Consider the following 194064-nt stretch of genomic DNA (forward strand, 5'->3'; position numbering starts at 1 on the left):
AGCAACGACGAGCGGACCGCGGCCCTGGCAGACTTTCTGCACACCTACAACCACCACCGCTGCCACACCGCACTCGGCGGCCACCCACCGATCAGCCGTGTGAACAACGCTTCGGGTCAATACGGCTAGGGCCTGTCCGGCGAGGGGATGCCTTCACGTCTCGGCGCGGCGGAACTTACGGTTTGTGGGTTACCCAGAGCAGTTCCGCCGGCCAGCGGTGTGCCCAGTCGGGTGGGTCGGTTTCGTTGTAGCCGTTGGGTGTTCCGGGTTCGGGCCGCGGCTCGATGAGGTCGTCGATGATGAGACCCGCGCCGCGCAGGACCTTGACCCAGTCGCCGTAGGTGAGCTGATAGCTGGTCGCGCCGTCGTCTTCGGCAATGGTGTTCAGCCCGAAGTAGTCCTGCTGCAGCGTCGTGGTCACGCGGCTGGCGGCTTCGTCGTAGCAAGCTTCGAACCATGGGCTGGCGACGTTGAACACCAGGCGCCCACCTCGGCACAAGACGCGTGCGGCCTGCGAGATGGCCAGGTGCGGGGGCGCCCAGCTGAGCCCACCGAAGTCGCAGAACACCAGGTCGAAGCTGTCTGCGGCGAAGGGGAGTTGTTCCGCGGCGCCTTGCACCAACGGGTAACAGGCCGCTCCCATCGCACGGGCCGCCGCGGCGAGTTGGGCTTCGGACAGGTCGAGCCCGACCACGGTGGCGCCCTCGGCGGCGAGCGCCCTGGACCACTGGCCGGCGCCGCAGCCGAGTTCGAGGACGCGCTTGCCGGTGACGTCGCCCAGGGCGTGCAGGTGCGCGTCGGGGATGGAGTACATGCCCCACAACCGGGGTGTGGCGCCGATCTGCGGGTCGTGCTCGTGCTGGTAGGCGCTGCTGATCCGGTTCCAGAACCGCCGGTTGGCGGGGATGCTGTCCACGTGCCGACTCCAGCACTGCCTGCCGGGGGCGGTCAACACGATTAGGGCACTGGTCGGCCCTCGCCTCGGTCCGGCCCTGGCTCGGCCCGTGATCCGCCGGACGAGCCCTAGCCTGTCTGGGGTTCTCCGTATGGCCGACGATGCTCCGCCCTGCCCCGAGTGCGACCAGCCCCTGTGGTCGGGCGGCCTGGTGCTCGCCGGGCGGGACGACGACGGCCGACGGACCTGCCGGGCGCTGTGGCGGTGCTCGGACCGGCACACGTGGTGGCAGTGAGCGGACCGGCCGGACGATCCGTTGGAGGTCTGCCCAGATCCGGAGCTGTTTCACTGACATCCAACTCTGACATCAACGAGGCCGGACGGCGGAATACAGCAGCACCCCCGGTCGACCGTCGGAACAGCCGTCCACGGCCACAGGGGCGGGTGTAGACCGAACTCCTAAAGCGGGTGTCGCAGGTTCGAATCCTGCCGGGGACCCCTCTGCGCCTTCGGCGCCGGGATCGTGCCCTGAGGCCGCAGCGAACTACAGCCCATGAGTTGAGCACTGCCGGAGAGCGCCGGCCGGGGCCGGTTGGCCATCCGCTGGCCGTACCGCTCTCGTGCTACAGAGGACGGGGACTTACAACGTAACCTGCGCTACGGGCCGTGCAGACAAGAGGGGGTTGCCGTGGCGGAGCAACGTGGACTTCGCAAGCGACACTGGTTCCAACTAGCACTGTTGACCATTCTCCTGGCCTTGATGGCGTGGAAGGCAATCCACGGTGGCAAGGGGGCATTGGTTACGCTGGTCGCTCTGCTGGTGTTCGGCGCCTACGTCCTTGGGTACGTGATCGGCTTCCGCTCCGCCAAACGACCGCAGTCGGAACCCAGCGAAGATCCGCGCAGCGACACTGAAGATCCAGTTAGCTGAAACGGCCGTACAGCAGCGAAGTACAGCGACCGCCAGCGACCGACACGGCACTCACGATCCTCCCTGCAGCCTGTGTAGCCCCCAATGACCGATCTCTACAGAGCTACGGATCAGAAGGTGTGCAGGGTGGGACGCCCCTGGCCTCTTGAGGGTCGTCCCACCCTGGTCTCAGCTCCATCCGCTCAGTCGGCGCAAGGTTTTCTGCGCTGCGGGCGTTACAAGCCGGATTCCGCGTCCTCGTCCGAACCGGTCGTATGGCGGTTTCCGCGGCTGGTGGCCACGCGCAGCACGTCTCGCAATGCCCCGGCCAACTGAGCGGCGAGAAGGCTCAACTCCTCCCCATTCGCTGTCTCGTCATCGAGTACCGGAGTCGCTTGCTTCAGAAGTTCGGATGCCATGCCGAGCTGTATCGCCTCGATATGGTCCGCAAGGCGGGACATGAAGCCCTCCACGTCATCGGTGCTCAGGTAGCACGGCTTACCACCAGGCCCCGCCCAGGGAAGAAGCCTCAGCTCGTTGTGTGCCGTCATGTCTGCGCGCCGGCCTCTCGATAGTCGGTGTCGGATGTCGACGAACCACCGAGCCTCCAGTTGCTCTCCGCTTCAACTCCCTGAGAGCCGAGGTCAGGCACCGTGTGGCACGAGCAGTCGCACGCCTCGTAGATCAGCGGAACGTCGATCGGCGCCAAAGCCGGAGAAGACTCCGCGCACTCGTGGTGCGTGCCGACACGGCAGGCAGCTGACCGATAGGGGATGGCCGATTCGGCAGCGCCGTGCAGCTGCTGTCGAGGAGGCATCAGCCAACTCCCAGAAAGACCGACCCGCTGTCAGCTGGTGCGCTGGGCACCGCAGCGTCCATCGGGTGGCGCCGCACTCGCTTCTCCCCGACCAACACGTACGGGCGTACGAGCGCCACGTCCTCGCCTCTGAGCAGGTAGTGGTGACTCGTCCAGCGGCGGACCAGTCCGAGAGCGATCGTCGGCCTGTCAACGGGCGAAGAGGAGGCAGGGGCACTCAATGGCCGGGACGACGCTAAGCGGCGGCGGTGCCTGCCTTGAGGGACGTACCGCGCCCTGGTGCGGGCGACGGCGCGGCGGATACGGTTGACCACGCTGAATCAGCTCCTATCGCTGATGGCTCGGTCCCCCGGCATCGCCCGCCGTGGGGACCGCTTTGCGTACGACCGCCCAGAGGGTGCGGCCGCTCAGGCTGGTGGCGTGGAGCCCGAACCGATCGGCTTCGGCCACCACCTCCAGGACCTCCCTCCACGACTCGGTGGAGAGCGATTCCGGTAACTCCGCTTCGACCGACGTGAAGCCGGCGCGTTCCTCCACGCGCGTGGGGAGCCCGACGGCGGACAGCCGGGCGGCGATGGCCGCCGCGCTGACTCCCGAAGCGGGCACAGGGCAGCCTCCGTCACCAGCGATCACTTTCAGTGAAGCTAGTTAACTAGATGAGAGCTAGTGGACTAGATTTTCCACATGTCTGAGCAACCGCCTTACCTCCGCATCGCCGACGAGCTCCGGCGGCGGATCGCGGAGCATGTGTGGGAGCCGGGGGACCGCCTCCCCTCCCGCGCGCAGATCGGCCAGGAGTGCGGCGTGGGCGAGAACGTCGTCCGCCGGGCGCAGGAACTGCTGATCTCACAGGGCGTGCTGGAGGGGCGAGCCGGATCGGGCACCTACGTCGCCGAGCCCCGGCAGCGCGTGCGGGTCGTCCGGTCCTCGGCGCGCGAGCAGCCCCAGGGGTCGCCGTTCCGTGTGGACATGAAGGCTCTCGGCAAGCAGGGCGACTGGGAGAGCCGGACCGACGCCAAGGTGCCCGCTCCCGCCGACATCGGCGCGCGGCTGGGCATCGCAGAAGGGGACTTGTGCGTGCGGACCGCGTATGAGTTCCTGGCCGACGGCAGGCCCGTGCAGTTCTCCACGAGCTGGGAGCCCTACGACCTCACCGCCGGCACCCTCGTCGTCCTCCCCGAAGGCGGCCCGCAGGCCGGGACGGGCGTCGTCAACCGCATGGCTGCCATCGGGGTCACCGTCAGCCACGCCGTGGAGCAGCCCGAGCCTCGGCAGGCCACCGCCGAAGAAGCCTCGCTTCTCGGCATCCAGAAGGCCGCTCTCGTCACCCACATCCGGCGGACCTATTACAGCGACCAGGGACTCCCCGTGGAGACCTCGGACATCATCGTGCCCGCCGCCCACTGCGAGATCGTCTACGAGATCCCCATCATTCGATAGTCCAAGGCTCATAGCCCTGCCGCAGCCGACGGGGTCGCTGCTTCCCTCCGTGGACGCTGATGGCCCCCCCGGGGGGGGGCCGACATCCCGTCCGGAGGAAGCACGCGAGCGCCCTCCCCCGGGCCGTCCTCGGGCCGTGGAAGGGCGCTCAGCGGTGACCAACGCCGACAACTGCCGACAGCTCGGCAGCAGGTCAGAGCGATGATCGGTCAGGCGGCCGCAGGTCACGGCCGCCACGCGTCAGTTGTGGCTGTGCAGGATCTCGTTCAGGCCGTCCCAGACCGCGTTGTTCGGGCGGGCCTCGACGGCGCCGGTGACCGAGTTGCGGCGGAAGAGGATGTTGGAGGCGCCGCTCAGTTCGCGGGCCTTGACGATCTGGCCGTCGGGCATGGTGACGCGGGTGCCCGCGGTGACGTAGAGGCCGGCCTCGACCACGCACTCGTCGCCGAGGGCGATGCCGACGCCCGCCTCGGCGCCGATCAGGCAGCGCTCGCCGATGGCGATGATGACGTTGCCGCCGCCGGACAGCGTGCCCATGGTGGAGGCGCCGCCGCCGATGTCCGAGCCGTCGCCGACCACGACGCCGGCCGAGATGCGGCCCTCGACCATCGAGGTGCCGAGCGTGCCGGCGTTGAAGTTGACGAAGCCCTCGTGCATGACGGTGGTGCCCTCGGAGAGGTGCGCGCCGAGGCGGACCCGGTCGGCGTCGGCGATGCGCACGCCCTTCGGGGCGACGTAGTCGGTCATCCGGGGGAACTTGTCGATCGAGGTCACCTGCAGGTGCAGGCCCTCGGCGCGGGCGTTCAGCCGGACCTGCTCGATGTCGTCGACGGCCACCGGGCCGAGGGAGGTCCAGGCGACGTTGGCGAGCAGGCCGAAGAGGCCGTCCAGGCTCTGCCCGTGCGGCTTCACCAGGCGGTGCGAGAGCAGGTGCAGGCGCAGGTAGACGTCGTGGGTGTCGAGGGGCTTGTCGTCGAGGGAGGAGATGACCGTACGGACCGCGACGACCTCGACACCACGGCGGGCGTCCGGACCGATCGCCTTCCCGGCGCTCTCGCCGAGCAGTGCCACGGCCCTGTCCGCCGACAGCCGCTCGGTGCCGGCCGGGCCGGGCTCGGCGAGGAGTTCGGGGGCGGGGAACCAGGTGTCGAGAACGGTGCCGGCGGCGGCGATCGTGGCGAGGCCGGCGGCGGCGGCACCGGTGGGACGAGGAGCAGTCGTGTCGGTCATGAGGGCAACCTAACCGGCCGGGGGCCCGCGAGGCGAACCAGCGTGCGGGGCGTCTCAGGGGGCGGTCCGTGCCGCGGTCTCCCGGTCAGCGGATCACCCGCCCCAGCACCTCCCGCGCATACCCCTCGTCGTACGGCGTCCCGGTGAGCAGCACCTGGAGGCAGATCCCGTCCATCAGCGCGACCAGCGCCCGCGCCGTGACCGGGTCGGTGTGCCGGGTCAGCCGTGCGGCGAGGTCGTCGGCCCATTCGGCGGCGACGGGGCGCAGGGCCGGGCGGCGCAGGGCGGCGAGGTAGAGCTCGTACTCCAGCTCCACGGAGGTGCGGTCGCCGCCCAGCCAGTCACCGAGGATCCGGGCGAGGGCGGTGGCGAGGTCCGTCGAGGAGTCGTCCAGGCCGCCGTGCGCGGCGACCGTCTTCGCGAAGCCCTCGTTCGCCTGCCGCAGTGCGGCGACCATCAGCTCGTCGAGGGTCTTGAAGTGGTACGTCGTCGAGCCGAGCGGCACGTCCGCCTCGGCGGCGACCGAGCGGTGGCTCAGCCCCGCCAGGCCCTTCTCACCCACCACCCGGATCGCCGCGTCGATGATCCGCAGGCGGCGGTCGGGGTCGTAGCGCCGTGGCATCAGTGCGCGCCGCCCAGGTTCAGGACGACCACTCCCCCGATGATCAGCACGATCCCGGCCACCTTGAGCAGGGTCAGCGTCTCCCCGAACAGCAGGAGTCCCAGCACGGCGATGGTCGCGGTGCCCACCCCGGACCAGATCGCGTACGCCGTGCCGATCGACAGGGTCTTCAGCGTCTGGGCCAGGAGCAGGAACGACACCAGGTAGCCCAGCGCCGTCAGCAGCGAGGGCCACAGTCTGCTGAAGCCGTCCGCGTACTTCATCGCCGTCGTGGCGGCGACCTCGGCGGCTATGGCGCCGGCGAGCGTCAGGTATCCCATGTGTACGAGTGTACGCAACGATGTGTACGGCAGTACACAACCACATCGGGACACATCCGCCTGTCCTCAACGAGGGGGCTGGGGTAAGCCGTTCGGTCCCCGGAGCGCCGCACGAGGATGTTCAATGCTCATAGAAACCGCTAGCTGAAACGGCTCCCCGCAGCCCCGTGACTCCACTAGTGTGTGCACCTCTGTGATCCACGACTGCTTCACAGTTCACCCATTTCACCTTCACACCCCCGGCCGCCGCTGCCTTGGCGCCGCTGGAGGAAACGCGCATGCCAGAAGCCACCCCCCAACCCCCGCCGCATCCCGCCTGGGAGAACGGCTGGGCCCCCGACACCTCCCGGGCTCCCGGAACCCGAAGACTCTGGCTGGCGGGCACGCTGGCCATCGCCACCGTCGTCGCCTGCGTCACGGCGATAGCCGTCGGCCACAACGCCCCTGACAAGACGTCATCGGCCGGTCCGACGGTGTCCGCGAACACCGACAACGGCCCCGGTCTGCTCTCCTTCGCCTCGCCGTCGGCGTCGAACCCGACATCCCCGCCCAAGGGCACGTCGGGGATGTCGGCGACCTCACCGACCGCGTCCACGTCCGCCACGGCGACGGCCACCTCGCCCGGCGCCGGCCCGAAGAGCTCGCCGTCCGGCGCGAAGCCGTCCAAGTCCACGCCCGCCAAGGGGACGTCCGGCGGCTCGGGCAGCTCGGGCGGCTCGGGGCAGCAGCCCGGCAGCTCCGGGAAGTCGGTCCGCTCGGTCAACTACCCGGACCGTTACTGGCACGTGAGCGGCAGCTACGTGTACCTCGACCAGCCCCGCGGCTCCGAGTCCCGCGAGGACTCGACCTTCGAGCTGGTCAAGGGCCTGGCGAACGCCTCCTGTTACTCCTTCGCCACGCACGACGGGCTGTACCTGCGTCACCAGAACTTCGTGCTGCGCGCCGAGAGCAACGACGGCAGCGGCCTCTTCCAGCAGGACGCCACCTTCTGCCCCCAGAAGTCGCCGTACTCGGACGACGTGCTGTTCCAGTCGGTGAATTACCCCAACTACGCCCTGCGCCACAAGAACTTCCAGCTGCGCCTGGACCCGTACGGCTACAACACGACCAACCGCCAGGACTTCTTCTTCGACCTCGTGGACGGGCTGAGCTGAGACACGACGAAGCGGCGGCACCCGGGCAGGGTGCCGCCGCTTTCGTGTGCCGGAATCTCAGACGTTGAACCCGAGCGCCCGCAGCTGCTCGCGGCCGTCGTCGGTGATCTTGTCGGGGCCCCACGGGGGCATCCAGACCCAGTTGATCCGCAGCTCGTTGACGAGGCCGTCGGTGGCGGACTTGGCCTGGTCCTCGATGACGTCGGTCAGCGGGCAGGCCGCCGACGTCAGGGTCATGTCGATCGTCGCGATGTTCGCGTCGTCGATGTGGATGCCGTAGATCAGCCCGAGGTTGACGACGTCGATGCCCAGTTCGGGGTCGACGACGTCGTACAGCGCCTCGCGGAGTTCCTCCTCCGAGGCCGGCTTCATCTCAACGGTCTCGCTCATGCCGTCTTCCTTTCGGCTTCGGCGCCACCCAGCACCTGGGCCGTCGCGTCCTTCCACGCCATCCAGCTGAGGAGGGCGCACTTGACCCGGGCCGGGTACTTGGAGACACCGGCGAACGCGACCGCGTCCTCCAGCACCTCCTCCATCGCGTCGTCGGGCTCCAGCCGGCCCTTGGACTGCATCAGCTCCAGGAAGGTCTCCTGGATCTTCCGGGCGTCCGCCAGGTCCTTGCCGACCAGCAGGTCGTTCAGCACGGAGGCCGAGGCCTGGCTGATGGAGCAGCCCTGGCCCTCGTACGAGACGTCCTCGATCGTCGTGCCGTCGTACTTCACTCGGAGGGTGATCTCGTCGCCGCACGTCGGGTTCACATGGTGCACCTCGGCGTCGCCATCCCTGAGACCACGCCCGTGCGGGTGCTTGTAGTGGTCCAGGATGACTTCCTGGTACATCGAGTCCAGCTTCACGGTTTCAGCTCACGCCCTTCAGCCGAAGAAGTTCCGTACGTGCTCCAGTCCCTCGACCAGAGCGTCGATCTCGGCCGGAGTGGAGTACAGATAGAACGACGCTCGCGTGGTCGCAGGAATTCCGTACCGCAGGCAGACGGGCCGTGCGCAGTGGTGGCCGACCCGGACCGCGATGCCCTGCTCGTCGAGGACCTGGCCCACGTCGTGCGGGTGGATGTCCCCGAGGGTGAAGGAGATCGCGGCGCCGCGGTCCTCGGCCGTGGTGGGGCCGATGATCCGCAGGTCCGGGACCTGCTGGAGCTGCTGCACCGCGTACTCGGTCAGCGCGTGCTCATGGGCGAGGATCTTGTCCATGCCGATGGCGTTGAGGTAGTCGATGGCCGCGCCGAGACCGACCGCCTGGGCAACCGGCGGGGTGCCCGCCTCGAACTTGTGGGGCGCCGGGGCGTACGTCGACGAGTGCATCGACACGGTCTCGATCATCTCGCCGCCGCCGAGGAACGGCGGCAGGTCCTCCAGCAGCTCCTGGCGGCCCCAGAGGACGCCGATGCCGGTCGGGCCGCACATCTTATGGCCGGTGAAGGCCACGAAGTCGGCCTGCAGGGCCTGGACGTCCAGCGGCATGTGGGGCGCGGCCTGGGAGGCGTCGATGCAGACGAGGGCGCCGACCTCCTGGGCGCGGCGCACTATCGCCTCGACCGGGTTGACCGTGCCCAGGATGTTGGAGACCAGCACGAAGGAGACGATCTTCGTCTTCTCGGTGATGACCTCGTCGATGTTGGACAGGTCGAGGCGGCCGTCGTCGGTGAGGCCGAACCACTTCAGCTTCGCGCCGGTGCGCTGCGCGAGCAGCTGCCAGGGCACGATGTTGGAGTGGTGCTCCATCTCCGTGATGACGATCTCGGTCTCGTGGTCCACCCGGTAGGGCTCGTCGGCCCAGCCGAGCATGTTGGCCACGAGGTTCAGCGACTCGGAGGCGTTCTTGGTGAAGATCACCTCGTCGCGGCTGGGCGCGTTGATGAACTCCGCGACCTTGTCGCGGGCGCCCTCGTACATCGCCGTGGCCTCCTCGGCGAGCACATGCACACCGCGGTGGACGTTGGCGTTGTGGCGCTCGTAGTACTCGCTGAGGACGTCCAGTACCTGGCGCGGCTTCTGGCTGGTAGCCGCGTTGTCCAGGTACACGAGCTTCTTGCCGTCGTGGACCAGGCGGTCCAGGACGGGGAAGTCCTTGCGGATCGCCTCGGTGTCGAGGAGGCCCGGCAACTGTGTCACGCGGATACGCCACCCTTCGTGTATGCCTCGTAGCCCTCGTCCTCCAGCTTGTCGGCGAGCTCGGCGCCGCCGGACTCGACGATCCGGCCGGCCGAGAAGACGTGGACGAAGTCGGGCTTGATGTAGCGCAGGATGCGCGTGTAGTGCGTGATCAGCAGGGTGCCGACCTCGCCGGTCTCGCGGACGCGGTTGACACCCTCGGAGACGATGCGAAGGGCGTCGACGTCGAGGCCGGAGTCGGTCTCGTCGAGGATCGCGATCTTCGGCTTGAGCAGTTCGAGCTGGAGGATCTCGTGGCGCTTCTTCTCACCGCCGGAGAAGCCCTCGTTGACGTTGCGCTCGGCGAAGGACTGGTCCATGTTGAGGCGCTCCATGGCCTCCTTGACCTCCTTCACCCAGGTGCGCAGCTTGGGGGCCTCGCCGCGGACGGCGGTGGCGGAGGTGCGCAGGAAGTTGGAGACCGAGACGCCGGGGACCTCGACCGGGTACTGCATCGCCAGGAACAGGCCGGCGCGGGCGCGCTCGTCGACGGACATCTCCAGGACGTCCTCGCCGTCGAGGGTGACGGAGCCGCCGGTGATCGTGTACTTCGGGTGACCCGCGAGCGAGTAGGCGAGGGTCGACTTGCCGGAGCCGTTGGGGCCCATGATGGCGTGCGTCTCGCCCTGCTTCACGGTGAGGTCGACGCCCTTGAGGATCTCCTTCGTGGCGTTGTCGGCCTCGACGGTGACGTGCAGGTCTCGGATTTCAAGCGTTGCCATGGATTGCCTCAGGACTCCTGGGTGAGGGAGACGAGCACGTCGTCCCCTTCGATCTTTACGGGGTAAACGGGGACGGGGCGCGTGGCCGGGAGGCCGGACGGCTTGCCGGTGCGCAGGTCGAAGCTGGAGCCGTGCAGCCAGCACTCGATCTGGCAGTCCTCCACCTCGCCCTCGGAGAGCGAGACGTTGGCGTGGGAGCAGATGTCGTAGATCGCGAACACCTCTCCCTCGGTCTTCACGACCGAGACCGGCGTGCCGTCGAGTTCCACCCGCTTCGGGGTGTCCTCCTCCAGCTCGCTCAGCCCGCAGGCGCGTACGTACGCAGTCGACGTCATGCGACCGAGGCCTCCAGCTCCTCCTCGATCTTGGCGAGCAGGCGCTCCTCGATGTCGGCGACACCGATCTGCTGGACCAGCTCGGCGAAGAAGCCGCGGACGACGAGGCGGCGGGCCTCGTGCTGCGGGATGCCGCGGGCCATCAGGTAGAAGAGCTGCTCGTCGTCGAAGCGGCCGGTGGCGGAGGCGTGGCCGGCGCCGACGATCTCGCCGGTCTCGATCTCCAGGTTCGGCACCGAGTCGACGCGCGCGCCGTCCGTGAGGACCAGGTTGCGGTTCATCTCGTAGGTGTCGGTGCCCTCGGCCTTGGCCTCGATGAGGACGTCACCGATCCACACCGCGTGCGCGTCCTCGCCCTGGAGGGCGCCCTTGTAGGCGACGTTGGACTTGCAGTGCGGGGTGTTGTGGTCGACCAGGAGGCGGTGCTCCTGGTGCTGCCCGGCGTCGGTGAAGTACAGGCCGTACAGCTCGGCCTCGCCGCCGGTGCCGGCGTAGGCGACGCGCGGGTGCAGCCGTACGACGTCGCCGCCGAAGGTGACGACCACGGACTTGAAGCTGGCGTCGCGGCCGACCAGGGCGTTGTGCTGGGCCACGTGGACGGCCTTGTCGTCCCAGTCCTGGACGGAGACGACGGTGAGCTTGGCGCCGTCGCCGAGGACGTACTCGACGTTGGCGGCGGTGACCACGTCACCGGTGTGGTCGATGACGACGACGGCCTCGGCGAAGGCGCCCAGTTCGATGACCTGGTGGCCGAAGGCGACGCCGCCCTGGCCGTGCACGCTGATCCGGATCGGCTCGGTGAGCACCGTCTCCTTGGGGACGGTGACCACGCCGGCCTGCTCGAAGGCGGAGTACGCCTGGGCGGCGACCCGGTCCACCGGGGCGCCGGCCCGGCCGAGCCGGGGGTCGTCGCGGCCGACCAGCTCGACGGTGACGCCCTCAGGGGCCTCCACCGCCACCTTCAGGCTGTCGCCGGTGGCGACCGCCGTGCCGTCGTGCAGCCCGCGCAGGCGCTCCAGCGGGGTGAACCGCCACTCCTCCTCACGGCCGTGCGGGACCGGGAAGTCCGCGACGTCGAAGGACGGGGGCGCGCTCATGCGCGTGGCGACGGTCGACTCGGCGGCCACCGCGATGGCGCCGGCGGTGGTGGAGCCCACCGATGGGGGTCCCCCCGCCGAAGCGAAGCCGGAGGTGGGGGAGTTCTGAGCCTCAGCCATGGCTGTCGTAGTGCTCGCTTTCGGAAATCGTGTGTGGCGTGACGGTGACGGCGGTCGCTTAGCCGACCGCGCCTTCCATCTGGAGCTCGATCAGCCGGTTGAGTTCGAGGGCGTACTCCATGGGCAGTTCCTTGGCGATCGGCTCGACGAAGCCGCGGACGATCATCGCCATCGCCTCGAACTCGGTCAGGCCGCGGCTCATCAGGTAGAAGAGCTGGTCCTCGGAGACCTTGGAGACGGTCGCCTCGTGGCCCATGGACACGTCGTCCTCGCGGACGTCCACGTAGGGGTACGTGTCGGAACGGGAGATCGTGTCGACGAGCAGCGCGTCGCACAGCACGTTCGACTTGGATCCGGCGGCGCCCTCGCCGATCTCGACCAGGCCGCGGTAGGAGGTGCGGCCACCGCCGCGCGCCACGGACTTCGACACGATGTTGGACGACGTGTTCGGCGCCATGTGGACCATCTTGGAACCGGCGTCCTGGTGCTGGCCCTCGCCCGCGAAGGCGATGGAGAGGGTCTCGCCCTTGGCGTGCTCGCCCATCAGGTAGACGGCCGGGTACTTCATCGTCACCTTGGAGCCGATGTTGCCGTCGATCCACTCCATGGTGGCGCCCTCGTAGGCGACGGCACGCTTGGTGACCAGGTTGTAGACGTTGTTCGACCAGTTCTGGATGGTCGTGTAGCGGCAGCGGGCGTTCTTCTTGACGATGATCTCGACGACCGCGGAGTGCAGCGAGTCCGACTTGTAGATCGGGGCCGTGCAGCCCTCGACGTAGTGCACGTAGGCACCCTCGTCGACGATGATCAGGGTCCGCTCGAACTGGCCCATGTTCTCCGTGTTGATCCGGAAGTAGGCCTGGAGCGGGATCTCCACGTGGACGCCCGGCGGGACGTAGATGAAGGAGCCGCCCGACCACACGGCGGTGTTCAGCGAGGCGAACTTGTTGTCGCCGACCGGGATGACGGTCCCGAAGTACTCCTTGAAGAGGTCCGGGTGCTCCTTCAGCGCGGTGTCGGTGTCGAGGAAGATGACGCCCTGCTCCTCCAGGTCCTCACGGATCTGGTGGTACACGACCTCCGACTCGTACTGGGCGGCGACACCGGCGACCAGGCGCTGCTTCTCCGCCTCCGGGATGCCCAGCTTGTCGTAGGTGTTCTTGATGTCCTCGGGCAGGTCCTCCCAGGACTCCGCCTGCTTCTCCGTGGAGCGCACGAAGTACTTGATGTTGTCGAAGTCGATGCCGGAGAGGTCGGAGCCCCAGTTCGGCATGGGCTTCTTCTCGAAGAGGCGCAGACCCTTGAGGCGGAGCTTGGTCATCCACTCCGGCTCGGACTTCTTCGCGGAGATGTCCCGGACGACGTCCTCGTTGATGCCACGCTTGGCGGAGGCGCCGGCCGTGTCGGAGTCGGCCCAGCCGTATTCGTACTTGCCCAGGCCCTCGAGCTCAGGGTGGGCAGTCTCCGTGGGGAGAGTCATGCGGGGTTCCTCCCGGCCGTGCTAGCAGATGCGTCAGTGGAAATCTTGGGGATGAACGTCGTGCAGACGCCGTCGCCGTGCGCGATGGTCGCCAGTCGCTGGACGTGCGTTCCGAGCAGCTCAGCGAAGATCTCCGTCTCCGCCTCGCACAGCTGGGGGAACTGCTCCGCGACGTGGGCGACCGGGCAGTGGTGCTGGCACAGCTGCTCGCCGACCGGTGCGGTGCGCGCCGTTGCAGCGTACCCGTCCAGGCTCAGGGCCTTGGCCAGCGCTTCGGTGCGCTCGTCCGGGGCCACGCCCTCGATCGCCTCGCGGTACACGCTCGCCTGGGCGGCGATCCGGGCCCGTGCGAAGGCGGCGACCGCCTCCTGACCGCCACCCTGCTCGGCGATCCAGCGCAGCGCGTCGGCGGCGAGCTTGTCGTACGACTGGTCGAAGGCGTCCCGGCCGCAGTCGGTGAGCGCGAAGACCTTGGCGGGCCGGCCGCGGGTGCGCGCGCCGTACACGCGCTGCTCGCGCGGGGCCACGACGTCGTCGGCGACCAGCGCGTCCAGATGGCGGCGGACGGCCGCGGGGGTCAGGCCGAGGCGTCCGGCCAGCTCGGTGACGGTCGACGGCCCGTGGTCCAGGATCGACCGCGCGACCCGGTTGCGCGTCGAGCGCTCACCGGTCGCGAGCTCTTCCTGCGGGGTCCCCGTGGGGGTCTCCCGAGCCTCGCCGACGTTTTTCACAACGCCATTGTTGCGTAATTCCTCAGAGCCAGGCAAGCGGCGTCCGGGCGACAGGACGGTGCCCTGCATCACTTAGGTATACCTAACCAAGCATCGGCCCTGACCTGCGGAAACGATCTTTGATCGATCATCCCGCAGCCAATTCGCTGGCGCGCGACCGGTCCCTCCGGAACACTCCCGAACCATGCCCACACCCCCTCCGACCGGCCCTCTTGTCACCCGGCACGGCCTCGCGCAGCAGCTTCGCGCCCTCGGTGTCAAGTCCGGCGAGACCCTCCTCGCACACACCTCGCTCAGTTCCCTCGGCTGGGTGAACGGCGGGGCCGTCGCCGTCGTCCAGGCGCTCCTGGACGCTCTCGGCCCGGACGGCACCCTGGTGGTCCCCACCCAGACCGGCGACCTCTCGGATCCCGCGGTGTGGCGCAATCCGCCGGTGCCCGAGGAGTGGTGGGAGACGATCCGGGCCACCATGCCGCCGTACGACCCCCGCACCACCCCCGCCCGCGGCGTCGGCGTGGTCCCGGAGACCGTGCGGACCTGGCCGGGCGCCCTGCGCAGCGCCCACCCGCAGACCTCCTTCGCGGCCGTCGGCCCGCGGGCGGCGCAGATCGTCGACGGTCACGCCGCCGACTGCCGGCTCGGCGAGCGGAGTCCGCTGGCCCGGCTGGAGAAGCTGGACGCACGCGTGCTCATGCTGGGCACCGGCTACGCCACCTGCACCAGCTTCCATCTCGCCGAGTACCGGATCCCCTCCCCGTGCGTCCGGGTCGGCCGCCCCGCCCCCGGCGGCTGGGAGGAGGTCATCGAGGTGTCGATCACCTCGGACCGCTTCGACGAACTGGGCTACGACTTCGAACGCGACCGGAGTGTCGTCGCCCGCGGGGAGGTCGGCGCGGCGGACGCCCGACTCTTCCCCGTGGCGGAAGCCGTGGCCTACGCCGAGCGGTGGCTGTCCGTACACCGTCCCCGTGAGGAGGAGATCTAGCACCCGGCCGTCCGGGTGACGGCCGGCGTCCTTAGACTCTGTCACCATGCGAAGTGAGCCGGTGGTCCAGGTGCGGGACCTGGTGAAGCGGTACGGCACCAAGACCGCTGTGGACGGCCTCTCCCTGACCGCCGAGGCGGGCGTGACCGCCGTCCTCGGCCCCAACGGGGCGGGCAAGACGACCACGATCGAGACCTGCGAGGGGTACCGCAAGCCGGACTCCGGCGCGGTGCGCGTCCTGGGCCTCGATCCCGTGCGCCAGTCCGCCGAGCTGCGCCCCAGAGTCGGCGTGATGCTCCAGTCCGGGGGCGTCTACTCGGGCGCCCGCGCCGACGAGATGCTGCGGCACGTGGCGAAGCTGCACGCGCATCCGCTGGACGTGGACGCGCTGATGGAGCGGCTGGGCCTCGGCAGCTGCGGCCGGACGTCGTACCGGCGCCTCTCCGGCGGCCAGCAGCAGCGCCTCGCGCTCGCCATGGCCGTGGTCGGCCGCCCGGAGCTGGTCTTCCTCGACGAGCCGACGGCCGGCCTCGACCCGCAGGCCCGCCACGCCACCTGGGACCTGGTCCGGGACCTGCGCGCCGACGGCGTCTCGGTCATCCTCACCACGCACTACATGGAGGAGGCCGAGCAGCTCGCCGACGACGTCGCCGTCATCGACGCCGGCCGGGTGATCGCCAAGGGCTCCCCCGAGGAACTGTGCAAGGGCGGCGCGGAGAACACCCTGCGGTTCACCGGCCGCCCGGGCCTCGACGTCGCCTCCCTCCTCAAGGCGCTGCCGGCCGACTCCACGGCCGCCGAGCTGACCCCGGGCTCCTACCGGGTCGTCGGCAAGATCAACCCGCAACTGCTGGCGACGGTGACGTCGTGGTGCGCCCAGCACGGGGTGATGCCCGACCGCATCTCGGTCGAGCGGCACACGCTGGAGGACGTCTTCCTGGAGCTCACGGGCAAGGAGCTGCGCTCATGACCACCACGACCGACACCGGTACCGGAACCTTCACCCCCCGGCCGGGCGCCGCCCCGCTCCCCCGCATGATCGCGGCGCAGGCGGCGCTGGAGACGCGGATGCTGCTCCGCAACGGCGAGCAGCTCCTGCTGACGGTGGTGATCCCCACCCTCCTCCTCGTGCTGTTCAGCTCGGCCGACATCGTCGACACCGGGTCCGGCAAGTCGGTCGACTTCCTGGCGCCCGGCATCCTCGCCCTCGCCGTCATGTCCACGGCCTTCACCGGCCAGGCCATCGCGACCGGCTTCGAGCGCCGCTACGGCGTCCTCAAGCGCCTCGCCTCCTCCCCGCTGCCCCGCTGGGGCCTGATGACGGCGAAGACGGCGTCGGTCCTGGTCACCGAGGTGCTCCAGGTGATCCTCCTGACGGTGATCGCCCTCGCCCTCGGCTGGTCCCCGCACGGCAACCCCCTCACCGTCCTGCTCCTCCTGGTCCTCGGCACGGCCGCCTTCTCCGGCCTCGGCCTCCTGATGGCGGGCACCCTGAAGGCGGAGGCGACCCTGGCCGCCGCCAACCTGGTGTTCCTGCTGCTGCTCGTGGGCGGCGGGGTCATCGTCCCGCTGGACAAGTTCGGCGGGGCCCAGCACGTGCTCGGCCTGCTGCCCGTCTCCGCGCTGTCGGACGGGCTGCGCGACGTGCTCCAGCACGGGGCCGGGACGCCCTGGGGCGACCTGGGGATCCTCGCGGTGTGGGCGGTGGTCGCGCTGGCGGCGGCCGGGAGGTTCTTCCGCTGGGAGTGACGGCCCGGCCGCGGCGGAACGGAAGCCGTCACTGGGCCACGTGAGTGACGTTCGTGCCCAGCGGGAAAAGACGCTCCGTGTACGAGTCGGCGGAACTCCCCAGCGCTCTGCAACCGTTGCTGCACGACGTCGTGATGTGCGTGGCCGCCCCGGCCTTCGTGGCATCGCCGCGGGACGGGCAGCTGCGCGGTCTTCACGCCGAGGGCTTCTACGGCCACGACCGCAGGCTGCTGCACACGGCCTGTCTGCTGATCGACGGACGCGAGCCCGAGCCGATCGGCGTCCAGCCGCTCGGCCCCGACCGGGTGCGCTTCACCTCGGTCCACCGCTACCAGGGCGACCCGAGCGACGATCCCACCCTGATCGTCGAGCGGGTGCGGACGGCGGGCCAGGGCGAGTTCATCCAGCTGCGGAACGTCGGTACGGTCGCCCGCTGGCTGCGCCTCGAACTGGCGCTGGCGACCGACCTCGCGGACATCGCCGACGTCAAGCGGGGCCGCCGGACGCCGACCGTGCCGTGCACCGCCTCCGGGGACGGCGGCGCTCTGCGCTGGCAGACCCCGGCGGGCCGGGCCGAGGTCCGCACCGTGGGCGGGGTGAGCGCACCGGAGGTCACGGACGGACCGGAGGGCGGTACCTTCGCCTGGCCCCGGATCATGCTGCGCCCGGGCGAGGACTGGCACACCCACGTCGGCGTGACCGGAGGTGCGGTCCCCACTCCGCCGGGCCACCCCGGCGCACCGCGATCGGCAGCCCCCTGGGCCGCACCCCGGGTGGCGGGCGACCCACGGCTGGTGGCACTGGTCCGCCGGGGCCTGGACGACCTGGGGGCGCTGCGGCTCGCGGATCCCGAACGCGGAACGCGGACGGCGGGCGGCACCGAGGACCAGTTCATCGCGGCGGGCTGCCCTTGGTACCTGACGTTGTTCGGCCGTGACTCGATCTGGTCGGCGCGCATGATGCTGCCCCTGGGCACGGACCTGGCCCGCGGCACCCTGTGGGCCCTCGCGCGCCGCCAGGGCACGGCCCACGACGTGTTCCGCGAGGAGGCGCCCGGGCGCATCCTCCACGAACTGCGCCCGGCCGACGCCGAACACGGTCACGGCCTGCGGCTGCCCTCCCGCTACTACGGCTCCGTCGACGCGACTCCGTTGTTCGTGTCGCTCCTGGTGGACGCGTGGCACTGGGGCCTGCCGGACGATGAGGTCGACGCGCTGCTGCCGTACGCCGAGCGCGCCATGGAGTGGGTGCTGGAGGTCTGCGCCGGGGACGAGGACGGGTTCCTGCGCTACTACCCCCGGCAGGGCGGGCTGCGCCACCAGTCGTGGAAGGACAGCGAGGACGCCGTCCGGGACGCGACCGGCCGCCGTATCGAACCGCCGCTGGCGCTGTGCGAGGTGCAGGGGTACGCCTACCAGGCGGCGACGGGGCTGGCCGGGCTGCTGTCGGCCCGCGGCCGTCACGACACGGCCGCCCGGCTCCGTACCTGGGCGGACGCGCTGCGCAAACACTTCGCCGACACCTTCTGGGTGCCGGCCCGGCACGGTCCGGCCCCGCGGTACGTGGCGATCGCCGTCGGCCGGGGCCTGGAACCGGTCAGCGGGCCCGCGTCCAACATGGGCCAGTTGCTGTCCACCGGCATCCTGGACGCCGACGGCTGCCGGGACGTGGCGGCGTGGCTCGCCTCGCCCGAACTGAACTCCGGCTGGGGGCTGCGCAGCCGCTCGGACGCGCTGCCCGGCTTCAACCCGCTGAGCTACCACAACGGTTCGGTCTGGACGCACGACACCGCGATCGCGATCCAGGGCCTGTCCGCGGCGGGCCGCCACGAGGAGGCGTACGCCCTGACGACAGGCCTGCTCGACGCGGCGAGCCACTTCGAGTACCGGATGCCGGAACTGTACGGCGGCGACACCCGCACACCGGGAGCACCCGCTCCGCTCGCCTACCCCGCCGCCTGCCGTCCACAGGGCTGGTCCGCCGCATCCGGTGTGGCCCTGCTGGGCGCCCTGCTAGGTCTCCGGCCGGATCGGACGAACCGCACCCTCCTGGTCGCCCCCATGGTGCGGGAGCTCTCCCCGGCCGCGCCGCTGATCCGCGGGGTCGAGGGCGTACGCCTGGCCGGGCGGATCGTCACCGTCCGCACGGATCACCCGAAGGACGGCATCACGGTCGAGGGACTTCCCGACGGATGGCGGCACGTGGCCTCCTGACGCCACCGGAACGGAAGACCCGAACACTTCTCGTAGGCCGACAGCAAGGGGGGCAGACAACGACTCTCCAGGTCGAATTCCGCCACCACGCGCTTCCTCGCCGCATTGCCGACGGTGCGCGCCAGGCCCGGCGAGCGGAGCAGTTCGGTGACGTGACGGGCAAGGGCATCCGAATCGCCGGGCGGTACGAGGAACCCGGTCGAGCCGTCCCGGCCCACTCCCTCGGCGAGGCCGCCCACGTCGGTGGCGACGACGGGGCGTGCCGAACACATCGCCTCCAGCGCCGCGAGGCCCATGGGCTCGGCGAACGTCGACGGACACACCACGACACGCGCGCGCCGGTACAGGTCGTGCATTCCGTCCACGCCCGCCCGGTCGAAACTCACGCGATCCGCGACATTCAAATCCTTTGCAAGCCTGGTCACGTCATCTCGGAAGCCGACCTTTTCGCCATGGAAATCAACCGAATTCGGTGTGTCCATGAGAACGAGGCGGGGGCGCACCGGAAGTTTCTCGTTCAGGACCCGACGCATGGCCCGTACGGCCATCAACGCTCCCTTGTCGGGAATGAGACGGGCCGGCAGCAGGACGAGCGCCTCGTCGTCCGGTGCCGGATCGGTGAGTTCCGGAACCCGGAGAAAAGATTCGGCGTCGATGCCGAGGTACATGAGTTCCGCACCCTTCACCCCGAGGTCCTCCGCGCAGGCGTCACGGAGGAAGCCGGAGACCGCGAAGTGCGCGTCGAACTCACCGCACGCCCTGGCCAGGGCGACGCTCTCGGGGTCACGCCAGATGCTGTGGTACGTGTGCAGCAGCACCAGGTCCAGGTCGGCCCTGAGGTCGAGCAGCGCCTCGGCCGGTGCCGCCGAGAAGTGGTGGAGATTGTGGCCGTGGACCAACCGGATCTCCCTGCGGGCCAGTTCACTCCTGAACCACGTGCGCAGTTCGGCCCGCTCCGCCGCGCTCCCGGGGGCCCGGGACAGGTCGAGCCCCGGATGCCGCAGCACCTCGACCCCGCCCTCCGGGGGCGTCCGGACCTCCGACGTCCCCGTGAACACCGTCACCCGGTACCCGCTTCTGGCGAGCAGCCTGGAGCAGTTCCAGAGGTACGACTCCACGCCGCCGACCGTCGGCGGGAACGCCCAGTGGACGAAGGCGACGTTCAGCGCCTTCGGGGTCTGTCGATCCGGCTCCTGACTCATTGCCGCCTCCGGGCACCCTTGCCACCGCGTTCGGGCCGCACCCCGGTGAACGGCAGAACAGACTTGCGCAAGCCGGGATGCTATTCCACCGCCCGGCCCCGAACTGATGGTTTCAACGAACCGGTTACCGATTGGTTGCACGACAGAGAAGTAGGGAAAACAGAAGATTCGACGACATTCGCTCTGAACGTGGGTCGAATCCACGGCAGTGGCGCGGCTTCGGGGGAACCACATGCGCGCTTGGGTGATCACTGTCTCCGCCGGGGCGGGAACCGGAACGACCGCGTTCGTCGCGGTGGCCGTGAAGGCCGCCGACTCCGGGAGCGCTCTGCTGTGGGGGCTGTCCGTGGCCGCGGGGTTGGTGGCGGGCCTGGCCGGCGGCATCGCCGCGCAGGTCGCCCGCAGGTCCGGCCCGGACCTCCTGCCGGACGTGCCGGCGGGCGCGCTCCAGGGGCCGCCGCACAACCTGCCCGTCCTCAGCATGTACTTCACCGGCCGCGCCGCCGAGACCGAACGCATCGTGGGCGTGCTGCGGGGCCCGGTCCGCGGACGGCGGCGGGACGAGCGGCCCGTTCCCCGGGTCTGCGTCCTGTACGGGGCGACCGGCGCCGGCAAGTCCCAGCTCGCCGTGGCCTACGCCCGCGACCAGCTGGACCGGCACTCCCTGACCTGGTGGCTCAACGCGTCCGGACCCGACGCCCTGCGCACGGAGCTGCTGGAGTTCGCCCAGTACGTGGGCATCCACGACCAGGAGAGCAAGAACGTCGTCCTCATGAACCTGTGGCGCTGGCTGCGCGAACAGCGCGGCTGGCTGCTCGTCTACGACGGCTGGCCCGCCTACGAGGACGCGCTGCGCAGCCTGTTGCCGTCGGAGGGCGACGGCGAGGTGCTGATCACCACCCAGCAGAACCAGGGGTGGGACGGCCTGCGCGCGAGCCCCATCGAGCTCCGGGTCTTCCCGGAGGACGAGGGCATCGAGTTCCTGCGGAAGCGTTTCGGGATCGAACCGAAAGAGGCTTCGGAGCAGGACCTGGAGGCCTTCACCCGGCTCGGCCGCCAGCTCGGCTGGCTGCCGCTGGCCCTCGAACAGGCGGCGGCCTACATCGTCCAGGCGGAGACGACCGTGGTCGAGTACCTGCGCGACCTGCCCGGCGGCGCCTCGGTCGAGGACACCTTCCGGCGCGCCATCTCCCGCATCTCGGAGACCTCGCCCGCCGCGGTGGACCTGCTGCGGCTGTGCACGTTCCTCGCTTCGGAGGACGTACAGAAGACCACGCTGATGCAGTACCGGTCGGTCCTCCCGGTCCGGCTGCGGACGGTGATGGCCGACCCGGTCACCTTCAACCGCGCGGTTCTGCTGCTGGTGGACCACTCCCTGCTGACCCGCAGCGGGGACTGGCGCGACGGATCCGCCGCCTACGGCATGCACCCACGCGTCCAGACCCTGATCCACGACGGGCTGAGTCTGGCCGAGCGCCTGGAGTGGTCCCAGGCCGCGGTGCGGCTCGTGGAGGCATGCTTCCCCACCACTCCGGACCTGCTGGCGTCCAGGCCGGTGTGCGAACGGCTGATGCCGCACGTCGAGGCCGTCATCGACAAGCTCGCCTGGGGCGACGACGCCGGCGGCGGGCTGGGCGCGTCCCAGGACCCCGAGGCGCTGGCCCGGCTGCTGCACCGCGTCGGCGCCTATCAGGAGCACCGCTGCGACTGGGTGCGTTCGCTGGACTTCTTCGAGCGGGAGGCCGAGCTGCGCGAGATCGGCAACGGTGACGTCCTCGGCCGCGCGACGGCCCGGTACGCCGTGGCCCGCCAGCACTATCTCCTGGCCGGGCTGGACGACGCCGAACGGGAGTGCCGCCGTGCCCTCGAGCTGTGCGACGACCGCGAGGAGGAGACGTTCCTGCGGTTACGGGCCCACTGCCAGCGACAGCTGGGAGGCATCATGCGCGAGCACAACCGCTTCCCCGAGGCGCTGCGCGCGGCCCGGACCGCGGTCGGGATCTACGAGGGTCAGGCATGGCGGGAGGAGAGCCTCGACTGGGCCGTCGCCGAGCAGGAGACCGGGCTGATCCACCGGAACGCGGGGCGCCTCACCGAGGCCACCCGGCACTACCGGCGGGCGGAGGAGTGCATACCCACCCGGGGCAACCAGGAGCCCCCCGACTACACCGTGTTCCGGGCCATGCTCCAGCGCGACCTGGGCATCGTCGCCCAGGACAGAGGGCAGCTGGAACACGCGGAGGCCATGCTCACCGAGGCCCTGACGGTGTTCGGCGCCCATCGGGGACCGGAGGACTTCGAGACGGCCCAGATCGCCAAGTTCCTGTCGGACGTGCTGCGCCGGCGCAGCGAGAGCCACCGGGAGCAGGCGCGCCGGAGCCTGCGCCTGCTGCACCGCCGCGATCTGAGCCGCAGGGCCCGCGCCGAACTGGACCGGGCCGAGCGGCTCCTCGGACCGGTGGTGGAGCTGCACCGCAAGCGCAGCGAGGCGGAGGAGCACAAATACGCGGCCTGCCTCAACAAGCTCGGCTCCTTACGGCTCGCGCAGGGGCGGCCTGCCGAAGCGCGGCGGACACTGGAGCGGGCCGAGGCGATCTACCTGCGGCTCTACGGCGAGCGGCACTACTACCGCGCCAAGTCCCTGACCCGGCTCGGTCCCGTGCTGCGCGCACAGGGCGACGGCGTCGGCGCCGAGCGCGTGCTCCGGGAGGCGGACGGGATCTTCCGGGCGGCCCTCGGTGACGACCACCCCGCGCTGATGGCCGTGTGCGAGCACCTGTCCGACTGCGCCTCGGACCGCGGTGACCACGAGGAGGCCGGCCGGCTCAGGCGCGAGGCGGACCGCATCCGCCGGCTGTTGTGAGACACGGCGACCCCGACCCTCGTGAACGGATGCACAAGCGGCCCCCTACCATGGTGCCCGTGCTCAAGCTGACCCCCACCGACCTCGTAGCGGCGGTGCGCAACCCGCTCGCCTTCATCGCCGACCGCTGGACGCCGGAGCCCCGGACCGTCCGGCGGGCGGCATTCGCAGCGCTCGTCATGTCGGTGGTCATCGTGGTCACCGGCGGCGCGGTGCGGCTCACCGGTTCCGGGCTCGGCTGCCCGACCTGGCCCGAGTGCACCGCCGGCTCGCTGACCCCGACCGACGCGCTGAGCTACCACAGCGCCATCGAGTTCACGAACCGCATGCTGACCTACGTGCTGTGCGCGGCGGTGGGCTGGGCGATCATCGCGGCCCGGTCCCAGAAGCCCTTCCGGCGCAGCCTGACCCGGCTGGGCTGGGCGCAGTTCTGGCTCGTGATGAGCAACGCGATCCTCGGCGGCATCGTGGTGCTCGTCGGCCTCAACCCGTACACCGTCGCCGCGCACTTCCTGCTGGCGACGGCGCTCATCACGGTCGCCGCCCTGATGTGGCAGCGCACCCGCGAGGGCGACGGCGAACCGCGGCCGGTGGTCGGCAGGGCGGTGCAGCAGCTGGTGTGGGCGCTGGTCGCCGTGACGCTGCTGCTCATCACCGCGGGCACGGTGGTCACCGGCGCGGGACCGCACCCGGGCGACTCCGGCGACGTCGAGCGCATCGACGTCAGCTGGTCCGGCGTCGCCGAACTGCACGCGGTCTTCGCCTGGATCGTGGTGTCGCTGACCTTCGCGCTGTGGTTCTTCCTCAAGGGTGTCGGCGCACCCCAGGGACCGCGGGACCGCGTCCGTGACCTGTTCCTGATCCTGCTCGGTCAGGGCGTGATCGGATACGTCCAGTACTTCACCCATCTGCCCACGGTCCTGGTCGGCCTGCACATGTTCGGCTCCTGCCTGGTGTGGATCGGCGTGCTGCGGGTCCTGCTCTCGCTGCGGGAACGCGCCGAGATCACGGCCGACGTCCCCGTTCAGGCGTACGACGCCGTGAGCGCGTCGATCGCCGGCCCCAGGTAGTCCCGGGTCAGCCGGGCCCGGCGCGCGGTCCACTCCCCGGTGCGCGGGGCGGGGTCGCCGTAACGGCGGATCCGGATGTCCTCGACGACCTCGACGGGCGCGCCGAGCGCGGGCAGCAGGTCCAGGGCCTCGCGTTTCGAGATCAGGCGGCCCTCGCGGGCGGTGACGGTGGCGCGGGCGAAGGTGATCAGGCCCAGGTCCACCCAGACGTCCCGGGTCCACGGCGGGGCCTTGTCGACGACGGGCCGCCAGTAGTCCCGCTGGTCGCGGACGACGAAGTCACCGAGTTCGCGGTCGGTCACCGGTGGCAGCAGACCGGCCGGCGCCCTGCCGTGCAGCACCCGCCCGAAGGCGTGCAGCTCGCGCCGGGTCACGGGGCTGACCGGCCGTTTGAACAGCTGTCCGTGCGCCCAGGTCAGATGGGAGCGGGCCGGGTCGGCCGCCGTCGCCGGGGTCAGGTAGGTGCAGTGCAGGACGGGGGCGAGCGGCAGCGTGCGCAGCCGGGCGTGCGCCACCGCCACCTTCCATGCGACCGCCGGGCGCACCGGGGCCGGCAGCACCGCGATCAGGTCCAGGTCGCTGCGGCCCTCCTGGTAGTCGTCGCCCGCGGCGAGCGAGCCGTGCGCCCACACGGCCACGGGGTCCAGCACCGACAGTTCGCGGAGGAAGCGGGCCAGTAACGTCTCGGTGTCCATGCGCCCAGTCTGGACAGCTCACTCCAGCCCGTACACCCGTTGCGCGTTTCCCGCCGCGATCAGCCCGGCCACGCGCCGGGCGTCGCCGAGCGACCAGGCGCCCTCGGCGACCCAGCCGCCCAGGACCTGGGCGAGGGACTCGCGGAAGAGGTGGGCGCCGACCACGTGCAGCTCGGGCAGGCCGTGCGCACCGCTGGAGAAGAGGATCTTGCCGAAGGGGGCCAGTTCCAGAATCTCGGCGAGGATCGTCGCGGCGCGGGCGCCGGTGCGCACCAGGGCCGCGCCCGAGTCGGCGTACACGTGCGGGAAGACGCCGGCGAGGTGGGCGGCGTGGCGGTGGTAGGGGTAGCCGTGCAGCAGGACCAGGTCGGTGCCGAGGCCGGCGGTGGCCCGGACGAAGTCGGTGAGCAGGACCGGGTCGGTGCGGTCGATCCGCGCGCCGGGCTCACCGAGGCCGGCGTGCAGCTGGAGCGGGAGGCCGGAGGCCACGGCGATCCAGAGCAGGTGGCGCAGCAGGACCGGGTCGGCCAGCTCGCCGCCGACCCGGCGGCGCGCCAGCCAGCGGCCGGCCGCACCTCTGACCTCACCGGGGCCGGGGGGTTCGGGGGCCAGGGCCAGGCCGTGCCGGAGACCGGCGACGGAGGTGAAGGCGACCGCGCCGGCCGCCGCGCCGTGCACGGACTCGGCGAGGTTGGCGAGGAACGACTCGACGGTGCCGGAGGTGTCGGCGACCTGCTCGGCCAGGAGCTCCAGGCGGACGATCTCGCGGGCCGCGGCGTCGCCGGTCGAGGCCATCTCGGCGGGGCCGGTGAGGTCGCCGGGCAGGCCGGTGTCGACGAGGTAGGTGGTGATGCCGGTGCCGCGCAGGAGACGGCGGCCGGCCTCCAGGACGCCGAGTTCCCGGCGCCTGGCCAGGTAGTGGGCCGGCGCGCAGTGGGGTTCCAGGCCGAGGAGCGGGGGGCACCAGCGCCGTACCGCGAAGCCGGTCTGGGTGTCGAAGAGGGTGGTGCCGGCGGCCGGCGGCCCTTCGGTGCGGGCGAGCTGGGCCTCGAAGGTGCCGAGGCCGAGCTCCGTACGCAGCACTCCGTGGCAGTACTGGTCCACCAGGTTCGGCGTCTCGATCATCCGGGCTCCCGTGTGGACGGCTGTATGTCCGTCTTAACGGGTGAACGGGGACTGAGGTCGCGGTGTGCGGTCGTTCTTCGGCCGCGGGCCGGTGGGGGCTTGTCGCGCAGCTCCTCCCCCCAGCCTTCGGCCGGGGGGACCTCCGGCGCCCCTCAGGGGCGCGTCGTTCAGCCGCCCACCTGGATACCGGCCATCCGCTTCCACTCGTACGGGCCCGTCGTCGCCTTGGCCGCGAACTCGCCGTCGAAGGACTCGTGGACCGTGATGCCGGACTTGGCGACCGCCTGCTCGGCGATCTCGTACGTCGGGGCCACCAGGTCGCCCCAGCCGCCGTCCTCGCCGACCAGGACGATGCGGGCGCCGCGTTCGCCGATGTAGGCGACCTGGCCCTCGGCGCCGCCGTGGGCCTTGGCGAAGGTGTCGATCTGCTTGGCGAGGCGCACGACCTTGCGCTCGGCCTTCTGGTCAACCTGCTGCGTGTCTGCCTGCGTGTCTGCCATGGACAGGATGCTACTCACGAGTAGATCCACTGGCGAGGGCAGGGCGATGTGACCTGTGTCAGCGCAGGAAGGGGTCCACGGCGACGGCCACGAACAGCAGCGAGACGTAGGTGATGGACCAGTGGAACAGGCGCATCTCCTTGAGCTTGGCGCCCGTCACCTCCGCCTTCGCGCGGTTCTGCAGTCCGTGCGCCTCCCACAGCCACCAGCCGCCCGCCACCAGGGCGACCAGCGTGTAGAACCAGCCGGTGTAGCCGAGGGGGGTGAGCAGCAGCGAGACGCCGACCATCACCCAGCTGTAGACGACGATCTGCTTGGCGACCACCTTGTTGGAGGCCACGACCGGCAGCATCGGCACGCCCACGCGCGCGTAGTCGTCCTTCACCTTCATGGACAGCGGCCAGTAGTGCGGTGGCGTCCAGAAGAACATGACGAGGAAGAGGATGACGGGCGCCCACGACATGGAGTCGGTGACGGCCGACCAGCCGATCAGCACCGGCAGACAGCCGGCGATACCGCCCCAGACGATGTTCTGGGAGGTACGGCGCTTGAGGATCATCGTATAGACGACGACGTAGAAGAGCAGCGCTCCGAGTGACAGCCAGGCGCTCAGCCAGTTGACGGTGAAACCGAACAGCAGCGTGGAGACGACCGCCAGGGTGATGCCGAAGGCGAGGCACTCGCGCGGGCTGACCATGCCGGTCACCAGCGGGCGCTGCGAGGTGCGGTCCATCAGCGCGTCGATGTCCCGGTCGATGTACATGTTCAGCGCGTTCGCGCCGCCCGCCGAGAGGTAGCCGCCGACGCAGGTGAGCAGCACCAGCGTCAGATCGGGCACACCCTGCTGCGCCAGGAACATCACCGGAACGGTGGTGATGAGCAGCAGCTCGATGATCCGCGGCTTGGTCAGCGCCACGAAAGCCTTGACACGGGCCCCGATCGGCGGCCGGTGACTCGGGCTCTCGCTCGCACCGAGCACCCCGGCTGGACGGGATTCGACGGCCGTCACGCACACCCCTGACAGAGACTCCCAGCGAGCCCCGCCGTGTGAACTCACGGTGAAGGCTCGCGCGTACCACGCCACTTTAGACGTTGCCCATACCTCGACCTTCGCGGGGGTGGGGTCGTGTTGGCGGGCGTCTCGGGAGAGGGGTGGGGCGGCTCGATTGAGCAGTCAGATGAGCGGCTGCGTATTCACCTGCATTCGTGTGCCGACATGCCTTCTCGGCCAGTCGGGAGGCGGATCCCCGAGAGTCCCGGCAGTCTGGAAACACTCGAAAAAATGCACGTCCTTACGGGGGTAGGCTCGACAACGGCCGGTGGGCACCCAGTGCACCGGCAGCCGGTGCGGGCGTGTGCCCGGGGACCGGTAACCGAACATGTGGAGAGGAGCCCTGACCCAGGGTGAGCACCAAGCCGACCACCACAGACCTCGACTGGACCGAGTTGGACCAGCGGGCCGTAGACACCGCCCGCGTCCTGGCCGCCGATGCCGTACAGAAGGTCGGCAACGGCCATCCGGGTACGGCGATGAGCCTGGCGCCGGCCGCGTACACCCTCTTCCAGAAGGTGATGCGGCACGACCCGTCCGACCCCGACTGGGTGGGCCGCGACCGCTTCGTGCTGTCCGCCGGTCACTCGTCGCTGACCCTCTACACGCAGCTCTACCTGGCCGGCTTCGGTCTGGAGCTGGAAGACCTCGAAGCCTTCCGCACCTGGGGCTCGAAGACCCCGGGCCACCCGGAGTACGGCCACACCAAGGGTGTGGAGACCACCACGGGTCCGCTGGGCCAGGGTGTCGCGAACGCGGTGGGCATGGCCATGGCCGCCCGTTACGAGCGCGGTCTGTTCGACCCGGACGCGCCGCAGGGCGAGTCGCCGTTCGACCACTTCGTCTACTGCATCGCCGGTGACGGCTGCCTCCAGGAGGGCATCTCCGCCGAGGCGTCATCGATGGCGGGCCACCAGAAGCTCGGCAACCTGGTCCTGCTGTGGGACGACAACCACATCTCGATCGAGGGCGACACCGAGACGGCGGTCTCCGAGGACACCGTCAAGCGGTTCGAGGCCTACGGCTGGCACGTGCAGCGGATCGCCCCGAAGCCGGACGGCGACCTGGACCCGCACGCCATCTACAACGCGATCGAGGCCGCGAAGAAGGTGACGGACAAGCCGTCCTTCATCGCGATGCGCTCGATCATCGCCTGGCCCGCCCCGAACGCGCAGAACACCGAGGCCGCGCACGGCTCGGCGCTGGGCGCGGACGAGGTCGCGGCCACCAAGCGCGTCCTCGGCTTCGACCCGGAGAAGAGCTTCGACGTCGCCGAGGAGGTCATCGCCCACACCCGGCAGGCCGGCGAGCGCGGCGCGGCCGCCAAGGCGCAGTGGGAGAAGTCGTTCCAGCAGTGGCGGGACAGCAACGCCGAGCGGGCCGCCGAATTCGACCGCATCGCCGCGGGCGAGCTGCCCAAGGGCTGGGAGGAGAAGATCCCGGTCTTCGAGCCCGGCAAGGGCGTCGCCACCCGCGCGGCCTCCGGCAAGGTGCTCCAGGCGCTCGGCGCGGTGATCCCGGAGCTGTGGGGCGGTTCCGCCGACCTCGCCGGGTCGAACAACACGACCATCGACAAGAACAGCTCGTTCCTGCCGGCGGACAACCCGCTGCCGGGTGCGAACCCCTACGGCCGCACCATCCACTTCGGTATCCGCGAGCACTCCATGGCCGCGGAGATGAACGGCATCACCCTGCACGGCAACACCCGTGTCTACGGCGGTACGTTCCTCGTCTTCTCCGACTACATGCGCAACTCGGTGCGGCTGTCGGCGCTGATGCACCTGCCGGTGACGTACGTGTGGACCCACGACTCCGTCGGCCTCGGCGAGGACGGTCCCACCCACCAGCCGGTCGAGCACCTCGCCTCGCTGCGCGCCATCCCGGGCCTGAACGTGGTCCGCCCGGCCGACGCCAACGAGACGGCCATCGCCTGGCGCGAGATCCTCCGGCGTTACACGAAGGTCTTCGGCAAGGGTGCCCCGCACGGCCTGGCGCTGACCCGTCAGGGCGTGCCGGTGTACGAGTCCAACGAGGACACGGTCAAGGGCGGTTACGTCCTCTTCGAGGCGTCGAACGGCGCCCCCGAGGTCATCCTGATCGCGACCGGCTCCGAGGTGCACGTCGCCGTCGAGGCGCGCGAGCAGCTGGAGGCCGACGGTGTGCCCACGCGCGTCGTCTCCATGCCGTGCGTGGAGTGGTTCGAGGAGCAGGACCAGGGGTACCGGGACAGCGTCCTGCCGCCGTCCGTCAAGGCGCGGGTGTCGGTCGAGGCGGGTATCGGTCTGACCTGGCACAAGTACGTCGGGGACGCCGGCCGCATCGTTTCCCTGGAGCACTTCGGTGCTTCCGCCGACGGCAAGGTGCTCTTCCGCGAGTTCGGCTTCACTGCCGAGAACGTGGCCGCCAAGGCCCGGGAATCCATCGCCGCCGCCCAGCGCTGACGCTCATATACGACACGTAGGAGATGTAATTCCATGACAGACGCACTCAAGCGCCTCTCCGACGAAGGCGTCGCGATCTGGCTGGACGACCTGTCGCGCAAGCGGATCACGTCCGGCAACCTCGCCGAGCTGATCGACCAGCAGCACGTCGTGGGCGTCACCACCAACCCGACGATCTTCCAGAAGGCGATCTCCTCCGGTGACGGCTACGAGCAGCAGGTCTCCGACCTCGCCGCCCGCAAGGTCACTGTCGAAGAGGCCATCCGCATGATCACCACGGCGGACGTCCGCGACGCCGCCGACATCCTGCGCCCGGTGTACGACGCGACCGACGGCCAGGACGGCCGCGTGTCGATCGAGGTCGACCCGCGCCTCGCGCACAACACCAAGGCGACGGTCGCCGAGGCCAAGCAGCTGGCCTGGCTGGTGGACCGCCCCAACACGCTCATCAAGATCCCGGCCACCGAGGCGGGTCTGCCGGCGATCGCCGAGGTCATCGGCCTCGGCATCAGCGTCAACGTCACGCTGATCTTCTCGCTGGAGCGTTACCGCAAGGTCATGGACGCCTACCTGACCGGCCTGGAGAAGGCCAAGGAGCGCGGCCTGGACCTCTCGCTCATCCGTTCGGTGGCGTCGTTCTTCGTGTCCCGCGTGGACACCGAGATCGACAAGCGCCTGAACGACCTGGGCACCGACGAGGCCAAGGCGCTGCGCGGCAGGTCCGCCGTCGCCAACGCCCGGCTCGCCTACCAGGCGTACGAGGAGGTCTTCTCCTCGGACCGCTGGCAGGCGCTGGAGAACGCGGGCGCCCGCAAGCAGCGTCCGCTGTGGGCCTCCACCGGCGTGAAGGACCCGGCGTACAAGGACACCCTGTACGTCGTCGACCTGGTGGCGCCGAACACGGTGAACACCATGCCGGAGGCCACCCTCCTCGCGGTCGAGGACCACGGCGAGATCACCGGCGACGCGATCGCCGGCACGTACGAGCAGGCCCGCGCCGACCTCGACGCCGTCGAAGCGCTCGGGATCTCGTACGACGACGTGGTCCAGGTTCTGGAGGACGAGGGCGTCGAGAAGTTCGCGGCGTCCTGGAACGACCTGCTCAAGTCGACCCAGGCGGAGCTGGAGCGCCTGGCCCCCTCGGAGGGCTGACACCTTGTCAAGCAGCAACCCGCTGCGTGACCCCGCCGACCGACGGCTCCCGCGCATCGCGGGGCCGTCGGGTCTGGTCATCTTCGGCGTCACCGGCGACCTCTCACGCAAGAAGCTGATGCCCGCGGTCTACGACCTCGCCAACCGGGGTCTGCTGCCGCCGGGCTTCTCCCTGGTCGGCTTCGCCCGCCGCGAGTGGGCCCACGAGGACTTCGCCGCCGAGGTCCACGACGCCGTCAAGGAACACGCCCGCACCCCGTTCCGTGAAGAGGTCTGGCAGCAGCTCATCCAGGGGATGCGCTTCGTCCAGGGCACCTTCGACGACGACGAGGCCTTCGAGCGCCTGCGCTCCACCATCGAGGAGCTGGACAAGGCGCAGGGCACGGGCGGCAACTTCGCCTTCTACCTCTCCGTCCCGCCGCGCTCCTTCCCGGTGGTCATCCAGCAGCTGAAGAAGCACGGCCTGGCCGACCAGTCCGGCGGCTCCTGGCGGCGCGCGGTCATCGAGAAGCCCTTCGGCCACGACCTGAAGTCGGCCGAGGAGCTCAACAAGGTCGTGCACGAGGTGTTCGAGCCGGACCAGGTGTTCCGGATCGACCACTACCTCGGCAAGGAGACCGTCCAGAACATCCTGGCGCTGCGCTTCGCCAACACCATGTACGAGCCGATCTGGAACCGGTCCTTCGTGGATCACGTGCAGATCACCATGGCCGAGGACATCGGCATCGGCGGCCGCGCGGGGTACTACGACGGCATCGGCTCGGCCCGTGACGTCATCCAGAACCACCTCCTCCAGCTGATGGCCCTGACCGCCATGGAGGAGCCGGCCTCCTTCGACGCGGACGCGCTCGCCGCGGAGAAGGAGAAGGTGCTCGGCGCCGTACGGCTGCCCAAGGACCTCGGCAGGTCCACCGTGCGCGGCCAGTACGCGGCCGGCTGGCAGGGCGGCGAGAAGGTCATCGGCTACCTCGAAGAGGACGGCATCGACACGAAGTCGAAGACCGACACCTACGCCGCGGTGAAGCTGGAGATCGACAACCGCCGCTGGGCGGGCGTCCCCTTCTACCTGCGCACCGGCAAGCGCCTCGGCCGCCGGGTCACCGAGATCGCGGTGGTCTTCCAGCGGGCCCCGCACTCCCCCTTCGACCACACGGCGACCGAGGAACTGGGCCAGAACGCGATCGTCATCCGCGTCCAGCCCGACGAGGGCATCACGGTCCGCTTCGGCTCCAAGGTGCCTGGCACCTCGATGGAGATCCGGGACGTCTCGATGGACTTCGCCTACGGCGAGTCGTTCACCGAGTCCTCGCCCGAGGCGTACGAGCGGCTGATCCTGGACGTGCTGCTGGGCGACTCCAACCTCTTCCCGCGCACGGAGGAGGTCGAGCTGTCCTGGAAGATCCTCGACCCGATCGAGGACCACTGGGACAAGCACGGCAGGCCCGCCCAGTACAAGTCCGGCACCTGGGGCCCCGCCGAGGCCGACGAGATGCTGGCACGAGACGGACGGAGCTGGCGCCGCCCATGAAGATAGACCTCACGGACACCACGGCCGGCAAGGTCAACAAGGCGCTGGTGCAGGGCCGCCGGGCCATCGGCACGCCCGCCGTGGGCATGGTGCTGACCCTCGTCATCGTCACCGACGAGGAGAACGCCTACGACGCCCTGAAGGCAGCCGGCGACGCCTCGCACGAGCACCCCTCGCGCACGCTGGTCGTCATCAAGCGCGTCTCCCGCTCCCCACGCGACCGTACGGCGTCCCGCCTGGACGCCGAGGTCCGGGTGGGCGCGGACGCGGGCTCCGGCGAGACGGTGATCCTGCGGCTGTACGGCGAGGTCGCCGACCACGCCGACTCGGTCGTGCTGCCGCTGCTGCTGCCGGACGCGCCGGTCGTCGTCTGGTGGCCGGTGAACGCCCCGCTCGACCCGGCGAAGGACCCGCTGGGCGCCCTGGCCCAGCGCCGGGTCACCGACACCTACTCCTCCGAGCAGCCGGTACGGGAGCTGTCCGCCCGCGCGGACGCCTACACGCCCGGCGACACGGACCTGTCCTGGACCCGTATCACGCCCTGGCGCTCGATGCTGGCGGCGGCCCTGGACCAGGTGGTCTGCGAGGTGAAGGCGGTCGAGGTGGAGGGCGAGGAGTTCAACCCGAGCTGCGAGCTGCTGGCGATGTGGCTCGCGGACCGTCTGGACGTCCCCGTCAAGCGCTCCCTCTCGGCCGGCCCCGGCCTGACCGCGGTCCGCCTCGCCACCAGCGAGGGCGCGATCGCGCTCGACCGCGCCGACGGCTCCCTCGCGACGCTCTCCATCGACGGTCAGCCGGACCGTGCGGTGGCGCTGAAGCGGCGCGACACGGCGGAGCTGATCGCGGAGGAGCTGCGCCGGCTCGACCCGGACGACACCTACGCGTCGGCGCTGCGGTTCGGTGTGGAGCGCCTGAACGCGCCGGCCACCGCGGCCACCCCGGCCACGGAACCGGTACCGGAGGCCTCGGCTCCGGAGGATTCACCCAAAGGAGAACCGGTCACCCACGCGGCAGCAGCCCCCGGAGCCGCTGCCGAGGTTCCCACGACAGAAGCGGCACCGCAGGAAAGGCCGCCGCTGAAGAAGAGGGCGAAGGCGACATGAGCACTCCCCAGCTGGTCGTGCACCGCGACAAGGAGCTGATGGCGCAGGCCGCCGCGGCCCGTCTCATCACGAAGATCGTGGACGCCCAGGCCTCCCGGGGCGAGGCGTCCGTGGTCCTCACGGGCGGCCGCAACGGCAACGGGCTGCTGGCGGCCCTGGCGGCGGCCCCGGCCCGGGACGCCATCGACTGGGGCCGGCTCGACCTGTGGTGGGGCGACGAGCGCTTCCTGCCCGAGGGCGACCCGGAGCGCAACGTCACCCAGGCCCGGGACGCCCTGCTCGGCCAGGTCCCGGTGGACCCGAAGCGCGTGCATGCCATGCCCGCGTCGGACGGCCCCTGGGGCACGGACGTGGACGCGGCCGCCGAGGCCTACGCGGCCGAGCTGGCCGCCGCGGCCGACCCCGAGAACCACGGTCCGGTGCCGACCTTCGACGTCCTGATGCTGGGCGTCGGCCCGGACACCCACGTGGCCTCGCTCTTCCCGGAGCTGCCCGCGGTCCGCGAGACGGAACGCACGGTGGTCGGCGTCCACGGCGCCCCCAAGCCCCCGCCGACCCGCGTCTCCCTCACCCTTCCCGCCATCCGCTCGGCCCGCGAGGTCTGGCTGCTGGCGGCGGGCGAGGACAAGGCCGAGGCCGTCGCCATCGCCCTCTCCGGTGCGGGCGAGATCCAGGCCCCGGCCGCGGGCGCCCAGGGCCGCCGGCGCACCCTGTGGCTCCTGGACTCGGCAGCGGCCTCCCAGCTGCCGCGGTCGCTGTATCCGCCGGCTTCGGCGTGACGAAGCCGGCCCGGCACTGACGACGGAACCCGTACGGCCACCGCGGCCGTACGGGTTCCGCCATGATTGGGCCTAACGCCCGCGCAGCTCCCGGTACTTGGCGACCAGTGCCGTCGTCGACGCGTCCAGGCCGGGCACGTCCGCGCCCTCCGTCAGCGCGGGCTCGATGCGCTTGGCGAGCACCTTGCCGAGCTCGACGCCCCACTGGTCGAAGGAGTCGATGTTCCAGACCGCGCCCTGCACGAAGACCTTGTGCTCGTACAGAGCCACCAGCTGGCCCAGGACCGACGGGGTGAGTTCCTTCGCGAGGATGGTCGTCGTCGGGTGGTTGCCCTTGAAGGTGCGGTGCGCCACCTGCTCCTCGGCCACGCCCTCCGCGCGGACCTCCTGCGCCGTCTTGCCGAAGGCCAGCGCCTGGGTCTGGGCGAAGAAGTTCGCCATCAGCAGGTCGTGCTGGGCCCTGAGTTCATCGCTCAGCTCGGCGACCGGCTCGGCGAAGCCGATGAAGTCCGCCGGGATCAGCTTGGTGCCCTGGTGGATCAACTGGTAGTACGCGTGCTGGCCGTTGGTGCCCGGCGTGCCCCACACCACCGGGCCGGTCTGCCAGTCGACCTCCCTGCCGTCGCGCGCCACGTACTTGCCGTTGGACTCCATGTCCAGCTGCTGCAGGTAGGCGGTGAACTTGGAGAGGTAGTGCGAGTACGGCAGCACCGCGTGCGACTGGGCGTCGTGGAAGTTGCCGTACCAGATGCCCAGCAGGCCGAGGAGGAGCGGCACGTTGGCCTCGGGCGGGGCGGTGCGGAAGTGCTCGTCGACCAGGTGGAAGCCGTCCAGCATCTCGCGGAAGCGGTCCGGGCCGATGGCGATCATCAGGGAGAGGCCGATCGCCGAGTCGTAGGAGTAGCGGCCGCCGACCCAGTCCCAGAACTCGAACATGTTGGCCGTGTCGATGCCGAAGTCCGCGACCTTCTCGGAGTTCGTGGAAAGGGCCACGAAGTGCTTGGCGACCGCTTCCTGGCCGGCCTTCAGCTCGGTGAGCAGCCAGTTGCGGGCGGAGGTGGCGTTGGTGATCGTCTCGATGGTGGTGAACGTCTTGGAGGCGATGATGAAGAGCGTCTCCGCCGGGTCCAGGTCGCGGGTGGCCTCGTGCAGGTCGGCGCCGTCGACGTTGGAGACGAAGCGGACCGTGAGGTCGCGGTCGGTGAAGCTGCGCAGCACCTCGTAGGCCATCGCGGGGCCGAGGTCGGAACCGCCGATGCCGATGTTGACGACGTTCCTGATGCGCTTGCCGGTGTGGCCGGTCCACGCGCCGGAGCGGACGCGGTCGGCGAAGTCGGCCATCTTGTCCAGGACCGCGTGCACCTGCGGCACCACGTTCTCGCCGTCGACCTCGATCACCGCGTCGCGCGGGGCGCGCAGGGCGGTGTGCAGGACCGCGCGGTTCTCGGTGACGTTGATCTTCTCGCCGCGGAACATGGCGTCCCGCAGGCCGAAGACGTCGGTCGCGGCGGCCAGCTCGCGCAGCAGCCGCAGCGTCTCGTCGTCGACCAGGTGCTTCGAGTAGTCGATGTGGAGGTCGCCGACCTGGAGGGTGTAGCCCGTGCCGCGTCCGGGGTCGGCGGCGAACAGGTCCCGCAGATGGGTCTCGGCGAGCTCCTCCCGGTGCTCGGCGAGCGCGGTCCACTCGGGCGTCTGGTTGAGCCTGGTACGGCCGTCTGCGTTCATTCCGACTTCAGCCTTCTTCCTTGCACCTGTCCTGTTGCGCGCCTGTGCCGCTGCCGTTCCAACCTAGTTGATCAGCCGCGGGCACGGCCTGCCGTCGCGCCGACCCACGGCGCAACAACAGGTACGTCCTGCTTGCGCACCGGTATCAACGAGGTGACGGCCGGGCCGAGGAGGACGGCGGCCGGCAGCGGGCCCGGTCAGCCCGCAGGCTCCCACGACGGCTCCGCCGAGCGGCACGCCGGAGGTGGAAAAGGCACGGAGTGCGGCGGCGATCCGGCCGGTCACAGGCCCGGGCGCACGTTGCTGCATCAGCGTGACCTGGTTGACGTTCCCCGCCAAGTCCATCCCGCCGAACACCAGCATCCGGGCGACGAGCGCACCGAGGAGCCGGACGGTACCCAGCAGCGACAGGGCCGGGGCGGCGCCGCCGAGCAGGCCGAACAGCAGTCGCGGCACATGGGCGCAGGCGGTCACCGCGGCGTCGGCGGGCGGGCGGCGATCGGTCGCGCGGCCGGCGGGGGCAGCGCGGAGGCCGTGACGCGTCACCGAACCGGGAGACCGCGGCGGCCGTCCACAGCCGTCCAATGCCGCCCGGATCCCCCGCGCCACGCCGGTGCCCCTCGCCCACCGTCACCGCCGCCCCTCACGATTCGCCGATACACGAACCGTGGAGGGCGCCACTGACCACGGGCCGGGCCCCGGCCGCGGAGACAACTCCGGCCAGGCGCCCTCGGGCCCCCGGCCGGTCTCAACTCCTAGATCTCGCCCCGCAGTTTGGCGAGCGCCTCGGCGAGGATCGCCTCGCCGTCCGCGTCGCTGCGCCGCTCCCGTACGTACGCGAGGTGCGTCTTGTACGGCTCGGTGCGCGGCGGGTCCGGCGGGTTGTCCCGGTCCTGACCGGCCGGGAAGCCGCAGCGCGGGCAGTCCCAGGTCTCGGGCACCTGCGCGTCGCTGGCGAAGCTGGGCTGCGTCTCGTGCCCGTTCGAGCACCAGAAGGAGATGCGCAGACGCGGCGCGGACTCGCCGCGCTCGGCCTCGCCCATCGGCCCCGCCCCGACCCGGCTACCTCGGATCGCGTTGCCACTTGCCACGGTCGTAACTCCCTGCGTGATGGTGCCGCGAAGCGAGTCGGCGTGTCGCTTCGTTGCGAGCGCCTCAGTCTACGTAAGGCCCAACGCGCGTCCAGTGGTGGGAGTTACCGCCCCAGCACCTAGACGCAAGCCCCATGATAGGCCGCGCTCAGGGGCGCGTACCGAACATGGGGCCTTACGTGCAGATTGTGCGTGTGTGCGAGTCGCGGATCAGCTGTTCGTCTTCATCAGGATGCCGAGGACGATGATGCACGCGAGCCACAGCAGACCGATCACCAGGGTGATCCGGTCCAGGTTCCGCTCGGCGACCGAGGAACCGCCGACGGAGGACTGCATACCGCCACCGAACATGTCGGAGAGGCCGCCGCCCTTGCCCTTGTGCATCAGCACCAGCAGCATCAGCAGCAGGCTGAAGACGATCAGGGCGATCGAGAACCCCAAAACCACGGCTGGACCAACTCTCTCGGATGCGGATGAACGACTCTGGTGAACCACGGGGACAAGGCAGCTGACCGCCTTGTCCCCGCAAGGGTACGACGGATCGCCCCAGGGGCCTACTCGCTCACCCCGATCACTGATCGCGGAAGCGCACGATCTTGACGAATTCGTCCGCGTCCAGCGAGGCACCGCCCACCAGGGCACCGTCGATGTCGGCCTGCGCCATGATCTCGGCCACGTTGCCGGCCTTGACGGAGCCGCCGTACTGGATGCGGACCTGGTCGGCCAGCTCCTGGCTGTACAGCTCGGCGAGCTTGGCACGGATCGCGGCGCAGACCTCCTGGGCGTCCGCGGCGCCGCAGACCTTGCCGGTGCCGATGGCCCACACGGGCTCGTAGGCGATCACGACGGTCTCGGCCTGCTCGGCCGGGACGTCCTTGAGACCGCCCTCGACCTGGGCGAGGGTGTGGGAGACGTGGTTGCCCGCCTCGCGGACCTCCAGCTCCTCGCCGACGCACAGGATCGGGGTCAGACCGTGCTTGTAGGCGGCCTTGACCTTGGCGTTCACGACGTCGTCGGTCTCGGCGTGGTACTGGCGGCGCTCGGAGTGGCCGATGACCACGTACGTGCACTTCAGCTTGGCCAGCATGGGGCCGGAGATCTCGCCGGTGTAGGCGCCGGAGTCGTGCGCCGAGAGGTCCTGGGCGCCGTACTTGATCTTGAGCTTGTCGCCGTCGACCAGGGTCTGCACGGAACGCAGGTCGGTGAAGGGCGGCAGGACGGCGACCTCGACGGCCTCGTAGTCCTTGTCGGCCAGGGCGAAGGCGAGCTTCTGGACGTGCGCGATGGCCTCGAGGTGGTTGAGGTTCATCTTCCAGTTGCCCGCCATGATCGGCGTGCGCGTGCTCATGTAGGTCAGTCCTCCAGTGCGGCGAGTCCGGGGAGCGACTTGCCCTCGAGGTATTCGAGGGAGGCGCCGCCACCGGTCGAGATGTGTCCGAACGCGTTCTCGTCGAAGCCGAGGATGCGCACGGCGGCTGCGGAGTCCCCGCCGCCGACGACGGTGAAGCCCTTGGACTCGACGAGGGCCTGGGCGACGGCCCGGGTGCCCGCGGCGTAGTCGGGGTGCTCGAAGACGCCCATGGGGCCGTTCCAGAAGACGGTGGCGGCGTCGGCGAGCTTCGAGGCGTACAGCTTGCTGGTCTCCGGGCCGATGTCCAGGCCCATCTGGCCGGCCGGCATGGCGTCCGCGGGGACCGTGTCGGGGTGGGTCGGGGCCTTGGCCGACAGGTCCGGGAAGGAGGCGGAGACCAGGGTGTCGACCGGCAGGACGATCTCGACGCCGGTCTTCTCGGCGCGCTCCAGGTACTCGGTGACGGTCGCCAGCTGGTCCTCCTGGAGGAGGGAGCTGCCGACCTCGTAGCCCTTGGCCTTCAGGAAGGTATAGACCATGCCGCCGCCGACGAGGATGCGGTCGGCCTTGCCGAGCAGCTGGTCGATGACGGCGAGCTTGTCGGAGACCTTGGCGCCGCCGAGGACGACGACGTAGGGCCGCTGGACGTCCTCGGTGAGCTTCTTCAGGACGCCGACCTCGGTGGCGATCAGGTAGCCGGCGTAGTGCGGCAGCCGGGCCGGGAGGTCGTAGACGGAGGCGTGCTTGCGGTGCACGGCGCCGAAGCCGTCGCCGACGTAGATGTCCGCGAGGGCGGCGAGCTGGTCGGCGAACTCGCCGCGCTCGGTGTCGTCCTTGGACGTCTCGCCCGCGTTGAAGCGCAGGTTCTCGATGACCGCGACCTGGCCGGGCTCAAGGCCCCGCACCGCGTCGTGGGCGGCGGGGCCTACGGTGTCCTGGGCGAACGCGACCGGGGCGCCGAGCAGTTCGGCGAGCCGCTCGGCGGCCTGGAGGAGGGAGAACTTCGGGTCCGGGGCACCCTTGGGGCGGCCCAGGTGGGAGGCGACGACCACCTTGGCGCCCGCGTCGGCGAGGGCCTTGACGGTGGGCAGGACGGCACGGATGCGGCCGTCGTCGGTGATCAGACCGTCGGCCATCGGCACGTTGAGGTCGGCACGGACGAAGACCCGCTTGCCGTCGACCCCTTCGGCGAGGAGTTCGTCGATCGTCTTCATGGTTGGGGACTCCTACAGGAGGGCTCTTGATCGTACGAGGACTGATCGAACCGTATGTGGTCGGGTCGATCCTTACGCGCGTCAGGGCCCGGGCGGCGCGACCGTGCGCTGCCCGAGCCCTGCTACCGCATCGTGGTGCCTGATCGGCCGATCAGAGCTGTTCGCCGACGAAGACCGTGAGGTCGACGAGGCGGTTGGAGTAGCCCCACTCGTTGTCGTACCAGCCGAGGATCTTCACCGTGTTGCCCTCCTGGACCATGGTCAGGGAGGAATCGAAGGTGCAGGAGGCCGGGTCGCCGACGATGTCCGAGGAGACGATCTCGTCCTCGGTGTACGCCAGGTAGCCCTTCAGGTCGCCGTCCTCGGCGGCCTTCTTGAACGCGGCGTTGACCTCGTCCTTGGTGACCTCGCGCTGCAGCGTCACGACCAGGTCGGTGGCGGAGCCGGTCGGGACCGGGACGCGCATGGCGATGCCGTCCAGCTTGCCCTTGAGCTGCGGGAGGACCAGCGCGGTGGCCTTGGCGGCACCGGTGGTGGTCGGGATGATGTTCTCCGCGGCGGCACGCGCGCGACGCAGGTCCTTGTGCGGGAAGTCCAGGATGCGCTGGTCGTTGGTGTACGCGTGCACCGTCGTCATCAGGCCCTTGACGATGCCGAAGTTCTCGTCGAGGACCTTCGCCATCGGCGCCACGCAGTTGGTGGTGCAGGAGGCGTTGGAGATGACGTGGTGGTTGGCCGCGTCGTACTTGTCCTGGTTGACACCCATGACGATGGTGATGTCCTCGTTCTTGGCCGGAGCCGAGATGAGGACCTTCTTCGCGCCGCCGGCGATGTGCTTGGCGGCGTCGTCCTTGTTGGTGAAGATGCCGGTCGACTCGATGACGATGTCGACGCCCAGGTCGCCCCACGGGATGTCGGCGGGGTTGCGCTCGGACAGCACCTTGATGGTGTGGCCGTCGACGGTGATCGTGTCGGCGGTGTGCGACACCTCGGCCTTGAGGCGGCCCAGGATCGTGTCGTACTTCAGCAGGTGCGCGGTGGTCGCGGTGTCACCCAGGTCGTTGACAGCCACGATCTCGATGTCAGCGCCCTGCTCCAGCAGCGCGCGGAAGTAGTTGCGACCGATACGACCGAAGCCGTTGATGCCTACGCGGATCGTCACGAACCGATCTCCTCGTTGGTACGCCGGCCATGCGGTGCCGGCGAGCTGTATTTGGGATGTCCCCGACCACCCATGACCCTACCTCCCTGAGGCTTCCGTGGTGACATCCAGATGCCCCATACACGGCGAGGCGGTCCGTACCCGCCAGTAGGGGTACGGACCGTCTCGGATCGGTGGTCGGATCGCACCGTTTTGCCACGGAATGCCGACCCGTATGTACCGCCCTTTCACTCGTTCGTGAGCGGGTCGGCTCACTTGTCGCGTGCCGTCGGCGTCAGTTGTCGAGCGCCGTCAACGCCTTCTTCACCAGAGCGGCACGATCGGCCGCGGAACCGACCTGTTCCAGGCCGAAACCGAGCAGCACGGTGCGGTCGGTGGTGACCGCTCCGTACGTCTGGAACAGCGCCCCGGTGCGCTCCCAGTCCTTGAGGACGGCCGGGCTGCCCGCGGGCGGGCCGGCCACGGTCCAGGGGCCGAGGGAGGACTCGAAGCCCTCGGTCTCGGTGGCCGCTCCGCCGAGCACGAGCGAGGCGTCGTCGAGGAGGACGCCGTGCCCGCCGGTGCTCGGGTCGGTGATGTAGCCGATGGAGATCTCGACGGTCTTCCCGGCGTAGGCGCTCAGGTCGAAGCTCACCGGCTGCCAGCCGTCCGAGCTGCCGGTGAAGCTGTTCCAGGCACCGCTGGTGCCGCTCGCGGTGCACCGGCCGTCCGCGATGGTCAGGTAGTGCTTCAGCCACGGGTGCTCGGCGATCAGGAAGCCCGCCCCGCACTCGCTCGGTACGGCACTGCTGGTGGCGCCGCCCCGGTCCGGCAGGGTCGTCCAGTCGTCGGTCCCGACGACGTGCGCCTCGACGACCGCGTGGTCGTAGCCGGGTTCGGTGTCCCACAGCAGCTTGGCGCCGAGGGCCGGCTGCTGGGACGCGGTGACACCGGTGAGGTCGATGGTGCGGGTGAGGCGCTTGTAGGAGTCGTCGGTGTGGACGGCCGCGGCCATGTACGACCCCGAGTACGGCGCGTACGGGTTGACGGTCCCGGCGAACCGGCCGGCGCCCGCGCTGGCGAACTGCGGGTACGTGCCGGGCGCGAGCTCGTCGGAGGTGACCGCGTAGGTCCCGGCCTTGTCGAGCGGGTTCGCGGAGGTGCCGCTCAGGGGGCCGCTGAAGCCGCCCAGGGCGCCCGAGCCCGTGAAGCCGGTGGCCCCGGGTGTCGAGGTGCGGGAGTAGGCGCCCAGGTAGTACTGGCTGAAGTCGTCCGACGGGGTGCCGTCGGCGAGGTTCACACTGCCGCCGGCCAGCTCGCCGGCCTCGATCAGCTTGCCGCCCTCGTTGAGGTAGGCGCGCAGCTGGAGCTGGGTGTCGTTGCCGGGGCCGGCGGTACCTGAGTAGTGGACGACGGTCCTGAAGTGCTTGAGCACGCCGAGCGCGTCGGGCGCGCCCTGGGTGGCGACGTCCCAGACGACCGCCTTGTGCCCGGCCGCCTTCAGCGCGTCGACGTAGGTCTGTGCCTGGGTGGCCCTGGCGCCCTCCTCGGCGACCACCAGGGTGTCCGCCTTGGGCCGCTCGGCGACGGTGTACGTGAAGTGCGGGCTGGAGACCTTCCTGCCGTTCTTCGTCTCACCGGTGAACCACACCTCGACCCTGTCTCCCGGGTCGCCGTCCTTCACCTTGGCCCGGTACTCGTCGAAGTAGAGGTTGTCCTCGCCGCCGTAGGTCTCGCCGCCCTTCCAGTGCTTGAGCGCCGTGTCCCGGGTGCGGCCGCCGTTGACGCGGTACCTGAGCTCCTTGTCGCGGACCGCCTTGCGGACGACGACCGAGACCTCCTGGTCGGCGCCGCGCGAGTACGACGTGGAGAAGGTCGCCGGGGTGAAGTCGGCGGCGCTCAGGCCCACCGAGGAGACCGGCTGGTCGGGGTGGGCGGCGGTCTCGGCGACGGAGAGCGCGAAGGGGACGTTCTTCTCGAACTCGTCCTGGATCAGCTTCTCGTCGTCCGGGTAGTTGAAGACCGACTGGCAGTCGGAGGCGTTCCAGGCGTCGTTCGGGTCGATGTTCGAGGCGGTCTGGCAGGTCGACATCTCGGGGGTGAACATCGCCATGCCGTTGACGTTCGACGCGTGGCCGTCCGCCTCGCCGTTGGTGGTGTACAGCTCCGAGGAGACCTGCGAGTGGTAGCCGGGGATCGCCGGGTTGTCCGGGGTGCCGGCGAGCGCCTTGTAGAGGACGTCGTCCGGGGTCGGGGTGGCCACCTGCCAGCCGACGCCGTAGAGCAGGAGCTCGGCGGCGGAGTGGTAGTTGATGCCGTACGTGAACCCGATCCGCTTCTCGAAGTCGTCCAGCGCCCTGGTCTCGGGCTCGGACTCCGGGCTCGCGCCGCGGTAGGTCTCGCTGGTGGGGTTGGGGGACGACCCCTCGTCGTCGTAGCCCCACTTGTAGCCGAAGTTGCGGTTGAGGTCGACGCCGTCACCCGCGCCGATGACCCCGTCGCCGTTGACGTCCCGCAGGTTCTTGCGCCACAGGCGGGTGTCGGAGTTCTGGAAGGTGTAGTCGTAGCCGTCGGGGTTGGCGGACAGCACGAACCACAGCTCGGTCGAGTCGACGATCTTCTTGATGCGTTTGTCGGTGCCGTAGTGGTCCAGGTAGTAGTGCATCAGCCGGCGGGTCATCTCCGGCGTGATCCACTCGCGGGCGTGCTGGTTGGACATGTACAGCACGGCGGGCTTGGAGCCGTCCTTCGACTTCTTCGCGCCCTTGGTCAGTTTCAGCGCGAGGATGTCCTGCCCGTCGACCGTCCTGCCGATGGACTCGACCTTGGTGAGACCCGGGTTGGCCTGCGCGGTCGCGAGGATCTCCTGTTCGAGCCCGCCGGTGCCGCCGTACGGGCGGAACACGCCCTGGGAGGCGTCTTCGACCCGCAGCTCGGCCTTGGCCGACACCTTGTGCTCGGTGAGGTCGACGCCCTGCTTCGCCAGCTTCTTCGCCTGCTGGTCGGTGAGGTACAGCTCGACTTCCGACGTACCGGATCCGGTGACCTGGTCGCCGAGTTCGTTGCCGTCCTGCCCGGCTTCGAGCAGCAGGGGAATCTGTTTCCTGGTGACGTCGGCGTGGAAGACCTTGACCTGGTCGGGGTCGGGCTTCGGGGAACTCCCGGTCTGCGCCCGCGCCATGGGTGCGAGTGCGGCCGAGCCGATCAGGAGCGCGCCGACAGCGAGGATCGATCTCGCTCTGTGTCTCATGAACCCCCCTAGCGGTGGTTCGCCACGGCGGCGAACTCCTGCCAGGCTCATGACACTTCATGATCCAGTCAAGGGCGCCTCATGGCCAGTTCACGGTGGCTTAAAAGGGATGTAAACGCCGGTGCCGACGACCGTCACGGCCGCCGGCACCGGTGGGGTGACGGTGCCTCAGCCTGCGAGGTTGTCGGCCAGTTCCTCGGAGAGGTTGGCCTCGGTGCCTGGGATACCCAGATCGGACGCGCGCTTGTCGGCCATCGCGAGCAGGCGGCGGATCCGCCCCGCGACGGCGTCCTTGGTGAGCGGCGGGTCGGCGAGCGCGCCCAGCTCCTCCAGGGAGGCCTGCTTGTGCTCCATGCGCAGCCGGCCGGCCGCCGCGAGGTGCTCGGGCACCTCGTCGGCAAGGATCTCCAGGGCCCGCTGGACGCGGGCGCCGGCCGCCACGGCCGCGCGGGCGGAGCGGCGCAGGTTGGCGTCGTCGAAGTTGGCGAGGCGGTTCGCGGTGGCGCGGACCTCGCGGCGCATCCGCCGCTCCTCCCAGGCGAGCACCGACTCGTGCGCGCCGAGACGGGTCAGCAGCGCGCCGATCGCGTCACCGTCACGGACGACCACCCGGTCCACCCCGCGCACCTCACGGGCCTTCGCCGCGATGGACAGCCGGCGGGCGGCACCGACCAGCGCCAGCGCGGCCTCCGGGCCCGGGCAGGTCACCTCCAGGGAGGAGGAGCGGCCCGGCTCGGTCAGCGAGCCGTGCGCCAGGAAGGCGCCGCGCCAGGCCGCCTCGGCGTCGCAGGTGGCCCCGGAGACGACCTGCGGGGGCAGGCCCCGGATCGGCCGTCCCCGGCCGTCCACCAGGCCGGTCTGGCGGGCCAGCTGGTCGCCGCCCGCCACCACCCGTACGACGTACCGGGAACCGCGGCGCAGCCCGCCGGGTGCCATCACGATCAGCTCGGAGCTGTGGCCGAAGATCTCCAGGATGTCCCGCTTGAGGCGCCGGGCCGCCATCGCGGTGTCCAGCTCCGCCTCGATCACGATGCGCCCGCTCACCAGGTGAAGGCCGCCGGCGAACCGCAGAATGGCGGAGACCTCCGCCTTCCGGCAGCAGGTCCGGGTGACGGGTAGCCGGGAGATCTCGTCCTTCACCGCTGCCGTCATCGCCATGGGCCGATCCTTCCATGCATCCGAAAAATACGGTCGTACGCGGCGGCCAACAGCTCCGGGTCGTGCCGGGGTGAACCGTCGGTCCGGGCCACGGGGCTCAGCTCGACCGCGGCTCCCAGCCGCTTGGCGGCCTCGGTGAGCGAGTCGCGGTCGGGCACGGCGGCCTCGTCGGCCAGCACCACGTCCAGGGCGAGTTTAGGGGCGTGTCGCCCCAAAACCTCCAAATGACGCTGCGGTGAGAAGCCCTCGGTTTCTCCCGGCTGCGGTGCCAGGTTCAGCGAGAGGACCTTGCGGGCCTTGGTCTCGGTGAGCGCGTCCAGCAGATCGGGCACGAGCAGGTGCGGAATCACCGACGAGAACCAGGAGCCGGGGCCGAGCACCACCCAGTCCGCGTCCAGGACGGCCGCCACCGCCTCCGGCACGGCCGGCGGGTCGTGCGGCACCAGGTGCACGGACTGCACCTCGCCGGGTGTGAGCGCCACGGTGGCCTGCCCGCGGACGAGGTCCACCTCCTCGGGCCGCTCCGGATCGTGCCCCTTGACCAGGGCCTGCAGCTCCAGCGGCACGGCGGACATCGGCAGCACCCGTCCGTGCGCGCCGAGCAGCCTGCCGACCAGGTCCAGGGCCTGGACGTGGTCGCCGAGCTGCTCCCACAGGGCGACGATCAGCAGATTGCCGACCGCGTGCTCGTGCAGGTCGCCCTTGGACTGGAAGCGGTGCTGGATGACCCGGGCCCAGGTCTGGCCCCAGTCGTCGTCACCGCACAGGGCGGCGAGGGCCTTGCGGAGATCACCCGGCGGGAGCACACCCAGCTCGTCGCGCAGGCGCCCGCTGGAGCCGCCGTCGTCGGCCACGGTGACGACGGCGGTGAGGTCGCCGGTGATCCGGCGCAGGGCGGCGAGCGAGGCGGACAGGCCCATGCCGCCCCCCAGGGCGACCACCTTGGGCTGGGCACCGCGGCGACGCGGCCGGGCGCCGCGGGCCTCGACGGGACGGCCCGCGCGGGACTCGGGCACCATCCGGCGCAGCCTGCTCAGCCGTGGACTGCGCTCGGTCACTCGCGCCCCATGTCCCGGTGCACGACTACGGTCTCCACTCCCTCGGCGGCCAGGCGGGCAGCGAGCTTCTCGGACACGGCGACCGAGCGGTGCTTGCCGCCCGTGCAGCCGATGGCGATCGTCACGTACCGCTTGCCCTCGCGCCGGTACCCGGTCGCGATCAGCCGCAGCAGCTCGGCGTACCGGTCGAGGAATTCCTTGGCACCCGGCTGGTTGAAGACGTACGCCGAGACCTCCTCGTTGAGGCCGGTGTACGGGCGCAGCTCCGGCACCCAGTGCGGGTTGGGCAGGAACCGCATGTCGGCGACCAGGTCGGCGTCGACGGGCAGACCGTACTTGAAGCCGAACGACATCACGGTGGCCCGCAGCTCGGGCTCCTCCTCGCCGGCGAACTGGGCGTCCATCTTGGCGCGCAGCTCGTGCACGTTGAGGCTGGAGGTGTCGATCACCAGGTCGGCGTCGCCGCGCAGCTCGCGCAGCAGCTCCCGCTCGGCGGCGATGCCGTCCACGATCCGGCCGTCGCCCTGGAGGGGGTGCGGGCGGCGCACCGACTCGAAGCGGCGGACCAGCGCGTCGTCGGAGGACTCCAGGAAGACGATCCGGCGGGTGACGCCCCGGCTGTCGAGGTCGGCGAGGGACTCCCGCAGGTTGTCGAAGAAGCGCCGGCCGCGCACGTCGACGACGACCGCGATGCGCGCCACGTTGCCCTGGGAGCGGGCGCCCAGCTCGACCATGGTGGGGATGAGAGCCGGCGGGAGGTTGTCCACGACGAACCAGCCGAGGTCCTCCAGGCACTTCGCCGCCGTGGAACGACCGGCTCCCGACATGCCGGAGATGATCACCAGCTCGGGGATGGCCGCCTCCGGCACCCCGGCAGCGGTGGCGTCCGTACTCACTTCTGCTCCGTTTTCCTGGCCCGCTTCGGCTTGCGCCTCCTGCGGCTGATCCTGGCGCGCCTCGTCGCGCGTTTCCTCGGGCTCGCCCTGCGTTTCGCTGAACGCCGGATCTCGCTGTGCGTCGCGCTCGGTCATCTCTCCTGGCCCCGTCGATCGTCCGGGGCGCCCGCGGGTACGGGCTCCCCCGAGGCGTCCGCCGTCGTCTCGGGCGCCTCGTCTTCCCTGTCATCCATGATCTCTCCGGTCGCCGTGTTCACGGCGGGTGCGGCCGGGGCCGCCTGGGCGAGGGCCACGGCGATGGTCTCGGCCGTCTTGCGGCCTATCCCGGGCACTTCCTGGATCTGCTCGATTGTGGCGGACCGCAGCTTCTTCACCGAGCCGAAATGCTTGATCAACGCCTGTTTGCGGGTTTCGCCGAGCCCCGGTACGTCGTCCAGGGGACTGGAGCGGAAGCGCTTGGCCCGTTTGGCGCGCTGGTAGGTGATGGCGAAGCGGTGCGCCTCGTCCCGGATGCGCTGGAGCAGGTAGAGACCCTCGCTGGTGCGGGGCAGCACCACCGGGTCGTCGTCCTCGGGCAGCCAGACCTCTTCGAGGCGCTTGGCGAGGCCGCAGACGGCGATGTCGTCGATGCCGAGCTCGTCGAGCGCCCGCTTGGCGGCGGCGACCTGCGGCCGGCCGCCGTCGACGACCACGAGCTGGGGCGGGTAGGCGAACTTCTTGGGACGGCCGTCCTCGTCCTTGAAACCGTTGACGTGCCCGGCGCCGGGGTCGGTGTCGGGGCGGCCCTCGCCGTGGGCAGGGGTTTCGGAGGCCGTCGGGGTGCCCGGGTCGGTGACGGCGTCCTCGGCACCGTCCTCAGCCCACTCGCCGGTCCGCTCCTTGTCGGCGAGGTAGCGGCGGAAGCGGCGGGTGATCACCTCGTGCATGGAACGCACGTCGTCCTGGCCGGCGAAGCCCTTGATCTGGAAGCGCCGGTACTCGCTCTTGCGCTGCAGGCCGTCCTCGAAGACGACCATGGAGGCCACGACGTCGTCGCCCTGCAGGTGCGAGATGTCGTAGCACTCGATGCGCAGCGGGGCGCTGTCCAGGTCCAGGGCGTCGGCGATCTCCTCCAGCGCGCGCGACCGCGTGGTGAGGTCGGAGGCGCGCTTGGTCTTGTGCAGGGCGAGCGACTGCTGGGCGTTGCGCTGCACGGTCTCCATCAGCGCCTTCTTGTCGCCGCGCTGCGGGATGCGCAGCGAGACGTTCGACCCGCGGCGGTCGGTGAGCCACTCCTGGACCGGCTCGACCGGCTCGGGCAGGGCCGGGACCAGCACCTCCTTGGGGACGGCGTCGCCGGTCTCCTCGCCGTAGAGCTGCTGGAGGGCGTGCTCGACGAGGGCACCCGTGGTGACGTCCTCCACCTTGTCCGTCACCCAGCCGCGCTGGCCGCGCACGCGTCCGCCGCGCACGTGGAAGATCTGGACGGCCGCCTCCAGCTCGTCCTCCGCGACGGCGACGAGGTCGGCGTCGGTCGCGTCGGCGAGCACGACCGCGTTCTTCTCCATGGCCTTCTTCAGGGCCTCGATGTCGTCGCGCAGCCGGGCGGCCCGCTCGTACTCCATCTCCTCGGCGGCCTCCGTCATCCGCTGCTCCAGACGGCGGAGGTAGGTGCCGGTGCGGCCGGCCATGAAGTCGCAGAACTCCTCGGCCAGTTCGCGATGCTCCTCGGGCTCGATCCGGCCGACGCAGGGGGCCGAGCACTTGCCGATGTAGCCGAGCAGGCAGGGGCGGCCGGTACGGGCGGCGTTCTTGAACACCCCGGCCGAGCAGGTGCGCACCGGGAACACGCGCAGCAGCAGGTCGACGGTGTCCCGGATCGCCCACGCGTGGCCGTACGGCCCGAAGTAGCGCACGCCCTTCTTCTTGTGACCGCGCATCACCTGGACTCGCGGGAACTCCTCGTTCATCGTCACCGCGAGGTAGGGGTAGCTCTTGTCGTCGCGGTACTTCACGTTGAAGCGGGGGTCGTACTCCTTGATCCAGGAGTACTCCAGCTGGAGCGCCTCGACCTCCGTGGACACCACGGTCCACTCCACGGACGCCGCGGTGGTGACCATGGTCCGGGTGCGGGGGTGCAGGCTCGCCAGGTCCTGGAAGTAGTTCGCCAGGCGCTGGCGCAAGCTCTTCGCCTTTCCGACGTAGATCACCCGGCGGTGCTCGTCACGGAACCTGTACACCCCGGGAGTGTCCGGGATCTGTCCCGGCTTGGGGCGGTAGCTGGAGGGGTCGGCCATGTCTCACACCCTACTGGCGCGCACCGACACCGCGACGAGCCTGTGGACACGAGCCTGTGGACAACCGTGGGCCGGGCCGGTCGGGGTAGCCAGGACCCCGGAGACCGCGGAGACGGAGCCGCCGGGACGGAGATCCCGAGCCCACGGGCTGCGGAGGGCCATCCGGTCTGCCAGGGCCTTCGGACGCCCCGGCCGGTGGCACCGGGGGGATTCGCGGCCGGTGAGCGGCCGGGGAGCAGGGGCGCTCCGGCGGCATACCGGCGGCAGGCCGGGGGATCACGGAGGCGCGCGGCGCACTGCCGGAAGTCGGCGCGGGCACTCGACGCCTCCGGGCTGGCACTCCGCGCCTCCGGGCGGGCACGGCGCGCCTCCGGGCGGGCACGGCGCGCCTCCGGGCGGGCACGGCGCGACCGGCCTCTGCGGCCACCCGCTGCCGCATCTGGCCACCCGGCGAACGGATCACGGAATCGGACACCTCGGCGGCTTCGCGAACCGCTCCGGCATGCCGCGGACACGGGCCCGGCGCGCGGCCGGCCCGGCGCGGCCCCACCGCTCGGGACGGATCTTGCTCTGCTTCCTCCCCAAATCGCCCCCTCGTCCGCGAACGGTCTCCGGCCTCCTGGCCGGGAGCGGCACGGCCACGCCCCCACCGTCCCGCCGGTGGCCGGGGTCGTGCCCCGGCCAGGTGGGCGCCCCGGACCGGCCGAAGGTGTTGTCGGGGATTGGTCAACACGCTTCAATGCGGGGGAACTCGGGGCCGTGAGCGACGGCCTGCGGACGCGGCATGCCCAGGTGCGGCCGCCCCGGCGCCGACGGGGTGGCCCCGAACCGCGCCAACGGCCTGACCAGCCGTTGAACCCCCCGACAGAAAGGCCCCCTGCATGCGGCACGGCACACAGCACGCGGACGTCGCAACCGCGGAACTGGACTCGGCCCTGCGTGGCGGCCCCTTCCACGTGGCCCTGCGCGCCGCGATCGCCGCCCGCGGGCTGCCGCTCCAGCGCGTGCAGCACCACCTGTCCCGCTACGGCGTCAAAGTGGGCGTCACCAGCCTGAGTTACTGGCAGCAGGGGGCCCGCCGGCCGCAGCGCCCGGAGTCGCTGCGGGCCGTCCGCGCGCTGGAGGAGATACTCCAGCTCCCGGACGAGTCCCTGATCCGGCTGCTCGCCGAGACCACCGACCAGGAGCCCGCCGCGCGCCGGCCCGCCGGCCGCTCCTACCGCTCCCTGATCGAGGCCTGCGACGCCCTCGACCGGTTCCAGACCGAACTCGGCTGGTCCCTCGACGGCGGCCTGCACACCCTCGGACACCACGAGCGGGTGCGGATCGGCGCCCACCGTGAACTGGCCGCCCGCGAGTCGCAGCACATCGTGCGCGCGCACCGGGACGGCGTCGACCGCTTCGTGGCCGTCCACCACGGCGACCCCGGCTGCGCCCCGCAGCACATGACCGTGCGCGCGCTGGAGAACTGCCGAGCGGGACGTGTCCGTGCGGACGAGGAGACCGGCCTGCTCGTCGCCGAACTCCTCTTCGGCACCCGGCTGCGCTCCGGCGACACCTTCCTCTTCCGCTACGCCGTCGAGGACGGCACGGCCGGTGTCTCACGCGAGTACGTCCGCGGCTTCGGCTTTCCGGGCGGCCAGTACACGCTGCAGGTGCGTTTCGCCGCCGACGCACTGCCGACCGGCTGCCACCGGTTCGCCCAGCACTCGGCGGCGGCCCCCCGCAGCGGCCGCCAGACCCTGCCGCTGAGCGGGCTGCACCGCTCCGTCCACCTGGTCGAGCCGCGGGTGCGGCCGGGACTGCTGGGGATCGGCTGGGACTGGGATTGAACCGGCGCTGACACCTGGTCCCCGGGTCAGGCGCCGGGTCCCGCCACGATCCGGCCGCCCGACTCCTTGACCGGCAGTTCGTTCAGCGGCTCGGTGGCCGGTGACCGCACCACCTTGCCGGTCACGGCGTCGAACTCGCTGCCGTGGCAGGGGCATACCAGGGTCGTGCCCTGGAGTCTGTCGATCGGGCACCCCGCGTGCGTGCAGATCGTGCTGTACGCCTTCAGCGCACCGTCGGCGGAGCGGCTGACGACCAGGTTGTGGTCGCGGTAGAGCCGGGCGCCGCCCTCGGCGACCTCGCTCCCGGCGCCGAGGTCGACCGGCGCGGTCGGCGTGGCGTCCGCGGAGGCCGCGCCGCCGGGTGCCGTGCAGGCGGCCGCCCCCAGTCCGGCGACCGACGTGACGGCCGCTCCGCGCAGGAGGGTACGGCGGCTCGTGAAGGGGCGGGCGGACACGTGGGGCTCCAGGTGGGTCGGGTCGCGGCGGGGGGCGGGTCAGGGCCGGACTTCGGGAGACAGCCGCCCGGAACCACGCGGGAAGACAGTACCTGGGCGGATCGTCCCGCTTCAGGGCGGGGGCGTGGCAGGGGTGGGCTTGCTCGACAGCGCGTAAACGCTTGCGCAAGCGTTTACGCGGCCGGGGCGGATGAGGTAGCTTCCGGCCGGAGGCCCCACGCGGCGGCGCGAGCGGGAACCGATGTGCCGCCAGGCACCGAGGATCCGAGCAGGAAAGCCGACGTGCCGACCGGAACCGGCGGCCCGAGCCGGAACCACAGAGCCCTCGCCCGGGCCGGAAGCGACAAGGGGAGCTCCCATGCCCACCATGGCCGACGTCGCCCGCAGCGCCGGTGTCTCCGTGGCGACCGTCTCCCATGTGCTGAACGAGACCCGCCCGGTGCTGCCCCACACGCGCCAGGCCGTGCTCGACGCCATCGAGGAACTGGGCTACACACCCAACACCCTCGCCCGCTCCCTGGTCACGTCCCGCACCCGTTCCATCGGGCTCGCGGTGTCGGCGATCAGCAACCCCTACTTCACGGAGATCCTCCAGGGCGTCGAGGCAGCCGTCCTGGAGCACGGCTACAGCCTGCTCATCGCCGACCCGCACGACGACGCCGAGCACGAACGCAAGGTCGTCCAGCTCCTCCACGAACGCCGCGTCGACGGCGTGATCGTCGCTCCCTCCGCCGACCCGCGCGCACTCCTCGCCTACCTCGGCCGTCATGCCGTACCGGCCGTCCTCCTCGACCGGGTCGTCGACGCCCACGGGGACACCGCCTCGCCCTTCGACCAGGTCTGTGCCGAGAACACCGAGCCGACGGCCCGGCTCGTCACCCACCTGGCCGGTCTCGGGCACCGCCGGATCGGCCTGGTCGCGGGGCTGCCCGGGCTGAGCACCACCGGCGAGCGGGTCGCCGGCTACCGGCAGGGGCTGGCCGCGGCCGGGCTGCCGCCGGACGAGGACCTGATCGTCCCGGGCAACTCGGAGGCCGCGGGTGCCGAGCAGGCCACCGCCGCCCTGCTGTCGCTCGCCGTCCCGCCCACGGCACTGGTCACCGCCAACAACGCGATGACCATCGGCGCCCTGCGCGCCCTGCGCACACGGGGCCTCTCCGTACCGGACGGCATCGCCCTGTGCTGCTTCGACGACTTCGCCTGGGCCGACCTCTTCTCGCCCCGGCTCACCGCCATCGCCCAGCCCAGCAGGGAACTCGGCGCCGAGGCGGTCCGGGTGCTCCTGGAACGGCTGGCCGCACCCGGCCGGCCCGCCCGGACCGTACGGCTCCCCTGCACCTTCGTGCACCGGACGTCGTGCGGGTGCCGGGAGGAGGGGGCCGCGACCGCCCCCACGGGGACCCGCACCGTCCCCAGCACGCCCAACGCCCCTCAGCACCCTGGGAAAGGAACCCTCTCGTGATCGTCGTCGCCGGTGAAGCACTGATCGACCTGGTACCGCAAGGCACGGGCGCCCTCGCGGCCCTGCAGCCGGCGCTCGGCGGCGGTCCGTACAACACGGCCGTGGCCCTCGGCCGCCTGGGCTCCGCCACCGCGTTCTGCTCCCGTGCCTCCGGCGATGCCTTCGGCGAGGCCCTGCTGGACGGGCTGCGGCAGGCCGGTGTGGACGTCTCCCTTGTGGAACGCGGCCCGGAACCGACCACCCTCGCGGCCGCCACGATCGACCCGCGGGGCTCCGCCTCCTACTCCTTCTACGTCGAGGGCACGGCCGACCGCCTGTTCACCACCCCCGCCGTCCTCCCCTCGACGACCCGGGCCGTCTCCTTCGGGACCCTCTCGCTGGTCCTGGAACCGGGGGCGAGCGCCTATGAGGAGCTGATGCGGGACGCGGCCGGTCAGGGCCTGTTCACCGCACTGGACCCGAACATCCGGGCGGGTCTCATCGCCGATCCGGACGCCTATCGGGCCCGTTTCAAGAGCTGGCTGCCCTCGGTGACCCTCCTCAAGCTCTCGGAGGAGGACGCCCTGTGGCTGGGCGGCACCCCGCACGAATGGCTGGCGGCGGGGCCCTCGGCCGTGGTGATCACCCACGGCGGTGACGGTCTCAGTGCCTTCACCCGCGACGGCACCGTGTACGCCGTCCCCGGTGAGGAGGTCGCCGTCGTGGACACGATCGGCGCCGGTGACACGGTGAACGCGGCCCTGTTGCACGGTCTGGCAGCTCAGGACGCCCTGTCCGCCGACGCGCTCCTGGGACTGGGCGCGGACGGGTGGACGCGGCTGCTGCGCTTCGCGGCGCGGGCGGCCGCGATCACCTGCTCCCGGGCGGGGGCGGAACCGCCCTACGCCTCCGAAGTCGAGGGCTTCTCTCTCTGACTCTCTGTTGAGGGGTCAAGGTCCGTCATGGCCGCGGAAATCGGGCGGCTGATGGTGGAACGAGCGGTGCCCCGCGGGAAGTTCCCGCGGGGCACCGCACTTTTCCGGATTTTTCCGAACCCGTCGCCGAGGGTCCTCAGGCCTTGCGGGCCCGTGTCGCCTTCTTCGCGGGCGCCGCCTTCTTCGTCGCTCCGGCCGCCTTCTTCGTGGCCGCGGCGTCGGTCTTGGCGGTCGCCGTCCTTCTCGTGGTCGACTTCGCCGCGACGGTCTTCTTCGCCGCGACCGTCTTCCTGGCCGCCGTCTTGCGCGGCGCCTTGACCGAGCTGGCGTCGCTGACGCGGTCGGCGCCGAGGATCTCGCGCAGGAACTTGCCGGTGTGGCTGGCCGGGACCGCCGCGATCTCCTCGGGGGTGCCCTCCGCGACGACGAGTCCGCCGCCGGCACCGCCCTCCGGGCCCATGTCGACGACCCAGTCCGCGGTCTTGATCACGTCGAGGTTGTGCTCGATGACGATGACCGTGTTGCCCTTGTCGACGAGGCCGCCGAGGACCTTCAGCAGCTTGCTGATGTCCTCGAAATGCAGACCGGTGGTCGGCTCGTCGAGGACGTAGACCGTGCGGCCGGTGGAGCGCTTCTGCAGTTCGCTGGCGAGCTTCACACGCTGCGCCTCGCCGCCGGACAGGGTGGTGGCGGACTGACCGAGGCGGACGTAGCCGAGGCCGACGTCCTTCAGCGTGTTCAGGTGGCGGGCGATCGAGGGGACGGCCTCGAAGAACGCCGTGGCCTCCTCGATCGGCATGTTCAGGACCTCGGAGATGGACTTGCCCTTGTAGTGGACCTCCAGGGTCTCCCGGTTGTACCGGGCACCGTGGCAGACCTCGCACGGGACGTAGACGTCCGGGAGGAAGTTCATCTCGATCTTGATGGTGCCGTCGCCCGCGCAGTTCTCGCAGCGGCCGCCCTTGACGTTGAAGGAGAAGCGGCCCGGCAGGTAGCCGCGGACCTTCGCCTCGGTGGTCTCGGCGAACAGCTTGCGGATGTGGTCGAAGACGCCGGTGTACGTCGCCGGGTTGGACCGCGGGGTACGGCCGATGGGCGACTGGTCGACGTGCACGACCTTGTCGACGAGGTCGTCGCCGTCCACACGCGTGTGCCGGCCGGGGACGTTCCGCGCACCGTTCAGCTCGCGGGCCAGGTGCGTGTACAGGATGTCGTTGACCAGCGTCGACTTGCCGGATCCCGACACGCCCGTGACGGCCGTGAACACGCCCAGCGGGAAGGACACGTCGATGTCCTGGAGGTTGTTCTCGCGGGCGCCGTGCACGGTGAGCCGGCGGGACGGGTCCTGCGGGCGGCGGATGTCCGGCAGCGGGATCGACTTCCTGCCGGACAGGTACTGGCCGGTCTGCGACTCCTCGTTGACCAGCAGTTCCTTCAGGGAGCCGCTGTGCACGACGTTGCCGCCGTGCTCGCCGGCGCCGGGACCGATGTCGACGACCCAGTCGGCGACCTTGATGGTGTCCTCGTCGTGCTCGACGACGATGAGCGTGTTGCCCATGTCACGCAGCCGGACCAGGGTCTCGATCAGCCGGTGGTTGTCGCGCTGATGCAGGCCGATCGACGGCTCGTCGAGGACGTACAGGACGCCGACGAGGCCGGAGCCGATCTGCGTGGCCAGGCGGATGCGCTGGGCCTCGCCGCCGGAGAGGGTGCCGGCCGCGCGGTTCAGCGAGAGGTAGTCCAGGCCGACGTCGACCAGGAACTTCAGCCGCTCGTTGACCTCCTTGAGCACCCGCTCGGCGATCTTCTTGTCGCGGGCGTTGAGCCTGAGCTCGCCCAGGAAGTCCGCGCAGTCGCTGATCGACATCGCCGCGACCTCGGCGATCGACTTGTCCATGATCGTGACCGCGAGGACGATCGGCTTCAGGCGGGTGCCCTGGCAGGTCGGGCAGGGCACCTCGCGCATGTAGCCCTCGAAGCGTTCACGGCTGGCGTCGCTCTCGGCCTCGCTGTGCCGGCGCTTGACGAACGGCACGGCACCCTCGAAGGGCGTGGTGTACACGCGCTCGCGGCCGTACCGGTTGCGGTAGCGGACCTCGATCTGGGTCTTGTGGCCGTAGAGCAGGGCCTTCTTCGCGCGCTGCGGCAGCCCGGCGAAGGGGATGTCGGTGCGGAAGCCCAGAGCGTCCGCGAGGGCGCCGATCAGGCGGCCGAAGTAGTCCTTGGTGTGCCCGTGCGACCAGGGGTGGATGGCACCCTCGTCGAGCGACTTGTCCTCGTCCGGAACGATCAGCTCCGGATCGACCTCCATGCGCGTGCCGATGCCGGTGCACTCGGGGCAGGCGCCGAAGGGCGAGTTGAAGGAGAAGGAGCGGGGCTCCAGCTCCTCGAAGGACAGGTCGTCGTACGGGCAGTACAGGTGCTCCGAGTACATGCGCTCGCGCTCCGGGTCGTCCTCGGGGAGGTCGACGAAGTCGAGCACGACCATGCCGCCGGACAGGCCGAGCGCGGTCTCCACGGAGTCGGTGAGGCGCCGCTTGGCGGTGTCCTTCACCGTGAGGCGGTCGACTACCACCTCGATGGTGTGCTTCTCCTGCTTCTTCAGGGTCGGCGGCTCGGAGAGCTGGACGGTCTCGCCGTCCACGCGCGCGCGGGAGTAGCCCTTGGTCTGGAGGTCGGCGAAGAGATCGACGAACTCGCCCTTGCGCTCGCGTACCAGCGGCGAGAGCACCTGGAAGCGGCTCCCCTCGGGCAGCTCCAGGACCTTGTCCACGATGGCCTGCGGCGACTGGCGGGAGATCGGGCGGCCGCACTCGGGGCAGTGCGGCTTGCCGATGCGCGCGAAGAGCAGCCGGAGGTAGTCGTAGACCTCGGTGATGGTGCCGACCGTCGAGCGCGGGTTGCGCGAGGTCGACTTCTGGTCGATGGACACCGCGGGGGACAGGCCCTCGATGAAGTCCACGTCCGGCTTGTCCATCTGCCCGAGGAACTGACGGGCGTACGAGGAGAGCGACTCCACGTAGCGGCGCTGGCCCTCGGCGAAGATCGTGTCGAAGGCAAGGGAGGACTTGCCCGACCCGGACAGACCCGTGAAGACGATGAGCGAGTCACGAGGCAGGTCGAGCGAGACGTTCTTCAGGTTGTGCTCGCGCGCGCCACGGACGATGAGACGGTCGGCCACAGCCGGTCCGCACCTTTCTTGAGAGAAGTGACAGGGGCAGGGCCCCGTGCTTCTTCAGACTAGGGGGAGCCACTGACAACGCCGGTCGGATTCCTGGATGCGTAAACAATCCCGGACCATCCAGCATGCCCGACGCCGCCACCGACGATATAGCACGCGCATTCGATTTACGGAGCCCGAGCGAAACCTTCACCCGAACGTGTGGCGGGGCTACTGTCAGTCCCATGATTGATCACGCTCATGACCTGGCGTCTGTACACGAAGCGACCGAACGGCTCCTCACCGCGGTCGCCGCACTGGACAACGCGGCCGGCGCGCGACCGTCACGGCTGCCCGGCTGGACGGTCGGCCACGTCCTGGCCCACCTCGCCCGCAACGCGGACGCGCTCGGCAACGTCCTGGACGGACGTCCCATGTACGTCTCCGCCGAGGCGCGGGACGCCGACATCGACCGTGACGCGCCGCGCGCGCTCGGCGTCCAGATCGAAGACCTGCGCGAGAGCCACGCCGGATTCCGGGCCCGGGCGGCCGAGCCCGCGGACTGGACGCGCACCGTGGAGCTGCGCAACGGGGTCACCGACCTCGCTTCCCGGGTGCCGTTCCGCCGCTGGGCCGAGGTCGAGCTGCACCATGTCGATCTCGGGATCGGGTACGAGCTGGAGGACCTTCCGGCGGAGTTCACCGAGCGGGAGATCGACTTCCTGGCGGACCGCTTCGGCGGGCACCAGGACGTCCCGTCGACCGGTCTGCGCAGTCACACCGGCCAGGTCTGGACCACGGGCGGTGGCGCGCCGGGAGACCCGGTCGCCGTCGAGGGCTCCGCCGCCGACCTGCTGGGCTGGCTCGCCGGCCGCCGCGACGGCTCGGCGCTGATCGTGAAGGGCGGCGCCCTGCCCGCGCTTCCACCGCTGTAGCGCCGGTGCGGCGCGCGGCACATCCGCACGCGCTCCCCGCTATAGGCTGATCGCCATGACGTACAGCGGAGAGGTGACGGTCGGCGGACCGGCGGACGTGCACGAGCTCAAGGACCTGATGATCACCAAGATCGCGGTCGGGCCGATGGACAACAACGCCTATCTGCTGCGCTGCCGCGCCACCGACGAGCAGCTGCTGATCGACGCGGCCAACGACGCGGAGACGCTCCTCGGCACGATCGGTGACGACGGCATCGCGTCCGTCGTCACCACGCATCAGCACGGCGACCACTGGCAGGCGCTGGCCGAGGTCGTCGCCGCGACCGGCGCGCGGACGTACGCGGGCCGGGAGGACGCCCCCGGCATCCCGGTCGCCACCGACGTCCTGGTCGGCGACGGGGACGTGATCCGGGTCGGCCGCGTCGAGCTGACCGCCCGCCACCTGGTCGGCCACACCCCGGGCTCCATCGCCCTGGTCTACGACGACCCGCACGGCCATCCCCACGTCTTCACCGGCGACTGCCTCTTCCCCGGCGGGGTCGGCAACACGCGCAAGGACGCGAAGGCCTTCGCGAGCCTGATCCACGACGTCGAGACGAAGATCTTCGACGCGCTGCCGGACGAGACCTGGGTGTACCCGGGGCACGGCAACGACACCACGCTGGGCACGGAACGCCCGCACCTGCCGGAGTGGCACGCGCGCGGCTGGTGAGTGCGCGGGGCGCCGGTGGTGAGCAAGGGGCGCGCGGATTCGTCGTGCGCCCCGTGTGAACGGTTCGCACGGACGAGCCTGCGGCGCACGCTCCCCGCGCGCGCCGTCGCGCGGTCAACTGGTGGCAGCCCCGCACAGGATGACGGCTCCTGCGCGGTACGGGCCGCCGGCCATCATTCCCCGCCCTCGGCCGGCGGCCCAGGCGTGTCCACTCCCCCACGCGCAGCGTTCACAAGACCGCAACACCCGTTCCCAGTATGCGGACAAACACCCGCTTGACGTGGACAAACGCAGCGTTCGCTGTCACTCTCCCGCCATGCACCCTGCCCCGAGCGCACTGCGCCGCGCTGCCGCCGCCGCCACCATAGCCCTGCTCGCCACCGCCGTCGGCTGCGCACCACAGCCGGACGACAAGGCGTCCGGCGGGTCCTCCTCGTCGGCCGGAACCACCTGCGCCAAGGGCAAGTTGGCCACCCGGACCTCCGGCAAGCTGACCATCGCGACGGACGAACCGGCCTACGAGCCGTGGTTCAAGGACGACAAGCCGGCCAACGGCGAGGGGTTCGAGTCGGCGGTCGCCTACGCCGTGGCGAAGCAGCTGGGGTACGACAAGAGCGCGGTCGTCTGGCAGAGCGTGCCGTTCAACAAGGCGTTCGCGCCCGGTGTGAAGACCTTCGACTTCGACATCAACCAGGTGTCCATCAGCGCAGAGCGCAAGAAGGCCGTGGACTTCTCGTCCGGCTACTACGACGTGCGTCAGGCGGTCGTCGCGCTCAAGGGCAGCAAGGCCGCCAAGGCGACCGGCATCGCGGATCTGAAGAGTCTCAAGCTGGGCGCCCAGGTCGGCACGACCAGCCTGAACTACATCAGCAACGTGGTGAAGCCGTCGCAGGAGGCGGCCGCGTTCTCCAAGAACGACCAGGCCGTCTCGGCACTCAAGAACGGCCAGGTGGACGCGATCGTCGTCGACCTGCCGACCGCCTTCTACATCACCGCGGCCCAGGTGACGAACGCCAAGATCGTCGGCCAGTTCGAGAACCAGGGCGACACCCCCGAGCAGTTCGGGCTCGTACTCGACAAGGGCAGCGGCCTCACGTCCTGCGTGACGTCGGCCGTGGACGCCCTGCGCAAGGACGGCACCCTGGCCGGGCTGGAGAAGCAGTGGCTGTCCGACGCCGTCGACGCTCCGGTGCTCAAGTGACGGTCACCAAGGACGAGTCCAGCCAGGAGGGCGCGGACGACAAGGGCGACATGCCGGCCGTCGGCGCCGGCGCCGACGCTTACACCCCCTCCGGACGGCGGCTGGAGCGGGAGCGCTACAAGCGTGCCCGCGCCCGTCGCGCGACCGCGATCGCCGCGCTGTCGACCCTGGTCACGGCAGTCTTCCTCTACCTGGTCGTGGTCAGCGCGCCGGGCTGGGAGCGCACCAAGGAGACCTTCTTCGACGGGCAGTACGCGCGCGAGGCGCTCCCGAAGGTCCTCGAAGGCCTGTGGCTCAACGTCCGGCTGCTGCTGATCTGCGGCGTGGTGGTGCTCGTCCTCGGCATGCTGATCGCCGTCGCCCGTACGCTGCCGGGGCCGGTCTTCTTCCCCCTGCGCGCGCTGGCGGCGGCCTACACGGACTTCTTCCGCGGTCTGCCGCTGATCATCAATCTGATGATCGTGGTCTTCGGGGTGCCCGCGCTGCGCCTCCAGGGCGTGACCGTCGACCCCGTGCTGCTGGGCGGTACGGCGCTGACGCTGACGTACTCCGCCTATGTCGCCGAGGTGTTCCGCGCGGGCATCGAGTCGGTGCACCCCTCGCAGCGCGCCGCGGCCCGCTCGCTGGGGCTGACCAACCGGCAGGCGCTGCGGTACGTGGTGCTCCCCCAGGCCGTGCGCCGTCAGGTGCCGCCCCTGCTGAACGACCTGGTGTCGCTGCAGAAGGACACCGGGCTCGTCTCCATCGGCGGCGCCATCGACGCCGTACGGGCGTCCGACATCATCGCCCAGCGCAGCCTCAACTACACGCCGTACATCGTCGCCGGGCTGGTCTTCGTGGCGCTCACCATCCCGATGACCCGTTTCACGGACTGGGTGACGGCCCGGATGGACCGGCGACGGGCCCAGGGAGGATCCGTATGAGCGACGCACCTGTGCTGCGCATGGAGGCCGTCCGCAAGACGTTCGGCGACTCCGTCGTACTGCGGGACGTGGACCTGGAGGTCGCCCCGCACACGGTGACCGCGCTGATCGGCGCCTCCGGGTCCGGCAAGTCGACGTTGCTGCGCTGCGCCAACCTCCTGGAGGAGATCGACGACGGCGCGATCTGGCTGGACGGCGAGGAGATCACCGACCCGCGTGCCGACCAGGACGCGGTGCGCCGCCGTATCGGCGTGGTCTTCCAGGCGTACAACCTCTTCCCGCACATGACCGTGCTGGACAACATCACCCTGGCACCGCGCCGGGTGCACGGCGTCTCCCGCTCCGAGGCCGAGCAGCGGGCCGGGGAACTGCTCGAACGCCTCGGACTGGGCGACAAGGCCGGCGCCTATCCCGACCGGCTGAGCGGCGGTCAGCAGCAGCGGGTGGCGATCGTGCGCGCCCTGGCGGTACGGCCCCGGCTGCTGCTGCTCGACGAGATCACCGCCGCCCTCGACCCGGAACTGGTGGGCGAGGTGCTCACCGTGGTCCGTGACCTCAAGGGCGAGGGGATGACCATGGTCCTCGCCACGCACGAGATGGGCTTCGCGCGGGACGTCGCCGACCAGGTCTGCTTCCTCGACGGCGGTGTCGTACTCGAACGCGGTACCGCCGATCAGGTGTTCGGCGACCCGCAGCAGGAGCGCACCCGGCGCTTCCTGCGGCGGATCGTGGAAGCCGGCCGGCTCTGAGGCGCTACGCGTCCGCGGTGGCGGCGCCGACCAGTGCCGCCACCCGCTCCACGCCGAACACATAGCCCTGCACGCCGCACCCGGCGATCACTCCGTCGGCGCGCAGGGAGACGTAGGAGTGGTGCCGGAACGACTCGCGCTTGTGGATGTTGGAGATGTGGACCTCCAGCACCGGCAGGCCGTCGCAGGTGCTGAGGGCGTCCAGGATCGCGACCGAGGTGTGCGAGTAGGCGCCCGGGTTGATGACGATCCCGCAGTGACCGAGCCGTGCCTCGTGGATCCAGTCGACCAGTTCGCCCTCGTGGTTGGACTGCCGGAAGTCCACGGTGCCGCCGTGCGCGGCCGCCGCCTTGGCACACAGGGCCTCGATGTCCGCGAGGGTGTCGGAGCCGTAGATCTCGGGCTGACGCTGGCCGAGCAGGTTCAGGTTGGGCCCGTTGAGGATCATGATCGGGGCGTTGGCCAGGGTGCGGGGCACGATTCCTCCGGTCCGTGGGACAAACTCGGTGCGACATCCATGGAAGCGGCGAACGGCCCGGGAGGACCGCTGCTCGGTCCGGTCTATCACGGTGCGCGGCGGCTCCTGTGAGGGGCGTCTCACCACCGCGCGCCCCCGTAACCCACGATCACCCTGGGTAGTTGACGGAGCATGCTTGATACACGCACCGTAAGGTCCCCCTCGATGCTGCGGCTGGCGGCCGCCTCGCTCACCGGGACCGCGATCGAGTTCTACGACTTCTTCGTCTACGGAACGGCCGCGGCGCTCGTCCTCGGGCCGCTGTTCTTCCCGACGTTCTCCCCGCTCGCGGGGACGCTGGCGGCGTTCGGGACGTTCGGCGTGGGGTTCGTGGCCCGTCCGCTGGGCTCGGTGCTGTTCGGGCACGTCGGGGACCGGCGCGGCCGGCGTCCGGTGCTGGTCGCGTCCCTGCTGCTGACGGGTGCGTCGACGGTCTCGGTCGGGTTCGTGCCGTCGTACGACAGGATCGGCATGGCCGCGCCCGTGCTGCTGCTGGTGCTGCGCTTTCTGCAGGGCCTGGGGCTCGGCGGGGAGTGGGGCGGGGCGGTCCTGCTGACCGCGGAGCACGCGCCCGCCGGACGGCGCGCCCTGTGGTCGAGCTTTCCGCAGATCGGTCCGGCCTTCGGCTTCCTCCTCGCCAACGGCGTGATGCTGGTCCTGTCGGCGTCCCTGACGGACGCCCAGTTCGCGCAGTGGGGGTGGCGGGTGCCGTTCTGGGCGGCCGGGGTGCTGGCGCTGAGCGGACTGTGGCTGCGTTCGTCGCTCCCCGAGAGTCCGCAGTTCCTGGAGATCGAGGAGCCCTCCCGCATGCCGTTCGCCGAGGTCGTACGGCACCACTGGCGGCTGGTGCTGCTGACGGCGGGGGCGCTCGCCGTCGGGTACGCGGCGTTCTACGCGGTGACGACCTGGTCGCTGGCGTACGGGACGGAGCGGCTCGGGGTGAGCCGTACCGTCATGCTGACGTGTGTCATGGCGGCCGTCGTCGTGAAGGGCTCGCTCACGCCGGTGATGGCCCTGCTGGGCGACCGCTACGGGCGCCGGGCGCTGTGCCTGGCGGGGTGCACGGCCTCGGCACTGTGGATGTTCCCGATGGTCGCGCTCCTCTCGACCGGGGAGCCGCTGCTGATGTTCCTCGGGTTCACCGGTGCGCTGATCGCCTTCATCACCATGTTCGCGGTGGTCGCCGCCTATCTGCCGGAGCTGTACGAGCCCCGGCTGCGCTGCACGGGTGCGGCCGTCGGCTACAACCTCGGCGGAGTCCTCGGCGGCGCGCTGACGCCGATCGTCGCAACGGCGCTGGCGGAGCACAGCGGGCGCGTGCCGTGGTCGGTGGGGGCGTACCTCACCGCGATCGCGCTGCTCAGCCTGGGGTGCTTCGCGCTGCTCCCGGAGACGCGTCCGGTGCGGGTGGCGGCGGTCGAGCCGGTCGCCGGGTGAGGGGCCTCCGGAGCCGCTACGGGTTGATCGCCAGTTCCAGGTAGGCGGCGAACAGCACCAGGTGGACGCCGCCCTGCAGCGGTGTGGCCCGGCCCGGCACCACGGTCAGGGAGCTGACCACCACGGTCAGCGCGAGCAGCAGCATGTGGGTGGCGCTCAGGCCGAGAAGCAGCGGGCCGGAGAGCCAGACGGAGGCCAGGGCCACGGCGGGGATGGTCAGGCCGATGCTGGCCATGGCCGAGCCGAGCGCCAGGTTGAGACTGGTCTGGACGCGGTCACGGCGGGCCGAGCGCAGGGCGGCGATGGTCTCGGGGAGCAGTACCAGCAGCGCGATGACCACGCCGACCACGGCCTGGTGCAGGCCGACCGCCGCCACGCCGGACTCGATCGTCGGCGACACGCCCTTGGCCAGCCCGACGACTCCGACGAGAGCGAGGCCGAGCAGGCCGAGGCCGAACCAGGCGGCGCGCGTGGACGGGGCCGCGGCGTGGTCGTCGGCGGTGATCGGATCGCCCTGCCGGGTGATCGGCAGGAAGTAGTCACGGTGCCGCACGGTCTGGGTGGCGACGAACAGTCCGTACAGGATCAGTGACGACAGGGCCGCGAACGTCAGTTGCACCGGGGAGAATTCCGGACCCGGCTTGCTGGTGGTGAAGGTCGGCAGCACCAGGCTGAGCGTCGCCAGGGTGGCCACGGTCGCCAGGGCGGCGCCGGTGCCCTCGGGGTTGAAGACCGCGGTGCCGTGGCGGAGTGAGGCGACGAGGAGGCAGAGGCCGACGATGCCGTTGCAGGTGATCATCACGGCCGCGAAGACCGTGTCCCGGGCCAGGGTGGCGGTCTTGGCACCGCCGTCGGCCATGAGGGTGACGATCAGGGCGACCTCGATGATCGTGACGGCGATCGCGAGGACCAGGGAGCCGAAGGGTTCGCCGACCCGGTGGGCCACGACCTCGGCGTGATGGACCGCGGCGAGGACCGAGCCGGCGAGGACCACGGTGACCAGTGCGACGACCGCGCCGGGCAGGCTGCGGCCCCAGGTGAACAGGAGCAGGACGACCGCGAGCACCGGCACGAGGAGCGTCCACTGGGTGGTGAGCGACCTGAGCCGAGTGATCATCCAGCGATGGTGGCAGAGGCGTACGGGCTTCGCATTCCGGTCCTTTGGGCCTCCGGGGCCCGCCGGCGCGGCGCGGGCCCCCGAGGCGTGCGGGTGCGGTCGGTCGGGCGGTTACGTGAAGTCGGTCAGGTCCAGGACGTCACAGTCGGTGAAGGACGGCGGCCGGGTGCACAGGGCGGCCATCTGCTCGGCGAACTTGCTCGTCTCGGGGTCGTCGCTGTTCTGCATGGCCTCCTCGTAGGAGTTGAACTCGATCACGCCGAGGTAGCGTCCCGGCCGATCCCGGTCCCGGAGGATCAGGCGGCGGGTGGGGCTGTTCTCACGGCCGGCGAGTCGGCTGCCCATCTCGTCGGCGAGGGCCTTCAGCTCGTCGATGCGGTCGGTCTCGAAGTCGATGATCTGGACGAATGTCACGGTTGCCTCCACCGGGCGGCGGCGTCCCCGGACCGGGGACGTTCCGCCACCCAACGAAGCATCCGGGTGGCGGGTCGGCAATGCGCTTCGCACCGCCGCCCGGGGTGGTTGTTCCTACGTCCGACGTGGTCAGACGTCGATGCTGTCCTTCGGAGCGCCTTCGCCGCGAGCCTGCGCCGCCTCGGCCGCCGCCTGCTTCCCGGACGCCCTGAGGCTGGTGATCGTGGTGACGATCAGGACCGCGCAGATCACGCCGAGCGAGACCGGGATGCTGATCTCCGGGACGTGGACGCCGGACTCGTGCAGGGCGTGCAGCACCAGCTTGACGCCGATGAAGCCGAGGATGATGGACAGGCCGTAGGAGAGATGGACCAGCTTCCTCAGCAGTCCGCCGATGAGGAAGTACAGCTGCCGCAGGCCCATCAGTGCGAAGGCGTTGGCCGTGAAGACGATGTACGGGTCCTGCGTCAGGCCGAAGATCGCGGGGATGGAGTCCAGCGCGAACAGGACATCGGTCGTACCGATCGCGAGCATCACGACCAGCATCGGGGTCATGACCCGCTTGCCGTTCTGCTGGATCCACAGCTTGGTGCCGTGGTAGCGGTCGGCCACGCCGAACCTGCGCTCGGCGGCCTTGAGCAGCTTGTTCTCCTCGAACTCCTCTTCCTCCCGGTCGGCCCGGGCCTCCTGGATCAGCTTCCAGGCGGTCCAGATCAGGAAGGCGCCGAAGAGGTAGAAGACCCACGAGAAGCCGGCGAGGATCGCGGCGCCCGCGGCGATGAAGACGGCCCGCAGGACCAGGGCTATGAGGACACCGACGAGCAGCACCCGCTGCTGGTACTGCGAGGGCACGGCGAACTTCGCCATGATGAGGACGAAGACGAAGAGGTTGTCGACGCTCAGCGACTTCTCGGTGATGAAGCCCGCGAAGAACTCGCCGGCGGGCTGGCCACCGCCGAAGACGAGCAGGCCTAGGCCGAAGAGTCCGGCCAGGGCGATCCAGACGACGGTCCAGATTCCGGCTTCCTTGACGGACACGTCGTGCGGCTTGCGGCCGATGAAGAAGTCCACCGCGATCAGGGCGGCCAGCCCCAGGATGGTGAGGACCCACAGGGTCACGGATACATCCACTGTTGCCTCCGGTTAGTGAACGGCAAAGATTCGGCGTTGCGCTACCGGAGGTCTCTTCCACCCGGGACGGGCCGACGCCCCGGGATCCGACCGGATCCGTATTGACGGGTACGCCGCAGCAGACAGGGAGTACTCCCCTCCGTACGGAAGACAGTACCTCAATCACCAAGGAAAGGTAAAGTGATTGGCAAAAGAAAGACCAAATCTGCTGGTCAACGTCCTTTACGAGTGCTTGGTACGGGCCGTCGCGACCTTGGTGAGCACCTGCTGGAGCACCTGACTCCCGGGCGGCACGAGGCCGGGCTCGTACGTCCAGGCATGCCCCACCCACGGGTCGGCCAGGTGATCGTCCGGTACCGGGCTGAGTCGCATCAGCGAACGCCAGAGCGGATCGAGCAACGGGCCGTAGGCGGCGGCGTCCTCACGATCGGCGACCAGCAGGAGATGGACGCCGACGTCCGGGCCCTCGTCCACGAGATAGCGCAGCTGGGTGACGGCCCGGTCGTCGAAGCCGTGCGGGAAGTCGTGCACGATCAGCAGCTGCCGCGAGGTGTCCAGACCGGGCGGGAGCGCGTCGGAGGCGCCACCGCGCACCGCCATCTGCACCAGGTCGACGCGTTCCGTGAGCCGCCCCAGCACCCCCGCCACACCGGCGGCGCCGGTCGCGGGCGGCGCCGCCAGCACACCGGCCCCCGTCAGCGGTGCGAAGGCGGACGCGCCGGCCCCCGCCGGGTCGACGACCTGCACGCCGAACTCCCCCGTCGGATGGACGGCGAGCAGCCGGGCCGCGAGCGCCACCGCCGCCCGCAGGGCGAGGTGCCGCAGCTGACCCGTCTCCTCGGACAGGGATGCGTCGGGCACGCCGCTGTCGATCCACAGGCCCCGCTCCAGGGGCAGCCGGACCAGCATCGGGATGCGCAGCGGGGCGCTCTCGGGAAGGTGGAGGTCACCCAGCCGGATGGCCATCGGCGACTCGGTCGGCACCCGGTAGCCGTGCCAGACCGGGTTGTCCCAACGCGCGTACGCGGGCGGCAGCGCGGGCTCGACGACCTCGGACTCGGCGGTGAGCTGGGCGAGGTCCCGGTCGAGCACCGCGCGCGCCTGCTCGACCAGCTGGGCCTGCCGGGCCTGGGCCGCCTCGCGTGCGACGTCACCCGCGGAGCCCAGGCGGCTGCGCGGGTCGGAAAGGACCTGGTCGAGTTCCTTCTCCAGGCGCGACTCGGCGAAGTCGACGGCGCTGCGATAGGCCGCGGTGGAGCGGGCCAGGTCCTCGAACATGCCCCAGACCTGGTTGTAGAGCCGCTCGTCCATGGACCAGCCGGCGGCGTCACCGGCGACGGGCGGCGCGGGCCCGTCCGCCGGGACCGCAGTCTCGGGGGCCTGGGGCGGGGACACCTGGCGGCGCTTCGGATGCGTGTAGTCGATGGGACCGCCGGCGGAAGCGGGGGCCGCCGGGCCGCCCGGGCCGCCGGAGGCCGGGGCCCGGCCGGCGGCGCCGGGCGCCGGTTCGGACTCGGTGGGCCCGTCGGGCGTCGCACGTCGGTCGGCCGCGTCGCCGGGGGTCTGGGCTTCGTGGAAAGACCCGGCTGCGGAAGCGGTGTCCGGCAGGTCGGGGCCGGTGACGGAGGCCGCCGTACGCCGGGAGCGGTCGGTGTCCGCGGTGCGGGCGGGGACCGAGCGGGTCAGGCCGCGGGCCACCGCCTCCTCGATCCCGCGGGCCAGTTCGGCGGCTCCGGGCAGGCCCTGATCGGCGAGGAGCCCGGCCAGGCCCTGCGCGTATCCCTGGCCCACCGCGCGGATCTTCCAGGCGTCCTGGCGGCGGTACAGCTCCAGGGCGACGACCGCCGACTCGGCGTCCAGCTCGGTGAGGGTGTAGCCGGCGATCTCGGCGCCGTCGAGGCCGGTGACGGCGGCACGTGGTGCGGCCACGGCACCGAAGCGGGGCGGACCGCCGGGCGTGGCGGGCAGGGCGATCAGGACGCCGACCCGGTGCACGGCCGCGGAGAGGGCGTCGAGGTCGACGGCGAGCCGGTGCTCGGCGGCCGCCTGCCGGGAGACCTCTATCCCGGGCAGTGTGGGCGCGCCGGGATGGGCCACCCCGTCGGTGCCCCGCACCCGGCCGCTCTCGTCGGCGAGGGTGGCTCCGGCCACGACCGGCACGTCGGCCGAGATCCGGATCTCGATCCGGTTCCGCGAGAGCGGGTGGTTCTGCCCGCGCACCAGCTCGGCCGCCATCGCCCACGTCCCCCTGGGTGTCGTGTCCTCGTGTCCCGACGCTCTGCCGCCGGGTGCTCCGCCGGAAGCGCCGCGGTGTGCCGTCAGTGGAATGCGGCGGGTACTGGCCGCTCGCGCGGTTCCGCACGCCCCTTCGGGACGCCGGCGGACCGCAGCCGAACAGCCCCCTCATTACGGCAGAGCGCTCAGAGGATCGGCAGGATCGCCGGTACCAGGTCCTGGAAGGTGCGGCCCTTGGCCGGGACGCCCAGGGCCGTCATCGTCCAGCCGGATCCCGACCGGTGCACCTTCGCCATGATCTGGGCGGTGTACTCGCCGCCGCCGTCGAGGGTGTAGCGGGCGAGTTCCTGGCCGGTGGTCTCGTCGACGAGCCTGCAGAAGGCGTTCTGCACTTCCTGGAAGGTCTGGCCGGTGAAGGAGTTGACGGTGAAGATGATCTGGTCGACGTGGACCGGCACGCGCGCGAGGTCGACGAGGATGGCCTCGTCGTCGCCGCCCTGGCCCGCGCCGCCGACGAGGTTGTCGCCCGTGTGCCGGACCGAGCCGTCGTCACTCACCAGGTGCCGGAAGAACACGACGTCGACGGGCTGCTTGTCGGCGAACAGCACCGCCGAGGCGTCCAGGTCGATCTCCCGGGTGCGCGAGCCGAACAGCCCGCGGCGGGGCGCCGCCTTCCAGCCAAGACCCATGCGGACCGCGCTCAGGGAGCCGCCGTCCTTCTTCTCCAGGCTGATGGCCTGACCCTTGGTCATGTTGACGGTCACGGCTGTTTCCCCTCGTCGGTTGTCCCCTGCTGCCGCGGAGTCCGCGGTTGACCAAAACCCTATGCAGCGTCGCTGACAGTGCCGAACCCCGGCCCGCGCTTTGTGTCGGTCTTGCAACACTTCGCGCACTTGCCGGGGTTCGGCAGCGAACCGGAGGTCAGGCCAGACCCGCCTCCTTCATCTGGCGCAGTTCCTTCTTCATCTCGGAGACCTCGTCACGCAGCCGGGCCGCGATCTCGAACTGCAGGTCGGCGGCGGCGGCACGCATGCGCTCCGTCATCTCCTCGATCTGCTCGGCGAGTTCGGCAGCCGGGCGGTCGGTGGGCACCCTTTCCCCGGCCTTGCCCTTGGCTGCTTTGCCGGCCTTCGCGCCCTTGGCCGCCTTGTCGCCCAGCGACGGCACCGGAGCCTTGGCCGCCTTGCCGTCCTTCTGCTTGCGGTAGCCCGAGCCGAGCAGCTGTTCGGTGTCGACCTCCTCGCGGGCGATCTGCGCGACGATGTCGTTGATCTTCTTCCGGAGCGGCTGCGGGTCGATGCCGTTGGCCTTGTTGTACGCGACCTGCTTCTCCCGGCGCCGGTTGGTCTCGTCGATGGCCTTCTCCATCGCCGGGGTGATCTTGTCGGCGTACATGTGGACCTCGCCGGAGACATTGCGCGCCGCGCGGCCGATGGTCTGGATCAGTGAGGTGCCCGAGCGCAGGAAGCCCTCCTTGTCGGCGTCGAGGATCGCCACCAGGGACACCTCGGGCAGGTCGAGGCCCTCCCGGAGGAGGTTGATGCCGACCAGGACGTCGTACTCGCCGGAGCGCAGCTCGCGCAGCAGCTCGACGCGGCGCAGGGTGTCGACGTCGCTGTGCAGGTAGCGCACCTGGATGCCGAGCTCCAGGAAGTAGTCGGTGAGGTCCTCGGCCATCTTCTTGGTGAGCGTGGTGACCAGGACGCGCTCGTCCTTCTCGGTGCGCTTGCGGATCTCGTGCACCAGGTCGTCGATCTGGCCCTCGGTCGGCTTGACGACGACCTCGGGGTCGACCAGACCGGTGGGGCGGATGATCTGCTCGACGACGCCGTCCCCGCGGGAGAGCTCGTACGTGCCGGGGGTCGCCGACAGGTACACGGCCTGTCCGATCCGTTCCTGGAACTCCTCCCACTTCAGCGGACGGTTGTCCAGGGCGGAGGGCAGCCGGAAGCCGTGGTCCACAAGAGTGCGCTTGCGGGAGGCGTCGCCCTCGTACATGGCGCCGATCTGCGGCACGGTGACATGCGACTCGTCGATGACCAGGAGGAAGTCGTCCGGGAAGTAGTCGAGCAGGGTGTTCGGCGGGGAGCCGGGCAGGCGGCCGTCGAAGTGCATCGAGTAGTTCTCCACACCGGAGCAGCTGCCGATCTGGCGGAGCATCTCGATGTCGTACGTGGTGCGCATGCGCAGCCGCTGGGCCTCCAGGAGCTTGCCCTGCTTCTCCAGCTCGGCCAGGCGCTCCCCCAGCTCCTTCTCGATGTCGTTGACGGCCCGCTCCATGCGCTCGGGGCCCGCGACGTAGTGGGAGGCCGGGAAGACGTAGAGCTGCCGGTCGTCGCTGATGATCTCGCCGGTGAGCGGGTGCAGGGTGGACAGCGCCTCGATCTCGTCCCCGAACATCTCGATGCGGACGGCGAGCTCCTCGTAGACCGGGAAGATCTCGATGGTGTCGCCGCGGACGCGGAAGGTGCCGCGGGTGAACGCGAGGTCGTTGCGCGTGTACTGGATGTCCACGAAGCGGCGCAGCAGGTCGTCGCGGTCGATCTCGTCACCGACCCGCAGCGGGACCATGCGGTCGACGTACTCCTGCGGGGTACCGAGGCCGTAGATGCAGGAGACCGAGGCGACCACGATCACGTCGCGGCGGGTGAGCAGCGAGTTGGTGGCGGAGTGGCGCAGCCGCTCCACCTCCTCGTTGATCGAGGAGTCCTTCTCGATGTAGGTGTCCGACTGCGGGACGTACGCCTCGGGCTGGTAGTAGTCGTAGTACGAGACGAAGTATTCGACCGCGTTGTTCGGGAGGAGCTCGCGGAACTCGTTGGCCAGCTGGGCGGCCAGCGTCTTGTTCGGCGCCATCACCAGGGTGGGGCGCTGGAGCTTCTCGATCATCCACGCGGTGGTGGCGGACTTGCCGGTGCCGGTCGCGCCGAGGAGGACGACGTCCTTCTCCCCGGCCTCGATGCGCCTGGCCAGGTCGGCGATGGCCGCCGGCTGGTCGCCGCTGGGCTGGTACGGGCTGACGACCTCGAAGGGCGCCACCGTGCGTTCGATGTGGGAAACGGGCCGCATGGACTCAACCGTACGACCCCGCACTGACAACCGGTTCTGATCAGCGGTTCTGCGGTGTGCGGGCGCCGTGGTGGCTCTGCTGACGGCCGACGCGGAGCTGCGGGCGGCGGCTCGGGTGATGGGTGACCTCGTCGGCCGGGACGCCCGGCTTGTGCTCCACGCGGAGCCGGTCGGGCTTGCCCGTGACCATCAGCGGGTCGAAGATCACCACGACGGCGGCCAGGCAGAGGAAGGCGAGCGGGCCGATCAGCATGGGGGCGAGCAGCGAGGCGGGCGAGTCGCCCGGGGACGTCACGCCGGCGCCGTGCAGGTGGACGGTGAGGGCGGCCATGCCGGTGTAGTGCATGCCGCTGACGGCGAGCCCCATGACGAGGCTCGCGCCGACGCTCCACAGGAAGCCGCGGACCTTTCCGGCCGCCCACAGGGCCGAGGTCGCGGCGACGACCCCTATGACGACCGACACGGCCACCATGGCCGTGTCGTACTGCAGGGTTCCGTTGAGGCGCAGCCCGGCCATGCCCAGGTAGTGCATCGAGGCGATGCCCAGACCGGTGATCGTGCCGCCGGTGAAGAGGGCGGTTCCGGTGGCCCCCCGGTAGCCGACTATGAAGATCCCGACGCCCACCATGACGATGGCGAGGCCGAGACTCGCGTAAGTGAGCGGCTTGTCGTAGTGGATCGGCGTCTCCTTGACGCTGAACCCCATCATGGCGACGAAGTGCATGGTCCATATGCCGGAGCCGATCGCCGCCGAGCCGAGGGCGAGCCAGGCGGGGCGCCAGGAGTGGGCCACCAGCATCGCCCGGGTCGTGCAGCGCAGCCCGAGGGCGCCACCGAGGCAGGCCATCAGATAGGCCACCAGCGGGGTGACGACCCCGTAGCTGAATCCGTCGACCGTGCCCTGCATGCGCGGCTGCCCTTCACCGTTTGCGTCCCGGAATATGTGCCGTACGCCCCCGTCCCAGGACCGCCCGAGCGATCAGGGTTGACGCAGAGAGTATGACCCGCACCGGAATGGTCGAACGATTTTCCGGCAAAGAAACACGCCCTTGCCGCAGTTGTGCGGCAACGGTGAGCGGGCTTGGGCGACTCCGTTCGAAGTATGGCCGTCCCGCACCCGCGAGCTGTTGACTCCCTGCTGTCACTCTTGTGCTGTCCGTATTCGTTCGACGTGAGGAATGCGCATGCACGCGCGCGCAGTCGCCGCCACGGCCACCGCGCTGCTGGGAACGGCAGCCCTGCTGAGCCCCGTCCCCGCCGCCCGGGCGGGCGACGCCGCCGAACCCACGGTGCTCGCGCACCGGGGCGCCTCCGCCTACGCCCCCGAGAACACGCTGGCCGCCATCGACAAGGCCGCCGCACTCGGCTTCACCTGGGTCGAGAACGACGTCCAGCGCACCAAGGACGGCCGGCTGGTCGTCATCCACGACGACAGCCTCCGGCGCACCACCGACGCCGCGAAGGTCTTCCCCGGCCGGGCGCCCTGGAAGGTGAAGGACTTCACCGCGGCCGAGGTCGCCCGGCTGGACGCGGGCAGCTGGTTCTCCCCCTCGTACCGGGGCACGAGGGTGCCGACGCTGGCGCAGTACATGCGCCGGGTCGAGCACAACCACGAGAAGCTGCTCCTGGAGATCAAGAACCCCGAGCTGTACCCCGGCATCGAGCAGCAGGTTCTCGGGCTGCTAAGCAACGAGGGCTGGCTGGACCGCCGGCATCTGGACCGGCTCGTCGTGCAGAGCTTCAGCGCGGACAGCCTGCGCACGGTGCACGCTCTGCGGCCCGCCGTGACGACCGGCTACCTCGGTACACCGGCCGTGGGATCCCTCCGTCGGTACGCGGACTTCGTGGACCTGGTCAACCCCTCGGTGGGCTCGGTCTCCGCCGGCTACGTGCGGAGCGTGCACGCGCTCAAGGGGCCGCACGGCCGGCCGCTGCGCGTCTTCACCTGGACGGTGGACGACGCTGTCACCACCTGGAAGGCCGTCGGCTACGGCGTGGACGGGATCATCACCAACAAGCCGGACGTGGTGCGGGCCGCGCTGTGCGCGAGCTGACCGGGGCCGGGGCGGCGGGCATTGTCAGTGGCGGGCCGTACGGTGGGGCGCATGGACAGCGAAGGGCAGTACGGGCAGCGGGTGGTGTGGGCCGTCGTGGGCACCGACATCGGTCCGCTGCTGCTCGCGGCGACCGGCAGCGGCCTGGTCAACGTGGTGTTCCACGCCACAGAGGCGGTGCGCGAGCGAACGGTGGAGCGGCTGGCGGCCCGGCTGGGCACCGAGCCCGTCGAGGATCCCACCGCGCCCGTGCTGGCCGAGGCGATATCCCAGCTGGGGGCCTACTTCGCCGGTCGGCGGCGGGACTTCGACCTGCCGCTGGACTGGTCGCTGATCTCCGGCTTCAACCGGCAGGTGCTGCGCGAACTGGCCGCCGGCGTCCCGTACGGCACGGTGGTCGGGTACGGCGACCTGGCGGGTCGCGTCGGGCAGCCGGGCGGGGCGCAGGCGGTGGGCGCGGCGATGGGCGCCAACCCGCTGCCGGTCGTCGTGCCCTGTCACCGGGTGGTGGAGAGCGACGGCGGGATCGGCGGGTTCGGGGGCGGACTGGAGACCAAGCGGAAGCTGCTCGCCCTGGAGGGCGTGCTTCCCGAGCCGCTGTTCTGAGGCGCCGCTCCCGGGACCTGGCCGTGCGGCGCCCCGCCGGTGCGGTCAGCCGTAGTGCCGTGCCTCGACGACGTTGCCGTCGGGATCCCTGAAGTAGAAGTTTCGCGGGGCCGTGCCGCGGGCGCCGAAGGAGTCGTGTCCGATGTCGGTCATGGGGACGGCGTGCTCGGCGAGGCGTGCGCGCAGGGCGTCGAAGGCGTCGGACGGCAGGGACAGGCAGACGTGGTTGACGGGATGTCCCGCGCTGCCGACCGCGCCGGGAAGAGCGGGCATGCGCTCGGCGAGGGTGTGCGGCGCGAGGTCGATGATGGTCTCCTCGGTGACGCGTACGGAGGGAAAGGGCACCTCTCCCGCGGTGAACTCGGCGACCCGCAGCGGCTCCAGACCGAGCATCCGCTCGTAGAAGCCGGCCGCGGCGGCCGGGTCGGCGACCCAGAGGACGACGTGGTCCAGACGTACCGGGTGATTCGTCATACCGCCCAGGCTGGTGGCGTCCCCCACAGGCCGCAAGCGTTTAACGGGGTACGGCCCCCGCCAGAGATGAGGGAAGACCGACGGACAGGAGGCAGGCGTGGTGCTGGTGGTGTCGGAAGAGGTCGGGGAAGCACTCCGCGCGGGCCGCGCGGTGGTCGCCCTGGAGTCCACGATCATCGCGCACGGGCTGCCGCGCCCGCGCAACCTCCAGGTGGCGCTGGAGCTGGAGGACACGGTACGGCGGGCGGGCGCGGTGCCCGCGACCATCGCCGTGCTGGACGGGCGGCCCCGTGTCGGCCTGGACAAGGACCAGTTGGAGCGGATCGCCAACGAGGACGGGATCCGCAAGCTGGGCCACCGCGACCTGCCGCTTGCGGTTGCCGCGGGCGCGAGCGGGGCGACCACGGTGTCGGCGACGGCGCAGCTGGCGGCGCTGGCCGGCCTCCGGGTGTTCGCGACGGGCGGTCTCGGTGGGGTGCACCGTGAGTGGACGGCGACCCAGGACGAGTCCGCCGACCTGGGTCTGCTGGCCCGCACCCGGATCACGGTGGTGTGCGCCGGCGTGAAGTCGATCCTCGACGTGCCGGCGACCCTCCAGCGCCTGGAGACCCTGGGGGTGGCCGTCGCGGGCTACGGCACCGACCGCTTCCCCGGCTTCTATCTGTCCGACTCCGGGCATCCGGTGGACTGGACGCTCCGGACCCCGGAGCAGGTCGCGGACGTCATGCGGGCACAGGACGCGCTGGACGCGGCGGACTCGGCGCTGATCGTCGCCAACCCCGTCCCGGAGGCGGAGCAGCTCGACCCCGCGCTGCACGCCCGCGTGCTCGCCGACGCGCTGCACGCGTGCGAGGCGGAAGGGATCACCGGCCAGGCGGTCACGCCGTTCCTGCTCGGCCATCTGGTCCGGCACACGGACGGCGCCTCGCTGGAGGCCAACCTGGCGGCCGTGCGTGGCAACGTCGGGCTGGCGGCACGGATCGCCGCGGCGTGGGCCAGGGGGTGACGACCGGGCGGGCGGCGGCGGCGCCGGACGGGACGACGGCGGCTCGTGGGGAGGCGGCGGGCGGGGCGCTGCTGGTCGTCGGGGACGTCGTCACCGACGTGGTCGCGCGCTACCGGGGGCCGCTCGCGGTCGGCACCGACACGGCCGCCGTGATCCGCACCCTGCCGGGCGGGGCGGGCGCCAACGTGGCCTGCTGGGCAGCGCACACGGGCTGTGCGGACGTCCGGCTGCTGGGGCGGGTGGGTGCGGACTCGGCCCGGTGGCACGAGCGGGAACTGGCCGCCGCCGGGGTGCGGCCCCGGCTCGTGGTGGACCCCGAGGCCGCGACGGGGACGGTGATCTGCCTGGTCGACAACGGCGCCTCGGCCGAGCGGACCTTCCTCACGGACAGCGGGGCGTCCCTGCGCCTGGAGGTCGCCGACTGGTCGGACGCGCTGCTCGACGGGGTGGCCCGGCTGCACCTGTCCGGCTATCTGCTGTTCTCCGAGCCGAGCCGGGCTCTGGTGGCGACGGCCCTGGCGGCGGCCCGCGCGCGTGGCGTGCCGGTGAGCCTGGACCCGGCGTCGGCCGGGTTCCTGGTGGCGCTGGGCGTGGACCGCTTTCTGGCGCTCGTCGAGGGGGTGGACGTCCTGCTGCCGAGCCGGGACGAGGCCTGTCTGCTGACGGGGCTGCCCGATCCGGCGGACGCCGCGGCCAAGCTGAGCCGCCTGGTGCCGCTGGTGGTGGCCAAGGCGGGGGCGGACGGCGCGCTGGTGGCCCGGGCGGGCCGCGTCCTCGCACACGTCCCGGCCGCGTCGGCGACGCCCCGGGACACCACGGGCGCCGGTGACGCCTTCACCGGGGCGTTCCTCGCCGCGCTGGTCGCCGGCGCGGACGCCCAGGAGGCGGCGGCGCTGGGTTGCCGGGCGGGCGCGCGGGCGGTGGAACGCGTGGGCGCGAGACCGCCCGCCCGCGGCTGACGCCGGCCCCGCCCCGCCCCGCGCGGCGGGCCTACGCCTTGCGGCCCCACGCGGAGATCATCGGGGCCGTGGCGAGGTCCATGCTGCCCGTCGCCACGTTGGCCAGGTGCTGGTCGACGTCCTCGTCGGTGGCGAGGCCGGCCGCGACGAGCCGGCCCCGGATCTGCTGGACGGTGGCGGTCTCCAGGGCGGTGCAGGCGGGCGAGGCCACCGGGAAGTAGGCGTCGGCCGCCACGTCGTGCAGCCCGGCCTCGCGGAGCAGCCGGGGAAGCTTGCGGCCGTACGACAGGTCGGCGCCGCGTTCGGCGAGGAGCTTGCGGAAGCCCTGGCGCAGGCGGTTGGCGAGCTGCTGTTCGGGGCCGTACTCGTAGGGGCAGGTGAGGGGCTGGAGGGCGGGGTCGGCGTCCTCGATCAGCAGTCGGCCGCCGGGGCGCAGAGCCTTGATCATGGAACGCAACGCCCTTTCCCGGTCCGGCACATGGACCAGGACGAGCCGGGCGTGCACCAGGTCGAAGTCCTCCCCCGGCGGCTCCTCGGCGCCGACGTCGTGGGTGCGGACCTCGACGGGCGGGTGGGCGGCCGTGGCGAGCAGCGAGGTGTCGATGTCGGTGGCGACGACGCGTCCCGTCGGTCCGACCTTCCCGGCCAGCCAGGACACCACGGAGGTGCCGCCGGCGCCGACTTCCCAGCAGCGCCCGCCCGGTCCGAGACCGAGCGCGTCGAGGTGGCGGAAGGTGGTCGGATCGAAGAGGTCCGCGAAGGCGTCGAAGCGCTGTCCGGCCTCGCTCTGGCGGTTGTCGAGGAGGTATCCGTCGGCCTGTGTCATGAAGCGATGATTTCAGTTGCCCGGCTCACGCCTCGGGAACCCGGCCCGGGAGTCCGTCGTCCACAGGCGGGAACCAACCGGAACTCGCCGTTCCCACAGGCTTACCCGTGTCTCACACCGGGCTGGCAGACTGGCCGGGCAGGGCGGGAAGCGTTGCGCGAGTGGATCCATGCAAGGAGATCCGGATGACGATGGCAGGGAATCTGCGGAAGGTCACAGGGCTGGGCAGGACCGGCGGCCTGCGCAGGGTCGCGCGGCTGGCCCGGCGGCGGCCCCGCGTCGACCTGAACCATCACGCACGGTCCCCGCTGGGCTCCTCGGTGGTCAACTGCGTGACGTACGAGGACGGGGTGCGGGTTCCGGAGTGCAGCGATCTGTTCTCCGCGGTGGAGCGGGTGCGCAAGCGGGGCGAGGGGTTCGTCTGGCTGGGGCTGCACGAGCCGACGGACAGCGAGTTCGCGGGCATCGCCGAGCTGTTCGACCTGCATCCGCTGGCCGTGGAGGACGCGGTCGAGGCCCATCAGCGCCCGAAGGTGGAGCGGTACGGCGAGACGCTGTTCGCGGTGTTCAAGACGGTCTGCTACGTCGAGCACGAGAAGCTGACCGCGACCAGCGAGGTGGTCGACACCGGCGAGATCATGGTGTTCGTCGGCGAGGACTTCGTGATCACGGTGCGGCACGGCCGGCACGGCTCGCTGGGGCCGCTGCGCGAGGAGCTGGAGGCCGCGCCGAGCCAGCTCGCCAAGGGGCCGGCGGCGGTGCTGCACGCCATCGCGGACCACGTGGTCGACGACTATCTGAGCGTCACGGACGCGGTTCAGGGCGACATCGACCAGGTCGAGGCGGCCGTCTTCGCGGAGAACGGCGCACGGACCGACCCGGGGCGGATCTACCAGATGAAGCGTGAACTCCTGGAGCTGAAGCGGGCGGTGGTGCCGCTCGGCCGGCCGATGGAGGAGCTGACCACCCAGCCCATAAGGGTGATCTCCCCGGAGATACAGGCCTACTTCAGGGATGTGCTGGACCACCTGATGCGGGCGAAGGAACAGATCGCGGCCTTCGACGAGTTGCTCAACTCCATCCTTCAGGCGCATCTGGCGCAGGTGACGGTCGCGCAGAACGAGGACATGCGGAAGATCACGGCCTGGGCCGCGGTGATCGCCGTGCCGACGATGGTCTGCGGTGTGTACGGCATGAACTTCGATCACATGCCGGAGCTGCACTGGCGGTTCGGCTATCCGCTCGTCATCGGCGTCATATCCGTGGCGTGCCTGGTGCTGTACCGCGGCTTCAGGCGCAACGGCTGGCTCTGAGCCGCCGGGCCGCACCGGTGCTGAGCGGGGGCCCGATCCGGTCCGCGGACCGCTCGGCCGCTCGGCCGATCAGCCGCTCCATGCCGGATGCCGCGGGTCGTCGGCGCGGACCAGGATGTCGGCGGTGCCGGCCGGGTCGGTCTCGGCCGCGTAGCGCTCGAAGGCTGGGAGGGTCCAGTGGTCGGTCTCGGGGGTACTGCGGCGCAGGGCGCCGGGGGTCAGGAGGAGGTGGACGGTCAGGTCGAACGGGAACCAGTGCCGCAGCAGGAGCGGTCCGTGCAGCAGCAGGAGGCCGCCGGGCGGAAGCTGGACATAGGGGCTGCGGGTGGCGCGGTCGGTGGCCGGGTCCCACAGGTCGGGCAGGACGCGGCCGGTCCCGCCGGGGTCGAGAGGGCCGAAGACCTCCCGCCACAGGGCGTTGGTGTCGAACCAGCCGCCGTAGTACGACTCCGCGTCGCGCCTGCCGTGCTCCAGGCGCAGTGAGGCGGGGCGCAGGAAGCCCCCGGTGCCCACGACGAGCGACGGCCGGCCCCGTACCCGCAGCGCCTCACCGACACGTTCCGCCAGGTCGCCGGGGAGGGCGGCCGGGGCGCCGTCGAAGGCGACGCGTGGCCAGGCACTCCCGTCGGCGGGCTTCAGTTCGGCCAGCCGCTCGGCGAGCCGGTCGGCGAGCCGGTCCCAGGTGATCGCTTCGAGTCGCACAGGATCATGATGCCGGGTCGGCCGTTCGGGGACGCCGGGGGTTGGTTCCGGGGCGGGCTCGGGTGCCGGCCGGCGGGACGGGACGCGAGCCGGGCGGGAGGCTGCCGACGCCCGGCCGGCCGGGGGTGCGAACGACGTGAGATCAGCCCTCGGTGAGGGGAAAGTACCGCATATGACACGCCTCGCAACTCCCCCTCACCACGGTGGACTTCTGGTCGTGCAGCCGCTGCGGCACAAGCGGTGTGCGGCGTGCCGGCGGGGGCCGTTGTCGCTGCTGGTCGTGGAGGACGGGGTGCCGCGGTGCCTCGAGTGCGCGGATCTCGGGCATCTGGTGTTCCTGCCCCGGGGCGACACGGCACTGACCCGGCGGTCGCGGGAGGAGAGCGCGCTGTCGGCGGTGGTGGTCCGTTTCAACCGGCGCAGGAGCCGGTACGAGCGGCAGGGCGTTCTGGTCGAGGAGGCCGCGCTGGCCCGGGCCGAGGCGCGGTGCCTGGCCGACGCCGAGGCACGGCGGCGGCGCCGGGCGCGGGACGCGAAGCGGCGGGCGGCCGAGGACGTGCGGTTCACGGAGGCGTTCGCGGCGGAGATCCTGCGCCTGTTCCCGGGCTGTCCGGTGGAGCGGGCCGGGGCGATCGCGGCCCACGCGTCGGTGCGGGGCAGCGGGCGGGTCGGGCGGACCGCGGCCGGGCGGGCGCTGACGGAGGGCGCGGTGGTCTCGGCGGTGGTGGCGGGGGTACGGCACGTGGACACGCCGTACGACCAGCTGCTGATGGGCGGGGTACCGCGGTACGAGGCGCGGCGGCGGATCGCGCGGACGGTGGAGGCGGTGCTGCGGGAGTGGGAGGCCGGGGTGACGATCCGCCTGACCGGGTGACGGCGGGCGTGGCGGCGCCGCGACGGCTTGCAGGGGCCGGGCCGCGGTGGCGGGCAGGAGAGCAGACAGGAGTGGGGACGGAGGTATGGAGGTGGGCGGTGGATCCGGCCGGAAGTGCATTCAGATGTGTGTCCGGATGGGGATGGGGACGGGCTGGACGGGTTGCCCAGTCATGGGGAGGGGTGACCCGTGGTAACTGATCCGGGAGGCGGAGGAGTCCAGGGACGAGAGCGGGGGTGGTGGTCGTGATCGACGGGCCGTACTACGTGCTGGTCCTGTCGGGGGTGCTGGGGGCCGGGCTGGTGGCGGGGGTGTTCTGCGGGTTCTCGACCTTCGTGATGCGCGGGCTGGCGTCGTTGCCGCCGGCGCAGGGGGCCGCCGCGATGAACGCGATCAACCGGGCGGCCCTGACCCCGGTGTTCATGATGGTGTTCGTGGGGTCGGCGGTGGTGTGCGCGATGATCGCGGTGGTGACGTTCGTGGTGTGGCCGGACGACGGGAAGGTGGCGCTGCTGCTGGGCAGCGGGCTGTACCTGTTCGGTTCCTTCGGGCTGACCGTGATGGCGAACGTGCCGCGGAACGAGGCGCTGGCCAAGCTGGAGCCGGACGCCCCGGAGGCCGCCTCCTACTGGCCGGTGTACGTGCGTGAGTGGACGTTCTGGAACCACGTGCGCACGGTCGCCTCGGCCGCGACGGCGGTCGTCTATGTACTGGCCCTGTCCTGAGGGGTTCACTGGCCTGGATCCCCTCTGGCACCGGGCTGGCAGCCTGCTGGCTCCCTGCTGAGGAGTCCCCGCCGGAAAGCGCTCTCGGCCACTCTGCGGGCGTCCCCGAGGGGACGTATCGTGGCCGAAAGAGTGCCGCCCGATGAAGCACGGCCTGGGGTACCGCACGCGAGGAAGACGACCATGGCCGATCCCAAGGGGTTCATGACCACGCCGCGCGAGGAGTGGCCGCGGCGGCCCGTCGAGGAGCGGGTCCGGGACTGGGACGAGGTGTACGTCCCCGGCGCCCTGCTGCCGATCATCAGCAAGCAGGCGGACCGCTGCATGGACTGCGGGGTGCCGTTCTGCCACGATGCGTGTCCGCTGGGCAACCTCATCCCCGAGTGGAACGACCTGGTGTCGCGGGAGGACTGGCGGGCGGCGAGCGACCGGCTGCACGCCACCAACAACTTCCCGGAGTTCACCGGGCGGTTGTGCCCGGCACCGTGCGAGGCGGGGTGCGTGCTCGCGATCAACCAGCCCGCGGTCACGATCAAGAACGTCGAGTGTGCCATCGCGGACCGCGCCTGGGCGGAGGGGTTCGCCTCGCCGCGGCCGCCGGAGCGGTTGTCGGGACGGACCGTGGCGGTGATCGGGTCCGGGCCGACGGGGCTCGCGGCCGCACAGCAGCTGACCCGGGCCGGTCACACGGTCGCCGTGTACGAGAAGGACGACCGGCTGGGCGGGCTGATGCGCTACGGCATCCCGGAGTTCAAGATGGAGAAGCGCCATCTGGAGCGGCGGCTGGGCCAGATGCGGGCCGAGGGGACGAAGTTCCGTACCTCGGTGGCGGTCGGGCGGGACCTGCGAGCGGCGGAGCTGCGGACCCGGTACGACGCGGTGGTGATCGCGACCGGGGCGACGGCGTGGCGGGAACTTTCGGTACCGGGCCGGGAGTTGGACGGAATACACCAGGCGATGGAGTATCTGCCGCTGGCCAACCGGGTGTGCGAGGGGGATCTGCCCGAGTCGCCGATGTCGGCGGCCGGGAAGCACGTGGTGATCGTGGGCGGGGGTGACACGGGGGCGGACTGCCTGGGGACGGCGTTGCGGGAGCGGGCCGCGTCGGTGACCCAGTTGGACATCTACGCGCAGCCCGGCGCGGAGCGGGACGAGGACATCGAGCCGTGGCCGACGTACCCGAAGATCTACCGGCTGTCGGCGGCGCACGAGGAGGCGCGGGACCTGGAGGCGGCGCCCTCGGCGGACGCGGACGCCCGGTTGTTCGCGGCGTCGACGCTCCGTTTCACGGGTGACGGCAGCGGGCACGTGCGGTCGCTGCATCTGGTGGAGGTTGACGAGGCACGGCTGCCGGTGCCGGGGACCGGGCGGACGCTCCCGGCCGACCTGGTGCTGCTGGCGCTCGGTTTCTCCGGGCCCGACCGGGAGGACGGGCTCATCGACCAGCTGGGCGTGGCGACGGAACCGCGCGGCACCGTCTCCCGGGACGCGGGCTTCGCCACGAACGTGCCGGGCGTGTTCGCCGCCGGGGACGCGGCTCGCGGGCAGTCGCTGATCGTGTGGGCGATCGCCGAGGGGAGGGCGGTGGCGGCGGCCGTCGACCACTACCTGACAGGGGATTCGCGACTGCCGTGGCCGATATCGCCGCACGACCGGCCGATGACGGTGTAGCGGCCGGGAAAGCACCGGGGCAGGGACCAGGGCAGGGCCTGGGACCAGGGCAGGGCCGGAGGGGGCTACGGCTTGCGCGCCACCGCCCCGTAGCCCGGGATCACCCCGTCGTCCTGTCCCGGTACCGGCTCGCCCAGTTCCGGGTGCCAGTGGTGGACGACCGACACGCCCGGTTCGACCAGTTCGAGGCCGTCGAAGAAGCGGCCGAACTCGGCGCGGGAGCGCAGCGCCAGCGTGACCCCGGCCGCCCTGAGTTTCGCGACGGCCGCGGCCGACTCCTCCGGGGTGAAGTCGGCCGTGGCGTGGGTCATCATCAGGTAGCTGCCGGAGGGCAGTTGGGAGAGCAGCCGGCCGACCAGTTCGTGCGCCCCGTCCTCGTCGGAGACGAAGTGGAGCAGGGCGACGAGTGACAGCGCGACCGGGCGGTCGAGGTCCAGGACCGCCCGGGCGCCGGCGACGATCGCCGCCGGGTCGCGCACGTCGGCCTGGAGGTACTCCGTCGCGCCCTCGGGCGTGCCGCGCAGCAGGGCCGCCGCGTGCGCGAGCACGATCGGGTCGTTGTCGCAGTACACCACCCGGGCGTCGGGCGCGAGGCCCTGGGCGACCTGGTGCAGGTTGGGTTCGGTCGGGATGCCCGTGCCGACGTCCAGGAACTGCCGTACGCCGTGCTCGGCCAGCCACCGGGTGGCACGGTGCATGAAGGCGCGGTTGACCCGCGCCATCACCGGCACCCGGGGATCGAGGGCGAGCATCTGCCGGCCCATCTCCTCGTCGACGGGATAGTTGTCCTTGCCGCCGAGATACCAGTCGTACATGCGCGCCGGGTGCGGCTTGCTGGTGTCGATCACGAGGCACTCCGTAGACGTCGGACACGGACGATGATCAATTCAGCACCATTACAAAGAACTTGAACAAGAACAAAGAAGAGCGCGGAAAAGCAGGCAGAGGGGGACAGGGAGGTTCAGGAGAGCAGGAAGTCGGCCTCCCCCGCCTTGGCGCCCTGGATGAAGGCCGTCATCTCGTCCGTGGTGTAGATCAGCGCCGGCCCGTCCGGGTCGGTCGACTGGCGGACGGCGATCCGGCCGTCGGCCAGCTTCATCGCCTCCAGGCAGTTGCCCCCGTTGCCGCCGCTCCACGGCTTGTGCCAGCCCTCGCTGCCCAGTTCCCGGGCAGGCATGCCGTTGTAGATCCGCTCGGTGCGGTTCCGCGGCCCGGACTGGGGCTTTATGCGATCCATTCACAGCTCCTTGCGGAGATCCCGGAGGATCTCCTTCGTGCGTTGTGCCGTAGCGGCCTGCGCCGCCATGCGGTCCATGACTTCGAGGTGGGTCGCCACCTCGGTGCGCGCGTCCAGGTAGACGGCGCCGGTCAGGTACTCGCTGTAGACCATGTCCGGCAGTTCGGGCATGGCGAATCGGAACAGCACGAAGGGCCCGTACGTCCCCGGGTGCGGCCCGCTGGAGAACGGGGCGACCTGGAGCGTCACATTGGGCAGCTTCGTGATGTCGAGCAGTCGGTCGATCTGCGCGCGCATCACCTCCGGACCGCCGACCGGGCGGCGCAGGGCGGTCTCGTCCATCACCGCCCAGAAGCGCGGGGCCTCGGCACGGGTGAGCAGTTGCTGGCGCTGCATGCGCAGGGCGACGTGGCGTTCGATCTCCTCGGGCTCGGTCTGGCCGACGGCGCCGGACTTCAGCACTCCGCGGGCGTAGTCCTCGGTCTGCAGCAGGCCGGGCACGAAGTGCGGCTCGTAGGAGCGGATCAGGCTGGCCGCGCCCTCCAGGCTGACGTACATCGAGAACCAGTTCGGCAGGATGTCGTGGAACCGCTGCCACCAGCCGGGCCGGTTGGCCTCCTCGGCGAGGCGGACGAAGAGGTCGGCCTCGTCGTCGGTCACCCCGTAGGCCTTCAGGAGCAGTTGGAGGTACGGGATCTTGAGGGCGACCTCGGCCATCTCCATCCGGCGGACCGTGGCGGGCGCCACGCGGAGCACCCGGGCGGCCTCCTCACGCTTGAGCCCCGCGCGTTCCCGCAGGTCGAGGAGGCGCCGACCGAGGACCACCTGGCCCACCGTCGGCGCGGACCGCGGCTCGCTCACGCTCCACCTCCACGAAGTTCCCTGTTCCCGGGCCGGGTTCGCCGGCGCCCCGGCCGTCACACACATGCACGGTCCCGCACACACACGGTCACGCGCACACAGTCATCCACACACAGCCATGCACACACAGCCGTGCACAGATGGTCACGCACATACAGGTGTCACCCGGCATGCTGACAGCCCAGCGGCGCCATTCGAAGACTCATTCGAAGGTCCGACAGAATGACCGAAACAATCAATAAGACCGAATTGGCCGGAACAGCCGGAACATCCTGCTCGGTCGCATCGATCGCATTGGCCGGATCGGTCCGCCGGATCCTCACTGATCCCAACTGGCGCCGCTCGACATGCTGTTGCGAGCAGTGTGCCACGGCCTTTCACCGCGTCACACAGCACTCTGCATTTTTCAGAGTGACACTTGCCAAGTGTTCACGGCGGGGAGATAGTGGCAAGCGTGATTCCGTCCGCGCCCTTAGGAACAGACGCCGCCGCAGACCGGTTCGGTCTCGGCGCTGATGGGGGTCCTCCCGTGCGAACTCGTTCGACCGTGGAGGAGGCAGCCGGCCCGGGCGAGGGCACTGCCCTGCGCCGCTTCCGGTTCGAACTGGCCGCTCATCCCGGTTCCCCCGCCCAGGCGAGACGCCTGGTGCGTGCCCGGCTGACCGGCTGGTCGGTCTGCGCGGACACCTGCGACACCGCCGCCCTGGTCATATCCGAGCTGGTCACCAACGCGATCGTGCACACCGCGAGCAGTCGCGTCGTGTGCGAGTTGCACGACCACGACGACACGGTGCGCATCGCCGTGCAGGACGAGGGCTGTGCGCCCGACGAGCCCCACCCGTCCCCACAGCGCCCGGAGGAGGAGCACGGGAGGGGGTTGCTCCTCGTCGAGGCGCTGTGCCAGGCCTGGGGGGCTCAGGAGCACGGGTCCGGGCTGCTGGTCTGGGCGGAGTTGCGCCGGACCGACGCCGTCCGGGACACCGCCGAGCCGTGCAACGACCTGGGCTGGGGGGCGCGCCCCGCACCGGGTCCGTCGCGCGGCTCCTCCCACGAACCGGCGCACACGCCGGCGCCCCGGCCGTCGCCGGGCTCCGGCGCGGCGGGGCGGGCCGCGGCGCTGCCGATGCCCCGGCGGAGGCAGTCGTGAACGGCGCGTCCGGCTCCGGCCGTTCCCTGGGCCTCGACACGCTGATCCGCCTGAGGCGGGACCGGCGGCCGTCGCCCGCGGACGGTGCCGGCGGGTCGTTCCCGGTGCCCGAGGGCATGACCGCGCCGCTGGGCTGCGACGCGGTGGCGGTACCGGCGCGGCTCGGGCCGCTGGTGGTGCCGCGGCTGCCGCGGGTGGGATGCGTGTACGCCGATGGCACGCACTGGTGGTGGATCGTCCCGACGGATTCCGACGACGCCCTCACCTGGCCCGCCCCGGCCCATTACGGTCCGGGCGCCCCGCTTCCCGGTACCGCCCGCCTGATCCACCGCCCCGAGGGCACGGTGCCGTACACCCCGCCGATCCCGCTGTACCTCGCGCTGTGCCGGGTCACCGGCACGACACCGGAGTGGTCCCGCCCCCTGAGCGCGTGACACCGCGCGGCCCCGCCCGGCAGCTCCGGGCGCGGCTTCCCCGCGGCTCCGTACCGCCTCGTGCCGTACCCCTCCCGCACTCCCCCGTGCCCCGCGAGCCTCGGCACGCGCCCTGCCGGGTGACGACTGCGCCCGCGATAGTGGCCGTTCGTCCACGGACACCGACCCTGCCCGCGGACGGACACGGTACGGACGCGGCCGGAGACGGACACGGTACGGACGCGGACGGACACGGTCTCGGCCCCGGGGAGGATCGCGGTGAGGAAGAGGCGGGAGACGGCGGCGCCAGAGACGTCGGAGTCCGAGCAACTGCTGTTCGGCGGACCGCTCCGCTACGACATGGGCTGGAGCCAGCACGGCAACGCCTTCCTGGAGCTGGACTTCCGCGCCATGATGACCAGGCTGCCCGGCATGCTCGCGTCCAGTCTGCGGCTGGCCCGGCAGGCGGACGCCGGGGCCGCGCGGATCGTGCTGGCCGCGCAGGTGGGCGTCGGGGTGGCCCAGGCCGTGAGCCTGCTCGCCGTGAACAGCGTGCTCGGCCGGCTGATCGGCACCGGCACCATCGAGGAACGGCTGCGCAGCGCCGCCCCCGCCCTGGTGGCCATGGCCGCCGTCCTGTTCGTGGCCGCCCTGCTGCGTGCCGCGTCGACGTACGCCACCGGCCGCCTGGAGCCCAAGGTCGAGCGGGTGGCGACCGAGATGTACCTGGAGCGGGCCGCGGCCGTCGAACTCGCCGCGATCGAGGACCACGCCTTCCACAAGCTGCTGGACACCGCTCAGTACGGCGCCTCCTCGGCGCGCCGCATGATCATGTACGGCACACGCGTGGTGAACGCGCTGATCTCGCTGATCACCGCGGCCGGTGTGCTGACGGTGCTGCACCCGGCCCTGCTGCCGCTGCTGATCACGATGACGATCCCGAGCGCCTGGGGCGCCCTGACCAACGCCCGGCGCCGCTACGAGTCGTACCACACCTGGGTGCAGCACGCCCGCGCCGGCCACCTGATCAGCGCCCTGCTCACCGAGCCGGAGGCGGCGCCGGAGATCCGGGTGCACGGGGTCGGCCCGTTCCTGCTGCGGCACTACCGGGCGATGTCGGAGACGGCGGAGGCGGAACAGGCCCGGCTGGCCCGGCTCGCGGCCCGTACCGGCCTGATCGCGGCGGCCTGGACCGGCCTCGCGACCGTCGCCACGTACGCGACGCTCGGCGGACTGCTGCTGAGCGGGGCCATGGCCCTGTCGGTGGCCGGTACCGCGGTGATCGCGATCCGCAGCGGCTCGGCGAGCCTCAACACCCTGGTGCTGGAGATCAACACGCTGCACGAGGAGGCGCTGTTCGTGGGCGACCTGGAGCGGCTATACGTCGAGGCGGCGCAGCGGGCGATCCCGCTCGGCGGTGACCCGCTGCCCGAGGATCCCGAGGAGATCCGCTTCGAGAACGTCACCTTCACCTATCCGGGTGACCATCCGGACGACACCGTCCGCCCCGCCCTGGACGACGTCACGCTCAGCATCCCCCTCGGCCGGATCGTCGCCCTGGTCGGCGAGAACGGTTCCGGCAAGACCACCCTGGTCAAGCTGCTGGCCGGGCTGTACCAGCCGGACCGCGGCCGCATCCTGTGGGACGGCGTGGACGCGGCGCGGGCCGACCGGCAGCGGCTCGCCGAACGCATCGCCATGGTCGCGCAGAACTTCAAGCGCTGGCCGTTCACCGCCAAGGTCAACGTGGCCGTCGGCCGCTCGTCGGCGCCGCTCACCGACGAGCGGCTGGCCGCGTCGGTGGCGGAGGCGGGCGCGCAGGAGGTGGTGGAGGACCTGCCGCGCGGTCTGGACACCCTGCTGGCCCGCCACTTCAGCGGCGGGCACGAGCTGTCCGGCGGCCAATGGCAGCGGCTGGGCATCGCGCGGGCCGCCTACCGGCGCGGGCACATCCTGATCGTGGACGAGCCGACGGCCGCCCTGGACGCCCGGGCCGAGCTGGAGGTCTTCGAGAAGATCCGCGCGCTGGCGGGCAACGGCCAGACCGTCGTGCTGATCACGCACCGGCTGGCGTCGGTCCGCCACGCGGATCTGGTGCACGTCCTCGACCAGGGGCGGCTGGTGGAGTCGGGCACCCCGGACGAACTCCTGGCCAGCGGCGGGGTCTACGCGGAGCTGTACGCGCTCCAGGCGGACCAGTTCACGGTGAAACTGCCGGTCCGCAAGGTCGGTTAGCGGTCGGGGGCCGGTGTCGGGGGCTGCCGGTCGGCCGTCGGAGGCGGGTCAGCCCTCGGCTCCGCCGGTGCCGCGCACGATGACCAGGAACGTGTCCGTGGCCAGATCCATCACGACCTCGGCGGGCAGCCCTTCGAGCCGCCGGGCCTGCGCGAACTCCTCCGCAGGCCATGATCCTCGCGGTCCGCCTGCGGGAAAGCGCTCGAGCACGGTTCGCCCGTTCACCATCCTGCACCTCCAGAAATGCGTCGTACCTGTAGGAGTTAACGCTCTGGAGAACGCGAACGGCTCGCCCGGTGACGCTACTGAGACATACCCGACACACGGTCGGCGCGGACGGTGAGGGTCCGTTGACTTTCGGTTGGTTCCCGGCCATTTCCGTGACCGGTTGTGTCAGTCCTCGTACTCGTCGTGATAACGGACGCGGTCACCGCCCTCCGGCAGCCGGCCGAGCGCGGTCAGGTCGAGCAGGGAGGTGGCCGGGCCGAGTCCGTCGAGGCCGCGGTCGTACACCGAGTAGGTGTGGAAGACCCGTTCGTGCTCCCGCAGGAAGCAGCTGATGCCGGGCCGTTCGACGGGTTCGTCGTCCACGACGATGGTCGCCTCGAAGTCGCGGTTGAAGTCGCGGTCGAAGTCGGAGTGGCAGGACGAGTACCAGGGCAGCGTCCAGCCCATCCGCGCCTTGAACGGCAGGATCCTGGTGAACGGCGCCCGGGAGACCGCCGCGAACGAGGTGCCGCGCGCCCGCAGATGGGCGAGGTGGCCGATCTGGTCCAGGAAGGCGGCGCAGCAGGGGCAGCCGGCCTCCCACTCCGGGGCGAACATGAAGTGGTGGACGACGAGTTGGGCCCGCCCGTCGAAGAGGTCCAGCAGGGTCGCCTTGCCGTCGCCGCCCTCGAAGACGTACCCGGGGTCCACCTCGACCATGGGCAGCCTGCGCCGCTCGGCGCTCAGTGCGTCCCGCGCCCGCGTGAGTGCCTCCTCCTTGCGCAGCAACTCCGCTCGCGCGGCGCGCCACCGCTCACGCGAGACGATCTCCGGAAGCGACATGGGCCCTCCTGTACGACGGTCGGTTCCGGGTGGTGACCGCGGGAGGGAAGAGAACTCATCGGCGCGGCCGGGTTTTTTTCCGTACCTTTCGTACTCCCCGTGCCGCCGCAGCCGCGTGTCCGTCAGGTGTCGTACTCCTGGCTGCGCCGTCCGTGTCCGCGGTCGACGGGCCCGGGCAGCCGTTGCGCCGGCTCCCGGACGACCGAGGGCAGGTCGAGGGTGAGCAGTTCACGGCCGCCTCAGGACGCGGCGACCGCGCATCCGGTCCGGGCCTTGTCGCGCGGCGGCCCGGGCGAGCACGCCGGCCGCGCCGTCTCCTGGAAGGAGCCCGGCATGCTCCTGGGCACCTGGAACCTCGAAAACCTCTACCGGCCCGGCAAGCCCCTACGGCCCCAAGGACAAGTCCGCCTACGAGGCGAAGCTCGCCACCCTGGCCGCCGTGATCGGGACGCTGGACGAGGCGCTGCTCGGCGTGCAGGAGGTCGGCGACCCCGGCGCCCTGGCGGACCTGGCCGAACTGCTGGGCCCGAGCCGGCGGTTCGCCCTGTCCTCGCACCCCGACGGCCGGGGCATCCGGGTCGGCTTCCTGGCCCGTGCCGAGCTGCCGCCGGCCGCCGACACGGCCGCGTTCCCGGCCGCCCTGCACCCGGTGCAGACGGACGACTCGGGCGCGACCGCCGCGCAGACCGGGCGCGGCTTCCTGGCGGTCACGGTGCAGGCCCCGGCCGGACCGCTCACGGTGGCCGTGGCCCACCTCGAGTCCAAGCTCCTGACCTGTCCCGGCGACCGCTTCCACCCGCACGACGAGGGCGAACGGGCGCGCTACGGGGCGTACGCCCCTCTACCGGCGCGCCGCCGAGGCGACGGCGCTGCGGGCGCTGGCGGCCGGGCTGCTCGCCGGGCAGGGCACCTCCCGCGATGTCGCGGTCCTCGGCGACCTCAACGACGAGGTGCAGGCGGCCATCCACCCAGATCCTCCTCGGCCCGCCCGGCTCCGAACTCGGCACCCCCGGCTACGACCGTCCGGACCAGGGCGACGCCGTGCGCCTGTGGGACGTCGCCCCGCGCATACCGGCCGAGCAGCGCTACTCCCGCGTCGACTCCGGGCGGCACGAGCTGATCGACCACATCCTCCTCAGCCACCGCCTCGTCCACCGCCTGACGGAGGCGGGCACGGGCCTGCCTGGCACCACCGCACCGCCGGACCTGCCGTCGGCGGGTGCGGATCCGGCGACGCGGCGCGGGGTCGCCGGGTCGGACCACGCGCCGGTGTGGGCACGCTTCGACTGAGGCGCGGCCCACCCACCCGGCCTTCAGGCCGCGACCGGCATGCGTGGCACCGCGACGCCGAGCCGCCGCCCGCCGCGCTCCAGCTCCGCTGCCAGATCACCGAGTTGCCGGGTGTGCCGGGCGGTCAGCCGTCCCGTCTCGTCGAGGTGCACGGCGCATGCGGTGGTCGTGTCCACGAGCCGTTCGAGTACGGCGGCCACCGCGTCCGTGCCCTCGGTGTGCCGGGCGAGGGCGGGGAGTTCGGCGGCGGCGAGCGCGATGGCGGTGCGGGCCTCGGCGAGGGTGCGGTAGGCCTCGCGGCGCAGGGCCCAGCGTTCGCCCCGGTCGTCCGACCCGCTCAGGACGTGGTCGAGGTAGGCGTGCGCGGCCCGGCCGGCCGACGCGAGCCGGGCCCGTACGCCGCCGCCCCGCCGCCCAACCATCGGCAGGTGGCCGACGATCAGCACGAGCGCGCAGGCCAGCAGCGTCTCGCCGATCCGGCTGACGGAGGCCTGGGGTTCGCCGCCGACCATGACGAGGGCGAGCACGAGGACGGTGACGACGGCGGTCTGGGCGCCGAAGTGCCGGGTGGCGACCGGGATGAGCGCCCCGCAGACGGCGACCAGCGCGACGAGTCCCCCGGGCCGGGGCAGTACGGCGGCGAAGCCCGCGAAGACGAGGGCGCCGAGCACGGTTCCGGCGGCCCGGCACAGCACCCGGGAGGCGAGCGGCCCGAGGTCGGGCTTGACGAGGAAGACGGCGGTGGCGGGCAGCCAGTACCAGTGCTGGTGCTCGCCGTACCAGCGGGCGTGGTGCAGGGCCTGCGCGATGGCGGCGCTGGCTCCGAAGCAGAGGGCGACCCGCAGCCCGTACTCCCGCCCGCCGCTGCCGAGCGCGGCGCGCACGAGGTCGCGGGCGGGGCGGCGCCGGGCCGGTGGCCGCTGCTCGCCGCTCCCGGTCCGGTCGAAGGCTTCCGCGGCGCGCAGCAGGGCGTCGTCGAGGGCGCGCAGCGCGGGCGCGGACCGCGAGGGCGCGGGCAGCGGTCCGGTGCACCCGTTCTCCCGGACGGCGACGGCGAGTCGCCGGGGCCCCTCGGCCGCCCGCGGGGAGACGGGCTCGCCGGCCCAGGCGAGGGCGGTGGCCGCCTCGGCGAGGGGCAGGGCCGCGGCGTACTGGGTGTGCAGCCGTCGCTCGGCGGCGGAACTGGCGTACCGCCGCAGCCGGGGCCCGGTGAGCGCGTCCTGGGCGTGGTCGAGCGCGGCGGTGAGGGCGGCGCGCCGGTGGCCCGCTGCCTCGCCGCCCACCGCGTCGAGCAGGTCGGCGACGGCGTCGTACACGGCGGCGACGGCGGCCCGCTCGCCGTCGAAGCGGAAGTCACCGGCGATCGCGCCGGGAGTGGGCAGGGCGAGGCGGAGCAGGACCAGCCACCCGGCGCCCGCGAGAAAGGCGAGGGCCCGCTGCCAGCCCGCCTCGGCGACCGGCATCCCGGCGCCGATGGCGGCGGCGACCAGCAGCTGGGTGCCGGCCCCGGAGGCGACGGGTCCGACGGCGCTCGTGCCGCCGGCGACCAGCCCGAGGACGGTGAGCAGCAGGGTCAGCGGGACGGCGGTCAGGTGCGCCCCGCCGTACGTGCCGACGAGCAGCCCGAGTGCCCCGGCCGCCGCCGGCACCCCGAGCCGGCGTACCGCGGAGCGTCGGCTGCCCGGCCGGTCGTTGACCCCGGCCAGCATGGCGGCGATGGCGGCGACGACACCGAGGGAGGTGCGGTGCAGCAGGACCGCGGCAAGCAGCAGGGGCCCGGCGGCCAGCGCCCCTCTCGTCACCGCGCTCCAGGGCACGGGCCCGCGCTGGGCGCGCAGGGCGTGGGCGAGCCAGGGCGGCAGGGCGATGCGACGGGACACGGGGCTCCTGTCCGGACGAGGGCGGGGTGTGCCTTCGGGCGACGGTGGCCGGGCTGTTGGCTTCGGTGTCCACGGTAGATCGCGTTCCGGGACGAACAGGTGCGTTCGCATGTCGCGGGTGTGACAAGTGCCGCAGGGAGCCGGTTTCTTTATGAACGCAATTCCGGGCGGGCCCGGGGCGGGGCGGAACGCGAGCGGGCCCGGGGGCGTAGCCTGCCCCCGGGCCCCGGAATGCCGCCCATCGTCACACGCCGGCACGCTTGAGAGCCCGGGTCAGTCATAAGGTCGTCGCGTCCTTCCTTTGGACCACCACGCATCGAGCTGCGCGGGCAGGACTTGAACCTGCATTTCGACGTCTGGGGCCCGGGCCCGGTCGATCCGGCGATCGGCGGCGAATGCTGAGTCTGGAGCGAGAGTCTGAGATTCAATGCGGCCCGCCCCGTGTTCTGTGGGGTACGACCGCTCGTCACGACAAGGCTCAGCTTCAGCTTTGCGCTCCTCGCGCACCCCGGCCGCAGGGGCCGGGGAGTCTGGAAGGCTACCCGAACAGGTAGCCGAACACGGCGTCCCCGACCCGCCGGTCGACGACGTCGGCGCCGTTCGCCTCCTCCCGGGCGAACTTGACGGCCTGCTGCAACTTCTCGACCCGGTCGAGGAGTTCGTTGACCCGCCGCGCGGGCAGGGCACCCGAGAACTTCACGGTGGTCCAGTACCCCACCGGCACGTCCTCGTAGTAGACCTCGACCTGGGCCGGATGCTTCTCGGTGGCCTCGGCCTTCACGTGGTTGCGGGGCACCTTCTTGGTGCGCAGGGTCCGCACCGGCTCGGTCTTCCACGCGTCGGTGGAGGGGTCCTGCACCCACGACTCGGAGGCGTCGAGAACGGGCAGCTTCCGCACGAAGGTATTGAGGTCGACGAGCTGCTTCTCCAGGAACAGCAGATAGGAGACGGGTACGTCGGCGACCAGCACCCGCCCGTCCACCTGCACGTCGGCCCTGGCCTCGCAGTTGGCCCAGTCCTTGGTGGCGGTCACGTCGAAGAGCCGCGTCAGCGTGGCCGAGGTCTCCCGCAGCACGTCCTCGGCCTTGACCTGGACCCGTGTGGACTCGGGCGGCAACTGCTCGCCCTCCTCGTCCTTCGGCTGATACGTCCGCGAGATACCGGCCAGCAACGCGGGCTTCTGCAGCCCGTGGTGAGCCGACGTCAGGTCCTGGTGCGCCTTGGACTTGATGCCCTTCTCGACCGCGATGATCTGATTGAGTTTCGCCACGCGAGGGACGGTAGCAGTGGCAACCGGCGGGTTCCCAGGCGTTTTTCGAGCGGCCGGGAGGGCGGCGCGCAGCCGGACGGCGGCCCGGCCCCCACCACCGCGCCGGGGCTCGCGCGGCCGTCGTGTCCGGCGCGGTACGAGGTCCGGGAAATTCAGGTGCGCCCACCGGGCCCGGGCGCGGATGATCGACAAGTTGTCCGCCGTTCACTGCAGGAGCCCCTGTGATCCAGCGCGTCACCACCCCGGCTCTCTTCCCGCCGCCCGGCTACTCGCACGTCTCCGTCGTGGAGGCCGGCACCAGGATCGCGTTCCTCGCCGGTTCCGTTCCGCTGGACGACGAGGGCAAGCTCGTCGGCGAGGGGGATCCGCCGCGGCAGGCCGAGCAGGTGATCGCCAACCTGCGGGAGCAACTCCGTTCCGTGGGCAGCGACCTGGAGCACGTGCTGGCGACGGACGTGTACGTCGTGAGCAGTGAGCCCGCGGTGCTGTCCGGCGTGTGGGAGGTCGTCGAGGCCTCCGGGCTCAGCACCGGGCCGCACTCGTCGACGCTGATCGGGGTCGCCTGCCTGGGCTACACCGGGCAACTGGTGGAGATCACGGCCACGGCCGTCGTACCCGAGGGGGCGCCGGGATGAGTGCCGGGGTGGTACTGCGTCGTGCCGGTGGCCCGGATGCCGCCGGGGTCGCCGACGTCTGGCTGCGGTCGTTCGACGCCGCCCTGCCCACCGTCGTCCGGCCACGGTCGGACGACGAGGTGCGCGCGTACATCCGGGACGTCGTGGTGCCGGCGCGGGAGACGTGGGTCGCGGAGGCGGGCGGGTCCGTCGTGGGCATGATGGTGCTCGCGGGAGATCTGCTGTCCCAGCTGTACCTGGCCCCGGAGTGGCGGGGGCGCGGGATCGGTGACCGGTTCGTGGCGCTGGCCAAGGAGCGCTCGCCGTCGGGGCTGACGCTCTGGACCTTCCAGGTCAACAAGCCCGCGCACCGGTTCTACGAGCGGCACGGCTTCGTCGCCGTCGAGCACACGGACGGGAGCGGGAACGAGGAGCGGGAGCCGGACGTGCGGTACGTGTGGCGGCCCTGAGCCGGCCCCGGCTCCGCCTCCGGGAGGGCGCCCGCGTTACGGCTACGGCCGCCCCGGCCCGGCCCCCCACACCCGTCGCTTCGCCAGCGGCTTCCGGTAGCTGCCCGCCCTGCTGGTCGTGAGCCCCAGCGTCACCAGCGACTCGGCCAGCTTCACCGCCGCGCCGACCCCGTCGACCACCGGAACGCCGAGCTTGTCCCCCACCACCCGCTGCAGCCCCGTCATCCCGGCGCAGCCGAGGACCAGGACCTCGGCACCCGCGTCCCGGACCCGCTCGGCCGCGGCGAGGAACGCGGCCTCCGTGCGCCCGGGGTCCCCGGCGAGGTCCAGGACGCCGAGTCCGGTGCCGGCGACGGCGACGCAGTTGCGGGCCACCCCGGCGGTCTCCAGGCTGTCCTCGATCTGCCCGCGCGAGCGGTCCAGGGTGGTGACGACGCCGTAGCGGCGGCCCAGCAGGCAGGCGAGATGGGCGGCGGCCTCGGTGATGTCGACGACCGGGACGTCCACCAGCTCCCGGACGCCCTCCCGCCCGTGCTCGCCGAAACCGGCCATGACCACCGCGTCGTAGGGCTGACCTGCGTAAGTCCGCAGCGCGTCCAGGACCGCGGCCGCCGACAGGTAGCTGTCCAGCCAGCCCTCCGCCGACTCCGGACCCCACTCCGGGGTCAGCCCGGTCACGGCGGTGCCCGGGCCTGCGGCGGCCCGGGCACCTCGTACGATCTCCTCGGTCATCTCCTGCGTGGTGTTGCAGTTGGTGACGACGATCCGCACGTTCTTCAGACCTCCTCGACGACGGGGACGGGGGCGGCGGCCGGTGCGCGGTCACCGCGGCACAGTGCCAGGTACAGGCCCGCGGCCAGGGCGGTGCCGATGAACCAGGAGTAGGGCGCCACGTCGCCGAACGTCTTCACCAGCGCGAGCACGGCCGCGACCGCCGCCGAGGGCAGGAACGCCCAGAGTGCCTTGGGGTTGACGCCCTTGCGGTAGTGGTACGGGGAGCCGGGGGCCGCGTCGAAGAGCTGCCGGACGTCCACCCTGCCACGCTTGATCACGTAGTAGTCGACCATGATCACGCCGAACAGCGGGCCCAGGAAGGCGCCGAGGCCGCCGAGGAAGTAGTTGACGACGGTGGGGTTGGAGAAGAGGTTCCAGGGGGTGACGACCAGGGCCGCCACCGTGCTGATCATGCCGCCGACCCTGAAACTGATCTTCTGCGGCCAGACGTTGGCCAGGTCGTACGCCGGCGAGACGAAGTTGGCGACGATGTTGACGCCCATGGTGGCGACCGCGAAGGTCAGCGCCGCCACGACCAGGACCCAGGTGTTGCCGACCCGGGCGACCAGTTCGGCCGGGTCCGTGATGGCCTCGCCGAAGACCTCCAGGGAACCGGCGGTGACGATCACGGAGACGACCACGAAGGCTGTGGAGTTGATCGGCAGCCCCCAGAAGTTGCCGCGGCGGACGGTGCGGTAGTCGGGCGCGAAGCGGGAGAAGTCGCAGAAGTTGAGCATCAGGGTGCCGTAGGTGGCGAGGATCAGGCCGATCGCGCCGAACCACTGCCGCCACTGCTCGCCGGTGGAGACCGGGTGCGGGGTGGAGGTGAGCGAGATGGTCCAGTGGGCCTTGGCCAGGATCCAGACCGCCAGGGCGATCATGACCAGCCAGATCGCCGGGCCGCAGAAGTCCTGGAACCTGCGGATCGTCTCCATGCCGCGGCTGATGATCGCCGCCTGGATCAGCCACAGCGAGACGAAGGAGATCCAGCCCAGCGTGTCCAGGCCCAGGAACGAGCTCTCCGTGAGGGACTTCAGGCCCGGCCAGGCCGCCAGCAGCATCACGTTGACGGCGACGGACGCCAGGTAGGTCTGGATGCCGTACCACATGATGGCGATCACGGCCCGGATGAGCGCCGGGACGTTGGCGCCCCAGACACCGAAGCTGATGCGGCTGACCACGGGGAACGGGACGCCGTGGCGCTGGCCGATCCGGCCCATCCAGTTCATGCCGACGTAGATGAGCACGAAGCCGGCGAGGAGGGAGGTGAAGACCTGCCAGACGTTCATGCCGAGGACCAGCAGGCCGGCGGCGAAGGTGTAGTTGCCGAGGTTGTGGACGTCGGACATCCACATGGCGAAGAGGTCGAAGACCTTCCAGTTCCGCCGCTCGGCGGGGGCGAGGTCTTCGTTGGTGAGCCGGGGATCGGGGACGAACTCGGTTGCGCCGGTGGCTTCGGCGCGGTCGGCGAGGGACACGGGGCCTCCAGGGAACCAACCGGTGTACCAGCTTTTGGTATACCAAACTGCGGTCATGGTGCTCCCGTCAAGCGTCCGGACCGATGTCCGTGCCGTTACGGCTCCGTAAAAGCCCCCGGGGTCGGCGAAAATGGCCTCATGGGCTCCCCCACCACCAAGATCGAACCCCTGGGCGCGGTACGCGAACGCGTCCTCGCGACCCTGCGGCAGGACATCATCGCGGGGCGGCTGGGCCCGGGCGACCGGCTGGTGGAACGCGAGCTCGCCGAACGGTTCGGGGTGTCCCGGGTGCCGGTCCGGGAGGCGATCCGGGCCCTGGTCGCCGAGGGCTTCGTCCTCTTCGAGTCGGCCCGCCGCACGGTCGTGCGCCGGCTGACCCCGACCGACGTCAAGGAACTCTTCGAGCTGCGCGAGGCACTGGAGGTGTACGCGGCCGGGCTGGCGGCGGCCCGGGCGACCCCGGAGGCGCTGGCCGAGCTGCGGGAACTGCTCGACCGGGCGGCCGGGGCGACCGAGGCGGACGACGCCGAGACCATCACCGACATCAACACCCGGTTCCACGACCGGATCCTGGCCCTGGCCGGCAACAGCCTGCTCATCTCGGTCATGGAGCCGGTCGACGGCCGGCTCCGCTGGCTCACCCGGCGCAACGAGGAATGGCCCCAGCTCCTCACGGAGCACCGCGAGTTGTACGACGCGATCGCCTCCGGCGACCCGGACCGCGCCCGCGCCCGCGCACTCGGCCACGTGCAGGCCAACTACCGGTCGACCGTGCGGCACCTGTTCGGCGACGACGCCGACGGCCCCCGGCGGGACCCGGCCGCCCGGTAGCCGTCCACAGGAACACCTGTTCGCACAGGGATCTCCTAGAGTTCTCCTCACCAGTGAAGATCGAAACGGATCCGCGCGGACCGGACACGGATCGAGCGGACCCGACGGGGAGGACATGACCATGGTGAGCAGGCGGGGGCTGTTGAGCGGGGCCGCGCTGGTGGGGATGGGCGCGGTGGCCGGCATGACGGTGGGTACGGGGAGCGCCGCCGCCGACGAGCCGCTGGACACGCCGTTCACCCCGGTCGCCGCACCGCACCTGGCCGAGGCCGAGCAACTGGTGCGCTACCAGCGGCTGCTGGCGGCCGGCTACCTGCCGACGGGACTGGCCGGGCACTGGCCGCTGGACGGCAGCGGCGCGGACCGCTCCGGCCTGGAGCACCCGGTCACCCTGGGGCCGGGAGCGAGCTGGACCGGCCTCCGCGCGGGCGGCGAACTGAGCTTCGACGGCACCGCCGGTGCCTACGCGGCCACCACCTCCGTCCTGGACACCACGGCCCCGTTCACGGTCACGGCCTGGGTCCGGCTGGCCGAGGACGCCGTGCTCACGAACATGTACACGGCCGTCAGCCAGGACGGCGGCAGTGTCAGCCGCTTCCTGCTCCAGTACGACGACACGGCCGGGACCTGGGCCTTCAAGGTGCGCAGCGAGGACCAGGGCACCAAGGTCTCGGCGCTCGCCGGCACACGGGTGACGAAGACGGGCGTCTGGACCCACCTGGCAGGCGTCTGGGACGGCACCCGCGTCCAGCTCTACGTGAACGGCGTCCTGGAAGGCAGCGCGGACACCGCCCTGTCCTGGGCCGCGGCGCAGGGTTTCAGCATCGGCCGGGCCCGCTGGGACGGCGGCTACGTGAACCGCTTCAAGGGCGCGGTCGACGACGTCCGCGCCTACGGCCGCGCCCTCGGCGCCGAAGAGATCGCCCTGGTCAGCGGGCGTACGGCCCGCGCGAACAACGTCTATCTGATGGACACGGCGGCGACCGTGACCTGGGGCCGCCCGGACGACCTCGCCGGCTGGGTGGCCCGGGCCCGCTGCTCGTCCTTCGTCACCGCGGTCCTCAAGCACACCTACGGCTGGGCCACCGACGCCTACTTCCTCCAGTACTTCCAGGAGAAGGGACCGGAGGCCGCAGACTACTGCTCGGCGTTCCGTGACGACACCGCCGGCCCGCGCTTCCGGCGCATCCGCAAGGTCGCCGACCTGCGGCCGGGCGATCTGATCGCCGTCGACTACAACGGGCAGGACGCGGAGAACACCGGGCACATCGTCATGGTCCGCGAGGTCAAGGGCGTCTTCAGCGGGGTCGCCGACTTCACCGGCGAGACCCAGTACGCCGTCGAGATCGTCGACTGCACCTCCGACCCGCACGGCGTCCACGGGCTCAGCAACTACCCGCGCTACCCGGACACCCGCATGGTCAGCAACGTCGCCGGCGAGAACTTCGAGGGCGTCGGCATCGGCCACATGATGTTCTACGCCTCCGACACCACCGGCGAGTTCTCCCGGTACCGCTGGAGCGTCAACTCCTCCGCGTCCACCGGCACCCACCCGGTGGACGACCGCCCGGTGGCGGCGGCCCGGATCGTCTGAGCCGCGCCGCCCACGCCGGCCGGCCCGCCCGTCGTCACCCCAGTCCGGCCGCCTCCGCCGCCGTCCGCAGCACCTCCCGGAGCATCTCGGGGGTGAGGCGGCCGGTGAAGGTGTTGCGCTGGCTCACGTGGAAGCAGCCGAAGAGATCCAGGCCGCCGAGGCCGACCCGGGTGCCGTGGGCGAAGGCCGGACGGGGCCGGGGCACGGTCCAGCCCGCCTCCGCGAACGCAGGCAGCGCGGCCTGCCAGCCGAAGGCGCCGAGCACCACGGCCGCCCGCAGCGTCGGCCGCAGCAGCGTCAGCTCCTCGGTCAGCCAGTGACGGCAGGTGTCACGCTCCCCGGGGGTCGGCTTGTTGGCGGGCGGGGCGCAGTGCACGGGCGAGGTGATGCGCACGCCGTACAGCTCCAGGCCGTCGTCGGCGGTCACCGAGGTCGGCTGCGAGGCGAGCCCGACGTCGTACAGCGCCTGGTACAGCACGTCGCCGGAGCGGTCGCCGGTGAACATGCGGCCGGTGCGGTTGCCGCCGTGCGCGGCCGGGGCGAGGCCGACGATCAGCAGCCGGGCGTCGGCGGGCCCGAAGCCGGGGACGGGCCGGCCCCAGTACGTCCAGTCGGCGAACGCGGCCCGCTTGGTACGCGCCACGTCCTCCCGCCAGGCGACCAGGCGGGGGCAGGCACGGCAGTCGCTGACACGCTGGTCGAGACGGGCGAGCCGGGTGTGCGGGGCACCGGGGGTGTGGTCCACGTTTCAACGGTAGGGCCGCGGAGGTCTGCCGGGGCGGCTCGGGTGTGGGGTGGCGGGGGTGCGCGGGAGCGCCGTGTTGCTCTGTGCAAGACGGCGGGGGCGGGTTGTGTGTGGCTGATCGCGCAGTTCCTCCCCTCCCTCGCGCCCCTGAAGGGCGCGAGGCCGGCGTCGGGAAAACGGTTCCGTAGCTTCCGGCCTGGGGAGCTAAGGTCGGGGCATGGCTTCTGAGGATGCGGACGACGGCAGGGAGCATGCGAGCGGCGAGGCAGCCGCGGCTCCCGCGCCCGCGGCTCCCGACCCGGCCGCGGTCGCCGCGGCCGTCGCCGCTGCCGAGGCCGCGGGTCCCGCCCCCGGTGAGACCGTGCGGATCGACAGCTGGATCTGGGCCGTCCGCCTGATCAAGACCCGCTCCCTCGGAGCGACCGCCTGCCGGGGCGGACATGTCCAGGTGAACGGCGAACGGGTCAAGCCCGCCCACTCCGTGCGCGTCGGCGACGAGGTACGGCTGCGGCACGAGGGGCGGGAGCGGGTCGTCATCGTGAAGCGGCTGATCCGCAAGCGGGTCGGCGCCCCGGTGGCCGCCGTGTGCTACATCGACAACTCCCCGCCGCCCCCGCCCCGCGAGGCCTTCTCCCCCATCGGCATCCGCGACCGCGGTACCGGCCGCCCCACCAAGCGGGACCGCCGCGAGCTGGAGCGGCTGCGCGGCCTCGGCGGGACGGGGGGCATGGGCGGCGCGGGTGGGACCGGCGCGGGTGGGATGGGCTCGGCAGGCCGGCCGAGCGGTGGGCACCCCGGCGGACGGTGATCCGCCCGGCAGGCCCGGCGGGGTCCGGCCCAAGCCCGGCCGGGATCCGGCTCCGCGCCTGCCCGGCGCGGTCACCTGGGCCGGGTCGCCGGTACCGCCTTCACCCACGTTCCGTCCTCGGTCAGATACTCGGCCACCTCCAGTCCCGCCTCCGCGAGTGTCTCCTCGAACTGTTCCGGTGTGAGCGGCCGGGCCAGGAAGGTCTGGGTCCAGGTCGCGTCCGGGAACTCGTACTCCGCGTGCACCGAGTGCACTCCGTCCCCGACCGGCTCGGCCGACAGGATCCGTACGGTGTAGCCGCCGGGGTCGACCCGCTCCCTCGGCACCTTCGTGTGGTAGTCCGCGCCCTCCCGCTGGATGAGTACACAGCCGCCGTCCGCCACGTGCGCCGCGCAGGTGCGCAGCATGCCCCGGCGCACCTCCGGGTCCCCGGTGTGGACCAGGAACGACGCGAGCATCACCACGTCGAACTTCTCGCCCAGGTCGAGCCCTTCGATGGTGCTGCGTATCGTGCGCGCCCCGCGCACACGCGCCAGCATCTCCGCCGACTCGTCCACCGCCGTGACCCTGAACCCGCGCTCCAGGAGCGGGTGGGTCATGCGCCCCACACCGCTGCCCAGCTCCAGGATGCGGGCACCGGCCGGCACCGCCGCCTCGATGATGTCCGGCTCGGCGCCCGCGGTCAGGCGTGCGTAGAGCTCGACCGCGCAGCCGTCCGGGGTGATCGCTCCCGGACCCGTCCCCTCGTACCCCTCACGCATTTCAACCGTCATGCCCGGACAACGGGCGGTCGCCGCACCGCCGTTCCCGCACCCCGGCAGTTCACTCGTTCGAGCAGTTCGAAAGATCGACGGGAACTTTCCTGGGGGAAACAGCAGTTGACAGCCGTCACTGGTCCCACGGGAACCATCCGTGCCCGAGGTACCAGTGGCCGCCCGCCCGCAGGTGGTCGCCGACCGCCCGCTCCACCGACGTCCGCCGGGGCAGGTCCGCCACCGGCAGGTCCGGGGCGCCGAAGACGAAGCCGACCGGTATTCCGTCGGCCGGCTCCGGGTCCTCCCAGCCGGGCCGGAACCGCTCCTGGAAGCGGACGATGTTGGAGTCCGCAGCGAGGTGCCGGCGCAGCTGGGGGTCGAGCAGCCAGGAGTGGCAGGTCGCGACGGCGTGCGGCTCCTCGGGGAAGTGCCGGGCGAAGAACTCCCGGGCGTGGTCCAGGGAGCGGTCGCAGGCGGCCGGGGTGAGCGGCCCGAGGAAGTCGGGGATGTGCAGGTCCAGGGAGGGCTCTCCGCCGGTCACCTCGGTACCGGCCGCTCTGATCGCCTGCGCCGTGCGCTCGCCGAGCCCCGCCCGCTCGTACTGCAGCCGCCCCAGCTGGTAGAGCCGCCCGCGAAAGTGCCGGGTGAGCCACTCCGCCTGGTGCACTCCGAGCCCTCCCCTGCCGTGCCGCCTGCGGTGCAGCGCCATGCCGCGGCCGAGGTCGGCGAGCGTGTGGCGGGAGACGTCGTCGGGGATGCCGCGCGCCCGATGCACCGCGCGGGCGTGCGGCACCGCCGCGAGGAACACGTACACGAGGAAGTGCTCGCCCAGGGCGTCAGGGACCTGGGCGACGAGGTCGGCGAGCCCGGACGGGTCGTCCACTCCCCGGGCGGCACCGGTCACGTCCTCGGCGCCCTCCTCCAGCAGCCGCCGTACCCCGGGGTCGGCGGCCACGGCCCGCCGCAGGGCCACCACCTCGTTGACGTCCTCGTGCGGGACGGCGAGGTCGAGGAGCAGGTCGGGCAGGTCGGCGGCGTCGGGCAGCACGGCTGGGTCCCCCTTGGTGGACGTCCGGTCGAGGAGTAGGTTGCAGACAGGAACGGTGATCCGGGATGCGTACAGGCAGTGAACCGGTGACCGCCCGCAGTGCCCTGCGGGCGCGGCTGTGGCTGAGCGTGTGGGGGCTGGTCTGGGCCGTCTTCGGCACGGCGGCGTTCGCGTTGCTGGGCCGCCCCGGCTGGGCAGCGGCCTGCGGGGTGCTGTGGCTGGTGGCCACCGTCGACATGGCAGTGATCCTCAGGCACATCCGGCAGGGTCCGCACTATCAGCCGGGCCGTGACGTGCCGCCGTACCGGCCCGCGGACGGTCGTCCCCCGCCGTTCCGACACCCGCGGCAGCACCGTCACCCCTGAGGGGGTGCCAGGACACGTCCCGCCGGGTCACGCGTCGCCGGGTCACGTCCCGCCGGTTCACGCGTCGCCGGGTCACGCGTCGCCGGGTCACGCGTCGCTGTCGAAGCGGGCCGCTTTCAGGTACTCCGGGTTCGGGTCCAGGGCGGCCGCCAGCCGGAAGTGGCGTATCGCGAGGTCGGCTCGGCCCTGGCGCTGATAGGTGCGGGCGAGCGCGAAGTGGGCGAACGCGTTGTCCGGCTCGCGTTCCAGGACGATGGTGAACTCCAGCTCGGCGGGTCGCAGTTGCGCGGCGGCGAAGAAGGCACGCGCGCGCAGCAGCCGGGCGGCGGTGTTCTCGGGGTGCGCGCCGATCACTCCGTCCAGCAGCTTCACCGCACCCCGCGGGTCCCGTGCGTTGAGCAGCTGCTCGGCGGCACGGAAATCGATGACATGCGTCTCCGGAGTACGTCCGGTCGAACCGCTGGTCTCGGGCACGGCAAAGTCCTTCCCTCGCTGAAGCGGTTCAACGCCCGGACGGGTGGCCGCTATTTCGTGGACGCGTTCCGCTCGTTCGGACCGGTCGTCCGCGCGCGCCGCCGGAGGTCGGCCCAGACCTCCCCGACCCGCTGCCGGAGCGCGTCCAGGGGCACGTCGTTGTCGATCACGATGTCCGCGATCTCCAGGCGCTTCTCGCGCGTCGCCTGCGCGGCCATACGGGCGCGGGCGTCCTCCTCGGTCATCCCCCGCAGCCGTGTCAGCCGGTCCAGCTGGGTCTCGGGAGCGGCGTCCACGACGACCACGACGTTGTAGAGCCGCGCGAGGCCGTTCTCCGCGAGGAGCGGGACGTCGTGGACCACCACGGCGTCCTCGGCGGCCGCGCTCTCCAGCTCGCGGGACCTGGCCCCGACGAGGGGGTGCACGATCGCGTTCAGCACGGCGAGTCTCGCGGGGTCGGCGAAGACGATCGAGCCGAGCCTCGGCCGGTCCAGGCTGCCGTCGGCGGTCAGCACGTCCGCCCCGAAGGCCTCGGTCACGGCGGCCAGTCCGGGAGTCCCGGGCGCCACGACCTCACGCGCGATGCGGTCCGCGTCGATCAGCACCGCACCGTGCCCGACGAGCAGCCGCGACACCTCGCTCTTGCCGGCTCCGATCCCGCCGGTGAGACCAACTTTCAGCATGTCCCGAAGCTTAGGCCCTGCCGGCGGCACCGGCCGGGACGGGGCCCGCCCGTACGTGACCACGCACCGGCCGGTAGGGCGGGCCCCGGCCGGTGCGTGGTCACGCGCGGGTGCGCGCGGGTCTCAGTTCTCGCCCTCCCGCTCCGCGAGGAAGCGCTCGAATTCGAGGCCGATCTCGTCCGCCGAGGGGATCTCCACCGGCTCGGCGAGCATGTTGCCCCGGGTCTCGGCGCCCGCGGCCGCGTCGTACTGGTGCTCAAGACCCTGCACGAGGGCGGTCAGCTCCTCGTCGCCCTCCTGGATCTGGCTGTCGATCTCCGTCTGGGTGCGGTGCGCGTCCGTGCGCAGGGCGTGCGCGATCCCCGGGAGGACCAGGCCGGTGGCGGCCGTGACGGCTTCCAGGACGGTCAGGGCCGCGTCCGGGTAGGGCGAGCGGGCGATGTAGTGCGGCACGTGCGCGGCGACGCCCAGGACGTCGTGCCCGGCTTCCATGAGCCGGAATTCGAGCAGCGACTCGGCGCTGCCGGGCACCTGGGCCTCGTCGAACGGGCTGCGGTGCCCGGGGACCAGGTCGGTGCGGTTGCCGTGCGGGGTGAGACCCACGGGGCGGGTGTGCGGTACGCCCATGGGGATGCCGTGGAAGTTCACGGACAGGCGGACGCCGAGCCGCTCCACGATCTGCCGGACGGCCGCGGCGAACCGCTCCCACTCGACGTCCGGCTCGGGGCCGGACAGCAGCAGGAAGGGGGCGCCGGTGGCGTCCTGCACCAGGCGGACCTCGATGCTGGGCTCCTCGTACTCGGTCCAGCGGTCCCGCTTGAAGGTCAGCAGCGGGCGGCGGGCCCGGTAGTCCACGAGCCGGTCGTGGTCGAAGCGGGCGACGACCTGGTGGGGCAGCGAGTCGAGCAGCCGGTCGACGATCTGGTCGCCGGTCTCACCCGCGTCGATGTATCCGTCGAAGTGGTAGAGCATGACAAGACCTGCCGACTCCTGGGCCAGCGCCATGTCGACGACGGCCAGGCCCTTCGGCTCCCATGCGTACAAACCCTGCGGATCAAGCACTGTGACCGCTCCTCCTCGTGTTCGTACGGGTCAACGCGGCACTGACCACAGGCATTCCCACCGACCCGCTGAACAGGCCCCTCTCACCGCCTTCTCATCCCGGGAGGCCCTCCCTGCCGGGGTCGGGCCGCCGGCACGCGCGCGTGCAGCGCGGTCACCGCCCGGTGTGCCGAACTGGACGTCCCGTGCTGCCAGGCGTCCGTGAGGCTGAGCCGGTCGCCGGCGAGGCCCGCGATGCCACCGCCGAGGACGACGACCCGGCCCGCGGCAACACCAAGGGGCCGCACCTCGGAAGGTACGGCCCCTCGGTCAGGAGCTACTGCTCAGTGAGCGTTCAGCTCTGGCCACCCGCGAGCTTCTCGCGGAGCGCGGCCAGCGCCTCGTCCGAGGCCAGCGCACCGGAGGTGTCGGCGCCCTCGGAGGAGTACGAACCGCCACCGGCGGCCGGAGCCGCACCCGCGGCGTCGCCGCCCTCGGCAGCGGCAGCGGCGTCGGCCTCGCGGCTCTTGATGACCTGCTGCTGGTGCTGCTCGAAGCGCTGCTGCGCCTCGGCGTACTGGTGCTCCCACGCCTCGCGCTGGGTCTCGTAGCCCTCGAGCCAGTCGTTGGTCTCGGGGTCGAAGCCCTCGGGGTAGATGTAGTTGCCCTGGTCGTCGTAGGACGCGGCCATGCCGTACAGGGTCGGGTCGAACTCGACCGAGGCCGGGTCGGCACCGAAGGACTCGTTGGCCTGCTTGAGGGACAGCGAGATCCGGCGACGCTCCAGGTCGATGTCGATGACCTTGACGAAGATCTCGTCGTTGACCTGGACGACCTGCTCCGGGATCTCCACGTGGCGCTCGGCCAGCTCGGAGATGTGGACCAGACCCTCGATGCCCTCGTCGACGCGGACGAACGCACCGAACGGAACCAGCTTCGTGACCTTGCCGGGCACGACCTGGCCGATCTGGTGGGTGCGGGCGAACTGCTGCCACGGGTCTTCCTGGGTCGCCTTCAGCGACAGGGAGACACGCTCGCGGTCCATGTCGACGTCGAGGACCTCGACGGTGACCTCCTGGCCGACCTCGACGACCTCGGAGGGGTGGTCGATGTGCTTCCAGGACAGCTCGGAGACGTGGACCAGACCGTCGACGCCACCCAGGTCCACGAAGGCACCGAAGTTGACGATCGAGGAGACCACACCGGAGCGGACCTGACCCTTCTGGAGGGTCGTGAGGAACGTCTGGCGGACCTCGGACTGGGTCTGCTCCAGCCAGGCACGGCGGGACAGGACCACGTTGTTGCGGTTCTTGTCCAGCTCGATGATCTTCGCCTCGAGCTCCTTGCCCACGTAGGGCTGGAGGTCGCGGACGCGGCGCATCTCGACCAGGGAGGCCGGGAGGAAGCCGCGGAGGCCGATGTCGAGGATGAGACCACCCTTGACGACCTCGATGACGGTACCGGTGACGATGCCGTCCTCTTCCTTGATCTTCTCGATGGTGCCCCAGGCACGCTCGTACTGGGCGCGCTTCTTCGAGAGGATCAGGCGGCCTTCCTTGTCCTCCTTCTGGAGGACCAGGGCCTCGATCTCGTCACCGACGGCGACGACCTCGTTCGGGTCGACGTCGTGCTTGATCGAGAGCTCGCGGCTCGGGATGACACCTTCGGTCTTGTAACCGATGTCGAGCAGGACCTCGTCCCGGTCGACCTTCACGATGACGCCGTCGACGATGTCGCCGTCGTTGAAGTACTTGATCGTCTCGTCGATCGCGGCGAGGAAGGCTTCCTCGTTACCGATGTCGTTGACCGCTACCTGCGGGGTGGTGGCGGTGGTCTCGGTGCTGCTCGTCATGTGGGAAAGGGCTCCGGTACGGACATTGAAGTCGTAGGTACTGCTTACGCCGGGAGCCCGTTTCGCTCTGAAGAAGCCGGACAGCCAAGGAAGCGCCACACAAAAACACTGGTGGCGCCTCGACAACCGAGGGGACATACAACAGATGCGAGCGCAGCCTGCTACGTCTGAGGTGCGCAGGCCCGCAGCGCAACTTGTAGCATACGGGGGCAGCCGGGCAGGGTCAATGCGCGAAGGCGCACACCCGGGGCGGATCGCCGCATACCCGGCACAAGAACCGTCCCACGAGGCCACGCAGGCCTGACACACCCCGTCCGTGACACGCCCGTGACGGGGTTGCACGGAAGAGTACGACGAGGGAGCCGATCATCCAAGAGCCCGATTCGTTCGACCTGGGAGAGACCGGTGCGACGACCGGCGCCGGGACCGAACCCGAAGCCACCCGGCGTGCCGCCGGGGTCGCGGAGAGCAGCCGGGCCAACCGGGGCTGGTGGGACCGCAACGCCGACGAGTACCAGGTCGAGCACGGCACGTTCCTCGGCGACGACCGTTTCGTGTGGGGTCCCGAGGGCCTCGACGAGGTGGAGGCGGAGCTGCTGGGCCCGCCGGAGGAGCTGAAGGGCAAGGACGTCCTGGAGATCGGCGCCGGCGCGGCCCAGTGCGCGCGCTGGCTCGCCGCCCAGGGCGCCCGTCCCGTCGCCCTGGACCTCTCGCACCGCCAGCTCCAGCACGCGCTGCGCATCGGCGGATCGTTTCCCCTGGTCTGCGCGGACGCGGGCGCGCTGCCCTTCGCGGACGCCTCCTTCGACCTGGTGTGCTCGGCGTACGGGGCGCTTCCCTTCGTCGCCGATCCGCGCCTGGTGCTGCGCGAGGCGCGCCGCGTGCTGCGGCCGGGCGGGCGGTTCGTCTTCTCGGTGACCCACCCGATCCGCTGGGCGTTCCCGGACGAGCCCGGCCCCGAAGGGCTCTCGGTCTCCGCCTCCTACTTCGACCGGACGCCGTACGTCGAGCAGGACGAGGACGGCCGCGCGGTGTACGTCGAGCACCACCGGACGCTCGGCGACCGGGTCCGGGACATCGCCTCCTCGGGTTTCCGGCTCGTCGACCTGGTGGAGCCGGAGTGGCCGGCCTGGAACAGCTCCGAATGGGGCGGCTGGTCCCCGCTGCGGGGCAATCTGATCCCCGGGACGGCGATCTTCGTGTGCGAGCGGGACTGACGTACTCTTCGCGCGCGGAGCGCGCCGGTGAGCGCACGCGCGCGTGAGGGGTACTGACGGTCGCGTACGACACTGGGGGGCGTGATCCGTTACGACGCCCTGGACGCGCTGCCCGTGCGGCAGGCCCTGCCCGGTCTGCACGACGCCCTGGCGGGGCACGGCACCGCCGTGCTGGTGGCACCGCCCGGCACCGGCAAGACGACGCTGGTGCCGCTGGCGCTGGCCGGACTGCTGGACGAAGGGCCGGCGCGGCGGGTGGTGGTGGCCGAGCCGCGCCGGATCGCCGCGCGTGCGGCGGCCCGCCGGATGGCCTGGCTGCTCGGCGAGCAGGTCGGGCGGAGCGTCGGCTACACCGTGCGCGGCGAACGGGTCGTGGGACGGCACGCGCGCGTGGAGGTCGTCACCACCGGCGTGCTGCTGCAGCGACTGCAGCGCGACCAGGAGCTGTCCGGGGTCGACGTCGTGATCCTGGACGAGTGCCACGAACGCCATCTGGACGCCGACACGGTGGCGGCCTTCCTCTGGGACGTACGGGAGACCCTGCGGCCGGAGCTGCGCCTGGTGGCCGCGTCGGCGACGACGGACGCCCAGGGGTGGGCACGGCTGCTGGGCGGGGCGCCGGTCGTCGAGGCGGCCGGTGTCTCCTACCCCGTGGAGACGGTGTGGGCGCCGCCCGCACGGCCGGTGCGGCCACCGCACGGTATGCGGGTCGACCCGGCGCTGCTCGCGCACGTCGGGTCGGTGGTGCGGCGGGCCCTGGCCGAGCGGGACGGTGACGTGCTGTGCTTCCTGCCCGGCGTCGGCGAGATCGCGCGCGTGGCGGGCCGGCTGGGCGACCTGGGCGACGTGACGGTGCTCCAGGTGCACGGCAGGGCACCGGCCGCCGTCCAGGACGCGGTGCTGGCTCCCGCGTCGCGGCGCCGGGTGGTGCTGGCCACGTCGGTCGCCGAGTCCTCGCTCACCGTCCCCGGCGTACGGGTGGTCGTGGATGCGGGGCTCGCGCGGGAGCCGCGGGTGGACCACGCGCGCGGGCTGAGCGCGCTGGCGACCGTACGGGCGTCGCGCGCGGCCGGGCGGCAGCGGGCGGGGCGGGCCGGGCGGGAGGCGCCGGGGACGGTGTACCGCTGCTGGTCAAAGGCCGAGGACGCCCGGCTGACGGCCTTTCCGGCCCCGGAGATCAGGGTGGCCGACCTGACCGCGTTCGCCCTCCAGACGGCCTGCTGGGGCGATCCGGAGGCCACCGGACTGGCGCTGCTCGACCCGCCGCCGGCCGGGGCGATGGCCGCGGCGCGGGAGGTGCTGACGGCCATCGGCGCGGTCGACTCCGCCGGCCGGGCGACGGAGCGGGGGGTGCGGCTGGCCCGGCTCGGCGTGCATCCGAGGCTGGGGCGGGCGCTGCTGGACGCCCCGCGCGGGGGCGCCGAGGTGGTCGCGCTGCTGAGCGAGGAGCCGCCGCGGGAGTACGGGGACGACCTGGCGGCCGCGCTGCGTGCCGCCCGGCGGGGCGGTGACGCCTATGCCGGGCGCTGGCTCGCGGAGGTACGGCGGCTGCGGGCGGACGGCGAGAGCGCTTCGGCCGACGGCGTGGACGACCGCGCGGTGGGTCGCGTCGCGGCGCTCGCCTTCCCCGAGCGCGTCGCCAGGGCCGACGGCGGGTCGTACCTGATGGCCTCCGGCACCCGGGCCGAGCTCGGTGACGGCAGCCCGCTGCGTGGCGCGCCGTGGCTCGCGGTGGCCGTGGCGGACCGCCCGGTCGGCAGCGGGCACGCGCGGGTGCGGCTGGCCGCGGTGGTGGACGAGGGCACGGCCAGGTCGGCGGCGGCCCCGCTGTACGCGGAGGACCAGGAGGTCCGCTGGGCCGACGGGGACGTCGTCGCGCGGCGGGTGGAGCGGCTGGGGGCGATCGAGCTCGCGGTGCGGCCGCTGCGGGACGCCGACCCGGCCCGCGTACGGGAGGCGCTCCTCGACGGGCTGCGGCGCGAAGGGCTCGGTCTGTTGCGGTGGACGCCCGACGCCGTCGTGCTGCGGCAGCGGCTCGCGTTCCTCCGGCTGCGCCTCGGGGAGCCCTGGCCCGACGTCCGCGACGACGCGCTGCACGCGCGCGTGGACGAATGGCTGGAGCCGGCGTTCGGCCGGGCCCGCCGGCGGGCCGATCTCGGGCGGATCGACGCCGGGGAGGCGCTGAGGCGGCTGCTGCCGTGGGCGGGCGGCGAGGCCGGACGGCTGGACGAGCTCGCGCCCGAGCGGATCGCCGTACCGAGCGGGTCGCGGATCCGGGTCGACTACGGGAATCCCGAGCAGCCGGTGCTCGCCGTGAAGTTGCAGGAGATGTTCGGTCTGCAGGAGTCGCCCGCGGTGGCCGGGGTGCCGGTGCTGGTGCATCTGCTGTCGCCGGCCGGCCGCCCCGCCGCGGTCACCGCCGACCTCGCCTCGTTCTGGCAGGACGGCTACAAGGGCGTGCGGGCCGAGCTGCGCGGGCGGTATCCGAAGCATCCCTGGCCCGAGGATCCCGCCACGGCCGAACCGACCCGGCACACCAACGCGCGGCTCAGGCGCTGACCGGTTCCGGGACCGGGGTGTCGGCCGGTGCCGGGTCGGCGGGGCGGCGGCCGCGGGCCTCCAGGCAGAGGGAGAGAGCGAGCAGCGCGATCCCGAGGGACAGGAACCCCCAGGGGAGGTAGGAGGTCAGCATCAGGACGAGGGTGCGGTTGTGCTTGACCAGGGCGACCGTGCTCTCGATGTAGTCCTCGCGCATCTTCACGTCGCCGGCGAAGGCCGTCACCTTGGCGCGGCCGCCCAGCAGGGTGCCGCCGCGCAGCTCCTCCTTGTGGATCTCCTCACCGTAGACGGGCGCGCCGGTGACCGGCTCGACCCAGAACCTGCGGACGGTGGTGTACCAGCGGGTGGTGCCTGTCTTGGCGACCGACTCCGGGGTGATGCCCTGCACCGGCATCTTCTTGGGCAGGGAGACCTTGGTCCACGGGATGGTCTGCTCGAAGTAGTAGACCTTGACGCCCCGGAAGGTCTGCGTCCCCTTGTAGTGGATGGGGTTGGTGGTGCGGGTCTGCGCGTCGAAGTACTCGTAGTCCCGTTTCTCGGTCAGGAACGGGAACTTGAACTCGATGCCGTCCCGGGTCACCGGGTCGCCGTCGACCATCTCGCCGGTGGCGTGCACGGGTTCCTGGCTGTGGGCGTCGAAGATGTAGCGCTCGGGGATCTCGGAGACCATCTTGCCGTCGGGTCCCTGGACGTAGGACAGGCCGTCCCAGACGACGACGTCCCGGCCCGCCGTCCTCTCGATCCTCTTCGCGGCCGCCACGTCGCCCTTGAGGGTCTGCACGATGGTGACCTGGGGGACCTTCTTCGCCTGCATGGTGCCGTAGTCGAGGAGCGTGGCGTTCTTCGCCACCAGGACCATGGCCTGGTACTGGTTCGCCGGGATCTTGGCGAGCCGCGGGAAGGCGTACCAGCGCAGCAGCGGGGACAGCGCGGCGAAGAACACGGCGAAGGCGAGCAGGACCAGACTGGCCTTGCGGCGCATCTCGGCCTCCCGGGGCGGCGGTTACGGGTGGGACGGCACCGTGGTGAGCAGCGGCTCGGGGGACGTCCTTCCGTCCGGCGACCCCAGGGCGCTGACCGTCACGACCAGGACGACCGCGAGGACGAGACCGGTCGCGGCGGCGATCAGGGCGCGCATGCGGGACCTCCCTACGGCCGACGGCTGCCTGATGGTGCGTCAGGTCCGGGCACCGTAGCAACGGGAGGGTGAGATGAGAACAGGTCGTACGACGACGAGGGCGCCGTCCCGCGTCGGCGGGAGGGCGCCCTGTGGTCGTACGGCGGTGGATCAGGAGGAGGCGGAAGCGCTCGGGGAGGCGGAGGCCGACGCGGATGCGGAGGCGCTCGGCTGGGGGCTCGGCGACGGGCTCGACGAGGGGCTCGACGAGGGGTCGGCCGCGGCGACCGTCAGCTCCACGGTGAGCGTGGCGCCACCGGTGGTGGTGATGCGGAGCAGGAACGTGCCGGTGGTGTCGTCCGCGTACAGCTTGGGCAGCGTGAGCAGGCCGTCCGCGTCCGTCTGGAGGTCCGTGAGGGTGCGGACGGCGTTGCCGTTCGCGTCCTTGAAGTACGGGCCCTTGTCGTTCTCGCTCGTGTCGTCCGCCGACTTGATCAGCGTGGCGGTGGCGGCGACCTTGTCGGCGACGGCGCCCTGGTAGGTCGCCTTCGCCTGCACCTGGTCGGCGAACTCGCCGCCCGGGGTGCAGGTCGCCGCGGTGGTGTTGACGAGGGCGAGGGTGTCGGCGGCGCGCGCGGTGACGGTCGCGTCGTAGTCGACGCCCTTGACCGTGCGGCCGATCACGCCGGCGTGGACCGTGAAGTCGCCGGTCTTCTCGCCCGCCTGGAGAGCCGGCGCGACGGCGACGCCCTTGCTGTCGGTGACGACCGCGGCGCTCTTCTCGCCGCCGCTGAAGGTCGCGTCCGTGTCCCCGACGATGGTGAAGCGCACCCGGACCTTGGCGACGGCCCGGCCGACCTTGGTCTCCGCGCGCGTGCTGATCTGCTTGCCGAACGCGTCCCCGGCCATCGCCGTGAGCGTGGCGGTGCCCGCGTTCTCCAGGTGGTCCACGGAGTCGGTGGCCGTGGGCGGCACGGTCGGCGTCGTGCTGGGGGTGCTCGGCGCGGGCTCGGTGGGGTCCGGCGTGTTCTGGGCCGGCTTCGTCGTCGAGCCGCCGGAACCGGAGCCGGAACCCGAGCCGGAGCCGGTCGAGCCGTCGCTGCGGTGCGAGGGCAGCGTTCCGGTGCCGTCCGGGACCGAGTGGGTGCCCTTGCGGTAGAACTCGTACCAGGACAGGACCAGGTTGAGGTAGTCCTGCGAGTTGTTGTAGCTCAGAATCGCGCTGTTCATGTCGGCCTGGACGGACAGGTCCCAGCCATTGCGGCACAGGTAGTGGCCGGCGGCGAGCGCCGCGTCGTAGACGTTGTTGGGGTCCTTGACGCCGTCGCCGTTGCCGTCGCGGCCCGCCCACGCCCAGGTCGACGGGATGAACTGCATGGGTCCGACGGCCTGGTCGTACTCGCTGTTGCCGTCGTACTTGCCGCCGTCGGTGTCCGGGATGAGCGCGAAGCCGTTGCCGTCGAGCTGCGGGCCGAGGATCCGGTGCAGGGTGTTGCCCTCGGCGTCCACGTCACCGCCGCGGGCCTGGCCGGACTCGACCTTGCCGATGGCGGCCAGCAGCTGCCAGGGCAGGTTGCAGCCGGGCTTGGAACCGCGCAGCTCCGCCTCGGCCTTCTTGTAGGCGTCGAGGACGGTGGCGGGGATGCCGGCCTCGGCCGCGCCGCGGGAGACGGCGGTGCCGATGCTCGGCGCGGAAGCCGTGGGACTCGGGCTGGGGTTCGGGCTGTTCAGCGGCGGCAGGTCCGTGAAGTACGGCGAGTTGCCGGTGGCGCCGTCGGGCGCGGAGGTGCTGGCTCCGGCGTTGGCCTGTCTTCCCGTGTCCTTGGCGGGGGCGCCCGGTGCCTGGGACGCGGACAGTGCCGCTACCGCCAACGCGGCCGCGGCGGTCGTCGCCGCTCCCTTGCGCAGCCGCCTGCCGAATTGCGCCGCCATAAGGTGAACCCCTCCCATGGACGCCTTCTGAGCGCCCGTCTCCGTCTGTCCGTTCGCCCCTGGTGTGACGGACGACCCGGTGTTGTGGTTGCCCCTGTTACCTCTTTCGCGTGGTGAGGTAGCGCATCCGGCCGTGCACGCCGGGGCGGCGACCCAGGCGACCCTACGACAACTTCCCTTCCGCGGACACCCGGCGGTGCCCGATTTTCACCAGTTGGCCATCGCCCGTTGAACGATGGTGGTGTGGCGGATACTTGCCGTACGCGATCACTTGTTCGGCGCTCCGGCCGACGACTGCTCCAGGGGGCCCGGATGCCGTTCACTCTCAGCCACGCCGCCGCCGTGCTGCCCGCCGTGCGCGGCGACGGGACCGGGCGCGGCCGGCTGGTGCCGGCGGTGCTCGTCGCGGGGTCCTTCGCGCCCGACCTCACCTACTACGCGGCGAGCGCGGTGCCGGACGCGATGGAGTTCGGCGACTTCACGCACTCGTTGCCCGGTGTCCTCACCGTCGACGTGCTGTTCGCCTGGGCGCTGGTCGCGCTGTGGCTGCTGGTCCGGGAACCGCTCGTGGCCCTCGCGCCCCGCGCCCGGCAGGCGCGGGTGGCCGGGCTGCTGCGCTGCGGGGCGCCCCGCGGGCGTGCCGGACTCTCCGCGGCGGCCTGGTGGTACGTCTCCGCCGTGCTCGGCGGGCTCACGCACGTCGTCTGGGACGCGTTCACGCACCACGGCCGCTGGGGGACGCGACTGGTCCCGGCCATCGGCCGGAACGTCGCGGGTATGCCGCTGTACTCCCTGCTCCAGTACGGCAGTTCGGTGGCCGGCGCGGCCGTGCTCGCCGTGTTCGCGGTCCGCGCGGTACGGCGGGCGCCGGCCGCGGAGCCGGTGGGGGTGCCGCTGCTGTCGGTGCGGGACCGGTGGTGGGCGGGCGCCGGAATCGCCGGCTGCGCCCTGCTGGCGGCGGTGCAGCGGGCGGTGCGGTGGTGGGAGTACTGGGGGGCTGTGGCGAAGCCCTGGGAGCTGCTGCCGACGGTGCTCTTCGGAACGGGCGCGGGGCTGCTGCTCGGGGCGCTGGGGTACGCCGTGGCGGTCAGGGTGTGGCGTCCGGCTCCGGTGGGCGACGGCGTGCGGCGGAGTGCCCCGGCCGTTCGGTGAGGCTCGCGACGAACACGGTCATGGTGCGGGGGCGGCGGGGGCCGGGGAGCGCGTTGAGGAGCAGCGCGAGGTAGCTGCGGGCGAGGTCGAGCCACTGGCGCAGGTCGGGCCGGGCGCGGAGCCGGCGCCGCAGCCGGGTGGCTGCTCGGCGCACGGTGACGGCGAGGTCGACGGGGATGCGGGCGGAGCTGGCGCCGGCCGCCAGGGCCGGGGCCGACGGGGCCGCCGTGACCTGGGCGGAGGCGGAGGCGGAACGGGCCTTGGCCGGGGGCCTGCTCTGGGGCGTCCGGCGGTGAACCATACGTATACCCATGGCCGCATCCTTGCCGCTGCCGGGGGCCGAGGCGTTCTGACAGGGTCCACGCGAGTGACGTGTCCGCACCCCCACTCCCGCGCCTCTCCCCCTTGCGGCGCCGCTTCCTCGCCCTTGCTTCGCCGTACCGTCCCCTCTGGTCCGCCGCGCCCTTTTCTCCACGGCGGCCCCTTCTTTCCTCCGCCGCACCGACGAGCAGCCGCAGCGGCGCTTCCCGGCGGTGCCGAACCGGGCGCGTCCCGTGGGTCCGGCACCGCCGGAAGCCGCCGTCGTGGCCGAGCACCGTTGCCGCGGAGAAGGGGGAGCGGCGGAGAAGGAGCCGGAAAGAGGGGAGGCACCGCTCAGCCCAGGGTCGGGGAGCGGTGCCGCCTGTCGAGGATGGGTGCGCCCTGTCAGGGAGGGGCGTTCTCCGGTGGTCGTCCGGGGAACGCCCCCTTTGTCGGGTCTCGCCGTGGGCGTCAGTGGGCTGCTGATTCCCAGTCCGGGCCCACGCCCACCGAGACGTCCAGGGGAGCACGGAGGTTGACGGCGTTGGACATCTGCTCGCGGAGGACGGATTCGACCCGGTCGCGCTCGCCGGGGGCGACCTCCAGGACGATTTCGTCGTGGACCTGGAGGAGCATGCGGGACTTCAGGTCCGCCTCGCGCAGCGCGCCGTCCACCCGGAGCATGGCGATCTTGACGATGTCGGCCGCCGTGCCCTGGATGGGCGCGTTGAGTGCCATCCGCTCGGCCGCCTCCCGGCGCTGCCGGTTGTCGCTGTTGAGGTCGGGGAGGTAGCGGCGGCGCCCGAAGAGCGTCGCCGTGTAGCCGGTGGCGCGCGCCTCGTCGACCACGCGGCGCAGGTAGTCGCGGACCCCGCCGAACCGCTCGAAGTACGTGTCCATCAGGGCCCGGGCCTCGCCCGCGTCGATGTTCAGCTGCTGGGAGAGGCCGAAGGCCGACAGACCGTACGCGAGGCCGTACGACATCGCCTTGATCTTGCGGCGCATCTCCGCGTCGACGGCCGGGCGGTCGACGGAGAACACCTGCGAGGCGACCGTGGTGTGCAGGTCCTCGCCGGAGGTGAACGCCTCGATCAGGCCCGCGTCCTCGGAGAGGTGGGCCATGACACGCAGCTCGATCTGGCTGTAGTCGGCGGTCATGAGCGACTCGAAGCCCTCGCCGACGACGAAGCCCCGGCGGATCGCCCGGCCCTCGTCGGTGCGGACCGGGATGTTCTGGAGGTTCGGGTCGGTGGAGGAGAGGCGGCCGGTCGCGGCGACGGTCTGGTTGAACGTGGTGTGGATGCGGCCGTCGGCGGCGACGGTCTTGATCAGGCCCTCGACCGTGACCCGCAGCTTGGCCTGCTCGCGGTGCCGGAGCATGATCACCGGCAGTTCGTTGTCCGTCTGGCCGGCGAGCCAGGCGAGCGCGTCGGCGTCGGTGGTGTAGCCGGTCTTGGTCTTCTTGGTCTTCGGAAGCGCCAGTTCGCCGAAGAGGACCTCCTGGAGCTGCTTGGGCGACCCCAGGTTGAACTCGTGGCCGGCCGCCGCGTGCGCCTCCTTCACCGCCTGCTGCACTGCGCCCGCGAACATCTGCTCCATCGCCTCCAGGTGCGCGCGGTCGGCCGCGATGCCGTTCCGCTCCATCCGGGCGAGCAGGACGGAGGTGGGCAGCTCCATGTCACGGAGCAGGTCCGCGGCGCCGACCTCCTGGAGCCGGGCCTCGAAGGCCTCGCCGAGGTCGAGGATCGCGCGGGCCTGGATCATCAGGGCCTCGGCCTCGGCGCCGTCGTCCGCGCCGAACGCCAGCTGGCCGTCGGCCGCGGCGGCCGGGGCCAGCTCGCGGTGCAGGTACTCCAGGGACAGCGCGTCCAGGTCGAAGGAGCGGCGGCCGGGCTTGACCAGGTACGCGGCGAGTGCGGTGTCCATGGTGACGCCGTCGATGGTCCAGCCGTGCTCGGCGAAGACCCGCATGGCGCCCTTGGCGTTGTGGAAGACCTTGGGTCGGGCGGCGTCGGCCAGCCAGGCGGCGAACGCGTTCTCGTCGGCCTCGTCCAGTTCGGCGGGGTCGAACCAGGCCGCCGCACCCTGGGCCGCGGCGAGGGCGACCTCGGCGACCGAACCGGTGCCGAGCGCCCAGGTGTCGACGGTGGCGACGCCCAGGGGCTGCTCCGCGCCGTGCTCGGCGAGCCAGCCCGCCAGCTCGCCGGTGCCGAGGACGGTGCCGTCGACCTCCACGCCCCCTTCGGCGACGGGCGTGGACTCGGCCTCCTCTGCGCCGGGGTCGACGGCGTAGAGCCGCTCGCGCAGCGACGGGTTGCGGATCTCCAGGGTGTCCAGGATCATCGCGACGTTCTTGCGGTCGTACGGCGCGCGCTCCAGCTCGGCGACCGTCCTCGGCAGCTCCACGCCGCGCTCCAGCTCGGTGAGCCTGCGGTTGAGCTTGACGGACTCCAGGTGGTCGCGGAGGTTCTGCCCGGCCTTGCCCTTGACCTCGTCGACGCGCTCCACCAGCTCGGCGAAGGAACCGAACTGGTTGATCCACTTCGCGGCGGTCTTCTCGCCGACGCCGGGGATACCGGGGAGGTTGTCGGACGGGTCGCCGCGCAGGGCCGCGAAGTCCGGGTACTGGGCGGGCGTCAAGCCGTACTTCTCGAAGACCTTCTCCGGGGTGAACCGGGTCAGCTCGGAGACGCCCTTCGTCGGGTAGAGGACCGTGGTGTGCTCGGTGACCAGCTGGAAGGAGTCGCGGTCGCCGGTGACGATCAGGACCTCGAAGCCCGCGGCCTCGGCCTGGGTGGCGAGGGTGGCGATGATGTCGTCGGCCTCGAAGCCCTCGACGGCGAAGCGCTGCGCGTGCATGGCGTCGAGCAGCTCGCCGATCAGCTCGACCTGGCCCTTGAACTCGTCCGGGGTCTTGGAGCGGTTCGCCTTGTACTCGGCGAACTCCTCGGAACGCCAGGTCTTGCGCGAGACGTCGAACGCCACCGCGAAGTGCGTGGGCGCCTCGTCACGCAGGGTGTTGGCCAGCATCGACGCGAAACCGTAGATCGCGTTCGTCGGCTGGCCCGTCGCGGTCGTGAAGTTCTCCGCGGGCAGCGCGAAGAACGCGCGGTACGCCAGCGAGTGCCCGTCCATGAGCATCAGCCGGGGACGGGGGCCGCCGGGGTTCTTGTCGGTCTGCTTCGCTGCTGTCTCTGCCACGCCCCCGATCCTGCCACGCCGCACTGACAGTGAGGGCCGACGGCCGGGAGTGCGGTGAGCTCGGCACCGCCGGACGGCACCGCCGCGGCTGACCGCCGCGGCTGACCGCCGCGCGGCGGGGAGGACCAGCGGCGGCTTCGAAACGGCGAGAGGCGGATCGACGGCCGCCCGCCGACCGACGGGGACGCGGAGCCGGGCGGGGCGCCGGGAGGGCCCGGCTGCCAAGCATTGGTTTCCGCTTCCGCCGGGCAGCCCGTGCTCGATGGTTGTCCGTGGTGCGTGCGAGGATCGGGTGCACAGGGCAGTGGTGCCGGCGTGGAGGGAGAGCGTGCGATGGCGACGAAGCCGCCCAAGGAGGACCCCGTCCAGGACGCGCCGCAGGTCGCGGAGCCGAAGCACGCGGCCGCGGGACTGCCCGCCATAGGACACACGCTGCGGATAGCCCAGCAGCAGATGGGCGTGAAGCGCACCGCGCTGACGCTGCTGCGGGTGAACCAGAAGGACGGCTTCGACTGCCCCGGCTGCGCCTGGCCGGAGCCCGAGCACCGGCACACGGCCGAGTTCTGCGAGAACGGTGCCAAGGCGGTGGCCGAGGAGGCCACCCTGCGCCGGGTGACCCCCGAGTTCTTCGCCGCGCACCCGGTCGCCGACCTGCACCACCGCAGCGGTTACTGGCTCGGCCAGCAGGGGCGGCTCACCCACCCCATGTATCTCGCCGAGGGCGCCGAGCACTACGAGCCGGTCGGCTGGGAGCGTGCCTTCGACATCATCGGCGAGGAGATCGCGGCCCTCTCCTCCCCCGACCAGGCGGTCTTCTACACCTCGGGCCGGACCAGCAACGAGGCCGCGTTCCTGTACCAGCTGTTCGCGCGCGAGCTGGGCACCAACAACCTGCCGGACTGCTCCAACATGTGCCACGAGTCCTCGGGTTCGGCACTGAGCGAGACCATCGGCATCGGCAAGGGCAGTGTCCACCTCGAGGACCTGTACAAGGCCGACCTGATCATCGTCGCCGGGCAGAACCCGGGCACCAACCACCCCCGGATGCTCTCCGCGCTGGAGAAGGCCAAGGCCAACGGCGCGAAGATCATCAGTGTCAATCCGCTCCCCGAGGCCGGCCTGGAGCGGTTCAAGAACCCGCAGACCCCGCAGGGCATGGTCAAGGGCGCCGCCCTCACCGACCTGTTCCTGCAGATCCGCATAGGCGGCGACCAGGCCCTGTTCCGGCTCCTCAACAAGCTCGTCCTGGAGACGGAGGGCGCGGTCGACGAGGAGTTCGTGCGGGAACACACCCACGGGTACGAGGAGTTCGCGGCGGCCGCCCGCGCCGCCGACTGGGACGAGACGCTCACCGCCACCGGACTGACCCGCGAGGAGATCGAGAAGACCCTCGCCATGGTGCTCGCCTCGCAGCGCACCATCGTCTGCTGGGCCATGGGGCTCACCCAGCACAAGCACTCGGTGCCGACGATCCGGGAGGTCGTCAACTTCCTTCTGCTGCGCGGCAACATCGGCCGCCCCGGCGCGGGCGTGTGCCCGGTCCGCGGCCACTCGAACGTGCAGGGCGACCGCACGATGGGCATCTTCGAGCGGCCGGCCCCGGCCTTCCTGGACGCCCTGGAGAAGGAGTTCGGCTTCGCGCCGCCGCGCGAGCACGGCTTCGACGTCGTCCGGGCCATCCGCGCGCTGCGCGACGGCGAGGCGAAGGTCTTCTTCGCGATGGGCGGCAACTTCGTCTCCGCGACGCCCGACACGGAGGTCACCGAGGCGGCGGTGCGCCGGGCCCGGCTGACCGTGCACGTGTCGACGAAGCTGAACCGCTCGCACGTCGTCACGGGCGCGCGGGCGCTGATCCTGCCGACGCTCGGCCGCACCGAGCGCGATCTCCAGGGCGGCGGCGAGCAGTTCGTCACCGTCGAGGACTCCATGGGCATGGTGCACGCCTCGCGCGGCCGCCTGGAGCCCGCGAGCCCGCACCTGCTGTCGGAACCGGCCATCGTGTGCCGGCTGGCCCGGCGGGTGCTCGGCGAGAACAGCCGTACGCCGTGGGAGGAGTTCGAGAAGGACTACGCGACGGTCCGGGACCGTATCGCCCGCGTGATCCCCGGCTTCGACGACTTCAACGCGCGCGTGGCGCACCCGGGCGGCTTCGCGCTCCCGCACGCCCCGCGCGACGAGCGGCGCTTCCCGACGGCCACCGGCAAGGCGAACTTCACGGCGGCCCCGGTCGAGTATCCCGAACTGCCCGAAGGGCGGCTGCTGTTGCAGACGCTGCGCTCGCACGACCAGTACAACACCACGATCTACGGCCTGGACGACCGCTACCGGGGCATCAAGAACGGCCGCCGGGTGGTCCTGGTGAACCCGGAGGACGCGCGGCTGCTGGGCGTCGCCGACGGGGCGTACGTGGACCTGGTCGGCGAGTGGAAGGACGGCGTGGAGCGCCGGGCGCCGGGCTTCCGGGTGGTGCACTACCCGACCTCCCGGGGCTGCGCGGCCGCGTACTACCCGGAGACCAACGTGCTGGTGCCGCTCGACTCGACGGCGGACGTCAGCAACACCCCGGCCAGCAAGTCCGTGGTGATCCGTCTGGAGGTCGGTGTGCCGCACCCGAGAGCCGCCGACTGAGCGCCCGCTCAGCGCTTCTGGAAGAATCGGCGGCCGACTGAGCGTTTGCTCAGCCGAGGCAGACAGCCGCACGACGAACGGAGCCGGCCCATGGGTGAGCAGCAGCACGTGAAGTTCCCGCAGGAGGTCATCGACGAGTACGCCTCGCTCGGCGTCGACCTGCAGGCCCTGTTCTCGGCGGGTCACTTGGGCAACCGGATGGGCGTGCAGATCCTGGAGGCCTCGGCGGAACGGGTCGTGGGCACCATGCCGGTGGAGGGCAACACCCAGCCGTACGGGCTGCTGCACGGTGGTGCCAGTGCGGTGCTGGCGGAGACTCTGGGCTCGGTCGGTTCGATGCTGCACGGCGGCAGCTCGAAGATCGCGGTCGGTGTCGACCTGAACTGCACGCACCACCGCGGCGCCCGCTCCGGCCTGGTCACCGGCGTAGCCACCCCCGTCCACCGGGGGCGGTCCACGGCGACGTACGAGATCGTCATCAGCGACGAGGAGGGACGGCGGGTGTGCAGCGCGCGCCTGACCTGTCTGCTGCGTGACGTGCGCCCGGGCGACTAGCTCCGTCCTCGGGGCGCCGGAGCCCGACCGGAACCCCGGCGGGACACAGGACCTCGGCAGCGCGTGCCGAGGTCAGCGCCCGGTAAGAGAACCACAGGGAAGCCCGGCGCACGGCCGGCGCCCGCCGCCGCGCACCCCGCCGGGAAATGCGAAAAAGTTCCGAAGGCTTGACTTTCTTTCCTGGGCGTAACTCTACGTAATACGCGTGTAATCCGCATTCGCTGTTTCACCCCAGTTCCCGGGACACGCCGCGTCCCCCGCCCCGTCCGAAAGTCGCCCACAGCAACGGCCGGGCGTAATGCGCAAAACCGTTGAGACGCCTGAACGGATCATGCCGGGTCCTGCGGGTTCTCAGAATGCGGACGGGGCGAATCGGGCTCAATTCCTGCTTTCCCCCCACGATGTACCGCTCTGCATTACCTCGTGTCATAACAAGAGCGTCACAGCCTTGGACAAGCTCTCCTCCACGTTCCTCACCCGCGCTTAGAGTCACGGCCAGTCACCGCTCCACAGGGAGTTCGGTACCGGCGCGGCATCCGTCGTTCCCCGCGAGGGGGCGCATGCCCGCGGAAAGGATCGATTGTGCGACAGCGTTCTCTGGTGATTCTTACCTCCGTGCTGACCACCGGAGCCCTGACCCTCACCGCCTGCGGATCCCGCGACGACAACAGCAAGAGCGGCGACAGCGGCAACGTGACGGTCACGATCGGCGTCGACGCCCCGCTGACCGGTCAGAACTCCGCCACGGGTCTCGGCATCCAGTACGGCGCCCAGATCGCCGTCGACGACGCCAACAAGAACAAGACCGTCCCGGGCGTCACCTTCAAGATCAAGGCGCTGGACGACAAGGCGATTCCGGCCACCGGCCAGCAGAACGCCACCCAGCTCGTCTCGGACAAGACGGTGCTCGGCGTCGTCGGCCCGCTCAACTCCGGTGTGGCCACGCAGATGCAGCAGGTCTTCGCCACCGCCAACCTGGTGGAGATCTCGCCGTCCAACACCAACCCCGAGCTGACGATGGGCAAGAACTGGCAGACCAGCCCGTCCCGCCCGTTCAAGACGTACTTCCGCACCGCGACCACCGACGCCCTGCAGGGCGCCTACGCGGCGGACTACGCCTACAACGTCGCCAAGAAGAAGAAGGCCTTCGTCGTCGACGACAAGCAGACCTACGGCGCGGGTCTGTCGAAGATCTTCTCGGAGCAGTTCGCCAAGCAGGGCGGCAAGGTCATCGGCACCGACCACGTCAACACCGGCGACCGTGACTTCTCCACCCTGGTCACCAAGATCAAGAACTCGGGCGCCGACATCCTGTACTACGGCGGCCAGTACGACGAGTCCGAGGTGCTGACCAAGCAGCTCAAGGACGCGGGCGCCAACATCCCGCTGTTCGGCGGCGACGGCATGTTCACCCCGACCTACATCAAGACCGCCGGCAAGGCCTCCGAGGGCGACCTGGTGACCTCGATCGGCGTCCCGGTCGACACCCTGCCCGCCGCCAAGGACTTCGTGGCCACCTACAAGGCCAAGAAGTACCCGGGTGACTACGGCACCTACGGCTCGTACTCCTACGACGCCACCACCGCGATCATCAAGGCCATCGGCAGCGTCGTGAAGGACGGCAAGGTCCCGGACGACGCCCGCTCGCAGATCGTCAGCGGCGTCCAGAGCACCTCCTTCGAGGGCATCTCCGGCAAGATCTCGTTCGACCAGTACGGCGACACCACGAACAAGCAGCTGACCGTCTACAAGGTCGAGAACGGCGAGTGGAAGTCCGTCAAGAGCGGCGTGGCCACCCCGAAGTAACCGGCCGTCACACATCGCACCACCAGGGCCGCGCGGCGCAGACCACCGTCACCGCGCGGCCCGCCTTCTACCGCCCCCCTGACTCTCCCCACCACATGGAGGCCATGCGGTGAACACCCTGCCGCAGCAGCTGGCCAACGGGCTGTTCCTCGGCTCGATGTACGGTCTGATCGCCATCGGTTACACGATGGTGTACGGCATCGTCCAGCTCATCAACTTCGCCCATGGCGAGATCTTCATGACCGGAGGCTTCGGCGCCCTCACGGTCTACCTTCTCCTGCCGGACGGCATATCCATGTGGGTAGCCCTGCCGGCGATGCTCATCGGCGGCGCCCTGGCCTCCGTCCTCATCGCCGTCGGCGCCGAGCGCTTCGCCTACCGGCCACTGCGCGGCGCACCACGCCTCGCCCCGCTGATCACCGCGATCGGCCTGTCGCTCGCGCTGCAGCAGGCGGTCTTCAACTGGTACCACGTCGACGGTGACGCCAAGACCGCCCGGGTCTTCCCCCAACTGCCGTTCGGGCCGCTGCACATCGGCTCCGTGACCGTGCAGAGCGGTGACATCTTCCTGATCATCGCCGCCCCGCTGTGCATGGCGATCCTCGCCCTGTTCGTCCGGCTCTCCCGCACCGGCCGCGCCATGCAGGCCACCGCCCAGGACCCGGACACCGCCCAGCTGATGGGCATCGACACCAACCGCATCATCGTCATCGCCTTCGCGATCGGCGGCTTCTTCGCGGCCGTCGCCGGTGTCTCCTACGGCCTCAAGTACGGCTCCGTCTCCTACGACATGGGCTTCATCGCCGGTCTGAAGGCGTTCACCGCGGCCGTCCTCGGCGGCATCGGGAACATCTACGGCGCGATGCTCGGCGGGCTCGTCCTCGGCATCGCCGAGGCCATGGCCACCGCCTACATCGCCAACATCCCCGGCATGCAGCAGCTCGGCGGTGGCGGCTGGGCCTCCGTGTGGGCCTTCGTCCTGCTGATCCTCGTACTCCTCTTCAGACCACAGGGTCTGCTCGGCGAACGCGTCGCGGACAGGGCGTGAGCAGCATGACCGACACGACCAACTCCCCGGCCACGGCCGGTCGCGGGCCCGTTCCGCTGCCGCTGTCCGTCGCCCGGCTGCTCATCGCCGTCGGTGCGGTGGGAACCGTCGCCAGCACCTTCATGAGCTGGACCTGGACGTCGGAGTTCCCCGGCGACCTGACGGTCTACGGCTACCCGGCCGGCCTGCAGATCCTGGCCCTCGTGGGCGGCGTCCTCACGCTGCTGTTCGGGCTCACCCTGTGGGACGTCAAGGGGCTGCGCTGGCTCAACCCGGCGGGGGCCACCTCCCCGGTCTTCCTGACGGCCCTGTCGGCGTTCGCCGTCTGCTGGTTCACCGGCATCGCCATCGCCGTCGACCTCAACGGCCTGGTCAACCTGGACCCCGGCGCGTACGTGGCGATGGCGGCCTCCGCGCTGCCCGTCGTCGGCGCCCTCGCGCTGCCCCACCCGGCCCCCGGCACCGGCTTCCGCGGCTACCTGACCAAGCCTCAGCTGCCGGCCCCCGGCAAGTCGTCGCCGCTCACCGAGCGCATCGTCATCACGGTCGGCGTCGCGCTCGCCCTGGTGGTGTTCACCTACGGCATCGGGATCGACAACGACGCGAGCGAGACCTTCATCGGCTACCTCCTGCTGCTCGTCTTCGCCGCCTGGGGCCTCATGCACACCGGCCTCGTCGACCGCTTCGCGACCACCGCGGCGCACCACAAGGGGTTCGCCTCGGCGCTCGCCTTCGTGGCGGCCGTGATCTTCCCCTTCACCCAGAGCGACGACCACAACGCCAACGTCGGCGTGAACATCCTGATCTTCGCCACCGTCGCCCTCGGCCTGAACATCGTCGTCGGCCTCACGGGTCTGCTCGACCTCGGGTACGTCGCGTTCCTCGGTGTCGGCGCCTACGCGGCCGCGCTGGTCTCGGGCTCGGAGTACTCCCGGTTCTCCGGGGTGCACTTCCCGTTCTGGGCCGCCGCCCTCACCGGCATGGCCGCCTCGCTGGTCTTCGGTGTGCTGATCGGCGCACCGACCCTGCGGCTGCGCGGCGACTACCTGGCCATCGTGACGCTCGGCTTCGGTGAGATCTTCCGCATCACCGTCAACAACCTGGACGGCGACTCCGGACCCAACATCACCCGCGGCCCGAACGGCATCACCCAGATCCCCGACCTGAACATCTTCGGGTTCAACCTGGGCGAGGCGCACGACATCGGCGGGTTCACCCTGGGCCGGTTCGCCAACTACCTGTTCCTGATGCTCATCGTCACCGCGATCGTCGTGCTCGTCTTCACCCGCGCCGCCGACTCCCGTATCGGCCGCTCCTGGATCGCCATCCGCGAGGACGAGACCGCCGCCACCGCCATGGGCATCAACGGCTTCCGCGTCAAGCTGATCGCCTTCGCCCTCGGCGCGTCCCTCGCGGGTCTCGCCGGCACCGTGATGGCGCACGTCAACTACAGCGTCAACCCGCAGCCGTACCAGTTCGCCGGCGCCGCCCCGCCCAACTCGGCCTTCCTGCTGGCCGCCGTCGTCCTCGGCGGCATGGGCACCGTCAGCGGTCCGCTGCTCGGCGCGAGCGTGCTCTACCTGGTCCCGGAGAAGCTCCAGTTCCTCCAGAACTACGAGCTGTTCGCCTTCGGCGTCGCGCTGATCCTGCTGATGCGGTTCCGGCCGGAGGGCATCATCGCCAACCGCCGCCGCCAGCTGGAGTTCCACGAGACCGGCCAGCTCGACGTACCGGCACAGGCGACGCTGAGCGACGATCCGGCCGTCACCAAGGCAGGGGCGTAAGCAACCATGACGACACCTGTACTCGAAGCCCGTGACGTCACGATGCGCTTCGGTGGTCTGACCGCCGTCCGGTCCGTTGACTTCACGGTCAACAGCGGCGAGATCGTCGGTCTGATCGGCCCGAACGGCGCCGGCAAGACCACCTTCTTCAACTGCCTCACCGGCCTGTACGTGCCCACCGAGGGCACGGTCTCCTACCAGGGCAAGGTGCTGCCGCCCAAGCCGCACCTGGTGACGCAGGCCGGCATCGCCCGGACGTTCCAGAACATCCGGCTCTTCGCCAACATGACCGTCCTGGAGAACGTCCTCGTGGGCCGCCACACGCGGACCAAGGAGGGCCTGTGGTCGGCGCTGCTGCGCGGCCCCGGCTTCCGCAAGGCCGAGAAGGAGTCCGAGGCGAGGGCCATGGAGCTCCTGGAGTTCATCGGCCTGGCCGCCAAGCGCGACCACCTGGCGCGCAACCTGCCCTACGGCGAGCAGCGCAAGCTGGAGATCGCGCGGGCGCTGGCCAGCGAGCCGGGCCTGCTGCTGCTGGACGAGCCGACGGCCGGCATGAACCCGCAGGAGACCCGGGCCACCGAGGAACTGGTCTTCGCCATCCGGGACAAGGGCATCGCCGTCCTCGTCATCGAGCACGACATGCGCTTCATCTTCAACCTGTGCGACCGGGTCGCCGTCCTCGTGCAGGGCGAGAAGCTCGTCGAGGGCACCTCCGAAGTCGTCCAGGCGGACGACCGGGTCATCGCCGCCTATCTGGGCGAGCCCTTCGAGGGCGACCCCGGGACGGCGGAGGCGGCCGAGGTCGAGGCCGCGGAGGCCGCCGTCGAGGACCGGACCGCCGACGCGACCGCGACCGCCGACGCGACCGCAGAGGCAGAGTCGGAGTCGGACGCGACCGCAGACTCGGACGCCGCCGAGGCGGACAGCACGGATGCGGAGAGCACCGAGGCGGACAGCACCACCAAGGGAGAGGCCCAGTGACCGCACTGCTGGAGGTCGAGGACCTCAGGGTCGCCTACGGCAAGATCGAGGCCGTCAAGGGCATCTCGTTCAGCGTCGAGGCCGGTCAGGTCGTGACCCTCATCGGCACCAACGGCGCCGGCAAGACGACCACCCTGCGCACCCTGTCAGGGCTGCTCAAGCCCGCCTCGGGGCGGGTCGTCTTCGACGGCAAGCCGCTCGGCGGGGTCCCGGCGCACAAGATCGTCGCGCTCGGGCTCGCCCACTCCCCCGAGGGCCGGCACATCTTCCCCCGCCTGACCATCGCGGAGAACCTGCAGCTCGGCGCGTTCCTCCGGAAGGACAAGGCGGGCATCGAGAAGGACATCCAGCGCGCCTACGACCTCTTCCCGATCCTGGGCGAGCGGCGCAAGCAGGCCGCGGGCACCCTCTCGGGCGGTGAGCAGCAGATGCTGGCGATGGGGCGCGCGCTGATGTCCCAGCCGAAGCTGCTGATGCTGGACGAGCCGTCGATGGGTCTTTCGCCGATCATGATGCAGAAGATCATGGCGACGATCCTGGAGCTGAAGTCGCAGGGGACGACGATTCTGCTGGTCGAGCAGAACGCGCAGGCGGCGCTGTCGCTGGCCGACCAGGGGCATGTGATGGAGGTCGGGAACATCGTGCTGTCGGGCAGCGGGCAGGACCTGCTCCACGACGAGTCCGTCAGGAAGGCCTACCTGGGCGAGGACTAGCAGTCGGCCGGCTGCCGGGGTGGGGGCTGGTCACGCAGTTCCCCGCGTCCCTGACGGGGCGCCTCCCCTGCCGCCGTCGCAAAAGGCCCGTGCTCCCTTCTCCGGAGCACGGGCCTCGGCGTTCGTACGCGTGCGGGTCAGCCCTTGCTGGACTTCTTCTCCTCGCTGTCGGCGATGACCGCCTCCGCGACCTGCTGCATCGACATGCGGCGGTCCATCGAGGTCTTCTGGATCCAGCGGAACGCGGCCGGCTCGGACAGGCCGTACTCGGTCTGGAGGACCGACTTCGCGCGGTCGACGAGCTTGCGGGTCTCCAGGCGCTGGGTGAGGTCGGCGACCTCCTGCTCCAGCTGGCGCAGTTCGTTGAAGCGGGAGACGGCCATCTCGATCGCCGGGACGACGTCGCTCTTGCTGAACGGCTTGACCAGGTACGCCATCGCGCCGGCGTCGCGGGCGCGCTCGACGAGGTCGCGCTGCGAGAATGCGGTGAGCATCAGGACCGGGGCGATGGACTCCTCGGCGATCTTCTCGGCCGCCGAGATGCCGTCCAGCTTGGGCATCTTGACGTCGAGGATGACGAGGTCGGGGCGGTGCTCGCGGGCCAGCTCGACGGCCTGTTCGCCGTCACCGGCCTCGCCGACGACCGTGTACCCCTCCTCCTCCAGCATCTCTTTCAGGTCGAGCCGGATCAGGGCCTCGTCCTCGGCGATGACGACACGGGTCGTCAGCGGAGGCACGTGCGACTTGTCGTCGGGTGCGTCGACTGGCTGGGGCGACTCGGCGGCGGTCACGGGGGCTCCTCGTTCAGGGCAGGGTTACTGCTGACAAGAGCCTACCTAGCTACGGTATGGTGGACGCGCGGAGGGTCGGGGTTCACCTTTGATTCTTCGAGCCCCGGTAGCCCAATTGGCAGCAGGCAACGGATTCAAAACCCGTACAGTGTCGGTTCGAGTCCGACCCGGGGCACTTTTACTTGGATTCCAAGGTCGCGTTATGACGTTGCCGAAGGGCCCCTCCGGTCGGCCGGAGGGGCCCTTCGCACGTCACTTGGGGCTGTCGTCCTCGCCGATGTGGTGCACCCGGACCATGTTCGTGGAGCCGGAGACCCCGGGCGGCGAGCCCGCCGTGATGACCACGACGTCCCCCTTCTGGCAGCGCCCGTACTTCAGCAGCAGTTCGTCGACCTGGTCGACCATCTTGTCCGTCGAGTCGACGTGCGGGCCGAGGAAGGTCTCGACGCCCCAGGTGAGGTTGAGCTGGGAGCGGGTGGCCGGTTCCGGGGTGAAGGCGAGCAGCGGGATCGGCGAGCGGTAGCGCGAGAGCCGGCGGACGGTGTCTCCCGACTGGGTGAACGCGACCAGGAACCTCGCGCCCAGGAAGTCGCCCATCTCGGCGGCAGCCCGGGCGACCGCGCCGCCCTGGGTGCGGGGCTTGTTGGTCTCGGTCAGCGGCGGCAGGCCCTTGGCGAGGATGTCCTCCTCGGCCGCCTCGACGATCTTCGCCATGGTACGGACGGTCTCGATCGGGTACTTGCCGACGCTGGTCTCGCCGGAGAGCATCACCGCGTCGGTACCGTCGATGACCGCGTTGGCGACGTCGGAGGCCTCGGCGCGGGTCGGGCGCGAGTTCTCGATCATCGAGTCGAGCATCTGGGTGGCGACGATGACCGGCTTGGCGTTGCGCTTGGCCAGCTTGACGGCGCGCTTCTGGACGATCGGCACCTGCTCCAGCGGCATCTCCACGCCCAGGTCGCCGCGGGCGACCATGATGCCGTCGAAGGCGGCCACGATGGAGTCGATGTTCTCGACGGCCTGCGGCTTCTCGACCTTGGCGATCACGGGAAGGCGGCGGCCCTCCTCGTCCATGATGCGGTGGACGTCCTCGATGTCCCGGCCGCTGCGGACGAAGGACAGGGCGATCACGTCGAAGCCGGTGCGCAGCGCCCACCGCAGGTCGGCCTCGTCCTTGTCGGACAGCGCGGGGACGGAGACGGCGACGCCGGGGAGGTTGAGGCCCTTGTGGTCGGAGACCATGCCGCCCTCGATCACCGTGGTGTGCACCCGGGGGCCGTCGACGCGGGTGACCTCCAGGCAGACCTTGCCGTCGTCGACGAGGACGCGCTCGCCGGGGGTGACGTCACCGGCGAGACCCGTGTACGTCGTCCCGCACTGGTGCCGGTCGCCCTCGGCGCCCTCCTCCACCGTGATGACGAAGGTGTCACCGCGTTCGAGAAGTACCGGGCCTTCGGTGAAGCGGCCGAGCCTGATCTTCGGGCCTTGAAGGTCGGCGAGCATCCCGACGCTGCGACCGGTCTCGTCGGAGGCCTTGCGGACACGCTGGTAGCGCTCCTCGTGCTCGGCGTAGCTGCCGTGGCTGAGGTTGAATCGGGCGACGTCCATGCCGGCCTCGACCAGGGCCTTGATCTGGTCGTACGAGTCGGTGGCGGGCCCCAGAGTACAAACGATCTTTGCTCGGCGCATGTTTCGAGCCTAGGCCTTACCGGCGGGTAGAGAATTGGCCGTACATGACGACCCAACAACCTTTGCGTGAAGGCCTATTGACAAGTGTTGAATGTGCGGCGCCGCGCTCCTATGAGCATCTCGCACTTGTTGAACACGGCGCATTCAGGTCACCTGATCGAAACCTCCCGGGCCTGTTGCCGACGGTCATGCGCAGGACAGAATCTACGCGCGTCGTTGACCGAACCACGAGGAGATCAAAAGATGCCCTTGAACCGTCGGAAGTTCCTGGAGAAGTCCGCCGCGACCGGAGCGGGCGCGGCGATCGCCGGCGCGGCGGCGGCCCCGGCACAGGCGTCGGCACGGCCGGTCCCGCGCCCCAGGCGGTACTCGCTCACCGTCATGGGCACCACCGACCTGCACGGGCACGTCTTCAACTGGGACTACTTCAAGGACGCGCAGTACTCCGACACGGCCGGCAACGCGATGGGCCTGGCACGCATCTCGACCCTGGTCGAGCAGGTGCGCAAGGCGAAGGGCCGCCGCAACACCCTGCTCCTGGACGCCGGTGACACCATCCAGGGCACCCCGCTGACGTACTACTACGCCAAGGTCGAACCGATCACCGCCAAGGGCGGCCCGGTGCACCCGATGGCGCAGGCCATGAACGCCATCGGGTACGACGCGGCCGCCCTCGGCAACCACGAGTTCAACTACGGCATCGAGACGCTCCGCAGGTTCGAGGACCAGCTGGACTTCCCGCTGCTCGGCGCCAACGCGGTCGACGCGAAGACCCTGAGGCCCGCCTTCCCGCCGTACCTCGTCAAGGAGTTCCACGTCCCCGGCGCCCCGCCGGTCAAGGTCGCCGTCCTCGGCCTGACCAACCCGGGCATCGCCATCTGGGACAAGGCCTACGTCCAGGGCAGGCTCGCCTTCCCCGGTCTGGAGGAGCAGGCCGCGAAGTGGGTGCCGAAGCTGAAGGCGATGGGCGCGGACGTGGTCGTGGTCTCGGCCCACTCCGGCTCCTCGGGCACCTCCTCCTACGGCGACCAGGTCCCGTACGTGGAGAACGCGGCGGCGAACGTGGCCAGGCAGGTGCCGGGCATCGACGCGATCCTGGTCGGCCACGCGCACGTGGAGATCCCGGAGCTGAAGGTCGTCAACGAGGCCACCGGCAGGACCGTCGTCCTCTCCGAGCCGCTGTGCTACGCCGAGCGCCTCTCCCTCTTCGACATCGAGCTGGTGTTCACCAAGGGCGGATGGGAGGTGGAGTCGGTCGCGGCCTCGCTGCTGAACTCCAACACGGTCGCCGACGACCCGAGGATCACCCGGCTCCTGAAGGACGAGCACGCCAAGGTCGTGGCGTACGTCAACCAGGTCGTCGGCACCGCGACGGAGACCCTCACCACGGTCGACGCCCGGTACCGGGACGCCCCGATCATCGACCTGATCACCAAGGTCCAGGAGGACGTGGTCAAGGCGGCCCTGGCGGGCACCGGGTACGCCTCGCTGCCGGTGCTCGCGCAGGCCTCGCCGTTCTCGCGGACCTCCGAGATCCCGGCCGGTGACGTGACCGTCCGGGACCTGTCGAGCCTCTACGTCTACGACAACACCCTGGTCGCCAAGCTGATGACGGGCGCGCAGATCCGCGCGTACCTGGAGTACTCGGCGGAGTACTTCGTGCGGACGGCGGCCGACGCCACCGTCGACACGGACAGGCTGACGAACGCGAACGGCCGCCCGGACTACAACTACGACTACGTCTCGGGGCTGCGGTACGAGATCGACATCGCGCAGCCGGCCGGGTCCCGGATCAGGAACCTGACCTACGAGGGCGCCGCCCTCGACGACGCCCGGCAGTTCGTGCTCGCGGTGAACAACTACCGCGCCAACGGCGGCGGCGCGTTCCCGTACGTCGCCTCGGCCAAGGAGCTGTGGTCGGAGTCGACGGAGATCCGCACCCGGATCGCGGAGTGGGTGACCGCCAAGGGCGTCCTGGACCCGAAGGACTTCGCGGCGGTGGACTGGCGGCTGACCCGCGACGGCGTGCCGGTGTTCTGACGGAACCGGGAGGGCGCCGGTCCGGGACCGGCGCCCCGCGCTCAGTCGACCAGCGGGGTGAGCTGCCTCGGCTGCTGCTGCGCCGGGACCCGCTCCTCCGGCCGCTCCAGGCCGAAGCTGGTGAAGGCGGTGCGCGCGGGGAGCGCGTAGGGGTCCTTGCCGGTCAGGGTGTTGAGGATGGTGGCGCTGCGCCAGGCGGCCAGCCCCAGGTCCGGGGCGCCGACGCCGTGGGTGTGGAGTTCGGCGTTCTGGACGTACGCCGTGCCGGTCACCGACGGGTCGAGGACGAGCCGGAACCGCTCGTCCACGCGCGGGCGTTCGCTGTTGTCCCGGCGCAGGTAGGGGTCGAGTCCGGCGAGCAGGCGGCCGAGGGGGCGTTCGCGGTAGCCGGTGGCCAGCACGACGGCGTCGGTGGTGAGCCGGGAGCGGCTGCCCTGCTGGACGTGTTCGAGGTGGAGTTCGACCTTGGTGGTGGCGACGCGTCCGGCGGTGCGGACCTGGACACCCGGGGTCAGCACGGCCTCGGGCCAGCCGCCGTGCAGCGTACGGCGGTACAGCTCGTCGTGGATGGCGGCGATGGTGTCGGCGTCGATGCCCTTGTGCAGCTGCCACTGGGCGGAGGCGACCCGGTCCCGGACGGATTCCGTGAGGGCGTGGAAGTAGCGGGTGTAGTCCGGGGTGAAGTGCTCCAGGCCGAGCTTGGAGTACTCCATCGGCGCGAACGCCTCGCTGCGCCCGATCCACTGCAGCTTCTCGCGGCCCGCGGGGCGGTTGCGCAACAGGTCGAGGAAGACCTCGGCGCCGGACTGCCCGGAGCCCACGACGGTGACGTGCTCGGCGGCGAGGAACGCCTCGCGGTGGTCGAGGTAGTCGGCCGCGTGGATGACCGGTACCCCCGGGGACTCCACGAGGGGCCTGAGCGGATCGGGCACGTACGGGACGGTCCCGACCCCGAGCACCACGTTCCTCGTGTACGTGCGGCCGAGGGACTCGGCCTCGCCCTCGGCGTCCAGCCGGGTGAAGTCGACCTCGAACAGGTCGCGTTCGGAGTTCCAGCGGACGGAGTCGACCTGGTGGGAGAAGCAGAGTCCGGGCAGGCTCTCGGCGACCCAGCGGCAGTAGGCGTCGTACTCGGCGCGCCGGATGTGGAAGCGCTCGGCGAAGTAGAAGGGGAAGAGCCGGTCGCGGGCCTTGAGGTAGTTGAGGAACGACCAGGGGTTCGCGGGGTCGGCGAGGGTCACCAGGTCGGCGAGGAAGGGGACCTGGATGGTGGCGCCGTCGATCAGCAGCCCGGCGTGCCAGTCGAAGCCCGGACGCTGCTCGTAGAAGACGGCGTCGAGTTCGGCGAGCGGCTGGGCGAGCGCGGCGAGGGAGAGGTTGAACGGCCCGATGCCGACGCCGACCAGGTCGCGGGGTGCTTCGGGCTCGTGGCGTGGGGGGTTGGGCGTCGAGCTCATTGGGGCGTGCTTCCTTCCACGAGTTTCAGGAGGAGGGCCAGTTCGTCCGGCCGGGTGTGGGGGTTGAGGAGGGTGGCCTTGAGCCAGAGCCGGCCGTCGAACCGGGCCCGGCCGAGGACCGCACGGCCGTCGTGCAGCAGCCTGCGCCGTACGTCGGCGACGTCGTCGTCGGTGGCTCCGGTGGGGCGGAACAGCACCGTGCTGATGTTCGGCCGGTCGTACAGTTCGAAGCCGGGGTGCTCGCGGACCAGGGCGGCGAGGTCCCGCGCGCGGGCGCACACCTGGTCGACCAGGGCGCCGAGTCCGGTGCGGCCCAGGGTCTTGAGGGTGACCGCGATCTTGAGGACGTCGGGGCGCCGGGTGGTGCGCAGCGAGCGGCCGAGCAGGTCGGGGTAGCCGGCCTCGGTGTCGTCGTCGGCGTTGAGGTAGTCGGCGTGGTGGTGGAGGACGCCGAGCTCGCCCGGCCGGGCGACGGCGAGCAGGCCGGCGGCGACCGGCTGCCAGCCGAGTTTGTGCAGGTCGAGGGTGACCGTGTGGGCGCGCTCCAGGCCGGCGAGCTTGTCGCGGTGCCGGTCGCTGAAGGCGAGGCCGCCCCCGTAGGCGGCGTCGACGTGCAGCCGGGCGCCGTGGGCGGCGCAGAGCCCGGCGATCTCGGGGAGCGGGTCGATGAGCCCGGCGTCGGTGGTGCCCGCGGTGGCGGCGACCAGCAGCGGCCGGGGCAGGTGGGTGAGGGCGGCGTGCAGGGCGGCCGGGTCGAGGGTGCCGTTCGGGGCGGGGACCACGACGGGTTCGGCCAGGCCGAGCAGCCAGGCGGCGCGGGGCAGCGAGTGGTGGGCGTTGGCGCCGTGGACCAGCCGCAGGCCGCTCCCGAGGGCTTCGCGGGCCAGCAGCAGCGCGAGCTGGTTGGACTCGGTGCCGCCGGTGGTGACCACCGCGTCGGAGAGACCGATGGTGTGCGCCAGGGTGCGGGTGACGAGGGCTTCCAGGGCGGCGGCGGCCGGGGCCTGGTCCCAGGAGTCCAGGGACGGGTTGAGCGCGCTCGCGGCGAGGTCGGCGGCGGTGGCGACGGCCAGCGGCGGGCAGTGCAGATGCGCCGCGCACAGCGGGTCGGCGGGGTCGGCGGCGCCCTCGGCGAGGGCGGTCACCAGGGCGCGCAGGGCGTCGGGGTCGCCGTCGTCGGGGAGGACGTCCCCGACGGCGTCCGCGACCCGCTCGGCCACCGCCTCGGGTCCGCCCGCGGGCAGCGGCCCGCCGCGCGCCCGGCCGCCCGCGCGCAGCGCGTCGAGCACGGTGTCCAGCAGAGGCCGCAGGGCGTCGGGGCCCTGGGGTCCGGATGCGAGGGGCGGCGTGCTCATGGGATCTCCTCGGGGCGCGGCCGGAAGGGGGTGTCCAAAGGGGGTGTCCGCGGGGGGAGTTCCAGCTTGTACGGGATTGGGTCTGCGCGCCCCCAAAGCTCAACGATCGAAACCCGAAAGTGGGTACTGCCGTGCGGGGAAAACCTGTCGGGACGGTGCGCCCCGGGCGCGTCGGAGCAAGCGGTGAAAGGGCGTTGAGACCGGGGCTGACCGGGGTTAACGTCGGTCGCGTGGTTGACGCGTGGATGATCGACGTGCCCGGTGAGCGGGTGTTGGTGCGGGAACCGCGGCCCGCGGACGAGGCACCGCTGCTGGACCTCTTCGAGGCCTGCGAGGACTGGTTCGTGGCGGCCACCGGGCTGCCGTCGGGGCCGGGCGACGTGCAGAGCCTGTTCTACGGGCTGCCCGAGGGAGCCGACCCCGCCGACAAGGTGCTGCTGGTGCTGGAGCGGGACGGGGTCGTCTCGGGCCTGGTGGACGCGGTGCGGAACCATCCGGCGCCCGGTGCGGTGGCGGTGGGGCTGTTCCTGCTGGCGCCCTGGGCGCGGGGCCGGGGGCTGGGGCGGGCGCTGGCCGAGTCGCTGCTCGCGCACGCCGAGGAGGTGTCCGTGGTGACGGCGTCGGTGCCGCCGGGCTGGCGCTCCGGTGAGTGCTTCCTGGAGCGCCTGGGCTTCACGCTGGGCGCGCAGACGTCCAGGGCGGCCGAGGTGGGGAACCGGCGGGCGGGGCCGCGGGAGCGCGCGGTGCGCCGGGCGGAGCTGCGACTGTCCGCGGACTGACGCGCCGGTCGGGGACAGGCTGCCGGCCGGCGACGAGACGTGCGACGCGGGCGCGGCCGACGTTGCCGGTGGCACCGGTGACTACGGTCCCGGGTCTCTCCTGGGCTCTGTGGTGCTGCTCCGGCACCGAGCCCAGGAGCGGCGGCCGGTCCCCGCTCCGTGATCGGGGACCGGCCGCGCCCGTGTCGTCGCGGGGTCCCCGGCCTACGCCTCGCGGACCCGCAACGCCCTTTCCAGGTCGTCCAGTTCGTCGACCAGGCGGCGGCGCAGGGCCGTCACCGGCTCGCCGTCGGCCAGGCAGGCCCGGCCGAGGGCGAGGTTCTCGGCGTCGACGGCGTGCGCGGGGAAGGCCTGCCGGCCGGTGACCGTGGCGATGCGGGGGCCGCGCCGGGCGGCGACGGCGACCGCGTCCCGGTAGTAGCGCGGCACGTACTCGCGGACCAGGTCGGCCTGCTCGGGATGCCAGAAGCCCTCGGCGGTGGCCGTGAACAGGTAGTTGGACAGGTCGTCGCGGGTGAACATCGCCTCCCAGGCGGTGCGCTTGGCCTCGGGGTCGGGCAGCGCGGCCCGGCAGCGCGCGGCGCCCTCCTGGCCGCTGGCGCTGGGGTCGCGGGCCAGTTCGGCGGCGATCCGGGCCTCGTCGACGGCGCCGAGGACGGCGAGCCGGGTCAGGATGCGCCAGCGCAGCTCGGGGTCGAGTTCGGGCCCGCCGGGCACGGTGCCCTCGGCGAGCCAGGCGGCGATGGTGTCGGGGTGGGCGGCGGCCGCGATGAAGTGCCGTACGGCGATCAGGCGCAGCCCGGGGTTGTCGCCGTCCTCGGTGCGCCGGATGAAGTCGCGGCACAGGGCGGAGACGGTGGCGAGGGCGGCCGGGCGGTCCTCGGGCCTGAGGTACCGGTCGACGACGTGGACCGCGGTGAAGGCCAGCACGCCCTGGACGAGGGCGAGGTCGGTCTCGCGCGGGAGGTGGGCGCGGGCGGTCTCCAGGTAGGCGGCGGGCGGCAGCTCACCGTCGCGGACCGCGTCCCGCAGGGCGTTCCAGACCACCGCGCGGGTCAGCGGGTCGGGCAGGCCCGACAGGTGGGCGCGGACGGTGGCGGCGGACTCGGCGTCGAACCGGACCTTGGCGTAGGTGAGGTCGCCGTCGTTGAGCACGAGCAGGGCGGGACGTTTGCCGAGGACCTGGGGCGCGGCCTGCGGGACGTCGAGGTCGATGCGCTCGCGCAGGACGAGCCGGCCCTCGTCGGTGAGGTCCTGGTCGTAGACGCCGACGCAGATGCGGTGCGGGCGGCTGCCGGTGCGCTCGACGGTGAGGGTGTGGCTGCCGTCGGCCGCGGCGGCCAGGGCCGGGGTGAGGGTGTCGACGCCGGTGGTGCGCAGCCAGGTGTCGGCCCAGGCGTGCACGTCGCGTTCGGTGGCGGCGGCGAGGGAGTCGACGAAGTCGGCGAGGGTGGCGTTGCCGAACCGGTGCCGCTGGAAGTGGATGTTGATGCCGGCCAGGAAGTCCTTCTCGCCCATCCAGGCGACCAGCTGGCGCAGCGCGGAGGCGCCCTTGGCGTAGGAGATGCCGTCGAAGTTGAGCAGTGCGGCGGCGGTGTCGTCGACGGCCTCGGGGGCGACCGGGTGGGTGGAGGGGCGCTGGTCGGCGTCGTAGCCCCAGGCCTTGCGGGCCACGCCGAAGTCGACCCAGGTGTCGGTGTAGCGGGTGGCCTCGGTGAGGGTCTGGTAGCCCATGTACTCGGCGAAGGACTCGTTCAGCCAGATGTCGTCCCACCACCTGAGGGTGACGAGGTCGCCGAACCACATGTGGGCCATCTCGTGGGCGATGACCATCGCGCGGGTCTGCCGCTCGGTGTCGGTGACGGCGGAGCGGTAGACGAACTCGTCGCGGAAGGTGACCAGGCCGGGGTTCTCCATGGCACCGGCGTTGAACTCGGGGACGAACGCCTGGTCGTAGGAGTCGAAGGGGTAGGGCTCCTCGAACTTCTCGTGGTAGCGGTCGTAGCACGCGCGCGTGATGTCGAGGATCTCCTCGGCGTCGGCGTCCAGGTGCGGGGCCAGGGAGCGGCGGCAGTGGATGCCGAAGGGCAGTCCGCGGTGCTCGGTGCGCACGGAGTGCCAGGGGCCGGCGGCGACGGCGACCAGGTAGGTGGAGATCAGCGGGGTGGCGGCGGCTCGCCAGCGGCCCTCGCCGAGGTGCTCGGTGACGCCGTTGGCGAGCACCGTCCAGCCCTCGGGGGCGGTCACGGACAGCTCGAAGACGGCCTTCAGGTCGGGCTGGTCGAAGGCGGCGAAGACACGCTGCACATCCTCCATGAACAGCTGGGTGTAGACGTACGTCGCGTCGTCCGCGGGGTCCGTGAAGCGGTGCATGCCCTCGCCGGTGCGCGAGTAGCGCATGGTGGCTTCGACGTGCAGCTCGTGCTCGCCCGCGGTGAGGTCCTTCAGGGGCAGCCGGTTCTCGTCCAGCGTCCCGGGGTCGAGGGGCTGTCCGTCCAGGGTGACGGCGCGCAGTTCGACAGGCTTCATCTCGACGAACGTGTCGCCGTCGGACCGGGCCGTGAACCGGATCACGGTGCGGGAGTCGAAGGTCTCGTCCCCGGTGGTCAGGTCGAGGTCGATCGTGTAGCGGTGGACGTCGAGGAGCTCGGCGCGGCTCTGCGCTTCGTCGCGAGTCAGTACGGACATGCGGGCCATGCTGCCCGATGACACCGACAACGCACAGGGGCGGGGGCGGTACGCGGCATATGTCCGGTCGGGGGCGCGCAGTGGTACGCGACGGCGCTGATGGGAGCGCCCCCGCGCCTGGAACACCTGTGCGAGCGTCGTCACCGCACGGGGGTCGCCCTGCGGTGCTCGTCACCGCACGGGGGTCGCCCTGCGGTGCTCGTCACCGCACGGGGGTCGCCCTGCGGTGCCGGACGCTCGTCGAGGCGTGCGCCGGGTTTCTCCGGATCAGTGCCGGTCGGTCTCCCGGCCGTTCACGGTGTCCTCGGCGATGGACTCGTGGTGCCTGATCACCTCGGCGATGATGAAGTTCAGGAACTTCTCGGCGAAGGCGGGGTCGAGCTTGGCGTTCTCGGCGAGCGCGCGCAGCCGGGCGATCTGCCGGGCCTCGCGGGCCGGGTCGGCCGGGGGCAGCCGGTGGACCGCCTTGAGGTGGCCGACCTGCTGGGTGGCCTTGAAGCGCTCGGCGAGCATGTGGACGACGGCCGCGTCGATGTTGTCGATGCTGTCGCGCAGCCGGCCGAGTTCCTCGCGGACGGCGGGGTCGGCGTCACCGGTACCGGTGTTGCTGGTGGTCATGGGCGTCCACCCTAAAGGGGGCGGCGGGGTGATCCCTAAGGGCCGTCGGCGGGTTCGGCCACCGGCGGACCCGGTTCGCCGTCCTCCTGCAGGCCCTCGTTCCAGTCGTCGGGGACGGCCCGGCTCTGCTGGGTGCGGAAGCGCACCGGGGCGGTGCCGACCCGGCGGGTGAACAGGCGGGAGAAGTAGGCCGGGTCGTCGTAGCCGACGCGGCGGGCGACGGCCGCGACGGAGAGCCCGGTGGTGGCGAGGAGCTCCTGGGCGCGGCCGAGGCGGATGCCGATCAGGTAGTCCTTGGGGCTGCACCCGGCGACCCGGCGGACGGCGGTGCGCAGCTCGGCCGGGGTCATGCCGTGCCGGGCCGCGTGGTCGGCGACGGTCATGCCGGTGCAGGCGTCCCGGGCGAGCGCGTGCAGCATCGGGTCACCGTCCGGGGCGAGGTCGGCACGCGCGCGGCGCAGGGCGACCAGCAGCTCGTGCACGGCGGCGCCGGTCTCGACCTCCAGGAGGGGGTTGCCGCGGCGGGCGGCACGGGCGATACGGGCGATGACGTCCCGGGGTCCGGTGGCGTCCGCGAGCGGGACCACGGGCCGCTCGGGCTCGATGTAGCCGAGTTCCGTGTAGGTCGCGGTGTCGGGTCCGGCGAAGGACACGAACGCCTCGTCCCAGCCGCTGTCCGGGTCGGGGCCGTAGTGGTGCGGGACGCCGGGCGTGAGCCACACCAGCGCGGGCGCCGTGACGGCGGTGCGGCGCCCGTCGGGCATTCGGTACCAGCCCCGGCCCGAGCTGATCACCACGGCGACGTGCCCGTCCAGCACGCGCGGGCCGACGGCGGGCACGGCGCCGTACTGGAGGCCGACGCCGAGGCACACCAGGCCGAGCCGGTGGTGGACGGCGCCGGGCGTGAAGAACCGCATCCAGGTGCGGAAGACCGGGGCTCCCTGCGGCACTGCGCGCCCCTTCCGTGCGTGTCTTCCGTGCGTCTCTCCGTGCGCTTGTTCCGCGCGTTCCTTCCGTCCAAGTGCTGCTGATCTTTGTCCATGGTCTCGGCGCGCGCCAGCAGGCCAAGGTGAGCGTATGAGCGACTTCACGGTGGGCGAAACGGATTTCCTGCTCGACGGCCGGCCGGTGCGGCTGCTGTCCGGCGCGCTGCACTACTTCCGGGTGCACGAGGACCAGTGGGGCCACCGGCTGGCGCTGCTGCGCGCCATGGGGCTGAACTGCGTGGAGACGTACGTCCCCTGGAACCTGCACGAGCCGCACGCCGGCGGCTTCCGCGACGTCGAGGCCCTCGGCCGCTTCCTGGACGCGGCGCGGGTGGCGGGCCTGTGGGCGATCGTGCGGCCGGGTCCCTACATCTGCGCGGAGTGGGAGAACGGCGGGCTGCCGCACTGGGTGACGGGCGAGCTGGGCGCGTCGGCACGCACGCGTGACGAGCGGTTCCTCCGGTACACGGACCGCTGGTTCCGCCGCCTGCTGCCCGAGGTCGTCTCCCGGCAGCTGGACCGGGGCGGCCCGGTGATCATGGTGCAGGTCGAGAACGAGTACGGCAGCTACGGCTCCGACACCGCCTACCTGGCCCACCTCACCGACCTGCTGCGCGCCGAGGGCGTCACGGTGCCGCTGGTCACCTCGGACGGCCCCGAGGACCACATGCTCACCGGCGGCTCGGTCCCCGGGCTGCTCGCGACGGTGAACTTCGGCTCGCACGCGCGCGAGGCCTTCGAGACCCTGCGCCGCCACCAGCCGCACGGCCCGCTGATGTGCATGGAGTTCTGGTGCGGCTGGTTCGACCACTGGGGCGGCGAGCACGTCGTCCGGGACGCCGAGGACGCGGCGGCGGCGCTGCGGGAGATCCTGGAGTGCGGGGCGTCGGTCAACGTCTACATGGCGCACGGCGGCACCAACTTCGGCGGCTGGGCGGGCGCCAACCGGCCCGGCGGCGAGCTGCACGAGGGCCCGCTGGAGGCGGACGTGACGTCGTACGACTACGACGCCCCGATCGACGAGTACGGCCGCCCCACGGAGAAGTTCTGGCGTTTCCGCGAGGTCCTCGCCGCTTACCACGACGGCCCGCTGCCCGAACCACCCCCGGCTCCGGGCACGCCGGCCTCCCCGGTGGACGCGGAGGTGACCGGCTGGGCCCCCCTCAGCGCCGTCCTGGAGACCCTCGGCACCCCCGAACGCGTCCACCCGGTCCCGCCCACCTTCGAGGAGCTGGACATCGCCCGCGGGCTGGTCCGCTACGAGGTGGACGTGCCGGGCCCGCGGCAGCCGTACCCGCTCACCGCGCGGGGCCTGCGCGACCTCGCGGTCGTCTACGTCGACGGCGAACGGGCCGGGGTCCTGACCGAGGAGGAACCCCAGCTCAAGAAGCCGGTCGCCGGCCCCGCGCGCGTGGAGCTCTGGGTGGAGTCCCTGGGCCGCGTCAACTACGGCCCGCGTTCGGGCGAGCCGAAGGGCATCACCGGGGGCCTCCTGCACGAGCGCCAGTTCCTGCACGGGGTACGCGCGCGTGGCCTCGACCTGGACGCGTTCGAGGCGGGCGTGGACGAGGTGCCTTTCGGCCCGCTCCCGGCGGAGGGCGCGCCGGGTCTGTACCGGGGCACGGTGACGGTGCACGGGGCTGGTGACGCCCGTCTGGAACTGCCCGGCTGGACCCGCGGCTTCGTCTGGATCAACGGCTTCAACCTCGGCCGGTACTGGTCGACGGGCCCACAGGAGTCGCTGTACGTCCCCGGGCCGGTCGTGAAGGAGGGCGAGAACGAGGTCTGGATCCTGGAACTCCAGGAATCGCACCAGGCGACGGTACGGCTGGCGCCCCTTTAGGGGCGCTGGGGGTGCCCCCGGCCGAAGGCCGGGGGCAGGAACCGCGCGATCGGCCCCCACCGAACCGCAGACGTCGAACAACCCTCCGCCCCCCGATTCCCCCCGTCCCCCGCATACTGGGAAGGAAGCTCCGGCGGCGTCCATGGGGGTAGCAGACGTGGCGAACGGCGGCCCGGTAGAGCACGGCTACCCGCACCTGGACACCGTGCGGGCCGCCATCACGGCGTTGTACCGACGGCTGTCGTACGACACCGTCCAGACCTTCGCCACCAGCGTCCTCCCCGCCGACGTCGCGTTCTGCGACACCGACGACCTCCACCTCGGCTCGCAGCGCGTCGCCCGCGAGATCGTCCGGCACTTCCGCCTGCCCGACGCCCGCATGATCGTCGGCTTCAAGGACATGACCCACGCGGCCAATGTCGAACTCACCGCGGGCCCCGAGTACTTCGTCGAGCTGAACGACCGTTTCCGCACCCACCGCGAGGACATCGGCGCGGCCCTCGCCCACGAGGTGATGCACATCTACCTGCACCGCCTGGACCTGTCCTTCCCGAGCGTCCGGGACAACGAGATCCTCACCGACACGGCGACCACCTACCTGGGGGCCGGCTGGCTGCTCCTGGACGCCTACCGGGAGCACGGCGAGGCGTCCCAGAAGCTGGGCTACCTCACCCCGGAGGAGTTCGGCTACGTGCTGGCCAAGCGCGCCCTCGTCTTCCACGAGGACCCGTCGGTGTGGTTCACCAGCCCGCAGGCTTACACGGCGTACCAGAAGGGCATGGCCAGGGCCCGCCAGGACGGGGAGCAGCCGCCGCTCAGCGCGGCCGGGTGGGCGGGCCGCCGCCGCTACGCCCGGGACCGCCGCCACGCCCCCGCGGCGCCGCCCCCGCAGCCCGGCGCCGCCTACGCCTTCACCCCCGACAGCGGCGGCCGGCTGCGGGTCTCGTTCCCGTGCCCGACCTGCCACCAGCGGATCCGGGTGCCGGTCCGGGGCCGGGTCCGGGCCCGGTGCTCGCTGTGCCGGACGGTGCTGGAGTGCGACACCTAGCCCCCGCCCGGCCCCGCGCCCCCCGACCCCGTGCCCTCGCTCTCACGCCCCGTACACCGCCCCCGGCGGCTCCGCCTCGGCCAGCAGTTTCAGCGCCGTCTCCCCCGCCTCCGCCGGGGTCCACCGGGCCCCCTTGTCGGCGGTCGGACCGGGCCGCCAGCCCTCCATGACGGTGATCCGGCCGCCCTCCGCCTCGAACACCCGCCCGGTGACGCCGGCGCTGGCGGCGGAGCCCAGCCAGACCACGAGCGGGGCGACGTTCCCGGGGGCCATGGCGTCGAAGCCGGCGTCGGGGGCGGCCATGGCCGCGGCGAAGGCGCGCTCGGTCATCCGGGTGCGGGCGGCCGGGGCGATCGCGTTGACCTGGACGCCGTAGCGGGCCAGTTCGGCCGCCGCGACCAGGGTGAGGCCGACGATGGCCGCCTTGGCGGCGCTGTAGTTGCCCTGCCCGACCGAGCCCAGCAGGCCGGCGCCGCTGCTGGTGTTGACGACGCGGGCCGCCGGGGCGCGGCCCGCCTTGGCCTCGGCCCGCCAGTGCGCGGCCGCGTGCCGCAGCGGCAGGAAGTGGCCCTTGAGGTGCACCCGCACGACCGCGTCCCAGTCGTCCTCACCGAGGTTGACGAGCATGCGGTCGCGCAGAAAACCGGCGTTGTTGACGAGGGTGTCGAGGCGGCCGTACGCGTCCAGGGCCGCCGCCACCAGCGACTTCGCACCGGCGTCCGTCGCGACGTCGCCGCCGTGCGCCACCGCCTCGCCGCCGGCCGCCCGGATCTCGGCCACGACGGCCGCGGCCGGGCTGTCGTGCCCCGCCGCGCCGTCGAGGCCGACGCCGAGGTCGTTGACGACGACCCGGGCACCCTCGGTGGCGAAGGCGAGCGCGTGGGCCCGGCCGAGCCCGCGTCCGGCGCCGGTCACGACGACGACCCGGCCCGCGCAGATTCCGCTCATCTCAGTCCTCCTGGTCGGACGGCTTGTTGGCAGTTGCGGCGTCGAGGAAGGCGGGCCGCTCGCCGCCCCCGTGCACGAGCAGGCTCGCCCCGCTGATGTAGGCGGCCGCGTCGGAGGCGAGGAAGACGGCGGCGGCGCCGACGTCGCCGGGGGCGGCGAGGCGGCCGAGCGGGACGGTGCGGGAGACGGCGTCGACCCCGTCCGGGCCGCCGTAGTGGAGGCCGGCCAGTTCGGTGCGGACCATGCCGACCACGAGGGTGTTGACCCGGACCTCCGGCGCCCACTCGACCGCCATGGACCGGGCGAGGTTCTCCAGCCCCGCCTTGGCCGCGCCGTAGGCGGCGGAGCCCGGCGAGGGGCGGCCGCCGCTGACGCTGCCGATCATCACCACCGCTCCCCGGGCCCGCCGCAGGTGCTCGTACGCGGCGAGGGAGGCGGTCAGCGGGGTGAGGAGGTTCAACTCGATCACCCGGGCGTGCCGCTCGGCGTCCGCGTCGGCGAGCCGCCGGTAGGGGGTGCCGCCCGCGTTGTTGACGAGCACGTCGACGCGGGGCAGGGCGTCGAAGAAGGCGCGCACGGCGGCCGGGTCGCGCAGGTCGAGGGGGGTGAACTCGACGCCGTCGAGGGGTTGTTCGGGCGGCCGGCGGGCGCAGGTCAGGACGTGGGCGCCGGTCTCGGCGAAGGCCCGGGCGATCCCGGCGCCGACCCCCCTGGTACCGCCGGTGACGACGACCGTCCTGCCGCTCGGCGAGTTATCCACAGGGCCTCCCGCTCGTCCGCACCGGCTGCTAGCTTCGAAGCCTCACACCTAACAAATGTTTGGTGGAAAGGCAGCTGAGTGCGAAGGTAGCTGATGCGTCCATGAGTGTCTCCACCTCGTCTCCGGAAAAGGGCATCGCGCTCGTCACGGTCGACCACCCCCCGGTGAACGCCCTGCCGGTGCGGGGCTGGTTCGCGCTGGCGGACGCGGTGCGCGCGGCGGGCCGCGACCCGGAAACCCGTTGTGTCGTGCTGGCCGCGCGGGGCCGGGGTTTCAACGCGGGCGTGGACATCAAGGAGATACAGGCGGACGGGGACGCGGCGCTGCTCGGCGCCAACCGGGGCTGCGCGGAGGCCTTCGCGGCGGTGTACGAGTGCGAGACCCCGGTGGTGGCCGCGGTGCACGGCTTCTGCCTGGGCGGCGGGATAGGGCTGGTGGGCAACGCGGACGCGATCGTGGCGAGCGAGGACGCCGTCTTCGGGCTGCCGGAGCTGGACCGGGGCGCCCTGGGCGCGGCCACCCACCTGGCCCGCCTGGTCCCGCCGCACCTGATGCGGACGCTGTACTACACCTCGCGCACGGCGACCGCGGCCGAGCTGCACGCCCACGGCTCGGTCTGGCGGGTCGTGCCCCGCGGGGAACTGGACTCCGCGGCGCTGGGGCTGGCGCGGGAGATAGCCGCCAAGGACGGCCGGCTGCTGCGCCTGGCCAAGGCCGCCATCAACGGCATCGATCCCGTCGACGTGCGGCGCAGCTACCGCTTCGAGCAGGGCTTCACCTTCGAGGCCGCCCTCAGCGGGGTGGCCGACCGGGTACGCGACACCTTCGGGAAGGAGGGTGCGGGCAGTGACTGACAAGACGATGACCGCCGACGAGGCCGTCGCCCGGCTGACCAGCGGCATGACTCTCGGCATCGGCGGCTGGGGTTCCCGGCGCAAACCGATGTCGCTGGTCAGAGCCGTGCTTCGGAGCGGTGTCGACGATCTGACGCTGGTCTCGTACGGCGGCCCGGACGTCGGGATGCTGGTGGCCGCCGGCCGGGTGCGCAAGCTGGTGACGGCCTTCGTCACCCTTGACTCGGTCCCGCTCGAACCGCACTACCGGGCGGCCCGCGAGCGCGGGGGGTTCGAGCTCGTGGAGGTCGACGAGGGCATGTTCATGTGGGGCCTGCACGCGGCCGCGAACCGGCTGCCCTTCCTGCCGGTGCGCGCCGGGATCGGCTCGGACGTCCTGCGGGTCAACCCCGGGTTACGGACCGTCACCTCGCCGTACGACGACGGGGAGACGTTCGTGGCGATGCCCGCGCTGCACCTGGACGCGGCCCTGGTCCACGTCAACCGCGCCGACCGGCTGGGCAACGGCCAGTACCTGGGCCCGGACCCGTACTTCGACGACCTGTTCTGCGAGGCGGCGGACGCGGCCTACGTCTCCTGCGAACGGATCGTGGACACCGCCGAGCTGACGAAGGAGGCACCCCCGCAGTCGCTGCTCGTCAGGCGACTGAACGTGACGGGGGTCGTGGAGGCACCGGGCGGCGCGCACTTCACGTCCTGTGCGCCCGACTACGGCCGGGACGAGGACTTCCAGCGGATGTACGCGACGACGTCGTGGGCGGACTTCTCCGGGCGGTTCCTCGCCGGGGACGAGCAGGCGTACCGCTCGGCGGTGCGGAACTGGCAGGAGGGCCGAGGGTGACAGGAGAGACAGGGGCGACTGAGGTGACTGAGGTGACGGGCACAGCGCACCCGCAGGTGCTGCGCTCCGAGTACTGCGTCGTCGCCTGCGCCGAGGCCTGGCGCGGCTCCGGTGAGATCCTGGCGAGCCCGATGGGCCTGATCCCCTCCCTGGGCGCCCGCCTGGCCCGGCTGACCTTCGCGCCGGACCTGCTGCTGACCGACGGCGAGGCCCTGCTGGTCCGCCCGGACGGGACGCCCGAGGGCTGGCTGCCCTACCGGCGGCACCTCGCCCTGGTGGCCGGCGGGCGCCGGCACGTGATGATGGGCGCGAGCCAGCTCGACCGGTACGGCAACCAGAACATCTCCTGCATCGGCGACTGGTCCCGGCCCCGCCGCCAGCTGCTGGGGGCGCGCGGAGCGCCGCTCAACACCCTGAACAACCCCACGAGTTACTGGGTCCCGAAGCACTCCCGGCGGGTGTTCGTTCCGAAGGTCGACATGGTGTGCGGGGTGGGGTACGACCGGGTCGCCGCGCATCCGGGCACGGAGCGCTTCCACCGCATCCCGCGCGTCGTCACCGACCTGGGCGTCCTCGACTTCGAGACCCCGGACCACTCGATGCGGCTGGCCGCGCTGCACCCGGGGGTGAGCGTCGAGGACGTGCGGGCGGCGACCGACTTCGAACTCGCCGTCCCGGACGAGGTCCCCCGCACCCGCGAGCCCACCGCGGAGGAGCTGCGGCTGATCCGCGAGGTGCTCGATCCGGGCGGCGCGCGGACGAGGGAGGTCGCCGGCTGATGGAGACCGCGCTGACCCGGCTGGTCGGGATCCGGCACCCGATCGTGCAGACGGGCATGGGCTGGGTGGCGGGACCCCGTCTGGTCTCGGCCACGGCCGAGGCCGGAGCCCTCGGTGTCCTGGCCTCCGCGACGATGACCCTCGATCAGCTGCGTGCGGCGATAGCCGAGGTCCGGTGCCGCACCGACGCCCCGTTCGGGGTGAACCTGCGGGCGGACGCGGCCGACGCCGTCGACCGGGTCCGGCTGATCATCGACGGGGGTGTGCGGGTGGCGTCCTTCGCGCTCGCCCCCTCCCCCGAGCTGATCGCCGAGCTGAAGGAGGCGGGCGTGGTGGTGATCCCGTCCGTGGGGGCGCGGCGGCATGCCGAGAAGGTGGCGGCGTGGGGCGCGGACGCGGTGATCGTGCAGGGCGGCGAGGGCGGCGGGCACACCGGCGAGGTGGCGACCAGTGTGCTGCTGCCGCAGGTGGTGGACGCGGTGCGGATACCGGTGGTGGCCGCCGGGGGGTTCTTCGACGGCCGGGGGCTGGTGGCGGCACTGGCGTACGGCGCAGCGGGGGTCGCGATGGGTACGCGGTTCCTGCTCACCTCGGACTCGACGGTGCCGGACGCGGTGAAGGCGCGGTACCTGGCGGCGACGGTCAAGGACGTGACGGTCACCAGGGCGGTGGACGGACTGCCGCACCGGATGCTGCGGACCGATCTGGTGACCGCGCTGGAGAGTTCGGGCCGGGCTCGGAGGCTGCTGCACGCGGTACGGCGGGCGGCGGGGTTCCGGAGGCTGTCCGGGCTCACCTGGCGGCAGCTGGTCCGCGACGGCCTGGCCCTGCGGCACGGCAAGGAATTGTCGTGGAGTCAGGTGCTGCTGGCCGCGAACACGCCGATGCTGCTGAGGTCGGCGATGGTGGACGGCCGTACCGATCTCGGGGTGATGGCGTCCGGGCAGGTCGCCGGGGTGATCGACGACCTGCCGTCGTGCGCCGAGCTGGTGGAACGGATCATGAAGGAGGCGGAGGCGGCCCGGGAACGGCTCACGGCACTCCGGTAGCGGCTCACGGCACTCGGGTGAGGGCCTACAGCCGCTCGATGATCGTCACGTTCGCCTGTCCTCCCCCCTCGCACATGGTCTGGAGGCCGTACCGGCCGCCGGTGCGCTCCAGTTCGTGCAGGAGGGTGGTCATCAGCTTGACGCCGGTGGCACCGAGGGGGTGACCGAGGGCTATCGCGCCGCCGTTGACGTTGACCCTGGCGGGGTCGGCGCCGGTCTCCTTGAGCCAGGCGAGGACGACCGGGGCGAAGGCCTCGTTGATCTCGACGAGGTCCATCGCGTCGATGGTGAGGCCGGTCTTCTTCAGGGCGTGGGCGGTGGCCGGGATCGGGGCGGAGAGCATCCGGATGGGGTCCTCGCCGCGGACGGAGAGGTGGTGGACGCGGGCCCGCGGGCGCAACCCGTGTTCGCGGACGGCCCGTTCGGAGGCGAGGAGCAGGGCGGCGGCGCCGTCGGAGACCTGGGAGGAGCAGGCGGCGGTGATGGTGCCGCCGTCGACGACCGGCTTCAGGGCGGCCATCTTCTCCAGGGAGGTGTCCCGGCGCGGGCCCTCGTCCACGGCGACCGGGCCGTAGGGCACGATCTCCCGCTCGAAGCGGCCCTCGTCGATGGCGCGCAGTGCCCTGCGGTGGGAGTTCAGGGCGAACTCCTCCTGGTCCCGGCGGCTGACGCCCCACTTGGCGGCGATCATCTCGGCGCCGGCGAACTGGTTGACGGGCTGCCTGCCGTACCGGGCCCGCCAGCCCTCGCTGCCGAGGAAGGGGCCCTCGGTCAGGCCCAGGGGCCCGGCGGCCTGGCGGGAGGCGAAGGCGATGGGGATCTGCGACATGTTCTGGACGCCGCCGGCGACCACCAGGTCCTGGGTGCCGGAGAGGACGGCCTGGGCGGCGAAGTGCACGGCCTGCTGGGAGGATCCGCACTGGCGGTCGACGGTGACGCCGGGCACCTCCTCGGGCAGCCCGGCCGCCAGCCAGCTGGTCCGGGCGATGTCACCGGCCTGCGGTCCCACCGCGTCGAGGCAGCCGAAGACGACGTCCTCCACGGCGGCCGGGTCCACGCCCGACCGCTCCACCAGGGCGGTCAGCACGTGGGCGCCCAGGTCGGCCGGGTGGACGCCGCTCAGTCCGCCCTTGCGCCGCCCGACCGGCGTGCGCACCGCTTCGACGATGTAGGCCTCGGCCATCTCGGCAACTCCCTTGGCAGAAAGGGGATTTCAACGAATGGGTGGACTACTCACGGACGGCGATCCCGTCCAGCACCATCGACAGGTACTGCCGGGCGATCTCCTCCGGGCTGTGCTGTCCGCCGGGCCGGTACCAGGAGGCGGCGACCCACACGGTGTCGCGCACGAACCGGTAGGTGAGGCGGACGTCGAGGTCGGCGCGGAAGACACGGGCGGCGACCCCGCGCTCCAGCGTCGACAGCCACGCCTTCTCGAACCTGCGCTGCGACTCGGCGAGGAAGCCGAACCGCTCCTGCGCGACCAGCTGCTTGCTCTCCTTCTGGTAGATGGCGACGGCGGCGCGGTGCCGGTCGATCTCCCGGAAGGACTCGGTGACCAGGGCTTCGAGGGTCTCGCGGGGACCGAGTCCGGAGCCGAGGACGGTGTCGTAGCCGCCCCAGAGTTCGTCGAGGAAGGTCCGCAGGATCTCCTCCAGCATCGACTCCTTGGAGTCGAAGTGGTAGTAGAGGCTGCCGGCGAGCATGCCCGCGTGGTCCGCGATCTTGCGCACGGTGGTGGCGTTGTAGCCCTGCTCGGCGAAGACCTCGGCGGCGGTCTCGAGGAGTTCGCGGCGCCGGGCGGGGGCGGCGGTCACCTGGGGCTTCTTCTTGGTCGGCACGGGTACATTCTCGTCCTACGGGTGCTGGCTGCTGACGGAGACGACCTCTCCGGTGAGGTACGAGGAGTAGCCGGACGCCAGGAAGACGATCGCGTTGGCCACCTCCCAGGGTTCGGCGTAGCGCCCGAAGGCCTCGCGGGCGGTGAGCTCCTCCAGCAGTTCGGCCGAGGTCACCTTCGCCAGGTGCGGATGCATGGCGAGACTCGGCGCCACCGCGTTGACCCGCACGCCGTACCCGGCGGCCTCGATCGCCGCGCACCGGGTCAGCGCCATCACCCCGGCCTTGGCGGCGGCGTAGTGGGCCTGTCCGGCCTGGGCACGCCAGCCGACGACGGAGGAGTTGTTGACGATCACCCCGCCCTGCCCGCTCGCGCGGAAGTACCGCAGGGCGGCGCGCGAGCACCGGAAGGTGCCGTTGAGGGTGACGTCCAGGACCCGCGCCCACTGGTCGTCCGTCATGTCGACGAGGGTCGACGTGCCGCCGAGACCGGCGTTGTTGACCACGATGTCCAGCCGTCCGTGCTCCCGCACGGCGGTCTCGAAGAGCCCCTGGACCTGGGCCTCGTCGGTCACGTCGCAGGGGACGGCGGTCACGGCGCCCGGGTGCTCGCCGGCCAGTTCGGCCGCGTACTCCTTCAGGCGCCGCGCGTGCGCGTCGCTGATCAGGACGCGGGCGCCCTCCTCCAGGAAGCGGCGCGCGGTCGCCCCGCCGATCCCCGCCCCGGCCGCGGCGGTGACGACGGCGGTGCGCCCCTTGAGCAGCCCGTGCCCGGGCACGTACTCCGGACTCTCGACGCCTGTCATGACCCCACGCTAACCTACCAAACACTTGTTAGGGAAGGACGGTGACGGCGACCGTGGACCTGACCCACAGCCCGGCGGACGAGGAGTTCCGCACCGAGGCGCGCGCCTGGCTGACGGAGCACGTGCCCGACCCCCCGCTCCCGTCCCTGGAGACCGCCGAGGGCTTTGCCGCGCACCGCGCCTGGGAGGCCGAACTGGCCGCGGACCGCTGGTCGGTGGTGTCCTGGCCGGAGGAGTACGGCGGCCGGGGCGCGGGACTGACGCGGTGGCTGGTCTTCGAGGAGGAGTACTGGGCGGCGGGCGCGCCGGGCCGGGTCGGCCAGAACGGCATCAGCCTGCTCGCACCGACCCTGTTCGACCACGGCACCGCGGAGCAGCGCGCGCGGGTGCTGCCGCCGATGGCCACCGGGGCGGAGATCTGGGCGCAGGCCTGGTCCGAGCCAGGTGCCGGTTCCGACCTGGCCGCCCTCACGTCCAGGGCCGTGCGGACGGACGGCGGCTGGCTGCTCACCGGCCAGAAGACCTGGTCGTCGCGGGCGGCCTTCGCCGACCGCGCGTTCGGCCTGTTCCGCAGTGAGCCCCGCCCGCCGAGACCGCATCAGGGGCTCACGTACCTGATGTTCGACCTGCGCGCGCCGGGGGTGACCGTGCGCCCGATCGGCCGTCTCGACGGGAAGCCGGCGTTCGCGGAGCTGTTCCTGGACGAGGTGTTCGTGCCCGACGAGGACGTGATCGGCGAGCCGGGCCAGGGCTGGCGGATCGCGATGTCGGCCGCGGGGAACGAGCGGGGGCTGATGCTGCGGTCGCCGGGGCGGTTCCTGGCCGCCGCCGACCGGTTGCGGGACCTCTGGCGGGCGCGGGGCGAACCGGAGTCGGCGGCGGCCGGAGTGGCCGACGCGGTCGTCGGCGCCCGCGCGTACCAGCTGTTCACCTACGCGGCCGCCGCCCGCGTCCTGGACGGCGAGTCGCTCGGTCCCGAGTCCAGCCTCAACAAGGTGTTCTGGTCCGAGCTGGACCTCGCGCTGCACGAGACAGCGCTCGACCTGCTGGGCGCGGAGGGCGAACTGGCCGACACAGCGTGGTCGGAGGGCCATGTCTTCTCCCTGGCCGGGCCGATCTACGCGGGCACCAACGAGATCCAGCGCGACATCGTCGCCGAGCGGCTGCTCGGCCTGCCGAAGGGACGCCGCTGACATGCGTTTCCTCCTCGACACCGGGCAGCGGGACTTCGCCGACGCCCTGCGGGCGCTGCTGACGGCGGCGGACACGCCGGCGGTGATACGCGACTGGAGCCACGGCGAGCAGGCCCGCGGACGGGCGCTGTGGGGGCGGCTCGGCCAGGCGGGGGTGTTCGGGCTGACCGTGCCCGAGGAGTACGGCGGCGTGGGCCGCCGGGCCGTCGAACTCGCCGTCGCGTTCGTTGAGTTGGGGCGGTTCGCGGTGCCGGGGCCGCTGGCGGAGACGGTGGCGGCGGCGGTGCTGCTCGAGGACGGCGCGGGCCTCGCCAAGCGGTTCCTGCCGGGGATCGCGGCGGGCGGGACGGTGGCGACGGTCGCGGTCGAGCAGCACGGTTACGGGTTGGCGCTGGACGGGGACGCGGCGGACGTGCGGCTCGCGGCGGCACCGGAGGGCCTGCTGCTGTCCTCCGGCGCCGGGGCGGTGCGCCGGTCGCTGGACCCCGCCCGCCGGCTCGCCCCGCTGTTTCCGGTCGGTGAGCTGCTCGGTGCGGAGCCGCCGTGGGCGGAGGCCCTGACCTGGGCCCGGCTGGCCACGGCCGCGCAGGCGCTGGGGGTGGGGCTGGCCCTGCTCGACAGAACGGTGGCGTACGTCAAGCAGCGGACTCAGTTCGGTGTACCTGTCGGGTCGTTCCAGGCGGTCCGGCACCGGCTGGCCGACGTGAAGATCGCGCTGGAGTTCGCCCGCCCGCTGGTGTTCGGGGCGGCGGTGACGATGACTCCGTCGGACGTGGCCGCGGCCAAGCTGAGCGCGTGCGAGGCGGCGTATGCGGGAGCGCGGGCCGCACTGCAACTGCATGGGGCGATCGGATATACGGCGGAGTACGACCTGTCGCTCTGGTTGACCAAGGCGCGTGCGCTGCGGGGGGCTTGGGGGGCTCCGGAGGAGTGTCGGAGGGTGGTTCTCGGTCGTCCTTAGGGTGCGGGCCGGTGGGGGCTGGTCGCGCAGTTCCCACCGCCCCTGAAGGGGCGCTTCAGTGCTCCTTGTCCGACAGTTCCCGGTACTCCTGCCTCGTCGGCTTCTTGATGTGGGTGTCCGGGCCGTACATCCCCTTCGCCATGCGCGCCCGTACCCGCTGGGCGAGCGTGACCTTGCGCCGTACGCCGTTCGCGTCCTCCAGCGGCCCGATCTCGTACGGCGGGTTCTGTTCGTGCTGGGTGAGGACGAACAGGCTGCCCTGGCTGAGGGGTTCGTGGACCTCGATGTACTCGCCGTGCGGAAGCATCTTGATGAGGCCCGTCTCCCTGCCGTGCAGGACCTTGTCGCGGTCGCGGCGCTGCAGGCCGAGGCAGACGCGTTTGGTGATGACGAAGGCGAGGACGGGGACGACGAAGAAGGCGATCCGGACGAACCAGGTGATCGAGTTGATGGAGAGGTGCAGGTGGGTGGCGACGATGTCATTGCCACCGCCGATCAGCAGCACGAAGTACTCGCTGAGCCAGGCCACGCCGAGGCCGGTGCGGACCGGCGCGTTGCGCGGCCGGTCGAGGATGTGGTGCTCGCGCCGGTCGCCGGTGATCCACGCCTCGATGAACGGGTAGACGCCGATGGCCAGCATGAACAGCGGGAAGAGCGAGAAGGGGATGAAGACGCCCAGTTCCAGGGTGTGGCCCCAGGCGTTGATCTCCCAGCCGGGCATCACGCGGATCAGGCCCTCGGAGAAGCCCAGGTACCAGTCGGGCTGGGCGCCCGTGGTCACCAGGTCGGGGCGGTAGGGGCCGAAGGCCCACACCGGGTTGATGGTGGCGATGCCGCCGATGAGCGCGAGGATCCCGAAGACGAGGAAGAAGAAGCCGCCGGCCTTGGCCATGTAGACCGGCAGGAAGGGCATGCCGATCACGCTCTTCTGGTCACGTCCGGGCCCGGGGTACTGGGTGTGCTTGTGGTAGAAGACCAGGATCAGGTGGGCGACGACCAGTCCCAACATGATCCCGGGCAGCAGCAGCACGTGGATCGGGAAGAACCGCGAGATGATGTCGTGCCCCGGGAACTCCCCGCCGAACAGGAAGAACGAGATGTACGAGCCGACGATCGGGATCGAGAGGATCGCGCCGTCGGCGAACCGGACGCCGGTGCCGGAGAGCAGGTCGTCGGGGAGCGAGTAGCCCGTCAGGCCGGTGAGGATGGCGAGGAACAGCAGCAGCCAGCCGAACAGCCAGTTGACCTCGCGCGGCTTGCGGAAGGCGCCGGTGAAGAACACCCGCATCATGTGGACGACCATGCCGGCCACGAAGACCAGCGCGGCCCAGTGGTGGATCTGCCGGATCAGCAGGCCGCCGCGCACGTCGAAGCTGATGTGCAGCGTCGACTCGTACGCCTTGGTCATGATGATGCCGTTCAGCGGCTCGTAGGTGCCGTGGTAGACGACCTCGGCGCCGCTGGGCTCGAAGAACAGGGTGAGGTAGATGCCCGTGAGGATCAGGATGAGGAAGCTGTAGAGGCAGATCTCGCCCAGCATGAAGGACCAGTGGTCCGGGAACACCTTGCGCATGTTCGCCTTGGCCAGGCCGTAGATCCCGAGCCGGCCGTCCGCCCAGTCAGCGAGCTTCTCACCCTTGCCGGGCGGCTCCGCGCGGTCCGCGGAACTTCCCACCCGTGCCTGTCCGTTCACCGTTCGTGCCGCGTCGTCCATACGTCGCGTCGCCTCCCCGCCGGATCACCCCTCAGGGTGGCACGCCGGAGCGCTACAGCCAACGGTGCGACGTAAACTCAGCCCGCCGTGACGATGCCCGCCGCGCGCGCCGCCGCCAGCCACTGCGGGAACTCGCCGACGAGACGGTCGTACAGCTCGCCGTCCGGCACCGTCCGCGGGTCCTGACCGGCGTGGAAGAAGCCCGCGTTGTCCACCACCCGTCTCCCCGGCACCGCCAGTTCGTCGAGCTTGCGCAGGAAGTCGAACTGCTTGCTGTACGGGTCGCCGAAGCCGACGAACTGCCAGAACAGCGGGAGCTTCGCCGCCTTGCACAGGTAGCGTTCCGCGGCGGGCTTGTTGATCGGGCCGCCGTCGGTCTGGAAGACGACCAGGGCGGGCGCGGTGGACCCGCTGTCCAGGTAGTGGTCGATCACGGCGTCCATGGCCAGGTGGTAGCTGGTCTTGCCCATGTGCCCGAGCCCGGCCGCGATCCTCTCGATCCGGCCCGTGTGGTCGGCCAGCCTGATGTCGGTGACCGCGTCGATGTCGGTGGAGAAGAAGACGACCGGAACGAGTCCGTCGTCGTCCAGGTGTGCGGAGAGGCCGAGGACCCGGTCGGCCAGCGCCTGCACGCTGCCGTCGGTGTAGTAGGGCTTCATCGAGCCGGAGTAGTCGACGACCAGGTAGACGGCGGCCCGCAGTCCGTCGAGTCCGTGCTTGGTGAGGGAGATCCCGGCCGACTTGTACGAGCCGACCAGCGCGGGCGCGGTCTGCTCCACCTTGCTGAGACTGATCGCGGCCATGTCCTGTGCCCCCTCGCCCCTGGTTCAGGAGGCCGAGGTTACTTGATCAGGGAAAGGCGGCGGCGCCTGCCCAGCGTCCGGTCGGGGACTGTGGGGCAGGCGCCGTCTGTGTTCCGTACGCCTTTGTACGGGACGTCTGTCGGGGTGTGGCTCAGACCATCAGCGAGCGGTCCGTCGGGCGGATCGGGGCCGGGAGCTCGCTCGCTCCGGTGAGGAAGCGGTCGACGCCCTTGGCGGCCGAGCGGCCCTCGGCGATGGCCCAGACGATCAGGGACTGGCCGCGGCCGGCGTCACCGGCGACGAAGACGCCCGGCACGTTGGTCTGGAAGTCGGCGTCGCGCGCGACGTTGCCCCGCTCGTCGAGGTCGAGACCGAACTGCTCGACCAGGCCGTTGACCCGGTCGGTGCCGGTGAAGCCCATGGCCAGGGTGACCAGCTGGGCCGGGATCTTGCGCTCGGTGCCCGGCTTCTGGGTCAGCTTGCCGTCGACGAACTCCACCTCGGTGAGGTGCAGCCACTGGACGTTGCCGTCCTCGTCGCCCTCGAAGTGGGTGGTGGAGACGGAGTAGACCCGCTCGCCGCCCTCCTCGTGCGCCGAGGTGACCTTGTAGAGCATCGGGAAGGTCGGCCACGGCTGGTGCGCCGCCCGGTCCTCGCCCGGCCGCGGCATGATCTCCAGCTGGGTGACGGAGGCCGCGCCCTGGCGGTGGGCGGTGCCCACGCAGTCCGCGCCGGTGTCGCCGCCGCCGATCACGACCACGTGCTTGCCCTCGGCCGAGATCGGGGAGGTGACGTAGTCGCCCTCCTGGACCTTGTTGGACAGTGGCAGGTACTCCATCGCCTGGTGGACGCCCTTGAGCTCGCGGCCGGGGACGGGCAGGTCACGGGCGGTCGTGGCACCGGCGGCGATGACGACCGCGTCGTACCGCTTGCGCAGGTCGGTCGCCTTGAGGTCGCGGCCGATCTCGATGCCGGTACGGAAGCGGGTGCCCTCCGCGCGCATCTGCTCGATACGGCGGTTGATGTGCCGCTTCTCCATCTTGAACTCGGGGATGCCGTAGCGGAGCAGGCCGCCGACGCGGTCGGCGCGCTCGTAGACGGCGACCGTGTGGCCGGCCCGGGTCAGCTGCTGGGCAGCGGCCAGGCCCGCGGGGCCCGAGCCGATGACGGCGACGGTCTTGCCGGACAGGCGCTCGGGGGCCTGCGGGGCGACGGTCCCGGCCTCCCACGCCTGGTCGATGATGGAGACCTCGACGTTCTTGATGGTGACGGCCGGCTGGTTGATGCCGAGCACGCACGCCGACTCGCACGGGGCCGGGCACAGGCGGCCCGTGAACTCCGGGAAGTTGTTCGTGGCGTGCAGGCGCTCGGACGCGGCCGGCCAGTCCTCGCGGTAGGCGAAGTCGTTCCACTCGGGAATCAGGTTCCCGAGCGGACAGCCGTTGTGGCAGAACGGGATGCCGCAGTCCATGCACCGGCTGGCCTGCTTGCTGATGATCGGCAGCAGCGAGCCCGGGACGTAGACCTCGTTCCAGTCCTTGACGCGCTCGGTGACGGGACGGGTCTTCGCGACCTCACGGCCGTGGTTCAGGAAGCCCTTCGGGTCAGCCATTGATCGCCGCCTCCATCATCTTCTCGTGGGTCTCGGTCTCGGAGAGACCGGCTCGCTCGGCGGCGTCCTTGGCGGCGAGCACTGCCTTGTACGTGCTGGGGATGATCTTGCTGAACCGCTGCACGGCCGTGTCCCAGTCGGCGAGCAGCTTGTCGGCGACCGTCGAGCCGGTGTCCTCGGCGTGCCGGCGCACCACGTCGTACAGCCACTGCCTGTCCGCGTCGTCCAGTTCCTCGACCGCGTCCACGTTGCCGGCGTTGACGTTGTCGCGGTTCAGGTCGATCACGTAGGCGACACCGCCCGACATGCCGGCCGCGAAGTTGCGGCCCGTCTCGCCGAGGACGACCGCGTGGCCGCCGGTCATGTACTCGCAGCCGTGGTCGCCCACGCCCTCCGAGACCACCAGCGCACCGGAGTTGCGGACGCAGAACCGCTCGCCGGTGCGGCCGCGCAGGAACAGCTCGCCGCCGGTCGCGCCGTACGCGATGGTGTTGCCCGCGATGGTGGAGAACTCGGCGAGGTGGTCGGCCGCCCGGTCCGGACGGACGATGACACGGCCGCCGGAGAGGCCCTTGCCGACGTAGTCGTTGGCGTCGCCCTCCAGGCGCAGGGTGACACCGCGCGGCAGGAAGGCGCCGAAGGACTGGCCGGCCGAACCGGTGAAGGTGATGTCGATGGTGTCGTCGGGCAGGCCCGCACCGCCGAACTTCTTCGTCACCTCGTGGCCGAGCATGGTGCCGACCGTGCGGTTGATGTTGCGGACCTTGATCTGGGCGCGCACCGGCTGGGCGTCGGTGGCGCTGGACGCGGCCAGGGCGTCCGAGGCGAGCTTGATCAGCTCGTTGTCCAGGGCCTTCTCCAGGCCGTGGTCCTGGGCGACGGTCCGGTGCAGGGACGCGCCCTCGGGCAGCTCGGGCACGTGGAAGAGCGGGGCCAGGTCCAGGCCCTGTGCCTTCCAGTGGTCGACGGCACGGGTGACGTCGAGCGCCTCGGCGTGGCCGACGGCCTCCTCGATGGAGCGGAAGCCCAGCTCGGCGAGGATCTCGCGGACCTCCTCGGCGATGAACCTGAAGAAGTTCACCACGTACTCGGCCTTGCCGGAGAAGCGGTCGCGCAGCACCGGGTTCTGGGTGGCGACGCCGACCGGGCAGGTGTCGAGGTGGCAGACGCGCATCATGATGCAGCCAGAGACGACGAGCGGCGCGGTCGCGAAACCGAACTCCTCGGCGCCGAGCAGCGCGGCGATGACCACGTCACGGCCGGTCTTGAGCTGGCCGTCGGTCTGCACAACGATGCGGTCCCGCAGGCCGTTGAGCAGCAGGGTCTGCTGGGTCTCGGCGAGGCCGAGCTCCCAGGGGCCGCCCGCGTGCTTGAGGCTCGTGAGGGGCGACGCGCCCGTACCGCCGTCGTGGCCGGAGATGAGCACGACGTCCGCGTGCGCCTTGGACACACCGGCCGCGACCGTGCCTACGCCGACCTCGGAGACCAGCTTGACGTGAATCCGCGCCTGCGGGTTCGCGTTCTTCAGGTCGTGGATCAGCTGGGCCAGGTCCTCGATGGAGTAGATGTCGTGGTGCGGCGGCGGGGAGATCAGGCCGACGCCCGGGGTGGAGTGCCGGGTCTTGGCGACCCACGGGTAGACCTTGTGGCCGGGCAGCTGGCCGCCCTCGCCGGGCTTGGCGCCCTGGGCCATCTTGATCTGGATGTCGTCCGCGTTGACCAGGTACTCGGAGGTGACGCCGAAGCGGCCGGAGGCGACCTGCTTGATGGCGCTGCGCCGCGCCGGGTCGTACAGGCGGTCCGGGTCCTCGCCGCCCTCACCGGTGTTGGACTTGCCGCCGAGCTGGTTCATGGCGATGGCGAGGGTCTCGTGGGCCTCGCGCGAGATGGAGCCGTAGGACATGGCGCCGGTGGAGAAGCGCTTGACGATCTCGGAGACCGGCTCGACCTCGTCGACGGAGATCGACGGACGGTCGCTCGTGAACCCGAAGAGGCCGCGGAGCGTCATGAGCCGCTCGGACTGCTCGTTCACGCGGTCCGTGTACTTCTTGAAGATGTCGTAGCGGTTCGCACGGGTCGAGTGCTGGAGGCGGAAGACCGTCTCCGGGTCGAACAGGTGCGGCTCGCCCTCGCGGCGCCACTGGTACTCGCCCCCTATCTCCAGGGCGCGGTGGGCCGGCGCGATGCCGGAGGCCGGGTAGGCCTTGGCGTGGCGGGCGGCGACCTCCTTGGCGATGACGTCGATGCCGACGCCGCCGATCTTGGAGGCGGTGCCGTTGAAGTACTTGTCGACGAAGCCCGCCTCGAGACCGACGGCCTCGAAGACCTGGGCGCCGCGGTAGGAGGCGACCGTGGAGATGCCCATCTTGGACATGACCTTCAGGACGCCCTTGCCGAGGGCGTAGATCAGGTTGCGGATGGCCTGCTCAGCCTCCATGCCCGGCAGGAAGGTGCCCGCGCGGGTCAGGTCCTCGACGGACTCCATGGCCAGGTACGGGTTGACGGCGGCGGCGCCGAAGCCGATCAGCAGGGCGACGTGGTGGACCTCGCGGACGTCACCGGCCTCGACGAGCAGGCCCACGTGGGTGCGCTGCTTGGTGCGGATGAGGTGGTGGTGAACGGCCGCGGTGAGCAGCAGCGACGGGATCGGTGCGTGCTCGGCGTCGGAGTGCCGGTCCGACAGGACCATGAGGCGGGCGCCGTTCTCGATGGCCGCGTCGGCCTCGGCGCAGATCTCCTCGATGCGCGCGGCGAGCGAGACGCCGCCGCCGGAGACCCGGTACAGGCCGGACAGGGTCGCGGCCTTGAAGCCGGGCATGTCGCCGTCGGCGTTGATGTGGATGAGCTTGGCCAGCTCGTCGTTGTCGATCACCGGGAAGGGCAGGACGACACTGCGGCAGGACGCGGCGGTCGGGTCGAGCAGGTTGCCCGACGGGCCGAGGGAGCTGCGCAGCGAGGTGACGAGCTCTTCCCGGATCGCGTCCAGCGGCGGGTTGGTGACCTGCGCGAAGAGCTGGGTGAAGTAGTCGAAGAGCAGGCGCGGGCGCTCGCTCAGCGCGGCGATGGGCGAGTCGGTGCCCATGGAGCCGATCGGCTCGGCACCGGCCTTGGCCATCGGCGCGAGGATGACGCGCAGCTCTTCCTCGGTGTAGCCGAAGGTCTGCTGGCGGCGGGTGACCGAGGCGTGGGTGTGGACGATGTGCTCGCGCTCGGGCAGGTCGCTCAGCTCGATCTCGCCGGCCTCCAGCCACTCCGCGTACGGCTGCGCGGCGGCGAGGCCGGCCTTGATCTCGTCGTCCTCGATGATGCGGTGCTCGACGGTGTCGACGAGGAACATCCTGCCGGGCTGGAGCCGGCCCTTGCGGACGACCTTGGCGGGGTCGATGTCGAGGACGCCGACCTCGGAGCCGAGGACGACCAGGCCCTCGTCGGTGACCCAGTAGCGGCCGGGGCGCAGGCCGTTGCGGTCGAGAACGGCACCGACCTGGGAGCCGTCGGTGAAGGTGACGCAGGCGGGGCCGTCCCAGGGCTCCATCATCGTGGAGTGGTAGCCGTAGAAGGCGCGGCGGGCCGGGTCCATGGATTCGTGGTTCTCCCACGCCTCCGGGATCATCATCAGCACGGAGTGCGGCAGCGAACGCCCGCCCAGGTGCAGGAGCTCCAGCACCTCGTCGAAGGACGCCGAGTCGGAGGCGTCGGGCGTACAGATCGGGAAGACCCGGTCCAGCTTCTCCTGCGGGCCGAACAGGTCCGAGACCAGCTGCGACTCGCGGGCGGCCATCCAGTTCCGGTTGCCCTTGACGGTGTTGATCTCACCGTTGTGGGCGACGAAGCGGTAGGGGTGCGCGAGCGGCCACGACGGGAAGGTGTTCGTGGAGAACCGGGAGTGCACGAGCGCGATCGCGGACGCGAAGCGGCGGTCGGACAGGTCCGGGAAGAAGGGTTCCAGCTGGCCGGTGGTCAGCATGCCCTTGTAGACGATGGTCCGCGCGGACAGCGAGGGGAAGTAGACGCCCGCCTCGCGCTCGGCGCGCTTGCGCAGCACGAAGGCCCTGCGGTCCAGCGCGATGCCCTCGCTGGCCCGGTCGGTCACGAAGACCTGCTTGAAGACCGGCATGGTGGAGCGGGCGGTGGCGCCCAGCAGCTGCGGGGCGACCGGGACCTCGCGCCAGCCGAGGACGGTCAGGCCCTCGTCGGCCGCGATCGTCTCGATCTGCGAGACGGCGTCCTGCGTGTCGTCCTCGGGCAGGAAGGCGGTACCCACGGCGTACGAACCGGCCGCCGGCAGCTCGAATCCGGCCACCTCGCGGAAGAAGGCGTCGGGCACCTGGGAGAGCAGGCCCGCGCCGTCGCCGGAGTCGGGCTCGGAGCCGGTCGCGCCGCGGTGCTCCAGGTTGCGCAGAACCGTGAGCGCCTGCTCGACCAGCGCATGGCTCGCCTCGCCGGTGAGGGTGGCCACGAAGCCGACGCCGCAGGCGTCGCGCTCGTTGCGGGGGTCGTACATACCCTGCGCAGCAGGGCGAGCATCCATGAACGACCAGTTTCGGCCGTTCGTGGAATGCTGGGACGGCTGGCGCGGCGTACGCATCGGCTCTCCCGTCGTCGTCAGTGGCATATAGCAGGTGCCGAGGGACGACGCTGGCCCTCTGCGTTTTTGTTGCGAAATTTCACGCAGGTTACATGATGGAGCGGTTCTCGGGAACTGGATACATCGTTCCAACATGCGGACGCCGCAGGGGTTTACGGCGAGGTACCGCTGAAGCGGTCAGGGTGGTGGGGGACCGATCCGGACAGATCCGTGTCCATCGGTCCGCGGAGCGGGGGCGAGCGTCGCGCCACCCCACAGGTGCACGGCAGGCGTCATTGCCTGCGGCGCTTACGGCTCATGCCCAGCGGTTAAGCATTCGAAACCAGCGAGTAACGGGTACTTATGCGGCCCAACGCATAGCTACCAGTTTCCCTATCCTACGGCCGTCCCGAACAGGGTGCCCAGGGCGTACGTCACACCGGCCGCCGCACCGCCCAGCGCGAGCTGCCGCAGACCGCTGAACCACCAGCTCCGCGCGGTCACCTTGGCCACCACGGCACCGCAGCCGAACAGCCCGACGAGGGCCAGCAGCAGGGCGGGCCAGAGCGCGGTGGCGCCGAGCAGGAACGGCAGCACCGGCAGCAGCGCGCCCAGTGCGAACGACCCGAAGGAGGAGACGGCGGCGACCAGCGGCGAGGGCAGGTCGCCGGGGTCGATGCCGAGCTCTTCCCTGGCGTGTATCTCCAGCGCCTGCTCGGGGTCGGCGGACAGTTGCCGGGCGACCTCCCGGGCCAGCCCCGGCTCGACGCCTCGCGCCTCGTACAGCGCGGCGAGCTCGGCCTCCTCGTCCTGCGGGTGCCTGCGCAGCTCCCGGCGCTCCACGTCCAGCTCGGCCTCGACGAGCTCGCGCTGCGAGGCGACGGAGGTGTACTCGCCCGCGGCCATCGAGAAGGCACCGGCGGCCAGGCCCGCCAGCCCGGTGATCACGATGGTCTGGTGGCCGACGGCGCCGCCGGCCACACCGGTCATCAGGGCGAGGTTGGAGACGAGTCCGTCCATGGCACCGAAGACGGCGGGCCGCAGCCAGCCTCCGTTCACATCCCGGTGGGTGTGGTTGTCGCGGTGGGCTTCGTGCAGAGTCGCCTGCGTCTCGATGACGGCCATGAAGGGTCCCCCAGGGGTCTCGCCGCATGCCCCGCATAAGCTGAGGCAAAGCTAAGTTTGGACAAGTTCTATCTTTCGACAACACCGACGTTACGCCCCCGCATTCCCCGTCGCCAGCAAGGAAAGGCTCGGCTAAGCTGCGGTTTTACCCTGGCCGCTCACACGTGCGAGGGGGTGCACAGATGTCGACCGGGTGATGTAGAGACCCTTCAGGCTGCGGTCAACCGCCGTTGGTGGGACACATCCGCAAACGGTTCCGCGCCGCCGCGCGAAGCCCCTCCCGGAGAGGCCCGCCCATGTCATCGATCGTCTGCACCCCGCCGGTCCCCGCCCCCGACGAGCGCGCTCCGGAACTGCACGTCCGGGCGCGGGGCGCGCTCCTGGGCCTGGCCGTGGGGGACGCGCTCGGGGCACCGGCGGAGAACATGAAGCCCTCCGAGATCCGCGCCCGCTGGGGCCGCATCACGGGATACGTGACCGATCGCCCCGCCGGTACGGACGACACCGAGTACGCGATCTTCTCGGGCCTCCTCCTCGCCCGCCACGGCTCGGCACTCACCCCGGCCCATGTCGAGGCGGCCTGGCACGAGTGGATCGCCGACCGCGCCGAGGGCCCCTTCAAGGGCGCCGGCTTCAGCGAACGCGGCACCCTCGAGAACCTCCGCCGGGGCCTCGCCGCCCCCATCTCCGCCCAGCACCGGCACGCCTGGAGCGACGGCCTCGCCATGCGGGCGGCCCCCTTCGGCGTCTTCGCGGCGGGCCGCCCCACCGAGGCGGCCCGGCTGGTCGCCGTCGACGGCTCGGTGAGCCACGAGGGCGAGGGCATCTACGGCGGCCAGGCGGTGGCGGCGGGGGTCGCGGCGGCGATGGCGGGGGCCCCGCCGACGGCGGTGGTCGCGGCGGCGCTCGCGGTGATCCCGGACGACTCCTGGACGGCCCGCTCCCTGCGCCGGGCCGTCTCGGTGGCCCACCGCGGCGAGCGGGCGGTCCGCTCCGCGGTGGTCATCGGCGGCTACCCGTGGACCGACCTGGCCCCGGAGGCGGTGGCCCTCGCCTTCGGCGCGTACGCCGCGGCGGACGGCGACTTCCGCGACGCGGTGCTGACGGCCGTCAACATGGGGCGCGACGCGGACACCACGGCCGCGGTCGCCGGCGCGCTGGCCGGAGCGACCCGGGGAGAGATGGCGATCCCACGGGAATGGGGGGCGGCGATCGGCCCGGTACGGGGAAGCTGCCTGCCGTCGATGGCCGGCCACCACGTACTGGAGGTGGCGGACCTACTGACGGCTGCGGCCGGGGCTGCGGCTGGAACCGGAACTGCGGCTGCGGCCGGGGCTGCGACGGCGGCTGGAGCTGGAACTGCGGCTGCGGCTGCGGCTGCGGGGCAGAGGGGACCGTGGTCCGCGACACCGGCGTTTCCGCCGAGCGAGCCACACCCCGAACCGCCCGTCCTCACCCCAGCCCTGACCACCACCGAGCCACAGCCCCCGGTACCCGCCCTTCCGCCGAGCGAGCCGCGCCCCGAACCGTCCGCCCTCGCCGTCACTCCCACCGAGCCGCCCCCGGTATCCACCTTCATGCCGACCGAGTCGGGTGGTGGGCGGGCAAGGGCCCGGGGGTCCAGGGGGCGGAGCCCCCTGGGGGCCAGGTGCCGCGAGGGGCTTCGGTGAACCGGCGTCGTATCGAGGGGCTCCTCCTCGGCCTCGCCGCGGGCGACGCCGCCGGCTGGCCTTCCGCGCGGCACCGCGCATCCCGCATGCCCGAGTGGACCCGCCGCCTCACCCGCGAACTCGACACCTTCGCCGAGCACAACGCGACCACCACCCTCCCCGTCCCCATCGCCCTGAACCAGCCCCCCGAGCCCCTCCGCCTCGGCCCCTCCGACGACGCCGAGTGGGCGACCTTCGCCGCCGAGGCCGTCCTGCGCGCCGGCGACGACACCCTCCTCGGCGACCTCAGCCGTGAGCTCCGCACCCGCGCCGCCATCGACCTCACCTGGACCGCCGTCGCCTCCGAGGTCGCCGCCGCGGCCGAACGCGCCCCGGAGATCGAGTCGGCCGTACTCCCCCTGCGCGCCCGCATCTCCGTCCGCGCCGGCCTCGGCAACCTCGCCGCCGGCCTGCGCCCGCCCGCCACCGGCCACGACAACCCGCACTACTTCGACGACGCCGCCTGCGTCCGCGCCTGCGCCCTCGCGGTCGCGCACCCCGGCGACCCCCAACGCGCCGCCGACCTCGCCGAGTTCGACGCCCGCTACACCCAGGACGGCGACGGCGTGCACGGCGCCCGCGCCATGGCCGCCGCCCTGGCCCTCGCCCTCGTCGGCGCCGAGGTCGAGACCTGCGTGGCCGCGGCCCTCACCGAACTCCCCGAGCCCACCGAGATCGGCCGCAACGCCCGGCACGCCCTCACCCTCGCCGGCACCACGGACTCCGCGTTCGCCCTGATCCCCCTCCTCGAACACCAAATCGTCGACCACGTCTACAGCTACGGCATCGCCGCCGCGGAAACCGTCCCGGTCGCCCTCGCCCTCGCCACCGCCGCACGCGGCAGGATCGCCGAGGCCGTGCCCGCCGCCGCCTGCCTCTCCCGGGTCGCCGACTCGGCCCCCGCCCTGGCCGGCGCGCTCACCGGCGCCCTCGGCGGCGGTGACACGATCCCGCCGTCCTGGCGGGACGCCTGCCGCACCCTCTCCGGTTGCGCCCTCCCCCGCCTCACCGGCACGGACCTGGTGGAACTCGCCGAACTCCTGGAAGCCACACAACCGGCCCGTCCAGGTGGATGATTCGGTGCATGACGCCCAAAGGAGAAGAAAGCACCGGAGCTTCGCTCGACGACCGGATCACCGGAGCTCTGGTCGGGGCCGCCGTCGGCGACGCCCTCGGCGGCCCGGTCGAGGGCTACTCCCCCGACCAGATCCTCGAACGCCACGGTGGCCGCGTCCACGGCATCGTCGGCCCCTGGAACGGCGACGCCTGGCGCACCGCCCGCCCCATCGCGCCGTACCACAAGGGTGACGGGCACGTCACCGACGACACCTTGATGACCCACGCGCTGGTACGGGTGTACGACCGCGTCCGCGACCATCTCGACGCCTACACCATCGCCGACCACCTGGTCCCGGACCTGATGAACAACCCCCGCTGGATCCCGGAACTGGAGACGGAGACCATCCCGCTGCACCGGATCTTCCTCGCGGAGAAGTGGCTGGCGACCCGGCTGCACTACGGCCACGCCGATCCCCGCGAGGCCGGCGTCGGCAACATCGTCAACTGCGGTGCGGCGATGTACATGGCCCCGGTCGGCCTGGTCAACGCGGCGAACCCGCAGGCGGCGTACGCCGAGGCCCTGGACGTCGCGGGTGCGCACCAGTCGTCGTACGGCAGGGAGGCGGCGGGCGTCTTCGCGGCGGCGGTGGCGGCGGCGACCGCCCCCGGCGCGACACCGGACTGCGTGGTCGGCGTCTGCCTGTCCGTGGCGAAGGACGGCACCCGCGAGGCGATCGAACGCGTCTGTGAAACGGCGGCGCACCACTCGGACTTCGAGTCGGCGCTGGTTCCGCTCCGCGAGGCGATCGCCCCCTACGACACGGTGGGCCCCGACTACCGCTCCCCCTCGCTCGGCGCCCGCCGTCCCTCCCGCCTGCACGCCATCGAGGAACTCCCGGTCGCCCTCGGCATGTTGATGGTGGCCGACGGCGACTACCGGCACGCGGTTCTCGGTTCCGTCAACTACGGCCGGGACTGCGACTCCATCGCGACGATGGCGGGCGCGATCTCCGGGGCGCTGGGCTCCCCGGTCCCGGAGGACTGGTCGAAGCGGGTCGCCGAGGCCAGCCGCCTCGACCTCTGGGAACCACCCCGGGTCCTGGCCGAGGTGGCCCGCGAGGTCTTCGGCCGCGACGTCGAACGGCGCCGCACCCACGAGGAGTCCTTCGCGCGTCTCGGAGGTCCGAGTTGCTCCGACTGACCTGGGTCCAGCCGGAGGACCTGCTGGGCCACGAGCTGCGCCAGGCCCGGCAGGACGGGCGGGAGCCGTCGGCGGTCGCCGCGCGCTGGCGGGCGGCGGGGGGCGCGGACGCGCCGGACCGGGCGGGCGCGTCGCAGGGACGGGCGTCCCGCTATCTGCGGCAGCTGGCGGAGGACCTGCTCGACGAACTCGCCGACCTGCCGAGCAGGTTGAACGAGCCGACGGACCTCGAAGCGATCAAGGCGCTGTGTCCGCAGTGGCCGTCGTACGACTGCGCCCCGGTGGGGGCTGATCGCGCGGTTCCCCGCGCCCCTTACGGGGGGCTGCCCAGCCGTCTCTCCTCAGCCGCGCCCACCCGGCAAGCGCCGGTGAGCGCCCCTGCTCCCCGGCCTCCACACCCCCGCGCCTATCACGCCGCCTGGCTCGGCCGGGCCGTCGGCTGTCTGCTCGGGAAACCCGTCGAGAAGCTCCCCCTGCACGCCATCCGCGAACTCGCCCGCGCCACCGGCAACTGGCCCCTGAACCACTACTTCACGGCCCACGGCGTCCCCGCCGAACTCCTCTCCGCCCACCCCTGGAACCGCCGCTCGGCCCCCACCTCCCTCGCCGAGAACATCGACGGCATGCCCGAGGACGACGACCTCAACTACCCCCTCCTCAACCTCCTCCTGCTCCAACGCCACACCAGGGACTTCACCACCGCCGACGTCGCCGCCCTCTGGCTCGACGAGCTCCCCGCCGGCCGCACCTTCACCGCCGAACGCGTCGCCTACCGCAACCTCCTCACCGGCGTCGAACCCCCGCTCACCGCCCGGCACCGCAACCCCTTCCGCGAGTGGATCGGCGCCCTCATCCGCGCCGACGCGCACGGCTGGACCAACCCCGGCGACCCGGCCGCGGCCGCCGAGCAGGCCCACCGGGACGCCACCCTCACCCACACGGCCAACGGCGTCTACGCGGCGATGTTCATCGCGGCCGTCATCGCCACCGCCGCCGCGGGCAGCCACGACGTCCACGCCTGCCTGCGGGCCGGCCGGTCCGTGATCCCACCCCACTCCCGCCTCGCCCACGCCGTCGACCACGCGATCCGGCTGGCCGGCGAACACGACGACTTCGACACCGTCGTCGACGAACTCCACGCCGTCCACTCCCCCACCCACCACTGGGTGCACGCCGTTCCCAACACCGCCCTGATCGCCGCCGCCCTCACCCACGCCGACGGCGACTTCACCGGCTCCGTCTGCCGTGCGGTGAGCGGCGGTTGGGACACCGACTCGAACGGTGCGACGGCCGGATCCGTCGCCGGACTGCTCGCCCGGGACCCCGACGCGCTCCCCGACCGCTGGACGATCCCGCTCAAGAACCGGCTCGCCACCTCCGTCGGCGGCTTCGACGGCACCGGCTTCGACACCCTCGCCCACCTCACCCATCTGGAGGCGACCCGCTCATGACCCAGATCGCCGTACTCGGCAGCATGAACATGGACCTCGTCGCGTACGCCGAGAAGGCACCACAGCTCGGCGAGACCGTGACGGGACGGGCGTTCCGCACGATCCCCGGCGGCAAGGGCGCCAACCAGGCGATCGCCGCCGCCCGCGCCGGCGCCACCGTCTCGATGATCGGCGCGGTCGGCCACGACGCGTACGGCGTCCGGCTCCGCGAGACCCTCGAACACTCCGGCGTGGACACGGACTCGCTGCGCACGATCGAGGGCCCGTCCGGCACCGCGCACATCGTCGTGGACGACGAGGGCGGCAACGCGATCGTCGTGGTCCCCGGCGCCAACGGCACCGTCGACCACCTCTCCCCCGGCGACGAGGGCGTCATCGCCTCCGCCGACATGCTCCTGCTCCAGCTGGAGATCCCCCTCCCCGCGGTCGCGGCCGGCGCGCAGGCCGCCCGCCGCCACGGCATCCGGACGGTCCTCACCCCGTCCCCCGCCCGGCCGCTGCCGTCCGAACTCCTCGACAACATCGACCTGCTGGTGGCGAACGAGCGGGAGGCGGCCACCCTCACCGACCGCACCGACCCGCGCGACGCGGCGACCGCGCTCCTCGACCGGGTGCCGCAGGTCGTCGTCACTCTCGGCGCGGCCGGCAGCCTCTACCTCACCCGCGACGCCGCCCCGCTCGTCATCCCCGCCCCCCGGGTGACCGCCGTCGACTCGACCGGCGCGGGCGACACCTTCGTCGGCGCCCTCGCGGTGGCCCTGGCCGAGGAGAAACCGATCCGCGAGGCCCTGTCCTGGGCGGCGGCCGCGGCGGCGATCTCCGTCCAGCGGGAAGGGGCGACGGAGTCGATGCCGTACCGCCCGGAGATCGAAACCCAGTACACCGCATGAGCACGACACCCAAGGCGCCCACTACGCCCACGACGCCCATCACGCCCCCGACAGCACCTCCGTCCCCGCCCCTCACCGGACTGCGCGTTCTCGATCTGGCCACCCTCTTCGCCGGTCCCCTCGCCGCCACCCTGCTCGGTGACTTCGGCGCCGAGGTCGTCAAGGTCGAGCACCCCGCCAAGCCCGACCCCTCCAGGGGCCACGGCCCGGCCAAGCAGGGCGTCGGACTGTGGTGGAAGCTGCTCGGCCGCAACAAGCGCACCCTCACCCTCGACCTGTCCAAGCCCGGCGGTCGTGCGACGCTGCTCCGGCTGGCCGCCACCGCCGACGTGATCATCGAGAACTTCCGCCCCGGCACCCTGGAGAAGTGGGACCTCGGCTGGGAGGAGCTGTCCGCCGTCAACCCGCGTCTGGTCCTGGCCCGGGTCACCGCCTTCGGCCAGTTCGGCCCCTACGCCCGCCGCCCCGGCTTCGGCACCCTGGCCGAGGCGATGAGCGGCTTCGCCGCGATCACCGGCGAACCGGACGCCCCGCCGACCCTGCCGCCGTTCGGGCTCGCCGACTCCATCGCGGCACTGACCACCGCGTACGCCGTGATGACCGCGCTGGCGGCCCGGGACCGCACCGGCGAGGGCCAGGTCGTCGACATGGCGATCATCGAGCCGATCCTGGCCGTCCTCGGCCCCCAGCCCATCTGGTACGACCAGCTCGGCTACGTCCAGGCGCGCACCGGCAACCGGTCCGCCAACAACGCCCCGCGCAACACCTACCGCACGGCGGACGGCGGCTGGGTGGCCGTGTCCACCTCGGCCCAGTCGATCGCCGAACGCGTGATGGGCCTGGTCGGCCGCCCGGAGCTGGTCGACGAGCCGTGGTTCGCGACCGGGGCCGGCCGGGCCGCGCACGCCGACGTCCTCGACGCGGCCGTCGGCGGCTGGGTCGCCACCCGCTCCCGCGCCGAGGTGCTGGCCGAGTTCGAGAAGGCGGAGGCGGCGGTGGCACCGATCCAGGACGTGCGGGACGTCATGGAGGACCCCCAGTACCAGGCGCTGAACACGATCACGACCGTCCCCGACCCCGACCTGGGCCCCCTGCGCATGCAGAACGTCCTCTTCCGGCTCTCGGCCACCCCCGGCGCGATCCGCTGGACCGGCCGCCCGCACGGCGCCGACACGGAGGAGGTCCTGGCCGAGCTGGGCCTGACCCCGGCCCAGGTACGCGCCCTGCGTGAGGAGGGCGCCGTATGACCACCGTGCCGTTCCCCCTGACCTGGCTGTACGTCCCCGGCGACCGGCCGCACGTCGTCGCCAAGGCGCTGGTCTCCGGAACGGACGTGGTGGTGATCGACCTGGAGGACGCGGTCGCCCCCGACCGCAAGGACTACGCCCGCGCCGCCACCGCCGAGCTCCTCGCCCACCCGCAGCCGGTCCCGGTCCACGTCCGGATCAACGCCCTGGACACCCCCTGGGCGGGGAGCGACATCCGGGCCCTGCTCGCCCTCCCCGGCCTCGCCGGACTGCGCCTCCCGAAGGTCACGAGCCCCGAGGACGTCCGCCACCTCGCGGCCCGGACCGCCGCCCTCCCCCTCTACGCCCTGCTCGAATCAGCCCTCGCCATCGAACACGCCTACGCCATCGCCGCCGCCCACCCCGCCTTGCGGGGCGTCTCCCTCGGCGAGGCCGACCTACGGGCCGACCTGGGCGTACGGGACGACATCGGCCTCGACTGGTCCCGTTCCCGGATCGTGGTCGCCGCGCGGGCGGCGGGCCTCGCCCCACCGCCCCAGTCGGTCCACCCCGACACCCGGGACCTCAACGGCCTCGCCGCGTCCTGCGCCCACGGGCGCGCCCTGGGCTTCCTGGGCCGCGCCGCGATCCATCCCCGGCAGCTCCCGATCATCGAACGGGCCTACCTCCCCACCGAGGCCGAACTCGAACAGGCCGAAACGGTCATCAAGGCAGCCACCACGGAACAGGGCGCCCAGGCCCTCCCCGACGGCAGCTTCATCGACGCAGCGGTGGTCGCAGCAGCCCGCAGAACCCTCTCCCTGCTGAACCGCCGCTGACCAGAGTTCTTGAACCACCGCTGACCGGAATTTTTTTCCCGCCGCGACGGCGAGAAGCACGACGGGGTTGTCCGGCGGTGCCGGTTCTGCCGCAACCCGCCACCCACCGCCCGCCGCCCGAGCCGACACGCGGAGAGGGCGCCCGGTTCGATCCCGGGCGCCCTCTCCGTCGTACGTCGGACCAGCAGGTCAGCTCTTCTTGGTCCCCGACCCGGCCTCGTCCTTGGCCTCGGCCTTGGCCTCGGCCTTCACCCCGTCGCCACCGTCGTCCTCGCCGTCGGCCTCGCCCTCGCCGTCGGCCGCGTCGGCGGAAGCCTCCGCCTCCTTCGCCTCGACGGCCTCACCGCTACCGTCGGCCTCACCGTCGGAGACGCCTTCACCGTCGGGGAGGCCCGGCTCGACCACCGTCTCCCGGCCCGGCCGCTTCTTCGCGGAGAGCACCATGTACAGCACCGCGAGCAGGAACACGATCATCGCGGTCCAGTCGTTGAGCCGCAGACCGAGGATGTGGTGGGCGTCGTCGACGCGCATGTACTCGATCCAGCCACGGCCCACGCAGTACGCGGCGACGTACAGCGCGAACGCCCGCCCGTGTCCCAGCGTGAAGCGGCGGTCGGCCCACATGACCAGGAAGGCGACGCCGATGCACCACAGCGACTCGTAGAGGAACGTCGGGTGGTAGTAGCCCGGCACCCGGCCGCCCTCGGACGAGGTGATGTGCAGCGCCCACGGCAGATGCGTCTCCCGGCCGTACAGCTCCTGGTTGAACCAGTTGCCCCAGCGGCCGCACGCCTGGGCGAGGGCGATGCCGGGGGCGATGGCGTCGGCGTAGGCCGGCAGCGGGATGCCCCGGCGTCGGCAGCCGATCCAGGCGCCCACCGCACCGAGCGCGATCGCACCCCAGATGCCGAGACCGCCCTGCCAGACCTTGAACGCGTCGACCCAGTCACGGCCCGCGCTGAAGTACAGCTCGTAGTCCGTGATCACGTGGTAGAGACGCCCGCCGACCAGGCCGAACGGTACGGCCCAGACCGCGATGTCGGCCACGGTGCCGGCCCGCCCGCCCCGGGCGACCCAGCGCTTGTTGCCGAGCCAGACGGCTACGAAGACACCGATGATGATGCAGAACGCGTAGCCGCGCAGCGGGATGGGTCCGAGGTGGATCACTCCGCGCGACGGGCTGGGAATGTAGGCAAGTTCATCCATGGCAGGGTCGACGCTACCGTGCCGGACCGGGCCGACGGCAACCAGCCCGGCTACGGCTCCATAACGGGGACGTGAGAAACGCCTACTCCCCCTTACTGCCTGTTCGCGTCCGCGACCAGCTGCTTCAGCTTGTCCGGGGTCATGGTCTGGTCCTGGTAGATGTTCTTGCCGTCGAGCAGGACGGTCGGCGTGCCGTCGAACTTGGCGGCCTGGAAGGCCTGGTTGGACTTCACGACCCAGGAGTTGTGCGTACCGTCCTTGACGCACTTCTGGAACGCCGGGGTGTTCAGCCCCTGCACCTTGCCGGCGAGCTCGATCAGCTTGTCGTTGCCGGAGAACGCGTCGTCGGTCTCCTTCGGCTGGTTCTCGTACAGCACGTCGTGGAAGTCGCGGAACTTCCCGGCGTCCTGGGCGCAGGCCGCCGCGTTGGCCGCGTTCCGGGAGCCGCTGCCGCCGAGGTTGCCGTCGATCAGCGTGACCAGGTGGTACTCGATCCTGAGCTGTCCGGCGTCGACCAGCTGGTGGAGCGTCGGGCGGTACGCCGTCTCGAAGGCCTGGCAGGCCGGGCAGCGGAAGTCCTCCCAGACGGTGAGCGTCGCCTTGGCGCCGTCCTTGCCGACCGGGATCGCGAGGCTGTCCTTGCCCTGCGCGCCGGAGGGGGCCACGACCGGCCCGGAACTCGCGCTGCCCTTGTCCTTGCCCGCGTTCGCGGCGACCACGCCGATCACCGCCGCCAGGCCCAGGACGCAGACGACGCTCGCGCCCACGATCAGGGCGCGCCGCCGCTTGTCCGCGGTCCGCTGCTTCTCGCGCTCGGCCGCCAGCCGCTCCCGGGCCATCCGCTTTCCGTCACGATTCTTCTCGCTCACACCCCCAGAACGAACCGGGGAGGCGCACCGCGCCTCCCCGGTCCCAGGTCCACCCGTTCGAGTGACCGAATGTTCCGTTGTGTCCTGCGGTGTCCCGGTGGGTCTCCGCCTTCCGGTCTACGCCTGTCCGCGTACGCCCTTCGCCAGGTCCCCGGCGAGTTCGCGGACGGCCGCGATGCCGGCCGCGTGGTCCGGCGCGTCCAGCATCCGCTTCACGAAGGCCGAACCGACGATCACGCCGTCGGCGAAGCCGGCGACCTCGCCGGCCTGGGCCGCGTTGGAGACGCCGAGGCCGACGCAGACGGGCAGCCCGGTGCCGGTGGCCCGGGTGCGCTCCACCAGCTGCTGGGCCTGCGCCCCGACCGATTCACGCGTACCGGTGACGCCCATCAGCGAGGCCGCGTAGACGAACCCGCTGCCCGCCGCCGTGATCGTCGCGAGCCGCTCGTCCCTGCTGCTCGGCGCCACGACGAAGACCGTCGCGAGGCCGTGCTTCTCGGCGTGCTCCCGCCACAGGGCCGACTCCTGCACCGGCAGGTCGGGCAGGATGCAGCCCGCACCGCCGGCCTCGGCGAGTTCCGCGGTGAAGCGTTCGACGCCGTAGCGGTCGATGGGGTTCCAGTACGTCATGACGAGGACGGGCTTGCCGGTGGCCTGGTGGGCCTCCTTGACCGTCCGCATGACGTCCGCGATCCTCACCCCGCCGCGCAGGGCGATGTCGTCGGCGGTCTGGATGACCGGACCGTCCAGGACCGGGTCGCTGTGCGGCAGCCCGACCTCGACGACGTCGGCACCGCCGTCCAGGACGGCCTTGATCGCCTCGATGCCGCCGTCCACGGTCGGGAACCCGGCCGGGAGGTAGGCGATGAGCGCGGCGCGGCCTTCGGCCCTGGCACCGGCGAGGGTGTCCGACAGCAGCTGAATGTTCCCGCTCACTTGGCGTCCCCCTCGATCTCGGCGGTGTCGGCGGCGTCGGCCGCGACCTCGGCGTCGGTGTCGTACAGGCCGAAGTAGCGCGCGGCGGTGTCCATGTCCTTGTCGCCGCGGCCGGACAGGTTGACGACGATCAGTCCGTCCCTGCCGAGCTCCTTGCCGACGTCCAGGGCGCCGGCAAGGGCGTGGGCGCTCTCGATGGCCGGGATGATGCCCTCGGTGCGGGAGAGCAGGCGCAGTGCCTGCATGGCCGCGTCGTCGGTGACCGCGCGGTACTCGCCGCGGCCGGAGTCCTTGAGGTAGGAGTGCTCGGGGCCGATGCCGGGGTAGTCCAGGCCGGCCGAGATCGAGTACGGCTCGGTGATCTGGCCCTCGTCGTCCTGGAGGACGTAGGACCGGGAGCCGTGCAGGATGCCGGGCTCGCCTGCGGTGAGGGTGGCCGCGTGCTCACCGGTCTCGATGCCGTGGCCGGCCGGTTCGCAGCCGATGAGGCGGACGCCCGCGTCGGGGATGAAGGCGTGGAAGAGGCCGATGGCGTTGGAGCCGCCGCCGACGCAGGCGATCGCGGCGTCGGGGAGGCGCCCCGCACGCTCCAGGATCTGGCGGCGGGCCTCGACGCCGATCACCCGGTGGAAGTCGCGGACCATCGCCGGGAAGGGGTGCGGGCCCGCGACCGTACCGAAGAGGTAGTGGGTGTGGTCGACGTTGGCCACCCAGTCGCGAAACGCCTCGTTGATGGCGTCCTTGAGGGTGCGGCTGCCGGACTTCACGGCGATGACCTCGGCGCCGAGCATGCGCATCCGGGCCACGTTGAGAGCCTGCCGCTCGGTGTCGATCTCGCCCATGTAGACGGTGCAGTCGAGGCCGAACAGCGCGCAGGCGGTGGCCGTCGCCACGCCGTGCTGGCCGGCGCCGGTCTCCGCGATCACCCGGGTCTTGCCCATGCGCTTGGTGAGCAGTGCCTGGCCGAGCACGTTGTTGATCTTGTGCGAGCCGGTGTGGTTGAGGTCCTCGCGCTTGAGGAAGATCCGGGCGCCGCCCGCGTGTTCCGCGAAGCGGGGGACCTCGGTGAGGGAGCTGGGGCGGCCGGTGTAGTTGACCAGGAGGTCGTCGAGTTCGCGGGCGAACTCGGGGTCGTGCTTGGCCTTGTCGTACTCGACGGCGACCTCGTCCACGGCGGCGACGAGGGCCTCGGGGATGAACTTGCCGCCGAAGGCGCCGAAGTAGCCCTCCGGGGAGGGCACCTGACCGGTGGGGTCAGGGAAGAAGAAATCGCTGGGCATGCGAAAACCTCACGGTGAGTGTGTGGAAGAAGACACTGTTCGCCGTGGGGGCGGAGATATGTCCGATGGCCGCGAGCCGTCAGTGGTTGCTCGCGCCCGCGCGGCGGTAGCCGCACATTCAGTACTGCCCCGCGCCCCTACAGGGCGCGCTGCCATCGACGGCCGTTCACCTGTCCCGGTTCGTCGCCGATGACGTAGCGGACGCGGCGGCCGTGGACCCGGCGGGCCGGTGCACGGCAACCACGAGGCCGGCAGCCGCGCGCGAGGCGGGCGTACCGGTCCACTGTCGTCGTCACCGTGAGAGTCATCGGGTTCAGCCTAGCGGGTGATCAGCCTCGGCCGTGCCGAAGCGCCGGGTGTTCGCCGGCCGCCACCAGGTCGGCCACCGCCGCCTTGGGGTCGCGGCCGGTGACCAGGGACTCGCCGACCAGGACCGCGTCGGCGCCCGCGTTGGCGTACGCGATCAGGTCGTGCGGGCCGCGGACGCCGGACTCGGCGACCTTGACGACGTGGGCGGGGATCTCGGGGGCGACCCGCTCGAAGGTGGAGCGGTCGACCTCCAGGGTCTTCAGGTTGCGCGCGTTGACACCGATGACCTTGGCGCCGGCGTCCACCGCGCGCTCGACCTCGTCCTCGTCGTGGACCTCGACGAGCGGGGTGAGGCCGATGGACTCGGCACGCTCGATCAGCGACTCCAGAGCCGCCTGGTCGAGGGCGGCGACGATCAGCAGCGCGAGGTCGGCGCCGTACGCACGGGCCTCCCACAGCTGGTACGACGTGACGATGAAGTCCTTGCGGAGCACCGGGATGTCCACCCGGGCCCGGACCGCCTCCAGGTCGGCCAGCGAGCCGCCGAACCGGCGCTGCTCGGTCAGGACCGAGATGACGGCCGCGCCGCCCGCCTCGTAGTCCGCGGCGAGCCCTGCCGGGTCGGCGATCGCGGCCAGCGCGCCCTTGGACGGGCTGGAGCGCTTCACCTCACAGATGACCTTGACGCCCTCACCGCGCAGCGCGGCCACGCCGTCCTTGGCGGCCGGCGCCTTCGCCGCGCGCTCCTTGAGCTCGTCGAGGCTGACGCGCGCCTGCCGTTCCGCGAGGTCGGCACGGACGCCGTCGATGATCTCGTCGAGCACACTCACGAGAGCGGCCCCCTTCCGGACGGTTCTTCCAGGCGGTCAAAAACCCATGGGCCGAAAACTCATGGTCACTGCGATGGTATCCGGAGGACGGGGTCGGCCTCACCTCCGGTTGACGCCGGTCCCAGTACCTGGACACACACCGGTTGATCAAGGATGCAACCAGCCACCGAAGGGCAGGTTCCGGACAACGGTGAAGACCAGGAGCAGCACGCCCAGGCTCCACATCTGCATCGGCCTGAGCTCGATCCGGGCGGGCCGGCCGCGCGCCGCGCGCACCACCCAGACGGTCCACACCACGGCGAAGGCCAGATAGGCGAGGACTCCCGCCGCGTTGTCCCGCAGCGCGCCCAGGAGGTCGCCGTGGACGAAGGCGTGCGCACTGCGCAGACCGCCGCAGCCGGGGCAGTACAGGCCGGTGAGCCGGTAGAGCGGGCATACCGGGTAGTGGCCGGGCTGGTTGGGGTCGACGGTGCCGACGTAGACGAAGGCCCCGACCACGGCGCCCAGCACGGAGACGGGCACGGCCAGCCGGCCCCGGAGGGAGGACGTCACCGGCGGGGCGGCCGCGCTGCGGCTGTCGGCGTTCACGCCTCGCATTGTGCCCCGTACGGTCGGCACACGCGCGCGAGGGCGCCCCGGTGTCTCGGGGCGCCCTCGGGAAACCGTGCGGGTCAGCTCTCGGCGGCGACCGGCTCGCGGGTGGCGGCCGGCGTGGTGGTGGTGGTGGTGCTGTACACGAGCGCGCCGTTCTCCTTCGGCTGGCCGAGGCCCATGGAGCGCATGATCATGCCGACCACGCCACCGAGGAGCACGATCGCCATGCCGGCCCAGAAGCCCACCGGCTGCGCCATCACCATGAAGGCGCCCGAGACGCAGAAACCGATGAAGGCGATGGTGACGCCGGTCCAGGCGGCCGGGGTGTGACCGTGGCTGCTGCCCGCCATGACTTGCTCCTCGTTGCTGGTACGTGTCGTACGGGCCCGAGCTCGTACGTGTCCTTCCGGACGCTCGCCCTCCATTGTCCCGTACCCACAGGGGTGTCAGGAGCTGGGGTGGCGTCTGATTCGCCACATCACCTTTCAGCGCACCTTAAGGGGCGCTGGGGGTACCCCCGGCCGAAGGCTGGGGGTAGGAACTGGGCGACCAGCGCCCACCGGCCGTCAGCCGTCAGCCGTCAACCGTCCGGCGACCTTTCGCGGTCCCCGGCGAAGCCTTAGGCCCCGGTAGGGTCCTCGCCCCGGTCCAGCGCCTTCCAGATGTCCTCCGGCCGGTCGGGATCCACCGGTTTCGGCGCCCGCCGCGGCCGCTCCGCCCCCGTACCGCGCTCGTAGCGCCCCGACATGGCGGGCCACAGCCGCCCGTAGCGCAGCGCCAGCAGCCCGGCGACCAGGATGAGCGCGCCGCCGGCCGCGGCGACGTACGGCCAGCCGGTGTGGCTGAGCGCGTCGACCGTGGCGGACGTGTCGCCACTGGCCTCGGCGGCCTTCTCGTCGAGCGCGGAGCCGTCGGCCGCACCGAGCAGGGCCGCGGCCACGATGCCGGCGCCGGAGAGCGCGAGGAGGCCGGAGACCAGGAAGCGGCCGGCCCTGCGGACGGCGAAGACGGCGACGAGCGCGGCGAGGCCCACTATGGCGAGGGCCGCGGGGACGCCGGTGACGTCGCTGCCCTTGGCGGTCAGCGGGAAGTCGCCGCCTGCCACCGTCGCGGTGCCGGCCGCCCAGCGCTGCCGGGTGGACAGCAGGGCGACGGCCGCGCCGAGCGCGCCGAAGAGCAGCGCGACGGCGAGGCTGCGGCGGCCGGACCGGGCGGGTTCGCCGGCTTCGGAAGAGGGGTGAGGAACAGCAGTCACGTACTCCACTATCGCCTGAACCGCGCACGAACGGTCACCCGGGGTCGGGTGATAAGCGCCCTACTCGCCCAGCCTGTTGGCCGTGTGCACCGCCCGCAGCACCGCCGCGGCCTTGTTGCGGCACTCCTGGTCCTCGGCGACCGGGTCGGAGTCGGCGACGATGCCGGCCCCGGCCTGGACGTACGCCGTGCCGCCGCGGAGCAGGGCGGTGCGGATGGCGATGGCGGTGTCGGAGTCGCCGGCGAAGTCGAGATAGCCGACGCAGCCGCCGTACAGCCCCCTTCGGGACGGTTCCAGTTCGTCGATGATCTGCATCGCGCGGGGCTTGGGGGCGCCGGAGAGGGTGCCGGCCGGGAAGCAGGCGGTGAGGACGTCGAAGGCGGTACGGCCGTCGGCGACCTTTCCGGTGACCGTCGAGACGATGTGCATGACGTGCGAGTACCGCTCGACGGACATGAAGTCGACGACCTCGACGGAGCCGGGCTCGCAGACCCGCCCCAGGTCGTTGCGCCCGAGGTCGACGAGCATCAGGTGCTCGGCGCGCTCCTTGGGGTCGGCCATCAGCTCGTCGGCGAGGGCCTGGTCCTCCTGCGGGGTGGCCCCGCGCGGCCGGGTGCCGGCGATGGGGTGCACCATGGCCTGCCCGTCCTCGACCTTGACCAGGGCCTCCGGGCTGGATCCCACGACGTCGAAGCCGTCGAAGCGGAACAGGTACATGTACGGCGACGGGTTGGTGGCCCTCAGGACCCGGTACACGTCCAGCGCGCTCGCGGTGCACGGGGTCTCGAAGCGCTGGGAGGGGACGACCTGGAAGGCCTCGCCCGCGCGGATGCGCTCCTTGATGTCCTCGACGGCCGTCTGGAAGTCGGGGCCGCCCCACAGGGCGGTGTACTCGGGGAGTTCGGAGGGCGGCAGGACGGCGGGCGGCTGGGCGACCGGGCGGGAGAGGTCGGCCTCCATGGCGTCCAGGCGGGCCACGGCGTCCGCGTGGGCCTCGTCGACGCCGGTGTCGAGGTCGTTGTGGTTGATCGCGTTGGCGATCAGCAGGACCGAGCCCTCCCAGTGGTCCATGACGGCGAGGTCGCTGGTGAGGAGCATGGTCAGCTCGGGGAGTCCGAGGTCGTCGCGCTCCCCCGGGCCGATCTTCTCCAGGCGGCGCACGATGTCGTAGCCGAGGTAGCCGACCATGCCGCCGGTGAAGGGGGGCAGCTCCTGGTCGTGGGGGGTGTGCAGGGCCTCGATGGTGGCGCGCAGGGCGGCCAGCGGGTCGCCGTCGACGGGCACGCCGACGGGCGGGGTGCCGAGCCAGTGGGCCTGGCCGTCGCGGGCGGTCAGGGTCGCCGCGCTGCGGACGCCCACGAACGAGTACCGGGACCAGGAGCGGCCGTTCTCGGCGGACTCCAGCAGGAAGGTGCCGGGGCGCTCGGCGGCGAGCTTGCGGTAGAGCGCGACCGGGGTGTCGCCGTCGGCGAGGAGCTTGCGGGTGACCGGGATGACGCGCCGGTCGGTCGCGAGCTTGCGGAAGGTCTCGAGGTCCATGGCGGCAGACCTTACTGATCGGAGGCGGGTGCGCCGGAATCGGCGGCCTCGTGACCGTGCTCGGCGTCCTTGAGAAGCACGTCGGCGTCGAAGCAGGTGCGGTCGCCGGTGTGGCAGGCGGCGCCCACCTGGTCGACCTTGACCAGCACGGTGTCGGCGTCGCAGTCGAGGGCGACCGACTTCACCCACTGGAAGTGGCCGGAGGTGTCGCCCTTGACCCAGTACTCCCGGCGGCTGCGCGACCAGTAGGTGCAGCGGCCGGTGGTGAGGGTCCGGTGCAGGGCCTCGTCGTCCATCCAGCCGAGCATCAGTACCTCGCCGGTGTCGTACTGCTGGGCGATGGCGGGGAGGAGTCCGTCGGCGCTGCGCTTGAGGCGGGCGGCGATCTCCGGGGCGAGGCCACTGGACGGGGGCGTACCCGTCGTACCGGTCGTACTGGTCATGGGTGCCATTGTGCCGCGCGGCACCGACAGTCACGGTCCGTGTCCACTGTCCGGACGGTGCGTGTGGTCGTAGGCTGGCGGTATGTCGACCTTCGCCAAGCGTGAACGGCTCCTGCTCGCCGACCTCTTGGAGACCGCCGGTCCCGAGGCTCCGACCCTCTGCGAGGGCTGGGTGACCCGTGATCTGGCCGCGCACGTGGTGGTGCGCGAGCGCCGGCCGGACGCGGCCGGGGGCACGATGATCAAGCAGCTGGCACCGCGCCTGGAGAAGGTGACGGCCGAGTTCGCGGCGAAGCCGTACGAGGAGCTGATCCAGCTGATCCGCACCGGTCCGCCGCGGTTCTCGCCGTTCCAGCTCAAGCAGGTGGACGAGGCGGCTAATACTGTCGAGTTCTACGTGCACACCGAGGACGTCCGCCGGGCCCAGCCCGACTGGTCGCCGCGGGAGCTGGACCCGGTCTTCCAGGAGGCCCTGTGGACCCGCCTGGAGCGGACCGCCCGGCTGCTGGGCCGGGGTCTGCCGACGGGCCTGGTGCTGCGCCGCCCGGACGGCCAGACGGCGGTCGCCCACCGCGGCGCACCCGTGGTGACGGTGACCGGCGAGCCCTCCGAGCTGCTGATGTTCGCGTTCGGCCGGCAGAGCACGGCGAAGGTCGAGGTGACCGGCGACGAGAACGCGATCACCAGGCTGAACGAGTCCAAGAAGCTGGGCATCTGAGGAGCCTGCGGTGATCCGGGTCGCGATGACGAGCGTGTACGTGGACGACGTGCCGAAGGCGCACGCGTTCTACACGGACGTCCTCGGCTTCGAGACCCGTACCCGCCTGGACCTGGGCGACGGCACGCTGTTCGTCACGGTCGGCGCCCCGCAGGGCGCCCAGCCGGACCTCCAGCTCCTGCTGGAGCCCGGCGAGGGTCCCCTCGCCGACCCGTACCGCAAGGCCGTCTACGAGGCGGGCCTCCCGGCCATCGTGTTCTCCGTCGACGACATCCGTTCGGAGTACGACCGCCTGCGCATCCTGGGCGTCCGCTTCCCCCACGAGCCCCGGGACCAGGGCCCGGTGATCGCCGCCGTGCTGGACGACACGGTCGGCAACCTGATCCAGCTGACCCAGCCGAAGGGCTGACCGCCTCAGCGGGGCAGTTCGGCCCGGCGCAGCCCCGGTACGGCCAGCGCGACGACCCCGCCGAGTCCGCAGACGGCGGCGCTGACGACGTAGACCGGGCCGAGTCCGAAGGCACCTATCGCGGCGGCCGTGAACGGCATGCTCAGCGGGGTGAGACCGAGGCTGACCAGGCTGGAGACGGCGGTGACCCGGCCCAGGCAGGCGGTTTTTGCGCAACTTCTCTTTCGTATCCGCCGTCCGGAGGGTCGTGGACGCGCAGCGGCCCCGGCCGCCCGTCGGGGCGACCGGGGCCGAAGGCCGGCGCGGCGTCAGCGCACGGGGTGTCCCGCCTGCCGCAGCGTCTGCTTCACCTCGCCGATCCGCAGGTCGCCGAAGTGGAAGACGGAGGCGGCGAGGACCGCGTCCGCGCCCGCGGTGACGGCCGGGGGGAAGTGCGCGAGGGCACCGGCTCCGCCGGAGGCGATCACCGGGACCGTGACGTGCTTGCGGACGGCGGTGATCATCTCCAGGTCGTAGCCGTCCTTGGTGCCGTCCGCGTCCATCGAGTTCAGCAGGATCTCGCCCGCGCCCAGCTCGGCCGCCCGGTGGGCCCACTCGACGGCGTCGATGCCGGTGCCGCGGCGGCCGCCGTGGGTGGTGACCTCGAAGGAGCCCGACTCGGTGCGGCGGGCGTCGACCGAGAGGACCAGGACCTGGCGGCCGAAGCGTTCGGCGATCTCGCGGATCAGCTCCGGGCGGGCGATGGCCGCCGTGTTGACGCCCACCTTGTCGGCGCCGGCGCGCAGCAGCCTGTCGACGTCCTCGGCGGTGCGGACGCCGCCGCCGACCGTCAGCGGGATGAAGACCTGCTCGGCGGTGCGGCGGACCACGTCGTAGGTGGTCTCCCGGTTGCCGGAGGACGCGGTGATGTCCAGGAAGGTCAGCTCGTCGGCGCCCTCCGTGTCGTACACCTTGGCCATCTCGACCGGGTCGCCCGCGTCGCGCAGGTTCTGGAAGTTGACGCCCTTGACGACCCGGCCGTTGTCCACGTCCAGGCAGGGGATGACTCGGACCGCCAGGGTCATGCCGTGGCCTCCCGGCGGTATGCCTCCACCTCGACCTCGACGACCAGGCTGGGGTCGACGAAGCCGGAGACGATGATCATGGATGCGGCCGGCCGGACGGTGTCGAACAGATCCTTGTGGGCGCGCCCGACATCGTCCACGTCCCGTGCGTGGGTGACGTACATACGTGTCCGCACCACGTCGTCACGGCCGAGGCCCAGCCGCCCGAGCGCCGCGAACGCGACGTTGAAGGCGTTGACGGTCTGCTCGTAGGGGCCGCCCCCGGCGATCTCGCCGTCCACTATCGAGGTGCAGCCGGCGACCAGCACCAGCCCGTTGGGCAGTTCCACCGCGCGGGAGTACCCGAAGGCCTCCTCCCACGGGGCGCCCGTCACGACACGTCGCAGCTCACTCACGGGGCCACCGCCTCCAGTGCTTCTTCCAGGGTGAACGCCTTGGCGTACAGGGCCTTTCCGACGATGGCACCCTCGACACCCAGGGGTACCAGGTCGGCCAGCGCGCGGAGGTCGTCCAGCGACGACACGCCGCCGGAGGCCACGACCGGCCGGTCCGTCGCCGCGCACACGGTGCGCAGCAGTTCCAGGTTGGGACCCTGGAGGGTGCCGTCCTTGGCGATGTCGGTGACGACGTAGCGGGCGCAGCCCTCCTGGTCGAGGCGGGCGAGCGTCTCGTAGAGGTCGCCGCCGTCGCGGGTCCAGCCGCGGCCCCTGAGGGTCGTGCCGCGCACGTCCAGGCCGACCGCGATCCTGTCGCCGTGCTCGGCGATGACCTTGGCGACCCACTCCGGGGTCTCCAGGGCGGCCGTGCCGAGGTTCACCCGGGTGCAGCCGGTGGCGAGGGCAGCGGCGAGGGTGGCGTCGTCGCGGATGCCGCCGGACAGCTCGACCTTGATGTCCATCGCCCCCGTGACCTCGGCGACCAGCGCGCGGTTGTCGCCGGTGCCGAACGCCGCGTCCAGGTCGACCAGGTGCAGCCACTCGGCGCCCGACCCCTGCCAGGCGAGGGCCGCCTCCAGAGGGGAGCCGTAGGAGGTCTCGGTCCCGGACTCGCCGTGCACGAGGCGGACGGCCTGGCCGTCGCGGACGTCGACGGCGGGAAGGAGTTCGAGCTTGCTCACAGTGTTCCGATCCAGTTGGTGAGGAGCTGGGCGCCGGCGTCGCCGGACTTCTCGGGGTGGAACTGGGTGGCCCACAGGGCGCCGTTCTCCACGGCGGCCACGAACGGCTTGCCGTGCGTCGACCAGGTCACCCTGGGGGCACGCATGGCCTCGTTGTGCGTCTCCAGGGTCCAGTCGTGGACGGCGTAGGAGTGCACGAAGTAGAAGCGCGCGTCGGTCTCCAGGCCGGCGAACAGCTCGGAGCCGGCCGGCGCCTCGACGGTGTTCCAGCCCATGTGCGGAACGATCTCGGCCTGGAGCGGCTCGACCGAGCCGGGCCACTCGTCGAGGCCCTCGGTCTCCACGCCGTGCTCGATGCCGCGCGCGAACAGGATCTGCATGCCGACGCAGATGCCCATCACGGGCCGCCCGCCGGACAGCCGGCGGTCGATGATCCAGTCCCCGCGCGCCCCGCGCAGGCCCTCCATGCAGGCGGCGAAGGCGCCGACACCGGGCACCAGCAGGCCGTCCGCGTTCATGGCCCGGTCGAAGTCACGGGTGATCTCGACGTCGGCCCCGGTGCGGGCAAGGGCGCGCTCTGCGGACCGGACGTTGCCGAAGCCGTAGTCGAAGACGACGACCTTCTTCGCGGATCCGGTCAATTCCACACCTCCAGCCTCATGACGCCCGCCACCAGACACAGTGCGGCGCTGATCGAGAGCAGCACGATCAGGCTGGTGGGCATCTTCTGCTTGACGAAGGAGATGATTCCGCCGACCAGGAAGAGGCCGACGACGATCAGTATGGTCGAGAGGCTGTTCATCGCTTACAGCGCGCCCTTCGTCGAGGGGAGGATGCCGGCCGCGCGCGGGTCGCGCTCGGAGGCGTAGCGCAGCGCCCTCGCCAGCGCCTTGAACTGGCACTCCACGATGTGGTGCGCGTTACGCCCGTACGGTACGTGCACGTGCAGGGCGACCTGCGCCTGGGCGACGAAGGACTCCAGGATGTGCCGGGTCATGGTGGTGTCGTACTCGCCGATCATCGGCGCCATGTTCTCCGGCTCGGTGTGCACGAGGTACGGGCGGCCGGACAGGTCGACCGTGACCTGGGCGAGCGACTCGTCCAGCGGGACCGTGCAGTTGCCGAAGCGGTAGATGCCGACCTTGTCGCCGAGGGCCTGCTTGAAGGCGGCGCCGAGGGCGAGGGCGGTGTCCTCGATGGTGTGGTGCGAGTCGATGTGCAGGTCGCCGTCGGTCTTCACGGTGAGGTCGAACAGACCGTGCCGGCCGAGCTGGTCGAGCATGTGGTCGTAGAAGCCGACGCCGGTGGCGATGTCGGTCTTGCCGGTGCCGTCGAGGTCGATCTCGACGAGGACCGAGGTCTCCTTGGTGGTGCGCTCCACGCGCCCTACGCGGGTCATGCGTCCAGCTCCTTCTTGACTTCACGTACCGCGTCGAGGAACGCGTCGTTCTCTTCGGGGGTTCCGGCGGACACCCGCAGGAAGCCGGGCACGCCGTTGTCACGGACGAGGACTCCCCGGTCGAGGATCCGCTGCCACACCGCGTGCGGGTCCGCGAACCGCCCGAACTGCACGAAGTTGGCGTCGGACTCGGTGACGTCGAGGCCCGCCGCCCGCAGTTCGGCGACCAGCCGGTCCCGCTCGGCCTTGAGCTGCTCGACGTACTTCAGCAGCGTGTCGGTGTGCTCCAGGGCGGCCAGCGCGGTCGCCTGGGTGACCGCCGACAGGTGGTAGGGCAGCCGGACCAGCTGGACGGCGTCCACCACCGCGGGGTGCGCGGCGAGGTAGCCGAGCCGCAGGCCGGCCGCGCCGAAGGCCTTCGACATGGTCCGGGAGACGACGAGATTCGGCCGACCTTCGAGCAGCGGCAGCAGCGACGCGCCGTGGCTGAACTCGATGTAGGCCTCGTCGACCACGACGATCGCCCCGGCCGTCGCGGCCCTGGCGGCCTGGGCGGCCTCGTAGAGCGCGAGGACCGTCTCGGCCGGTACCGCGTTGCCGGTGGGGTTGTTGGGAGTGGTGATGAAGACGACGTCCGGCTTGTGCTCGGCGACGGCCGCCGAGGCCGCCTCGACGTCGAGGGTGAAGTCCGCGCTGCGGGGGCCGGCGATCCAGCGGGTGCCGGTGCCGCGCGCGATGAGCGAGTGCATCGAGTACGACGGCTCGAAGCCGATCGCCGTACGGCCCGGTCCGCCGAAGGTCTGCAGCAGCTGCTGGATGACCTCGTTGGAGCCGTTGGCCGCCCACACGTTCGCGATGGTGAGCGGGTGGTTGCCGGTCTTCGTCAGGTACTTGGCCAGCTCGGTGCGGAGCTGGACCGCGTCCCGGTCGGGATAGCGGTTCAGGTCCCGGGCAGCCTCGCGCACCCGCTCGGTGATCCGCTCGACCAGCGGTTCGGGCAGCGGGTAGGGGTTCTCGTTCGTGTTCAGCCGTACGGGGACGTCCAACTGGGGCGCGCCGTAGGGGGACTTGCCACGCAGCTCGTCCCGTACGGGGAGATCGTCGATGCCGAAGCTCACTTGCCCGTCGGTACCTTCCATCCGAACCTTGCCTTGATCGCCGCGCCGTGCGCGGGCAGGTCCTCCGCCTCCGCCAGCGTGACCACGTGGTGCGCGACGTCGGCCAGCGCGTCCCGCGTGTAGTCGACGATGTGGATGCCGCGCAGGAAGGACTGGACGGAGAGCCCGGAGGAGTGGCAGGCGCAGCCGCCGGTGGGCAGCACGTGGTTGGAGCCGGCGGCGTAGTCGCCGAGGGAGACCGGCGCCCAGGGACCGATGAAGATCGCGCCCGCGTTCCGCACCCGGTCGGCGACGGCGGCGGCGTCCGCGGTCTGGATCTCCAGGTGCTCGGCGCCGTACGCGTCGACGACCCGCAGGCCCTCGTCGACGCCGTCGACCAGGACGATCGCGGACTGCCTGCCCTTGAGGGCGGGCACGATCCGGTCGTCGACGTGCCGGGTGGCCGCGACCTGCGGTGCCAGCTCCTTCTCGACCGCGTCCGCCAGCTCCACGGAGTCGGTGACCAGCACCGCCGCCGCGAGCGGGTCGTGCTCGGCCTGGCTGATCAGGTCGGCGGCGACGTGCACCGGGTCGGCGGTGGCGTCCGCGAGGACGGCGATCTCGGTCGGTCCGGCCTCGGCGTCGATGCCGATCCTGCCGGTGAAGTAGCGCTTGGCGGCGGCCACCCAGATGTTGCCGGGGCCGGTGACCATGGTGGCGGGCGGGCAGGACTCGGTGCCGTACGCGAACATCGCGACGGCGGTGGCGCCGCCGGCCGCGTACACCTCGTCGACGCCGAGCAGGGCGCAGGCGGCGAGGATGGTCGGGTGCGGCAGACCGCCGAACTCGGCCTGCGCCGGGGAGGCGAGGGCGATCGACTCGACGCCGGCCTCCTGCGCGGGCACCGCGTTCATGATCACGGAGGACGGGTAGACCGACCGGCCGCCGGGCGCGTACAGCCCGACCCGCTCCACGGGCACCCACTTCTCGGTCACCGACCCGCCGGGCACGACCTGGGTCGTGTGGTCCGTACGACGCTGTTCGCGGTGGACGAGACGGGCGCGCCGGATGGACTCCTCCAGGGCCGCGCGGACGGCCGGGTCGAGCTCGTCCAGCGCCTTGGCCAGGGCCTCGGCCGGGACCCGGACCTGCTCCAGCGTGACCCCGTCGAACCTCTCGGCGAAGTCGATCAGCGCCGCGTCGCCCCGATGATGCACGGCCTCGCAGATCGGGCGCACCTTCTCCAGGGCGGCCGAGACGTCGAAGTCGGCTCGGGGCAGCAGGTCGCGCAGAGCGAGGCCCTCGGGGAGGGCGTCGCCGCGCAGATCGATTCGGGAGATCACAGGCTCAATTCTCTCAGACGGCACTCGGAGCCCGTCCGCGCGTATCAATGGCTGATACAGAACGTGAGCCGACGACCGCACCCGGCGGCGGCTGTGTGGCTTGATACGGGGCGCGGGGCGACGGCCGGTACGTAGCCTGACCGGTGCCCGGAAGATCGCCTTCACCAACTGTTTTCGGGATCTCACGCACCGGGCATCACCGGTGGTACCGAACATGACCCGCGAGTAACCGAGGAAGAAGGAAAAGCCGTGACCCAGGGGGACGGCGTCCGGGACGGGGATCTGCCGGACGATCTGACCGCGGCCGAGGCCGGTATGTGGCAGGCGTTCCGCAACGGCAGCGTGTACGACCTGAGCAGCGGCGACCCGCACGTGGACGACCCGCACGGCGGCCACCCGTGGGGGCCGGAGCGGAGCGTGCGGGCCCGGACCCTGTGCTGGCTGCTGCTCGACGGGCCGCCGGCGCTGGCCGGCCGGGTCTCCTCGCTGAAGCTGGTCGGCGTCCGGATCACCGGCCCCCTGGACCTGGCGGGGGGCACGGTCCTGCCGTACATGGAGCTGCGCGGCTGCCGGTTCGACGACGAGATCCTGCTGCCGGAGGCGCACTTCACGACCGCGCGGTTCGTGGACTGCGCGGCGCCGCGGCTGGAGGCGGCCCGGCTGCACACGGAGGGTGACCTGCATCTGCCGCGCTGCCGGTTCCTCAGCGGGGTCCGGCTGACCGACGCGCACATCGGCACCGATCTGCTGCTGAACCAGGCGGTGGTGTACCGGGACCGCAGTGGGCGGTCGATCGCGGCGGACGGCATGACCGTCGGCCAGGACCTCCAGGCGGAGCTCCTGGAGACGCACGGGGAGCTGAGCCTGCGCAGCGCCAAGGTGGGCGTCTCGCTGAGCCTGCGCGGGGCGCGGCTGCGCAACCCCGAGGGGCGGTTCGCGCTGAACGCGCCCCAGCTGACCGTCGGCCGGACGCTGTACCTGACCCCGGCCGGGGTGGGCGGCCCCTGGCAGAGCGGGACGACCCCGGCGCGCGGGACGCGGATCCAGCGGTTCGAGTGCCAGGGCGGGATACGGCTGGACGACGGGCGGTTCGGGGACGCCATCGACCTGGAGCGGGCCCGGTTCACCTTCACGGACGACCAGCAGCTGTCGCTGCGCCGGGTGCAGGCGCCGGAGCTGCGGTTCCTCGGCGAGGAGCCGCAGCGCGGTGGGGTGCTGCTGTCCGGCGCCCGGGTGGTCAACCTGGTCGACCGGGCGACCAGCTGGCCGGGCCCGGGGCGGCTGCACATGGGCGGCTTCGCCTACGAGAACCTGGTGCCGCAGGGCCCGTTCCCGCTGACCCGGCGGCTGGACTGGGTGGCGGCGGCGACCGCCGAGTACAACCCGGAGCCGTACGAGCGGCTGGCGACCGTGCTGCGGGCCGCCGGCGAGGACGAGGACGCCCGTGAGGTGCTGCTCGCCAAGCAGCGGCGGCGCCGCGAGACGCTGCCGCCGGCCGCCAAGGTCTGGGGGTACGCGCAGGACCTGACGGTGGCCTACGGCTACCGGCCGGGCCGGGCGGCGGTGTGGATGGCGGTGCTGTGGGCGGCGGGCACGCTGGCGTTCGCGCACGCCCCGCATCCGCCGATGAACTCGGGCGGCCACCCGGCCTGGGATCCGGCGCTGTTCGTCCTGGACCTGCTGCTGCCGGTGATCGACCTGGGGCAGGTCGGCCAGTGGCGGCTCACCGGCGGCTGGCAGTGGGCGGCGGCGGCGATGATCCTTCTGGGCTGGATCCTGGCGACGACGGTGGCGGCGGGGGCGACGCGGCTGCTGAGGCGGGGGTGACGGCCGGGGCAGCCGGGGCAGCCGGGGCAGCCGGGGGAAGTGTCGCTGACAGGTACCGAACAGATGAGAAACGGTCACCTTTTACTCGCCCTTGACCGACGGCCATACAACTTTCGTGGAGTTGGCCATACCGTCTGGCGCTGCCCCGACCTGCGGACTTTCAATGGTCAACGCCATGGCTTCGCTGCGCGCGCTCTTCCGTTCCGCACGGAGGGCAACGAACGCTTCGCCTCTCGCCGCCGGACCGCTCCCGGCTGACGACGAGGTGTTCCTCGACGCGCCCGACGACCGGCTCGCCCCCGCGCTGGTCGCGGCCGGCCGGGGCGAGTACGAGGCGGCGGCGACCCTGCTGGCCGGCACCCGGGGCGCGGCCCAGTGGGAGGAACGCGACCGGTACGTGCACCGGCTCGCCCTCTTCGCCCGCTCCCGCGCCGAGTGGCTCGGCCAGTGGGAGGCGGCCGCCCCGCACGACCCCGACCTGCTGCTGGTCCGGGCCCAGCTCGGGGTGGACCGGGCCTGGGACTCGCCCGCCCGCGCGGAGTTGCTGCGCCCGCTCAGCCCGCTGATCACGGCTGCCGCCCGCGGCGACGACCGGGACCCGGTGCCGTGGCGGATCGCGCTCGACCACGCCCGCGGCACGAACGCCGGCCACCGGTACTTCGAGGAGCTGTGGGAGGCGGCGGTCCGCCGCGCCCCGCACCACTACGGCTGTCATGTGGCGGCGCTGCGCTATCTGGGCACGTACTGGCACGGCTCGCACCGCGAGTGCTTCGACTTCGCCGACCTGGCCGCGCAGGACGCTCCGGCCGACTCCCTCGTCCAGTCGCTCCCCGCCCGCGCCGCCTTCGCCTACCTCACCGACGGCTGCGGGCCCGAGGTGCCGCGGGCCCGCCTGGACGCGGCGGCCGACCGCGCGATCGCGCTCTCCGCGCGGTTCCCGGCGGCCGACACCTGGCCGGCGGAGATCCGCAACAAGCTGATGTACCTGCTGGTCCGCCTGGAACGCTGGGAGGCCGCCCGCGCCCAGCTGGACCTGATCGGCCCGTACGTCACGTCCTTCCCCTGGGGCCGGCTCTCGGACGACCCGCTGGGCCATTTTGTACGCCTGCGCGCCCACCTGCTGGCCGGTACGGAACCGCTCCCCGAGGCCGTGCTGATCCCCTCGCCGAGGGGCGCCGGGCGCCCACGGGCCGAGCACGGCGGACATGTTCCCGCCGATGACCACTAGGCTGTGGCGCCGTGACCACCGTCCGTCTCCCCCTCTTCCCGCTGAACTCGGTGCTGTTCCCGGGGCTCGTGCTGCCGCTGAACGTCTTCGAGGAGCGGTACCGCGCCATGATGCGCGACCTGCTGAAGACACCCGAGGAAGAACCGCGCCGGTTCGCCGTCGTGGCGATCCGCGACGGCCACGAGGTGGCCCCGAGCGCGCCGGGCATGCCGGACCCGACGGCGCAGCCCGACCGCGGCCCGGCGGCCGGCTTCGGACCCGACCCCCTCAAGTCCTTCCACCGGGTGGGCTGCGTGGCGGACGCGGCGACGATCCGGGAACGGGCGAACGGCACGTTCGAGGTGCTGGCGACGGGTACGAACCGGGTGCGGCTGCTCTCCGTGGACGCGTCGGGCCCGTTCCTGACGGCCGAGCTGGAGGAGCTGACCGAGGAGCAGGGCGACGAGGCCGGGGCGCTGGCCGAGGGTGTGCTGCGGGCCTTCCGCCAGTACCAGAAGCGGCTGGCGGGCGCCCGCGAACGCTCCCTCACCACGGGCGTCGACCTCCCCGACGAACCGTCGGTCGTCTCCTACCTGGTCGCCGCCGCGATGATGCACGACACCCCCACCAAGCAGCGCCTCCTGCAGGCTCCCGACACGGCGTCCCGCCTCCGCGACGAGCTGAAACTCCTTCGCTCCGAGACGGCGATCATCCGTAACCTGCCGTCACTGCCCGCGGCGGAGCTGACGCGGACACCGACGAGCCTGAACTGAGCCGGGGTTTCCTGAATGCCGAAGAAATCGAAGAAGCAGCAGTCCGGCGGCGGCACTCCGGCGACGGTGGCCCTGACCACCGCCGGCGTGGACTTCACGGTCCACTCCTACGACCACGACCCCGCCCACCCGTCCTACGGCGAGGAGGCGGCGGAGGCGATGGGCGTGTCCCCCGAACGTGTCTTCAAGACCCTGGTCGCGGACGTGGACGGCGCGCTCACCGTCGCGGTCGTCCCGGTCGCGGGCAGCCTCGACCTCAAGGCCCTGGCCACGGCGGTCGGCGGCAAGCGGGCGGCGATGGCGGACCCGGCCCTGGCCGAGCGCACGACGGGCTACGTCCGCGGCGGCATCTCGCCGCTGGGCCAGCGCCGGAAACTCCCGACGGTCCTGGACGCCTCGGCTTCGGCGCACGCCACGATCTGCGTCTCGGCGGGCCGCCGGGGCCTGGAGGTGGAACTCGCCCCCACCGCCCTCGCGAGTCTGACGAACGCGACGCTGGCCCCGATCGGCCGTGCGTGACCCCTCGACGAAGTCTCCGCACTGGGTTAAGTACGGAAGGCATGTCGAAGAAGACACGGAAAAGAAAGTGGCGCCTGAAGAAGGCCCGCTCGAACCACGGTCGCCGCCCGGCATAGGCGGGTGGGGGCGCGGGTGCTGCCCCGTCCGCGAGCCGCGAAGAACCCTGCGCCACCCGCGCCACCGGCCACTGCGTCGCCGCGCAAGGCACCAGGCCGACTGCGGCCCGGCGGGGGCTCGTCGCGCAGTTCCCCGCGCCCCTGCTCTTCCGCCCCCTCCCCCGCTTCCAAGCCACGGAACGCAAGTACACCCCAGCCGACCAAGCCGCCGACCGGCCGCCCCCCACCCAGCCCACCCGACGACCGAGAACGCCGCCCGACCGACCCCACACTCAGCCCCATCCGACGGTCGAGGACGACACCCGGCCAACACCACACCGGGCCCGTCCGGCGCCTGAGGACGACGGCCGGTCGGCACCACACCCCGCCCACCCGGCGTCTGAGGACGACACCCGGCCAACACCACCCCCAGCCCACACTCAGCCCCATCCGACGACCAAGAACGCCGCCCGACCGACCCCACACTCAGCCCCATCCGACGGTCGAGGACGACACCCGGCCAACACCACACTCAACCCGTCCGGCGCCTGAGGACGACGGCCGGTCGGCACCAAACCCAGCCCATCCGACGACCAAGAACGCCGCCCGACCGACCCCACACTCAGCCCCATCCGACGGTCGAGGACGACACCCGGCCAACACCACACTCAACCCGT

Annotated in this window: 175 protein-coding genes, 1 tRNA gene and 3 pseudogenes; 77 read left to right on the forward strand and 102 right to left on the reverse strand. The window is 71.6% G+C overall.

Annotation, left to right across the window (positions count from 1 at the left end):
- Positions 1-129, forward strand: a pseudogene (locus tag AB0472_RS20550) (IS481 family transposase); the annotation flags it as partial.
- A gap of 46 nt (positions 130-175) precedes the next feature.
- Here the strand turns inward: AB0472_RS20550 and AB0472_RS20555 are convergent.
- Entirely contained in the window at positions 176-916 is a 741-nt protein-coding gene (locus AB0472_RS20555) for a class I SAM-dependent methyltransferase (RefSeq protein ID WP_366357904.1), read from the reverse strand.
- 130 nt (positions 917-1046) lie between these two features.
- On the opposite strand from AB0472_RS20555, the gene AB0472_RS20560 reads away from it, so the two are divergent.
- Entirely contained in the window at positions 1047-1190 is a 144-nt protein-coding gene (locus AB0472_RS20560) for a hypothetical protein (protein ID WP_366357905.1), read from the forward strand.
- Positions 1191-1583: 393 nt separating this feature from the next.
- On the forward strand, positions 1584-1826 hold the full coding sequence (locus AB0472_RS20565) for a hypothetical protein (RefSeq protein ID WP_366357906.1): 243 nt from the start codon (positions 1584-1586) through the stop codon (positions 1824-1826).
- A gap of 215 nt (positions 1827-2041) precedes the next feature.
- Here the strand turns inward: AB0472_RS20565 and AB0472_RS20570 are convergent, their stop codons facing one another.
- Entirely contained in the window at positions 2042-2356 is a 315-nt protein-coding gene (locus AB0472_RS20570) for a hypothetical protein (RefSeq protein ID WP_366357907.1), read from the reverse strand.
- Between the two features lie 593 nt (positions 2357-2949).
- Entirely contained in the window at positions 2950-3228 is a 279-nt protein-coding gene (locus AB0472_RS20575) for a hypothetical protein (protein ID WP_366357908.1), read from the reverse strand.
- A gap of 78 nt (positions 3229-3306) precedes the next feature.
- Between AB0472_RS20575 and AB0472_RS20580 the strand changes: the two genes are divergently transcribed.
- Positions 3307-4062 (forward strand): GntR family transcriptional regulator, encoded by a 756-nt coding sequence (locus AB0472_RS20580; protein ID WP_366357909.1) that lies wholly within the window; start codon positions 3307-3309, stop codon positions 4060-4062.
- Positions 4063-4302: 240 nt separating this feature from the next.
- Here the strand turns inward: AB0472_RS20580 and dapD are convergent, their stop codons facing one another.
- From dapD to AB0472_RS20595, 3 genes are all read right to left on the reverse strand, one after another.
- Positions 4303-5292, reverse strand: coding sequence for a 2,3,4,5-tetrahydropyridine-2,6-dicarboxylate N-succinyltransferase (gene dapD, locus AB0472_RS20585; protein WP_366357910.1), 990 nt, complete (start codon positions 5290-5292; stop codon positions 4303-4305).
- 85 nt (positions 5293-5377) lie between these two features.
- Entirely contained in the window at positions 5378-5914 is a 537-nt protein-coding gene (locus AB0472_RS20590; protein WP_366357911.1) for a TetR family transcriptional regulator, read from the reverse strand.
- Entirely contained in the window at positions 5914-6234 is a 321-nt protein-coding gene (locus AB0472_RS20595; protein ID WP_366357912.1) for a multidrug efflux SMR transporter, read from the reverse strand. Before AB0472_RS20595 ends, AB0472_RS20590 begins: the two co-directional genes overlap by 1 nt.
- Positions 6235-6512: 278 nt before the next feature.
- Here AB0472_RS20595 and AB0472_RS20600 point away from each other — a divergent pair, with 278 nt between their 5' ends.
- Positions 6513-7388, forward strand: coding sequence for an AbfB domain-containing protein (locus tag AB0472_RS20600; protein WP_366357913.1), 876 nt, complete (start codon positions 6513-6515; stop codon positions 7386-7388).
- Between the two features lie 57 nt (positions 7389-7445).
- Here the strand turns inward: AB0472_RS20600 and AB0472_RS20605 are convergent, their stop codons facing one another.
- The 8 genes from AB0472_RS20605 to AB0472_RS20640 form a co-directional block, all read right to left on the reverse strand.
- On the reverse strand, positions 7446-7778 hold the full coding sequence (locus AB0472_RS20605; RefSeq protein ID WP_037743875.1) for a metal-sulfur cluster assembly factor: 333 nt from the start codon (positions 7776-7778) through the stop codon (positions 7446-7448).
- Positions 7775-8242 (reverse strand): Fe-S cluster assembly sulfur transfer protein SufU, encoded by a 468-nt coding sequence (gene sufU, locus AB0472_RS20610; protein ID WP_366357914.1) that lies wholly within the window; start codon positions 8240-8242, stop codon positions 7775-7777. Before sufU ends, AB0472_RS20605 begins: the two co-directional genes overlap by 4 nt.
- Positions 8243-8260: 18 nt before the next feature.
- The gene (locus tag AB0472_RS20615; RefSeq protein ID WP_366357915.1) at positions 8261-9517 is read right to left on the reverse strand and encodes a cysteine desulfurase; all 1257 of its coding nucleotides are present in this window, start codon (positions 9515-9517) and stop codon (positions 8261-8263) included.
- On the reverse strand, positions 9514-10278 hold the full coding sequence (gene sufC, locus AB0472_RS20620; RefSeq protein WP_366357916.1) for a Fe-S cluster assembly ATPase SufC: 765 nt from the start codon (positions 10276-10278) through the stop codon (positions 9514-9516). The genes AB0472_RS20615 and sufC overlap by 4 nt, the downstream gene beginning before the upstream one ends.
- Positions 10279-10286: 8 nt before the next feature.
- Positions 10287-10613 carry a non-heme iron oxygenase ferredoxin subunit gene (locus AB0472_RS20625; protein ID WP_352355528.1) on the reverse strand — a complete coding sequence of 109 codons (327 nt, stop codon included), beginning with the start codon at positions 10611-10613 and terminating at the stop codon, positions 10287-10289.
- On the reverse strand, positions 10610-11710 hold the full coding sequence (sufD, locus tag AB0472_RS20630; protein WP_366358089.1) for a Fe-S cluster assembly protein SufD: 1101 nt from the start codon (positions 11708-11710) through the stop codon (positions 10610-10612). Before sufD ends, AB0472_RS20625 begins: the two co-directional genes overlap by 4 nt.
- A 178-nt stretch (positions 11711-11888) precedes the next feature.
- Positions 11889-13310 (reverse strand): Fe-S cluster assembly protein SufB, encoded by a 1422-nt coding sequence (gene sufB / locus AB0472_RS20635; RefSeq protein ID WP_093504531.1) that lies wholly within the window; start codon positions 13308-13310, stop codon positions 11889-11891.
- Positions 13307-14041 (reverse strand): metalloregulator ArsR/SmtB family transcription factor, encoded by a 735-nt coding sequence (locus AB0472_RS20640; RefSeq protein WP_366357917.1) that lies wholly within the window; start codon positions 14039-14041, stop codon positions 13307-13309. The genes sufB and AB0472_RS20640 overlap by 4 nt, the downstream gene beginning before the upstream one ends.
- A 184-nt stretch (positions 14042-14225) precedes the next feature.
- Between AB0472_RS20640 and AB0472_RS20645 the strand changes: the two genes are divergently transcribed.
- The 4 genes from AB0472_RS20645 (at position 14226) to AB0472_RS20660 (ending at position 18988) form a co-directional block, all read left to right on the forward strand.
- A complete protein-coding gene (locus AB0472_RS20645; protein ID WP_366357918.1) occupies positions 14226-15026 on the forward strand; it encodes an AAC(3) family N-acetyltransferase in 801 nt (266 codons plus the stop codon).
- Between the two features lie 46 nt (positions 15027-15072).
- A complete protein-coding gene (locus AB0472_RS20650; protein ID WP_366357919.1) occupies positions 15073-15996 on the forward strand; it encodes an ABC transporter ATP-binding protein in 924 nt (307 codons plus the stop codon).
- A complete protein-coding gene (locus tag AB0472_RS20655; protein ID WP_366357920.1) occupies positions 15993-16775 on the forward strand; it encodes an ABC transporter permease in 783 nt (260 codons plus the stop codon). The genes AB0472_RS20650 and AB0472_RS20655 overlap by 4 nt, the downstream gene beginning before the upstream one ends.
- Before the next feature lie 77 nt (positions 16776-16852).
- Positions 16853-18988, forward strand: a complete 2136-nt coding sequence (locus AB0472_RS20660; RefSeq protein ID WP_366357921.1) for a glycogen debranching N-terminal domain-containing protein — start codon at positions 16853-16855, stop codon at positions 18986-18988.
- Here the strand turns inward: AB0472_RS20660 and AB0472_RS20665 are convergent.
- The gene (locus tag AB0472_RS20665) at positions 18925-20442 is read right to left on the reverse strand and encodes a glycosyltransferase family 4 protein (RefSeq protein WP_366357922.1); all 1518 of its coding nucleotides are present in this window, start codon (positions 20440-20442) and stop codon (positions 18925-18927) included. The genes AB0472_RS20660 and AB0472_RS20665 overlap by 64 nt on opposite strands.
- Here AB0472_RS20665 and AB0472_RS20670 point away from each other — a divergent pair.
- Both AB0472_RS20670 and AB0472_RS20675 read left to right on the forward strand, forming a co-directional pair.
- Positions 20435-23053: a tetratricopeptide repeat protein gene (locus AB0472_RS20670; protein WP_366357923.1), complete on the forward strand. Its 2619-nt coding sequence runs from the start codon at positions 20435-20437 to the stop codon at positions 23051-23053. The genes AB0472_RS20665 and AB0472_RS20670 overlap by 8 nt on opposite strands.
- 50 nt (positions 23054-23103) lie before the next feature.
- Positions 23104-24123, forward strand: a complete 1020-nt coding sequence (locus AB0472_RS20675; RefSeq protein ID WP_366357924.1) for a COX15/CtaA family protein — start codon at positions 23104-23106, stop codon at positions 24121-24123.
- Here the strand turns inward: AB0472_RS20675 and AB0472_RS20680 are convergent.
- From AB0472_RS20680 to AB0472_RS20695, 4 genes are all read right to left on the reverse strand, one after another.
- Complete coding sequence (locus AB0472_RS20680; protein WP_366357925.1) at positions 24078-24818, reverse strand: nucleotidyltransferase; 741 nt, start codon at positions 24816-24818, stop codon at positions 24078-24080. The two genes, AB0472_RS20675 and AB0472_RS20680, sit on opposite strands and share 46 nt — an antisense overlap.
- 18 nt (positions 24819-24836) lie before the next feature.
- Positions 24837-25943 carry an amidohydrolase family protein gene (locus AB0472_RS20685; RefSeq protein ID WP_366357926.1) on the reverse strand — a complete coding sequence of 369 codons (1107 nt, stop codon included), beginning with the start codon at positions 25941-25943 and terminating at the stop codon, positions 24837-24839.
- A 167-nt stretch (positions 25944-26110) separates the two neighbouring features.
- Entirely contained in the window at positions 26111-26443 is a 333-nt protein-coding gene (locus AB0472_RS20690) for a hypothetical protein (RefSeq protein ID WP_366357927.1), read from the reverse strand.
- A 58-nt stretch (positions 26444-26501) separates the two neighbouring features.
- On the reverse strand, positions 26502-27458 hold the full coding sequence (locus tag AB0472_RS20695; RefSeq protein WP_366357928.1) for a heme o synthase: 957 nt from the start codon (positions 27456-27458) through the stop codon (positions 26502-26504).
- A gap of 389 nt (positions 27459-27847) precedes the next feature.
- On the opposite strand from AB0472_RS20695, the gene tkt reads away from it, so the two are divergent.
- Genes tkt through pgl form a run of 5 tightly spaced genes read left to right on the forward strand, consistent with a single transcriptional unit; the run spans position 27848 to position 34497 of the window.
- A complete protein-coding gene (gene tkt, locus AB0472_RS20700; RefSeq protein ID WP_366357929.1) occupies positions 27848-29935 on the forward strand; it encodes a transketolase in 2088 nt (695 codons plus the stop codon).
- Between the two features lie 33 nt (positions 29936-29968).
- Entirely contained in the window at positions 29969-31087 is a 1119-nt protein-coding gene (gene tal, locus AB0472_RS20705) for a transaldolase (protein ID WP_366357930.1), read from the forward strand.
- 4 nt (positions 31088-31091) lie between these two features.
- Entirely contained in the window at positions 31092-32615 is a 1524-nt protein-coding gene (zwf, locus tag AB0472_RS20710; RefSeq protein ID WP_366357931.1) for a glucose-6-phosphate dehydrogenase, read from the forward strand.
- Positions 32612-33718 (forward strand): glucose-6-phosphate dehydrogenase assembly protein OpcA, encoded by a 1107-nt coding sequence (gene opcA / locus AB0472_RS20715; RefSeq protein WP_366357932.1) that lies wholly within the window; start codon positions 32612-32614, stop codon positions 33716-33718. Before zwf ends, opcA begins: the two co-directional genes overlap by 4 nt.
- Complete coding sequence (pgl, locus tag AB0472_RS20720; RefSeq protein ID WP_366357933.1) at positions 33715-34497, forward strand: 6-phosphogluconolactonase; 783 nt, start codon at positions 33715-33717, stop codon at positions 34495-34497. The genes opcA and pgl overlap by 4 nt, the downstream gene beginning before the upstream one ends.
- A gap of 72 nt (positions 34498-34569) precedes the next feature.
- Here the strand turns inward: pgl and pgi are convergent, their stop codons facing one another.
- From pgi to uvrC, 12 genes are all read right to left on the reverse strand, one after another.
- The gene (gene pgi, locus AB0472_RS20725; protein WP_366357934.1) at positions 34570-36222 is read right to left on the reverse strand and encodes a glucose-6-phosphate isomerase; all 1653 of its coding nucleotides are present in this window, start codon (positions 36220-36222) and stop codon (positions 34570-34572) included.
- Positions 36223-36285: 63 nt separating this feature from the next.
- Positions 36286-36768 (reverse strand): hypothetical protein, encoded by a 483-nt coding sequence (locus AB0472_RS20730; protein WP_366357935.1) that lies wholly within the window; start codon positions 36766-36768, stop codon positions 36286-36288.
- A 209-nt stretch (positions 36769-36977) separates the two neighbouring features.
- Positions 36978-37313 carry an RNA polymerase-binding protein RbpA gene (locus tag AB0472_RS20735; RefSeq protein WP_003976875.1) on the reverse strand — a complete coding sequence of 112 codons (336 nt, stop codon included), beginning with the start codon at positions 37311-37313 and terminating at the stop codon, positions 36978-36980.
- A 210-nt stretch (positions 37314-37523) separates the two neighbouring features.
- Entirely contained in the window at positions 37524-37754 is a 231-nt protein-coding gene (gene secG / locus AB0472_RS20740) for a preprotein translocase subunit SecG (RefSeq protein WP_177233337.1), read from the reverse strand.
- Positions 37755-37884: 130 nt separating this feature from the next.
- Positions 37885-38661, reverse strand: coding sequence for a triose-phosphate isomerase (gene tpiA / locus AB0472_RS20745; RefSeq protein ID WP_366357936.1), 777 nt, complete (start codon positions 38659-38661; stop codon positions 37885-37887).
- Between the two features lie 5 nt (positions 38662-38666).
- Positions 38667-39878 carry a phosphoglycerate kinase gene (locus AB0472_RS20750; protein ID WP_366357937.1) on the reverse strand — a complete coding sequence of 404 codons (1212 nt, stop codon included), beginning with the start codon at positions 39876-39878 and terminating at the stop codon, positions 38667-38669.
- A 151-nt stretch (positions 39879-40029) separates the two neighbouring features.
- On the reverse strand, positions 40030-41040 hold the full coding sequence (gap, locus tag AB0472_RS20755; RefSeq protein WP_351705280.1) for a type I glyceraldehyde-3-phosphate dehydrogenase: 1011 nt from the start codon (positions 41038-41040) through the stop codon (positions 40030-40032).
- Between the two features lie 274 nt (positions 41041-41314).
- Positions 41315-44269 (reverse strand): M14 family zinc carboxypeptidase, encoded by a 2955-nt coding sequence (locus AB0472_RS20760; RefSeq protein ID WP_366357938.1) that lies wholly within the window; start codon positions 44267-44269, stop codon positions 41315-41317.
- Between the two features lie 168 nt (positions 44270-44437).
- The gene (whiA, locus tag AB0472_RS20765; RefSeq protein WP_089100932.1) at positions 44438-45427 is read right to left on the reverse strand and encodes a DNA-binding protein WhiA; all 990 of its coding nucleotides are present in this window, start codon (positions 45425-45427) and stop codon (positions 44438-44440) included.
- Entirely contained in the window at positions 45418-46485 is a 1068-nt protein-coding gene (gene yvcK, locus AB0472_RS20770; protein ID WP_093504485.1) for a uridine diphosphate-N-acetylglucosamine-binding protein YvcK, read from the reverse strand. Before yvcK ends, whiA begins: the two co-directional genes overlap by 10 nt.
- A complete protein-coding gene (gene rapZ, locus AB0472_RS20775; RefSeq protein WP_366357939.1) occupies positions 46482-47516 on the reverse strand; it encodes an RNase adapter RapZ in 1035 nt (344 codons plus the stop codon). Before rapZ ends, yvcK begins: the two co-directional genes overlap by 4 nt.
- The gene (uvrC, locus tag AB0472_RS20780) at positions 47513-49657 is read right to left on the reverse strand and encodes an excinuclease ABC subunit UvrC (RefSeq protein ID WP_366357940.1); all 2145 of its coding nucleotides are present in this window, start codon (positions 49655-49657) and stop codon (positions 47513-47515) included. Before uvrC ends, rapZ begins: the two co-directional genes overlap by 4 nt.
- An 881-nt stretch (positions 49658-50538) precedes the next feature.
- Between uvrC and AB0472_RS20785 the strand changes: the two genes are divergently transcribed.
- The gene (locus AB0472_RS20785; RefSeq protein ID WP_366357941.1) at positions 50539-51489 is read left to right on the forward strand and encodes a hypothetical protein; all 951 of its coding nucleotides are present in this window, start codon (positions 50539-50541) and stop codon (positions 51487-51489) included.
- A 26-nt stretch (positions 51490-51515) separates the two neighbouring features.
- On the opposite strand, the gene AB0472_RS20790 is transcribed toward AB0472_RS20785, so the two are convergent.
- Positions 51516-51944, reverse strand: coding sequence for a Rieske 2Fe-2S domain-containing protein (locus AB0472_RS20790; protein ID WP_366357942.1), 429 nt, complete (start codon positions 51942-51944; stop codon positions 51516-51518).
- Between the two features lie 358 nt (positions 51945-52302).
- Here AB0472_RS20790 and AB0472_RS20795 point away from each other — a divergent pair, with 358 nt between their 5' ends.
- Together AB0472_RS20795 and AB0472_RS20800 are read left to right on the forward strand one after the other, a co-directional pair.
- Complete coding sequence (locus AB0472_RS20795) at positions 52303-53406, forward strand: LacI family DNA-binding transcriptional regulator (RefSeq protein ID WP_366357943.1); 1104 nt, start codon at positions 52303-52305, stop codon at positions 53404-53406.
- Complete coding sequence (locus AB0472_RS20800) at positions 53403-54320, forward strand: carbohydrate kinase (protein WP_366357944.1); 918 nt, start codon at positions 53403-53405, stop codon at positions 54318-54320. The genes AB0472_RS20795 and AB0472_RS20800 overlap by 4 nt, the downstream gene beginning before the upstream one ends.
- A gap of 136 nt (positions 54321-54456) precedes the next feature.
- Here AB0472_RS20800 and uvrA read toward each other — a convergent pair whose 3' ends face one another.
- On the reverse strand, positions 54457-57501 hold the full coding sequence (uvrA, locus tag AB0472_RS20805) for an excinuclease ABC subunit UvrA (RefSeq protein WP_366357945.1): 3045 nt from the start codon (positions 57499-57501) through the stop codon (positions 54457-54459).
- Positions 57502-57725: 224 nt separating this feature from the next.
- Here uvrA and AB0472_RS20810 point away from each other — a divergent pair, with 224 nt between their 5' ends.
- The 5 genes from AB0472_RS20810 (at position 57726) to AB0472_RS20830 (ending at position 62000) form a co-directional block, all read left to right on the forward strand.
- Positions 57726-58415, forward strand: coding sequence for a maleylpyruvate isomerase family mycothiol-dependent enzyme (locus AB0472_RS20810; RefSeq protein ID WP_366357946.1), 690 nt, complete (start codon positions 57726-57728; stop codon positions 58413-58415).
- A 55-nt stretch (positions 58416-58470) separates the two neighbouring features.
- On the forward strand, positions 58471-59127 hold the full coding sequence (locus AB0472_RS20815; protein WP_366357947.1) for an MBL fold metallo-hydrolase: 657 nt from the start codon (positions 58471-58473) through the stop codon (positions 59125-59127).
- Between the two features lie 316 nt (positions 59128-59443).
- Entirely contained in the window at positions 59444-60328 is an 885-nt protein-coding gene (locus AB0472_RS20820; RefSeq protein WP_366357948.1) for an ABC transporter substrate-binding protein, read from the forward strand.
- The gene (locus tag AB0472_RS20825) at positions 60325-61251 is read left to right on the forward strand and encodes an amino acid ABC transporter permease (protein WP_366357949.1); all 927 of its coding nucleotides are present in this window, start codon (positions 60325-60327) and stop codon (positions 61249-61251) included. The genes AB0472_RS20820 and AB0472_RS20825 overlap by 4 nt, the downstream gene beginning before the upstream one ends.
- Positions 61248-62000, forward strand: coding sequence for an amino acid ABC transporter ATP-binding protein (locus tag AB0472_RS20830; RefSeq protein ID WP_366357950.1), 753 nt, complete (start codon positions 61248-61250; stop codon positions 61998-62000). Before AB0472_RS20825 ends, AB0472_RS20830 begins: the two co-directional genes overlap by 4 nt.
- A 4-nt stretch (positions 62001-62004) precedes the next feature.
- Here the strand turns inward: AB0472_RS20830 and aroQ are convergent, their stop codons facing one another.
- Entirely contained in the window at positions 62005-62478 is a 474-nt protein-coding gene (gene aroQ, locus AB0472_RS20835) for a type II 3-dehydroquinate dehydratase (RefSeq protein WP_366357951.1), read from the reverse strand.
- 204 nt (positions 62479-62682) lie between these two features.
- Here aroQ and AB0472_RS20840 point away from each other — a divergent pair, with 204 nt between their 5' ends.
- Positions 62683-63954 (forward strand): MFS transporter, encoded by a 1272-nt coding sequence (locus AB0472_RS20840; protein ID WP_366357952.1) that lies wholly within the window; start codon positions 62683-62685, stop codon positions 63952-63954.
- A 16-nt stretch (positions 63955-63970) separates the two neighbouring features.
- Here AB0472_RS20840 and AB0472_RS20845 read toward each other — a convergent pair whose 3' ends face one another.
- The 7 genes from AB0472_RS20845 to AB0472_RS20875 all read right to left on the reverse strand — a co-directional run bounded on the left by AB0472_RS20845 (position 63971) and on the right by AB0472_RS20875 (position 72827).
- On the reverse strand, positions 63971-65071 hold the full coding sequence (locus tag AB0472_RS20845) for an ionic transporter y4hA (RefSeq protein ID WP_366357953.1): 1101 nt from the start codon (positions 65069-65071) through the stop codon (positions 63971-63973).
- Between the two features lie 111 nt (positions 65072-65182).
- The gene (locus AB0472_RS20850; RefSeq protein ID WP_366357954.1) at positions 65183-65485 is read right to left on the reverse strand and encodes a hypothetical protein; all 303 of its coding nucleotides are present in this window, start codon (positions 65483-65485) and stop codon (positions 65183-65185) included.
- Between the two features lie 129 nt (positions 65486-65614).
- Positions 65615-66616 carry a TerC/Alx family metal homeostasis membrane protein gene (locus AB0472_RS20855; protein WP_366357955.1) on the reverse strand — a complete coding sequence of 334 codons (1002 nt, stop codon included), beginning with the start codon at positions 66614-66616 and terminating at the stop codon, positions 65615-65617.
- Positions 66617-66838: 222 nt separating this feature from the next.
- Positions 66839-68851, reverse strand: coding sequence for a TerD family protein (locus AB0472_RS20860; RefSeq protein ID WP_366357956.1), 2013 nt, complete (start codon positions 68849-68851; stop codon positions 66839-66841).
- 185 nt (positions 68852-69036) lie between these two features.
- Positions 69037-69615: a TerD family protein gene (locus AB0472_RS20865; RefSeq protein ID WP_351485686.1), complete on the reverse strand. Its 579-nt coding sequence runs from the start codon at positions 69613-69615 to the stop codon at positions 69037-69039.
- Positions 69616-69772: 157 nt separating this feature from the next.
- On the reverse strand, positions 69773-71920 hold the full coding sequence (gene uvrB / locus AB0472_RS20870) for an excinuclease ABC subunit UvrB (RefSeq protein WP_366357957.1): 2148 nt from the start codon (positions 71918-71920) through the stop codon (positions 69773-69775).
- A gap of 40 nt (positions 71921-71960) precedes the next feature.
- Positions 71961-72827, reverse strand: a complete 867-nt coding sequence (locus AB0472_RS20875) for an MHYT domain-containing protein (RefSeq protein ID WP_366357958.1) — start codon at positions 72825-72827, stop codon at positions 71961-71963.
- Between the two features lie 277 nt (positions 72828-73104).
- Here AB0472_RS20875 and AB0472_RS20880 point away from each other — a divergent pair, with 277 nt between their 5' ends.
- Positions 73105-73974 carry a glycerophosphodiester phosphodiesterase family protein gene (locus tag AB0472_RS20880; RefSeq protein WP_366357959.1) on the forward strand — a complete coding sequence of 290 codons (870 nt, stop codon included), beginning with the start codon at positions 73105-73107 and terminating at the stop codon, positions 73972-73974.
- A 51-nt stretch (positions 73975-74025) separates the two neighbouring features.
- Complete coding sequence (locus AB0472_RS20885) at positions 74026-74580, forward strand: methylated-DNA--[protein]-cysteine S-methyltransferase (RefSeq protein ID WP_366357960.1); 555 nt, start codon at positions 74026-74028, stop codon at positions 74578-74580.
- A gap of 45 nt (positions 74581-74625) precedes the next feature.
- Here the strand turns inward: AB0472_RS20885 and AB0472_RS20890 are convergent, their stop codons facing one another.
- Entirely contained in the window at positions 74626-75054 is a 429-nt protein-coding gene (locus AB0472_RS20890; RefSeq protein WP_366357961.1) for a VOC family protein, read from the reverse strand.
- A gap of 97 nt (positions 75055-75151) precedes the next feature.
- On the opposite strand from AB0472_RS20890, the gene AB0472_RS20895 reads away from it, so the two are divergent.
- Together AB0472_RS20895 and AB0472_RS20900 are read left to right on the forward strand one after the other, a co-directional pair.
- On the forward strand, positions 75152-76060 hold the full coding sequence (locus tag AB0472_RS20895) for a pseudouridine-5'-phosphate glycosidase (RefSeq protein WP_366357962.1): 909 nt from the start codon (positions 75152-75154) through the stop codon (positions 76058-76060).
- A 68-nt stretch (positions 76061-76128) separates the two neighbouring features.
- Entirely contained in the window at positions 76129-77019 is an 891-nt protein-coding gene (locus AB0472_RS20900) for a PfkB family carbohydrate kinase (RefSeq protein ID WP_366358090.1), read from the forward strand.
- Positions 77020-77050: 31 nt separating this feature from the next.
- Here the strand turns inward: AB0472_RS20900 and AB0472_RS20905 are convergent, their stop codons facing one another.
- Positions 77051-77845, reverse strand: coding sequence for a methyltransferase domain-containing protein (locus tag AB0472_RS20905; RefSeq protein WP_366357963.1), 795 nt, complete (start codon positions 77843-77845; stop codon positions 77051-77053).
- Positions 77846-78030: 185 nt separating this feature from the next.
- On the opposite strand from AB0472_RS20905, the gene corA reads away from it, so the two are divergent.
- Positions 78031-79158, forward strand: a complete 1128-nt coding sequence (gene corA, locus AB0472_RS20910; protein WP_366357964.1) for a magnesium/cobalt transporter CorA — start codon at positions 78031-78033, stop codon at positions 79156-79158.
- A gap of 69 nt (positions 79159-79227) precedes the next feature.
- Here corA and AB0472_RS20915 read toward each other — a convergent pair whose 3' ends face one another.
- The gene (locus AB0472_RS20915) at positions 79228-79860 is read right to left on the reverse strand and encodes a uridine kinase (RefSeq protein WP_366357965.1); all 633 of its coding nucleotides are present in this window, start codon (positions 79858-79860) and stop codon (positions 79228-79230) included.
- 172 nt (positions 79861-80032) lie between these two features.
- On the opposite strand from AB0472_RS20915, the gene AB0472_RS20920 reads away from it, so the two are divergent.
- The 3 genes from AB0472_RS20920 (at position 80033) to AB0472_RS20930 (ending at position 83130) form a co-directional block, all read left to right on the forward strand.
- Complete coding sequence (locus tag AB0472_RS20920) at positions 80033-80734, forward strand: DUF2293 domain-containing protein (protein ID WP_366357966.1); 702 nt, start codon at positions 80033-80035, stop codon at positions 80732-80734.
- Between the two features lie 245 nt (positions 80735-80979).
- Positions 80980-81459: an anthrone oxygenase family protein gene (locus tag AB0472_RS20925; RefSeq protein ID WP_366357967.1), complete on the forward strand. Its 480-nt coding sequence runs from the start codon at positions 80980-80982 to the stop codon at positions 81457-81459.
- Positions 81460-81642: 183 nt separating this feature from the next.
- On the forward strand, positions 81643-83130 hold the full coding sequence (locus AB0472_RS20930) for a glutamate synthase subunit beta (RefSeq protein WP_366357968.1): 1488 nt from the start codon (positions 81643-81645) through the stop codon (positions 83128-83130).
- A gap of 65 nt (positions 83131-83195) precedes the next feature.
- Here the strand turns inward: AB0472_RS20930 and AB0472_RS20935 are convergent, their stop codons facing one another.
- The 3 genes from AB0472_RS20935 to AB0472_RS20945 all read right to left on the reverse strand — a co-directional run bounded on the left by AB0472_RS20935 (position 83196) and on the right by AB0472_RS20945 (position 85228).
- On the reverse strand, positions 83196-83978 hold the full coding sequence (locus AB0472_RS20935; RefSeq protein ID WP_366357969.1) for an SAM-dependent methyltransferase: 783 nt from the start codon (positions 83976-83978) through the stop codon (positions 83196-83198).
- Positions 83979-84091: 113 nt separating this feature from the next.
- Positions 84092-84367 carry a DUF397 domain-containing protein gene (locus AB0472_RS20940; protein ID WP_366357970.1) on the reverse strand — a complete coding sequence of 92 codons (276 nt, stop codon included), beginning with the start codon at positions 84365-84367 and terminating at the stop codon, positions 84092-84094.
- Positions 84368-85228 (reverse strand): helix-turn-helix transcriptional regulator, encoded by an 861-nt coding sequence (locus AB0472_RS20945; RefSeq protein WP_366357971.1) that lies wholly within the window; start codon positions 85226-85228, stop codon positions 84368-84370.
- 445 nt (positions 85229-85673) lie between these two features.
- Here AB0472_RS20945 and AB0472_RS20950 point away from each other — a divergent pair, with 445 nt between their 5' ends.
- The 3 genes from AB0472_RS20950 to AB0472_RS20960 all read left to right on the forward strand — a co-directional run bounded on the left by AB0472_RS20950 (position 85674) and on the right by AB0472_RS20960 (position 89023).
- A complete protein-coding gene (locus AB0472_RS20950) occupies positions 85674-86375 on the forward strand; it encodes an ATP-binding protein (RefSeq protein WP_366357972.1) in 702 nt (233 codons plus the stop codon).
- Positions 86372-86809 (forward strand): hypothetical protein, encoded by a 438-nt coding sequence (locus AB0472_RS20955; protein WP_366357973.1) that lies wholly within the window; start codon positions 86372-86374, stop codon positions 86807-86809. Before AB0472_RS20950 ends, AB0472_RS20955 begins: the two co-directional genes overlap by 4 nt.
- 339 nt (positions 86810-87148) lie before the next feature.
- The gene (locus AB0472_RS20960; protein ID WP_366358091.1) at positions 87149-89023 is read left to right on the forward strand and encodes an ABC transporter ATP-binding protein; all 1875 of its coding nucleotides are present in this window, start codon (positions 87149-87151) and stop codon (positions 89021-89023) included.
- A 48-nt stretch (positions 89024-89071) separates the two neighbouring features.
- Here AB0472_RS20960 and AB0472_RS20965 read toward each other — a convergent pair whose 3' ends face one another.
- Positions 89072-89251: a hypothetical protein gene (locus tag AB0472_RS20965; RefSeq protein WP_366357974.1), complete on the reverse strand. Its 180-nt coding sequence runs from the start codon at positions 89249-89251 to the stop codon at positions 89072-89074.
- 165 nt (positions 89252-89416) lie between these two features.
- A complete protein-coding gene (locus AB0472_RS20970; protein WP_366357975.1) occupies positions 89417-90073 on the reverse strand; it encodes a DUF899 domain-containing protein in 657 nt (218 codons plus the stop codon).
- 333 nt (positions 90074-90406) lie between these two features.
- Between AB0472_RS20970 and AB0472_RS20975 the strand changes: the two are divergent.
- Positions 90407-91363, forward strand: a pseudogene (locus AB0472_RS20975) (endonuclease/exonuclease/phosphatase family protein).
- Between the two features lie 23 nt (positions 91364-91386).
- On the opposite strand, the gene AB0472_RS20980 reads toward AB0472_RS20975, so the two are convergent.
- Positions 91387-93243: an FUSC family protein gene (locus AB0472_RS20980; RefSeq protein WP_366357976.1), complete on the reverse strand. Its 1857-nt coding sequence runs from the start codon at positions 93241-93243 to the stop codon at positions 91387-91389.
- A 538-nt stretch (positions 93244-93781) separates the two neighbouring features.
- The gene (locus AB0472_RS20985) at positions 93782-94513 is read right to left on the reverse strand and encodes a hypothetical protein (protein WP_366357977.1); all 732 of its coding nucleotides are present in this window, start codon (positions 94511-94513) and stop codon (positions 93782-93784) included.
- Positions 94514-94734: 221 nt separating this feature from the next.
- Between AB0472_RS20985 and AB0472_RS20990 the strand changes: the two genes are divergently transcribed.
- On the forward strand, positions 94735-95148 hold the full coding sequence (locus tag AB0472_RS20990) for a RidA family protein (RefSeq protein WP_366357978.1): 414 nt from the start codon (positions 94735-94737) through the stop codon (positions 95146-95148).
- Positions 95145-95597 carry a GNAT family N-acetyltransferase gene (locus AB0472_RS20995; protein ID WP_366357979.1) on the forward strand — a complete coding sequence of 151 codons (453 nt, stop codon included), beginning with the start codon at positions 95145-95147 and terminating at the stop codon, positions 95595-95597. The genes AB0472_RS20990 and AB0472_RS20995 overlap by 4 nt, the downstream gene beginning before the upstream one ends.
- A 42-nt stretch (positions 95598-95639) precedes the next feature.
- Here the strand turns inward: AB0472_RS20995 and AB0472_RS21000 are convergent, their stop codons facing one another.
- Positions 95640-96368 (reverse strand): aspartate/glutamate racemase family protein, encoded by a 729-nt coding sequence (locus AB0472_RS21000; protein WP_366357980.1) that lies wholly within the window; start codon positions 96366-96368, stop codon positions 95640-95642.
- A gap of 5 nt (positions 96369-96373) precedes the next feature.
- Positions 96374-97849: an NCS1 family nucleobase:cation symporter-1 gene (locus AB0472_RS21005; RefSeq protein ID WP_366357981.1), complete on the reverse strand. Its 1476-nt coding sequence runs from the start codon at positions 97847-97849 to the stop codon at positions 96374-96376.
- A gap of 138 nt (positions 97850-97987) precedes the next feature.
- Here AB0472_RS21005 and AB0472_RS21010 point away from each other — a divergent pair, with 138 nt between their 5' ends.
- Together AB0472_RS21010 and AB0472_RS21015 are read left to right on the forward strand one after the other, a co-directional pair.
- Positions 97988-98680: a GntR family transcriptional regulator gene (locus tag AB0472_RS21010; protein WP_366357982.1), complete on the forward strand. Its 693-nt coding sequence runs from the start codon at positions 97988-97990 to the stop codon at positions 98678-98680.
- Between the two features lie 121 nt (positions 98681-98801).
- Complete coding sequence (locus tag AB0472_RS21015; protein WP_366357983.1) at positions 98802-100274, forward strand: LamG domain-containing protein; 1473 nt, start codon at positions 98802-98804, stop codon at positions 100272-100274.
- Positions 100275-100308: 34 nt separating this feature from the next.
- Here AB0472_RS21015 and AB0472_RS21020 read toward each other — a convergent pair whose 3' ends face one another.
- Positions 100309-101019 (reverse strand): uracil-DNA glycosylase, encoded by a 711-nt coding sequence (locus tag AB0472_RS21020; RefSeq protein WP_366357984.1) that lies wholly within the window; start codon positions 101017-101019, stop codon positions 100309-100311.
- A gap of 217 nt (positions 101020-101236) precedes the next feature.
- Between AB0472_RS21020 and AB0472_RS21025 the strand changes: the two genes are divergently transcribed.
- The gene (locus AB0472_RS21025) at positions 101237-101827 is read left to right on the forward strand and encodes an RNA-binding S4 domain-containing protein (protein WP_366357985.1); all 591 of its coding nucleotides are present in this window, start codon (positions 101237-101239) and stop codon (positions 101825-101827) included.
- Between the two features lie 71 nt (positions 101828-101898).
- On the opposite strand, the gene AB0472_RS21030 is transcribed toward AB0472_RS21025, so the two are convergent.
- Both AB0472_RS21030 and AB0472_RS21035 read right to left on the reverse strand, forming a co-directional pair.
- Positions 101899-102588, reverse strand: a complete 690-nt coding sequence (locus AB0472_RS21030) for a class I SAM-dependent methyltransferase (RefSeq protein WP_366358092.1) — start codon at positions 102586-102588, stop codon at positions 101899-101901.
- A gap of 127 nt (positions 102589-102715) precedes the next feature.
- Positions 102716-103630: an acyltransferase domain-containing protein gene (locus AB0472_RS21035; protein ID WP_366357986.1), complete on the reverse strand. Its 915-nt coding sequence runs from the start codon at positions 103628-103630 to the stop codon at positions 102716-102718.
- A 65-nt stretch (positions 103631-103695) separates the two neighbouring features.
- On the opposite strand from AB0472_RS21035, the gene AB0472_RS21040 reads away from it, so the two are divergent.
- On the forward strand, positions 103696-103995 hold the full coding sequence (locus AB0472_RS21040) for a DUF6343 family protein (RefSeq protein WP_366357987.1): 300 nt from the start codon (positions 103696-103698) through the stop codon (positions 103993-103995).
- Between the two features lie 87 nt (positions 103996-104082).
- Here AB0472_RS21040 and AB0472_RS21045 read toward each other — a convergent pair whose 3' ends face one another.
- From AB0472_RS21045 to rpsA, 4 genes are all read right to left on the reverse strand, one after another.
- Positions 104083-104469, reverse strand: a complete 387-nt coding sequence (locus AB0472_RS21045; RefSeq protein ID WP_093504386.1) for a tetratricopeptide repeat protein — start codon at positions 104467-104469, stop codon at positions 104083-104085.
- Positions 104470-104519: 50 nt separating this feature from the next.
- A complete protein-coding gene (gene coaE / locus AB0472_RS21050; RefSeq protein ID WP_366357988.1) occupies positions 104520-105152 on the reverse strand; it encodes a dephospho-CoA kinase in 633 nt (210 codons plus the stop codon).
- Between the two features lie 123 nt (positions 105153-105275).
- The gene (locus AB0472_RS21055) at positions 105276-106214 is read right to left on the reverse strand and encodes a PAC2 family protein (protein ID WP_366357989.1); all 939 of its coding nucleotides are present in this window, start codon (positions 106212-106214) and stop codon (positions 105276-105278) included.
- Between the two features lie 334 nt (positions 106215-106548).
- Positions 106549-108045: a 30S ribosomal protein S1 gene (gene rpsA / locus AB0472_RS21060; RefSeq protein ID WP_351705100.1), complete on the reverse strand. Its 1497-nt coding sequence runs from the start codon at positions 108043-108045 to the stop codon at positions 106549-106551.
- Between the two features lie 368 nt (positions 108046-108413).
- Between rpsA and AB0472_RS21065 the strand changes: the two genes are divergently transcribed.
- Complete coding sequence (locus AB0472_RS21065) at positions 108414-109262, forward strand: class I SAM-dependent methyltransferase (protein ID WP_366358093.1); 849 nt, start codon at positions 108414-108416, stop codon at positions 109260-109262.
- Between the two features lie 81 nt (positions 109263-109343).
- Positions 109344-111821, forward strand: a complete 2478-nt coding sequence (hrpB, locus tag AB0472_RS21070; RefSeq protein WP_366357990.1) for an ATP-dependent helicase HrpB — start codon at positions 109344-109346, stop codon at positions 111819-111821.
- On the opposite strand, the gene AB0472_RS21075 is transcribed toward hrpB, so the two are convergent.
- From AB0472_RS21075 to AB0472_RS21085, 3 genes are all read right to left on the reverse strand, one after another.
- Entirely contained in the window at positions 111811-112803 is a 993-nt protein-coding gene (locus tag AB0472_RS21075; RefSeq protein ID WP_366357991.1) for a DUF3068 domain-containing protein, read from the reverse strand. The genes hrpB and AB0472_RS21075 overlap by 11 nt on opposite strands.
- 21 nt (positions 112804-112824) lie before the next feature.
- Positions 112825-112959: an SPW_0924 family protein gene (locus AB0472_RS21080; protein WP_366357992.1), complete on the reverse strand. Its 135-nt coding sequence runs from the start codon at positions 112957-112959 to the stop codon at positions 112825-112827.
- Positions 112960-113109: 150 nt separating this feature from the next.
- The gene (locus AB0472_RS21085) at positions 113110-114870 is read right to left on the reverse strand and encodes a lytic transglycosylase domain-containing protein (protein WP_366357993.1); all 1761 of its coding nucleotides are present in this window, start codon (positions 114868-114870) and stop codon (positions 113110-113112) included.
- A 312-nt stretch (positions 114871-115182) separates the two neighbouring features.
- Between AB0472_RS21085 and AB0472_RS21090 the strand changes: the two genes are divergently transcribed.
- The gene (locus AB0472_RS21090; protein WP_366357994.1) at positions 115183-116022 is read left to right on the forward strand and encodes a DUF4184 family protein; all 840 of its coding nucleotides are present in this window, start codon (positions 115183-115185) and stop codon (positions 116020-116022) included.
- On the opposite strand, the gene AB0472_RS21095 is transcribed toward AB0472_RS21090, so the two are convergent.
- Both AB0472_RS21095 and polA read right to left on the reverse strand, forming a co-directional pair.
- On the reverse strand, positions 115958-116335 hold the full coding sequence (locus AB0472_RS21095; RefSeq protein ID WP_366357995.1) for a hypothetical protein: 378 nt from the start codon (positions 116333-116335) through the stop codon (positions 115958-115960). The two genes, AB0472_RS21090 and AB0472_RS21095, sit on opposite strands and share 65 nt — an antisense overlap.
- Before the next feature lie 458 nt (positions 116336-116793).
- Positions 116794-119523 (reverse strand): DNA polymerase I, encoded by a 2730-nt coding sequence (gene polA / locus AB0472_RS21100; RefSeq protein WP_366357996.1) that lies wholly within the window; start codon positions 119521-119523, stop codon positions 116794-116796.
- 333 nt (positions 119524-119856) lie between these two features.
- Between polA and AB0472_RS21105 the strand changes: the two genes are divergently transcribed.
- The 7 genes from AB0472_RS21105 (at position 119857) to AB0472_RS21135 (ending at position 129038) form a co-directional block, all read left to right on the forward strand.
- A complete protein-coding gene (locus AB0472_RS21105; RefSeq protein ID WP_366357997.1) occupies positions 119857-122151 on the forward strand; it encodes an FdhF/YdeP family oxidoreductase in 2295 nt (764 codons plus the stop codon).
- A 90-nt stretch (positions 122152-122241) separates the two neighbouring features.
- Entirely contained in the window at positions 122242-122706 is a 465-nt protein-coding gene (locus AB0472_RS21110) for a hotdog fold thioesterase (RefSeq protein ID WP_366357998.1), read from the forward strand.
- A gap of 597 nt (positions 122707-123303) precedes the next feature.
- Entirely contained in the window at positions 123304-124512 is a 1209-nt protein-coding gene (locus AB0472_RS21115) for a branched-chain amino acid ABC transporter substrate-binding protein (protein ID WP_366358094.1), read from the forward strand.
- A 109-nt stretch (positions 124513-124621) separates the two neighbouring features.
- A complete protein-coding gene (locus AB0472_RS21120; protein WP_352355387.1) occupies positions 124622-125560 on the forward strand; it encodes a branched-chain amino acid ABC transporter permease in 939 nt (312 codons plus the stop codon).
- A gap of 5 nt (positions 125561-125565) precedes the next feature.
- Positions 125566-127344 carry a branched-chain amino acid ABC transporter permease gene (locus AB0472_RS21125; RefSeq protein WP_366357999.1) on the forward strand — a complete coding sequence of 593 codons (1779 nt, stop codon included), beginning with the start codon at positions 125566-125568 and terminating at the stop codon, positions 127342-127344.
- 6 nt (positions 127345-127350) lie between these two features.
- Entirely contained in the window at positions 127351-128325 is a 975-nt protein-coding gene (locus tag AB0472_RS21130) for an ABC transporter ATP-binding protein (RefSeq protein ID WP_366358000.1), read from the forward strand.
- The gene (locus AB0472_RS21135) at positions 128322-129038 is read left to right on the forward strand and encodes an ABC transporter ATP-binding protein (RefSeq protein WP_366358001.1); all 717 of its coding nucleotides are present in this window, start codon (positions 128322-128324) and stop codon (positions 129036-129038) included. Before AB0472_RS21130 ends, AB0472_RS21135 begins: the two co-directional genes overlap by 4 nt.
- 137 nt (positions 129039-129175) lie before the next feature.
- Here the strand turns inward: AB0472_RS21135 and AB0472_RS21140 are convergent, their stop codons facing one another.
- Positions 129176-129829 (reverse strand): response regulator, encoded by a 654-nt coding sequence (locus AB0472_RS21140; RefSeq protein ID WP_366358002.1) that lies wholly within the window; start codon positions 129827-129829, stop codon positions 129176-129178.
- A gap of 100 nt (positions 129830-129929) precedes the next feature.
- Between AB0472_RS21140 and AB0472_RS21145 the strand changes: the two genes are divergently transcribed.
- Positions 129930-130004: transfer RNA gene (locus tag AB0472_RS21145), tRNA-Leu, on the forward strand.
- 77 nt (positions 130005-130081) lie between these two features.
- Here the strand turns inward: AB0472_RS21145 and pyk are convergent.
- Positions 130082-131518 carry a pyruvate kinase gene (pyk, locus tag AB0472_RS21150; RefSeq protein WP_366358003.1) on the reverse strand — a complete coding sequence of 479 codons (1437 nt, stop codon included), beginning with the start codon at positions 131516-131518 and terminating at the stop codon, positions 130082-130084.
- 243 nt (positions 131519-131761) lie between these two features.
- Here pyk and AB0472_RS21155 point away from each other — a divergent pair, with 243 nt between their 5' ends.
- Positions 131762-133558, forward strand: coding sequence for a 5'-nucleotidase C-terminal domain-containing protein (locus tag AB0472_RS21155; RefSeq protein ID WP_366358004.1), 1797 nt, complete (start codon positions 131762-131764; stop codon positions 133556-133558).
- Between the two features lie 41 nt (positions 133559-133599).
- On the opposite strand, the gene AB0472_RS21160 is transcribed toward AB0472_RS21155, so the two are convergent.
- Positions 133600-135015 carry a SidA/IucD/PvdA family monooxygenase gene (locus AB0472_RS21160; RefSeq protein WP_366358005.1) on the reverse strand — a complete coding sequence of 472 codons (1416 nt, stop codon included), beginning with the start codon at positions 135013-135015 and terminating at the stop codon, positions 133600-133602.
- A complete protein-coding gene (locus AB0472_RS21165) occupies positions 135012-136370 on the reverse strand; it encodes an aminotransferase class V-fold PLP-dependent enzyme (protein ID WP_366358006.1) in 1359 nt (452 codons plus the stop codon). Before AB0472_RS21165 ends, AB0472_RS21160 begins: the two co-directional genes overlap by 4 nt.
- Positions 136371-136600: 230 nt before the next feature.
- Here AB0472_RS21165 and AB0472_RS21170 point away from each other — a divergent pair, with 230 nt between their 5' ends.
- Positions 136601-137149: a GNAT family N-acetyltransferase gene (locus AB0472_RS21170; RefSeq protein WP_366358007.1), complete on the forward strand. Its 549-nt coding sequence runs from the start codon at positions 136601-136603 to the stop codon at positions 137147-137149.
- A 204-nt stretch (positions 137150-137353) separates the two neighbouring features.
- Here AB0472_RS21170 and pepN read toward each other — a convergent pair whose 3' ends face one another.
- From pepN to AB0472_RS21185, 3 genes are all read right to left on the reverse strand, one after another.
- The gene (gene pepN / locus AB0472_RS21175) at positions 137354-139837 is read right to left on the reverse strand and encodes an aminopeptidase N (RefSeq protein WP_366358008.1); all 2484 of its coding nucleotides are present in this window, start codon (positions 139835-139837) and stop codon (positions 137354-137356) included.
- A 267-nt stretch (positions 139838-140104) separates the two neighbouring features.
- Positions 140105-140455, reverse strand: a complete 351-nt coding sequence (locus AB0472_RS21180; RefSeq protein WP_366358009.1) for a chorismate mutase — start codon at positions 140453-140455, stop codon at positions 140105-140107.
- Between the two features lie 35 nt (positions 140456-140490).
- The gene (locus AB0472_RS21185; RefSeq protein WP_366358095.1) at positions 140491-141372 is read right to left on the reverse strand and encodes an AraC family transcriptional regulator; all 882 of its coding nucleotides are present in this window, start codon (positions 141370-141372) and stop codon (positions 140491-140493) included.
- Positions 141373-141532: 160 nt separating this feature from the next.
- Here AB0472_RS21185 and AB0472_RS21190 point away from each other — a divergent pair, with 160 nt between their 5' ends.
- Together AB0472_RS21190 and AB0472_RS21195 are read left to right on the forward strand one after the other, a co-directional pair.
- Positions 141533-143284, forward strand: a complete 1752-nt coding sequence (locus tag AB0472_RS21190) for a beta-galactosidase family protein (RefSeq protein WP_366358010.1) — start codon at positions 141533-141535, stop codon at positions 143282-143284.
- Positions 143285-143441: 157 nt separating this feature from the next.
- The gene (locus AB0472_RS21195; RefSeq protein WP_366358096.1) at positions 143442-144332 is read left to right on the forward strand and encodes a hypothetical protein; all 891 of its coding nucleotides are present in this window, start codon (positions 143442-143444) and stop codon (positions 144330-144332) included.
- Between the two features lie 42 nt (positions 144333-144374).
- Here the strand turns inward: AB0472_RS21195 and AB0472_RS21200 are convergent, their stop codons facing one another.
- The gene (locus tag AB0472_RS21200) at positions 144375-145280 is read right to left on the reverse strand and encodes an SDR family oxidoreductase (RefSeq protein ID WP_366358011.1); all 906 of its coding nucleotides are present in this window, start codon (positions 145278-145280) and stop codon (positions 144375-144377) included.
- A gap of 1 nt (position 145281) precedes the next feature.
- The gene (locus tag AB0472_RS21205) at positions 145282-146040 is read right to left on the reverse strand and encodes an SDR family oxidoreductase (protein WP_366358012.1); all 759 of its coding nucleotides are present in this window, start codon (positions 146038-146040) and stop codon (positions 145282-145284) included.
- Between the two features lie 101 nt (positions 146041-146141).
- Between AB0472_RS21205 and AB0472_RS21210 the strand changes: the two genes are divergently transcribed.
- From AB0472_RS21210 to AB0472_RS21225, 4 genes are read left to right on the forward strand one after another with little or no spacing between them, the layout of a single operon-like run.
- Entirely contained in the window at positions 146142-146894 is a 753-nt protein-coding gene (locus AB0472_RS21210; protein ID WP_366358013.1) for an enoyl-CoA hydratase family protein, read from the forward strand.
- The gene (locus AB0472_RS21215; protein WP_366358014.1) at positions 146887-147735 is read left to right on the forward strand and encodes a CoA-transferase; all 849 of its coding nucleotides are present in this window, start codon (positions 146887-146889) and stop codon (positions 147733-147735) included. Before AB0472_RS21210 ends, AB0472_RS21215 begins: the two co-directional genes overlap by 8 nt.
- Positions 147736-147767: 32 nt before the next feature.
- The gene (locus AB0472_RS21220) at positions 147768-148514 is read left to right on the forward strand and encodes a CoA-transferase (RefSeq protein WP_366358015.1); all 747 of its coding nucleotides are present in this window, start codon (positions 147768-147770) and stop codon (positions 148512-148514) included.
- Entirely contained in the window at positions 148514-149563 is a 1050-nt protein-coding gene (locus tag AB0472_RS21225; protein ID WP_366358016.1) for a nitronate monooxygenase, read from the forward strand. The genes AB0472_RS21220 and AB0472_RS21225 overlap by 1 nt, the downstream gene beginning before the upstream one ends.
- Before the next feature lie 25 nt (positions 149564-149588).
- Here the strand turns inward: AB0472_RS21225 and AB0472_RS21230 are convergent, their stop codons facing one another.
- The 3 genes from AB0472_RS21230 to AB0472_RS21240 are packed head-to-tail and all read right to left on the reverse strand — an operon-like array spanning position 149589 to position 152208.
- Positions 149589-150746: an acetyl-CoA C-acetyltransferase gene (locus AB0472_RS21230; protein ID WP_366358017.1), complete on the reverse strand. Its 1158-nt coding sequence runs from the start codon at positions 150744-150746 to the stop codon at positions 149589-149591.
- A 46-nt stretch (positions 150747-150792) separates the two neighbouring features.
- Positions 150793-151404 (reverse strand): TetR/AcrR family transcriptional regulator, encoded by a 612-nt coding sequence (locus tag AB0472_RS21235; RefSeq protein ID WP_366358018.1) that lies wholly within the window; start codon positions 151402-151404, stop codon positions 150793-150795.
- 15 nt (positions 151405-151419) lie between these two features.
- Complete coding sequence (locus AB0472_RS21240) at positions 151420-152208, reverse strand: SDR family oxidoreductase (protein WP_366358019.1); 789 nt, start codon at positions 152206-152208, stop codon at positions 151420-151422.
- Positions 152209-152261: 53 nt separating this feature from the next.
- On the opposite strand from AB0472_RS21240, the gene AB0472_RS21245 reads away from it, so the two are divergent.
- Positions 152262-153401 carry an acyl-CoA dehydrogenase family protein gene (locus tag AB0472_RS21245; RefSeq protein ID WP_366358097.1) on the forward strand — a complete coding sequence of 380 codons (1140 nt, stop codon included), beginning with the start codon at positions 152262-152264 and terminating at the stop codon, positions 153399-153401.
- 1 nt (position 153402) lies between these two features.
- Positions 153403-154362 (forward strand): acyl-CoA dehydrogenase family protein, encoded by a 960-nt coding sequence (locus tag AB0472_RS21250; RefSeq protein WP_366358020.1) that lies wholly within the window; start codon positions 153403-153405, stop codon positions 154360-154362.
- A 55-nt stretch (positions 154363-154417) separates the two neighbouring features.
- Here AB0472_RS21250 and AB0472_RS21255 read toward each other — a convergent pair whose 3' ends face one another.
- The 5 genes from AB0472_RS21255 to AB0472_RS21275 all read right to left on the reverse strand — a co-directional run bounded on the left by AB0472_RS21255 (position 154418) and on the right by AB0472_RS21275 (position 164183).
- Positions 154418-156076 (reverse strand): cytochrome bc complex cytochrome b subunit, encoded by a 1659-nt coding sequence (locus tag AB0472_RS21255; RefSeq protein ID WP_366358021.1) that lies wholly within the window; start codon positions 156074-156076, stop codon positions 154418-154420.
- Between the two features lie 77 nt (positions 156077-156153).
- On the reverse strand, positions 156154-156879 hold the full coding sequence (locus AB0472_RS21260; protein WP_366358022.1) for a VWA domain-containing protein: 726 nt from the start codon (positions 156877-156879) through the stop codon (positions 156154-156156).
- Positions 156880-157030: 151 nt separating this feature from the next.
- Positions 157031-158491: a glutamate synthase subunit beta gene (locus tag AB0472_RS21265; RefSeq protein ID WP_366358023.1), complete on the reverse strand. Its 1461-nt coding sequence runs from the start codon at positions 158489-158491 to the stop codon at positions 157031-157033.
- Complete coding sequence (gene gltB, locus AB0472_RS21270) at positions 158484-163079, reverse strand: glutamate synthase large subunit (protein WP_366358024.1); 4596 nt, start codon at positions 163077-163079, stop codon at positions 158484-158486. Before gltB ends, AB0472_RS21265 begins: the two co-directional genes overlap by 8 nt.
- 372 nt (positions 163080-163451) lie before the next feature.
- The gene (locus tag AB0472_RS21275) at positions 163452-164183 is read right to left on the reverse strand and encodes a VIT1/CCC1 transporter family protein (protein ID WP_366358025.1); all 732 of its coding nucleotides are present in this window, start codon (positions 164181-164183) and stop codon (positions 163452-163454) included.
- Between the two features lie 296 nt (positions 164184-164479).
- Here AB0472_RS21275 and AB0472_RS21280 point away from each other — a divergent pair, with 296 nt between their 5' ends.
- The 7 genes from AB0472_RS21280 to AB0472_RS21310 are packed head-to-tail and all read left to right on the forward strand — an operon-like array spanning position 164480 to position 172558.
- Entirely contained in the window at positions 164480-165853 is a 1374-nt protein-coding gene (locus AB0472_RS21280) for an ADP-ribosylglycohydrolase family protein (protein ID WP_366358026.1), read from the forward strand.
- On the forward strand, positions 165850-166968 hold the full coding sequence (locus AB0472_RS21285; RefSeq protein ID WP_366358027.1) for an ADP-ribosylglycohydrolase family protein: 1119 nt from the start codon (positions 165850-165852) through the stop codon (positions 166966-166968). The genes AB0472_RS21280 and AB0472_RS21285 overlap by 4 nt, the downstream gene beginning before the upstream one ends.
- Positions 166969-166976: 8 nt before the next feature.
- Positions 166977-168152 (forward strand): ADP-ribosylglycohydrolase family protein, encoded by a 1176-nt coding sequence (locus AB0472_RS21290; RefSeq protein ID WP_366358028.1) that lies wholly within the window; start codon positions 166977-166979, stop codon positions 168150-168152.
- The gene (locus AB0472_RS21295; protein WP_366358029.1) at positions 168140-169603 is read left to right on the forward strand and encodes an ADP-ribosylglycohydrolase family protein; all 1464 of its coding nucleotides are present in this window, start codon (positions 168140-168142) and stop codon (positions 169601-169603) included. The genes AB0472_RS21290 and AB0472_RS21295 overlap by 13 nt, the downstream gene beginning before the upstream one ends.
- Positions 169600-170493: a ribokinase gene (gene rbsK / locus AB0472_RS21300; protein ID WP_366358030.1), complete on the forward strand. Its 894-nt coding sequence runs from the start codon at positions 169600-169602 to the stop codon at positions 170491-170493. Before AB0472_RS21295 ends, rbsK begins: the two co-directional genes overlap by 4 nt.
- Entirely contained in the window at positions 170490-171740 is a 1251-nt protein-coding gene (locus AB0472_RS21305) for a CoA transferase (RefSeq protein WP_366358031.1), read from the forward strand. Before rbsK ends, AB0472_RS21305 begins: the two co-directional genes overlap by 4 nt.
- Entirely contained in the window at positions 171737-172558 is an 822-nt protein-coding gene (locus AB0472_RS21310; RefSeq protein ID WP_366358032.1) for a CoA ester lyase, read from the forward strand. The genes AB0472_RS21305 and AB0472_RS21310 overlap by 4 nt, the downstream gene beginning before the upstream one ends.
- A gap of 189 nt (positions 172559-172747) precedes the next feature.
- Here AB0472_RS21310 and lgt read toward each other — a convergent pair whose 3' ends face one another.
- From lgt to hisI, 11 genes are all read right to left on the reverse strand, one after another.
- A complete protein-coding gene (gene lgt, locus AB0472_RS21315; protein WP_366358033.1) occupies positions 172748-173764 on the reverse strand; it encodes a prolipoprotein diacylglyceryl transferase in 1017 nt (338 codons plus the stop codon).
- A 92-nt stretch (positions 173765-173856) separates the two neighbouring features.
- Positions 173857-174633, reverse strand: a complete 777-nt coding sequence (locus tag AB0472_RS21320; RefSeq protein WP_366358034.1) for a thioredoxin domain-containing protein — start codon at positions 174631-174633, stop codon at positions 173857-173859.
- A 117-nt stretch (positions 174634-174750) separates the two neighbouring features.
- A complete protein-coding gene (gene trpA / locus AB0472_RS21325; RefSeq protein ID WP_366358035.1) occupies positions 174751-175569 on the reverse strand; it encodes a tryptophan synthase subunit alpha in 819 nt (272 codons plus the stop codon).
- Positions 175566-176849: a tryptophan synthase subunit beta gene (gene trpB / locus AB0472_RS21330; RefSeq protein ID WP_366358036.1), complete on the reverse strand. Its 1284-nt coding sequence runs from the start codon at positions 176847-176849 to the stop codon at positions 175566-175568. Before trpB ends, trpA begins: the two co-directional genes overlap by 4 nt.
- A gap of 137 nt (positions 176850-176986) precedes the next feature.
- Positions 176987-177157, reverse strand: coding sequence for a hypothetical protein (locus AB0472_RS21335; RefSeq protein ID WP_366358037.1), 171 nt, complete (start codon positions 177155-177157; stop codon positions 176987-176989).
- 21 nt (positions 177158-177178) lie between these two features.
- A complete protein-coding gene (trpC, locus tag AB0472_RS21340) occupies positions 177179-177988 on the reverse strand; it encodes an indole-3-glycerol phosphate synthase TrpC (RefSeq protein ID WP_366358038.1) in 810 nt (269 codons plus the stop codon).
- 147 nt (positions 177989-178135) lie between these two features.
- Positions 178136-178585, reverse strand: a complete 450-nt coding sequence (locus AB0472_RS21345) for a DUF2752 domain-containing protein (RefSeq protein WP_366358039.1) — start codon at positions 178583-178585, stop codon at positions 178136-178138.
- Between the two features lie 74 nt (positions 178586-178659).
- Complete coding sequence (locus tag AB0472_RS21350) at positions 178660-178932, reverse strand: HGxxPAAW family protein (protein ID WP_366358040.1); 273 nt, start codon at positions 178930-178932, stop codon at positions 178660-178662.
- 269 nt (positions 178933-179201) lie between these two features.
- Complete coding sequence (locus tag AB0472_RS21355; protein WP_366358041.1) at positions 179202-179846, reverse strand: TIGR02234 family membrane protein; 645 nt, start codon at positions 179844-179846, stop codon at positions 179202-179204.
- A gap of 51 nt (positions 179847-179897) precedes the next feature.
- Complete coding sequence (locus AB0472_RS21360; RefSeq protein WP_366358042.1) at positions 179898-181376, reverse strand: anthranilate synthase component I; 1479 nt, start codon at positions 181374-181376, stop codon at positions 179898-179900.
- A gap of 11 nt (positions 181377-181387) precedes the next feature.
- Positions 181388-181828 (reverse strand): phosphoribosyl-AMP cyclohydrolase, encoded by a 441-nt coding sequence (hisI, locus tag AB0472_RS21365; protein WP_366358098.1) that lies wholly within the window; start codon positions 181826-181828, stop codon positions 181388-181390.
- A gap of 73 nt (positions 181829-181901) precedes the next feature.
- Between hisI and AB0472_RS21370 the strand changes: the two genes are divergently transcribed.
- Positions 181902-182537, forward strand: coding sequence for a TIGR03085 family metal-binding protein (locus AB0472_RS21370; protein ID WP_366358043.1), 636 nt, complete (start codon positions 181902-181904; stop codon positions 182535-182537).
- Between the two features lie 10 nt (positions 182538-182547).
- The gene (locus AB0472_RS21375) at positions 182548-182946 is read left to right on the forward strand and encodes a VOC family protein (RefSeq protein WP_366358044.1); all 399 of its coding nucleotides are present in this window, start codon (positions 182548-182550) and stop codon (positions 182944-182946) included.
- A 5-nt stretch (positions 182947-182951) separates the two neighbouring features.
- On the opposite strand, the pseudogene AB0472_RS21380 reads toward AB0472_RS21375, so the two are convergent.
- The 9 genes and pseudogenes from AB0472_RS21380 to hisD form a co-directional block, all read right to left on the reverse strand.
- A pseudogene (locus AB0472_RS21380) lies at positions 182952-183149 on the reverse strand (MFS transporter); the annotation flags it as partial.
- A 105-nt stretch (positions 183150-183254) separates the two neighbouring features.
- On the reverse strand, positions 183255-184010 hold the full coding sequence (hisF, locus tag AB0472_RS21385) for an imidazole glycerol phosphate synthase subunit HisF (RefSeq protein ID WP_366358045.1): 756 nt from the start codon (positions 184008-184010) through the stop codon (positions 183255-183257).
- A complete protein-coding gene (locus tag AB0472_RS21390; protein WP_366358046.1) occupies positions 184007-184405 on the reverse strand; it encodes a RidA family protein in 399 nt (132 codons plus the stop codon). The genes hisF and AB0472_RS21390 overlap by 4 nt, the downstream gene beginning before the upstream one ends.
- Positions 184402-185127 carry a bifunctional 1-(5-phosphoribosyl)-5-((5-phosphoribosylamino)methylideneamino)imidazole-4-carboxamide isomerase/phosphoribosylanthranilate isomerase PriA gene (priA, locus tag AB0472_RS21395; protein ID WP_366358047.1) on the reverse strand — a complete coding sequence of 242 codons (726 nt, stop codon included), beginning with the start codon at positions 185125-185127 and terminating at the stop codon, positions 184402-184404. The genes AB0472_RS21390 and priA overlap by 4 nt, the downstream gene beginning before the upstream one ends.
- Positions 185124-185774: an imidazole glycerol phosphate synthase subunit HisH gene (gene hisH / locus AB0472_RS21400; RefSeq protein WP_366358048.1), complete on the reverse strand. Its 651-nt coding sequence runs from the start codon at positions 185772-185774 to the stop codon at positions 185124-185126. The genes priA and hisH overlap by 4 nt, the downstream gene beginning before the upstream one ends.
- Entirely contained in the window at positions 185765-185929 is a 165-nt protein-coding gene (locus AB0472_RS21405) for a hypothetical protein (protein ID WP_351704898.1), read from the reverse strand. Before AB0472_RS21405 ends, hisH begins: the two co-directional genes overlap by 10 nt.
- A 3-nt stretch (positions 185930-185932) precedes the next feature.
- Positions 185933-186526, reverse strand: a complete 594-nt coding sequence (gene hisB, locus AB0472_RS21410; RefSeq protein WP_028422551.1) for an imidazoleglycerol-phosphate dehydratase HisB — start codon at positions 186524-186526, stop codon at positions 185933-185935.
- A complete protein-coding gene (locus tag AB0472_RS21415) occupies positions 186523-187644 on the reverse strand; it encodes a histidinol-phosphate transaminase (protein ID WP_366358049.1) in 1122 nt (373 codons plus the stop codon). Before AB0472_RS21415 ends, hisB begins: the two co-directional genes overlap by 4 nt.
- Entirely contained in the window at positions 187641-188966 is a 1326-nt protein-coding gene (hisD, locus tag AB0472_RS21420; protein WP_366358050.1) for a histidinol dehydrogenase, read from the reverse strand. Before hisD ends, AB0472_RS21415 begins: the two co-directional genes overlap by 4 nt.
- Positions 188967-189215: 249 nt before the next feature.
- On the opposite strand from hisD, the gene AB0472_RS21425 reads away from it, so the two are divergent.
- The 4 genes from AB0472_RS21425 (at position 189216) to ybaK (ending at position 193292) form a co-directional block, all read left to right on the forward strand.
- Positions 189216-190793 (forward strand): oxidoreductase, encoded by a 1578-nt coding sequence (locus AB0472_RS21425; protein WP_366358051.1) that lies wholly within the window; start codon positions 189216-189218, stop codon positions 190791-190793.
- 163 nt (positions 190794-190956) lie between these two features.
- Positions 190957-192021 carry a hypothetical protein gene (locus tag AB0472_RS21430; RefSeq protein ID WP_366358052.1) on the forward strand — a complete coding sequence of 355 codons (1065 nt, stop codon included), beginning with the start codon at positions 190957-190959 and terminating at the stop codon, positions 192019-192021.
- A gap of 11 nt (positions 192022-192032) precedes the next feature.
- Positions 192033-192773: an LON peptidase substrate-binding domain-containing protein gene (locus tag AB0472_RS21435; protein ID WP_366358053.1), complete on the forward strand. Its 741-nt coding sequence runs from the start codon at positions 192033-192035 to the stop codon at positions 192771-192773.
- A gap of 15 nt (positions 192774-192788) precedes the next feature.
- A complete protein-coding gene (gene ybaK / locus AB0472_RS21440; RefSeq protein WP_366358054.1) occupies positions 192789-193292 on the forward strand; it encodes a Cys-tRNA(Pro) deacylase in 504 nt (167 codons plus the stop codon).
- Positions 193293-194064: the final 772 nt, after the last annotated feature.

This window comes from Streptomyces sp. NPDC086777 (assembly GCF_040702065.1).
GTDB lineage: Bacteria > Actinomycetota > Actinomycetes > Streptomycetales > Streptomycetaceae > Streptomyces.

Bases quoted from the DNA above. Each gene is read 5' to 3' on its own strand.
- AB0472_RS20560 (WP_366357905.1), top strand. From the start codon at position 1,047: ATGGCCGACGATGCTCCGCCCTGCCCCGAGTGCGACCAGCCCCTGTGG.
- AB0472_RS20570 (WP_366357907.1), bottom strand. From the start codon at position 2,356: ATGACGGCACACAACGAGCTGAGGCTTCTTCCCTGGGCGGGGCCTGGT.
- AB0472_RS20580 (WP_366357909.1), top strand. From the start codon at position 3,307: ATGTCTGAGCAACCGCCTTACCTCCGCATCGCCGACGAGCTCCGGCGG.
- dapD (WP_366357910.1), bottom strand. From the start codon at position 5,292: ATGACCGACACGACTGCTCCTCGTCCCACCGGTGCCGCCGCCGCCGGC.
- AB0472_RS20590 (WP_366357911.1), bottom strand. From the start codon at position 5,914: ATGCCACGGCGCTACGACCCCGACCGCCGCCTGCGGATCATCGACGCG.
- AB0472_RS20595 (WP_366357912.1), bottom strand. From the start codon at position 6,234: ATGGGATACCTGACGCTCGCCGGCGCCATAGCCGCCGAGGTCGCCGCC.
- AB0472_RS20600 (WP_366357913.1), top strand. From the start codon at position 6,513: ATGCCAGAAGCCACCCCCCAACCCCCGCCGCATCCCGCCTGGGAGAAC.
- AB0472_RS20605 (WP_037743875.1), bottom strand. From the start codon at position 7,778: ATGAGCGAGACCGTTGAGATGAAGCCGGCCTCGGAGGAGGAACTCCGC.
- sufC (WP_366357916.1), bottom strand. From the start codon at position 10,278: ATGGCAACGCTTGAAATCCGAGACCTGCACGTCACCGTCGAGGCCGAC.
- AB0472_RS20625 (WP_352355528.1), bottom strand. From the start codon at position 10,613: ATGACGTCGACTGCGTACGTACGCGCCTGCGGGCTGAGCGAGCTGGAG.
- sufD (WP_366358089.1), bottom strand. From the start codon at position 11,710: ATGAGCGCGCCCCCGTCCTTCGACGTCGCGGACTTCCCGGTCCCGCAC.
- sufB (WP_093504531.1), bottom strand. From the start codon at position 13,310: ATGACTCTCCCCACGGAGACTGCCCACCCTGAGCTCGAGGGCCTGGGC.
- AB0472_RS20645 (WP_366357918.1), top strand. From the start codon at position 14,226: ATGCCCACACCCCCTCCGACCGGCCCTCTTGTCACCCGGCACGGCCTC.
- AB0472_RS20650 (WP_366357919.1), top strand. From the start codon at position 15,073: ATGCGAAGTGAGCCGGTGGTCCAGGTGCGGGACCTGGTGAAGCGGTAC.
- AB0472_RS20655 (WP_366357920.1), top strand. From the start codon at position 15,993: ATGACCACCACGACCGACACCGGTACCGGAACCTTCACCCCCCGGCCG.
- AB0472_RS20675 (WP_366357924.1), top strand. From the start codon at position 23,104: ATGGTGCCCGTGCTCAAGCTGACCCCCACCGACCTCGTAGCGGCGGTG.
- AB0472_RS20680 (WP_366357925.1), bottom strand. From the start codon at position 24,818: ATGGACACCGAGACGTTACTGGCCCGCTTCCTCCGCGAACTGTCGGTG.
- AB0472_RS20685 (WP_366357926.1), bottom strand. From the start codon at position 25,943: ATGATCGAGACGCCGAACCTGGTGGACCAGTACTGCCACGGAGTGCTG.
- AB0472_RS20690 (WP_366357927.1), bottom strand. From the start codon at position 26,443: ATGGCAGACACGCAGGCAGACACGCAGCAGGTTGACCAGAAGGCCGAG.
- tal (WP_366357930.1), top strand. From the start codon at position 29,969: ATGACAGACGCACTCAAGCGCCTCTCCGACGAAGGCGTCGCGATCTGG.
- opcA (WP_366357932.1), top strand. From the start codon at position 32,612: ATGAAGATAGACCTCACGGACACCACGGCCGGCAAGGTCAACAAGGCG.
- pgl (WP_366357933.1), top strand. From the start codon at position 33,715: ATGAGCACTCCCCAGCTGGTCGTGCACCGCGACAAGGAGCTGATGGCG.
- pgi (WP_366357934.1), bottom strand. From the start codon at position 36,222: ATGAACGCAGACGGCCGTACCAGGCTCAACCAGACGCCCGAGTGGACC.
- tpiA (WP_366357936.1), bottom strand. From the start codon at position 38,661: ATGAGCACGCGCACGCCGATCATGGCGGGCAACTGGAAGATGAACCTC.
- AB0472_RS20750 (WP_366357937.1), bottom strand. From the start codon at position 39,878: ATGAAGACGATCGACGAACTCCTCGCCGAAGGGGTCGACGGCAAGCGG.
- AB0472_RS20760 (WP_366357938.1), bottom strand. From the start codon at position 44,269: ATGAGACACAGAGCGAGATCGATCCTCGCTGTCGGCGCGCTCCTGATC.
- whiA (WP_089100932.1), bottom strand. From the start codon at position 45,427: ATGGCGATGACGGCAGCGGTGAAGGACGAGATCTCCCGGCTACCCGTC.
- rapZ (WP_366357939.1), bottom strand. From the start codon at position 47,516: ATGACCGAGCGCGACGCACAGCGAGATCCGGCGTTCAGCGAAACGCAG.
- uvrC (WP_366357940.1), bottom strand. From the start codon at position 49,657: ATGGCCGACCCCTCCAGCTACCGCCCCAAGCCGGGACAGATCCCGGAC.
- AB0472_RS20785 (WP_366357941.1), top strand. From the start codon at position 50,539: ATGCGGCACGGCACACAGCACGCGGACGTCGCAACCGCGGAACTGGAC.
- AB0472_RS20795 (WP_366357943.1), top strand. From the start codon at position 52,303: ATGCCCACCATGGCCGACGTCGCCCGCAGCGCCGGTGTCTCCGTGGCG.
- AB0472_RS20810 (WP_366357946.1), top strand. From the start codon at position 57,726: ATGATTGATCACGCTCATGACCTGGCGTCTGTACACGAAGCGACCGAA.
- AB0472_RS20815 (WP_366357947.1), top strand. From the start codon at position 58,471: ATGACGTACAGCGGAGAGGTGACGGTCGGCGGACCGGCGGACGTGCAC.
- AB0472_RS20820 (WP_366357948.1), top strand. From the start codon at position 59,444: ATGCACCCTGCCCCGAGCGCACTGCGCCGCGCTGCCGCCGCCGCCACC.
- AB0472_RS20830 (WP_366357950.1), top strand. From the start codon at position 61,248: ATGAGCGACGCACCTGTGCTGCGCATGGAGGCCGTCCGCAAGACGTTC.
- AB0472_RS20840 (WP_366357952.1), top strand. From the start codon at position 62,683: ATGCTGCGGCTGGCGGCCGCCTCGCTCACCGGGACCGCGATCGAGTTC.
- AB0472_RS20845 (WP_366357953.1), bottom strand. From the start codon at position 65,071: ATGATCACTCGGCTCAGGTCGCTCACCACCCAGTGGACGCTCCTCGTG.
- AB0472_RS20860 (WP_366357956.1), bottom strand. From the start codon at position 68,851: ATGGCGGCCGAGCTGGTGCGCGGGCAGAACCACCCGCTCTCGCGGAAC.
- uvrB (WP_366357957.1), bottom strand. From the start codon at position 71,920: ATGCGGCCCGTTTCCCACATCGAACGCACGGTGGCGCCCTTCGAGGTC.
- AB0472_RS20875 (WP_366357958.1), bottom strand. From the start codon at position 72,827: ATGCAGGGCACGGTCGACGGATTCAGCTACGGGGTCGTCACCCCGCTG.
- AB0472_RS20880 (WP_366357959.1), top strand. From the start codon at position 73,105: ATGCACGCGCGCGCAGTCGCCGCCACGGCCACCGCGCTGCTGGGAACG.
- AB0472_RS20885 (WP_366357960.1), top strand. From the start codon at position 74,026: ATGGACAGCGAAGGGCAGTACGGGCAGCGGGTGGTGTGGGCCGTCGTG.
- AB0472_RS20890 (WP_366357961.1), bottom strand. From the start codon at position 75,054: ATGACGAATCACCCGGTACGTCTGGACCACGTCGTCCTCTGGGTCGCC.
- AB0472_RS20905 (WP_366357963.1), bottom strand. From the start codon at position 77,845: ATGACACAGGCCGACGGATACCTCCTCGACAACCGCCAGAGCGAGGCC.
- corA (WP_366357964.1), top strand. From the start codon at position 78,031: ATGACGATGGCAGGGAATCTGCGGAAGGTCACAGGGCTGGGCAGGACC.
- AB0472_RS20920 (WP_366357966.1), top strand. From the start codon at position 80,033: ATGACACGCCTCGCAACTCCCCCTCACCACGGTGGACTTCTGGTCGTG.
- AB0472_RS20930 (WP_366357968.1), top strand. From the start codon at position 81,643: ATGGCCGATCCCAAGGGGTTCATGACCACGCCGCGCGAGGAGTGGCCG.
- AB0472_RS20940 (WP_366357970.1), bottom strand. From the start codon at position 84,367: ATGGATCGCATAAAGCCCCAGTCCGGGCCGCGGAACCGCACCGAGCGG.
- AB0472_RS20960 (WP_366358091.1), top strand. From the start codon at position 87,149: ATGGGCTGGAGCCAGCACGGCAACGCCTTCCTGGAGCTGGACTTCCGC.
- AB0472_RS20965 (WP_366357974.1), bottom strand. From the start codon at position 89,251: ATGGTGAACGGGCGAACCGTGCTCGAGCGCTTTCCCGCAGGCGGACCG.
- AB0472_RS20970 (WP_366357975.1), bottom strand. From the start codon at position 90,073: ATGTCGCTTCCGGAGATCGTCTCGCGTGAGCGGTGGCGCGCCGCGCGA.
- AB0472_RS20995 (WP_366357979.1), top strand. From the start codon at position 95,145: ATGAGTGCCGGGGTGGTACTGCGTCGTGCCGGTGGCCCGGATGCCGCC.
- AB0472_RS21010 (WP_366357982.1), top strand. From the start codon at position 97,988: ATGGGCTCCCCCACCACCAAGATCGAACCCCTGGGCGCGGTACGCGAA.
- AB0472_RS21015 (WP_366357983.1), top strand. From the start codon at position 98,802: ATGGTGAGCAGGCGGGGGCTGTTGAGCGGGGCCGCGCTGGTGGGGATG.
- AB0472_RS21025 (WP_366357985.1), top strand. From the start codon at position 101,237: ATGGCTTCTGAGGATGCGGACGACGGCAGGGAGCATGCGAGCGGCGAG.
- AB0472_RS21030 (WP_366358092.1), bottom strand. From the start codon at position 102,588: ATGCGTGAGGGGTACGAGGGGACGGGTCCGGGAGCGATCACCCCGGAC.
- AB0472_RS21040 (WP_366357987.1), top strand. From the start codon at position 103,696: ATGCGTACAGGCAGTGAACCGGTGACCGCCCGCAGTGCCCTGCGGGCG.
- coaE (WP_366357988.1), bottom strand. From the start codon at position 105,152: ATGCTGAAAGTTGGTCTCACCGGCGGGATCGGAGCCGGCAAGAGCGAG.
- rpsA (WP_351705100.1), bottom strand. From the start codon at position 108,045: ATGACGAGCAGCACCGAGACCACCGCCACCACCCCGCAGGTAGCGGTC.
- AB0472_RS21075 (WP_366357991.1), bottom strand. From the start codon at position 112,803: ATGCGCCGCAAGGCCAGTCTGGTCCTGCTCGCCTTCGCCGTGTTCTTC.
- AB0472_RS21080 (WP_366357992.1), bottom strand. From the start codon at position 112,959: ATGCGCGCCCTGATCGCCGCCGCGACCGGTCTCGTCCTCGCGGTCGTC.
- AB0472_RS21085 (WP_366357993.1), bottom strand. From the start codon at position 114,870: ATGGCGGCGCAATTCGGCAGGCGGCTGCGCAAGGGAGCGGCGACGACC.
- AB0472_RS21090 (WP_366357994.1), top strand. From the start codon at position 115,183: ATGCCGTTCACTCTCAGCCACGCCGCCGCCGTGCTGCCCGCCGTGCGC.
- AB0472_RS21095 (WP_366357995.1), bottom strand. From the start codon at position 116,335: ATGGGTATACGTATGGTTCACCGCCGGACGCCCCAGAGCAGGCCCCCG.
- AB0472_RS21105 (WP_366357997.1), top strand. From the start codon at position 119,857: ATGGCGACGAAGCCGCCCAAGGAGGACCCCGTCCAGGACGCGCCGCAG.
- AB0472_RS21110 (WP_366357998.1), top strand. From the start codon at position 122,242: ATGGGTGAGCAGCAGCACGTGAAGTTCCCGCAGGAGGTCATCGACGAG.
- AB0472_RS21125 (WP_366357999.1), top strand. From the start codon at position 125,566: ATGACCGACACGACCAACTCCCCGGCCACGGCCGGTCGCGGGCCCGTT.
- AB0472_RS21130 (WP_366358000.1), top strand. From the start codon at position 127,351: ATGACGACACCTGTACTCGAAGCCCGTGACGTCACGATGCGCTTCGGT.
- pyk (WP_366358003.1), bottom strand. From the start codon at position 131,518: ATGCGCCGAGCAAAGATCGTTTGTACTCTGGGGCCCGCCACCGACTCG.
- AB0472_RS21155 (WP_366358004.1), top strand. From the start codon at position 131,762: ATGCCCTTGAACCGTCGGAAGTTCCTGGAGAAGTCCGCCGCGACCGGA.
- AB0472_RS21160 (WP_366358005.1), bottom strand. From the start codon at position 135,015: ATGAGCTCGACGCCCAACCCCCCACGCCACGAGCCCGAAGCACCCCGC.
- AB0472_RS21165 (WP_366358006.1), bottom strand. From the start codon at position 136,370: ATGAGCACGCCGCCCCTCGCATCCGGACCCCAGGGCCCCGACGCCCTG.
- pepN (WP_366358008.1), bottom strand. From the start codon at position 139,837: ATGTCCGTACTGACTCGCGACGAAGCGCAGAGCCGCGCCGAGCTCCTC.
- AB0472_RS21180 (WP_366358009.1), bottom strand. From the start codon at position 140,455: ATGACCACCAGCAACACCGGTACCGGTGACGCCGACCCCGCCGTCCGC.
- AB0472_RS21185 (WP_366358095.1), bottom strand. From the start codon at position 141,372: ATGCGGTTCTTCACGCCCGGCGCCGTCCACCACCGGCTCGGCCTGGTG.
- AB0472_RS21190 (WP_366358010.1), top strand. From the start codon at position 141,533: ATGAGCGACTTCACGGTGGGCGAAACGGATTTCCTGCTCGACGGCCGG.
- AB0472_RS21200 (WP_366358011.1), bottom strand. From the start codon at position 145,280: ATGAGCGGAATCTGCGCGGGCCGGGTCGTCGTCGTGACCGGCGCCGGA.
- AB0472_RS21210 (WP_366358013.1), top strand. From the start codon at position 146,142: ATGAGTGTCTCCACCTCGTCTCCGGAAAAGGGCATCGCGCTCGTCACG.
- AB0472_RS21225 (WP_366358016.1), top strand. From the start codon at position 148,514: ATGGAGACCGCGCTGACCCGGCTGGTCGGGATCCGGCACCCGATCGTG.
- AB0472_RS21230 (WP_366358017.1), bottom strand. From the start codon at position 150,746: ATGGCCGAGGCCTACATCGTCGAAGCGGTGCGCACGCCGGTCGGGCGG.
- AB0472_RS21240 (WP_366358019.1), bottom strand. From the start codon at position 152,208: ATGACAGGCGTCGAGAGTCCGGAGTACGTGCCCGGGCACGGGCTGCTC.
- AB0472_RS21250 (WP_366358020.1), top strand. From the start codon at position 153,403: ATGCGTTTCCTCCTCGACACCGGGCAGCGGGACTTCGCCGACGCCCTG.
- AB0472_RS21255 (WP_366358021.1), bottom strand. From the start codon at position 156,076: ATGGACGACGCGGCACGAACGGTGAACGGACAGGCACGGGTGGGAAGT.
- AB0472_RS21260 (WP_366358022.1), bottom strand. From the start codon at position 156,879: ATGGCCGCGATCAGTCTCAGCAAGGTGGAGCAGACCGCGCCCGCGCTG.
- AB0472_RS21265 (WP_366358023.1), bottom strand. From the start codon at position 158,491: ATGGCTGACCCGAAGGGCTTCCTGAACCACGGCCGTGAGGTCGCGAAG.
- gltB (WP_366358024.1), bottom strand. From the start codon at position 163,079: ATGCGTACGCCGCGCCAGCCGTCCCAGCATTCCACGAACGGCCGAAAC.
- AB0472_RS21275 (WP_366358025.1), bottom strand. From the start codon at position 164,183: ATGGCCGTCATCGAGACGCAGGCGACTCTGCACGAAGCCCACCGCGAC.
- AB0472_RS21280 (WP_366358026.1), top strand. From the start codon at position 164,480: ATGTCATCGATCGTCTGCACCCCGCCGGTCCCCGCCCCCGACGAGCGC.
- AB0472_RS21290 (WP_366358028.1), top strand. From the start codon at position 166,977: ATGACGCCCAAAGGAGAAGAAAGCACCGGAGCTTCGCTCGACGACCGG.
- rbsK (WP_366358030.1), top strand. From the start codon at position 169,600: ATGACCCAGATCGCCGTACTCGGCAGCATGAACATGGACCTCGTCGCG.
- AB0472_RS21305 (WP_366358031.1), top strand. From the start codon at position 170,490: ATGAGCACGACACCCAAGGCGCCCACTACGCCCACGACGCCCATCACG.
- AB0472_RS21310 (WP_366358032.1), top strand. From the start codon at position 171,737: ATGACCACCGTGCCGTTCCCCCTGACCTGGCTGTACGTCCCCGGCGAC.
- lgt (WP_366358033.1), bottom strand. From the start codon at position 173,764: ATGGATGAACTTGCCTACATTCCCAGCCCGTCGCGCGGAGTGATCCAC.
- trpB (WP_366358036.1), bottom strand. From the start codon at position 176,849: ATGCCCAGCGATTTCTTCTTCCCTGACCCCACCGGTCAGGTGCCCTCC.
- AB0472_RS21335 (WP_366358037.1), bottom strand. From the start codon at position 177,157: ATGACTCTCACGGTGACGACGACAGTGGACCGGTACGCCCGCCTCGCG.
- AB0472_RS21345 (WP_366358039.1), bottom strand. From the start codon at position 178,585: ATGCGAGGCGTGAACGCCGACAGCCGCAGCGCGGCCGCCCCGCCGGTG.
- AB0472_RS21350 (WP_366358040.1), bottom strand. From the start codon at position 178,932: ATGGCGGGCAGCAGCCACGGTCACACCCCGGCCGCCTGGACCGGCGTC.
- AB0472_RS21360 (WP_366358042.1), bottom strand. From the start codon at position 181,376: ATGGACCTCGAGACCTTCCGCAAGCTCGCGACCGACCGGCGCGTCATC.
- hisI (WP_366358098.1), bottom strand. From the start codon at position 181,828: ATGGCACCCATGACCAGTACGACCGGTACGACGGGTACGCCCCCGTCC.
- AB0472_RS21370 (WP_366358043.1), top strand. From the start codon at position 181,902: ATGTCGACCTTCGCCAAGCGTGAACGGCTCCTGCTCGCCGACCTCTTG.
- hisF (WP_366358045.1), bottom strand. From the start codon at position 184,010: ATGACCCTGGCGGTCCGAGTCATCCCCTGCCTGGACGTGGACAACGGC.
- AB0472_RS21405 (WP_351704898.1), bottom strand. From the start codon at position 185,929: ATGAACAGCCTCTCGACCATACTGATCGTCGTCGGCCTCTTCCTGGTC.
- hisB (WP_028422551.1), bottom strand. From the start codon at position 186,526: ATGACCCGCGTAGGGCGCGTGGAGCGCACCACCAAGGAGACCTCGGTC.
- AB0472_RS21430 (WP_366358052.1), top strand. From the start codon at position 190,957: ATGGTCAACGCCATGGCTTCGCTGCGCGCGCTCTTCCGTTCCGCACGG.
- ybaK (WP_366358054.1), top strand. From the start codon at position 192,789: ATGCCGAAGAAATCGAAGAAGCAGCAGTCCGGCGGCGGCACTCCGGCG.